Origin of the sequence: Undibacterium sp. Ji42W (assembly GCF_049340405.1) — a bacterium.
Classification (GTDB): domain Bacteria; phylum Pseudomonadota; class Gammaproteobacteria; order Burkholderiales; family Burkholderiaceae_D; genus Undibacterium.
In genome coordinates, this window is record NZ_JBMPOV010000003.1 from 1 (window position 1) to 230,686 (window position 230,686).

The 230,686-nt window shown below is 51.7% G+C and carries 193 protein-coding genes, 1 pseudogene and 1 riboswitch (1 of these 195 cut by a window edge); of the genes and pseudogenes, 90 read left to right on the forward strand and 104 right to left on the reverse strand.

The window, feature by feature from the left end:
• The 4 genes from ACO0LG_RS06295 to ACO0LG_RS06310 all read left to right on the forward strand — a co-directional run.
• The coding region (locus tag ACO0LG_RS06295; RefSeq protein ID WP_423024434.1) for a beta strand repeat-containing protein at positions 1-1,516 on the forward strand (1,516 nt) is incomplete at its 5' end.
• Between the two features lie 221 nt (positions 1,517-1,737).
• Entirely contained in the window at positions 1,738-2,487 is a 750-nt protein-coding gene (locus ACO0LG_RS06300; RefSeq protein ID WP_423024436.1) for a hypothetical protein, read from the forward strand.
• Between the two features lie 144 nt (positions 2,488-2,631).
• Positions 2,632-3,696 (forward strand): dihydroorotase, encoded by a 1,065-nt coding sequence (pyrC, locus tag ACO0LG_RS06305; RefSeq protein ID WP_423024438.1) that lies wholly within the window; start codon positions 2,632-2,634, stop codon positions 3,694-3,696.
• A gap of 16 nt (positions 3,697-3,712) precedes the next feature.
• Positions 3,713-4,513, forward strand: a complete 801-nt coding sequence (locus ACO0LG_RS06310; protein ID WP_423025557.1) for a DUF3025 domain-containing protein — start codon at positions 3,713-3,715, stop codon at positions 4,511-4,513.
• 32 nt (positions 4,514-4,545) lie between these two features.
• On the opposite strand, the gene ACO0LG_RS06315 is transcribed toward ACO0LG_RS06310, so the two are convergent.
• Complete coding sequence (locus ACO0LG_RS06315) at positions 4,546-4,794, reverse strand: YdcH family protein (RefSeq protein WP_423024440.1); 249 nt, start codon at positions 4,792-4,794, stop codon at positions 4,546-4,548.
• Between the two features lie 232 nt (positions 4,795-5,026).
• Here ACO0LG_RS06315 and ACO0LG_RS06320 point away from each other — a divergent pair, with 232 nt between their 5' ends.
• Complete coding sequence (locus ACO0LG_RS06320) at positions 5,027-6,715, forward strand: sensor histidine kinase (protein ID WP_423024442.1); 1,689 nt, start codon at positions 5,027-5,029, stop codon at positions 6,713-6,715.
• Between the two features lie 51 nt (positions 6,716-6,766).
• Here ACO0LG_RS06320 and ACO0LG_RS06325 read toward each other — a convergent pair whose 3' ends face one another.
• The 3 genes from ACO0LG_RS06325 to ACO0LG_RS06335 all read right to left on the reverse strand — a co-directional run bounded on the left by ACO0LG_RS06325 (position 6,767) and on the right by ACO0LG_RS06335 (position 11,179).
• Positions 6,767-7,567, reverse strand: coding sequence for a substrate-binding periplasmic protein (locus ACO0LG_RS06325; RefSeq protein ID WP_423024444.1), 801 nt, complete (start codon positions 7,565-7,567; stop codon positions 6,767-6,769).
• 199 nt (positions 7,568-7,766) lie between these two features.
• A complete protein-coding gene (locus tag ACO0LG_RS06330; protein ID WP_423024446.1) occupies positions 7,767-8,222 on the reverse strand; it encodes a DUF2147 domain-containing protein in 456 nt (151 codons plus the stop codon).
• A gap of 131 nt (positions 8,223-8,353) precedes the next feature.
• Positions 8,354-11,179, reverse strand: coding sequence for a valine--tRNA ligase (locus ACO0LG_RS06335; protein ID WP_423024448.1), 2,826 nt, complete (start codon positions 11,177-11,179; stop codon positions 8,354-8,356).
• A 367-nt stretch (positions 11,180-11,546) separates the two neighbouring features.
• On the opposite strand from ACO0LG_RS06335, the gene ACO0LG_RS06340 reads away from it, so the two are divergent.
• Both ACO0LG_RS06340 and ACO0LG_RS06345 read left to right on the forward strand, forming a co-directional pair.
• Positions 11,547-11,966 (forward strand): TonB-dependent receptor plug domain-containing protein, encoded by a 420-nt coding sequence (locus ACO0LG_RS06340; RefSeq protein WP_423024450.1) that lies wholly within the window; start codon positions 11,547-11,549, stop codon positions 11,964-11,966.
• A gap of 22 nt (positions 11,967-11,988) precedes the next feature.
• Positions 11,989-12,222 carry a hypothetical protein gene (locus tag ACO0LG_RS06345; protein ID WP_423024452.1) on the forward strand — a complete coding sequence of 78 codons (234 nt, stop codon included), beginning with the start codon at positions 11,989-11,991 and terminating at the stop codon, positions 12,220-12,222.
• 221 nt (positions 12,223-12,443) lie between these two features.
• On the opposite strand, the gene ACO0LG_RS06350 is transcribed toward ACO0LG_RS06345, so the two are convergent.
• Entirely contained in the window at positions 12,444-12,677 is a 234-nt protein-coding gene (locus ACO0LG_RS06350) for a hypothetical protein (protein WP_423024454.1), read from the reverse strand.
• Between the two features lie 81 nt (positions 12,678-12,758).
• Between ACO0LG_RS06350 and ACO0LG_RS06355 the strand changes: the two genes are divergently transcribed.
• From ACO0LG_RS06355 to thiE, 8 genes are all read left to right on the forward strand, one after another.
• Entirely contained in the window at positions 12,759-13,835 is a 1,077-nt protein-coding gene (locus ACO0LG_RS06355; RefSeq protein ID WP_423024456.1) for an ABC transporter substrate-binding protein, read from the forward strand.
• A gap of 206 nt (positions 13,836-14,041) precedes the next feature.
• On the forward strand, positions 14,042-18,586 hold the full coding sequence (locus tag ACO0LG_RS06360) for an EAL domain-containing protein (protein WP_423024458.1): 4,545 nt from the start codon (positions 14,042-14,044) through the stop codon (positions 18,584-18,586).
• 68 nt (positions 18,587-18,654) lie between these two features.
• A complete protein-coding gene (locus ACO0LG_RS06365) occupies positions 18,655-20,796 on the forward strand; it encodes a tetratricopeptide repeat-containing diguanylate cyclase (RefSeq protein WP_423024460.1) in 2,142 nt (713 codons plus the stop codon).
• Between the two features lie 71 nt (positions 20,797-20,867).
• Positions 20,868-20,969, forward strand: a riboswitch (TPP riboswitch).
• A gap of 86 nt (positions 20,970-21,055) precedes the next feature.
• Complete coding sequence (gene thiC / locus ACO0LG_RS06370; RefSeq protein ID WP_423024462.1) at positions 21,056-22,969, forward strand: phosphomethylpyrimidine synthase ThiC; 1,914 nt, start codon at positions 21,056-21,058, stop codon at positions 22,967-22,969.
• A gap of 2 nt (positions 22,970-22,971) precedes the next feature.
• Positions 22,972-23,172, forward strand: coding sequence for a sulfur carrier protein ThiS (gene thiS / locus ACO0LG_RS06375; protein WP_423024464.1), 201 nt, complete (start codon positions 22,972-22,974; stop codon positions 23,170-23,172).
• A 170-nt stretch (positions 23,173-23,342) separates the two neighbouring features.
• Entirely contained in the window at positions 23,343-24,134 is a 792-nt protein-coding gene (locus ACO0LG_RS06380; RefSeq protein WP_423024466.1) for a thiazole synthase, read from the forward strand.
• Between the two features lie 21 nt (positions 24,135-24,155).
• Positions 24,156-24,974, forward strand: a complete 819-nt coding sequence (gene thiD / locus ACO0LG_RS06385; protein ID WP_423024467.1) for a bifunctional hydroxymethylpyrimidine kinase/phosphomethylpyrimidine kinase — start codon at positions 24,156-24,158, stop codon at positions 24,972-24,974.
• Positions 24,971-25,603 (forward strand): thiamine phosphate synthase, encoded by a 633-nt coding sequence (gene thiE, locus ACO0LG_RS06390; protein ID WP_423024469.1) that lies wholly within the window; start codon positions 24,971-24,973, stop codon positions 25,601-25,603. Before thiD ends, thiE begins: the two co-directional genes overlap by 4 nt.
• Before the next feature lie 73 nt (positions 25,604-25,676).
• On the opposite strand, the gene ACO0LG_RS06395 is transcribed toward thiE, so the two are convergent.
• A complete protein-coding gene (locus ACO0LG_RS06395; RefSeq protein WP_423024471.1) occupies positions 25,677-26,408 on the reverse strand; it encodes a hypothetical protein in 732 nt (243 codons plus the stop codon).
• A gap of 60 nt (positions 26,409-26,468) precedes the next feature.
• A complete protein-coding gene (gene dapA, locus ACO0LG_RS06400) occupies positions 26,469-27,398 on the reverse strand; it encodes a 4-hydroxy-tetrahydrodipicolinate synthase (protein ID WP_423025559.1) in 930 nt (309 codons plus the stop codon).
• Between the two features lie 382 nt (positions 27,399-27,780).
• On the opposite strand from dapA, the gene ACO0LG_RS06405 reads away from it, so the two are divergent.
• Complete coding sequence (locus ACO0LG_RS06405; RefSeq protein ID WP_423024473.1) at positions 27,781-30,072, forward strand: UvrD-helicase domain-containing protein; 2,292 nt, start codon at positions 27,781-27,783, stop codon at positions 30,070-30,072.
• Positions 30,073-30,182: 110 nt separating this feature from the next.
• On the opposite strand, the gene coq7 is transcribed toward ACO0LG_RS06405, so the two are convergent.
• Entirely contained in the window at positions 30,183-30,848 is a 666-nt protein-coding gene (gene coq7 / locus ACO0LG_RS06410; RefSeq protein WP_423024475.1) for a 2-polyprenyl-3-methyl-6-methoxy-1,4-benzoquinone monooxygenase, read from the reverse strand.
• A gap of 334 nt (positions 30,849-31,182) precedes the next feature.
• Between coq7 and ACO0LG_RS06415 the strand changes: the two genes are divergently transcribed.
• A complete protein-coding gene (locus tag ACO0LG_RS06415; RefSeq protein ID WP_423024477.1) occupies positions 31,183-32,319 on the forward strand; it encodes a porin in 1,137 nt (378 codons plus the stop codon).
• Between the two features lie 380 nt (positions 32,320-32,699).
• On the forward strand, positions 32,700-33,761 hold the full coding sequence (locus tag ACO0LG_RS06420) for a porin (RefSeq protein WP_423024479.1): 1,062 nt from the start codon (positions 32,700-32,702) through the stop codon (positions 33,759-33,761).
• Between the two features lie 260 nt (positions 33,762-34,021).
• On the opposite strand, the gene ACO0LG_RS06425 is transcribed toward ACO0LG_RS06420, so the two are convergent.
• The 8 genes from ACO0LG_RS06425 to dusB form a co-directional block, all read right to left on the reverse strand.
• Positions 34,022-34,846 (reverse strand): 2-keto-4-pentenoate hydratase, encoded by an 825-nt coding sequence (locus ACO0LG_RS06425; protein WP_423024481.1) that lies wholly within the window; start codon positions 34,844-34,846, stop codon positions 34,022-34,024.
• A gap of 57 nt (positions 34,847-34,903) precedes the next feature.
• Positions 34,904-35,971 carry a Holliday junction branch migration DNA helicase RuvB gene (gene ruvB, locus ACO0LG_RS06430; protein WP_423024483.1) on the reverse strand — a complete coding sequence of 356 codons (1,068 nt, stop codon included), beginning with the start codon at positions 35,969-35,971 and terminating at the stop codon, positions 34,904-34,906.
• 3 nt (positions 35,972-35,974) lie between these two features.
• A complete protein-coding gene (ruvA, locus tag ACO0LG_RS06435; RefSeq protein ID WP_422950682.1) occupies positions 35,975-36,556 on the reverse strand; it encodes a Holliday junction branch migration protein RuvA in 582 nt (193 codons plus the stop codon).
• Between the two features lie 173 nt (positions 36,557-36,729).
• A complete protein-coding gene (gene ruvC / locus ACO0LG_RS06440; RefSeq protein WP_422971943.1) occupies positions 36,730-37,272 on the reverse strand; it encodes a crossover junction endodeoxyribonuclease RuvC in 543 nt (180 codons plus the stop codon).
• A gap of 500 nt (positions 37,273-37,772) precedes the next feature.
• Positions 37,773-38,108, reverse strand: coding sequence for a GIY-YIG nuclease family protein (locus tag ACO0LG_RS06445; RefSeq protein ID WP_423024485.1), 336 nt, complete (start codon positions 38,106-38,108; stop codon positions 37,773-37,775).
• Between the two features lie 35 nt (positions 38,109-38,143).
• On the reverse strand, positions 38,144-39,709 hold the full coding sequence (gene purH / locus ACO0LG_RS06450) for a bifunctional phosphoribosylaminoimidazolecarboxamide formyltransferase/IMP cyclohydrolase (protein WP_423024487.1): 1,566 nt from the start codon (positions 39,707-39,709) through the stop codon (positions 38,144-38,146).
• A 47-nt stretch (positions 39,710-39,756) separates the two neighbouring features.
• The gene (locus ACO0LG_RS06455; RefSeq protein ID WP_110258221.1) at positions 39,757-39,990 is read right to left on the reverse strand and encodes a helix-turn-helix domain-containing protein; all 234 of its coding nucleotides are present in this window, start codon (positions 39,988-39,990) and stop codon (positions 39,757-39,759) included.
• Positions 39,991-40,083: 93 nt separating this feature from the next.
• A complete protein-coding gene (gene dusB / locus ACO0LG_RS06460; protein WP_423024489.1) occupies positions 40,084-41,094 on the reverse strand; it encodes a tRNA dihydrouridine synthase DusB in 1,011 nt (336 codons plus the stop codon).
• A 404-nt stretch (positions 41,095-41,498) separates the two neighbouring features.
• Here dusB and ACO0LG_RS06465 point away from each other — a divergent pair, with 404 nt between their 5' ends.
• Positions 41,499-42,827, forward strand: a complete 1,329-nt coding sequence (locus tag ACO0LG_RS06465) for an NAD(P)/FAD-dependent oxidoreductase (protein ID WP_423024491.1) — start codon at positions 41,499-41,501, stop codon at positions 42,825-42,827.
• Between the two features lie 63 nt (positions 42,828-42,890).
• Here ACO0LG_RS06465 and ACO0LG_RS06470 read toward each other — a convergent pair whose 3' ends face one another.
• A complete protein-coding gene (locus ACO0LG_RS06470) occupies positions 42,891-44,579 on the reverse strand; it encodes a hypothetical protein (RefSeq protein WP_423024493.1) in 1,689 nt (562 codons plus the stop codon).
• 288 nt (positions 44,580-44,867) lie between these two features.
• Between ACO0LG_RS06470 and ACO0LG_RS06475 the strand changes: the two genes are divergently transcribed.
• The 4 genes from ACO0LG_RS06475 (at position 44,868) to ACO0LG_RS06490 (ending at position 47,963) form a co-directional block, all read left to right on the forward strand.
• Positions 44,868-45,500 (forward strand): hypothetical protein, encoded by a 633-nt coding sequence (locus tag ACO0LG_RS06475; RefSeq protein WP_423024495.1) that lies wholly within the window; start codon positions 44,868-44,870, stop codon positions 45,498-45,500.
• Between the two features lie 66 nt (positions 45,501-45,566).
• Positions 45,567-46,169 carry a hypothetical protein gene (locus tag ACO0LG_RS06480; protein WP_423024497.1) on the forward strand — a complete coding sequence of 201 codons (603 nt, stop codon included), beginning with the start codon at positions 45,567-45,569 and terminating at the stop codon, positions 46,167-46,169.
• A gap of 16 nt (positions 46,170-46,185) precedes the next feature.
• Positions 46,186-47,229, forward strand: coding sequence for a sensor histidine kinase (locus tag ACO0LG_RS06485; RefSeq protein ID WP_423024499.1), 1,044 nt, complete (start codon positions 46,186-46,188; stop codon positions 47,227-47,229).
• Positions 47,226-47,963: a LytR/AlgR family response regulator transcription factor gene (locus tag ACO0LG_RS06490; protein WP_423024501.1), complete on the forward strand. Its 738-nt coding sequence runs from the start codon at positions 47,226-47,228 to the stop codon at positions 47,961-47,963. The genes ACO0LG_RS06485 and ACO0LG_RS06490 overlap by 4 nt, the downstream gene beginning before the upstream one ends.
• A gap of 214 nt (positions 47,964-48,177) precedes the next feature.
• Here the strand turns inward: ACO0LG_RS06490 and ACO0LG_RS06495 are convergent, their stop codons facing one another.
• Genes ACO0LG_RS06495 through ACO0LG_RS06505 form a run of 3 tightly spaced genes read right to left on the reverse strand, consistent with a single transcriptional unit; the run spans position 48,178 to position 49,491 of the window.
• Positions 48,178-48,555, reverse strand: a complete 378-nt coding sequence (locus tag ACO0LG_RS06495; protein ID WP_423024503.1) for an ArsR/SmtB family transcription factor — start codon at positions 48,553-48,555, stop codon at positions 48,178-48,180.
• On the reverse strand, positions 48,542-49,003 hold the full coding sequence (locus ACO0LG_RS06500; protein ID WP_423024505.1) for an SRPBCC family protein: 462 nt from the start codon (positions 49,001-49,003) through the stop codon (positions 48,542-48,544). The genes ACO0LG_RS06495 and ACO0LG_RS06500 overlap by 14 nt, the downstream gene beginning before the upstream one ends.
• Complete coding sequence (locus ACO0LG_RS06505) at positions 49,000-49,491, reverse strand: SRPBCC family protein (protein WP_423024507.1); 492 nt, start codon at positions 49,489-49,491, stop codon at positions 49,000-49,002. The genes ACO0LG_RS06500 and ACO0LG_RS06505 overlap by 4 nt, the downstream gene beginning before the upstream one ends.
• A 226-nt stretch (positions 49,492-49,717) precedes the next feature.
• Between ACO0LG_RS06505 and ACO0LG_RS06510 the strand changes: the two genes are divergently transcribed.
• Positions 49,718-50,941 carry an alpha/beta hydrolase-fold protein gene (locus ACO0LG_RS06510; protein ID WP_423024509.1) on the forward strand — a complete coding sequence of 408 codons (1,224 nt, stop codon included), beginning with the start codon at positions 49,718-49,720 and terminating at the stop codon, positions 50,939-50,941.
• Between the two features lie 280 nt (positions 50,942-51,221).
• Here ACO0LG_RS06510 and ACO0LG_RS06515 read toward each other — a convergent pair whose 3' ends face one another.
• From ACO0LG_RS06515 to tyrS, 3 genes are all read right to left on the reverse strand, one after another.
• On the reverse strand, positions 51,222-51,890 hold the full coding sequence (locus tag ACO0LG_RS06515; RefSeq protein ID WP_423024511.1) for a histidine phosphatase family protein: 669 nt from the start codon (positions 51,888-51,890) through the stop codon (positions 51,222-51,224).
• A 15-nt stretch (positions 51,891-51,905) separates the two neighbouring features.
• On the reverse strand, positions 51,906-52,346 hold the full coding sequence (dtd, locus tag ACO0LG_RS06520) for a D-aminoacyl-tRNA deacylase (RefSeq protein ID WP_423024513.1): 441 nt from the start codon (positions 52,344-52,346) through the stop codon (positions 51,906-51,908).
• 196 nt (positions 52,347-52,542) lie between these two features.
• Positions 52,543-53,811: a tyrosine--tRNA ligase gene (gene tyrS / locus ACO0LG_RS06525; protein ID WP_423024515.1), complete on the reverse strand. Its 1,269-nt coding sequence runs from the start codon at positions 53,809-53,811 to the stop codon at positions 52,543-52,545.
• A 267-nt stretch (positions 53,812-54,078) separates the two neighbouring features.
• Between tyrS and ACO0LG_RS06530 the strand changes: the two genes are divergently transcribed.
• From ACO0LG_RS06530 to ACO0LG_RS06555, 6 genes are all read left to right on the forward strand, one after another.
• Entirely contained in the window at positions 54,079-55,449 is a 1,371-nt protein-coding gene (locus ACO0LG_RS06530; protein ID WP_423024517.1) for a peptidoglycan DD-metalloendopeptidase family protein, read from the forward strand.
• Positions 55,450-55,467: 18 nt separating this feature from the next.
• A complete protein-coding gene (locus ACO0LG_RS06535; RefSeq protein ID WP_423024519.1) occupies positions 55,468-56,001 on the forward strand; it encodes a GNAT family N-acetyltransferase in 534 nt (177 codons plus the stop codon).
• A gap of 53 nt (positions 56,002-56,054) precedes the next feature.
• Positions 56,055-57,197, forward strand: a complete 1,143-nt coding sequence (locus ACO0LG_RS06540) for an anhydro-N-acetylmuramic acid kinase (protein WP_423024521.1) — start codon at positions 56,055-56,057, stop codon at positions 57,195-57,197.
• 109 nt (positions 57,198-57,306) lie between these two features.
• Positions 57,307-57,957, forward strand: a complete 651-nt coding sequence (locus ACO0LG_RS06545; RefSeq protein ID WP_423024523.1) for a DsbA family protein — start codon at positions 57,307-57,309, stop codon at positions 57,955-57,957.
• Positions 57,954-58,889 (forward strand): aldo/keto reductase, encoded by a 936-nt coding sequence (locus tag ACO0LG_RS06550; protein ID WP_423024525.1) that lies wholly within the window; start codon positions 57,954-57,956, stop codon positions 58,887-58,889. The genes ACO0LG_RS06545 and ACO0LG_RS06550 overlap by 4 nt, the downstream gene beginning before the upstream one ends.
• 261 nt (positions 58,890-59,150) lie before the next feature.
• On the forward strand, positions 59,151-61,484 hold the full coding sequence (locus ACO0LG_RS06555; RefSeq protein ID WP_423024527.1) for a putative bifunctional diguanylate cyclase/phosphodiesterase: 2,334 nt from the start codon (positions 59,151-59,153) through the stop codon (positions 61,482-61,484).
• 349 nt (positions 61,485-61,833) lie between these two features.
• On the opposite strand, the gene ACO0LG_RS06560 is transcribed toward ACO0LG_RS06555, so the two are convergent.
• From ACO0LG_RS06560 to ACO0LG_RS06570, 3 genes are all read right to left on the reverse strand, one after another.
• A complete protein-coding gene (locus tag ACO0LG_RS06560) occupies positions 61,834-62,721 on the reverse strand; it encodes a LysR substrate-binding domain-containing protein (RefSeq protein ID WP_423024529.1) in 888 nt (295 codons plus the stop codon).
• 173 nt (positions 62,722-62,894) lie between these two features.
• Positions 62,895-64,316, reverse strand: a complete 1,422-nt coding sequence (locus ACO0LG_RS06565; RefSeq protein ID WP_423024531.1) for an FAD-binding oxidoreductase — start codon at positions 64,314-64,316, stop codon at positions 62,895-62,897.
• Between the two features lie 153 nt (positions 64,317-64,469).
• Positions 64,470-65,024, reverse strand: coding sequence for a hypothetical protein (locus ACO0LG_RS06570; RefSeq protein WP_423024533.1), 555 nt, complete (start codon positions 65,022-65,024; stop codon positions 64,470-64,472).
• A 128-nt stretch (positions 65,025-65,152) separates the two neighbouring features.
• On the opposite strand from ACO0LG_RS06570, the gene ACO0LG_RS06575 reads away from it, so the two are divergent.
• Positions 65,153-65,704 (forward strand): cob(I)yrinic acid a,c-diamide adenosyltransferase, encoded by a 552-nt coding sequence (locus ACO0LG_RS06575; RefSeq protein ID WP_423024535.1) that lies wholly within the window; start codon positions 65,153-65,155, stop codon positions 65,702-65,704.
• A gap of 286 nt (positions 65,705-65,990) precedes the next feature.
• Positions 65,991-66,944 (forward strand): restriction endonuclease, encoded by a 954-nt coding sequence (locus ACO0LG_RS06580; protein WP_423024537.1) that lies wholly within the window; start codon positions 65,991-65,993, stop codon positions 66,942-66,944.
• Between the two features lie 122 nt (positions 66,945-67,066).
• On the opposite strand, the gene ACO0LG_RS06585 is transcribed toward ACO0LG_RS06580, so the two are convergent.
• The gene (locus tag ACO0LG_RS06585) at positions 67,067-67,849 is read right to left on the reverse strand and encodes a 3-hydroxybutyrate dehydrogenase (protein ID WP_423024539.1); all 783 of its coding nucleotides are present in this window, start codon (positions 67,847-67,849) and stop codon (positions 67,067-67,069) included.
• A gap of 10 nt (positions 67,850-67,859) precedes the next feature.
• Positions 67,860-68,606 (reverse strand): acetoacetate decarboxylase, encoded by a 747-nt coding sequence (locus ACO0LG_RS06590; protein WP_423024541.1) that lies wholly within the window; start codon positions 68,604-68,606, stop codon positions 67,860-67,862.
• A 373-nt stretch (positions 68,607-68,979) separates the two neighbouring features.
• On the opposite strand from ACO0LG_RS06590, the gene ACO0LG_RS06595 reads away from it, so the two are divergent.
• Entirely contained in the window at positions 68,980-69,627 is a 648-nt protein-coding gene (locus ACO0LG_RS06595) for a DsbA family oxidoreductase (protein WP_423024543.1), read from the forward strand.
• A gap of 135 nt (positions 69,628-69,762) precedes the next feature.
• Here the strand turns inward: ACO0LG_RS06595 and ACO0LG_RS06600 are convergent, their stop codons facing one another.
• Positions 69,763-70,323 carry a hypothetical protein gene (locus ACO0LG_RS06600; RefSeq protein WP_423024545.1) on the reverse strand — a complete coding sequence of 187 codons (561 nt, stop codon included), beginning with the start codon at positions 70,321-70,323 and terminating at the stop codon, positions 69,763-69,765.
• A gap of 356 nt (positions 70,324-70,679) precedes the next feature.
• Here ACO0LG_RS06600 and ACO0LG_RS06605 point away from each other — a divergent pair, with 356 nt between their 5' ends.
• Together ACO0LG_RS06605 and ACO0LG_RS06610 are read left to right on the forward strand one after the other, a co-directional pair.
• Positions 70,680-71,357 carry a hypothetical protein gene (locus tag ACO0LG_RS06605; RefSeq protein WP_423024547.1) on the forward strand — a complete coding sequence of 226 codons (678 nt, stop codon included), beginning with the start codon at positions 70,680-70,682 and terminating at the stop codon, positions 71,355-71,357.
• 255 nt (positions 71,358-71,612) lie between these two features.
• The gene (locus tag ACO0LG_RS06610) at positions 71,613-72,113 is read left to right on the forward strand and encodes an alpha/beta hydrolase family protein (protein ID WP_423024549.1); all 501 of its coding nucleotides are present in this window, start codon (positions 71,613-71,615) and stop codon (positions 72,111-72,113) included.
• Positions 72,114-72,378: 265 nt separating this feature from the next.
• On the opposite strand, the gene dxs is transcribed toward ACO0LG_RS06610, so the two are convergent.
• The 3 genes from dxs to ACO0LG_RS06625 all read right to left on the reverse strand — a co-directional run bounded on the left by dxs (position 72,379) and on the right by ACO0LG_RS06625 (position 75,796).
• Positions 72,379-74,223 (reverse strand): 1-deoxy-D-xylulose-5-phosphate synthase, encoded by a 1,845-nt coding sequence (gene dxs / locus ACO0LG_RS06615; RefSeq protein WP_423024551.1) that lies wholly within the window; start codon positions 74,221-74,223, stop codon positions 72,379-72,381.
• 395 nt (positions 74,224-74,618) lie between these two features.
• On the reverse strand, positions 74,619-75,506 hold the full coding sequence (locus ACO0LG_RS06620) for a polyprenyl synthetase family protein (protein WP_423024553.1): 888 nt from the start codon (positions 75,504-75,506) through the stop codon (positions 74,619-74,621).
• Positions 75,503-75,796: an exodeoxyribonuclease VII small subunit gene (locus ACO0LG_RS06625; protein WP_423024555.1), complete on the reverse strand. Its 294-nt coding sequence runs from the start codon at positions 75,794-75,796 to the stop codon at positions 75,503-75,505. The genes ACO0LG_RS06620 and ACO0LG_RS06625 overlap by 4 nt, the downstream gene beginning before the upstream one ends.
• Positions 75,797-75,832: 36 nt before the next feature.
• On the opposite strand from ACO0LG_RS06625, the gene ACO0LG_RS06630 reads away from it, so the two are divergent.
• The 3 genes and pseudogenes from ACO0LG_RS06630 to ACO0LG_RS06640 all read left to right on the forward strand — a co-directional run bounded on the left by ACO0LG_RS06630 (position 75,833) and on the right by ACO0LG_RS06640 (position 79,289).
• Entirely contained in the window at positions 75,833-76,093 is a 261-nt protein-coding gene (locus ACO0LG_RS06630) for a hypothetical protein (protein WP_423024557.1), read from the forward strand.
• A gap of 183 nt (positions 76,094-76,276) precedes the next feature.
• Positions 76,277-78,610, forward strand: coding sequence for a DUF1631 family protein (locus tag ACO0LG_RS06635; protein WP_423024559.1), 2,334 nt, complete (start codon positions 76,277-76,279; stop codon positions 78,608-78,610).
• Between the two features lie 252 nt (positions 78,611-78,862).
• Positions 78,863-79,289 (forward strand): annotated as a pseudogene (locus ACO0LG_RS06640) (DUF7684 family protein).
• 64 nt (positions 79,290-79,353) lie between these two features.
• Here the strand turns inward: ACO0LG_RS06640 and ACO0LG_RS06645 are convergent.
• Positions 79,354-80,310, reverse strand: coding sequence for a lipase secretion chaperone (locus ACO0LG_RS06645; RefSeq protein ID WP_423024561.1), 957 nt, complete (start codon positions 80,308-80,310; stop codon positions 79,354-79,356).
• Between the two features lie 207 nt (positions 80,311-80,517).
• The gene (locus ACO0LG_RS06650) at positions 80,518-81,450 is read right to left on the reverse strand and encodes a lipase family alpha/beta hydrolase (protein ID WP_423024563.1); all 933 of its coding nucleotides are present in this window, start codon (positions 81,448-81,450) and stop codon (positions 80,518-80,520) included.
• A 631-nt stretch (positions 81,451-82,081) separates the two neighbouring features.
• On the opposite strand from ACO0LG_RS06650, the gene ACO0LG_RS06655 reads away from it, so the two are divergent.
• The 3 genes from ACO0LG_RS06655 to ACO0LG_RS06665 all read left to right on the forward strand — a co-directional run bounded on the left by ACO0LG_RS06655 (position 82,082) and on the right by ACO0LG_RS06665 (position 85,036).
• Complete coding sequence (locus ACO0LG_RS06655) at positions 82,082-83,182, forward strand: aromatic ring-hydroxylating oxygenase subunit alpha (RefSeq protein ID WP_423024565.1); 1,101 nt, start codon at positions 82,082-82,084, stop codon at positions 83,180-83,182.
• Positions 83,183-83,248: 66 nt separating this feature from the next.
• Entirely contained in the window at positions 83,249-84,169 is a 921-nt protein-coding gene (locus ACO0LG_RS06660; RefSeq protein ID WP_423024567.1) for a DMT family transporter, read from the forward strand.
• A 21-nt stretch (positions 84,170-84,190) separates the two neighbouring features.
• Positions 84,191-85,036 carry a sulfurtransferase gene (locus ACO0LG_RS06665; protein ID WP_423024569.1) on the forward strand — a complete coding sequence of 282 codons (846 nt, stop codon included), beginning with the start codon at positions 84,191-84,193 and terminating at the stop codon, positions 85,034-85,036.
• A gap of 179 nt (positions 85,037-85,215) precedes the next feature.
• Here ACO0LG_RS06665 and ACO0LG_RS06670 read toward each other — a convergent pair whose 3' ends face one another.
• A complete protein-coding gene (locus ACO0LG_RS06670) occupies positions 85,216-85,965 on the reverse strand; it encodes a ZIP family metal transporter (protein WP_422950938.1) in 750 nt (249 codons plus the stop codon).
• Positions 85,966-86,228: 263 nt separating this feature from the next.
• Between ACO0LG_RS06670 and ACO0LG_RS06675 the strand changes: the two genes are divergently transcribed.
• Both ACO0LG_RS06675 and ACO0LG_RS06680 read left to right on the forward strand, forming a co-directional pair.
• Positions 86,229-87,305, forward strand: a complete 1,077-nt coding sequence (locus ACO0LG_RS06675; protein ID WP_423024571.1) for a hypothetical protein — start codon at positions 86,229-86,231, stop codon at positions 87,303-87,305.
• A 155-nt stretch (positions 87,306-87,460) separates the two neighbouring features.
• Positions 87,461-88,306: a hypothetical protein gene (locus ACO0LG_RS06680; RefSeq protein WP_423024573.1), complete on the forward strand. Its 846-nt coding sequence runs from the start codon at positions 87,461-87,463 to the stop codon at positions 88,304-88,306.
• Between the two features lie 191 nt (positions 88,307-88,497).
• Here the strand turns inward: ACO0LG_RS06680 and gorA are convergent, their stop codons facing one another.
• The 5 genes from gorA to metK form a co-directional block, all read right to left on the reverse strand.
• On the reverse strand, positions 88,498-89,850 hold the full coding sequence (gorA, locus tag ACO0LG_RS06685) for a glutathione-disulfide reductase (protein ID WP_423024575.1): 1,353 nt from the start codon (positions 89,848-89,850) through the stop codon (positions 88,498-88,500).
• Positions 89,851-89,938: 88 nt separating this feature from the next.
• Positions 89,939-90,820 (reverse strand): dienelactone hydrolase family protein, encoded by an 882-nt coding sequence (locus ACO0LG_RS06690; protein ID WP_423024577.1) that lies wholly within the window; start codon positions 90,818-90,820, stop codon positions 89,939-89,941.
• Positions 90,821-90,927: 107 nt separating this feature from the next.
• On the reverse strand, positions 90,928-91,335 hold the full coding sequence (locus ACO0LG_RS06695; protein WP_423024579.1) for a lysozyme inhibitor LprI family protein: 408 nt from the start codon (positions 91,333-91,335) through the stop codon (positions 90,928-90,930).
• Between the two features lie 317 nt (positions 91,336-91,652).
• Positions 91,653-92,552, reverse strand: coding sequence for a M14 family zinc carboxypeptidase (locus tag ACO0LG_RS06700; protein ID WP_423024581.1), 900 nt, complete (start codon positions 92,550-92,552; stop codon positions 91,653-91,655).
• 137 nt (positions 92,553-92,689) lie between these two features.
• Positions 92,690-93,871 (reverse strand): methionine adenosyltransferase, encoded by a 1,182-nt coding sequence (gene metK, locus ACO0LG_RS06705; RefSeq protein WP_422950739.1) that lies wholly within the window; start codon positions 93,869-93,871, stop codon positions 92,690-92,692.
• A gap of 238 nt (positions 93,872-94,109) precedes the next feature.
• On the opposite strand from metK, the gene ACO0LG_RS06710 reads away from it, so the two are divergent.
• Entirely contained in the window at positions 94,110-94,970 is an 861-nt protein-coding gene (locus ACO0LG_RS06710; protein WP_423024583.1) for a lysophospholipid acyltransferase family protein, read from the forward strand.
• Entirely contained in the window at positions 94,967-95,830 is an 864-nt protein-coding gene (locus ACO0LG_RS06715) for a lipid A biosynthesis acyltransferase (protein ID WP_423024585.1), read from the forward strand. The genes ACO0LG_RS06710 and ACO0LG_RS06715 overlap by 4 nt, the downstream gene beginning before the upstream one ends.
• A 6-nt stretch (positions 95,831-95,836) precedes the next feature.
• On the opposite strand, the gene ACO0LG_RS06720 is transcribed toward ACO0LG_RS06715, so the two are convergent.
• The gene (locus ACO0LG_RS06720; RefSeq protein ID WP_423024587.1) at positions 95,837-96,733 is read right to left on the reverse strand and encodes a LysR substrate-binding domain-containing protein; all 897 of its coding nucleotides are present in this window, start codon (positions 96,731-96,733) and stop codon (positions 95,837-95,839) included.
• Positions 96,734-96,867: 134 nt separating this feature from the next.
• Between ACO0LG_RS06720 and ACO0LG_RS06725 the strand changes: the two genes are divergently transcribed.
• Entirely contained in the window at positions 96,868-97,485 is a 618-nt protein-coding gene (locus ACO0LG_RS06725; protein WP_423024589.1) for a LysE family translocator, read from the forward strand.
• Between the two features lie 234 nt (positions 97,486-97,719).
• On the forward strand, positions 97,720-98,541 hold the full coding sequence (locus tag ACO0LG_RS06730; protein ID WP_423024591.1) for a DUF2087 domain-containing protein: 822 nt from the start codon (positions 97,720-97,722) through the stop codon (positions 98,539-98,541).
• Positions 98,542-98,625: 84 nt separating this feature from the next.
• Here ACO0LG_RS06730 and ACO0LG_RS06735 read toward each other — a convergent pair whose 3' ends face one another.
• The 3 genes from ACO0LG_RS06735 to ACO0LG_RS06745 form a co-directional block, all read right to left on the reverse strand.
• On the reverse strand, positions 98,626-98,910 hold the full coding sequence (locus ACO0LG_RS06735) for a hypothetical protein (RefSeq protein WP_423024593.1): 285 nt from the start codon (positions 98,908-98,910) through the stop codon (positions 98,626-98,628).
• Positions 98,911-99,067: 157 nt separating this feature from the next.
• The gene (locus ACO0LG_RS06740) at positions 99,068-100,408 is read right to left on the reverse strand and encodes an ATP-binding protein (protein WP_423024595.1); all 1,341 of its coding nucleotides are present in this window, start codon (positions 100,406-100,408) and stop codon (positions 99,068-99,070) included.
• Positions 100,408-101,145 carry a response regulator gene (locus ACO0LG_RS06745; RefSeq protein ID WP_423025561.1) on the reverse strand — a complete coding sequence of 246 codons (738 nt, stop codon included), beginning with the start codon at positions 101,143-101,145 and terminating at the stop codon, positions 100,408-100,410. Before ACO0LG_RS06745 ends, ACO0LG_RS06740 begins: the two co-directional genes overlap by 1 nt.
• A 255-nt stretch (positions 101,146-101,400) precedes the next feature.
• On the opposite strand from ACO0LG_RS06745, the gene ACO0LG_RS06750 reads away from it, so the two are divergent.
• Positions 101,401-101,931, forward strand: a complete 531-nt coding sequence (locus tag ACO0LG_RS06750; RefSeq protein ID WP_423024597.1) for a DUF2147 domain-containing protein — start codon at positions 101,401-101,403, stop codon at positions 101,929-101,931.
• Between the two features lie 66 nt (positions 101,932-101,997).
• Here ACO0LG_RS06750 and phhA read toward each other — a convergent pair whose 3' ends face one another.
• Both phhA and hppD read right to left on the reverse strand, forming a co-directional pair.
• Positions 101,998-102,903 carry a phenylalanine 4-monooxygenase gene (gene phhA / locus ACO0LG_RS06755; RefSeq protein WP_423024599.1) on the reverse strand — a complete coding sequence of 302 codons (906 nt, stop codon included), beginning with the start codon at positions 102,901-102,903 and terminating at the stop codon, positions 101,998-102,000.
• A gap of 88 nt (positions 102,904-102,991) precedes the next feature.
• Positions 102,992-104,104: a 4-hydroxyphenylpyruvate dioxygenase gene (gene hppD / locus ACO0LG_RS06760; protein ID WP_423024601.1), complete on the reverse strand. Its 1,113-nt coding sequence runs from the start codon at positions 104,102-104,104 to the stop codon at positions 102,992-102,994.
• Positions 104,105-104,296: 192 nt separating this feature from the next.
• Here hppD and ACO0LG_RS06765 point away from each other — a divergent pair, with 192 nt between their 5' ends.
• Positions 104,297-104,800: an Lrp/AsnC family transcriptional regulator gene (locus ACO0LG_RS06765; protein WP_423024603.1), complete on the forward strand. Its 504-nt coding sequence runs from the start codon at positions 104,297-104,299 to the stop codon at positions 104,798-104,800.
• Between the two features lie 547 nt (positions 104,801-105,347).
• Here ACO0LG_RS06765 and ACO0LG_RS06770 read toward each other — a convergent pair.
• The 4 genes from ACO0LG_RS06770 to ACO0LG_RS06785 all read right to left on the reverse strand — a co-directional run bounded on the left by ACO0LG_RS06770 (position 105,348) and on the right by ACO0LG_RS06785 (position 110,051).
• On the reverse strand, positions 105,348-106,034 hold the full coding sequence (locus tag ACO0LG_RS06770; protein WP_423024605.1) for a GNAT family N-acetyltransferase: 687 nt from the start codon (positions 106,032-106,034) through the stop codon (positions 105,348-105,350).
• A 133-nt stretch (positions 106,035-106,167) separates the two neighbouring features.
• The gene (locus ACO0LG_RS06775; protein WP_423024607.1) at positions 106,168-107,361 is read right to left on the reverse strand and encodes a multifunctional CCA addition/repair protein; all 1,194 of its coding nucleotides are present in this window, start codon (positions 107,359-107,361) and stop codon (positions 106,168-106,170) included.
• A 35-nt stretch (positions 107,362-107,396) separates the two neighbouring features.
• Complete coding sequence (locus ACO0LG_RS06780) at positions 107,397-108,110, reverse strand: glutathione S-transferase family protein (RefSeq protein ID WP_423024609.1); 714 nt, start codon at positions 108,108-108,110, stop codon at positions 107,397-107,399.
• 18 nt (positions 108,111-108,128) lie between these two features.
• Entirely contained in the window at positions 108,129-110,051 is a 1,923-nt protein-coding gene (locus ACO0LG_RS06785) for a transglycosylase SLT domain-containing protein (RefSeq protein ID WP_423024611.1), read from the reverse strand.
• Between the two features lie 69 nt (positions 110,052-110,120).
• Between ACO0LG_RS06785 and ACO0LG_RS06790 the strand changes: the two genes are divergently transcribed.
• Positions 110,121-110,699 (forward strand): 5-formyltetrahydrofolate cyclo-ligase, encoded by a 579-nt coding sequence (locus ACO0LG_RS06790; RefSeq protein ID WP_423024613.1) that lies wholly within the window; start codon positions 110,121-110,123, stop codon positions 110,697-110,699.
• 16 nt (positions 110,700-110,715) lie between these two features.
• Here the strand turns inward: ACO0LG_RS06790 and ACO0LG_RS06795 are convergent, their stop codons facing one another.
• The 3 genes from ACO0LG_RS06795 to ACO0LG_RS06805 form a co-directional block, all read right to left on the reverse strand.
• Positions 110,716-113,529, reverse strand: coding sequence for a tetratricopeptide repeat protein (locus ACO0LG_RS06795; protein ID WP_423024615.1), 2,814 nt, complete (start codon positions 113,527-113,529; stop codon positions 110,716-110,718).
• A gap of 100 nt (positions 113,530-113,629) precedes the next feature.
• The gene (locus ACO0LG_RS06800; RefSeq protein ID WP_423024617.1) at positions 113,630-114,751 is read right to left on the reverse strand and encodes a TatD family hydrolase; all 1,122 of its coding nucleotides are present in this window, start codon (positions 114,749-114,751) and stop codon (positions 113,630-113,632) included.
• Between the two features lie 37 nt (positions 114,752-114,788).
• Complete coding sequence (locus ACO0LG_RS06805; RefSeq protein WP_423024619.1) at positions 114,789-116,183, reverse strand: nucleotide pyrophosphatase/phosphodiesterase family protein; 1,395 nt, start codon at positions 116,181-116,183, stop codon at positions 114,789-114,791.
• 388 nt (positions 116,184-116,571) lie between these two features.
• Between ACO0LG_RS06805 and ACO0LG_RS06810 the strand changes: the two genes are divergently transcribed.
• The 6 genes from ACO0LG_RS06810 (at position 116,572) to ACO0LG_RS06835 (ending at position 124,225) form a co-directional block, all read left to right on the forward strand.
• Entirely contained in the window at positions 116,572-119,250 is a 2,679-nt protein-coding gene (locus tag ACO0LG_RS06810; RefSeq protein ID WP_423024621.1) for a ferritin-like domain-containing protein, read from the forward strand.
• A gap of 142 nt (positions 119,251-119,392) precedes the next feature.
• Entirely contained in the window at positions 119,393-120,664 is a 1,272-nt protein-coding gene (locus ACO0LG_RS06815) for a 3-dehydroquinate synthase (RefSeq protein WP_423024623.1), read from the forward strand.
• A gap of 7 nt (positions 120,665-120,671) precedes the next feature.
• A complete protein-coding gene (eboE, locus tag ACO0LG_RS06820; protein ID WP_423024625.1) occupies positions 120,672-121,892 on the forward strand; it encodes a metabolite traffic protein EboE in 1,221 nt (406 codons plus the stop codon).
• The gene (locus ACO0LG_RS06825; protein WP_423024627.1) at positions 121,889-122,836 is read left to right on the forward strand and encodes a UbiA family prenyltransferase; all 948 of its coding nucleotides are present in this window, start codon (positions 121,889-121,891) and stop codon (positions 122,834-122,836) included. The genes eboE and ACO0LG_RS06825 overlap by 4 nt, the downstream gene beginning before the upstream one ends.
• 23 nt (positions 122,837-122,859) lie before the next feature.
• Positions 122,860-123,759 (forward strand): EboA domain-containing protein, encoded by a 900-nt coding sequence (locus ACO0LG_RS06830; protein ID WP_423024629.1) that lies wholly within the window; start codon positions 122,860-122,862, stop codon positions 123,757-123,759.
• Between the two features lie 31 nt (positions 123,760-123,790).
• Positions 123,791-124,225, forward strand: a complete 435-nt coding sequence (locus tag ACO0LG_RS06835; RefSeq protein ID WP_423024631.1) for a GAF domain-containing protein — start codon at positions 123,791-123,793, stop codon at positions 124,223-124,225.
• Here ACO0LG_RS06835 and ACO0LG_RS06840 read toward each other — a convergent pair.
• Positions 124,222-125,307, reverse strand: coding sequence for a hypothetical protein (locus tag ACO0LG_RS06840; RefSeq protein WP_423024633.1), 1,086 nt, complete (start codon positions 125,305-125,307; stop codon positions 124,222-124,224). The two genes, ACO0LG_RS06835 and ACO0LG_RS06840, sit on opposite strands and share 4 nt — an antisense overlap.
• Positions 125,308-125,419: 112 nt before the next feature.
• The gene (locus ACO0LG_RS06845) at positions 125,420-126,043 is read right to left on the reverse strand and encodes a class I SAM-dependent methyltransferase (protein ID WP_423024635.1); all 624 of its coding nucleotides are present in this window, start codon (positions 126,041-126,043) and stop codon (positions 125,420-125,422) included.
• A gap of 220 nt (positions 126,044-126,263) precedes the next feature.
• Here ACO0LG_RS06845 and ACO0LG_RS06850 point away from each other — a divergent pair, with 220 nt between their 5' ends.
• From ACO0LG_RS06850 to ACO0LG_RS06860, 3 genes are all read left to right on the forward strand, one after another.
• Positions 126,264-126,716, forward strand: a complete 453-nt coding sequence (locus ACO0LG_RS06850; protein ID WP_423024637.1) for a DUF1843 domain-containing protein — start codon at positions 126,264-126,266, stop codon at positions 126,714-126,716.
• Positions 126,717-126,772: 56 nt separating this feature from the next.
• Complete coding sequence (locus ACO0LG_RS06855) at positions 126,773-128,242, forward strand: GDL motif peptide-associated radical SAM/SPASM maturase (RefSeq protein ID WP_423024639.1); 1,470 nt, start codon at positions 126,773-126,775, stop codon at positions 128,240-128,242.
• A gap of 121 nt (positions 128,243-128,363) precedes the next feature.
• Positions 128,364-128,663: a DUF1843 domain-containing protein gene (locus tag ACO0LG_RS06860; protein WP_162060724.1), complete on the forward strand. Its 300-nt coding sequence runs from the start codon at positions 128,364-128,366 to the stop codon at positions 128,661-128,663.
• Between the two features lie 136 nt (positions 128,664-128,799).
• Here ACO0LG_RS06860 and ACO0LG_RS06865 read toward each other — a convergent pair whose 3' ends face one another.
• The 5 genes from ACO0LG_RS06865 to ACO0LG_RS06885 form a co-directional block, all read right to left on the reverse strand.
• On the reverse strand, positions 128,800-130,125 hold the full coding sequence (locus tag ACO0LG_RS06865) for a lanthionine synthetase LanC family protein (RefSeq protein ID WP_423024641.1): 1,326 nt from the start codon (positions 130,123-130,125) through the stop codon (positions 128,800-128,802).
• Positions 130,122-131,147 (reverse strand): T3SS effector HopA1 family protein, encoded by a 1,026-nt coding sequence (locus tag ACO0LG_RS06870; protein ID WP_423024643.1) that lies wholly within the window; start codon positions 131,145-131,147, stop codon positions 130,122-130,124. Before ACO0LG_RS06870 ends, ACO0LG_RS06865 begins: the two co-directional genes overlap by 4 nt.
• A complete protein-coding gene (locus ACO0LG_RS06875) occupies positions 131,144-132,247 on the reverse strand; it encodes an aminoglycoside phosphotransferase family protein (RefSeq protein WP_423024645.1) in 1,104 nt (367 codons plus the stop codon). The genes ACO0LG_RS06870 and ACO0LG_RS06875 overlap by 4 nt, the downstream gene beginning before the upstream one ends.
• A 198-nt stretch (positions 132,248-132,445) precedes the next feature.
• Positions 132,446-133,582, reverse strand: a complete 1,137-nt coding sequence (locus ACO0LG_RS06880) for a hypothetical protein (protein ID WP_423024647.1) — start codon at positions 133,580-133,582, stop codon at positions 132,446-132,448.
• A gap of 200 nt (positions 133,583-133,782) precedes the next feature.
• Positions 133,783-134,250 (reverse strand): hypothetical protein, encoded by a 468-nt coding sequence (locus tag ACO0LG_RS06885; protein ID WP_423024649.1) that lies wholly within the window; start codon positions 134,248-134,250, stop codon positions 133,783-133,785.
• 661 nt (positions 134,251-134,911) lie between these two features.
• Between ACO0LG_RS06885 and ACO0LG_RS06890 the strand changes: the two genes are divergently transcribed.
• Complete coding sequence (locus ACO0LG_RS06890) at positions 134,912-136,933, forward strand: ATP-binding protein (protein ID WP_423024651.1); 2,022 nt, start codon at positions 134,912-134,914, stop codon at positions 136,931-136,933.
• Between the two features lie 18 nt (positions 136,934-136,951).
• Here ACO0LG_RS06890 and ACO0LG_RS06895 read toward each other — a convergent pair whose 3' ends face one another.
• Positions 136,952-137,077: a hypothetical protein gene (locus tag ACO0LG_RS06895; RefSeq protein ID WP_423024653.1), complete on the reverse strand. Its 126-nt coding sequence runs from the start codon at positions 137,075-137,077 to the stop codon at positions 136,952-136,954.
• Between ACO0LG_RS06895 and ACO0LG_RS06900 the strand changes: the two genes are divergently transcribed.
• Complete coding sequence (locus tag ACO0LG_RS06900) at positions 137,076-137,438, forward strand: hypothetical protein (protein ID WP_423024655.1); 363 nt, start codon at positions 137,076-137,078, stop codon at positions 137,436-137,438. The two genes, ACO0LG_RS06895 and ACO0LG_RS06900, sit on opposite strands and share 2 nt — an antisense overlap.
• A gap of 78 nt (positions 137,439-137,516) precedes the next feature.
• On the opposite strand, the gene ACO0LG_RS06905 is transcribed toward ACO0LG_RS06900, so the two are convergent.
• On the reverse strand, positions 137,517-138,548 hold the full coding sequence (locus tag ACO0LG_RS06905; RefSeq protein WP_423024657.1) for a LysR family transcriptional regulator: 1,032 nt from the start codon (positions 138,546-138,548) through the stop codon (positions 137,517-137,519).
• 186 nt (positions 138,549-138,734) lie between these two features.
• Between ACO0LG_RS06905 and ACO0LG_RS06910 the strand changes: the two genes are divergently transcribed.
• The 4 genes from ACO0LG_RS06910 to ACO0LG_RS06925 are packed head-to-tail and all read left to right on the forward strand — an operon-like array spanning position 138,735 to position 145,672.
• On the forward strand, positions 138,735-139,667 hold the full coding sequence (locus tag ACO0LG_RS06910; protein ID WP_423024659.1) for an alpha/beta hydrolase: 933 nt from the start codon (positions 138,735-138,737) through the stop codon (positions 139,665-139,667).
• Positions 139,668-139,725: 58 nt separating this feature from the next.
• Entirely contained in the window at positions 139,726-140,961 is a 1,236-nt protein-coding gene (locus ACO0LG_RS06915; RefSeq protein ID WP_423024661.1) for an efflux RND transporter periplasmic adaptor subunit, read from the forward strand.
• Positions 140,962-141,001: 40 nt separating this feature from the next.
• On the forward strand, positions 141,002-144,223 hold the full coding sequence (locus ACO0LG_RS06920) for an efflux RND transporter permease subunit (protein WP_423024663.1): 3,222 nt from the start codon (positions 141,002-141,004) through the stop codon (positions 144,221-144,223).
• 6 nt (positions 144,224-144,229) lie between these two features.
• Complete coding sequence (locus ACO0LG_RS06925; RefSeq protein WP_423024665.1) at positions 144,230-145,672, forward strand: efflux transporter outer membrane subunit; 1,443 nt, start codon at positions 144,230-144,232, stop codon at positions 145,670-145,672.
• A 157-nt stretch (positions 145,673-145,829) separates the two neighbouring features.
• On the opposite strand, the gene ACO0LG_RS06930 is transcribed toward ACO0LG_RS06925, so the two are convergent.
• The 4 genes from ACO0LG_RS06930 to ligD form a co-directional block, all read right to left on the reverse strand.
• Positions 145,830-146,036 carry a hypothetical protein gene (locus tag ACO0LG_RS06930; protein ID WP_423024667.1) on the reverse strand — a complete coding sequence of 69 codons (207 nt, stop codon included), beginning with the start codon at positions 146,034-146,036 and terminating at the stop codon, positions 145,830-145,832.
• A 185-nt stretch (positions 146,037-146,221) separates the two neighbouring features.
• Positions 146,222-147,529: an Nramp family divalent metal transporter gene (locus ACO0LG_RS06935; protein WP_423024669.1), complete on the reverse strand. Its 1,308-nt coding sequence runs from the start codon at positions 147,527-147,529 to the stop codon at positions 146,222-146,224.
• 201 nt (positions 147,530-147,730) lie between these two features.
• Entirely contained in the window at positions 147,731-149,431 is a 1,701-nt protein-coding gene (locus tag ACO0LG_RS06940; RefSeq protein ID WP_423024671.1) for a RecQ family ATP-dependent DNA helicase, read from the reverse strand.
• Between the two features lie 43 nt (positions 149,432-149,474).
• On the reverse strand, positions 149,475-152,090 hold the full coding sequence (ligD, locus tag ACO0LG_RS06945) for a DNA ligase D (RefSeq protein WP_423024673.1): 2,616 nt from the start codon (positions 152,088-152,090) through the stop codon (positions 149,475-149,477).
• A 244-nt stretch (positions 152,091-152,334) separates the two neighbouring features.
• On the opposite strand from ligD, the gene ACO0LG_RS06950 reads away from it, so the two are divergent.
• A complete protein-coding gene (locus ACO0LG_RS06950; protein WP_423024675.1) occupies positions 152,335-152,490 on the forward strand; it encodes a hypothetical protein in 156 nt (51 codons plus the stop codon).
• Positions 152,491-152,529: 39 nt separating this feature from the next.
• Positions 152,530-152,706: a DUF3606 domain-containing protein gene (locus ACO0LG_RS06955; RefSeq protein ID WP_423024677.1), complete on the forward strand. Its 177-nt coding sequence runs from the start codon at positions 152,530-152,532 to the stop codon at positions 152,704-152,706.
• 85 nt (positions 152,707-152,791) lie between these two features.
• On the opposite strand, the gene ACO0LG_RS06960 is transcribed toward ACO0LG_RS06955, so the two are convergent.
• The 11 genes from ACO0LG_RS06960 to ACO0LG_RS07010 all read right to left on the reverse strand — a co-directional run bounded on the left by ACO0LG_RS06960 (position 152,792) and on the right by ACO0LG_RS07010 (position 167,660).
• On the reverse strand, positions 152,792-153,778 hold the full coding sequence (locus ACO0LG_RS06960) for a Ku protein (RefSeq protein ID WP_423024679.1): 987 nt from the start codon (positions 153,776-153,778) through the stop codon (positions 152,792-152,794).
• A 144-nt stretch (positions 153,779-153,922) separates the two neighbouring features.
• On the reverse strand, positions 153,923-154,573 hold the full coding sequence (gene pdeM / locus ACO0LG_RS06965) for a ligase-associated DNA damage response endonuclease PdeM (protein WP_423024681.1): 651 nt from the start codon (positions 154,571-154,573) through the stop codon (positions 153,923-153,925).
• Positions 154,570-157,044, reverse strand: coding sequence for a ligase-associated DNA damage response DEXH box helicase (locus ACO0LG_RS06970; RefSeq protein ID WP_423024683.1), 2,475 nt, complete (start codon positions 157,042-157,044; stop codon positions 154,570-154,572). Before ACO0LG_RS06970 ends, pdeM begins: the two co-directional genes overlap by 4 nt.
• The gene (locus ACO0LG_RS06975) at positions 157,028-158,674 is read right to left on the reverse strand and encodes an ATP-dependent DNA ligase (protein WP_423024685.1); all 1,647 of its coding nucleotides are present in this window, start codon (positions 158,672-158,674) and stop codon (positions 157,028-157,030) included. The genes ACO0LG_RS06970 and ACO0LG_RS06975 overlap by 17 nt, the downstream gene beginning before the upstream one ends.
• Positions 158,667-159,740 carry a ligase-associated DNA damage response exonuclease gene (locus ACO0LG_RS06980; RefSeq protein WP_423024687.1) on the reverse strand — a complete coding sequence of 358 codons (1,074 nt, stop codon included), beginning with the start codon at positions 159,738-159,740 and terminating at the stop codon, positions 158,667-158,669. The genes ACO0LG_RS06975 and ACO0LG_RS06980 overlap by 8 nt, the downstream gene beginning before the upstream one ends.
• Positions 159,741-159,891: 151 nt before the next feature.
• Positions 159,892-160,203, reverse strand: coding sequence for a DUF3325 domain-containing protein (locus ACO0LG_RS06985; protein WP_423024689.1), 312 nt, complete (start codon positions 160,201-160,203; stop codon positions 159,892-159,894).
• Positions 160,196-161,869: a PepSY-associated TM helix domain-containing protein gene (locus tag ACO0LG_RS06990; protein ID WP_423024691.1), complete on the reverse strand. Its 1,674-nt coding sequence runs from the start codon at positions 161,867-161,869 to the stop codon at positions 160,196-160,198. Before ACO0LG_RS06990 ends, ACO0LG_RS06985 begins: the two co-directional genes overlap by 8 nt.
• Before the next feature lie 15 nt (positions 161,870-161,884).
• Positions 161,885-162,181: an iron uptake protein gene (locus tag ACO0LG_RS06995; protein WP_423024693.1), complete on the reverse strand. Its 297-nt coding sequence runs from the start codon at positions 162,179-162,181 to the stop codon at positions 161,885-161,887.
• A gap of 4 nt (positions 162,182-162,185) precedes the next feature.
• Positions 162,186-164,624, reverse strand: a complete 2,439-nt coding sequence (locus ACO0LG_RS07000) for a TonB-dependent siderophore receptor (RefSeq protein WP_423024695.1) — start codon at positions 164,622-164,624, stop codon at positions 162,186-162,188.
• 395 nt (positions 164,625-165,019) lie between these two features.
• On the reverse strand, positions 165,020-165,475 hold the full coding sequence (nikR, locus tag ACO0LG_RS07005; protein WP_423024697.1) for a nickel-responsive transcriptional regulator NikR: 456 nt from the start codon (positions 165,473-165,475) through the stop codon (positions 165,020-165,022).
• A gap of 67 nt (positions 165,476-165,542) precedes the next feature.
• Positions 165,543-167,660, reverse strand: a complete 2,118-nt coding sequence (locus ACO0LG_RS07010; protein WP_423024699.1) for a TonB-dependent receptor — start codon at positions 167,658-167,660, stop codon at positions 165,543-165,545.
• A 369-nt stretch (positions 167,661-168,029) separates the two neighbouring features.
• Between ACO0LG_RS07010 and ACO0LG_RS07015 the strand changes: the two genes are divergently transcribed.
• Positions 168,030-168,974 carry a hypothetical protein gene (locus ACO0LG_RS07015; RefSeq protein ID WP_423024701.1) on the forward strand — a complete coding sequence of 315 codons (945 nt, stop codon included), beginning with the start codon at positions 168,030-168,032 and terminating at the stop codon, positions 168,972-168,974.
• Between the two features lie 130 nt (positions 168,975-169,104).
• Positions 169,105-169,656: a fasciclin domain-containing protein gene (locus tag ACO0LG_RS07020; RefSeq protein WP_423024703.1), complete on the forward strand. Its 552-nt coding sequence runs from the start codon at positions 169,105-169,107 to the stop codon at positions 169,654-169,656.
• An 87-nt stretch (positions 169,657-169,743) separates the two neighbouring features.
• Here ACO0LG_RS07020 and ACO0LG_RS07025 read toward each other — a convergent pair whose 3' ends face one another.
• Positions 169,744-170,376, reverse strand: a complete 633-nt coding sequence (locus ACO0LG_RS07025) for a phosphohydrolase (RefSeq protein WP_423024705.1) — start codon at positions 170,374-170,376, stop codon at positions 169,744-169,746.
• A gap of 237 nt (positions 170,377-170,613) precedes the next feature.
• A complete protein-coding gene (metE, locus tag ACO0LG_RS07030) occupies positions 170,614-172,935 on the reverse strand; it encodes a 5-methyltetrahydropteroyltriglutamate--homocysteine S-methyltransferase (protein WP_423024707.1) in 2,322 nt (773 codons plus the stop codon).
• Positions 172,936-173,044: 109 nt separating this feature from the next.
• On the opposite strand from metE, the gene ACO0LG_RS07035 reads away from it, so the two are divergent.
• Positions 173,045-173,971, forward strand: coding sequence for a LysR family transcriptional regulator (locus ACO0LG_RS07035; RefSeq protein ID WP_423024709.1), 927 nt, complete (start codon positions 173,045-173,047; stop codon positions 173,969-173,971).
• 19 nt (positions 173,972-173,990) lie between these two features.
• Here ACO0LG_RS07035 and ACO0LG_RS07040 read toward each other — a convergent pair whose 3' ends face one another.
• The gene (locus ACO0LG_RS07040) at positions 173,991-175,487 is read right to left on the reverse strand and encodes a HAMP domain-containing sensor histidine kinase (protein WP_423024711.1); all 1,497 of its coding nucleotides are present in this window, start codon (positions 175,485-175,487) and stop codon (positions 173,991-173,993) included.
• Positions 175,484-176,200 (reverse strand): winged helix-turn-helix domain-containing protein, encoded by a 717-nt coding sequence (locus ACO0LG_RS07045; protein ID WP_423024713.1) that lies wholly within the window; start codon positions 176,198-176,200, stop codon positions 175,484-175,486. The genes ACO0LG_RS07040 and ACO0LG_RS07045 overlap by 4 nt, the downstream gene beginning before the upstream one ends.
• Positions 176,201-176,350: 150 nt before the next feature.
• Here ACO0LG_RS07045 and msrB point away from each other — a divergent pair, with 150 nt between their 5' ends.
• The 4 genes from msrB (at position 176,351) to ACO0LG_RS07065 (ending at position 181,089) form a co-directional block, all read left to right on the forward strand.
• On the forward strand, positions 176,351-176,827 hold the full coding sequence (gene msrB, locus ACO0LG_RS07050) for a peptide-methionine (R)-S-oxide reductase MsrB (protein ID WP_423024715.1): 477 nt from the start codon (positions 176,351-176,353) through the stop codon (positions 176,825-176,827).
• Positions 176,828-176,867: 40 nt separating this feature from the next.
• On the forward strand, positions 176,868-178,748 hold the full coding sequence (locus tag ACO0LG_RS07055; RefSeq protein ID WP_423024717.1) for a cytochrome c biogenesis protein DipZ: 1,881 nt from the start codon (positions 176,868-176,870) through the stop codon (positions 178,746-178,748).
• A gap of 24 nt (positions 178,749-178,772) precedes the next feature.
• A complete protein-coding gene (gene msrA, locus ACO0LG_RS07060) occupies positions 178,773-179,480 on the forward strand; it encodes a peptide-methionine (S)-S-oxide reductase MsrA (protein ID WP_423024719.1) in 708 nt (235 codons plus the stop codon).
• Between the two features lie 166 nt (positions 179,481-179,646).
• Entirely contained in the window at positions 179,647-181,089 is a 1,443-nt protein-coding gene (locus ACO0LG_RS07065) for a coniferyl aldehyde dehydrogenase (RefSeq protein WP_423024721.1), read from the forward strand.
• A 146-nt stretch (positions 181,090-181,235) separates the two neighbouring features.
• Here the strand turns inward: ACO0LG_RS07065 and ACO0LG_RS07070 are convergent, their stop codons facing one another.
• Positions 181,236-181,760: a hypothetical protein gene (locus ACO0LG_RS07070; RefSeq protein WP_423024723.1), complete on the reverse strand. Its 525-nt coding sequence runs from the start codon at positions 181,758-181,760 to the stop codon at positions 181,236-181,238.
• 246 nt (positions 181,761-182,006) lie between these two features.
• On the opposite strand from ACO0LG_RS07070, the gene ACO0LG_RS07075 reads away from it, so the two are divergent.
• Complete coding sequence (locus ACO0LG_RS07075) at positions 182,007-183,122, forward strand: catalase family protein (protein WP_423024725.1); 1,116 nt, start codon at positions 182,007-182,009, stop codon at positions 183,120-183,122.
• A 19-nt stretch (positions 183,123-183,141) separates the two neighbouring features.
• Here the strand turns inward: ACO0LG_RS07075 and ACO0LG_RS07080 are convergent, their stop codons facing one another.
• Positions 183,142-183,615 (reverse strand): MarR family winged helix-turn-helix transcriptional regulator, encoded by a 474-nt coding sequence (locus ACO0LG_RS07080; protein ID WP_423024727.1) that lies wholly within the window; start codon positions 183,613-183,615, stop codon positions 183,142-183,144.
• A 72-nt stretch (positions 183,616-183,687) separates the two neighbouring features.
• On the reverse strand, positions 183,688-184,077 hold the full coding sequence (locus ACO0LG_RS07085; RefSeq protein ID WP_423024729.1) for a tautomerase family protein: 390 nt from the start codon (positions 184,075-184,077) through the stop codon (positions 183,688-183,690).
• 613 nt (positions 184,078-184,690) lie between these two features.
• On the opposite strand from ACO0LG_RS07085, the gene ACO0LG_RS07090 reads away from it, so the two are divergent.
• The 3 genes from ACO0LG_RS07090 (at position 184,691) to ACO0LG_RS07100 (ending at position 188,937) form a co-directional block, all read left to right on the forward strand.
• Positions 184,691-186,775 carry a multicopper oxidase family protein gene (locus ACO0LG_RS07090; RefSeq protein WP_423024731.1) on the forward strand — a complete coding sequence of 695 codons (2,085 nt, stop codon included), beginning with the start codon at positions 184,691-184,693 and terminating at the stop codon, positions 186,773-186,775.
• Between the two features lie 158 nt (positions 186,776-186,933).
• A complete protein-coding gene (locus tag ACO0LG_RS07095; RefSeq protein ID WP_423024733.1) occupies positions 186,934-188,592 on the forward strand; it encodes a tyrosinase family protein in 1,659 nt (552 codons plus the stop codon).
• Positions 188,593-188,607: 15 nt separating this feature from the next.
• Positions 188,608-188,937, forward strand: a complete 330-nt coding sequence (locus tag ACO0LG_RS07100) for a hypothetical protein (RefSeq protein WP_423024735.1) — start codon at positions 188,608-188,610, stop codon at positions 188,935-188,937.
• An 86-nt stretch (positions 188,938-189,023) separates the two neighbouring features.
• On the opposite strand, the gene ACO0LG_RS07105 is transcribed toward ACO0LG_RS07100, so the two are convergent.
• A complete protein-coding gene (locus tag ACO0LG_RS07105) occupies positions 189,024-191,510 on the reverse strand; it encodes an adenosylcobalamin-dependent ribonucleoside-diphosphate reductase (protein WP_423024737.1) in 2,487 nt (828 codons plus the stop codon).
• Between the two features lie 734 nt (positions 191,511-192,244).
• Between ACO0LG_RS07105 and ACO0LG_RS07110 the strand changes: the two genes are divergently transcribed.
• Positions 192,245-197,479, forward strand: a complete 5,235-nt coding sequence (locus ACO0LG_RS07110) for a two-component regulator propeller domain-containing protein (protein ID WP_423024739.1) — start codon at positions 192,245-192,247, stop codon at positions 197,477-197,479.
• Here the strand turns inward: ACO0LG_RS07110 and waaA are convergent.
• Complete coding sequence (gene waaA / locus ACO0LG_RS07115; protein WP_423024741.1) at positions 197,474-198,757, reverse strand: lipid IV(A) 3-deoxy-D-manno-octulosonic acid transferase; 1,284 nt, start codon at positions 198,755-198,757, stop codon at positions 197,474-197,476. The genes ACO0LG_RS07110 and waaA overlap by 6 nt on opposite strands.
• A gap of 3 nt (positions 198,758-198,760) precedes the next feature.
• A complete protein-coding gene (locus tag ACO0LG_RS07120; RefSeq protein ID WP_423024743.1) occupies positions 198,761-199,663 on the reverse strand; it encodes a DMT family transporter in 903 nt (300 codons plus the stop codon).
• Positions 199,664-200,059: 396 nt separating this feature from the next.
• On the opposite strand from ACO0LG_RS07120, the gene ACO0LG_RS07125 reads away from it, so the two are divergent.
• The 5 genes from ACO0LG_RS07125 (at position 200,060) to ACO0LG_RS07145 (ending at position 204,415) form a co-directional block, all read left to right on the forward strand.
• Complete coding sequence (locus ACO0LG_RS07125) at positions 200,060-201,058, forward strand: hypothetical protein (protein ID WP_423024745.1); 999 nt, start codon at positions 200,060-200,062, stop codon at positions 201,056-201,058.
• A gap of 63 nt (positions 201,059-201,121) precedes the next feature.
• Complete coding sequence (gene kdsA, locus ACO0LG_RS07130; RefSeq protein ID WP_423024747.1) at positions 201,122-201,967, forward strand: 3-deoxy-8-phosphooctulonate synthase; 846 nt, start codon at positions 201,122-201,124, stop codon at positions 201,965-201,967.
• Positions 201,968-202,022: 55 nt separating this feature from the next.
• Positions 202,023-202,712, forward strand: coding sequence for an energy transducer TonB (locus ACO0LG_RS07135; protein WP_423024749.1), 690 nt, complete (start codon positions 202,023-202,025; stop codon positions 202,710-202,712).
• Between the two features lie 30 nt (positions 202,713-202,742).
• Positions 202,743-203,183, forward strand: a complete 441-nt coding sequence (locus ACO0LG_RS07140) for a hypothetical protein (RefSeq protein ID WP_423024751.1) — start codon at positions 202,743-202,745, stop codon at positions 203,181-203,183.
• A gap of 239 nt (positions 203,184-203,422) precedes the next feature.
• Positions 203,423-204,415: a proline dehydrogenase family protein gene (locus tag ACO0LG_RS07145; RefSeq protein WP_423024753.1), complete on the forward strand. Its 993-nt coding sequence runs from the start codon at positions 203,423-203,425 to the stop codon at positions 204,413-204,415.
• Between the two features lie 21 nt (positions 204,416-204,436).
• Here ACO0LG_RS07145 and ACO0LG_RS07150 read toward each other — a convergent pair whose 3' ends face one another.
• The 17 genes from ACO0LG_RS07150 to rfbB form a co-directional block, all read right to left on the reverse strand.
• Positions 204,437-205,264: an AraC family transcriptional regulator gene (locus ACO0LG_RS07150; RefSeq protein ID WP_423024755.1), complete on the reverse strand. Its 828-nt coding sequence runs from the start codon at positions 205,262-205,264 to the stop codon at positions 204,437-204,439.
• A gap of 331 nt (positions 205,265-205,595) precedes the next feature.
• The gene (locus ACO0LG_RS07155; RefSeq protein ID WP_422950827.1) at positions 205,596-205,961 is read right to left on the reverse strand and encodes a DUF6717 family protein; all 366 of its coding nucleotides are present in this window, start codon (positions 205,959-205,961) and stop codon (positions 205,596-205,598) included.
• 81 nt (positions 205,962-206,042) lie between these two features.
• Positions 206,043-206,423: a hypothetical protein gene (locus ACO0LG_RS07160; protein ID WP_423024758.1), complete on the reverse strand. Its 381-nt coding sequence runs from the start codon at positions 206,421-206,423 to the stop codon at positions 206,043-206,045.
• Positions 206,424-206,605: 182 nt separating this feature from the next.
• On the reverse strand, positions 206,606-207,607 hold the full coding sequence (waaC, locus tag ACO0LG_RS07165; protein ID WP_423024760.1) for a lipopolysaccharide heptosyltransferase I: 1,002 nt from the start codon (positions 207,605-207,607) through the stop codon (positions 206,606-206,608).
• A gap of 177 nt (positions 207,608-207,784) precedes the next feature.
• On the reverse strand, positions 207,785-209,161 hold the full coding sequence (locus ACO0LG_RS07170) for a phosphomannomutase/phosphoglucomutase (RefSeq protein WP_423024762.1): 1,377 nt from the start codon (positions 209,159-209,161) through the stop codon (positions 207,785-207,787).
• Between the two features lie 25 nt (positions 209,162-209,186).
• Positions 209,187-211,115 carry a polysaccharide biosynthesis protein gene (locus tag ACO0LG_RS07175; RefSeq protein ID WP_423025563.1) on the reverse strand — a complete coding sequence of 643 codons (1,929 nt, stop codon included), beginning with the start codon at positions 211,113-211,115 and terminating at the stop codon, positions 209,187-209,189.
• A gap of 18 nt (positions 211,116-211,133) precedes the next feature.
• A complete protein-coding gene (locus ACO0LG_RS07180; RefSeq protein WP_423025565.1) occupies positions 211,134-211,694 on the reverse strand; it encodes a sugar transferase in 561 nt (186 codons plus the stop codon).
• An 8-nt stretch (positions 211,695-211,702) separates the two neighbouring features.
• On the reverse strand, positions 211,703-212,659 hold the full coding sequence (locus ACO0LG_RS07185) for a UDP-glucose 4-epimerase family protein (protein WP_423024764.1): 957 nt from the start codon (positions 212,657-212,659) through the stop codon (positions 211,703-211,705).
• A 3-nt stretch (positions 212,660-212,662) separates the two neighbouring features.
• Complete coding sequence (locus tag ACO0LG_RS07190; RefSeq protein ID WP_423024766.1) at positions 212,663-213,454, reverse strand: hypothetical protein; 792 nt, start codon at positions 213,452-213,454, stop codon at positions 212,663-212,665.
• Positions 213,455-213,488: 34 nt separating this feature from the next.
• Positions 213,489-214,949 carry a hypothetical protein gene (locus ACO0LG_RS07195; protein WP_423024768.1) on the reverse strand — a complete coding sequence of 487 codons (1,461 nt, stop codon included), beginning with the start codon at positions 214,947-214,949 and terminating at the stop codon, positions 213,489-213,491.
• A complete protein-coding gene (locus tag ACO0LG_RS07200) occupies positions 214,936-216,183 on the reverse strand; it encodes an O-antigen translocase (protein WP_423024770.1) in 1,248 nt (415 codons plus the stop codon). Before ACO0LG_RS07200 ends, ACO0LG_RS07195 begins: the two co-directional genes overlap by 14 nt.
• Positions 216,184-216,185: 2 nt before the next feature.
• The gene (locus ACO0LG_RS07205; RefSeq protein ID WP_423024772.1) at positions 216,186-217,310 is read right to left on the reverse strand and encodes a DegT/DnrJ/EryC1/StrS family aminotransferase; all 1,125 of its coding nucleotides are present in this window, start codon (positions 217,308-217,310) and stop codon (positions 216,186-216,188) included.
• Between the two features lie 187 nt (positions 217,311-217,497).
• Positions 217,498-217,899, reverse strand: coding sequence for a sugar 3,4-ketoisomerase (locus ACO0LG_RS07210; protein WP_423024774.1), 402 nt, complete (start codon positions 217,897-217,899; stop codon positions 217,498-217,500).
• Positions 217,896-218,864 carry a dTDP-4-dehydrorhamnose reductase gene (gene rfbD, locus ACO0LG_RS07215; protein WP_423024776.1) on the reverse strand — a complete coding sequence of 323 codons (969 nt, stop codon included), beginning with the start codon at positions 218,862-218,864 and terminating at the stop codon, positions 217,896-217,898. The genes ACO0LG_RS07210 and rfbD overlap by 4 nt, the downstream gene beginning before the upstream one ends.
• Entirely contained in the window at positions 218,861-219,406 is a 546-nt protein-coding gene (gene rfbC, locus ACO0LG_RS07220; RefSeq protein ID WP_423024778.1) for a dTDP-4-dehydrorhamnose 3,5-epimerase, read from the reverse strand. Before rfbC ends, rfbD begins: the two co-directional genes overlap by 4 nt.
• Before the next feature lie 17 nt (positions 219,407-219,423).
• Complete coding sequence (gene rfbA / locus ACO0LG_RS07225; protein ID WP_423024780.1) at positions 219,424-220,332, reverse strand: glucose-1-phosphate thymidylyltransferase RfbA; 909 nt, start codon at positions 220,330-220,332, stop codon at positions 219,424-219,426.
• Entirely contained in the window at positions 220,329-221,405 is a 1,077-nt protein-coding gene (gene rfbB / locus ACO0LG_RS07230; RefSeq protein WP_423024782.1) for a dTDP-glucose 4,6-dehydratase, read from the reverse strand. Before rfbB ends, rfbA begins: the two co-directional genes overlap by 4 nt.
• Before the next feature lie 632 nt (positions 221,406-222,037).
• On the opposite strand from rfbB, the gene grpE reads away from it, so the two are divergent.
• From grpE to modA, 6 genes are all read left to right on the forward strand, one after another.
• Positions 222,038-222,634: a nucleotide exchange factor GrpE gene (gene grpE / locus ACO0LG_RS07235; RefSeq protein WP_423024784.1), complete on the forward strand. Its 597-nt coding sequence runs from the start codon at positions 222,038-222,040 to the stop codon at positions 222,632-222,634.
• A 142-nt stretch (positions 222,635-222,776) separates the two neighbouring features.
• Positions 222,777-224,717: a molecular chaperone DnaK gene (gene dnaK, locus ACO0LG_RS07240; protein WP_423024786.1), complete on the forward strand. Its 1,941-nt coding sequence runs from the start codon at positions 222,777-222,779 to the stop codon at positions 224,715-224,717.
• Positions 224,718-224,851: 134 nt separating this feature from the next.
• Complete coding sequence (gene dnaJ, locus ACO0LG_RS07245; protein WP_422972229.1) at positions 224,852-225,973, forward strand: molecular chaperone DnaJ; 1,122 nt, start codon at positions 224,852-224,854, stop codon at positions 225,971-225,973.
• A gap of 279 nt (positions 225,974-226,252) precedes the next feature.
• Positions 226,253-229,231, forward strand: coding sequence for an EAL domain-containing protein (locus tag ACO0LG_RS07250; RefSeq protein ID WP_423024788.1), 2,979 nt, complete (start codon positions 226,253-226,255; stop codon positions 229,229-229,231).
• Positions 229,232-229,302: 71 nt separating this feature from the next.
• Positions 229,303-229,902, forward strand: coding sequence for a chalcone isomerase family protein (locus ACO0LG_RS07255; protein ID WP_423024790.1), 600 nt, complete (start codon positions 229,303-229,305; stop codon positions 229,900-229,902).
• A 184-nt stretch (positions 229,903-230,086) separates the two neighbouring features.
• Positions 230,087-230,686, forward strand: partial view of a molybdate ABC transporter substrate-binding protein gene (gene modA / locus ACO0LG_RS07260; RefSeq protein WP_423024792.1) — the 5' portion only. 159 nt of this gene lie beyond the right edge of the window; 600 of the gene's 759 nt are visible here — the first part of the coding sequence; it begins with the start codon at positions 230,087-230,089; the stop codon falls past the right edge of the window.

The window sequence follows — 230,686 nt, forward strand, 5'->3', positions numbered from 1 at the left end:
TGGTGGTAACGTCAACAACACTACAGTCAGCAATGCTGTAACAGTGTCTGGCGGCGCAACAGTAACAACAGGTGTTGTTGGTACATCCCCAATCAACGGTGGCGGTTCTGCTTTGTCTCCAACAGCATTCACTGCTGGCGGTACATTCAACAGCGTTGCAGGCGTGAACGATAACTTCACAGGTAATGCAGCAGCGCTGGTTGGCACAACTGTCAATGGTAACGCTGGCGATTCAGACATGATCACCTTTACTGGCGGCGGCAGTATCGTTATTGGTGGTGGCAATACTATTACCAACATCAAAACCATCGCTACAGACAATACATCAACCGACGTGTACTTCAACGTTGCGACTGCAGGTGTTACTACCATCAACGGTGGCAGCGGTAATGACCGCGTTTTCCTGGCCAACTCTGGCAGCTCCATGCTGGCTGGCAATATCAACCTCGGTAATGGTAATAATCAGTTGACACTGGAAGGGAAGACTTATAGTGGTACTTTCACTGCCGGCTCTGGTACAACTGACTTGTTGATATTAGCAAATGGCAGCAATATTTCCGCAGCCAATATCACTGGTTTTGAGCAGGCATTGTTCACATCAAATGGTTCATTCACGATGACCGCTGCGCAGTGGGCTGCTTTCGCCACGGTGACTGCAGCAGGGACAGAAACGCTCACACTGACAACAGCGGGTACGGTTACAGCTCTGGCCAACACTGAAAACTACAACCTGGCTAACGGTACCAATACATTCACCGCTGCTGTTAATACAGCGAGCGTTGTTGGTGGTACAGGCGATGACACACTGAACATCAGCGAAGCAATCTATAACGCTACCATCGCTACTATCAACGGTGGCTTGGGTAATGATGTGCTGAACGTTGGTGCAGTAACCGCATCAATTAACTTGAGCACAAAAACAACTGGCGTTGAAACTGTCAATGTAACTGGTGGTACCAATGCTGCATGGACAGTGACAAATGAAAACGGCGCTGGCGTGACTTTGAACTTCACTAAGTCTGCTGCTACTAACATCAGTAATGTTGTTCTGGGCACAGGTGGTCAGACTCTGAATATTCTGGGGACTGGTACAGGTAACACCACCATTACTGGCGGTTCTGGTACTGATACGATCAATTTATCCACCACTGCAACGGGTGCTGATGTGATTGCTTCCGGTTCTGTATTGGCTAACATCGATACAGTGGCAAACTTCAAAATTGCTGGCGCGGACGTATTCAAAACTGGCACAGCAGCGACAACATTGAACCTGTTGTCCATCGCAACCGCTGACGTATCTACCCTGGCAGCAGCAATCGCTACAGCAGCAACTGCAGCTGGCGCGTCTCTGGCAGCAAATACCCAGGCTTACGTGATCACTGTAGCCGCAGGTACAGCAGCTGGTACTTATGCCTTCCAAAATATCGGTGGTACTGTAGGTACTGTTGATGCAACTGACTTTATCGTTAAACTGGTTGGCGCAGGTTCCATCGTCGCTGGCGACTTCATCGCTTAATTCGGTTGGTAATAACAGGAGAGCAATCTCCTGCATAGAGTGATAAAAACAAACGAGCCCGACACTGCAAAGTGCCGGGCTTGTTTGTAACTGTCGTCATCAGACACAGATACAATAAAATTGCTGCGCCTTTGCATGTGAAGCATCACAATCACCTCGAAGACACCAGCCAAATTTTTATGTACTCATTTCCTCGTTCGATCAAGTCAGCAAGACACGCCATGCGCACCTGCACATATGCAGGCATGTTGCTGTTTACTTCCACGATACACGCGGAGCCTTCGCAGACTACGCTACCAGACTGCAGCACAATACTGCCCTCAAAATATCAATGGCAGGCACTCGACTGGTCACATCTGCATGCTGCTGATTTACCACGCGCATTTAAAATTTTTCCTGATCAGCAGCCAGTTTGCGCAATGAATGCGGCCATGTGCCGCGAAGCCGAAAGCAAGAGAAGCATAGAAGTCGATGTGGCTGTGTTTTTCAAGGACTCTGCGATCTGGAGTAAGCCAGAACAGTTGCAGTCTTATATGGCACTCGTCAACCGCTATTACCAGCAGGCGCGCATTACTTTCAATTTCAAATTCCGTCCAGTAAACGAGTTACCCGCGTGGACTGAGAACCGCAATCAACTGACCATCATTTTTGCTACGGCAATGCCCTCCCCGGCAGGCAAAGTGGCCGATGCATTTGGCAATTTGCCCGCAGGTAAAGCAGTATTTAACGATGTACTTATGCAGCGCCAGGACAGACATGCCAATCCCTATTTCCTGATGGGCAAGCCTCTAGGGCATGAACTAGGTCATATACTAGGCCTGGCGCACACACAGGACAAGGCATTGTTGATGACCCAGGGCACATCGCCGCAAAACGCGCTGGATATATTGCCTGAGCAGGCACTGATCATGCGGGTCATGGCATTGCAGCGCTTTGGCGGTAAGCTTGATCCTGTAATTGCATGTCATTAAGAAAATTTGGCGCTGAACGAGTGTTGCTACTTCAATATTTTTCCAACTCAGCCCCCCAGTGAAATGTCACTGGCCTGTGCAGGCAAAGGTGCTTAACACGGATGGAAAAGGTAAAATGCCGGTATTCCGTCACTGCGAGCTACCATGACTGCCTCTACTACTCACACATCCCCGCAACAAATCACCATTACCCGCCCAGACGACTGGCATTTGCATGTACGCGACGGCGCAGCACTGGCCAGCGTGCTGCCGCATACAGCAGCGCAGTTTGCCCGCGCCATCATCATGCCTAATTTGAAGCCACCAGTCACGACAACTGAACAGGCTGCTGCCTATCGTGATCGTATACTTGCGGCTCTGCCAGCGGGCATGAACTTCGAACCGCTGATGACCCTGTACCTGACGAATAACACGCCACCGGATGAAATACGCCGAGCCAAGGACAGTGGCTTTGTGCATGCCGTGAAGTTGTATCCAGCAGGTGCCACCACTAATTCTGATGCTGGCGTGACTGATCTCAAAAATTGCTACAAGACGCTGGAAACCATGCAGGAAGTCGGCATGCCCTTCCTGGTGCATGGTGAAGTAACAGATGCCGAGATTGATTTGTTTGACCGCGAAGCTGTGTTCATCGACCGCGTCATGCAACCACTACGCAAAGACATGCCGGAATTGAAAGTGGTATTTGAACATATCACCACCAGTGATGCTGCTGCCTATGTAGCAGAATCTGGCGGCCCGATTGCCGCAACGATTACTGCCCATCACCTGCTGTACAACCGTAATGAAATTTTCAAAGGTGGCATACGCCCGCATTATTACTGCCTGCCAGTACTGAAGCGTGAAACGCATAGATTAGCATTGGTCAAAGCGGCCATCTCGGGCAGCAAACGCTTTTTCCTGGGTACTGATTCTGCCCCGCACGCCAAGGGTTTGAAAGAGCATGCCTGCGGTTGTGCCGGTTGCTACACTGCCTTGCATGCGATGGAATTGTATACCCAGGCGTTTGAGCAGGCTGGTGCACTGGATCAACTGGAAGCATTTGCCAGCTTCAATGGCCCTGACTTTTATCAATTGCCACGCAATAGCGGCAGCATCACCCTGGTGCGTGAGGACTGGCAAATGCCGGCAGAATTGCCGTTCGCCGATAGCAGCATAGTGCCGCTGAACAGTGGTGAAACCCTGCACTGGAAAATACGCATTGCATAAATTTGCCCTGCAATTCATGACGCCGCGTTTTTTTGATGACATAGACTGGTCGCAAGCCTGGTTTTCTGCAGTCAGGCCAGCGGCTCAAGGCTTGCTGGCCGCAGACGACTGGCGTGTACAACTCAATCAGTTTGCCGCGCAGGCAGGTTTGAGCAATCATCTTGAGCTGCCGTTACGTTTTATCACGCAGGAAGAATTGCCTGAGGGCGCGGCTTATGAAGCGCATATCAGTGCTACTGGCCTGGTGCCCACGCGGGAGAACCTGCATGATTTTTTCAATGCCCTGGTGTGGCTGACTTTTCCGGCCATCAAGCGGCAGTTGAATGCCTTGCAGGCTGCACAAATTGCTGCTTTGGGTATAGGCAAATCACGCGGCCCGGCGCGTGATGCTGCCACTATCTTTGATGAGAATGCTGCCTTGCTGATTCTTGCTGATACGACTGAAGGCGCGAACCTGATCGCAGCCTTGCGCACCCATGCATGGCAGGATGCCTTCGTCATGCAGGCAGATAAATTCGGTCGCTGTGCTGAAGTCTGGTGCTTTGGCCATGCCCTGATGGAAAAGCTGGTCCAGCCTTATAAGGCGATCACTGCACACACCTGGGTAGTGATGGTGGAGCCGGCTTATTTCACACTGGATGCAATCGCCAGACGTGCGCATATTGACGCCGTGGTGGCGCAGCAACTTGCCAGTCAGGCGTTGACAACAGCAAATTACACGCCATTGCCTGTGCTTGGCTTACCAGGTTGGTGGCCCCAGCAAGATGCGGCTTTTTATGAAGACCAGCATGTCTTCAGAGCAAAACGCCGACACTGAGCCCGGCGTTTTCAGAACTCAAGTTGCATCAATCAGACCGCAGCGCTGGTCTGCAAGATATGGAATAACTGATCTTTCAGGCTGAGACGTATTTTCTTCAAATCCTCTAGTGCGACATCACCCAGGTGTTCTGCGCCGTTTTCTGCACGATTGACGGCCTTGTCTGCCTCGTCATACTCAGTAAACAGCTTGGCAAAATGAGCATTGTCAGCTTTTAGTTCATGTATGGCTTGTTTGAATTCAGGGAACTCGGTGGAAAGAGGATGGTGATCAACTTGCATGGATACTCCTTTGACGATTGAGGAAAAGATTTTCCTTGTCTTCATGTTAAGCTTATAAAGTTCACCATCCTTGATCTACATCAAGGTAAGGCGAGAAATACTGCCTGCCGGTTTTTCAGATTTGCCACAGTGAAATGCTAATCAAAGAAGGCATAATCAATTTCAGGTAGAATATTTGTGCAACGCGGAGTACCTTCAGGTATATGCCATTGAGACTCAGGCTACTGCTTCTTTGCAAATCAATCAGGTCTGGATCCATGGTCTGGACAAATTCTGCCGTTATGGCTTTAGGCTAACACCGGAACTGGCTGCAACGATGTTCAGCAAGCACTCTCATCCTTCCGTATCAACAGGCCAGCAGACAGGGTGGCGTTCAGCTACTTTGTCCTTGCGTAAGGCCATCGTACTGGGCATAGGCCTGGGTATCCTGATCCCTGCCATCCTGCTTGGTTCTGTACTGGCCAAGGATAGTTATGAGCGCGAATATGATGTGCGCGTGCGTGGCCCGCTCAAGCAATATGCCAGCATGCTGGAACAAACCATGCCCGTGCCATTGTGGCAAGTCGATGCAACCAGCGCCCAGAGTTTTGTCAACTCAGTCATGCTCAATCCGGATGTCGTGCGCATTATTGTCGAAGATGCCGCCTTGGGCCGTTTCGTCCATGCTGAGCAGGCAATACAGCAAAGGCAGGGCTTGATCAGTGAAACCCGCAATATCCGCAAAGATGGCACGGTCATAGGCCGGGTCACGATAGAGATGAGCAGTTACTGGATGGAGCAGGAATTCCTCAAAAAATTCCTCAAGGGTGGTGCTGCCATCCTGGTGCAATTGCTGATTTCTTTTTTCCTGTTATGGCTGCTGTTCCAAAAACGCATGATGCGTCCCTTGCAGCAATTGCAACGCGATGTAGATCGCCTCGGTGAAGGACATCTGGAAGAAGTTGTCAGTGCCGCCCGGCCCGATGAACTGGGTAGCCTGGCCCTGGGGGTGGATTCCATGCGTTTGCGTCTGGGTGAGTTGATGAACGAGCAGGCCAGCCATAATGCCACGCTGGAGCAACGGGTTGCAGACCGCACCAAAGAGCTGAATGTATCGAACCAGGAATTACGCACAGCCCTCGATAATTTAAATAGTGCCCATGCCGAAATCCAGCGCAGTGACAGAATGGCCGCCCTTGGTTCGCTCGTGGCAGGTGTGGCCCATGAACTGAATACGCCGATCGGTAATTCAGTGACGGTAGCCAGCACTATCCATGACCTCAGCCGCGAATTCAACAAGAAAATGGTGCAGGGTGTCACCCGCGCGGCTTTGCAAAATTATATCGAGAATAACCTGCAGGCCAGCGATATACTCTTGCGCAATTTGCACAGCGCAGCTGACCTGATAGGCAGTTTCAAGCGCGTGGCGGTAGACAGGACCAGCGCGCAGCGCCGTTTGTTTTTCCTTGATGAAGTCGTCAGGGAAACCATGCTGACCATGGGGGGCAGCATCAGGCATCATGTGCATGAAGTCCGTATCAATATCCCGCCTGGAATACGCTTGGACGCCTACCCAGGTTTACTCGGGCAGATCATCAGCAACCTCGTCAATAATGCCATCCTGCACGGCTTTGATGGCCGCGAAAATGGCATCATCGATATCAGGGGACATTTGCTGGATACGGAGCCGGCCAAAGTGGAATTAAGCGTCAATGACAACGGTGTTGGTATTGCTGACATCAACCTCGGGCGTATCTTTGATCCCTTCTTCACCACCAAGCTGGGGCAGGGCGGCAGTGGCCTGGGTTTGAATATCGTTTATAACCTGGTGTGCGATGTGCTCGGAGGCAGCATACGAGTATCGAGCGAGCTGGAAAAAGGCAGCAGCTTTATCATGCAAATGCCACTGTGTGCTCCTGGTCATGCTGATGATATGGAGTAGTAAAGGTGGCGTAGTGAAGCTGAGTAGTGAAAGCGAATGGTGAAGACGAATTCAGTGATTGGACTTGGCCACATCAGACCAGCCTTGCGGACAATTCACCTGGGAAGACAGTTTTTGATATTCGCCAGAAGCGCGCAGCTTTTTCAAGCCATTATTGAATGCAGCAACCCTGCCCGCACTGGTGGGAAGGCCACGCGACATCATCAGGTGGGTAGTAAAACTTTCTGTCATCAGTTTTGGGTGCGCAGACAGTTGAGCCGCATCAGCAGGGGAAAAGTTCTTTGCCAATAAATCACAGGTGACGTTTCTCTCCATTGGGGCAATATCTACCCGTTTCAACAGCAAGAGCTTCAGGGCCGTCGTATCATTCGGCAGTTTTTCCATCTTCAAGTCACCCTTATTCGCCATGGCCCAGATTTCTGGCGTATAGGTATAGTCTTGTATCATCGCGATACGGTAAGGCTTGAGGTCGTCCAGCTGCTTCCATTTGAAGTCCAGGGCATTGCGATACACAAATACCCATTGCTCGGTGATGACGTTGTCACTCAGAAAAAAACTTGCATCATGCTCAGGTTTGTGACCCCAGTAAGCCGTGCCATCCCATTTACCTGCCCGGCTTTCAGCCAGTGCGCGTGACCAGGGCAGGAAAGTAAATTCCACCTGATAACCTTCGAGCTCAAAAGCGCGCCGTACTATGCTGAGGGCGATGCCTTTGTCTGCGCGGCTTTCGGTGGCATAAGGCGGGAGTTCACCTGTGGCAATTTTGAGCAATTGCCCTTGTGCCCATGACAAGCCAGGCAATAGCAGTATCAGTAGAGCAACAGCAAACCAGGATGAGCATGCTTTTTTCATGATACCGCCTTCATCGAAAAGGGATTCAGTAGCCTATCATCTGCCTTATTGCTATTTCTGGCAAGTCGCTGGCGTGCAACAGGGGGGGGCTGACCACAGTATGCAGGCCAAATCATGCTGGATCATGAATGACAAACATTAACGGGAGCCTGCGCTCCCGTTGTAATGTTGTGTTGTGACCTTATCTGGTGTTGCAGACTTATTGCTCGCGCAACCAGGTCTGTGTACGGCCAAACATCGGTGCGCCTATGTAGCCACGTACATTCAGCTTCTTGTTGTTTTCTATGATACTGAGTTTGCTGCTGTACAGCTTGCCATTGCCCGGATCGAGGATTTTTCCACCGGTGTATTCGTCACCCTCTTTTTTTAGGCCAGACAAGATGATCATGCCGACGATGGGCTGGTCTTTGTTGACACCTTCACATTTGTCGCATTTTGGGTTCTTTTCGGGCGCATCCGCTTCCAGAAACAGTTTTTCTATCTTGCCCTGCAATTCGCCAGCGGTTTCAGTGATGCGTATCAGCGCCTTGGGCTTGCCTGATTTGTCATCAATGCTCTTCCAAAGGCCAACAGGGCTTTCTTCAGCCTGTGCCAGTAGTGGGATGCCTGCGAATGCGATGAATGCTGATAATACGAATGGAACTGTTTTTTTCATGCTGTCTCCAAAAGAAAAACTGAGGTCTCTGATTTATGTGATTTGATTGTACGTGGCAAAATTTTCACCACGTACAATATTTTTAGAGTACCTACTTTAACCCATAGTACTGCCAGCTTAGTGACGCTACTTTATGCTGGTGGCAATTTGCCCAATTGTTCAAGCAGTTTTTGCAAAGTGGCTTTGAAATTTGCGAGGCGTTCTTTCTCAACCGCGATGACCTGTGCAGGTGCCTTGGCGACAAAGCCTTCGTTACCCAGCTTGGTCTCCAACTTGGCAATTTCACCTTCCAGACGGGCGACTTCCTTGCTGATACGTGCACGTTCTGCTGCCACGTCGATTTCCACTTTCAGCATCAGCTTCGATTCGCCAACGACGGATACCGGTGCCGGTGATTCAGGCAAGGCATCAACCACGGATACCTCAGACAGTTTCGCCAGTGCTTGCAGATAAGGCGCAAAAGATTGCAGGCGGGCCTTGTCTTCTGTATTCGCGGCCTGCAACAACAGTGGTACGCGCAGAGCAGGAGACAATTGCATTTCACCACGCAGGTTGCGGCAGGCGTCGGTCATGGCTTTCAGTGCCTGCATCCAGGCTTCTGCCGCAGTATCGACGTTTTCAGCGACAAACAGCGGATAAGGCTGGATCATGATACTGTCACCAGCCGGGTTCAAAGTCTTGCCTGCCAGCGGAGCCACTGTTTGCCACAGTGCTTCAGTGACAAAAGGAATGATAGGGTGGGCCAGGCGCAAGATCACTTCCAGCACGCGCAATAAAGTGCGGCGAGTCGCGCGTTGCTGCGCTTCATTGCCTTGCTGTACCTGTACTTTGGCGACTTCCAGATACCAGTCGCAATATTCATCCCAGACAAATTTGTAGATGGCAGAGGCGATATTGTCGAAACGGTAGTCAGCAAAACCTTTTTCTACCTCTGCCTCTGCATGTTGCAGCGTAGAGATAATCCATTTGTCGGCTTGCGAGTATTCCAGATCTGCTGCGCCTACATCTACGCCAAAGCCGCAATCCTTGTCCTCAGTATTCATCAAAACAAAGCGGGTTGCGTTCCACAGTTTATTGCAGAAGTTGCGATAGCCTTCACAGCGGCCCAGGTCGAAATTGATATTGCGACCCAGTGATGCATAGCTGGCCATGGTGAAGCGCAAGGCATCCGTACCATAGGCAGGGATGCCATCGGCAAATTCCTTGCGCGTGGCTTTTTCTATGCTGGCAGCCTGTTTAGGGTTCATCAGGCCAGCTGTACGTTTCGCTACCAGTTCATCCACTGTGATGCCGTCGATGAGATCGATAGGGTCCAGGGTATTGCCCTTGGACTTGGACATCTTCTGGCCACTGGAATCACGCACCAGACCATGCACATACACGGTATTGAACGGCACCTTGCCTGTGAAGTGCGTAGTCATCATGACCATGCGCGCTACCCAGAAGAAAATGATGTCAAAGCCGGTCACCAGTACCGACGATGGCAGGAAGTGTTTGATGTCCGGTGTTTCTTCTGGCCAGCCCATAGTAGAGAAAGGCACCAGCGCAGACGAGAACCAAGTGTCGAGCACATCATCATCACGCTTCAATGCGCCAGTGTAACCAGCAGCAATTGCCTTGGCTTGTGCACCGGCTTCATCATGCGCAACAAAGATTTCGCCATTATCGCCATACCAGGCCGGGATTTGATGGCCCCACCAGAGTTGGCGTGAGATACACCAGTCCTGGATATTGTTCAGCCACTGGTTATACGTCGTGGTCCAGTTTTCCGGGATGAATTTGATTTCACCATCAGCGACTTTTTCCAGCGCTACTTCAGCGATGGATTTACCTGGGAAGAACGTCCCTTCTGGTGCTGGTTTGCTCATGGCCATGAACCACTGGTCAGTCAGCATCGGTTCGATGATCACATTGGTACGGTCACCGCGTGGCACCATCAGCTTGTGCGGCTTGACTGAATCCAGCAAACCTAGTGCATCCAGGTCAGCAACGATTTGTTTGCGGGCGACGAAACGGTCCATGCCTTGGTATACGGCTGGGGCGTTTTCATTGATTTTAGCATCCAGAGTGAAAATGCAAATCATCTCCAGTTTATGGCGCTGGCCAACTGCATAATCGTTCAAGTCATGCGCAGGCGTGATCTTCACGCAGCCAGTACCAAATTCCTTGTCGACATAGCTGTCAGCAATTACCGGGATTTCACGGTCTGTCAGTGGCAGCTTGAGCATTTTGCCAACCAGGTGGATATAGCGTTCGTCCGTTGGGTCAACCGCCACGGCCACGTCACCCAGCAGCGTCTCTGGGCGGGTTGTTGCTACCGTCAGGTGGCCCGAGCCATCTGCAAACGGGTAGCGGATATGCCACATCGAGCCATCTTCTTCTTCCGACACCACTTCCAGGTCAGACACCGCCGTACCCAGGACAGGGTCCCAGTTGACCAGGCGCTTGCCGCGGTAGATCAGGCCTTGCTCCACCAGTTTGACGAAGACATCGGTCACACTCTTCGAGCGTTCGGCATCCATGGTGAAATATTCACGGTCCCAGTCGGCAGACGCACCCATGCGGCGCATCTGGCCGGTGATGGTGGAGCCCGATTTCTCTTTCCATTCCCACACTTTTTCCAGGAATTTTTCACGGCCCAGATCATGGCGCGAAATCTTTTGAGCATCCAACTGGCGTTCCACCACGATTTGCGTAGCAATACCAGCATGGTCAGTACCCGGTACCCAGGCCGTATTGTGACCGCGCATGCGGTAGTAACGCGTCAGACCATCCATGATGGTCTGGTTGAAGGCGTGGCCCATGTGCAGGGTGCCTGTCACATTTGGCGGTGGCAGTTGTATCGAGAACGAGGGTTTGCCTTCATCCATGGTGGCGGCAAAATATCCACGTTTTTCCCACTCGCCACGCCAGGATTGTTCGATTTCTGCGGGCTCAAAAGACTTGGCTAATTCCATAATATGATCTGCGGTGATTGCTAAACCTTTGATTATAAATGAGGAAAGTGCAGAAGGCGGTTTTTCCTGCGGATAGCATTTAATAAAATATGTTAAAGACAATAAATATTTTAAATCTTGTCATTTGTCGGCAGCAAAGCGACAAATGCCATATTGCTGTCATGCATCTGGCTTGTTGTTGCCGGAAAGATTGGATTAAGATGTTTGAAAATCTCAGGGGATATCATGAAAAGCCTGAACAATACGGCATATGCCCTGCATTTTGTCTTGCTGCTGATAGTCCTGCCTCAGCCTGTGACGGCTGAAGAACGGAATACGGAAGAAGACCTGGCCCTGGCCTATGGTGACAAATCCGGCGATAAATACGGTGACGAGTCTGTCATCAGCCTTGCCACAGGTTCGACCCTGCCTTTTGCGCCGCGCACCCGCCGTGGCGACGGTAATTACTGCTGCCGATATAGAAGCAACCGGTGCCACCAACCTGGATGGCATACTGGAAACCATACCCGGTTTGCATCTGGAACGTTCTACCGTATTGAATATGGCTACTTACGCCGTACGCGGGGTGTGTAGTGCGCTCAGTAAACCAGAAGTACTGGTGCTGATGAATGGCGCCCGCTTTGGTATCAGTCTGGGTTCCTTCAATAGCTGTGATACCTTGGTTTTACATGGAGATGAAAGGGGCCGCATCAATGTTGCGGTATCTGTGCAACATAGTCGCACCGCCGGGCTACGTGCTTTGGTTGAGCTAGATGCATCAAGGGGATTTGATCAGTGTGAATGCTAATCTGGTACTGAGGATAAAGAGAATGTGCACAACTGAATTGACGCTGCCCTGGCAGGCGCGACCAGGTTTGCAATCGGGCCTGATTCTGTTTCATCATCAGATGTCCGACATCGTCAGGACTGGTAATAACTGTCAGAATGAAAACGGTGGCAGGCAGAGAGGATCTGGTGATACCCCTCCGAATCTGAAGGACTACATCAAGCTGGGTTTGACCATAGAGACAAATAAAAATATACGGGTTGGGACTGGACTGTGATAGTGCGCAATCTCCTGAATGCCGATGTACGCGAACCCAGCCCCTACAGTACGACTTTTATCAATATGCCAAACGACATTCCCATGGGGGGCCGTTCGGTTTTTTTGCAATTTAGCTATAAATTATAGAAATGCCGAACATCTTTTATCGCGATGCCTGACCGCTTGTCGGGTGAATAAAGCAGGCGCATCAATTTCGATATGGGGGCGTGCGTAAATCTGTTAATGTTGATGGTTAATTCGCAGTATGGCTGTGGCAGCCTGATAGTTTGTTTGTAAAAAAACAGCAGTAATAATGGTAGCAATAATGGCAGGAATAACGATAGTAATAACGATAGTAATAACAGCAGGAGCGGCAAGCGCCACAAAAAGCAGGACGAAACTGTGTTGAAAATAGAAGAAGGAATAAAACGTTAGATGCTGGAAAAAGGCTGTTCTTATTTTTCTGATATCCATGCTTGCCGCCTCAGTCAAAAAACTGATGCGAAAGCAGGCTTGCTTATGCACGCCTGCCAGTTTTTCAATTTCGTGCTGTGTATGTTGTTTTTGCTCGTGTCCCCTGTCATGGCTCAGCAGCCCATACCTTTGTCCATGCTCAAACCAGACCTGGCCATGCTGCAAAACCAGGTGCCGCAATTACCTACCCCGACGCCCGCACTGGCCCAGGATTTACGCATGGGCTACCATTATGGCGAACATCTGGTCTTCGCTGATGCCGTTACCCAGGGACGCCGCCCTGAGGTCAGTACGGGCGGCAGCCTGGCGGTACTTTATCCGGACATGGGTGAGCCTTACCGCAGTATTTTTGCCAAGATCATCGAAGGCATAGAAAGCAAGTCACGCATGCCGGTGATCAGCATGCCGATAGGCGCCAAGCTGGAAACCGCCGACTTGAATGTACAATTAAAACGTAACGGTGTCAGGGTCGTCATTGCCCTTGGCCGTCAGGGAGTCAAGCTGGCCAGTGGCCTGGACCGCGAGATTGCCGTGGTGGTTGGTGGTGTCCTGAACATCCCGGAAAGTGAAAGCCGCAGTATGACGGGCGTCAGCCTCATGCCCGATCCGGCCTTGTTGTTTACCCGCCTCAAAAGCCTGCTGCCAGGCGTCAAAAGAGTCATCGTTGTGTATGACCCCAAAAACAATGAGTCGCTGATCAAACTGGCGCGTGAGGCAGCGAAGCAGCAAGGGCTGGAGCTGGTGACCTATGAAGCCAAAGATCTTGCTGGCGCGGCCCATCAGTACGAAGCGGCCTTTGCCAGTGCAGACCGACGTGACGCCTTGTGGTTACCACAAGACTCAACGACGGTGGAGGAAGGCAGCATCCTGCCGCTGGTCCTGCGTGAGTCATGGAACCGCGGCATCCCCTTCTTTTCCAGCAGTTTTTTACACGCAAAAAAAGGCGCTTTATTCGCGCTCTATCCGAATAATCTGGAGCTGGGGCATAGCCTGGCCATGGCTGCCCATAGTGCGGTGAGTGGCGATGGCCGCAGGTCTGGTGTGTCCTTGTTGCGCGAAGTCCTGGTGGCAGTGAATTTGCGCACGGCCAGCCACATGGGTTTGAACATTGATTATCAAAGCCAGAGAAGTTTTGATTCCATCTTCCCTGAGCCTTGAAGATGACGATTGATTGTTGTTGCAGGCAGGTTGCCGTGCGCCTGCGATGTAAAGAATAAAAAGCAGAAACGAAGAGCATAGAAGTGAAAGAGCCAAGCATGTCATGCATACACGGGGATGCTGAGATGATCTTGAATATTCTGAGACAGAGTGCTGTTCACCAGCGATGCCAGATGGTGAACGGCCATAAGTAATGTGGTTCAAGTATGAAGTTTTTCAGCAATTACTTTCGCCGCACAGGTTTCAGTCTCCAGCTCACGGTCATCATCACGGCCGCTATCCTGGTGCTGGCCTTATTTTCTTCCATCATGAATTCATGGCAGGCCAGCCATCGCATGCGCGCTTACTTTGTTGTGCAAGGCCAGCAAGTGGCAGAAAATCTGGCCCGTCAAAGCCGCTTGGCCCTGTTGTACCACTCTGCTGACAATGCCAGGGAAGTGGTGGCCACCACCCTGGCTTTCCCTGATGTCCTGCAGGTAGAAATTGCCAATGCAAATCATGAGGTACTACTTTCACAAAGCAAACCTGGCGTCGTTTTGCCACCTTTGCAGGTGCATCCTGCCGGGCCATTGTCGAGTGCCAGGCTGGAACAGGAAAGTGAGCAGGACTGGCGTTTCAGCGCCCCGGTATTTGCCGGTGAAGCGGAAGCCTCACCGTTTGAAGTCCAGGAGAGCAAGCCGGAATTGTTGGGTTATGTGCATGTGGTGATCGGTAAGACCACGCTGGATAAACTGGTGTCGTCGCTGTTGATGGGCAATCTGGCCATCACTTTCTCATTCGCGTTGATCCTGCTGGCCGTGATACGCCTGATGTCCAGGCAGATGATACGTCCGCTGAACCAGTTGTCAGCCCTGATGGGCAGGGCAGAAGCGGGTGAGTCCGGCATGCGCGCCACACCTCAAGGTTCAAAAGACATCATGGAAATGGCGCATGCCTTCAACCAGATGATGGCAGTGCTGGAAGAGCGCGAGGCTGAGCTCAAGCAATCACGCGATCAGGCCTTGCATACCGCCGTCATGAAGGCGCAATTTGCTGCCACCGTCAGCCATGAAGTACGCACTCCCTTGAATGGCGTGGTTGGCATGCTCGACATGCTCAAGGAAATGCGCCTGACCCGTAGCCAGCGCGAATGCGTGGATGTAGCCTGGAATTCTTCCCAGTCCCTGATAGAACTCATTAATGACATCCTGGATTTTTCCAAGATGGAAGCGGGCAAGGTAGAGGTCGAGGAAATCGAGTTCGATTTGAATAAACTGGTGGCTGAAGTGCTGGAATTATTGTCCAAGTCTGCCCAGCAAAAAGGCTTGGAGCTTGCGTATCTGGTTGCTGATGAAGTCCCTCTGCGCATCAAGAGTGATCCTTTGCGTTTGCGCCAGATACTCATGAACCTGATAGGTAACGCCATCAAGTTTACCGAGCATGGTGAAATAGCGGTACGGGTGGTATTGAGCCAGCACCACGATCAGACAGATCCTGCTGCCACGATAAGCTTGCGTTTTGAAGTCAGCGATACTGGCATAGGCATGTCGACAGACGCCGTCGCCAATGTGTTTGAATCCTTCGCCCAGGCAGACCGTTCAACGACACGCAAATATGGTGGCACCGGCCTCGGTCTGGCTATCTGCAAGCAACTGGTGGAACTCATGCACGGCGAAATTGGTGTCAGCAGCATGCCGGGTCAGGGCAGTAATTTTTACTTCAGCATGCAATGCAGGGCCGGCAGTGCCAGCGACATCAGCAGCACTGATAAGCCAGCCCTGGCTAGCACCGAGTTGCAGGGCGAGCGTATACTCATCGTTGATCCCAGTGAGATTGTGCGCAGTTTTTTGCTGCAACAACTTTCCCGTCATGGCATGGCATGCCATGCAGTTGCCAGTGGCATGCAGGCCCTGCGCTTGCTGGATCAGGCCGTCAAAGAAGGCGCACCCCATTCCCTGGTCATCATGGATGTTGCCAGCATGGATGATGATGGCGTTGAACTGGCGCGCCGTTTGCGCAATGATCATCGTTTTAGCGGCATCCACACGCTGGCGCTGGACAGAAATGGCTGTGCAGGAGATACCAATTCCACGGCAGCAGAAATCTGCCTGAGCAAGCCCGTGCATATAGAAAAAATGCTGCAAGCCTTGCGGCATTTATTGCTGACTGAAACCCAGGTACAGTTACCAGCTGCGGCAAGCATGGTCAGGCCACCTGTGCCCATGCCTGCCAGGGATATGGACGTGGCGCGTCATCCTGCACAGGGTGGTCAGGTTGAGTGGCGCGTGCTGGTGGTTGAAGACAACCGCACTAACCAGATGGTGGCAGCGGGCATGCTGTCACTATCCGCCTGCCATTGCGAATTTGCCGGGAATGGCAAGGAAGCGGTCGAGGCCGCACGCCGCAACCGCTATGACCTGATACTCATGGATTGCAGCATGCCGGAAATGGATGGCTATGAAGCTACCGTCAGGATACGCAGTTATGAAGACGGTCTGGGCAGGCGCACACCTATCGTCGCGATGACCGCCAATACCCAGCGTGGCGATGCAGAAAAATGCCTGGCGATAGGCATGGACGATTATCTGGCCAAACCTATCACCCTGGTAGAGTTACGCCAAAAACTGGAGCGCTGGCTTACCCATGGCGGTGCAGCAGGGCGGGCCTTACCAGCGGACGGGCAATTGCAACCGCTCGACAGTAACCCACTGGACCGCATGGTGTTTGACAAGTTGCGCGACATACTGGGGCCTGGTTTGCAGCAGACAGTATCCCTGTTCCTGGAAGACACTCCAGTCTATCTGGAACAACTGAGCCAGGGCCTGCAGCAAGGCGATGCAGAAATGGTGCGTGCCATGGCACACTCCATTAAAGGAAGCAGTGGCAACCTGGGGGCCAGCAATCTCCTGCAATACGCCAAGGAAGTCGAACAACTGGCACTGGAGCGACATCTGTCAGAAATTCCTCCCTTGCTCAATAGCCTGCACCAGGCCTATGAAGCGGTAGCATCTGAACTGGGTAATGAAGTATTCCTGGAAGACCAGGGTGTCGTCAGCCATAGCCGCCATGTTGCCAAAGTACTCGTGGTGGATGATGACCGCAGCACCCGCAGCACACTGCGCCATACCCTGCAAAGAGATGGCTTCAAAGTCGAAGAGGCAGCTGATGGCTCGCAAGCCTTATTGATGCTCAAGCGCATGCGCCCCGACGTTATTCTCATGGATGCCGTCATGCCTGTCATGGATGGTTTTACCGCCTGCAGCCTGATACAGGAAATGCCGCGTGGGCGCAGCATACCGGTGTTGATGATCACCGCCCTCGAAGACAATACGTCGGTGGAAAGAGCTTTTGCTGCCGGTGCCTGCGACTATATTCCCAAACCCATCCATTTTGCCGTGTTGTCACAGCGCGTGCGCCGCATCATAGAAGCGAACCAGGCGGAAAAACGCATACGTCACCTGGCTTTCAACGATGTGCTGACTGGCTTGCCGAACCGCACACAGTTTCTGGATCAGCTAGGTCGCAGGCTGACCATGGCCAAAGAAAATGTCGAATCAGTGGCAGTACTGTTCCTTGATCTGGACAGGTTCAAGAACGTCAATGATACGCTCGGTCATGACGTCGGTGATCGCCTGCTGATCGCCGTTGCCCAGCGCATACGCCGCAGTGTGCGCAATGCCGATTGCGTGGCACGCCTGGGTGGCGATGAGTTCACCGTGGTGCTCAGCGAGCTGGCTGAACCAGCTGCCGCCGCATCGGCGGCACAAAACATTTGCCGCACGCTGGCCAAACCCTTTCAGATTGATAGTCATGATATTTTTGTGACCGCCAGCATAGGTATTTCTGTCTATCCCAGCGACGGCATGGACGTAGGCACCTTGGTCAAGCATGCAGACACTGCCATGTACCGCGCCAAGAAAACCAATACCGACTTCCAGTTTTTTGAAGCGGCAATGGAACATTCGATTTCTGAGCGGGTACGTCTGGAAAACGACCTGCGCCGTGCACTGGAGCGCAATGAGCTGGCGGTGTTTTATCAACCGCAGGCTCGCATGGACAGTGGCGAGATCATCGGTGCCGAGGCGCTGGTGCGCTGGTTCCATCCTACCCGTGGTATGGTCTCGCCATTAGAATTTATTCCCATGGCAGAAGAAACCGGCCTCATCATTGCACTCGGCGAATGGGTTTTGCGCACCGCCTGCGCGCAAATGCGCAACTGGATGGACAAGGGCATGAAGCATCTGCGGGTTGCTGTGAACCTGTCTGTCAGCCAGTTATTGCAAAAAGATTTTGCCAATACCGTGGAACAGGTCCTATTCGATACTGGCCTGCCAGCGAAAATGCTGGAGCTGGAAATCACCGAAAGCACGCTGATGGAGCATGCGCAAGATACCCTGGCCGTACTGGACCGTTTACGCAGCCTGGGTGTCAGGCTGACCATCGATGACTTTGGTACTGGCTATTCATCTTTGTCTTATCTTAAACGCTTCCCTGTTGATATCATCAAGATAGACAGGTCCTTTGTGCGTGATATTCCGGGTGATGCCGACGATGCAGCCATCGTCACTGGCATCATCGCGCTGGCACACAGCCTGCGTCTGGAAGTAGTGGCCGAAGGGGTAGAAACTCGCGAACAACTGGAATTTTTACGCGCCCAGTCCTGCGATATACTGCAAGGCTTCTATCTGAGCAAGCCTATACCGGCGCAGCAACTGGAAGACGAAATATTATCGCAAGTGGGCTGCGTATTCCTGGACCAGACAGGTAAATAAAAGCGGGGTGGAATAGCCCTGGCCTGAAAAAAATGAACAGAGACACGGATAGAATAATGAGAGCTTGCATGTCGCAGCTTCAACTCCCCAAGTGGCACACCAGGCTGATGCCGGGTTTGCTGGCTATTACCTTGTTATGCATGGGCGGCGCTGCGCAGGCACAGGCGCAGGCCCAGGCCAAACCTGATTTTTCTGAGATAGAAATCATCCATACCCTTTCAGACCGTGACAATACGGCAGCCCTCAAGCAACTGCAGGACTACAAAGACCGGCTCGGCAAAGATGCCGAGTATGTCTTGCGTGCCGAAGTCTTGAATACACTGATAGGCATCTTGTATGACGCTGGCAAGATCAAGGAGGCTGATGCCGCCAATGCAGAATTGCTGCAACTGGCAAGGGCACAAAAAGACAATGACATGATCAATATGGCGCTGATAGGCGAAGCTTTTCAGATGCTGGACCAGGGCAAGTTCGCCATGGCGCTGGTGAAGCTCAATGATATACAGCAAAGCCTGCGTGATTCAAAAAATGCTGAAGTGCTCATGCGTTTGAATATCGCCTTTGGCATGGTGCAGCTGGCGATAGGTAACTTTGACAAATCACTGCCCTATTTTCTTGAAGCACTGAAGCTGGCTGATCAGGTGCCACGCCGCAGCGCACAAGCCAGGTTGTACCGCATGGAATCCATCGCCAGACTTTACCTGAATATGCATAATGCAGAAAAGGCGCTGGAAACCACTAATGAAGCCCTGGCAATGTTGCCCGGCATAGACTCTCCCAAAATCACTTCTTCACTGCAAATGACGCGCGGCCTGTCCCTGATAGACCTGGGTCGTCATGATGAGGCACTGGAGGCCTACAAGACCGTATTGCAGATAGCCACCGATGCTGGCATGCCCGCAGTGGCCGCCACGGCGCTCGGCAATATCGCAGACTATTACCTGCATGTGCGCAAGTTTACAGAAGCTGAACGCGCCGCCCGTTTTTCACTGGAAAAAGCCCAGGTTGTGAATGATCCTTTTGCGATTGCCATTGCCAAGGCGAATATAGGCTTCGCTCTGGCCGGTCAAAAGAAATTCGCCCAAGGCATAGGCTACATCAATGAAGCCAAGAAGTTTTTCATGGAAACCGGCTCCAAGTCGGATGTGGAAAACCTGCTCAGTGAAATCGGCAATATGTATGAGGCCGCCGATATGTACAAGGAGGCGCTGGCGACGGTACGTGAGCAGCAGAAACTCAGCGATGAATTATTCCGCTCTGACCGGGCGCGTGCCGTAGCCACTTTGCAAGAGCAATTCAATGCCCAGCAAAGGAAAAAACAGATTGAATTGCTGGCGCGCGAGAACCAGCTCAAGGACGCCGATATCAAAAACCGGCAATTGCAGCAAGTAGTGCTGATGCTGGCTGCCGTCATCATGGTGATGGTCGGCATGGTGGTTTTTTTCCTGTATCGGCGAGTGCGCAAGACCAATGAAAAGCTGCGCGAAGTCAATCAACAACTCGAATTTCATGCCGTGCGTGACCCCCTCACAGGTTTGTATAACCGTCGCTCTTTTGTCGATATGATGAAGGGCAGGGCGGTCTTGCCAGAAGGCGAAAGGCGTGAGGATGCGCTGGATAATCCAGATTGCCTGATACTCATGGATATTGATCATTTTAAAAATATCAATGATAACTTTGGTCATGCAACCGGTGATGCTGTACTGGTTGAAGTAGCGCGCCGCTTGCGCAGTACTGTGCGTGACAGTGATATGGTGTTGCGCTGGGGTGGTGAAGAATTCCTGATTTATTCCCCACGCTCCAACCCTGCACAACTCAAAGGCCTGGTCGAGCGCATCTTGCGTAGCATAGGTGAAGAAAACATTCAGACTGATGGAGCAAGTGTCCCCGTCACACTCACTGCCGGTTTCATCAGCCTGCCATTTTCTGGTTTACCAGAAGTCATCTGCAATTGGGAAAAAGCCCTGCAAATTGCTGACATGGCCTTATATTTGGGCAAAGTCAATGGCCGCAACCGTGCCTATGGTGTCAGCAAATTATTGATCGCCTATGAAGAAGCCTTGCCCGTACTTGATCATGATCTGTCGGCTGCGATCAAGGCAGGTATGGTCGAGTTGATAGAGGTGCATGGGCCGGTAAATCTGCCAGAAGGCAACCTTGCTGCGTCGGCAACAGTGTCGGATGAAGAACTTGCCAGCGCCATCAAATAAAGCACTTGGGTTTAAAAAAGTCGTATAATCTGCCGTCATCGCGGTTCTGGATTTATTTCTGGAACCCGAAGAAAAAATGCTAGGGGTCCTGCCATCAATCTTGTTGGCGGGTGAGAAATACCCTCGAACCTGATCTGGATAATGCCAGCGAAGGGAAGCTGCCGAAGCTTGTGCCGCCTGTGTTATGTATTGATCTGCGCGCGCACCTGTTTTGGAAACTCCTTTGCTGGCTCCATGCCAACAAAGCAAAGGAGCCAAAATGAACGCCAACCCGCAATTCTTGTCCGCTACCGCTACGGTAGATGAGGCAGCCGTACAGCCACTGCCGAATTCCCGCAAGACTTATATACAGGGCAGCCGCCCCGATATCCGCGTACCCATGCGCGAAATCAGTCAGTCAGATACACCAGCCATGTTTGGTTCGGAAAAAAATCCACCTATCTATGTGTACGACACGTCTGGCCCTTACACCGACCCTGCCGTCAAGATCGATATCCGTTCTGGCCTGGCATCCGTTCGCGGTGCCTGGATAGCCGAGCGTAATGACACTGAAGAGCTGACTGGTCCCACATCTGAATATGGCATTGCCCGCCTGCATGACCCCAAGCTGGCCGAGCTGCGCTTCAACCTGAAACGCCTGCCACGCCGCGCTTTGGCAGGAAAAAATGTCTCGCAAATGCACTATGCACGCCAGGGCATCATCACGCCGGAAATGGAATTTGTTTCCATCCGTGAAAACTTGCGTAGAAAAGAATATCTGGAAAACCTGAAAGCTTCTGGCCCCATGGGCAGCAAGCTGGCAGAAGTCATGGGGCGCCAGCATCCTGGTCAGTCTTTTGGTGCCTCAATTCCGGCAGAAATCACGCCAGAATTCGTGCGTTCAGAAATCGCCCGTGGCCGTGCGATTATCCCCGCGAATATCAATCACCCTGAAATCGAGCCGATGATCATAGGCCGTAATTTCCTGGTCAAGATCAATGCCAATATCGGCAATTCCGCAGTGACCTCGTCCATCGGTGAAGAAGTCGAAAAAATGACCTGGGCAATACGCTGGGGTGGCGACAATGTGATGGATCTTTCCACTGGCAAGCACATCCACGAAACCCGCGAATGGATCATCCGCAATTCACCTGTGCCTATCGGTACTGTGCCCATTTATCAGGCGCTGGAAAAAGTGAACGGCAAGGCAGAAGACCTGACCTGGGAGATCTTCCGCGATACCCTCATAGAGCAAGCCGAGCAAGGTGTCGATTACTTCACCATCCATGCTGGCGTGCGCCTGCAGTATGTGCCGATGACAGCCAAGCGTTTGACTGGCATTGTGTCACGCGGTGGTTCCATCATGGCAAAATGGTGTCTGGCGCACCACAAAGAAAGTTTCCTGTACGAGCATTTCGAAGACATTTGCGACATCATGAAGGCCTATGACGTGTCCTTCAGCCTCGGTGATGGCCTGCGCCCCGGCTCCATCTATGATGCGAATGATGAAGCGCAGTTAGGTGAATTGAAAACTCTGGGCGAGCTGACTCAGATCGCCTGGAAGCATGATGTGCAAGTCATGATAGAAGGCCCCGGTCATGTACCCATGCACCTCATCAAAGAAAACATGGACCTGCAACTGGAGCAATGCCATGAAGCACCTTTCTATACCCTGGGCCCTTTGACGACCGACATCGCACCCGGTTACGACCACATCACCTCTGGTATCGGTGCCGCACAGATAGGCTGGTATGGCACGGCCATGCTGTGCTATGTGACACCGAAAGAACATCTGGGTTTGCCCAACAAGGTCGACGTCAAGGATGGCATCATCACTTACAAGATTGCTGCCCATGCAGCAGACCTGGCAAAAGGCCATCCGAGTGCGCAGATACGCGACAATGCCTTATCCAAGGCACGTTTCGAGTTTCGCTGGGAAGACCAGTTCAACATCGGCCTTGACCCCGACAAGGCACGCGAATTCCATGATGAAACACTGCCTAAAGATTCTGCCAAGGTTGCCCATTTCTGCTCCATGTGTGGCCCGCATTTCTGTTCGATGAAAATCACGCAGGAAGTGCGCGACTATGCCAATGCACAAGGTATCAGCGAGATCCAGGCACTGAAAAAAGGCATGGAAGTCAAGGCTGTTGAATTCATCAAGTCTGGTGCGGAAATCTATAAGAAGCAATAGTCATGGTGGAGATACAGCTTAATGGGGAACCACGGCAACTGAGCAGCGCGCTGCTGGCAGATTTGATTGCACAATTGAACTTGTCGCAGCAGGCGATTGCCGTGGCGGTGAACCGGCAGATTATTCCGCGGTCGCAGTGGGCGGAGCATCAGTTGCGAGTCGATGACAAGGTTGATGTGGTGAGGGCGATTGGTGGCGGATGAGTGTAGGTTGGGCTACGCTTCATCAGCCCAACACTCGGCATTCAAATAACGTGCATGTTGATTCAAGGCCCAGTGTTGGGCTGGTAAAACGTAGCCCAACCTACGGCGCTAACAGGGTGCAGTCCAATCTATGACGTATTACTTGGCCTTCACAAATTTGAAAGAATTTTATGAACACAGAAAACACACAAGGCTTAAGCATAGCCGGAAAAACCTACCGCTCCCGCCTGCTGGTTGGCAGCGGTAAATACAAAGACCTCGAACAAACCCGCCTGGCAACGGAAGCCAGTGGTGCCGACATCATCACGGTGGCAATCCGCCGTGTGAATATAGGGCAAGACCCGAATGCACCTAGCCTGCTGGACGTAGTGCCACCGAGTAAATACACCATACTGCCTAATTCAGCCGGTTGCTATAACGCTGAAGATGCAGTGTACACCCTGCAACTCGGACGTGAATTATTGGGAGGCCACAAGCTATGCAAGCTCGAAGTGTTAGGGGATGAAAAAACTTTGTTCCCGAATATGCCTGAAACCCTGAAGGCGGCCAGGACATTGGTGCAAGATGGTTTTGATGTCATGGTGTATTGCAGTGATGACCCTATACAGGCACGCATGCTGGAAGACATAGGTTGCGTTGCCATCATGCCGCTGGCTTCATTGATAGGTTCAGGTATGGGTATCTTGAATCCCTGGAATCTGTCGCTGATTATCGAGCAGTCTAAAGTGCCGGTACTGGTGGATGCTGGTGTAGGTACTGCGTCGGATGCCGCCATCGCGATGGAACTGGGTTGCGATGGCGTATTGATGAATACCGCGATTGCAGGTGCCCGAGACCCGGTACGCATGGCGCGCGCCATGGGCCTGGCGGTGGAAGCTGGACGTGAGGCATTCCTGGCGGGGCGTATGCCACGCAAGTTTGCGGCTTCACCATCATCCCCGATGGCTGGTCGCATTGTCTGATATTCGTTTGATGGCCGTTGAATGAAAACGATTACGCGTCCCTGTGTGCTGGTATTTGCCGGGCATGATCCCAGTGGCGGTGCAGGCATACAGGCAGATATAGAAGCCATTGCTGCGCAAGGTGCGCATGCCTTGCCGGTGATTACTGCGTTGACAGTACAGGACAATGACCATGCCTATGCGGTGCATGCCGTTGACGTGCAAATCATCTTGCAGCAAGCCATGACCCTGGTGGCAAAAATGCCGGCCAAGGTCGTCAAGCTGGGCATCGTCGCACATAAAAAGAATGCCACGGCGATTGCCAGTTTTATCCAGAAAATGAAACTGCAACAGCCTGATTTGCAAGTCATCGTTGATACTGTATTGGGCAGCGGTCATGGTGACAGTCTGTCTCTCGATAACCCGGTAGAGGCGATTGAACCTTTACTCAAAGTCGCAACCTTGATCACACCGAATTTGCCTGAACTAAAACGCCTGTCACCACAGTTTATGGATATGCAGGCACAGGTAGAAAACCTCATGCAAACCTATGCGGCGGATGTTTTGCTCAAAGGTGGGCATGCAACAGAAGCGCAGGTTAAAAATATCTGGTTCCAGCATGGACAATGGCAGACTGCACAAGAATGGTTGTGGCCGCGTTTGCCCGGTGAATTTCACGGCAGTGGCTGCACCCTGGCGTCGGCGATTGCTGGGCAACTGGCAATTGGCGCCAGCTTGCCTGTAGCGCTGCAACAGGCGCAAAGCTATACCCAGCAGAGTTTGCGACATGCGTATGCGATTGCCGCGGGGCAGCTCATTCCGGCACGCCAGCCAGTTCTGACTACAAGAAAGAAATCATGAATAATTTGAGCAAGCATCAACTCAGCGGCCTGTACATCGTGACCCCCGACTGGGACGATACGGCGAAACTGCTTGAAATCACCGAACAGGCTTTGCTGGGCGGCGCAAATGTCGTGCAATACCGCCACAAAACTGCCAGCGATGAATTGCGCAAGACTCAGGCATTGGCCTTGCTGGAACTCTGCCGCCGCTTTAACAAGCCCTTCATCATTAATGACCACCTGCAACTCTGTCTTGATATTGATGCGGATGGTTTGCATGTAGGCGGCACCGATATCTCAGTGGCCGATGCCAGGGCAAAGCTGGGCGCGGACAAAATACTGGGTGCGTCCTGCTATGGTGACCTGGAACTGGCTCGTACCGCCATTCAGGGTGACGCGAGTTATATTGCCTTTGGCGGTTTCTACCCTTCCCGTATCAAGAAATATGCAGTGACGACACCCGCCAGCATAGTTGGAGATGCGGTCAGGGAATTTGATGTCCCAAATGTCGTCATCGGTGGCATGACACTGGAGAATTGCCAGACCTTGCTCGTACAAGGCGCGCACATGGTGGCGGCAATCAGTAGCGTGTATATGGCAGAGCAGCCGCAACAGGCGGCGCGGGCATTTGCCAGCTTGTTTGCTTAGTTTGGTTACGCAACGGATTTCAATTATCGACGGGCTCAAAAACTGCTCAAAGACATGCCGGGACTTCAAGTATTTATTGTTTGGGGTTTTCTCCCGTGACAGGGTTTTCTGTGCCGCCAGCGGTTTGCTGGTCCAGTTCCTCGACCTTTAATAATTCTGCCGTAGTCAGGATGCCGACGCTGATAATATCGTGGCCTTCTATGGTGTCGCATTTGCGCGGATTGGCCAGCGTGCCTTCCGTGCAAAAGCGGATATTGCCCTTCTTCTTGTCAGCACCTGGATAATAGAACAGCATCATGTCGCTGGCTTTTTTGATATACATGGCCTGATCCAGTAATTCTTCCGGGAATTTTCCCTCAGTGGCTTTTAACAACCATTCACGCAATTTGGGGATGGCTTCGGTACTGACTTCGCGGGTTTCCTTATTGTGCGGTCCATGAAAACCCAGTCGTGTGCGAGCCAGGTTCTTGCTATCAAGCATACGTCTTTCCGTGCCTGCCATGAACATGATGGCGCAAGAAGAAAAGCAATTGCCCTGAACGGCAGTATTGATTTTTCTGCCTTTGATAAGCTGGGCAATGCCATATGCAGCACCCAGGTCACCGCCTGGGCTTTCAGTCAAAACGACATTGTGCACTTCACCAGCAGACAGATTGCGGCGAAAGCGTTGTGTGTCATCTGCTTCTACCTTGCCATATAAAATCAAGGTGTCATTTGACCTGAGCATGGTCATGGCAACAGCAGGTGCGCCTTGGAAAAACAGGCTAGTGGTCAGCAATGCAAGCAAACGATTCGGGCGCATCATGTTTTATAGTGAAATAATTGAAGCAGCATTATCCTTTGCTTGTGCTGGCAGGGCAATCTTCTATTTGATGGGCTCAAGTTGTTCCATCGTTCGTAATAGCTTTTCTGTCGTTGCTGAAGTCGCTGCTTGCATGGGTGCGCGCAGATTGACCTGTATGAGCCCCGATGCTGCCAGCGCAGCTTTCAGCGGGGCAGGATTGGGCTCATCAAACAAGGCCTGCATCAATGGCAGCAGGCGATAAAAAATTATCCTTGCCTGCGCAAGCTCACCGGCAATGATCAGTGCTTGCAGACGTAAAAAAAGATCAGGGCGCACATGGGCTGATGCCAGTATGCCGCCTGCACCGCCCACGCATAGGGTAGAAAACAATTGATGGTCTTCCCCGGTCAGCACCTGTATGTCGCCATCCATGATGAGTTGCATGGTGGCTTGCAGATTGCCGCCGCAATCCTTGATGGCGACGATGTTTGGATGTTTTGCCAATTGCTGTAGAGTGGGTAATTCCATATTCACTCCCGTGCGGTAAGGAATGTTGTACAGCAGTACCGGCACAGCAGAGGCCTCAGCAATTTCATGGAAGTAATGCAATATGCCTGCCTGTGATGGTCGTATGTAATACGGTGGCGTGACCAGTACTCCAGCGACCTGTCTTTGCCCTATGGCTGCCAGCCTGTGCAAGACTTGCCCCATGTGGTTGCCGCTCAAGCCCATGATGACTTGATGGGCAGGCACCACGGCCAGCGTTGCATCCAGCACCTGCAATTGTTCTTCTTCACTGAGGGCAGCAGCTTCACCGGTGGAACCACAGACGACCAGGCCAGTGACGCCTTCCTTGATCAACTTGCTGGCCAGTGCCTGCAGAGCGGGGAGATCCACTGCCGCGTCTGGGCCATTGCAAAATGGCGTTATCAAGGCGACCCAGATGCCAGAAAAATCGTCGCGCCTTGCCTGGTGGACAGTTTTAATATGAGTATTACTGGAGTTGCTCATGTTGCTATTGCTATTCCTGCTGGACATACCTGTTCTCCTGTGGACCGGTTAAAGACCCGCAGGGAGTTGACATGGAACGCAAAGGGGGAGAGTACCGTTTTTGCCATCCTGTCAGCTCACCTGACGGGACAGCACGCCCCGGTCAGATGAGCGTCTGTTTCTTGGCTTTAGCAAAGACCATACACAAAGCAGTGCTGCCTTGTGCGTGTAACTGATCTTTGGTTTGAATTTGCATCATGAAAATGAGAGTAAAATTTCTATTGCGATTGAAATGATTATCTGCTGATGGACGCTTGTCTGTCAAGGATACATTCTGGAAGAAAATTTCCGCTGTCCGGGAGCTGCTTAAAGCGTAGTCGGCATAGTCCCGTATAATCTGACTATGCAAAATTTACTCCACAATTTAAATCCCGAACAACTTGCTGCCGTGACGCTGCCGGCACAGTCTGCCCTGATTTTGGCTGGCGCAGGTTCCGGCAAGACACGTGTGCTGACTACCCGCATCGCCTGGCTGATACAGACTGGCCAGGTCTCGCCCGGTGGTATTTTGGCAGTGACCTTTACCAATAAGGCCGCCAAGGAAATGCTGACGCGTCTGTCTGTGATGTTGCCGATTAATACACGCGGCATGTGGATAGGCACTTTCCATGGCTTGTGTAACCGCCTCTTGCGCGCTCATCACCGCGATGCCGGTTTGCCATCGACTTTCCAGATTCTTGATTCTGGCGACCAGTTATCCTTCATCAAGCGTTTGCTGAAGGCTAACAATATCGACGATGAAAAATTTCCGCCCAAGACCCTGATGTATTTCATCAATGGTGCGAAGGATCAGGGTTTGCGTGCTGCGCAAGTCGATGCCTATGACGATTTCAACCGCAAGCTGGTGGGCTTGTATGATCTGTATGACACGCAATGCCAGCGTGAAGGGGTGGTTGATTTTGCTGAGCTCTTGTTGCGTACTTATGAATTGCTGAGCCGTAACCAGCCTTTGCGTGAGCATTACCAGGACAGATTCCGTCATATCCTCGTCGATGAGTTCCAGGATACCAATGACCTGCAATACAAATGGTTGAAACTGATGGCTGGCGAGGGTGGTAAAAAAGGTGCCGCGGTATTTGCCGTTGGCGACGATGACCAAAGTATCTATGCCTTCCGTGGTGCCAATGTCGGTAATATGTCAGCCTTTGAGCGTGAATTTCAGGTGCAGAACCTGATCAAACTCGAGCAGAATTACCGCTCTCACGGACACATCCTCGACAGTGCCAATGTACTGATAGAACATAATAGCAAACGCCTGGGCAAGAATTTGCGTACCGACGCCGGTCATGGTGAACCTGTGCGCATCATGGAATCCAGTAGTGATATACAAGAAGCCAACTGGATCATAGAAGAAGCCAAGAACCTGATACGTGAAGGTTCATTGCGCAGCGAGATCGCGATTCTGTACCGTTCGAATGCACAGTCACGCGTGATTGAGCATGCATTGTTTACAGCGAATATCCCTTACCGTGTATATGGTGGCCAGCGCTTTTTCGAGCGTGCCGAGATCAAGCATGCCATCGCCTATCTGCAATTGATGGATAACCCGCATAATGATTCGGCCTTTTTGCGCGTGGTGAACTTCCCTACCCGCGGTATTGGTGCACGTTCGCTGGAGCAATTGCAGGATGTCGCCAGGCAGCAGAATATGTCCATGTATGCAGCAGTACCTTATGTGGCTGGCAAAGCTGGTTCTTCTTTGGCAAATTTCGTCAAGCTCATTGAAGGTGCCCGTTTTGAAACCCAGAATCTGCCTTTGCCCGAGATGGTCAAGATCGTGCTGGAAGTCAGCAGCCTGCTGACGCATTACCAAACTGAAAAAGAAGGCGCAGACCGAATAGAAAACCTGGAACAGCTCGTCAGCGCTGCAACCCTGTTCGTGTCGGAAGAAGGTTTTAACAAAGAAGCGCCAGCCTTTGCGGGCCCAGCCAGTAGCGCAGCAGTCTTGCTCGACAGCGGGAATGGCGATCAGATCATTGATGCCGACGCAGCTTTGCCAACGGTGATGTCACCGCTGTCTGCGTTCTTGTCACATGCGTCTCTCGAAGCGGGTGATAACCAGGCACAGGCCGGGCAAGACGCCATGCAGCTGATGACCGTGCATTCCGCCAAGGGGCTGGAATTTGATGCGGTATTTATTACCGGACTCGAAGAAGGCTTGTTCCCACATGAGAACAGTGCGCAGGAAGAAAGCGGGGTGGAAGAAGAACGTCGTCTTATGTACGTGGCGATTACGCGTGCGCGCAAGCGCCTGTACCTGAGTTTTTCACAAACCCGCATGCTGCATGGCCAGACCCGTTACAACATGCGTTCCCGCTTCCTTGATGAATTGCCTGAGGAGTCCTTGAAGTGGCTGACCCCGCGTGTACAGCCGACCTGGTTTGGCAATAAAAAATCCGCCTGGGATGAGGCGCCGGATGATGCAGCCAACCGTATCGCACAGACTTTTAAGAAGAGCAATGACAGCATGAGCTGGCGCATAGGCCAAAATGTGGGGCATGCAAAATTTGGTGAAGGTGTCATTGTGAATCTGAATGGCGGCGGTGGCAGTGGCAGCCTGAGAGCGCAAATTAATTTCGGCAAGTTTGGCATGAAGGAGCTGGACTTGAGCATCGCCAAGCTGGAAAAAATATAAGTAAAAGACTAACGCGCAGTCCAGAGGCTGCGCGTTAGTTGCTCAATTGCCCGGTTGCTCAAGTTCATAGGTTAGCCTTCACCTTTTTTTGCTTTTCAAGGTTTTCGGGCTTAAATATAGTAAGCCGTCGTCGTCATGACTTTGGCCATGAGTTTCATGCCTGCCTGCACGGGAGCGGCGAGTGCGCTGGCACCCAAAGCCTGCGCCGCTGCACCGTGGGCAATTTCATCCACGCGCATTTGTTCTACCACGGCGCGTGAGCGCTGGTCTTTTGCCGGTAATTTCTTGAGGTGACTGGACAGGTGTGCTTCTACCTGTTTTTCCGTTTCAACAACAAACCCGAGGCTGACTGCATCGCCAAACCTGGCGGCCAGTGTGCCGCAGGCATAGGCTCCCGCATACCACAGTGGATTCAGGAAGCTGGTATGTGAATTCAGCTCATGCAGTCTTTTTGCTGTCCAGGCCAGGTGGTCTTCTTCTTCTATGCCAGAAAGCTGGAATTGTTGCTGTATATCTTTAGTATGCGCATTCGCTCCCTGTGAGTCGTACAGGGCCTGGGCGCAAATTTCACCGACATGATTGACGCGCATCAAACCTGCGCTATGGGATTTTTCCTGTTCTGACAAATGGCCATCGGGCAAATCTTGGCCAGGATAAGCGCGCCTGGCCAAGGCCTGGCCGCTGATTACGCGCAAGGCGCGGTCAAACTTGCCTATGAGTTGATCCAGGTTTAGCTTGGGGGATGTTGTTGGAAGATTCATATTGTTTTTGAGCATGTGATGATGGGGCCGGTGAGCAATATCAGGCTGGAAAGTGCCTATTGTAGAAAGGATTAGGGATTCGCGCCATCAGACCAAGTCTGGAAACCTACAGAAAACTTAAGATTGTAATAATAAGAAAGTAGATGCTTGTTGCGATAACGCCACATAAAATTTGCTTAAAAACGATCGTTCGCAAATTCTCTTTGCCCTAATACCTTTAATTTGTTTCAATGGAATCTAGCTTCTTAATCAGCAGGTTTCGAAGTCTTGGCAAGACTAAATTCGTAAAATAATGGCCGAAGCTTTTCAGGTGTGGCCGCATAAATTAATAATTTTGGAGACGCTTTCAATGAAAAAATCGATACTGGCATTCGCAGTCTTGAGCGCATTTGCAGCAACCGCTTCCGCACAATCTTCAGTCGTCATCTACGGTATCATTGACGCAGCCGTTGTAGCTACTACCAACCAGACACCAACTGGTGGTTCTAAATTCTCCATGGATGCTGGTCAGTTACTGACCTCCCGTTGGGGTATCAAAGGTTCTGAGGACCTGGGTGGCGGTTTGAAAGCTAACTTCAATCTCGAAGGCACACTGGCCAATGACACAGGTACTGCAGGTGCCGGTTTTGGCGGTAATGTATTTAATCAGGCCGGTAACAATACATCCCTGTTTGACCGTCTGGCATGGGTAGGTTTGTCTGGCGATTTCGGTACAGTCACTCTGGGCCGTAACAATATTCTGGGTGTGGATTCTGTCGGTCTGGCGGATCCTATCAGCCTGGCACACGCAGGTTCCAATCCTAACGTGATGTTCAGTGCCCTGAATGCAGGCGCATTCTTTGGTGGCTTCGGTACCAACCAGGGTGGTACTGCTCTGCGTCAAAACAATTCCATCAAATATGTATCTCCATTGATGTCTGGCTTCGGCGGTGCGTTGATGTACGGCTTCGGTGAAAAAGCGGGCGACAATAGTGCCAGCAACTATGCTGGTCTGTCTGGCTTCTTCACAGATGGTACGAACGGTGCAGCGCTGTCATACGCAAAACTGCGTGATAATGCCAATGTCTCCAACCTGTCTGGCTGGGCTGGCGGCGCCAAGTTCAAAGTTGCCCCTTCTGTGATGTTGCGTGGTACTTACTCCAGCAACAAAGTTGAAGGCAATGTGAAGATTGATGCATTGCCAAGCGCAAATGGCCGCAAGATTGCTGTCATAGGCCTGGGTGCAGACTTCTTCTTGTCTGATCAAACGACATTGACTACTGCTTATTACAACACCAAACGCTCTGGCGATATCGACGGCAAAGCTGATCAGTACATCTTGCTGGGTAAATATGCATTCAGCAAACGTACAACTGCTTATGCTTCTCTGACATATGCAAAAGCTGGTTCTGTTAATGCACAAGATGTGTCACTGGCATTGGGTATCATTGGTGCAGGCAATAGTTCTGCAACACGTACAGCAGTAGGCGTATTGCACGCATTCTGATTGTAAATAGCTGGTTTTACTTGCAAAGGTCGCTCAAGGCGACCTTTGCAATTTTGTTTTTGTTTCATTTTTATTGCTAATGATGTAATTTTTCAGCCTTTGTCCTGCATTCTCTATGTTATTTAAATTGCATTAAAATTATTGCCTTTAGTGCAATATTTGTTGCTTATTCGAGACAAAACACCTCCATATTCCCTCCAAAAGCCGATTTAGCTTGGCTGCCTGACACCATTTTTGGTCAAATACGTTAACTTCTTTTTAGCTGTCTTGTCGGTTCTTAAGTATTAGCGCGTTTCGTACGATCAATTTTTTGGCTCTGTTTTGCGCGAACTGTGCTTAATGTAGTTCATATCAATGTGAAATCCTTTGGAGAAATATCAATGAAAAAATCACTCATCGCTCTGTCAGTTTTGGCTGCTGTTGCTGGTACAGCGCAAGCTCAATCTTCCGTCACTATCTACGGTGTAGTTGATATGGCTTTGCAACATCAAAACACTGGCGATCCTGCTGGCTCCACAATTGGTCTGGATAGTGGTATTCAATCCGGTTCCCGTCTGGGCTTCAAAGGTTCTGAAGACCTGGGTGGCGGTCTGAAAGCAAATTTCCAATTGGAAATGGGTATCAATGCTGATACAGGTAGCTCCGCTCAAGGTGGTCGTGCATTCGGTCGTCAAGCTTACGTAGGTTTGTCTGGTGATTTCGGTGCGGTTAACTTCGGCCGTCAATACACACCAGCATTCGTTGCCATTGACAGCTTCGATCCGTTCGGCACTGGTATCACCAGCGGTACAGCAGGTAGTGGTACTTCCGGCCTGGGCGCTGCAGCTTACTTCGACCACGGTGGCGTTCGTATCAACAACTCCGCTATCTACAACACAACTAACCTGGGTGGTTTCACAGGTACTCTGGCTTATGGCTTCGGTGAAGTTGCTGGTAACACAACAGCTGGCCGTTACATCGGTTTCTCTGGTGCTTACTCTGCTGGTCCTCTGTTTGCTGAACTGGCATACAGCAATGCACAAAACGCTACTGGTTCCAATGCAACCAAGAGCTACTTGCTGGCCGGTACATACAACTTTGACGTAGTCACAGCACACGCTGGTTTCTCCTCCATCAAAGATGATGGCACAGGCGCAGCTGCTCTGGATCGTCGCGTATGGTTGCTGGGTGCGACAGTACCAGTTGGTTCTGGCAATATCATCGCCAGCTACATCCGTTCCACTAACCAAAACAGTTTGTTGAAAGCTGCTAACGGTACACAATTGGCTTTGGGTTATACATACTCCCTGTCCAAGCGTACTAACCTGTACACTTCGATCTCCCGTGCAAGCAACGACGCAAACATCAACCTGGGTAGCGCTGATTCTTCAGCAACTTTCCATCCAGTTCCTAACGGCGCTGATGTACGTCTGGTTAACGTTGGTATCCGTCACAAGTTCTAATTTAATGCTGACTTAGGTCAGTATTAAAAAGAAGTTGGCAAGATTGAGAAAGCACTCCTGGTGAGTGCTTTCTCTTTGTGTGTTTAGCTTGTGGGTAATTGCCTGCAATTCTGGCGGTGCTGAACAGGCAAGGCAAATGCGCTTTTGCAAAATTAAAAAGGCTGACATGGCTTACATGTCAGTCTTTTTAATTTTGGCTATTCGTAATTGTTGAGGATGCAGTCTTATTGCTGCGGGTTTATATGCAGACTTAGCTGCTTTTAAGCAAAGCTAACGCTCAGGCCTGGTAGCGGGATACCAGAAAATGCCGTTCCCCAGGTTTGCCCGGCTTGTACCGGGTAAGCATCAGTCCAGGTACCTGTGGTGATAATTTCACCTGCCTGCAAAGGTAGAAACTGCGGCTGCTTTTGCAACAGGCCATGCAGATGCCAGATCGCATGCAAAGGACTGTCCAATACATTGCTGCCATAACCAGCACTTAGCAAGGTCCCATCGCATGACAGCGAGACGCTGGCATTGGCCAGCAGCTCAGCCAGATGCTGGCGGCTGGCGCTCGACAAGATACGTGGCTCGCCTATCAGCAGGGTACCGTGCAGGCCCAGTGCGGCTATCGCATCGGCAGCCTCAAACTTCCAGTCAGGGTAGGGACTGACGACGATTTCTATGCCGTGTGCCATCCATTCCAGGCAATCTGCCAGCTCTTCCATGCAGGCGTTGGCAGCCGGCGTCCTGCCCAGCTTGAATACCACTTCTGGTTCTATGCGTGGTTGCAAAGCACCTGTCAGGCTTTGGTAGGCGTGGTTGTCTTCAACATAGCGCACCGTACTGTCAAACAGGCTGCTCCAGATCGGTTCGCAGATGGCAGCTTTCTCGCCGTATTTGTTCCACAGCTTGCGGTTGGTGAAACCGAGTTTACGGCCGATGCATGTTTCGCCTTCGGCAGCGCGTATGATGTCGGATGCTTTGGCGATGTCATAAGCGTCGTTAATACTCAGTTCAAATTGCCAGCTCAGGGGGTTAATATGCTGGGTTCGCGCCCTTGCCTCAAGGACGGTATAAGCATGTTGTTCAGCTTGTAAGGACATGGCATCAAATTTGGTTGGATTGAGCACAACTATGGAGCAGGTGGAATATCAGCTACCTCAACTGCCCCATAAGTCACCGTTATTACCCGTTCTGGGCATGGTCACGCCAAAATGTTCATAGGCGGACGGAGTTGCTATCCTGCCCCTGGGCGTGCGTTGCAAAAAACCCTGCTGTATCAGATAGGGTTCCAGTACATCTTCTATTGTGTCGCGTTCTTCACCGATGGCGGCTGCGACATTGTCCAGTCCTACCGGGCCGCCACCAAATTTAAACAGTATGGCTTCCAGCAGTTTTCGGTCCATCAGATCAAAGCCAACGGCATCAACATCAAGCATTTTCAATGCCGCATCGGCAATTGCCTTGGTAATTTCACCATTGCCCTTGACCTCGGCATAATCGCGTACACGCCGCAGCAGGCGATTGGCGATACGTGGTGTACCACGCGCCCGCTTGGCAATTTCACGCGCACCATCGGCCTGTATCGGTGCGCCAAGCAGAGATGCTGAGCGGGTCACGATCTTGGTCAATTCTTCTGGTGTATAAAATTCCAGCCTGGCGACAATGCCAAAACGGTCACGCAGCGGATTGGTCAGCATGCCGGCGCGGGTAGTGGCACCAACCAGGGTAAAAGGTTGCAAATCCAGCTTCACCGAACGCGCTGCCGGCCCTTCGCCTATCATGATGTCGATCTGGTAATCTTCCAGCGCTGGGTACAAAATTTCTTCTACTACTGGCGACAAGCGATGTATCTCATCAATGAAGAGCACATCATTGGCCTCCAGATTCGTCAGCAGGGCAGCCAGGTCACCGGCACGTTCGAGCACCGGGCCAGACGTCTGGCGCAGGTTGACACCCATCTCGCGCGCAATGATGTGCGCCAGTGTGGTTTTACCCAGGCCTGGGGGGCCGAACAGCAAGGTGTGATCAAGCGCCTCACTACGCTGCCTGGCTGCCGTGATAAAAATTTCCAGCTGGCCGCGTATCTTTTCCTGTCCAACATACTCATCAAGTTGCTTGGGGCGCAGGGCACGTTCTATCGCTTCTTCATTGGGTGAGCTGGGTGTAGCAGCAATAATGCGCTGTTCGCTGAAGTTGGAAGAAAGATTGTCGGTCTGTATCGTCATCGCTTAGCCTTTGGACAATGCTTTCAATGCCAGTTTGATGCCATCAGAAACCCCACTGCCAGCAGGCACGGATTTCATTGCCAGCAAGGCTTCCTTGTCGGAATAGCCAAGTGCCTGCAAGGCATTCAGGATGTCAGCGCTATGGTCACCTGCAGCCAGTGCCGCAGTGGCATTGCCAAGGTCAGCACCGAGCTTGCCTTTGAGTTCCAGCAGCAAGCGTTCAGCAGTTTTCTTGCCTATGCCCGGCACGCGGGTCAGGCGTCCCGCTTCTTGCAGGGTAATCGCCTGGGCCAGATCGGCTACCGACATGCCAGACAAAATAGAGAGGGCAGTGCGGGCACCAACACCGCTGATTTTGATCAATTGCTTGAAGGTGCTACGTTCTTCTGCCGTGCCAAACCCAAACAGTACATGGGCATCTTCGCGTATCGCAAGATGCGTCAGCAGGACCACTTTTTCACCCAGATGCGGCAGGTTATAAAAGGTACTCATAGGCACATCGACTTCATAGCCTACACCCTGGCAATCGACCAGCAATTGCGGAGGATTCTTTTCTATCAGAGTGCCTGCAATGCGACCTATCATGAGACTGCTTTCATACTGTATGAATAAGCAGTGATAGTAAACGATTCTTGCACGTTTGACGAGGCTCGCAGGGAAATTATATTGATATTGCGATACTGCAATTAAGCTTATGCAGACCAGTCATATGATCTGGCCAGGGCGTAAGGCAGCTTCAGTGAGCTTGCAGCCCTGTATTAACCGACCAGCCGGCCACCCTTGACGCGCAAGCCCTTCTTCGCCAGTCCCGGCGCAATTGCCCCCAGGGTTGCCAGGGTATCACCACTATGGGCATGACAAATCGCCACACCCAGCGCATCGGCAGCATCGCTGCCAGGCAAACCGGACAAAGCCAACAGGCGTTGCACCATGTCCTGCACCTGCTCTTTCTTGGCACGGCCATGGCCGACCACGCCTTGCTTGACCTGTAACGCCGTATATTCTGCCACTGACAGGTCCGCCGCCACCAGCGCACAAATCGCTGCACCACGCGCTTGCCCCAGCAACAGGGTGGATTGCGGATTGACATTGACGAAAACTTTTTCTATCGCCGCGCAATCAGGCTGGTAAGTGCGTACTATTTCTGAAACACCAGCCAGTATGGTCTTCAAACGTTCTGGCAAAGTACCATCAATGGTCTTGATCGTGCCTGAGGCGATATACGTCAGCTTGCTGCCCTGTTTATGGATAACGCCAAAGCCGGTGGTGCGCAAGCCGGGATCTATGCCTAAGATTTTCATGAATTGTTTTGTTGGTATCTATGAGCTGATGCTGATGTTGCTGAGCGGGTCTTGCTGGGGAGTATAGCGTATCAGTCTGGATTTTATTTGTTGCTATGTGAGTGGGTGATTACTTTGGATTATTGTTATTTGTGATTGATGTACGTGGCATGCGGTGAGTAGTGATTGCTTTGTAAATTGCATTTTTGGTCGGCGAACGCCAGCTTGCGCCGGAATGAAGTTAATTTGATTTGAGACCTAGCGCGGTTTGTATCGTCGTAATGCGGCATTGTCGAATAAGTCCGTATTCTCAAATTCGTCATTCCTGCACAGGCAGGAATCTAGTGGCGTTTGCGGTATGCCGAGGTGTTTATTGCATGCGCAAATATTCTTTGCATGCCCGGGTTGTTGCTACTTGCGAATGATATTTGTGTACAGCGAACGCCGCTATGCTCCAGCCTTCACTGGAGCGACGTCAATTAAATATGGGAGATTTAACCAGTCACATGTTTGTGTTCGGCTCACACAATATCCAAATACAAATCCCGCCAGTAAGGATTGGTTTCTTCAAACAACCTGATCTTCCATTCCCGCTTCCAGGCCTTGATCTGCTTTTCGCGTTGAATGGCAGAAAGGATGGAGTCAGTCTGTCCAAACCAGACCAGTTGATGAATCTTATATTTCGACGTAAAACTGTCAACGAAGTCATTCTTATGCTGATAAACACGCGCGATCAAATTGCTGGTAACGCTAACATATAAAGTGCCATTTCTGGCGCTGGCAAGAATATAGACGTAAGCCATGAAAATGAACTTGGAATAAAAACGGCTCTGGTTGAACAGAGCCGCTTTAAGCATAATCGCTAATTGATCAATACCGCATCAACCTCATATCAATGACGGAAATGACGTGTACCGGTATACACCATCACCACACCACGCTCATCCGCAGCATCAATCACTTCCTGGTCACGCATGGAGCCACCAGGGTGGATCACGCAAGTAGCACCTGCATCCACCACTACATCCAGACCATCACGGAAGGGGAAGAAGGCATCAGACGCGACGGCAGAACCAGTCAGTGTCAAACCAGCATTCTGTGCCTTGATCGAGGCGATGCGGGCAGAGTCTATGCGGCTCATCTGGCCAGCGCCTACGCCCAGTGTCATGCCATTGCCGCAGAAGACGATGGCGTTTGATTTGACATACTTGGCCACGCGCCAGGCGAACATCATGTCAGCCATTTGTTGTGGAGTTGGCTGCAATTTTGAGACGACGCGCAGTTCTTCCTGCAAGACGTTTTTGGCATCCGGTGCCTGTACCAGCAAGCCACCGCCAACACGCTTCATGTCATACAGGTTGAAGCCATTGCCCATAGAAATTTCCAACAGACGCACGTTTTGTTTTGTTGCGAAAATCTGTTTTGCTTCGGCAGTGAAAGATGGTGCGATTAATACTTCAACGAATTGCTTGGCCACGATCTCAGCAGCCTTGCCATCGAGTTCGCGGTTGAAGGCGATGATGCCGCCAAAAGCAGAAGTCGGGTCAGTCTGCAAAGCCTTGCTATAAGATTCAAACGGTGTCGCACCCAGGGCGACGCCGCAAGGATTGGCATGCTTGACGATGACGCAGGCAGATTCTGCGAAAGACTTCACGCATTCCCAGGCGGCATCAGCATCGGCGATATTGTTGTACGACAGTTCCTTGCCTTGCAATTGCTTGTAGTTCGCCAGCGAGCCTTCGAGAGATTTCAGGTCGCGATAGAATGCAGCTGACTGATGGGGATTTTCACCGTAACGCATTTCTTGCACTTTTTCAAAATGCAGGTTCAGGGTTTGCGGATAAGCACTGCGTGTGGTGTGTACCTTGTCTTCACCCAGGCTGCTCAGGTAATTGGTGATGGCACCATCGTATTGGGCTGTGTGGGCAAATACTTTTTTCGCCAGCGTGAACTTGGTGTCATAGCTGACGACGTTTTGATTCGCCTTCATCTCTGCCAGCACGACTGCGTAATCAGCCGGGTCAACAATGACAGTCACGTCTTTGTGGTTCTTGGCAGAAGAGCGCAACATCGTCGGGCCGCCGATGTCGATATTTTCTATCGCATCTTCGAGTGAGCATTCACCCTTGGCGACAGTTTGCTGGAACGGATACAAGTTGACCACCACCATGTCGATGGTAGGGATGCCATGCTGTTCCAGCGCTGCCACATGTTCAGGGAAATCACGGCGTGCCAGGATGCCGCCATGCACCTTGGGGTGCAGGGTCTTGACACGGCCATCGAGCATCTCAGGGAAGCCGGTGTAGTCTGCCACTTCTGTGACAGCCAGGCCGTTATCGGCCAGCAGTTTGGCCGTGCCACCCGTGGACAAGAGCTTGACACCGAGCGCAGACAATTCACTTGCAAATTCGAGCACACCAGTTTTGTCGGAGACGGAAATGAGGGCTTGTTTGATCATGATTTTTGGTATGAGTAAGGAAATCGGTGTCAAGCCTCGCGGATGGATCAGAGCAAACCGTGCTGCTGCAATTTCTTGCGCAAGGTATTCCGGTTAATGCCCAACATATCAGCGGCTTGTGACTGGTTGCTCGATGCGCGCGTCATGACCATTTCCAGCATTGGTTTTTCAACGGCTAACACGACCATGTCGTAAATATTGGATGCGGGTTGCTCGCCCAGGTCACGGAAATACTTTTCCAGGTTTTTGTGGACGGCGTCTTGAATGCTATCTTTGCTCATGCTATTTTTATCACTGTTCGGTTATGCCAGGCGGCGGGTAGTCCATGCTTCATGGACGGCAAGACAAATTGGTTTTTGTAAAAGTGCTTTGTCTTATGCTGCCAGTTTTTCTTCAAAGGGGCGGTATTGTAACCGCTCCCCAGTCATGTGATCAAAAAAACTGCTGACGGCGGCAAGTTGTTCATCACAGTCGGTCAGTAAGTTCATTTGTTGCCGGAAATCTTCACCACCTACCAGGTCCTGTACATACCAACCTATGTGCTTGCGTGCCGTTCGTACGCCAAGATAGTCACCGTAGAAGGCATAGTGCTCTTTCAAATGAGCATCCATGAGTCCACGAACTTCAGAAATCAGTGGGGCAGGCAAGTGTTGTCCGGTAAGAAGGAAGTGCTCGATCTCGCGAAAGATCCACGGTCGGCCTTGCGCCGCCCGGCCTATCATGATGGCGTCTGCACCAGTAACCTCTAATACATATTTGGCTTTTTCCGGTGTCGTGATGTCGCCGTTGGCAACTACGGGGATATTGACTGCAGCCTTGACGGCGCCAATGGTGTCATATTCGGCATCACCCTTATAGCCATCGGCGCGGGTGCGTCCATGCAGGGTCAGCATTTGTATGCCAGCCGATTCAGCCATGCGGGCAATGTTCAGTGCATTTTTATTTGCCCTGTCCCAGCCGGTACGGAACTTGAGTGTGACCGGAACATCGACTGCGCCAACCACGGCATCCAGTATCTGACCAACCAGGCTTTCATGCTGCAACAAGGCTGAGCCACACCAGGCATTACAGACTTTTTTGACAGGGCAACCCATGTTGATATCGATGATTTGCGCACCTTTATCAACATTATGCTTGGCGCATTCTGCCAGCATTTGTGGGTCAGCACCGGCGATCTGCACGGCCTTGGGTTCCATTTCGCCTTCATGGTTGGTACGGCGCGTAGATTTCTCTGTTTCCCAGAGTTTGGGATTGGATGCCGCCATTTCAGACACGGCATAACCCGCACCCAGTTCTTTGCACAACTGACGAAAAGGTCTGTCAGTCACACCAGCCATGGGAGCAACAAAAATATTATTACGCAGCACGTAAGAGCCGATTTGCACGATCAGGGAAGGGGAAATTCGAAGAAGCGCTATTCTACCTGAATCCTGCCTAAATATTCGGCAAAATCGTTACTGCTGGTAAGGAATATTTTTATCTATATTCATTAGCTTTTTGATAGTTTAAATTTCACAAAAATGTGAACAACATGGCAGATTAGACTTGCCTCTCTAAACTCTTGTTTATGCTTGGAATGTGTCTGTGATTTGCATGTAATGTCTGTTTTTGGCTTTGCTTTGTTCGTCAACTCACTCTCGGTTCTGCCAGTTCTGTGTATACTCCATGCATACATTTGTCATTTTTACTCCTGACAAAAATGTATTCCTTTGCCATTCATCTTTTTAACCCTGCAGTCAGCGAAAGATGATCAGCAAAGGAATATATTTTTCATATAAGGGAGCCGTTCGTGAATACGCAAAACAAGGAGGCAGTACATAGAATTACCATCGTTGGCGGTGGAGCAGGCGGGCTGGAATTGGCAGTGCGCCTGGGCAAGAAATTAGGCAAGCGCGGCAAAGCTGTCATTACACTGGTTGATGCCAGCCGCACCCATTTGTGGAAACCCCTATTGCACCAGGTTGCCGCAGGCACCCTCGACAGCCATGCAGACGAGCGCGAATACTTCGCCCTGGCAAGGTCAAACCATTTCAAATTCCGCCTTGGCCGCATGGAAGGACTTTCTCGTGAAAAGAAAGAAATTTATGTTGCCCCCATGCTGGATGAAAACGGGGTCCAACTATTACCCCGCCAAGCCATCGCTTACGACAGCCTGGTCATAGCATTGGGCAGCCAGACCAATGATTTTGGTACCCCTGGTGCGCGCGAAAATTGCATCATGCTTGATTCTCCTGCTGCGGCAGAGCGATTCCATCAACGCCTCATCAATTATTGTTTGCAGGCGCAAAGTCAGCAGCAGACATCGGGCGAAGGCCGTTTTACCGTCACCATCATAGGTGGAGGTGCCACCGGTGTAGAGTTGGCGGCAGAACTGCATATGACCACCAAAATTTTATCCAGTTACGGGCTGGTGAATTTCCATCCCGAAAAAGATTTGAAGATCGTCATCGTCGATGCCGGTACCCGCTTGCTGCAAATGCTGCCAGAGCGCGTATCTGATTCAGTTGCCCGTGAATTGCGCAGCATGGCAGTAGAAGTGCATACCAATGAAAAAGTGGTGGATGTCTCCAAGGCCGGTGTGCAGATGGCCAGTGGCAAATTTATCCCCAGCGGTATCGTGGTCTGGGCAGCGGGCATTAAAGCGCCAGAATTTTTAAAAGACCTGGATGGGCTGGAAGTCAACCGCATCAATCAACTGGTTGTGACGCGTACTTTACAAACCACGCAAGACCCGGCCATTTTCGCGATTGGTGATTGCTGCGCCTGTCCGCAAGGCGAGGGTTTGCCAAACGTACCACCACGCGCACAGTCTGCCCACCAGCAGGCAAGCACGTTGGCAAAAACCCTGGTACGCCGCCTGCAGGGCAAATCTGCGCTGGAATTTACCTATAAAGATCATGGCTCACTGGTATCGCTGGGTAATTACAGCACCGTTGGCAGCCTCATGGGTTCTCTGGCCAGCGGCTCTGTATTCATCGAAGGCACGCTGGCAAAATGGATGTACTGGTCACTGCACAAACAACATCAGATGGCAGTCAATGGTTTGTTCCATACCTGGCTGTCTACGTGGGCAGAGACTATCGACAGGGTGCGCAATCCGCGTATCAAGTTGCATTAAGCTGTATTAAATTTCTTCTGGTCAGCGATATAGACTGGTTGTCACTCCAGTCTATATCGTGGATCAAAGCCCGTTCTTTAATTGCTTCATATAGACAGCACTATCTGGCCGGAAGAAGGCCGCATTGATTTTCAATGCCAGTTTATCGAAAGCCCGTTCTGCCATTACTGCATAGACCTGGCCCTCAGGCGCTTGTTTTACAGGATCGCGGCTGGATGTCTGGTATTCCACTTTGAATGTATCTGGTGGTGTTACTTCCAGGTCGAATTTCCAGCGGTCTTTGATTTCCGGCACGATGAGCGCAGCCTTGAAGCGTACCAGCATGCCAACAAAAGCATTATCATGCTTTTCAGAGCCGAAAATCTCGCCAGAAGGTTCTATCTGATAAGTAATTTGCAGACTGGGAGCGTTGTCGGGTGCGACAGGACTGGCATTGAATGACAGCACATCATTTGGGAATATTGAACTGAACGCGCTGCGTATACCTTGAATAATTCGTGTCTCCCTGACAGTAGCACTATTGTTGGCAAAATATGTTGCTGCCGGTATGATCTGCTTGCCACGTATCTGTTTTTCCTTGAGTTTCAAAACAGCGTCCAACTGGCTCAAATCACTTTCTGTCGGGCGATTAAAGTTGACTGCCACATTCGGATCATCATGTTCCTCGGCAAACTTCAACAACTGTTCCATGGAGCGTATCAAGGCCGTATCTGAATTAACTGCCTGCTCCCTGAATTTTTGCATGGAGCTGTCATACAGCACATGAATTTCTTCAGACACATCAGGCAAGATATCGGATTGTGGGAAGCGCAGTTTCAACTGACGCAGCATGGTCACAGAGTTTTTTTTCTGCACTTCATTGAATACCACGCGCGGCAATTCTGCCTGCATTTCAGCGATCTTGAATTTACCGTGTGCCAGATAACCCAGGTAAGCCGCTTCCGTCTGCAAGTGCTTGGCATTCAAATACATTTTCTTGTCTGCTGCGGCATTCCTGCCATACCAAAACAAGGCAGCGATGAAGATGGCTAGCACCAGTAGCGGTACTTTGAATTGAGTCAATTGATTGATAAAGCGCTTACCCAGGCTGGCGGCGCCATGTGCTTCCCGCCACTTGTTTCTCCGCACATCCAGAAGAGGGTCAAAGCCATACAGGCTTGCGATATCGCGATCGTGAAATGCATCCCTCGCCTTGGTTTTATAGATATTGAATTTCCCCAGCGCAATTTCGGCCTGGTTCTGGTTGTTGATGACCAGGTCTTTACGCGTGCCATCATTGAAATTGAAAGAGAAGATCGTTTTTTGATAACGGCCATTCGATTCATGATGGGTAGCATCAAATTTGCGCAATTGTGCCAGATCATGTACCGCGATCTTATTGCTGCGTATATCAACCAGTGCCAGTGGGAACAGGTAGCAACCAGGGGCGAAGCGAAATTTTGCGCTCAACTGCATGCGCTGCCATATTTCATGGCCAGCATAGACCACCCCAAAAAACAGTATTGCATACCAGACTATCAGACCAGTATTATCCCAGGCCAGATCATTGACAGGGTCTCCAAAGCTTGATGCCGCAGCCAGGTAAATAAAGAAAATGCATGCGGCCATCAGGGCAGCATGCCGCAGGTACCAGGACCGATTCGACATGGCGTCAGCATGCACCAGATAATCCGGGCTTCTGACCGACCTGGCCAATTGTTTTTTGACGTCACGGGGGAGTGCGTCATAATCGAGTTGATAGAAGGCTCGCACTACAACTTTCCTTCAATTTATAGAGACAGATCAGCAAAAACGACACGCAGACAGCATGCGCAAAAAAATTTCAAGCTAAAGCTGGCAGTATCGCTATTTACCATGCCATGGTCAATTCACTTGTGTCATTCTGGCAGCCATGCATAAAACTATTTTTTAACAGCTCCATTCATCAGAAATTTCCCGCCATTTATCGGCGGTGACGGGGCAGTAATCGCAAAGTGAAGGAAGCCAAACTTGTTCATCCGTATATTGCACATCATCAACAACCCACATGGAGTAAAGATGATGAAACACTGGAAAGTTCTGGCCGCAGCCAGCCTGATTGCACTTGCGATGAATACTTCGTTCGCTGATGGCGTCAAGTCAGGTGTCCCAAGTGGCTGGCAATTATGGGGACCTTTGGGTGACAAATATGAGATTGGCATAGACCCGGCAGAAAGCACGCCCGATCATCCCGCGCTTATCATCGCCAGCAAAGACACGCCGACTAATGAAACCGTGACCCTGATGCAGCAAGTGAATGCCGCAGAATGGGAAGGTGGCATGATCGAATTCAGCATGATGGCTAAAGCGGTCGGGGCAGAAAAGAACAGGATATGGTTACGCCATTTGAAAGGGCGAAACCCTGTTACCGGTGAAAAACGCAGCGTGCCGGAACTGATGTTGAACTCACGCAGCATACCGGACGGCAAAGGGTGGGAGCGTATTATCATCATCAGCTATTTACCCAAAGATTCAGGTGACGAGGACCGGCATTTTGACATCGGTATCTCACTTGCCTCCAAAGGCAAAATATGGGTCAGGGATATTAAATTGGAGCGCAAACCTTTTGTACCTGTCAGTAATCCCGTTGAGCTACCAGGTTTTCGCATGGGCTTACCCACCTATCCTCCCCGCAATCTGAACTTTAGCGGCTAATTTTTCGACCTTGCGCATGTGCGCAATACAGATATGCACATAGATTATATGAATACAGGAGCCAACATGAAACACTTGAAAATCGTCATCGCCGCACTCATGGTCGCGTTTGCCGTCAATTTTTCTTTTGCCGGACCGGTCAAAAATGGTATCCCCAAAGGCTGGACAGGTAGTGGCGCAATTGCTAGCCATTATGAAAGTGGGCTTGATGAGTCGCAAGGAAGTAAAGAGCAACCAGCTTTCTTTATTGCTGCAAAAGAGATAAGCACGGATGATGACTTTGCCGCCATCACGCAAGTGGTCGATGCCAGTGCATATCGTGGAAAAATCATGGTTTTAACAGCATCCGCCCAACACACTGGTGAGCTGGGGCGCTACGAACTCTGGATCAGAACGACTGATGACAAAGGTGGTGTTCGCATCACCTCCTCTAGCGGAGCTAAAGGGGACGCTTGGGAAACGGTGAAGGTTCAGACACCAGTGAGCGCCAATGCGCAAAAACTGGAGTTAGGGATAGGTATCAGAAAACAAGGAAAATTGTTGGTGAAAGACCTGTCCTTTGCTGAAGCCCCTGCAAATAATTCCATATCTGAACGCAGACCTATAGCAAACGATGTCAACATCGGTCAGGCAAGCGCAGCCATAAAAAACCTGAATTTCTCGGAATAAAAAAATGCGTACAGACATGACGATAACTCATGCGGATAAGGATGAGTCAGGCACATTGAACGCTTGGCCGTTGTTACCCATGCTGGCAGTGCTGGGTTTACTGGTTTATGCAAGCCTTGGCCCAGGACGTTCAGCCTGGCTGGCAGATAGCCTGGCCATCCTGCTGGCCTATACCCTGGCGCAAGCTGGCTTATGTCTGTCGCAAAAAATACTTTGGTTCAAACATGCCAGCCAGCGCTGGACTATCCTGGCCTTGTCCGTGGCGCTGGCATTGTTCGCAGGGCTCAAGGCAGAAGCTGCATTCTGGCCAGCGATGAGCACAGGCCATGTCAGCTGGTTATTGCCCGCCATTATCCTTGTATTTATTTTTGCCACCGTCTTGCCTGCTGCCATAGACCTGGAAATCAGACATCGCACCCAGGCCAGCCTGGCGGCGGAAGCCAGCAAGCATAAAGTCGAGAGGCAAATGCTGGAAGCCAGACTGGCGGCACTGCAGGGCCAGATAGAACCCCATTTTTTGTTTAATACCCTCGCCAATACCCGTGCCCTGATACATCAGGATGCCGCCATGGCAGAACAAATGCTGAACCACCTGATTGCCTACCTGCGTGCTGCCATGCCCGACATGCGCCTCAGTACCACCACCTTGGGGCAAGAGCTGGACAGGGCAGCGGCGTATCTGCAAATCTTCCAGATTCGTCTGGGCGCACGTTTCCAGTTTTCTGTGTGGGCCGCAGATGAAGTGCGTGCCTGCCTGATCCCGCCACTGGCCATCATGAGCCTGGTAGAAAACGCCATCAAGCATGGCATAGAGCCCCAGCCGGGTGAGGTTCGCATAGACATTAGTGCCAGCAGCGAAGCCGGCCAGTTGCTGGTCACCGTCAGCGATAATGGCCGCGGTTTCCAGGATGAACTGGGTAGTGGTGTTGGCTTGCTGAATGTACAGGAGCGCCTATCGGCCTTGTTTGGCGAGCAGGCCGAGCTGCAACTACAGCCAGGTGACAAGGGAGGTGTATGCGCCACCCTATCCCTGCCAGCCAGGACAGGTGGATTGGCATGAGTATCATCAAACCCAAAGCCCTGATCGCTGAAGATGAAGCCATTCTGCGCCATGAGTTGCAAGACGCATTGGCACAGCTATGGCCAGAACTGGACATCATCGCCGCTGTTGATGACGGCATCAAGGCCATGCAAGCCATTACCGACCTGCGCCCCGACATCGCTTTTCTGGATGTACGCATGCCTGGCCTGAGCGGCATAGACGTGGCACGCCTGGCACAGCATCCATGTCACACCGTGTTTCTGACTGCCCATAATGATTATGCCGTTGATGCCTTCGATCAGGGCGCGGTAGATTACCTGCTCAAACCCCTGGACTTGGGCCGCCTGGCGCTGGCAGTGCAAAGACTCAGGCAGCGTCTGTCACAACAACCGGCAGACTTGTCTGCCCTGCAAATCAAAAAGCCACAAGAAGCACTGCGCTGGATACAGGCGTCGGTCGGCAACCAGATACGCTTCATCAATGTCAGCGATGTGCTTTGTTTTCGTGCAGATTCCAAATACACCAAAGTCATCACTGCCAAACTCGAAGCCTACATACGCACCACGATCAAAGACTTGGTGGCGCAACTGGAGGCAGATAAATTCTTGCAGATATCCCGCAGTAATATCGTCAATGTGGCAGCGATAGATGCGGTGCAGAGAAGTGATGGAGGCCTGGCTTTGCGTTTGCAGAAAGAGCATGAGTGGCTGGCAGTGTCGCAGGCGTATCAATACCAGTTTCGCCAAATGTAGCTGCTAAGTGCTGGTTAAGCTACTGCGCAGCTCAATTTTGAGCCTGCGATGCTCGTCGTACTTGAGTACGACTGCGCTTCTTAACGCAAACTTGAACCGCTCGCTACGCTTACCCAGCACTTAGTGGAATAAGCTTTGGGAAATGTCGTTTGTTTTGGATGCAGTATTTCCTGTATTCATGGTGTTACTCAATAGCACGAAATTTGTTTGTCCCCTAATCATCCTTTTCCACAAAACGCTTCAGTCTGCCCAGTGCCATTTCCCATTCGCGGCCTATGGATTCGAGTGTTTGCCTGGCTTCATCTATGCTCGCAGCTTGCAGTTGCCATAAACGTTCTCTGCCAATTTTGATGTCGCTGACGACACCTGCTTTGGCCAGTACGCTCAGGTGCTTGGTGACGCCCTGGCGACTGATGGCTGTGGATTGCGTCAGGTGGGAAATCGAAAATGCGCCACCAGCGCAAAGCACCGCCACCAGCTTCAGACGCGTGGGATCACCAAGCGCCGCGAACACATGAGCAGGCGTGTCGTTTGCACTGACGATGCTGGAGACGGATGCGTTGGCTTTGCTGTTTGTTTTACTTGCCGACATGGTTCGCCAGATTTTGCAGTTGTATGTCCCAACCTTCGGTATTCATCTCAAAGGCGGTGCGGCGGCGGTGCGCTGGCACTTTGTCAAAACCTGATTCAACGACAGTCAGCAAGACGGCATTGCCGGGCGCATCTTGCAAACTAAAGCTGACCAGCGTCGGTATCTCACCAGAATAATCGACAGCAGTATCGACCGCATACGGGTGCCAGTGAAAAGACATGGCATCTTGTGGTTGTATATGCTGAATGACAATATCAAACATCAAACCTTCACAACCAGGATGGGTAAACAGCCCACATGTGCGCTGGCCAGGAACAAATACCTGGCCGTTCAGATCGACACCAAACCATGCGCCAAATTCTTCTGCATCAGTCAGGGCGCGCCACACGCGCTCACGTTTGCCATTGATGACGATGCTGCACTGTATGCTATCTGTGTGATTGCTCATGCTGCTGCTCTCCTTTGCGTGGATAGGGTTTGCGGCTGACTAGCCATTGCAAACGGTGTGCCTGTGCCAGTTTCCAGAAACTGCTGCAGGCTGGCGAGGAAGCGCTGCCAGCCATTCTGGCAAAGGGCATAACACTGCAGGGAGGGCAGCAAGCCGATGTGTTCCAGATCCAGCTGCGTCCCTCCCATTCCTGCATCGCTAATACGGAATACGATGTAGGTGCCCACCCATTCGTCAGTACGGCTGACTGATTCAGCCACGATATACGCGCGGGTGCATAGCCAGCTTACTTCATTGTCTGGCTGTAATTTCTCTATGCGCATATCCTTGTAGCACGCACTGAAGCGAAATTTCAGCGTATCACCAATGGATGTACCACCTTCACAATCCTGAGTCCACCAGGCGCGCATGCCATCTATCGTAGTGAGGGCTGTATAGACCGCGGCAGGGCTGGCTTTGATGCTCAGGCTTTGCTGATAGTTTTTCATGGGTATCTCCATTTTACAATATGCGCAACCAAATGGCTGCATATTTATTATGGAGTGGATTTTAAATAAATGCAACCCAATGGTTGCGTAGTATTTTATGCGTTAATTCTTGAGGAAAAATGGAAAGTCGCTTGACTTGATATTGTTCGTTAGGCAATCTTGCCGTGATGCAGATACAAAATATGCGAACTATCCTTCATTGCTATTACCTTGAATTGTCTATCCCATGATCAACATTCGACTATTTGTTTTTCTGCTGAGTTTGGTTGGATTTGCCCATGCAGGAGAGAAAAACGAAGACATTATCGTGGGCACGATAGAGACCATACATTCAAATGCCTTGAATGAAGATAAAAAGATCTGGGTATATGTTCCTAAACCGAATGCTGCTATGGGACCGGAGAAGCCTATCTATCCGGTTGTCTATTTGCTGGACGGCAGTGATCATTTTCTTTCGATGATGGGTTTGATGGAAAAGAAATGCCGGGGTATTGGCCACTCTTGTCCCGAAATGATCTTGGTTGCGGTTATCCACAATAACCGTCAGCGTGAACTGACACCGACGAAGGCAGGTTCGTATACCCAGCCAGAAAAGATCAATGAAAACTCTGGTGGTGGCGAAGCTTTTTCTACTTATCTGGAAAAAGAGCTGATTCCCTACATTAACGCAAAATATCCGGCTGCTCCCTATCGGATATTGGTTGGTCATTCTTTGGGTGGCTTGACCGTGTTACATAATCTGATCAATCACAGTGCATTGTTCGACGCCTATCTGGCGATAGATCCCAGTATGTGGTGGGATAATGCCTTGCTGGTCAAACAAATGGAAGTCGCGCTAAGCGATGGCCGCTTCGCTAACAAATCGCTATATCTGGCGGTTGCCAATACGCTTGCCAAAGGCGTGTCTATGGATCAGGTCAGATCTGGCAGCGATCAGGAAAGCAGGCATATCCGTTCCATACTCAAACTAGTCGATACACTGGATGCACATCCACAAAGCGGCCTCCACTGGAAGTGGAAATACTACCCGGACGAAGGTCATGGTTCTATTCCGATTTTGGCCGAGTATGACGGCTTGAATTTTTTGTTTGACTTTTACAAGCTGGCCGATTTCGTACGCTTGTATGAGGCGAAGATAGATGGTGCAGGTGAAATGAAACAGCAGTTTGAAAAAATTAGCGCGCGTATGGGTTATCAGCTTTTACCTGATCTGGAAACGATGAACGGCTTGGGACAGTATTTTTTACATGAAAAAAAATTGAAGAATGCCCATGATTTTCTCAACATGAATATGGAAAATTATCCGCGTAATGCCTTGTCCCATGAAGGTATGGGCGATTATTACACAGCAGCAGGTGATCAGACCAAGGCGAAAGAAGCCTATCAGCAAGCCGTGAAACTGGATGTCAGTTCCAAAGCTAAAGGAAAGCTGGAAAAATTAAGGAAGTAAAAAATAAGTACCAGCATCGTGAACGCTATTGATACCTGTTGATGATATTTTATTAGCCAATCGCTTTTACTGTGTACCACGAAAGCCGCGGGATTCCTGCTGCGCAGGAATGACGATTTGAAGGGGCTAAGGTAGGCAGGCTCTTGTCCATGCGTAACTTTAAACTAATTACAATGCATTAATAACTATTAAAATAAATTAAGGTCGCTGCAGCGCAGGCTGGAGCACAGTGGCGTTCTTTACCTGACAGATAATGCCCGTTATAGCCATCGCAAAGATATCAATGCTTCTCGACCTTGCTCTGATTAATCTCGTCCAGCCCGTCGGCATCCAGATGCGCAATATCACCCCATTGCACCAGTTTGATATCCTTGCCTGTGACTTCAAAGCGATTGATGCTGGCGTTGTAGATGGTGACTTCGCGTGGTGCATGCAAAGGTAAATCCTTGGCTGAACGGTAGGCGCATTCGAGCACGCCGCCGTGGGCGACGATGGCGATTTTCTTGCCTTCAAATTGCTTGGCATAGTAAAACACATGTTCCATCACACGCTTGTGGAACTGGCGTATGGTTTCACCTTCGTTTTCGCCTGGCGGGAATTGCGCATCTGGTTCATGCGCTTGCCAGGCGTTATATTCCTTGCGGTACAAGCTGGGTAGTTCGCTGTACAGCTTGCCTTCAAAACCACCAAAGCAGCGCTCGCGCAAACCCTTGTCTATGCGGGTACTGATTCCTTGAAGGCGGGCGATTTCACCAGCGGTTTGTACCGCGCGCTGCAAGTCGCTGGAGACTATCGCATGCAGTTTTTCATTTTGCAAAGCCCAGGCCAATGCCTTGGCCTGGCGAGTGCCTTCTGCATTCAGGGGAATGTCGAGATGGCCTTGCAAACGGCGTTCTGCATTCCAGGCGGTTTCACCGTGGCGTATCAATAAAATTTCAGTGGGTTTCATTTGTTTATTTTGTTCTTATTTTGTTTTTAGCCAGAAGGTCACTGGGCCATCATTTGTCAGTGAGACCTTCATGTCGGCACCAAAACTGCCGGTTTCTACCTGTGCATGTTTGCTGCGTGCCTGGGTGACGAAGTAATCGAATAATTGCCTGCCCAGTTCTGGTGGAGCCGCTGGTGTGAAAGAGGGGCGCGTGCCGGAATTGGTATCAGCCGCAAGCGTAAATTGCGGTACCAATAGCAAGCCGCCTTGTACGTCTGTAACGCTGCGGTTCATCTTGCCAGCGTCGTCAGAAAATACACGGTAAGTGAGTAATTTTTTCAATAAATCATCGGCTTGTTTTTCAGTATCTTCGCGTTCGGCGCAGACCAGGACCATCAGGCCGTTGCTGATGGCTCCGACGGTGCTACCATCGACGACGACTTTGGCTTCGGTGACTCTTTGTAGTAAGGCGATCATGGGACTTTGGAATTGGTGCTTGGAATTGGGGTGAAGAGAGGAGGGGCGAAATTTTGTAGGTTGGGCTGGACCTCGTAGTTTGGGCTACAGTTTACCAGCCCAACACTAGGCCTTAAATGACTTGTACGTTATTCAAGTGCCGAGTGTTGGGCTGATGAAGCGTACCCAACCTACGAAGCCGGCGCAACCTACGACATCAAGCCGTCAACGTCACTTTCGCAAACTTGCGGCGACCAACTTGCACCACAAATGTACCTGCTTCAACTTTCAAACCCTTGTCACTGATAACGACGGAATCTATACGCACGCCACCTTGTTCAACCATGCGCATGCCTTCACCTGTCGATGCACACAGATTTGTCTGTTTCAGCAATTGACCTATGCTCAAAGGTGCGCCGCTCATAGTCACTTCTGCCACATCATCCGGTATCCCACCCTTGGAACGATTGACAAAATCAGCCAGCGCATCTTCTGCTGCCTGCCTGTTATGGAAGCGCGTCACGATTTCCTGTGCAATCGCCACTTTGATATCACGCGGGTTCTGGCCTTCTGCCACGGCTTTTTTGTAAGCTGCGATCTGTTCCAGCGAGCAGAAAGATAGCAGCTCGTAATAACGCCACATCATCGTGTCAGAAATACTCATGATCTTGGCGAACATGGTATTTGCCGGTTCAGTGATGGCGATGTAGTTGTTCTTGGACTTCGACATTTTCTCGACACCGTCCAGGCCTTCAAGCAAAGGCATGGTCAGGATGCATTGCGGCTCTTGTCCATAATCTTTTTGCAGTTCACGGCCCACCAGCAGGTTGAATTTCTGGTCAGTGCCACCAAGTTCCAGATCAGATTTCAGGGCGACTGAGTCATAGCCCTGCATCAGCGGGTATAAAAATTCATGCACGGAAATCGGCGTGCCCGCCTTGAAGCGCTTGGTGAAGTCATCGCGCTCCATCATGCGGGCGACCGTGTATTTGGATGACAGTTGTATCATGCCGCGTGCGCCTAGCGGGTCTGACCATTCAGAATTGTAGCGTATCTCGGTTTTGCTGGCGTCCAGTACCAAAGCAGCCTGCTTGAAATACGTCTGGGCATTGTCTTCGATTTGCTCACGGGTCAATGGCGGCCGCGTGGCGTTGCGGCCAGACGGGTCGCCGATCATGGAGGTGAAATCGCCAATCAAAAAGATCACGGTATGGCCCAGATCTTGCAGCTGGCGCATCTTGTTGAGCACAACCGTGTGGCCCAGGTGCAAATCTGGTGCAGTCGGGTCCAGGCCCAGCTTGATGCGCAGGGGTTTACCGGTCTGTTCGCTACGGGCCAGTTTTTGGGCAAATTCAGATTCAATGAGCAGTTCATCAACGCCGCGTTTGGCTACCGCCAGGGCGTGTTGCACCGCATCGGACAAGGGCAGGATTTTGCTGGCATTGCCAGTGTTTTCAGGGGAGCTGGAATTATGTTCAGAAGTCATCATTAATTTAGATCAATTTTTTTGTAACACCGCTGGTCGAATTCCAAATCTGAATCCATAATCAGCGTTTGCCAAATTCTGGGTGTTGGTTAATTTGCAGGGATTATCGCTTAAACCGGATGTCAGCAATTTACTTGCGCGTTGCCTGGTTTTATAATCCCGAACTTTAGTGTTGCTGTATTGATACTTTGCACATTTTATGTGCAAGTCCATCTCACTGCAACGATCTCGAATTTTCGATAAAAACAGTCAATTTTAACTTATTGCATGCGTCCAACAGATAAATTACTTCGATTAGTCTCTGGTGGCAGGCTGTTGTTTGGCACCACACGCGCCTCGCGCATCGTTTCCGTCTCCGCACTTTTCTTTGCAGTTTGCGCATTTGGCGCAGTTGGTGTTGCTCCTTTGGCACCAGACGCGTCTGACCTGCCGGTCAAGCGTATCAAAGAAGAGCTCAGCCTGCCTTCACTGGATGACCAGGTCGCCGCACTGGAAGCGGTTGACCAGCAATTCATCCGTGAAGCCACCTTCAAGAGCAGTGAGCAGTTAGCCACTTTCTTGCAGCGCATAGGTGTGGATGACGACGAAGCGGCACAGTTCATCAAGTCAGACAGTATTGCACGCGGTATCCTGCAATTCAGGGCTGACAAAACCGTGGCAGTAAAAACGGATGAAGAAGGTGAGCTCTTGTGGTTGCAAACAACGGTCTCCGATGGCCCGGACAAACCAGTCAGAAACATCATCATCAGCCGTGATGGCAATGGCAAACTGACATCTTCCGATAGCAGTGCCAAGCTGGAAAGGCGTGTGGAAATGGCAACAGCCTATATCCGCACTGCCTTTTATCCGGCTGCCGATGATGCCATGATCCCCTATAACGTCACTGAGCAGGTCAAGTCCATGTTCGAGACCAATGTTGATTATCAGCGCCTGCAAAAGGGCGATTATTTCAATATCGTCTATGAAAGCTTCTGGCAAAACGGTGAGCGCGTCCGCACTGGCCGTGTGCTGGCTGGTGAATTCAGCAATTCTGGCAAGCTGTATCAGGCTGCCTGGTTTGAAGAAACCGGTGGCAAGGGTGGCTATTACACCTTTGACGGCAAATCCCTGAAAAAAGCCTTCCTCAAGTCACCGATAGAATTTACCCGTGTGTCTTCTGGCTTCTCCATGCGCGTGCACCCTATTTCCGGTCAATGGAAAGCGCATAAGGGTGTTGACTTTGCTGCAGCTACTGGCACACCTATCCGCGCCTCTGCTGATGGCGTGGTTGATTCAGCTGCCTCCAGCAATGGTTATGGCAATCTGGTGGTACTCAAACACTGGAATAACTACAGTACGGCTTATGCCCACATGAGCCGCTTTGCGCCTGGAATACATAAAGGCAGCAAGGTCAGCCAGGGCGATATCATTGGTTATGTAGGCACGACAGGCTGGTCTACCGGCCCGCATCTGCATTATGAGTTCCGCGTCAATAATGAAGCCCGTGACCCCATGAGCATCAACATGACAGAAGCTGCACCACTGGCAACTGCTGAAATGGCACGCTTCAAAGGCTTTGCCGGTGATATGAATCATAGATTCAATCTCCTGCACCCAGAACGTATGGCAGAAGTCATGCGCCTGGCCAAGCGTTCATAAGCACTAATGAGTTAGGTATTGGGCAATTTGTCCACAGCGAATGTCATCATACGCAAGGCAGAGACAGCAGATGTCTCTGCCTTGACGGTTTTGATACTCCAAGTCTGGCTCGACACCTATGTCAAGCAAGGCGTCACCCGATCTGTTGCCAGCTATGTCTTGTCTGAACTGACAACGACGCGCACGGCCGCCTATCTCGCTCAAGTTGATACACACATCCTGCTGGCAGACGTTGATGGTCGCCTGGTTGGTTACTGCCAGACACTGAATGGCAAACGTCATGCCCAGGTAAAGGGCGAATACCAGGCCGAGCTTGATCATCTCTATGTACATCCGGCATTTTTTGGCCGTGGCATAGGCCGCCAGTTGCTGGCTGAGGCTGAAGAACATTTACGTGCGCAAGGCGTGCAGCAACTCTGGCTGACAGCCTGGGTCGGCAATGACAAGGCCCTGCGCTTCTATCCACGCACGGGGTATGCCGACATAGGTGCAAGCATCTTCCGCATGGAAAATGAAGAAGTCGCCAACAGAATTTTTTGCAAGACGCTGTAATACCCGGCTGACTCTTTTATACTCATGCTGATTAAAATACAGGTGGAATCAGCATGCCGCAAAATCAAAACAATTCAGCAAAAACCTACGTAGGCCTGATGTCAGGTACCAGTCTGGATGGTGTCGATGGCGTCATGGTACGCCTGTCAGAGCCAGTTGATAAAGCTGACGCAGGCATGCAGATCATCGCAACTGCCTATATCCCGTTTGATGCAGGCCTGCGCCAGCAAGCCATGCGTCTGCAACAAACCAGTGAAAATGAGCTTCATCATGAAGCACTGCTGGCAAATGACCTCGCCAGAACTTATGCCGCCTGCGTCAAAAAACTGCAGACAGCAGCAGGCGGGCAAACCGTGCATGCCATCGGTGTACACGGGCAAACCATTCGGCACAGGCCAGAGCTGGGTTATACACGTCAGACCAATAACCCCGCCTTGCTGGCAGAACTGACAGGCGTAGATGTGATTGCCGATTTTCGCACCCGTGACATCGCTGCCGGCGGCCAGGGCGCGCCACTGGTGCCCGCCTTTCACCGTGCCGTATTTGGCCGCGCAGGTGCTTCCAGCGTAGTCGCCAATATTGGCGGCATCAGCAATATCAGCGTGCTGGCGGCAGATGGCAGTACGCGCGGTTTTGATACCGGCCCCGGTAATGTGCTGATGGATGCCTGGGTGCTGCAACATCAGGGTAAAAGCTATGATGCCAATGGTGACTGGGCAGCGCACGGCGCTGTCATACCTGCCTTATTGAGCAGCATGATGGATGAGGCTTACCTGAAAATGCTGCCACCAAAAAGCACGGGGCGCGATTTATTCCATCCGGCATGGTTGCAAGGCAAACTGCAAGGTTTCGAGGCTGCATCACCTGTCGATGTGCAGGCAACTCTATGTGAATTTACCGCACTGACCCTGGTCAATGATATTGCCCGCCATGCCGCCGATGCTACCCATGTCTATGTCTGTGGTGGCGGTGCCTTCAATCATCAACTCCTGCAGCGCTTACAGGCTTTGCTGGCAGCGCAATCATGCGCAGCGGTCGTCAGCAGCACCGCTGTGCTCGGTGTCGCGCCTGAACAGGTAGAAGCTCTGGCCTTTGCCTGGTTGGCACAACGCTTTTGCCTGCGTTTGCCGGGTAACCTGGCCGATGTGACGGGTGCTGCAGGCGGGCGAATTTTAGGGGCTCTATACCCAGCGTAGTTTTGTAGGGTGCGCCGTGCGCACGGCGGACGCTACCAATTCGCAAGCAACAGCCAATCCCAAGTTTCTATACAATGGGAAATCAATATTGATACTTTGAGATTGCCTTATGACGCAACTGATTTATGTCGCTGACCCTATGTGTTCCTGGTGTTATGGCTTCGGGCCAGAATTGCTGGCTTTTCTTGACACTATACCTGCTGCCAAGATTGATTTGATCATGGGTGGCTTGCGCGCTTATAACAAGCAAGTGCTGGATGAGGCAACACGCAACACTATCATGGGTCACTGGCAGCAAGTAGCCGAACGTAGCGGCCTGCCTTTTAGCGACACTGCCATGTCGCAAGCCGGTTTTGTGTATGACACAGAGCCCGCCTGCCGTGCCGTGGTGACGGCGCGCACGCTGACTGACGATAATACAGGGCGATCTGCACTGGCTGTCTTCCATGCGGTACAGCATGGCTTTTATGCACAAGGGCGTGATGTGCGCGATCCGGCAGTCTTGTCTGCACTCTCAGTCGCTGCCATGAACAGGGTTGAAGGTGAAGGTAGTTTTGATGTCGCCAGCTTTGCCGAGACGCTGGTTTCACCGATGGCAATGTCAGATACGCGCGAGCATTTTGAGCAGGCAAAAAGCTGGGGCATACGTGGCTTTCCCGCGTTGTTGCTGGTGCATAATGAGGCTCTGCACATGATCGCTTCTGGCTACACTACACGCGATGATTTGATCTCTACCTTTCAACAGTTAAAACAACAATGACGACCAATTTGCAAATCACCCCTAAAGCTGCTGTGGCCCCTATCGCTCCAAATGGCCCAGAGTTTTCCCGGATCGTACTTGGCCTGTGGCGGCTCGCCAGTTGGCAAATGACGCCGCAGCAAAGAGTAAGCTTTCTTGAGCAAGCTCTGGCGCTCGGCATCAACACCATAGACCAGGCAGATATCTATGGCAATTACGAAAGCGAGCAATTGCTCGGTGAAGCGATTGCGCTGGCACCGCATTTGCGCGACAAGTTCCAGTTCGTCAGCAAATGTGGCATCAAGCTGCTGTCTGATAATCGTCCTGCCCACGGCATGCAGCATTACGATACCAGTGCCGCACACCTCATTGCATCGGCAGAACAGTCATTGCGTGCGATGCAGATAGAGCAGCTTGATTTATTGCTGATACACAGACCAGATCCATTGATGAATGCCGACGAAATCGCCGGTGCTTTCCAGCAATTGCAAGACAGCGGCAAGGTCAGGTATTTTGGCGTTTCCAACTTTACCAACAGCCAGTTTGAATTGCTGGCATCACGTTTCCCGCTGGTGACCAATCAGGTGGAATTATCGCTCTTGCATATGCAGCCCCTGCATGATGGCACGCTGGATTCATGCCAGCGCCTGCGCATCGCACCGATGATCTGGTCGGCCCTTGGCGGTGGCAGCCTGTTCCGTCCCCTGCATGAACAGGATGAACGTGGCCAGCGCATTAGCACGGTGCTTGCCAGTATTGCGGCAGAACTTGATGTCAGCCCCAGCGCCATCGCCCTTGCCTGGATTTTGCAACATCCATCCAAGCCATTGGTGTTAACCGGTTCAGGCCGGATTGCCGCCATCGGAGAAGCTGTCAGTGCCACAACCATCATGCTCAGCCGTGAGCAATGGTTTGCCTTGTGGTGTGCCTCAGCTGGTAAAAACGTTGATTAAGTGAGCTTTTGAGCTTGCCGCCTGGCGCAAAGGCATGTCAAAACACACTGCCTTTGCGCCGAGGCCGTGCAACTACACTATTGCCCAATGTAAATGCCATTTTGTCGCTTTTTGCTAGCGTGGGCGTATTTTCTGTCTGAATAGATAAATGTTGGTATAGTATTACCGTTCCGGCCGCTAAACCAAGTCTGGCCTGTTTCATGATGTGATTGCAGAAGGACAGGATTTGTGACTGTTTTTCAATTCATCCGCAGTAATTTCATGGCTAACTCTTCGGCACCGGGTGAAACCCACCAGTGGCGTGAGCAGGTCTTGTCTGCCATCCTGTTTTTTGTACTCGCGCTGGGTGGCGCAACGGCCATACCCAGCATCGTGCTGGCCATCAGCGAAAACCTGTGGTCAGTCGTGGTAGTTGATATTTTTGCGCTGGGCTGGGTCGCCACGATCTGGCGTCTGCCTTTTTTGAACTATCAGCAGCGCGCCTGGAATTTTCTGCTTTTCCTGTATTTGCTGGGTATCTGGTTTCTTATCAAGGTCGGCCTGACTGGCCTGATTTATCTGCTGGCTTTCCCCGTGCTGACTGCCTTGCTGCTGAACATGCGGCTCGCCATGCAGGCACTGGTACTGGCTTCTCTGAGTTTGCTGGTGGTGGGCTATATCTCGGATTCCAATTTGCATGTGTATGGTTTCGATTCCCACCCTTTCATGCAACTGGTGGTGATAACCATCAATTTCACCTTCATTGCGGCTGTCATGTCCATCTCTTGCAGCGTGTTATTGCAAAGGCTGGATAGCTCGCTTGAACACCAGCGCGTCATCGCTGCCTCACTACAACATGGGCAATCCTCACTTGCCTTGGCGAATGAAGAACTGCGTCTGATTGTCGCTGCCGTGGCGCGTCTGAATGACATCGTCATGATCATCAAGGTTGATATCGATGGCGGAGGAAAACGCCGCCTCAAGATCGTCTTCGTCAATGACGCCTTCGTGCGCCAGACCGGCTTTAAAAGCGAGGATGTCATCGATAAGTCCCCGGTTTTTTTACAAGGGCCACGCACCCAGACAGATGAACTCGATAAACTCAACCAGGCGCTGCTGTCCTACGAGTCTGTCCATATAGAGCTGATATGCTATACCCACGATGGCAGTGAATTCTGGATGGAGGCGGACGTTGTACCGCTGGCCGACGAACATGGGCTGTTCAGTCATTGGGTTGCTACCGGGCGCGACATCAGCGACCGTAAAAAAGCCCAGGAACATATACACAGGCTAGCCTATTTTGATGTGCTGACAGGTTTGCCCAACCGTCGCCTGCTGCTGGACCGCATGAGCATATTGCTCGCAACAGCACGGCGCAGCAATATGGTCAGTGCCATCCTTTTCATCGATCTTGACCATTTCAAATACATCAATGATGCACGCGGCCATGCGGTGGGTGATACCTTATTGAACCTGGTCGCCCAAAGGCTCTCCAGCAGCCTGCGCGAGGTAGATACGGTTGCACATATTGGTGGCGATGAGTTTGTGGTCATGCTTTGCCATATCTCCAATAACGTGGCTGCAGGTGCCCATGCAGCTCAGGCCGTGGCAGAAAAAATCCGCCAATCGATATCGCAATTTTTTGATATTAATGGCCTGCAATACAGTACTACCTGCAGCATAGGCGTGACCCTCCTCCCGCGTGAAAACCAGAATTCACACGACTTGCTGCGCGAGGCGGATACTGCCATGTACCGCGCTAAAAGTAGTGGCCGCAATCAAATCGCTTTTTATGAAACTGGCATGCAAACCGAGGTTGAACTAAGATTGACCATGGAAAGAGAATTGGGCGAAGCCATCTCAGGTGGGCAGTTGCACATGTACATACAGGCGCAGGTTGACAGACTGGGCAGGCCAGTGGGTGGTGAAATGCTGATGCGCTGGATACATCCTGAGCGCGGCTTTGTTTCTCCCGCACTCTTCATTCCTGTGGCAGAAGAATCCGGTATCATTTTGCGTCTGGGTGACTGGGTCATGGAGCAGGGTTGCATGGCCTTGCTGCAATTGCAGGCTGCGGGTTGGGACATGCCCTTGTCTGTCAATGTCAGCCCCAAACAATTCCGCCAGCCTGATTTTGTTGAAAAAGTCAGGCGCGTATTGCGCTATACAGGCGCACCACCGACACGCCTGATCTTTGAAGTCACAGAAGGCCTGCTGATCGACAACTTGCAAGACACAATCGCGCGCATGCTGGAATTGACGACCTTGGGCATACGTTTTTCCATCGATGATTTTGGAACAGGCTATTCCAGCCTGGCTTACCTGAAGCGGCTGCCTTTGTATGAGCTCAAGATAGACAAGAGTTTTGTACAGGATACGCCAGGTGATGCGAATGGCACGGCCATCGTGCAATCGATATTGTCCATGGCTTCCCACCTGGGTTTGCGTGTCGTGGCAGAAGGGGTCGAGACCAAAGAGCAGGCAGAATTTTTGATCGCCAACGGCTGCGCATCCATGCAAGGCTTCCTGTTCGCCCGCCCCATGCCGCTGGATAAATGGCTGGCTTTGCAAAAGCAGATAGCGCAACCGGGGCAGGAAAGCAGCAGGGTGGTGTAGCGCAAGACAGCTTTGGGACGCACATAGGCTATTTTAAAACGTAGCCGTAACGTAGGGCGCATTGCAATGCGCCGCATGCCATTTCAAATCGCGGGGAAAAGATGATTGCCGTGCGTGGCGCACACATACGGCGCATTATAATGCGCCCTACAATTATTTTTCTGCCCATGTCGCGGTGATTTATTCGCCTGAGCAAGTTGTAGGGTGCGCCGTGCGCACCCTCGTTTACAACAAATATAGGTTTGTACAGGCATGTCCGTACCTCAAGCGGTGCGCACGGCGCGCCCTACAAAACCTGTCACTAAGCCTGTCACTAAGCCTGTCACTAAGCCTGTCACTAAGCCTGTCACTAAGCCTGCTGATAAGTCGCCTGCATCCAGTCTATGAAAAGTGCTACCTCAGGCCGTATATTCGCCTGCGCCTCATGCACCAGGTAATAGGCATGCGGTGGCGTTGCCAATTGCGTGTCAAACACGCGCACGACTTCACCCTTGTTGATCATGTCCTGGGCAAAATGCTGGCGTGTCAGGCCTATGCCATGGCCGTGTTTGACCGCTTCCAGCAATAAGCCCAGATCGTCGATGCGCAAACCGGTAGTTGGTTCTGGCCAATCCAGTCCCGCCACTTCAAACCATGGCTGCCACGGTTCAAGCGCTGAGCGCAAGAGCTTGGCATTGCGCAAATCTGCTGGTGTTTGTATGGATGGCAGAGTCTTTAAATAATCCGGGCTACCGACGACAAAGCTTGGCTCCATGAATAATTTCTTGGTCACCAGGTTAGGGTATTCACCCGCACCAAAACGTATCTCTACATCGCTTTCTGACAAACTCAAATCATACAGCGGCACAAACAGATAAACTTCAATTTCTATATCCGGGTGTGCCTCAGTGAAGCTAGCCAGACGTGGCATGAACATATAGCGCGCAAAAGTCGGTGGCACCGTTACCTTGACGCGCAACTGGCTTTGCGTAACCTTGTTAGGCAGTGGGAAATCAGACAAAGTACGCAATGCCACACGCACCACATCCAGATAGCGTCGCCCAAACTCAGTCAACGTGACACTGCGCCCCTCGCGCACAAAAACGCGCTCACACAAATGCTCTTCCAATAAGCGTATGCGGTGCGACAATGCAGAAGGCGTAATACAAAGTTCCTCTGCCGCCACAGCAAAAGAACTATGCCGCGCCGCAGCCTCAAAAGCAGATAATGCATGTACCGGTGGTAATCGTGTTGCCATACTTTTCCTGATTTATTTTATCTATTGTATTCAGATATCCTCTCATCACAATCAGTTGCAGACATACAAGTTTTCAACAAAAAAAATGTAATGCAAACAAAAAACCTGCTATTCGATTTTCTCAGCGCCTGCTCTGCGTCTCTGTGCCTCTGTGGTGAGTGGTTTTCTCTCTTTCAATCGGCCTCATCCCACGCAATAATCTTGCCGGGATTTAAAATATTCCTGGGATCAAATGCATGCTTGAGCAAACGCATCATGTGTATTGCATCTGCCCCATGTTCTTCAATCAAAAATCCCATCTTGTGTATGCCTACACCATGCTCACCCGTGCAGGTGCCATCCATGGCAATCGCCCGCGTCACCATGCGCTGGTTGATGGATTCTGCCATTTCAATTTCTTCAGGTCTATCCGGGTCTACCAACATCAATACATGGAAGTTGCCATCACCGACATGGCCGATGATGGAATAGGTAATGCCATGGTTTTCACAATCAATCTGGGTCTCGCTGATGCATTCAGCCAGGCGTGAAATCGGTACGCAACAATCGGTAGAAATAGAACGTGAACCTGGCCGCAATTGCAGCAGCGCAAAATACGCATTATGCCGCGCAGCCCACAGGCGGCTACGGTCTTCTGGCCTGGTCGCCCATTCAAAATCACCGGCACCATTGGCGGCAGCAATCTCTTGCACCAGCTCAGCCTGTTCTTTCACGCCATGCTCAGTGCCATGAAATTCAAACAGCAGTAAAGGCTTGACTGGCAAGTTCAATTTGTCATGCGCATTGATGGCACGCACGCCATTCGCATCCAAAAATTCTACCCGCGCAATTGGCACACCCATCTGTATGGTTTGTATCACGGCATTCACTGCATCGGCATTATCCGGGAAGCTGCACACCGCAGCAGAGATGGCTTCCGGCAAAGGGTATAGCTTGACGGTGACTTCCGTGATAATGCCCAGCGTGCCTTCGCTGCCGACAAACACCCGCGTCAAATCGTAACCCGCAGATGACTTCTTGGCACGCGAACCCGTACGTATGATGCGGCCATCTGCCGTGACCACCGTCAGCGCCATGACGTTTTCACGCATGGTGCCATAGCGCACTGCATTCGTGCCAGACGCCCGCGTGGCCGCCATCCCACCCAAGCTGGCATCCGCACCAGGGTCTATCGGGAAGAACAGGCCAGTATCACGGATCTCGGTATTCAACTGTTTGCGGGTGACACCAGCCTGTACGGTGGCGGTCAAATCCTCGGCATGCACTGCCACCATCTTGTTCATTTGTGACAAGTCTATGGTCACGCCACCATGCAAGGCCAGGATATGGCCTTCCAGCGATGAACCGGCACCGTAAGGAATTACTGGCACATCATGCGTACGACACAGCTTGACGACCTCAGCAACCTCTGCCGTGCTCTGGGCAAATACCACCGCCTCTGGTGGCATGGGGTCATAGGAGGATTCATCGCGACCATGATGCTCGCGCACCGCCAGGGCGATGCTGCAACGGTCTTCGAGCAGGGCTTGCAAGGCATGCAGCAGGCCAGCGGGCAGGGGCTTTCTGACACTCGCCAAAATGGCAGGATGGTTCATAATGCGGTCCGTACAGGTGGTGGTGGCCTCTATTATGCTGTGTCCGACCAGATTTTGCCGTATCCTTTCCAACTTCCTGCCTTATTTTATTTATCTGGAGCAATCAGGGTGCAAATATTGCCAGCCAGGCAAGTAAGGCTATGCAGTGCTGCTTCAGCCCAGTTGTATGGACTGTGCTTTGCCATCTGCCAGTTTGAAGAGCAAATCTTCCAGTGCTGCCTCAGAAACAGAACCCAGATCTATGCTGACTTGCAGGGCTTGATCTTCCTGCGTGATGGCAGACATGAAATGCACGACCCCATACAGACCCTCGGCATTTCTGGCATTTTTATCCTCACCATCAAACCATGTCGTGAACCACTGCACCAGTGTAGCCTCGGCAAGCACATGCGTCAGGCTGCTGATCTGCAAGGGCAGCCAGTCCCAGGTGAAGGGGACAATACTTACCTTAGTAGCAGACAGCTGAAAACTCAGGGGTTCAAATTCCAGCTGGGTTTTTGCATCCACAGTGTGCGACTGCCCGGCAAATTCACCTTCAACAGGTATCCAGTCTGCCCGACAAGGCAGGGCGGGATTACCCTCCAGGCTCAGCAAGCCATCAGCATTGCGGTAGGCAGGTTCGACATGGACACTGTCTTTATCAACAGCAGCCGCAAGCACGGCAATATAAGAGGCGCGAATCGCGGCGAATAATTGTGTAAGTGTCATGGCGCGATTATAGTGATAAGGCACAAGCAGGGCAATCATGGCGGGCAATCATGCGGCAATACCAGATATGCTGTGTTCAAGCAGATTTTGCCGTATCCTTTCAAACTTCTTTTCTTATTTTAATTGCCATGGGTAATCGACTCTCAAAAATCGCAACGCGTACCGGCGACAAAGGTACCACCGGCCTTGGTGACGGTAGCCGCATCGCCAAAGACGCCCTGCGCGTGCACGCCATGGGCGACGTGGATGAACTCAATTCTCAGATCAGCGTCCTGCTGTGTGAAGACATGCCAGAGCAGATGAAGCAGGAATTGTTTTCCATCCAGCACGACCTGTTCGACATGGGCGGCGAACTCTGCATCCCCGGCTACACCATGATCACCGATGCCCAGGTGGAAAGGCTAGACGCCCTGCTGGAAAAATACAATGCCGACCTGCCGCCACTAAAGGACTTCATCCTGCCAGGAGGCTCCCGCGCCGCCGCCATCGCCAACGTCTGCCGCACAGTCTGCCGCCGCGCAGAACGCGCCATCGTCAGCGTAGGCAATGCCGAGGCTATCAATGAGGCACCAAGACAGTATATGAACCGCTTGTCGGATTTGCTGTTTGTGTTGTCGCGGGTGTTGAACCGGTATGCGGGGGGATCGGATGTGTTGTGGGAGAAAGAGCGCCAGCGCTAGTCGAAACCCTGATTAAGCTACTGCGCGACCTTATTTTGAGCCTGCGATGCTCATCGTACTAAAGTACGATTGCGCTTCTTAACTCAAACTAAGGCCGCTCGCTACGCTTATTCAGGGTTTCTTGATTGAGTGCAAATATAAAGACGGTTAATTTTCAATATACAAATTTATTACGGTAACTATAAGTTGAGTATCTAGGCTTGGATTAGATGACTACAAATTCGCCCAAGAATCAAAAACTTGATGGTCATCGTTTGATTCGGCGATCGTGGGGCAGAATTAAGAGATGACGAACTACTCTGATAAATTCGAAAAAAAAATATGTCGAATTCATACGCTTCTCGCGGGTAGTGGATCTACAGTGACTTGGAACGATAAACTTCCTGATCCTGATAATCCAGATCAAACAAGACAAATTGATGTCACTGTAAAGCGAATTGATAGTTTGACTTTAATTGAATGCAGAATTCATAAAAAAGTTCAGGACGTAAAATGGATTGAAGAACTAATAGGGCGGCGATTAAGTTTGCGGGCAGATGTGGTTATCGCAGTTTCTAATTCTGGTTTTACGATCGGGGCAAAACAAAAAGCAAATCAGTTCGGCATAATACTTCGGGACTTGCATAGTCTTAGTGAGCGAGAAATTCAGCAGTGGGGCCAGAATACTCGCGTATTTCTAACATTCTTAGAGTATGCAGAGGTAGAGATTGATTTTGTTGTGACAAATGCAGCGGGACATAATGCATCTCTTGACGACATATTAAAAAGCCTTGAACACACAAATTCTTTACGCGACGTATTTGAAATGGCATCTAATGCAATAATTTCAAAAATTCCGACTGATAAGAAATGTCGTTTCAATGGCAGTTTGAAAGTACAGAAGCTTGCGATAGCCGGAATGTCAGTTGAAGAAGTAAGATTTAGAGCAACTGCAAAAAAAATAATACAAGACCTTCAAATACCGTCGGTCGTCACCTATGATGCGCCGCACATTAAAAATACTCAAAGAGAAGTGATAGTTGAGGAAGTCGCATTTGGTGATTTTGAAATTACACAATCATCAAATAATGTCTTTATTGCCATTGATCTCTCACCAGTGAAATGCCCACCCAATTCTCAATTTATATCCGTCAATTTTGACTTCGGTAGAACAGTAAAAATAATGCATACGGAAATTCTGGGACGGCATCAATTTTCGATTCCGCTTGAAACACTAAAATTGGGCTTGATAGTTGTTTAGTGAATTCAACCTCTAAATTTCACCATAAATTTCTCAATAAAAAATAGAGTGTTCATAGACCCGCAACCTAGCGTTGCGGGTCTTTTATAGCAAAGTACGAGTGTTTTATTTCATAGCGAACCTTACTGCATATGCCACCCATGACTAACCGTGATGGATTGGCCAGTCAATGCATTGGTACCAAAGGCCGCGAGGAATAGCGCGGTTTGGGCGACGTCTTGTACGGTCGTGAATTCGCCATCGACTGTTTCCTTCAGCATCACATTCTTGATGACTTCTTCTTCTGTGATGCCAAGTTCTTTTGCCTGCTCCGGGATTTGTTTATCGACCAGTGGGGTACGGACAAAGCCTGGACAGATGACGTTGGCGCGGATATTGTTTTTGGCGCCTTCCTTGGCTACGGTTTTTGCCAGGCCAATCAGGCCATGCTTGGCGGTGACGTAAGGCGCTTTCAGTGGCGAGGCTTCGTGGGAATGAACTGAGCCCATGTAGATCACGCTGCCGCCTTTGCCACTGGCGATCATCGAACGCATGCAGGCGCGGGTGGTCAGGAATGCACCGTCCAGATGGATGGAGAGCATTTTTTTCCAGTTATCCAGACTCAAATCAACCAGCGGGCTGATGATTTGTATGCCTGCATTGCTGATCAGGATATCGATATTGCCGTAGGCAGCCACTGCGTCAGCCACGCCTTTATCGACCTGTGTTTCGTCAGTCACGTTCATGGCCACTGCCATGGCGGTGCCGCCGGATGCTTCGATTTCTTTGGCGGTGGCTTGTGCTGCTTCCAGGGCCATGTCGGCGATGACGATTTTTGCGCCTTGCTTGGCGTATTCTATGGCGATTTCTTTGCCTATGCCGCTGGCAGCACCGGTGATGAGGGCAACTTTATTATTGAGTAGCATGTGAATTCCTTTATTTGGTTGGGGCGAGATAATCGTACGCAACTGTGCCGTAGGGCAGAGTCAGGTCAGAAAGGATATGAACTGCAGATAAGACTTCAAGCACTGGCAAGCCGGCGATGGGGGCAAGAGCGTGGGGATGCAAATCAAGTGCACCAGGGCCACCCCATGCACCTTTCACGATGATGTCGGTGAGCTGGTACTGCACCAGTTCGCAGATGCGCGGTGTGCCATCGACATGCGGGATGATTTTCAATAAAAAAGTTGGGAGTTCCATGCCAGCCTTGACGGCAGCATGATCAAGCTTGGTATGCTTGAAACCCATGGTGCCCGTGGCAATGCGGAAGTCGCTATAGTCCAGCGTGCCAACCAGTGTGTCTTTATGGACCCTGAGTTCAGGGTCACCCAGTTTTTTAGGGAAGCCCCACAATTCACGGCCAGCTGCAATCGGTGGGTGATCATTCAGATACATGCTGTGCACGTAGGCACCTGGCACGCCATCAAGGGTCACCGGGATGACCTGGCCAGATTCGCAATAATGCCCAAACCCTGTCGAGTCAGGCATGTTGATGAACTCAAACTTGACAACAGGTTCTGCCAGCTTCAATGGTGCCGGGATTATTTTTTCCAGCAACTCAGGGTCGGTGCGGTAGGTGATGATCAGGTATTCCCTGTCAGTAAAGCGGTAAGGACCCGGTGGGAAAGCAGTATTGGAATAGGGCATTGCAAAGGCGTTACGGCGGATTTCATCTTCTGTCATTTCTTTTTCCTTAGCTAATGCGTGGGTGAGGATGGGGAGTGAAGACTACATGGGATGAGTCAGTGTTGCACTTATGGTTCCGTAAGTTCCTGCTCTGGAGTAAGTAATCGTCATGCCCATACCCTTGTAGATATAGCCATATGTGCATAAAAAAAGTGGGCTTATCTGATTTTTTAATGCTTATATATTAATTTATCAGGAAAAGTAATGTGTATCAATTTGTAGTTAGCTGGTGCAGCAGCATACGGCAGCAGTCACTTGAATTGGCTGGTAAAGTGCATATATAGATTGGCATATCGGTGCCTGAGGTATTAGTTGACGCACCATCAACTGGATAGCTGCGGCATATAGCCTGACAGCGGAAAGAAATATCATGAGTAAAGAAATCAGAATTGACTTCGTGTCGGACGTGTCATGCCCCTGGTGCATCATTGGACTCAAGTCGCTTGAGCAGGCCATAGATCGTGTGGGTGATGATGCCAAAGTGCAATTGCACTTCCAGCCTTTTGAATTAAATCCCAAGATGGTGCCGGAGGGGCAGGACATCGCAGAACATCTGGCAGAGAAATACGGTGCGACGCAGGAGCAGACCACCAAGAACCGCGAAATGATACGGGCCCGTGGCGCAGAACTGGGTTTTGAGTTCAATATGGCGACGCGCAGCCGTATTTATAATACCTTTGATGCACACCGCCTGCTGCATTGGGCAGAAACGCAGGGGCGTCAGCATGCCCTGAAGGTAGCACTGTTTGAACTGTATTTCAGTAAAGGTGAAAGCCCAGCTTCGCATGAGGCATTGCTGCGGGTAGCGGGTGAAGTAGGGCTGGATACGGCAGAGGCTGCACGCATCCTGGCATCCGACGCTTATGCTGCCGAGGTACGTGAGACTGAGAGTTTCTATCACCAGCGAGGCATCAATTCGGTACCGGCGATCATCATCAACGAGCGCCACCTGATTTCAGGCGGCCAGCCGCCAGAAGTATTTGAACGGGCGCTGCGCCAGATAATGACGCAGGAATAAACTGTAACAGGAAAAAAAAGCATGGGCAATCCCATGCTTTTTTTGAGGGCTATTCAATCACCCTTGAAGTTACGATGTGTGATGAATAGCTGACTGCTTGCCCGGGGTTTTTACCAGGCGACATTGCACTCCTGCTTACGGAGTGATCTCCAGTGATTGCAAGAACTTGTCCGCCACTTCTGCTGCCTTTTTATCTTGCGGCGCATGACCTGCCTGCTGCATATAGATAGTATGCGGAGCCACGTAGGCGCGCAAAACAAAATCCTGATTCTCAAGCCTGCCTTTTACCTGCTTGCCTTTCAGGTTTGAATTGGGCAGGTCTATATCTTTCCAGCCACCATCGCTATCCAGCAAAAACTTGTTAACGAAGCTTCTGCGCATATTGTCCAGCATGGTGTTCAGGTAGGCGGTTTCATAACCTGGCGCCGATCCATCATCCTGGCGAAACTCCAGTATGCCCAGCATGAGCGTGCTGCCGCCAGCTTCCATGGTGTAAGTGGTGCGCTTATAGGGAGCACCCTTGCGCTCGGGCATGGTTTCTTCGGTTTTTTCTGGCGTGCCTGCCGCCCAGAATTTGACGTGCTTGTCGTCAGTCGTCATTACCTGCCCGCCTGCATCTGCTGCCTGTGCGTATCCGCAAGACAGCGCACCTAGCAGGAGGATGGCTGACCAGAGTCGTTTGGAGTGAATATGCATACGTGTTTCCTTAAAAATCATAAGAGTCTTGTCGCATTGTCGTCTTTATGTGCTTTCTTCCCACACATAAAAACCACGGAGCATTGATTATATGGATGTAGTGCGCCTGGTTCAAATGTCAGTCGATCAGCGGTAATGCTGGGCGATGTATGGTAACCAGTCAGCATTTCATGACTGGTTCAAGGCGCTTGGCAAGTTCGTTAGTCGTATGGTGTAAAATTCTTGGCCGATAATTTTGCGGTATTCCTGAGCCGAGTTTTTTATATGTTCATCCTTGTATGATAGGAAAAGATTCAGGTTTTCTGTTTTTGCATCCTGGGCATTTACCAGATGCTGCCGACTCTCTCACTTAAATCATGCAACTTCCCGTAATGACTATTCCATACTTGCTATTTGCACTTGCTTCTGTCGCCCATGCTGACGAGACAAGTTGCAACTCTTATGCCTTCGTAGAAGATCACATCAAGTTGGCATTAGTGAGCGTTAAGGTAGACCCTGAGCAAAAATTATATTTTTACAAAGACGAAAAATCCTGCCCGGAAAAGGGCGATGCCTGCAAGAGCAAGGCCTATGTGCTGGCAGGCGATGAGCTGATCAGCAATCAGCGCAGAGGAGATTGGGTATGCGCCTGGTATCCCGGTGCCAAACGCGAGACCGTGGGCTGGGTCAGGGTAGACCGCTTGCAGAATAAAATCAGCCTTGCCGAAGCGTCTAAGGCGAAACCAGAGGAGTGGTTGGGTAATTGGGCTTACTACAAGTACGCTGAACTGAATATAAAGAAAAAAGGGAAACTACTAGGCTATGAAGGAAATGCAGTTTGGGATGATGGTGGTGGGAATAACCATGTTGGAAGCATATCTGGAACGATGACGCCGCAGGCTAACAAAGCCTTTCTGAAAGAGGGTACTGCTGAAAATGCTTGCAAGCTGGAATTGAGTTTGCTTGGATCTTATCTGGTCGTCAAGGATAATAATGTATGTGGCGGCCTGAACGTCAGTTTCAGCGGTGTTTACCGTAAAGCAAAGCTGAAGTGATGCCTCGCTTTGATACTCTTTCCGAAAAAGGTAATGCAGTAATTTACAGATGGGTATGATGTTCAACACCAAGACATATATAGCGGCAATTGCCTGCATAATTTTTGCAGGTCCTGTGCAGGCTCTTGAGAAGCCATCAGCGCCGAAGATAATCCAGTTTGCCGGTAAAGATATAGTACTGGGTGGGAATTGTTTAAACCTGCCGGAAATGGACCTTTCCCTGCTGTCTTGTACAACCATGGCAGTGCATCGTGAATGTGGAGCAGCGAGGCCAGCAAGATACTTGGCCCCTTGTTTGCCAGCCGCGGCTGGGTATTTTTCATGCCGTATCGCCGCGGGCAAGGCCTGAGCGCCAAAGCCGGGCCATATATCAGTGATGAAATCACCGTAGCGCAAAGTCATGGAGGTATGACAGAAGCAGTTGCAACCATGGTGCGGCTATTGAGCACCGATCATTTGCAAGACCAGATGGCGGGTTTGCATTGGCTGAAATCGCAGTCCTATGTGAATGTGAAACAGCTTGCAGTTGCAGGGCAATCATTTGGCGGCATCCAGACGGTGCTTGGCGTGGCGGCTTACCCGTATTGTGCGGCGGTCGATGCTGCGGGTGGTGCCGAGAGCTGGAGCAAAGCTGTGCCGCTGCAAGATACCATGAAGAGCGCAGTCAGATCCGCCAGTGCACCGGTATTCTTTTTCCAGGCAGAGAATGATTATGACCTTGCACCCAGCAAAGTGCTCTATGCCGAGATGCAGTAAGCTGGTAAAACTGCTGAAATAAAAATCTACCCGGCCTTTGGAACATCAAATAAAGACGGACATAGTTTTTCTTATCGGGGTAGCGATATCTGGTTTGAGGATGTATTCGCGTTCTTGAGCAAGCATTGCTTGAAATAAGTTGATCAAGCAGTAAACCGAATTAAGCTGCCTATGCAACTTTGAGGCAAGGGCAGTCCACCAACAGACTCAGCCCTTACCCGTTTTGCGGTGACTCAGCAGTGAGATTTTTCGCTGCTAGCAGGTCTCAATGATCAAACCTTGCCCGTATCGACTTTTCTATGCCCACGGCATCCAGCCCGCATTGCGCCAGCAGCAAACCAGGGTCGCCGTGATCGACAAAGCGGTCTGGCAGGCCCAATATCAGCAGGGGCTTGTTAATACCCGCTTCGGCAAGTGCTTCAGCAACTGCTGAACCTGCACCACCCATGGTGCAGCCTTCTTCGACGGTGACCAGTTCATCATGGCTGGCGGCCAGGGATTTGAGCAATTCCAGATCCAGCGGTTTGACAAAACGCATATTCGCCAGGGTGGCATCAAGTTGTTCAGCCGCTTGCAGGGCAGGGTGTACCAGCGAGCCAAATGCCAGTACCGCGATGCGCTTGCCCTGGCGTTTGATTTCGCCTTTGCCAAAGGGGATGGTATCCAGGTCTTTGCCTGTTGACACGCCTATGCCAGCACCGCGCGGGTAACGCACAGCAGCAGGGCCGGGATATTGATAGGCTGTGCTCAACATCTGGCGGCATTCGTTTTCATCGGAGGCTGCCATGACGACCATATTGGGGATGCAGCGCAGATAGGCCAGATCAAAATTGCCCGCATGGGTTGCACCATCGGCACCTACCAAGCCAGCGCGGTCCAGTGCAAAAGTCACGTCCAGGTTTTGCAGGGCAACGTCATGGATCAACTGATCATACGCACGCTGCAAAAAGGTGGAGTAGATGGCGACGACAGGTTTCAAGCCTTCGCAAGCCAGGCCAGCGGCAAAGGTGACGGAATGCTGTTCCGCGATGCCGACATCGTAATATCGTTTGGGGAATTGTTTTTCAAATTCCACCATACCCGAGCCTTCACGCATGGCAGGGGTGATGGCCACCAGTTTTTGATCAGACGCAGCCATGTCGCACAACCAGTTGCCAAAGACTTGCGTATAGCTTTGCTTGGCGGGGGCGGTGGCAGGCTTGATACCTTCAGCCGGGTTGAACTTGCCGGGGCCGTGGTACAGGACTGGATCAGCTTCGGCCAGTTTATACCCCTGGCCTTTTTTGGTGACGACATGCAAGAACTGCGGACCTTTGAGGTTGCGGATGTTTTGCAATGTCGGTATCAGCGAATCAAGATCATGGCCGTCGATAGGGCCTATGTAATTGAAACCAAATTCTTCAAACATGGTGGCTGGCACTATCATGCCTTTGGCGTGTTCTTCAAAACGTCTGGCCAGTTCCAGCACGGGTGAAGGCAAGACCGATTTGCCGACATTGCGTGCTGCCGCATAAAACTTGCCTGACATCAGGCGCGCCAGATAACGGTTCAGCGCACCAACGGGCGGCGAAATTGACATGTCATTGTCATTCAGTACCACCAGCAAATTGATATCATCATGTACGCCAGCATTATTCATGGCTTCGAATGCCATGCCTGCCGTCATCGAACCATCACCGATGATGGCGACTGCGTGGCGGTCTTCGCCCTTGGTGCGGGCGGCCAGCGCCATGCCCAGTGCAGCAGAGATCGAGGTCGATGAATGCGCAGTGCCAAAGGTATCGTATTCACTTTCAGCACGGCGCGGGAAGCCGGAGATGCCATTCAACTGGCGCAGGCTATGCATCTGGTCACGCCGGCCCGTCAAAATCTTGTGCGGATAAGTCTGATGGCCGACATCCCATACCAGCCTGTCTTCTGGCGTGTTGAAGACGTAATGCAGGGCGATGGTTAATTCCACCGTACCCAGATTCGACGACAAATGGCCGCCCGTCTTGGAAACGGAATCAAGCACATACTGACGCAACTCGTCGGCCAGGGGCTTGAGTTGGCTGCGCGTCATGCTGCGCATGTCAGCGGGGGAATTAATGGTGTTTAATAAAGTCGTCATTGTTCTTTTTCATTACTTGGCTAAACGCCTCTGATGATCGGCTACTTTGTACCTGGCCGACTGCCAGAGCTGCTATCGCATACTTGCACTGCATTACTGTTCCTGCGTACTTCTGTCTGGTGACTATCCTTTGGCGGAATTCGTTGCCAAATCTACCGTTCACTTTACTATTTTTTGCTGCTGTGGTGCGCACGGCGCAGCCTGCTAACTTCGTCTATCTGCGTGAACGGATCTTGCACAAATGGATTCCAGCCTGCGCTGGAATGACGTAAATATTATTGCCCTTACCTGCAGGGTGCGCCATGCGCACTGTTCGCTTGCACGTATCGTTCTGCTGCTGGTACTACTACCATGGTGCGCATGGCGCACCCTACAACATAAACTACAACATGACATCAGGCTTGGCGTTGTACGATCAAATCTGCCAGCTCATGTAATAAGTGTGCCTTGTCATCAAAATTATCCAAGGCTGCATGCGCATCATGGCATAGTTGCGTGGCTAATGCGCGTGAAGCGTCCAAGCCCATGAGGCTGACAAAGGTGGGCTTGTTATCTGCCGCGTCCTTGCCTGCCGTCTTGCCCAGGGTGGCAGAATCTGCTGTTGCATCGAGCACATCATCCACTACCTGGAAAGCCAGGCCTATGGCGGCAGCATAGCTATCCAGTGCTGCGGTCTCATCTGCTGTCAGGGTTTTGCCGCACATGGCCCCTAATAATACCGAAGCACGCAGCAGGGCGCCGGTTTTCAGTCTATGCATCTGCTCCAGTTGTTCACGGTTCAAGGCAAGGCCAACGCTGGCGAGATCAATCGCCTGGCCACCGCACATGCCAACAGACCCGGCAGCGCGGGCCAGCAATTGCAACATCGCCAGTTTGGCGCTTGCATCACCTTCACCCTCAGCCAAGACCAAAAAGGCCTGTGCCTGAAGGGCATCGCCGACCAGTAGCGCCGTTGCCTCATCATATTTGACGTGTACAGTGGGTTTGCCACGGCGCAGGGCATCGTCGTCCATGCAGGGCATGTCGTCGTGCACTAATGAATAGGCATGGATCATTTCCACTGCTGCTGCAGCCCGGCTTAGCAAGGCGGCAGGCGCATCAAACAACTGGCCTGCTGCATATACCAATAAAGGACGTACCCGTTTGCCACCATCCAGAGTCGCATAACGCATGGCGGCATGCAATTGCTGCGGGACTGTATTTTCGTCGGGTAAGAACTGTTTCAGACTGGTTTCACACGCAGCCTGGGTTTGTCGCATCCAGTTACCAAATTGTTCACTCATGTTGTTTCCTCGTCACTGTTGCTGCCACCATTGTTACTGGAATCAACAAATGGTTTGAGCATGCCAGCTTCCAATACCTTGACTTGCTGCTCTACTTTTTCGAGCTGAGCTGCACAATATTTCACCAGTTCAGAACCACGTTGGTAAGCACTTACAGAGACTTCCAGCGACAACTCTCCTGCTTCCATGCTGTTGACGAGCTTATTGAGCTCAGCCATGGCGTCTTCAAAGGAAAGACCTTCCAGATGGGCGGGAACAGCTAGATTTGCAGTTGATTGTTTTTTTGTCATAAAGAAATGTTTGTTTCGCGCCGTTAACAAAAAAAAGTGAAACCAAACGTAAAAATCGGCGGGAAAAGCAAGGTAAACAAGGTTCAACCTGCTATTTTAGAGCAATCCCAAGAAATTTACTGTTTATTGCATTCCTTGCAAGCAATTTTAGGGGAATTGTTCGAACCCGTTGCTGTTTTGAAATTTATTCGCAAGCCCTACTTAAAATTAGTGGAAATTGCGTTTCAAACATTTCCATGTGGAAATTTACGGTATATAGTAGCTTCAACGGTTTTGATTAATTCTTGTGCAGATTAGCTGTTTTCCAACTATCCTAATTAATTAGCAAGCAGCGTCAAAAACGATAAATGTGTCATGAGTTTGTCTTAATTTTTTGCAATTGTAATGCGCAATTTGCACTATAGTATTACTTGTAAATATTTTTTTACTTTCATTGTCTTAATTGTAGCCTGAGCAAAATAACCTGATTTCATTGTTGCCATGTCCACGACCGCCACCCTCTCCAAGCCTACCGGTACTGTATTACAGTCCCGTGATGCGGTCCTGCGCGGTCTGATTCCATTGGCGAATCATTTGGTAGCATCGCAAATTGATGCATTCTCTGCCCGTCTGGCAAATGCCTTCCTCGCTTTGTCAGAACAAAGCATGGATGCGCGTGAAGCAAACTTGAGCTTCAATGCCGGACAATTGCTCAAAAAAAATGGCTATGCCTTTTTCTACCTGACTTCAGCAGGATTTGAAGCTGCTTTCCGCAAGGAAATCGATGCTCTCCTGCAAGGTGTCAAAATCGTCGCCAGCAATGCCGACGTTGCCCTGACATTGGTCACTTACGAAGAGATGGACAAAAAGCTGGCCCTGAGCAGGGCTGGCCGCACGCTGGAACTCGATAGTGCCGAGCAATATGCCGCACTGAACATGCGCTTTGCCCACCTGATGGAACATGATGCGCTGAGCATTGCGCAGAACCCTTTCCGTCCAGAGATTTTCCTGCACACCATTTATTCTGCCTGGTGTGAATTTGATCCGGAGGTGAACACCCATGAACTGGTGTTGCCACTGTTGCGCGCCGACATACTATTTGACCTTGAACCAATTTTAAATTCGCTCAATGAAGCGCTGATCGCCAAAGGCATCTTGCCTGACTTGCACGAGTCCTTCCGCATACGCCGCAGCCGCAATTCAGAAAAACGCAAAGAAGCAGCCCCTGGCGATATCTCACAAAAACTCAGAAACCTTTTGTCTGGCAATCCGCAGGCTGGCGCCGCGAATGAAACAAGTGGTCACGCTGGCGGTGGACATGGTGGTGCTGGTGGCATGAGCGCAGGTGGTGGATCAGCCGGTGGTTTCGCTGGCGCTAGCTCAGGTAATTTCAGCGGTCACCCAGGTGGCGCTGGCCAGGTGGGTGGCGCATCACAAGGTGCTGGTGGTTCTGCCCCTCATTCTGGTTTTGCCCAGTCGGGTGAGACACAGACAGTGGCCCGTGCCGAGCTGTTCCAAAAACTTGCTGATCTGCAAAAGAGCGTCAAGCTGCAGCAGATGATGGCTGGTGCGCAAGACGTATTGCGCCTCTCGCAAATGCGCGAGCAAATGCCGGAAATTGCGAATATCGCCAATACCGGCATAGAAAAAAATACCCTGGATTTGCTGTCACAAGTATTTGACAGCGTGTTCCGTAATCAGGCAATTCCTACCCAGATCAAGGAATTGATTTCAGTTCTGCAGATACCTGTCCTCAAGGCCGCCTTGATGGACAAGGAATTCTTCTTCCAGGAAGAACATCCTGCCCGTCGCCTGGTTGATTTGCTGTCACGTTACAGCCTGGCCTGGGATCAGAAAAAAGGTCAGCAAGATCCCTTGTTCCAGACCATGCAGCGCAATGTGCACCGTGTGCAGCAAGAGTTTGACCAGGAAGTCGCTTTGTTTGACGAAGTCGTCAACGATCTCGAATCTTTCATCCAGAAAGAAGAGAAAGAAGCGGCCGAGGCATTGCAACTGCCGATCAAGACAGCGCTCAAAAAAGAAAAAGTCAAACAGGCTGGTATCGCCGCCACCCACGAGGTGTCCTTGCGCGTGGGTACTGGTGAAGTCGTCGCCTTTGTAGAAACCTTCCTCGAAGACCGCTGGACCAAGGTCTTGACCCTCGCCTATAGCGTCAAGGAAGAAAAGCCTTATGCCGTTGAAGACGCCATTAAGACCATGGATGACCTGATTTGGAGTGTCAAACCCAAGATCACCCTGCAACAGCGTCAGGAATTACTGAACCGCCTGCCCGCCATCCTGGCCCGCCTGAATAAATGGCTGAGCCTGATCAAGTGGGAAGATGCTGATCGCGTACAATTCTTTGCGGACCTGGCAGAATGCCACGCCTCCATCGTCCGTGCACCGCTGGACCTGTCGCCAGAACGCCAGATAGAAATCGCAGTCGAAGTCGCACAGCAAGCCGCCGAACGCAGGATCGCAAAACGCGCAGAAGCAGAAGGCAAGGTTGACGCTGAACCAGCGCCGCCGCCAGATGAACATGTCGACACTGTCACTGAGCTTGAACGCGGCGTGTGGCTGGAATTCACCAAAAAAACTGGTGGTACCAACAAAGTCAAACTCGCCTGGGTCAGCCCCATGCGCAGTCTGTACATCTTCACGACCGGCGACAAAGAAAGAACCTTCCAGGTCACCGCCGAAGAACTTGAACAAACCTTCCGCGAAAAACGCGCGAAGATACTCCAACTTGACCGCGTTGTAGACCGTGCCTTGACCGAAGCTCTGGAAAATACACCAGATGAGCAAGAGGACGAAGAAGAGATGAGTCTGGTCTGAGTATCGCTGCTATACAGTGGTGCTGTTTGCATTAAATGCATACGCGATTCTTCTGAAATAATGTCCCTGCAAGTTGTGTCAAGGCCTGGTTAAAATGACACACTCACTACCCCATTGTTACACGTCTTGAAGATAGCTTATTTGGCATTCGCGCACTTGTGCGCACATCTTTCTTGCAAAATAAAAAATAAAGCTGCGTCAAACAAGTATTCATCGTTTTCTGCCAGGGCACCTATCGTCCTAAGCTCTACCATGACAAACAATACCAACCCGATTTATCTGCACCTCAAGCCAGGTGCGGAGCCAACTGACATTTCAGCGTTGTCGCCCTATCTTGCCGTCATCGTGATTGAAGCGGATGTTACGCCGGAATGGCGTTCTATGATCAGCAAGTGGCTAGCCAACTCAGGTTGCTTGTACATGTTGGCTTGGGGACCTGAATGCTCTTTGTGGGACGATGCTCGATTGGGCAAATATAGAACAATTTGACTATAAGCCTATTCCTGACGATAGCTTCATCATTACGTGCTGGTTTTCACATCATAATCTGGAAGATGTATTTGAATTCGCCAAGGTCACTGCGAAGCACCCCACCATAAAATTTATGCACACGGTGTTGCTTCATATTTCCAACCAAAATGATGAAGCTATTTTTCTGAAGAAATATGCAGATGCCTGAACCAAAGGAGTTGCACCTGCAATTTTTGACTGGCTTAATTCGTCAATGTAAATAGCGAATGATCTCACTCATACGCAGGCAACCTGCGCTGTTCATCCGCATTGAAATACTGCTTGCGTACCTGATCCAGCGCTGTCTGTTTTTCGGTCGCGCTGTGGAATGCCATTTCGGTATTCAGTTTATTCTTTTGCTCCAGGTATTGTTGTATGCGGGCTTTCCATATGCTTTCTTCCCTATCGACTTCGGCGAGTCTGCTGGCGGCTTCTGGTGAAGTGGCGGCGGCGCGCATTTTATAGATGTCATCCTCACTAGCGCCGGTCGCACGCAGATTGGCTGCCTGTTCTTCGAGGCGTATGACCTGGTAGGGGGCATTCTTTTCTTCACGCAAGGCAGCGGGCAGGGCGTCGTCAAGGGCTTTGAATTGTGCCTGTTTCTGTTCGGTGGTAAGGCTGGCGTTTTCAGCGACATCAAGGCGGTTCAGGGCATCGATGTCGTAGGCGTCATCAAAGCCAAACATGGCCTGGTTTTCTTTTTCACTGAAGAAGCGCTGACGGGTTTGCTGCATGGCAGACCAGCGCTGGCGGGCTGCTGCGGCCATGCTGGTTTTACCCGCGCTGATGTTTTGTGCATTGGCTTCTACACTGACCAGGGCTTCTTTGTACTGGATGTAGCGGGCCAGCAGGTTCTTGGCTTGCAGGGCAGCATTGCCGCTGAGTTTTTGATCCAGTACTTTTTCAATTTCGGCGCGTATCTCGGGCAGTTTTTTCTCACCGGTCGCTGCCAGGTAGTAATCAAACAGCAGGCGCAATTCTGCACTGACCTGTAAATGGTTCATGTCACTCTGGCTGATATTGCCATCGCGGGCAGTGCCTTCAAACGAGCGGACAAAGTCAAAGCTTTGATCGGTCTTGCGTTGTTTGATGGGTTCGCTATTGTTCTCTGATTTGAGGGAAGTAACAACGAAAAAAACCGCGACGACCAAGGCCGTCGCGCCAGCAAATGCCAGATTGACTGTTCTCATAGACTACCGCTCCTTGTTCAAATTTGCATCTTGTTGCGGGGACTACATTCAGGATCAGTATTACTGTCTTAAAATCTATTTACGATCTGTAGCGAGCGTCAGCGGGGTGAAGAGCAGCGCAAAAAGCGGAATGTACTTTAGTACCTAAGCATTTGAGCAGCACATGAGCCCCGATCACGCTCGCGTAGTAAGATCGTGAACAGGTTCTTACAGACCCTGATTTTTCAGGCGATTCGCATGTTGACGATACAGCGTAACCGGGTTGGTTTCAAAGATATTGATCAGGCCTATGGTCTGATTCACTTCGTCCAGGTGGTTCATTGCATAGTCATCACGTATCACCTTGCCCAGATGGCTGGAGCAACTGGCGACCAGGCCATCATTCTTTTCACCAGAAAATGCCAGTGAAGTCAGTGCCAGCGCAGGGTCGATGATGTCGAGCACATTGGTATAGGGCTTGGCACCACTCCATGAAAAATATGCGACACCGCGGGCCGTGTAGGCACCTTCACCGCAAGCTGTTGTTGGCACGCCTTCCGGGTATTTGGCGTTGAACTTCAGCGAACCAGCCGTGCTCAGCGAATTGGCTGCGGCCAGAGAGTCTTGCGACAGGGTGGGTTTACCTGACAGGAAGCTGATGACTTGTGCCAGACCATTTGTGATCGACACCAGTACGGTGTTCGACAAGGAACCTGCCGGTGCTACACCAAGCAAGACGTCTGCCACCTTGGAGCCACGGTTGACACCACCTACCGAGGTAGCTGACGCCACCAGGTCAGGCCTGACGGAAGCCACATAGCGGATGGTGGGCCCACCGTGGCTATGTCCTATCAGATTGACTTTGGATGCACCGGTAACGGCCAGGATCTGTTTGACCTGGGTCAGCAATTGTTCACCCCGGACTTCGGTGCTGTTGGCAGCCGCCACCTGGGTGACATAGACTTTGGCACCATCGCTGCGCAAGGCAGAGGGGATTCCATACCAGTAATCTACCGGGCCGATGTTATCGAAACCGAACAGGCCGTGCACCAGCACGATGGGATATTTTGTCTCCGTATAACCTGCTGCCCACGACGGTGCTGGTAACACCATCATGGCCATGACGAACATCACTACACTTTTTACCATTTGTTTTTTCATTTTGTCTCTTTCATTGTTATCGTTGAAATGAAACGCAGCGGTGCCTATGTGCCTGCCTCTGTGAGCAGGTCTTGATATGGCAAGCTCAGGCTAGGTTTCCTGTCGATGATTAGCAAGTTGCTATGCAACATAAAAAGGCAAGAAAAAGAGGCGGATGCTCAAAAATGGGGAGGGCTTGCACTGTTTTGTAATGGGCTAAACCATTTATATTCCCTCTGTAACCCGGCTTTCTTGAGCTGCTACAGATGAGTTTTAGATGAAGTTCACTAAAATGCATGCTTGTGCTTTTTATTAGGTAAAACTGTAGGTTGATCGCAACGTCTGTTCAAAACTTTGTCGTTTGGTAATTGCTGCCTGGATATTTTTGTTGGGAATTACTTTGTCTTTGCGAATGAGGACTAGTTTCAATGTAAATCCAAAAAAATCAGTCAAATACCGAGCTTCCAGGCTGATTTAGTATGGGCTTGACTACTATTTCTGCAATTCGGGTATAATTCGCGGTTCTGTCCAAAATTTCCTCTTCAAGTCGTTTGATCGTTTGAATTTTCGTCTGGATTGAAAGTCCTTACGGAACAGGTTTTTGTGGATTCTTTCTCTCTTAGGTTGGTGCAAATTAATTTGGGGGGTGGGGATGTCCGATCTGGCTTCTTTGTCTACACTCGCGCGTTCTGACGCGCAACTTCCGGTTCACGTATATTTTGATGAAACGCTATTACAGCGCGAAATCAAAGATTTATTCCATTCTGGCCCACGTTATGTCGGTCATGAACTCATGGTGCCCAATCTCGGCGACTTTGCCACGCTTGCTGCCGAAAACGAAGGCCGCATGCTGGTGCGTAGCGCGCAGGGCATAGAACTGATGTCGAATGTCTGCCGTCACCGCCAGGCATTGATGTTCAATGGGCGTGGCAATACCAATAATATTGTCTGCCCGCTGCATCGCTGGACTTACGACCTCAAAGGAGAGCTCATCGGTGCGCCGCATTTCGCTGACACACCTTGCCTGAATTTGCAGCGCACACCGCTGCAAAACTGGAATGGCCTGCTGTTCGAGCAAAACGGTTACAACGTCATGGAACGCATGTCCAAGCTCAGTGTTACCCAGGATCTGGATTTCACTGACTATATGCTCGACCATGTCGAGGTGCATGAATGTGATTACAACTGGAAGACTTTTATTGAAGTCTATCTGGAAGATTATCACGTCGAACCTTTCCACCCTGGTCTCGGCAGTTTTGTTTCTTGCGATGATTTGATGTGGGAATTCGGCGAAGACTATAGCGTGCAAACCGTGGGCGTACACAAGGGCTTGCAAAAATCCGGCTCGCCCACTTATCAGCGCTGGCAAGAACAGGTGCTGAAATATCGTAATGGTGAAGCACCCAAATACGGCGCGATCTGGTTGACCCTGTACCCGAACATCATGGTTGAATGGTATCCGCATGTGCTGGTGGTATCGACTCTGTGGCCAACGGCGACTGGCAAGACTCGTAACGTAGTCGAGTTTTATTATCCGGAAGAAATCGTCTTGTTCGAACGCGAATTCATAGAGGCAGAACGTGCCGCCTATATGGAAACCTGTGTCGAGGATGATGAGATCGCCCAGCGCATGGATGCCGGGCGCAAGATTTTGTTTGACCGTGGCGTCAATGAAGTTGGCCCGTATCAATCGCCCATGGAAGATGGTATGCAGCACTTCCATGAATGGTACCGAAGAAAAATTGCAGTGTAAGGTAGAATTTTAAGGGAGGCCCGTGCCTCCCTTATCTTTTGGCGTTGAGTTTGGAGTTGAGTTCTTATGCAGTCTTTATGGATGCTGGTTGCCAGCTTTCTGTTTTCCATTATGGGTGTCTGCGTCAAGCTGGCATCGGTCGATTATTCCACCGCTGAAATCGTCGCTTATCGCGGTGCGATAGGCATGCTGATGATCGCCATGCTGGTCAGGTTCCAGGGGGGCACTTTAAGAACAGGCATGCCTCGCCATCACCTGGTACGCGGCGGCGTAGGCGTCATCTCTCTATGGTTATGGTTTTATGCCCTGGGCAAATTACCGCTGGCGATGGCGGTGACACTGAATTACATGTCCCCGATCTGGATCGCCGCCATCTTGCTGACAAGTGCATGGTGGCGCAAGCAGCGCGGCCTGACCTGGCAACCCATCGCCGCCATCCTCATGGGCTTTGTCGGTGTGGTCTTGCTGCTACGTCCCAGCATACACACTGATCAGGTCATGGGTGGCGTGCTTGCGCTGATATCTGGCATGCTGGCAGCCTGGGCATATATGCAAGTCAGACAGATGGGTTTGCTGGGTGAGCCTGAATACCGCGTGGTGTTTTATTTCTCCCTGACCTGTGCGGTCGCCGGCTTGATGGGTACCCTGATCGGCAAATCAGTGTATGCCGCAGCGGGTGAAGTCACCTGGCATCACTTGGACAGCAGGGGCATCATGCTCTTGCTGGCGATAGGTGTGACAGCCGCCAGCGCGCAAATGGCCATGACACGCGCCTACCGGCTAGGTAATACCCTGGTCACAGCCAACCTGCAATATGTGGGCATTGTGTTTTCCAGCGTCTGGGATGTGTTGATCTGGAAAGTCAGCCTGGCCTGGTTAAGCTGGATGGGCATAGTCGTGATTTTATGCAGCGGCCTGATCGCAACATTCTATAATGCCAAAACAAATCGCAAATCCATACCCGGCGATGCCATCAGTTCAGAATAATTACTTTTACAGGAGACCAGGATGTACACAACATTGATCAGTGCAACAGAGTTGGCCACACATATCAACGACGAGAACTGGGTCGTACTGGATTGCCGCCATGATTTGATGGACAGCAATGCAGGCCAGGCTGCCTATGACCAGGGCCATATCCCCAGCGCACAATTCGTGCATCTGGACCAGCGCCTGTCGGCTGCCAAGGTCGGCGCAGATGGCTTATTCCGTGGCCGCCATCCCCTGCCTGAAAAAGCTGACTTCATCGCCACTCTGCAATCGCTTGGCATCAACGCCGATAGCCAGGTCGTCGTCTATGACGCCCATGGCGGCATGTTTGCCGCACGTCTGTGGTGGATGTTGCGCTGGGTAGGCCACAAGGCCGTGGCGGTGCTTGACGGTGGCTTGCCAGCCTGGATCGCAGCAGGCCAGCCTGTCACGACAGAAGTGCCTGCTGCACGCAGCGGCAATATCAGCGAAAAACCAGCACTGGTAGGCACAGTCGATGTCAGTCAAGTGCTGGCAAATATCAGCAGCGCTGCCAAGACGCTGGTCGATGCCCGTTCCGCTGACCGTTTCCGCGGCGAGAACGAAACGATAGATCCAGTCGGCGGCCATATTCCCGGTGCCAAAAACCGCTTTTTCAAAGACAATCTGCAAGCCGATGGCCGTTTTAAACCAGCAGAGCAGTTGCAACAGGAGTGGTCTGCCGTGGTGGGCGATGCCAGCCAGGCCATCATGCAATGCGGCTCGGGGGTCACAGCCTGCCATAACTTGCTGGCGCTGGAAGCGGCGGGTTTGCAGGGAGCCGCTTTGTATCCGGGATCGTGGAGTGAATGGTGTGCGGATGCGTCCAGGCCGGTGGAGCGTTGAGTAGAGTTTGAGCCGAGGATATGCGTAGGTTGGGCTACGCTTCACCAGCCCAACACTGTGCCTTAGCTAAACGAATACGTGATTTGTAAGCCGAGTGTTGGGCCGGGCCTCGGTAGGCTGATACCCCGTAGCCTAGCGAGGCCCGGCCCAACCTACGAGAACACGCATATTTCCAATACTTACCTGTGACTAGTCACAAACAACACCAGCACCACCCCCAGTGATATCAGGATAATCTGCGGTATCGTTTCTTTCAGCGTCGCACGTCTCTGCATCTGCGGCATCAGATCACTGACTGCGATATAAATAAACCCTGACGACGCAAACACCAGCACATAAGGGATCATGCCGCTGGCGCTTTCCAGCGTGTAATAACCAAGCACGCCGCCAACCACACCCATCATGCTGCAGATCAGGTTATACATATACGCACGCATGCGGCTGAAGCCGGCATTGAGCAAGACAATAAAATCACCAATCTCTTGTGGGATCTCATGGGCAATGATCGCCAGACCCGTCACCAGACCCAGCTTGGGGTTAGCCAAAAATGCCGCCGCGATCAAAATACCATCAGTAAAATTATGCAGTCCGTCGCCCACCAATATCATCCAGCCAGCCTTGCCCGCTTCATGCGCATCATGGCCATGTTCATGGTGATGACCATCGCCTTCATGATGGTGTGAGTGGCGCAGGATGGCGAATTTTTCCAGCAAGAAGAAAGCCAGCAAGCCGCCCAGCAAACAAGCAAACAGCGTGCGGGTGTCTGCCCCAGACTCAAAAGCCTCAGGCAGCGCATGCAGCAAGGAAGTGGACAGCATGATACCCACCGACAGGCTGACCATGCGTTCTACGACTTTGGAGAGCAGTGAAAACGAAAAAATGGCAGCCGCAGTGATGCTTAAGACACCAGCAATCGTGGTAGCAAACAGGATGGATAACAGCGTGGAGTGAATTTTAAACCTCGGGAATTTGCAACCAGGTTGCAAATTAAAGCATATTGCGGGGTTTTCTGCAAATGCAGTCTTCACTTGCGGCGATGTCGGCATCAGTTGCATCGCCATGAATTCTTGGATAAATAGGGCACATCTGCTCATGACGCACATTGATGATGTGCTAATAGTCATTGCATTTTTGCTATAATACTATCGATATGCTTTTACTTCTTTACGACCTGTAATTGATCCATCAATCAATGAAAAAACGGATTTTATATTCCCTGATATTGCTATCGGCGTTTGGCATTTTTAGTCATGCCCAGGCGGCAGGCAATGTGAAGAGTAATCAGAAATCACTACTCGATGATACGCCAGATTGTGAGCCCGTACCTGTATCCAAATGCTGGAAGCGTCTTGCTGATTATCTGGAAAAAGCGAAGCCGCCTGCGAACGAGCGTGAATTTGGTGAGCAGCTAGTCGCTTATGTTACGTTGGCAAAACTGGCATATTGGGTGAGAGATTTTTCTGACGCGAAAAAATTTAACCTGCTTGCACTAAAGTTTAGCAAACAAACAAAATTCGCAGTTAGAGATGCTGATATGAGCGCCAGTTTGTTTGGCGCCATGATCAATATCAATCTGGCGAATCTCGCCCTGAGCAAGCATGAGTATGCAGAGGCGTTGGGCTATCTGGACCAGTATTCTTCGATCTGGGAAAAATTGAGCAAACCTGATGGCGAGCCTGAAGAGCTTGTGTTGATGCACGGTGCCGCTTTGATTGGTTTGCAGCGTAATAGTGAAGCCGAGGTCTTGTTTGAGCAATTGCTGAAGAAATTCAATTTTTCAGGGCAGGCTCCTTGGGAAGCGAGTCCACTGATGCTGGTGCTGGAGCCAGTCAATCCCTATGAGGCAGGGCGCCGTATTGCAGCCCATTTCACGCGGGAAGGAAAATACGAAAAAGCCCTGGCCTTGTTGCAAACCATGGAACAGAGTCGCACAGAGACCATTGCACAAATGCCTGAGGAGCCTGTGCCTGGAGGGTATTGGGCTACTCACGGTGAGCCAACCGCCTTGCTGGATGATCAGGCAGCGATTTACCTGAAGCTGGGGCGCGACACTGAAGCTGAACCGCTGTTGCGCGCATCTATATTTACGCAGGGAAAGAAAGCTGGCAAGCGATTGTCGCTGGTACTGACCAGACTGGCTGAACTGACCCGGCGCAAAGGCCAGATTGCCGAAGCCGATGCCCTGATGTTGCGGGCGAAAGCAGTCCTCAGGCAAGAGCATTGGGAAAAGATAGATCCATTGGCGACTACGTTGGGGTATATCGATTGAACAAATCAGGGACGCTGCGAACACTGTGAATACTGCAAATAACTCGTCTGTAGGGTGCGTTTTAACGCACCGATTTTACATTGCCACTGTTCTCGATCTATCATTATGGCCATCACAGTCAGTGCGTTGAAACGCACCTTACCTGGCTGTCATTCATGTGTCGCTTTGTCGTCGGGATCAGTGAAGTGGTGTTAATTAGCCTGACTATTTCTAAACTTGGTATTCAAAAAATGAAAAATAAAATATTTTCCCTCTTTTTTATTCTGAGCATGGTGCTTCCATTTGCCGTGAAGGCAGCAGACCAAAGCAGCCAAAATCCTGTCAACCAAGAAACCTTGATGGTTTGTTCTAACCTGGATATGTATGCAGACTTCGCAGTAGACGGACGTGACTCTGCAATGCCGAAGGAGATTGCATTCAACATGGTCAAAGCATCAATGAATCGTCATCTCAAAATTCCAGCAAACTTGCTTCCTGAATACATTGTGGTTGTTGGCAAAATCTATGAGCTTATTTATGCAGATCAGACCATAAAGCGTGGCGCGGCTCAAGCTGCAATTGTTGAGGCCTGTTCGCATTACAAAGGTCAAAATGCAGATAAACGCTATATTGCCAACTATCTCGAAAGGAACCCACGGTCTGCATGGAACCCGTTGGTGCGTGTGCCTCTGTGTGAAAATGTCGGACAATCCGCATCCAATATTGCCGTTGCCAGAGACAAGGGAATGTCAAAAGAAAGTGTCAGCGCTCTCGTCAAAACTGGATTGCAAAATGACCAGCTTACTTTGCGGTTAATGCCATCAATAATCAACGAGGTTTTTGAAAATCCTGATGTCGACACTACCTATATTTATGTGTACAACTTAAGGAAATGCGTAGCGATAGAAAGCAATCAAAAATATACCGAACTGACAGAATTAAAACCACGTATGCGTAACTGTGAAAAATTGGAAAAAGAGGACGATAGACTGCAGTGTGATCGAAAGATATTTGGTCTATAAGTCAAGCTGAAACAGCTTCATCTGGATCGAAGAGAACTGGAATTGGGGTAAGAGTGGATCACATGGTTCCCCCTTGACGCGCAAACGAAGATGGTTCGCGATGATTAATTTTCGTGCGATTATGCTCTGTTAATCGCACGCTAGCTGAAATAATTTCAACAATATTTCTTTAAACAGGCAGTCATATCAAACTAAACTACTGCCGTCCGCATCGTCACAAACTCTTCTGCAATGGTAGGATGCACACCGATGGTCGCATCCACTTGTGCCTTGGTCACACCGCATTGCATTGCCACTGCAAAGCCCTGGATGATTTCACCAGCGTCCGGCCCTACCATGTGCATGCCGAGTACGCGGTCGGTATCAGCATCGACGATCATTTTCATGAGGCAGCGTTCGCTGGAACCAGACAGCGTGTGCTTGAGTGCCTTGAATTCACTTTTGAAGATGTTGACATGGGCATGTTTTTCACGGGCCTTGGCTTCAGTCATGCCCAGGGTGGCGACATTCGGATGGCTGAATACGGCAGTGGGAATATTTTCATAGGACATCAGCTTGCGGCCATGCTGGAACAGGTTGGCTGCAACAACCATGCCTTCTGCCAGCGCTACCGGGGTCAGTGCCACACGGTCGATGACATCGCCGATGGCATAGATATGCGGGACATTGGTGGCGAAGTGCTCATCCACGCTGATGGCGCCATTCTCGCGCACCAGCACGCCTGCGTTCTCCAGCCCTAGTCCTCTGACATTAGGCTTGCGGCCTGTGGCAAACAGAATGCAATCACTATCCAGGGTGCGACCATCACTGAGAGCCACTTGTTTGCGGTCACCATGGGCAGCGATGGACAATATCCTGGTATCGAGCGCAATTTCTACACCTTTCTTGCGCATTTCAGCAATCAGGAAGTGGCCAAGGTCAGTGTCCATGCTACGCAAAATTTGGCTGCCACGCTGTACCAGCGTGACTCTGCAACCCAGACCATTGAGGATAGAGGCCAGCTCTACCGCAATATAACCACCACCTTGTACTACCGCATGGTTCGGCAGGGCAGGCAGGTGAAAGAATTCATCCGAAGTAATGCTCAATTCACTGCCTGGTAATTCTGGTTTGATGGGATGGCCGCCAGTAGCGATCAGGATGTTATGCGCGCTATAGTTTGTGCCGTTCACTACAACCGTGTGCGCATCGACTATCTGTGCATGACCAGCGATGACATTCACGTTGGCATTCGTCAATATCTGCTTGTAGATGCCATTGAGCCTGGCGATTTCCTTGTCCTTGTTGGCAATCAGGGTAGGCCAGTCAAAGCGCTGCTCACCCAGGCTCCAGCCAAAGCCGGCAGCCTCTTCAAAGTCGTTATGATAATGCGCCGCATACGACATCAGTTTTTTAGGGATACAACCTGCATTTACGCAAGTGCCGCCCAGTGGGCCGGATTCAGCCAGAGCAACCCGGGCACCATACTGCGCCGCAAAGCGGCTGGCCCGCACGCCACCAGAACCGCCGCCTATCGTGAATAAGTCATAGTCGTAAGTGTGCATGCTGTGGTCCTGGGATAAGATAAAAAAGAGGGGGCAGATCTGGAAAGTCGCTTGCACCAGATCTGCCGGTGACACAGAGATGGGAATATTACACTACGCCATTTGCCTTGAACCAGGCCAGGGCGCGGCCCCAGCCATCTTTGGCGTCAGCTTCGTTATAACTGGGGCGATAATCAGCATTGAAGGCATGGCCAGAATTTTCATAGACCTTGAATTCTGATTTGCTATTGCCTTTTTTGAGTTCTACTTCCATCTTGAAGACAGATTCAACTGGAATACCCTGGTCCTTGGCGCCATACAAGCCCAGCACCGGCGTTTTGAGGTTGGCGGCGATGTCGATGGGGTGCTTGGGCGTCAATGCCGAGGCATCGCCGACCAGTTTGCCATACCAGGCTACCCCGGCTTTGACATTCGGGTTGTAGGCAGAATACATCCAGGTGATACGGCCACCCCAGCAAAAACCGGTGATCCCCAGGCGCTTGGTGTCACCACCATTATTCGCTGCCCATGCAACTGAAGCATCGAGATCACCCATGACTTGCGCATCAGGCACTTTGGAAATAATTTCCTTGATCAGCTCAGCCACGCTGGCAGCATTTTTCGCATCGCCCTGGCGCACAAACAATTCAGGGGCAATTGCCAGATAACCCTGCTTGGCAAAGCGGCGGGCGACATCGGCAATATGTTCATGCACACCAAAAATTTCGGATATCACTAGTATCACCGGCAGATTGCTCTTGCCATCAGGCTTGGCAAAGTACAAAGGTACTTCTGCACCCGCGACAGTCAATTTTGCCACGCCATCTGTCAGACCAGCACGGTCAGTCTTGATCATGGTTTGCGCGCTCACTGGAGCAACTGCTGCGGCAAAGCCGACACCAACTGCTGTTTGCATGAAACTGCGGCGGTTGACTGCCGTACTATCTTCAGTGCTACCGACCAGGCTATTAAAGTCTTCGCGAAGCTGCATGGTGTTCTCCTGTAAGGTTTCTTCGTAGGTTATGTATGAAACGCTGGATAAAACAGCATTGCATTGTACAACCGATTATCAAAACCTACCTGCCAGCACCGCTGGCTTCAGGGCTGCGGCAATACAGGCGGCGTGCTGTCTGCAAAAGTCAGATAGGCCTTCCACACATCATGGGTGCGGCTTTGTGTCAGGTCTAGCTGGCACTGGGCAGACTGGCGAAGGCGTATGCTGCCTTGTACCCAAAAAGTGTAGACATCACCACAATGGGCGGCGCGGTATTGTTCCCAGGCCTTTTGCGCGGTATCGAGGTTGAGTTTGGCATCCGGGGTCTTGTTAATCCGGCTTTTGGCAGCTTGCAGATAGGCGTCCAGCTTCTTGTCTGCCTTGCTCACTTCGTTAGCCATGCACTGGGCTTCTTCTTGCGTATTTTTCGCTGTTGCACACAGGATTTCAGCCTGGCTGGATGTTGCTATGGTGCAGAGCAAGGATAGCAGTGCTAATTGAATGGATTTCATAAAATCCTTAAGTTCTTTGAGATTGTCACAACATATCAGCACTGGAATAGTGTTAAGCAAATAATAACACAAAGAATTATCAGGGCTTACCCGGAAACAACTTATTTTGAAGCACTGTTTTTGTTTCATCGATACGGTGATCGTGAATAGCGTTGCGACCAGAAATTTGAAATATCAGTATCTGGATTTGTTTCCTGGGTTGCGTGATCAATGGCAGGTATGAAGTTGATCCCTGGTGTCAGGATGCGTTACACAGCGCCAAGCCATCCATGATTGCCTGGTTTTGATTCAGTGCAGTACAAATCAGGAATAGAGAGTTAAGGATTGCGTGCCGTCTTTAACGGGGTTGCCACGTTCTGCCGTATCCACGACTGCATGTCTTGCCAGATACGCTGTACTTCAGCATCAGGCGGCATTTGCGTGGCATTTGGCAACTCTATGGTGACTACCGGGATGTCCTTGTGCAGGCCGCTATAGTTGCCCAGTGAGCCGGGATAGACACCGACGCGGTTATAGATCAGGCGGCCAAAGCGGTTGGGTGGCGTGGTCGGGCCATCAAAGTCGAGTACGCCGAAAGGGGCGTGGACCGAGATGATGACGTCCGGTTTGTACTTCTCTATGGTCTCATAGACCCAGCGGCTTTCCGGTTCAGAGATCGGTGCTTTGCCGGGATAGCGGCGCGGGTCACTGCGGGTCACGCGTGCCCAGTAGCTTGGTGCTTCTTTTTGCCAGTTGGGCGTGGGGAAGTTGCGGTTCAAGTCTATGCCGCGGGCATTGACGCGGCGTGGCTTGGGTGCCAGCAGGCCATCAGGATTCACCACGGGGGCCACGCGCCAGTTGAATTCCAGCGGGCTTTTCTGCATGGCGTCCATCCATTTGAAGACAACTGAAGATGCCGTTTGTTCATCGCCATGAATGCCGCCCAGCAGTAGTACCCGTATCGCTTGCGGATGTTTGGCATCTGCCTTGATATCGCGGAACAATACCGGGAAACCATTGAGTGAATTTGCGCCCGTAGGGCTGAGTTTACTGTTCTTGCAGTCAGTCAGGCTGACTTTAGGCAAGCGCGCTACCAGTGGTGTGCACCAGTCGCTGACGGTTTTTGGTTTTACAGGCGATTTGGCTGGGGTGGATGAAGTAGGTGCCGCTGGTGCCGTTGATGCTATAGATGGTGCCGGAGGCGTTGACGCAGCAGACAGGCTGTTTGCAGATGGCATGGCCAACAGGCCAGCCACCGCAAACAAAGCACCGAGTTTTTTGCAGCGAGATGCACAGAACTTACTTCTAAAAAGAACAACCGGCATTCTTGCTTCTACTCCTAGTGCTACCTAATACTTAAAACAATGAAGATAAATTACAGTCCAGCAGCGGCACGCAAAATTGCTGCCTTGTCAGTGCGTTCCCAGGTGAATTCTGGCTCTTCACGACCAAAGTGGCCGTAAGCGGCTGTCTTGGAGTAGATAGGGCGCAGCAAGTCCAGCATCTGGATAATACCTTTTGGACGCAGGTCAAAATGCTCGTTCACCAGTGCGGCGATCTGGTCATCAGGGATGACGCCTGTGCCTTCAGTATAGACAGTTACGTTCATCGGGCGTGCTACACCAATCGCATAAGCCACCTGGATCTGGCATTGACGGGCGATGCCAGCAGCGACGATATTCTTGGCGACATAACGGGCAGCATAGGCAGCAGAACGATCTACCTTGGTAGGATCTTTACCAGAGAAAGCGCCGCCGCCATGCGGGCAGGCACCACCGTAGGTATCAACGATGATCTTGCGGCCAGTCAGACCACAATCACCTTGCGGGCCCCCGATAACGAAACGGCCAGTCGGGTTGATCAGGAATTTGGTATCCAGCAACCATTCTTTAGGCAAGACTGGTTTGATGATCTCTTCAATAACAGCGTCAATGAAAGACTGCTTCATCTTGGTCGAGGTTTCGCTTTGGTCAGGGTGATGCTGGGTGGACAGCACGACAGTATCGATACTGTGCGGTTTGCCATCGACATAACGCATGGTGACCTGGCTTTTGGCATCCGGACGCAGGAAAGGCAGGCGGCCATCCTTGCGCAATTGTGCCTGGCGTTCTACCAGACGGTGCGCATAGTAAATTGGCGCAGGCATCAGTTCTGGTGTTTCATCGCAGGCATAACCAAACATCAGACCCTGGTCACCGGCACCGGTGTTGAGGTGATCATCAGACGCCTGGTCGACGCCCTGGGCGATATCATTGGATTGCTTGTCATAAGCAACCAGTACGGCGCAACCTTTGTAATCGATACCATAATCGGTATTGTCGTAACCGATGCGCTTGATGGTGTCGCGTGCGACCTGTATGTAATCAACGTGAGCATTCGTGGTGATTTCACCAGCCAGAACGACCAGACCAGTATTGGTCAGGGTTTCGGCAGCAACGCGGGAACGGGGATCCTGTTCAAAGATCGCATCCAGAATCGCATCGGAAATCTGATCGGCGACTTTGTCCGGGTGTCCTTCGGATACCGATTCAGAGGTGAAAAGAAAATCATTAGCCATCGCAGGCTCCTATAAAAAATTGACCGTAAAAATTATGCCGCAGTCGGAAGAGTCCTGCGACGCTTTAGCGAATTTTATTAACCGCCTCGCAAGTTGTCATTAACTCGGCGGTGGCTTGCCTTCTGTGTTTATCCTGCCCTAAAGCAGGTCAGAGCTAGCCAATATGTGATATTTTACGCTCGTTCTGCATAGTCTGTCGAATATACCCTTATTATTATACTGATAATTGAGCAGCATCATGCTTGTCACTTTGTTTCGTTTCCTTTCCATTTTTCCATTGTCGGTCTTGCATTTTTCCGGAGCCGCGCTGGGTTGGTTCGTCTATTTGCTGTCGGGATCGTATCGCCGCCGTCTGAAACAAAATATCACCCGCGCCGGTTTTCCTGAGCATTTGCATGTCGCTGTGCGTGAGGCCGGCAAGAATATCCTGGAACTGCCCTTTATCTGGTGCGCCAAGCCTGACAGGGTATTAAAGACGGCGACGATAGAGAACTGGGAATTGGTACAGGCCGCGCTGGATGCCAAGAAAGGTGTGATATTTTTGACACCGCATCTGGGCTGTTTTGAAATTGTCGCCCAAAGCATCGCCGTACGCACCCGCCTGACCGTCTTATATCGCCCGCCACGCAAGGCGGCTTTAAAACCACTGATAGAGGGTGCGCGCGCGCGTGACAATCTTTTGCTGGCACCGGCAAATTTCTCTGGTGTCAGGATCATGGCCAAGGCACTTAAAAAAGGCGAGGCGATAGGTTTGCTGCCTGATCAGGTGCCGCAAGAAGGCGAGGGCGTCTGGGCTAAATTTTTTGGCAAACGCGCCTACACCATGACCTTGTCTGCCAAATTGCATGGCATGACAGATGCACCGATTATCCTGACTTTTGCAGAGCGCCTGCCCGGCGGTCGCGGCTATGTGATCCGCTTCGTGCCCTTTGAAGAAGAGCTGGGTACAGACCCGGTGGCACAGGCTACGGCCATCAACCGCGGCATGGAAAAACTGATTGCGCTATCCCCCGCACAATATTTCTGGAGTTATAACCGCTACAAGAAACCGGATGGCGTCGATGGGCCAGAGACCGGTACGGACAGGGAGCCAGTATGAGGGCAGTGCTGGTCCTGATGTGGGTATTGCACTGGTTGCCGTTGCCGCTGCTTGGCCGCCTCGGTGAGGGTGTGGGCAGCATATTATTTATGCTGATCAAGAAGCGCAGGCATATCACGCTGACGAATCTGGCGCTTTGCCTGCCGCATTTGAGCCAAGCCGAAAGGCAGGCTATCGCCAAACGCCACTTCCAGGTCTATGCCCGCAGCGTGCTGGAACGCGGCATACTCTGGTGGGCATCAGAAGCGCGTTTGAAGCGGCTCATACAGATACACCCTGCCGTACCGATGGCGGCAATGGCAGAGAGCCCTACCATATTGATGTGCCCGCATTTTGTCAGTCTCGATGTGGCAGGCGTAGCGGTGATGCTGGAGTCCTCGCTATGTTCCATTTACACCCGCCAGCGCAGCAAGGTGTTTGATGCTGCCTTGCGCAAGGGGCGCTCGCGCTTTCGTCCGGTCAAGCTGTTCTCGCGGGCAGAAGGCGTCAAGCCCATCATCCGTGCCATGCGTGAACACCTGCCATTCTTCATGTTGCCAGACATGGACTTTGGTGCCAAGGATGCCGAGTTCGTGCCTTTCTTTGGCATACCTGCAGCGACCCTGACAGCAGTACCAAGAATAGCGGCCACGACCGGTGCCAAGGTCATCCCCGTCATCGCCACGATTTTGCCTGATTACAAGGGCTGGAAAGTGACTTTCCATGAGCCTTGGCAAAAGTATCCGGGCGACGATATCGTGGCGGCTACCCGTTACATGAATGCCTTCATTGAGCAGGAAATCCTGAAAGCGCCAGCCGAATATTTTTGGGCGCATAAGCGTTTCAAAACACGCCCTCCTGGCGAACCCAGCGTTTACTGAGCCATTTTACTGATACATGCCAGTGACGGCCTGCGCCGTTACTTCAAATTCTCGCTGTAACCAATTCAAAAAAACCTGACGGCGCTGGTCCTCATCAAAGGGTATGGCTGACAGCAAGACATAGTCTGTGCTATCTGCCATGAATGCATGCGGTGCTAATAACTGCCTGCTGCGGATTTCATCTTCCACCATATAGCCCGATGCCATGGCGACACCCAGGCCAGCGCAAGCTGCCTGCAGGCTCAGGTAAAAATGTTCATACGTCGCCCGGTTTTTGCCGCGAGCGGTTTGCCCGCTGAGTTTCTGCCATAATGGCCAGGCATCGGGCCGACTTGCCGTGTGCAGCAGGCATTGTTGGTTCAGTGGCAGCTTACCTTGTTTGAGCAGACCAGGAATGCAGACAGGGGCGATCAATTCACTGGCAACTTTGGCGACATGGTAGCTTGCATCCCACACAAAATCATTGCGCCGCAAAGCCAGGTCTATATGACCGTGACGCAAATCCACAGAACCGCCAGCGGCAAATAAATGAATCTCCAGTTCAGGGTGGAGTTGCCTGAATTTGCCCAGACGCGGGATCAGCCAGCGCATGGCTATCGTTGGTTCGCAAGAGACGACCAGCGGTTGATCATCTGCCTGCCTGAGCTGGCGCAAGCCTGCTTCCAGTTGCCGCATGATGTCAGTGCAAGTGCCTTGCAGACTCAGGCCCGCACGCGTTAAAAATATGGCGCGGTTGCGGCGCTCGAACAATTCCACGCCCAGGTTCACTTCGAGTTGCTTGATCTGGCGGCTGACCGCGCCATGGGTCACATGCAGTTCTTCCGCCGCCCTGACCAGGCTCAAATGGCGGGCGGCGACTTCAAATACACGTATGGCATTCAGAGAGGGAAGGTGATTTGGCATCTGTGATATTTTCTCAATGATATGTCTGAGTATAAATCGATTTTCATCATTGTGTCTGGCTTCAGAATTCATGCATGCGTGAACATAGATCACAAATTAGATCCCACATAAATTTTTTTATCTTGAGGAAGAACATGACAGAACTCATAGCCGTTGCCATCATCACCATTTTGGCCGTCATCAGCCCCGGTGCTGACTTTGCCATGGTCACCAGGAACAGTTACCTGTATGGCCGCCGTGCAGGCTTGCTTGCTGCGAGTGGCATCGCGCTGGGTGTGCAGGTGCATGTGATGTACACCATGCTGGGTGTGGGTTGGTTGATTGCCAAATCACCCAGCCTGTATTTCGCCATCAAGATCATCGGTGCGATCTATCTGATTTATATCGGTTACCAGACATTTTTTGCCCGTGCTGTCATCAGTGCAGAAGCAGGAAATGGGCAGTCGTTGAATAATCTGGCAGCCTTGCGTGCAGGTTTCATGACGAATGCCTTCAATCCCAAAACCACTTTATTTGTCTTGAGCACTTATACCCAGGTCGTGCAGCTTGATACCAGCTTGCTGGCGCAATTTGGCTACGGCTTGTTCATGTCTGTCGCTCACTGTATATGGTTCAGCCTCGTTGCCCTGTTCTTTTCAGATCATCGCCTGCGTGCTGGCATGCTCAGACAGCAGGTGATATTGAATCGTTTCATTGGCGCTGTGCTGGTCATTCTGGGTGTATCACTTGCCAGTTTGCCCGCCTTGCATTAGTTGCATGGTTGACGAAATTCTGAGGCGCGCCTACAATTGCCGCAGGTGCTAAGGGGCGCCTACCCGCACAAGAGGCTCTCACCCTGCAAATGCACATCCATATTAATGTGATAATTGCCATGTTTCGTTTGACGTCAGCGGGTCGTCGATAAGCGAACTGGAGTTCATCATGTTATCGTCGTATTACCCCTCATTGTTCATCACACAACAGCCCATATCGACTGGAGCTGCAGCATGAACGCACTTACTATAGAAATCAAAACCCGCGCCCGTTTATTGCAAAAACTGCTGGAGACGCGCAACACCGCAGCCAGCAAACGCGCCATGATCTTGAGCCGCCAGCGCAAGTGGGACATTCCCGAGGTCTGGCAACTCAAGCACTGCATGAACCTGGCCGCAGCCGATGCCGGTTTCCATAACTGGGAACAGGCCCGCATCGTCCTCGGTGGCGAAGCCAAACCTGGTGAAGACATGGGAGACTTCTGGCACGGTGCCGAAGTGGCTGTCTTCATCAATCACTGGTATGCCAGCTATGCCGAAGCGCAGGCGCAATTGCAGGCGAGTGAAGCCGGTTATCTGCTGCCTTACCGTCGTCAGTATCTGGTCGTCACCAGTGATTATTTGCAGGCGCTGGGTGTTAGCGCTGCACCGGAATTCTGGGAAGTTATCGGGCGTGATCTGGTACAGGGCTATGGCAGTGCAAGCTGGCTGAACCTGGCGCAGCAACGCTTGCAATCCAGTCGCACCGAGCGTTTCAAGGCGAACTGGGATGCTTCCCAGATCATGCTGGATTTGCAATCCACTGAAGTTGAGGCTGAACGGGTGATGAAGTCTTTTGTCAAGGATGGGCGGCTGGTGAGTATTCCTGAACAGCGTAAAAAACGGCTGGTGATCTTGCGCTGGCTGGTGGAACAATTACAATTTGAGCATCGGTATGTGGAGGCTGATATCAATAGCTTCTTGTTGCAGTTTCATGCTGATTTTGCGACCTTGCGGCGGGAGTTTATTATGAATGGATTGATGGAGAGGGCGGAGGGGGAGTATTGGAGGGTGTGAGCTATGTCTGCGATTTAATGCAGATTAGCTTTGTTGTACCGCCCTGGCTGCTGAGTCTTGAATTTGACGGCAATGTAGTTAACGTCATTCCTGCGCAAGCAGGAATCCACCGGGCTGGCGTTCCAGCGACGTTCGCAGTATGCCGTGCTGTTTGTTGTATGCCGCACTTTGCCTAAAGCGATTGCCCTTCGTGGATACAAGCCGGGTCTCGGCCCGGCAGCCGAAATACTTTCTTTGCGTCGCCAAAGAAGGTATTCCAAGAAAGTCGACCCAGGCATAGCCGCCCCTTCGGGGTTCCCATTTGTGCAGTACAAAAAATGGGAAGATCCGAAACTCGCTACCCTCAGACAGCGGCTCTTCTTGATCCATTTTCTGTACTGCACAAATGGCGGCTACACATGGGAACGGCAAAAGTCAAAAGCAACTGCAAAGTCAAATTCAACGGCAACCCCAACGTCAAATTCAACAGCATTGTCACCATGACCGCCACTCACATTCTTCGCGATCAATTGCTCACCGATTAAACCTACCCCACCGCAGCCTGCAAGGGCAGGCTGACACTCACCGCCAAACCGCCACCTTCACGATTGGCAAACCGTATCTCCGCATGCAGTTGTATAGCCAGTTGCGCCACGATAGCGAGGCCAAGGCCAGCGCCTCCGGTATCACGGTTGCGGGACGATTCGAGTCGCACAAAAGGTTGCATGACAGCTTCCCATTGTTCTTCCGGGATGCCTGGGCCTCTGTCCTGTACCGTGATGACTGCATGCTGCTGGTCACTGCTCAGAATAAGCTCGACTTCACCGCCGAACTTCAATGCATTGTCGATGAGGTTGCCGAGCAGGCGGGACAGGGCCAGAGGGCGGGTTTGCAGGGTCTGGTGGGTATTGCCATTGAGGCTGACTTGCTGGCCGGTGTCGCAATAGTCTTGTACCAGGCTGCCAGCCAGGGCATCGAGCTTGATCTTGCTGCTGGCTTCCTGGTCGGTTTGCAGCTGGTTTTGTACCTTGGCATAGGCCAGGCCCTGCTCCACCAGTTTTTGCATGGCTTGCAGGTCAGCCTGCATTTTATCCCGATGGGTATCGTCGTCCATGAGTTCGGTGCGCAGGCGCAGGCGGGTGATGGGGGTTTGCAGGTCGTGGGTGATGGAAGCCAGGATTTGCATGCGTTCTGCCAGGTAAGTGTCTATGCGTTCCTGCATGTTCTGGAAGGCAGTCGCTGCGCGGAATACTTCTCGCGGCGCGCGGGCAGGGAACTGTGGCCTGGCACCAGGCTTGACCATCGCATCGGCAGCATCGGCCAGCATCGCCAGTGGGCGTGTCGCTGTCCTGACTGCCAGCCAGGCTGCCACCATGAGGATGGCAAGCTGTACGCAGAGCAGCGAGAACATGCTCCATTGTATGGTGTAAGGCGACGCAGTCAGGCGCACGGTGAGCGGCGCGCCATCGCTCAGGGCCAGATGCAATTGCAGGATTTTTTTATCAGCTTCCATACTGGTGCTGATTTTGATCTTTGCCGGATGTTCAAGATTATTCTTGATGGCCTCTATCGCCTCGTTGGCAATGTCCAGGTCTATACTGTCCTTGGCATCAGCAGGGGCGGCCTGCAAAGTATATTCATAGTTGTTGCGGGCAAGCTTGCCCAGCCAGGCCTGGCGTTCGCTGACTGGCAGGCGGTCAAGAAAGGAAATCGCATTGGCGACATCTTTGCCTACCGAATAAACCATATGATTTTTCCTGACCTGCATCTTGTCCCACTGCGACGAGGCAAACGACAGTGCGTAGGCCATCAGCAGGGCACTAAGCAAAATCAGGCATAGGCGGCCAAACAGGGTGTGCGGCCAGTGCGGGCTTTCTATGATGTGCATCAGGCTTCCTCTGGTGCGGTAACTTGCGCGCAAAATACATAGCCTTCACTGCGCACGGTTTTGATATAGCGTGGTTCGCGGGCATCATCACGCAAATGCTGGCGCAGGCGGCTGACCAGCAAGTCGATGGAGCGCTCGAACAGGTCGGCATCGCGACCCTGCGTCAGGTTCAGCAACTGGTCACGGTTCAGCACGCGCTGCGGGTGTTCGACAAAGACTTGCAGCAAGCGGTATTCCGCCCCACTGAGCGTGACCAGGACACCGTCTTTATCAAGCAGATGGCGTGCCAGGGTATCAAGTTGCCAGTCACCAAAATGCAGCATGGCGGGTGGTTTTTGTTCGCGCAATTTAGGGGGAAGCATGCGTGTACGACGCAAGACCGCCTTGATGCGTGCCAGCAATTCGCGTGCAGCGAAAGGCTTGGTCAGGTAATCATCTGCGCCCATTTCCAGGCCGACGATGCGGTCAGTTTCTTCAGCGCGTGCCGTCAGAAAAAACAGGGGAATAACTTTATGTGGGCCAGAGCGCAACTCACGGCACAGGCTCAAACCATCTTCGCCGGGCATCATGATATCAAGAACAACCAGGTCGATGGCACTGCCTTCCAGCAAGGCGCGCATTTGTTTGCCGCCCGCAGCCGTACTGACCTTGTTGCCATTCTTGCGCAGGTACAGGGCAGTCAGTTCGCGTATTTCTGCATCATCATCAACGATGAGGATGTGATCCGGGGATTCAATGTTTTCCATGTGCTGGGCTGGTTGGGGGGCTGGTTGTGCATTCTTGATGCGCATTTTTTGATAATCTATTCCATGGTGCTTTATAGCTTAAATCTTGGCAGAGACAAAATCTTTTGTATCCCAGTGTATCTGGGCACTGTTGACACATATGTAGATGCAAATATGGCATTTCCTGACATCTGCCAGATACCTTGCGCTTGTTTAATGACCTTGCCGTGATGAATTCATCACCTCGACAACTCAAGGAGAACTGACATGAAAAAGCAAATGATCGTTATCACCACTTTCGCCACTGTATTGATGAGTGCCTGGTCTGCCCAGGCGCAGCAGGCTGGTTTGTCTGATTACTACCTGGCACCCGTGGAAGCTCAAATCCAGGCCAACAATCCGGCCAGCGGCAAAGCTGGCGCGGTCGCGGGTACATGGCTTACGCAAAGTGGCAGTCTGGAAGTGCAGATCAGTCATTGTGGTGAGGCTTTGTGCGGCAAAGTCAGCAAGGTCAATGATGTGGCAAATTTGAGCAACATGACTGCGATGGGTAATGCCGCAACGCCTGCATCTGCGGTACCGGTATTGGGAAAGACCATCATGGAAGGCTTTACACCAGGCAATGCCGACACCTGGTCAGGCAAGATTTTTAACCGTGCCGATGGCCAGACCTACGCCTGCCAGATGCGCATGCTGAGCCAGACCGAGCTGGAAGTCACTGCCTACAAGGACAAGCCAGAAAATGGCCGTGCCCAGGTGTGGACGCGCGTATCCAACATTATCACGGCGCAAAAATAAAAATGGGAGCATCACCTGATACTCCCATTTCATTTTTCAATATCAATCTTCAATAGCAATCCAGACTTACGCCAGCAATTCAACTTCACCAGGCAATAAAGTATTGGCTGGCAAGGCATCGCGTTGTTTCAGGCGTTCATAATAAGGCGTGAAATCCGGTGCCGTGCCATCAAACAATTGCTGGAAATTGTCGATGACAAAATAGGTTTCCTGGTAGCTGTCTATCTTGTACAGCGTTTGCAGGCAGCGTTCTATGTCGAGATGGATATGGCGCGAAGTCGTTCCCGGCTTCAGGCAATATTCGACCTCGCCACCAGACGACAGGATGCCTGCGCCATAGATGCGCAAACCCTTGTCGGTATTGATCAGGCCAAACTCTACCGTGTACCAGTACAAGCGCGCCAGAAAATCCAGGCCACCCAGTTTCATCGCCTTCAAACCGCCTTGGCCATACAGCTGCATGTAGTCGGCAAAAATTGGATTGAACAGCATGGGCACATGGCCGAAATAATCGTGGAAGACATCGGGTTCGACGATGTAATTGAATTCTTCCGGCGTGCGCAACCAGACCGTGATCGGGAAGCGGCGGTTGGCCAGGTGTTCGAAGAAAGTCAGTTCCGGAATCAGGCCAGGCACGGCCACGATGCGCCAGCCGGTTGCGGCAAATAATTCTTCTGAAGTACGCTCAAACTTTGGGATGCCAGCCGAGGCATCCATCTTGTGCAGTGCTTCTATGAACTCGTCACAGGCACGGCCGGGCAAGAGTTCCATCTGGCGCTGATACAGCTTGCGCCACAGTTCATGCTCTGCTTCGGTATAGGCATCCCAGTCTTGCTCGACGACATATTGCGCGTCGGCTTTTTCATAATTTCCACGCAGGGCTGCACCATTGGATTTTTCGGCAACGGTGGCCAGAAAATCGTCGTTGCTGACAGTCGTGTCAACACTAGCGGAAGTAGCGATAGTATCCATATTTTTCAGTGAAAAAGGCCGGCATCAAGATGATGACCAGCCTCTTTCATATCTCCATTAGCTATTGGCGAAACAAAGTTTTAATACATCAGGCAGTTGTTTCGTCTTTGATGACGCCACGACGAATCTGATCAAGCTCGATAGATTCAAACAGGGCGCGGAAATTACCTTCGCCAAAACCCTGGTCGCCCTTGCGCTGGATGATTTCAAAGAAGATAGGGCCGATGACCGTGGTCGTGAAAATCTGCAACAGCAATTCACGCGATGTTTCTGTGCTCTTGCCATCGACCAGGATGCGCAGCTTGCGCAATTCTTCCAGATTTTCACCATGGCCAGGCAGGCGACGATCGACCAGATCGTAGTAAGTTTCTATCGTGTCCTGGAATACCACGCCATTGGCTTTCATGCCGCCAACTGTGTCATAGATATTGTCGGTGCCCATGGCGATATGTTGCACGCCTTCGCCGTGGTACAGGTCCAGGTATTCAGCGATCTGGGATTTGTCATCCGAAGATTCGTTGATAGGAATACGGATTTTGCCGCAAGGTGAAGTCATGGCTTTGGACTTCAGGCCTGTGTGCTTGCCAGCGATATCGAAGTAACGGATTTCACGGAAGTTGAACAGGGTTTCATAGAAATCTGCCCATTCCTTCATGCGGCCACGGTGTACATTGTGGGTCAAATGGTCGATGTAAGTCAGACCCTTGCCGACAGGGTTGGAGTCCACACCAGGCAGTGCCACGAAGTCAGCGTCATAGATACTGATATTGCCGATGGCACCTGCATCTGCGCCATCTTTACCATGCCAGCGGTCAACGAAATAAATCAGGGAATCACCAATGCCTTTGATGGCAGGGATATTCAGTTCCATAGGGCCGGTTTTATTGTCGAAACCCCAGGCACCCAGTTCCAGTGCGCGCTTGTACGCAGCGTTGGCATCCTTGACGCGGAAAGCGAATGCGCAAACAGACTGACCATGTTTGCGGGCAAATTTTTGTGCGAAAGAATCAGGTTCTGCATTGATGATGAAGTTCACATCGCCTTGACGGAACAGCGTCACATCCTTGGTGCGATGTTTGGCTATCGCGGTAAAACCCATGGTAAGGAATAATTCGCCGAGTGCTTTTGGATCGGGTGCTGCATACTCGATAAACTCAAAGCCATCGGTACCCATAGGGTTTTCCCAAGTTTGGAATGTCATGCCTGTCTCCTTAGTGTGATCATCAGTATTGCTTCATCGGGCTAGATTCAGCTGGCTAGTGTTAAGTCTGGCTGAGTTGTAGCTCAAGCTCTCAGTATAGTCTGCAAAACGCGCCATATAATTGCAAAATAACCCAATGGTTTGCCGATTTGAGCAATAATATTGCTTAATTCATTTTGTATTGGGCAGATTATGCTTGAGGTTGAACTGGACAAGATAGACCGCAAGATCCTGGCGATTTTGCAGGCAGACGGCAGGCTCACCAATCAGGAAGTGGCTGAGCGCGTCAACCTTTCTCCCTCACCCTGTCTGCGTCGCATCAAGCGCCTGGAAGACAGCGGTGTTATCCGCAAATATGTCGCCTTGCTGGAACCCGCCAAGATAGGCCTGGGTTTGCTGGCTTACGTCAATGTGCGATTGGAAAAGCACAGCGATGCCCCCGGCAAGGGCGCTTCACGCTCACCGCGCGATGACTTCTCGGCTTCAGTAGGACAGTGGCCAGAGGTGGTGGCCTGTTATGCGATGACCGGGGAAATGGACTATCTCTTGCGTGTGCATGTCGAAGACATGAATCACTTTTCGCGCTTCATGATGGAGACGCTATTGCGGCATGCTGCTGTGCTGGATGTGAAGTCGAGTTTTGCCTTGCAGCAGATTAAGGATACGACGGCATTGCCGGTGGTGGTGGGGACGTAAGGGGAGAGTACGTTGACTGGGACGTTTTAACTGGGGCGTTTTAATATAATTGGCCTTGACATCGTCGCTCCTGCGAAGGCAGGAGGCTACCGGGCTGGCACTCCAGTGGCGTTCGTTGCACACTGTCGTCGTATGTAAAACGATTGCCGTTCGTGGATGCAAGCCGGGTCCCGGCCCGGCAGCCGAAATACTTTCTTTGCGTCCCCTACAAAGAAAGTATTCAAAGAAAGGCGACCCAGGCGTCGTCGCCCCTGCGGGGTGCCCGTTTATGCACTACAAAAAATGGGAAAGTCCGAAAACTCGCTTGCCTTGCAGGGTGCATGCAATCTGCCTGCGCAACGATCAGGCCTTGCAAGGCCTGATTCCGTCCCTAGAGGGATGCAGGGCACATGGGAACTGCCAAAGTCAACAGCAACGTCAATGCGCCTTGCAAACGAGATTCGTTGGACTGGAGTAATCAACGAACTGGATACAAAGAAGTCAGTTTTTGCTCTCTTTGTAACTTTCTCTGATCTCCGTATGTCCGTGGTGAGATGCCTTAGCTCAATTACTTCGAACTATCCTTCATCCCCGGCAAATTACTCAGCCATTTGGCCGCGGCGCGGGTATTTGCCTTGATGCGGTAGTCAATCGCAGCGACCTGCTCCTGCATGGCTTCTTTAAGCATGCTGGCGGCGTCCGCTGGCATGAGTTTGAGGTAGGCGTCGGCTTCGCCGTAGGCGCGGTGGATTTCCATACCGGCTTTTTTGGCGATGTGTATCATGGTCTGGTTGGACGACAGGCAATGCATGTACAGGGTATCGACATCATCATTGCGGCAGTGAATGGCACCGCGTTCAAACAGTTTTGAACCTATGCCTTTGCCGCGGGCAGAACTGGACACGGAGACGCCAAATTCGGCGACTTTGTCTTTGTCTGTAGCTTCATCATCTTCTGCGCGTGGGGCATAAGCCAGATGGCCGACGCCGACGATGCGGAAGTGGTGGCTGATGACGCCAAATACCTTGTCGCGGGAGAAGTCTATGCCTTCTACATATTTTTCTACCATGGCATCGGGCAGATAGGTGCCAAAGCGCAACAGACGGTCACTTTCTTCAAGACCAAGAAAGTGTTTCATGATGCGGTGCCTGTCCTTCTCTGACAATTCCTTGACGAAAACTGTGGACTTGGATGTTTTTTTTGCGGAATCTGACAAGTGTGTGGGATCTTCTGGAAAAACGTCTGACGCATTCATAGCAGCTCCTTATGGGTAGCCTTTTGTGCACTGCACAATGCATTGTAGATGATCTGTCCGGATTATTCCAGAAAAGCCCATGTTTTGAGAATAAAACTTCTATTCTCTTCATTTTAACTAAATTTAACTGAATTTAACTGTTTTTGGCTTCTAGCGCGGCGATTCTGGCTGCCCGTATTGCTACCGGAATTTGTGCTGGATTACTGACATGCAAGCTGGCTATCTCGCCACCGTTGACTTGCTGTGCCACTTCCAGTGCCTTGCTGAGCAGGATTTGTGGTGCATAGATAGTGTCCTCCTGAGCATACAGGCAAGCTGCAGCACTTAATAATTCATCGAAACGCTGGGGCTTGCGGTAAGCGTCGCAACGCCCCAGCAAATCGATGATGTCAGCTGCTGACAGCGATGCGGCATCTTTGAGGCGCACATGCTCACGCGCCAGCATGGCAGCGAGGTCGCGGCATTCTGCCGGTACTTTTAGTCGCTGGCTGATCGCATCGGCCAGCGCCATACCCTGTTTTCCTTGCTCAGCTGCAACTTTCCCATCAATTTTAACAGCTGCCAAGTCATGCAATAACGCGGCATAGCGTGTAGTTAGTGGCTGGTCTGTTTGTACGGTGGCGTCCAGTAAAAGCATCAATTGTTCAGCCTTGCTGGAGTAATCTGTTACGGGAATAGTCCACAAGACATCAAGTTCTGGCAACAAGCGTTGCAGTGCGCCGCAACTGCGCAAGACTTCAAACATGCGTGAAGGACGTGCTTCCATCAAGCCGCGAGAAATCTCTTGCCATACCCGTTCTGCTACCAGCGCATCCACTTCACCGGCAGCCACCATGGTTTGCATCAGCGCGGTAGTTTCTTGTGCCACGCTAAAATCTTTCGGCGGTATGGCAAAACGGGCTGCAAAGCGGGCCAGACGCAGTATGCGTACCGGGTCTTCGCAAAAAGCCATCGATACATGGCGGAATACGCGGTTTTTGATATCTTGCAGGCCACCATAAGGATCGATGATATTGCCGTCATCATCCTGCGCCATCGCATTGATGCTGAGGTCGCGGCGTATCAGGTCCTGTTCCAGCGTGACTTCTGCATCGGTATGAAATACAAAGCCCTTGTAACCCGCAGCCGTCTTGCGTTCAGTGCGGGCCAGTGCATATTCTTCATGGGTTTTGGGATGCAGGAAGACTGGGAAGTCCTTGCCCACTGGCAGAAAGCCTTTTGCCAGCATGTCTTCCGGTGTGGCACCTACGACGACAAAATCGCGGTCTTGTACCGGGAAGCCCAGCAAGGCATCGCGCACGGCACCGCCTACGATATATGTCTTCATCGATGTCATCATCTATATCTTTGCAGCACTAACGCTCAATCGCCATGGCGGTTGTCATGGCCGGGCATGTTTTCTGTTTCCAGCAAGGCCTCCCTGACCCACAGGGCTACCGCCGGATGGGCGATGACGCGGTCAACATAGGCTTGCAGGGCCGGTGCCAGCGAAACACCATAAGTGCGGAAGCGCATGACCACCGGAGCGAAATAGGCATCGGCAATAGAGAATGCACCGAACAAAAATTCATGGGCTCCATACAGTGCCAGGCAATCTTCCCAGATTTCACTGATGCGGCCTATGTCTGCCTGTGAGCCTATGGTACGCCCCTTGCCAAACAGGTCGGCGCGGATGTTCATGGGCATGTCAAAGCGCAGGGAAGAAAAACCGGAGTGCATTTCAGCACAGATACTGCGTGCCGTTGCCCTTGCGGCGACATCTTCCGGCCACAGATTGAGTATGGAAAATTGCTCGGCCAGGTATTCGCAAATTGCCAGTGAATCCCAGATCGTGATTTCACCCGCCAGCAAGACCGGTACGCGGCCAGCGGCAGAATATTCGGCAATGCGGTTGGTGGTATCTGGCTGGTGCAGCAGTACGCGAATTTCTTCAAATGGGATGCCAAATGCCTTCATCAACACCCATGGGCGCATGGACCAGGATGAATAATTTTTATTGCCTATCACCAGGCGCAAACCTGCACGGTGCTGGTCCAGCATGGCGGCCAGGGCGGGTTGCATTTCTGTATCTTGCATGATGTCTACACTTGAAAATTAAGGAAGATCGGGGTCGCCGGCAGTCATGCCCTTGGGCACGACGATACCGAGACGTGACTTCAGTGATTGTGGCTTTTTCTCGAACAGGGCGGCGTAGTAAGTCGCATTCGACAAGACGTTTTTGACATAGCCACGGGTTTCATTGAAAGGAATCGTTTCAGCAAAAATAGCTCCCTCTACCGGCTTGCTGAGCTTGGAACGCCAGGCACGCGGGCGGCCAGGGCCAGCATTATAGGCAGCAGAAGCCAGTGCTTGCGAGCCACCGAGATCAGTCAGGACCATGTTCAGATAATTTGTGCCGAGGGCAATATTGGTTTCCACATCATTGACCTGATTGGGCACAAAATTGCCCAGGCCAATTTTCTTGGCCACATAGCGCGCTGTTGCTGGCATTAGTTGCATCAGCCCAGATGCCCCCACATGCGACTTGGCATTCATGATGAAGCGTGATTCCTGGCGTATCAGACCATATACCCAGGCCATGTCCATGCCCAGTGCCTGGGTAGTTTTGTACATGCTATCGTTGAACGGGGTAGGGTAACGCTGGCTAAAGTCCAGTTCACCCTTGGTGCGGTCAGAAGTATTGACCATGCGGTCGAGCAAATTGTTTTGCCTTGCCAGTTCAGCCGCTGCCAGATGCTGGCGTTCGCTCATCTTGCGCAATTCCCAATTCCATTCACGCGTGCCTTCAAAGCGCAAGTTCATGGCATAAAACCTCAAAGCCCTTTGCAGATTGGGATTTTTTTCCATCGGTGCCAGTTCTTCTGGCGTCAATGGTTTGACACTTGCTGGCAAGCCTATTTTTTGGCCCTGCTCTTCCAGCGCCAGTTGCCCATAGAAATGCAGTTGATCTGCGATGCTGGCAAACTGTGCCCGTGCTTCTTCATTCTTTCCTTCTGCCTTCAGGGAACGACCATACCAGTAGACCCAGGTTGGATCACTCTTCAGGCTGGCAGGCATGGCGGTGATGCTGGATTTCACCAGTTTCCAGTCAAGTTCACGCAAGGCAGTGCGGGTGCGCCATTGATAGGCTTCCAGCGTCAGTGGCGCGCCTTCGCTTTTTTGCCAGTAGCCTAAAGCTTCTGGCTCCAGTTTCAGTGCAGCCTGCATGGCGATTTGCGCCCAACCCAGGGCTTTTTCATTGTCAGTGAACAGAGCCGCGTGACGGTTGAGGGTGGCGGCAGCCTGCTCGTGATCAGTTTTAGCCAGGCGGCCAAGGGCGATCAAGTAGAGCTCATGCGCTGCATGGCCGGCATCCGGTGCTTTTTTCAACACGCTGGCGGGTTTGTCGATGACTTCTGCGACTTGATTTTCTGGCAGGTTCAGCAACTTGCCTAGGCGTTGCGCCAATGGCGTGGCACCGTTTTCACCCGCCATGCGCATTTGCGCCCACAAATCATACTGGTTGAATTGTCCGGTCGTGACCAGATAAGTCACCATGGCATAACAGCCTTCACCATAATCGCGGGGGCTATTGAGCAAGTTGCGCGCTTCGGTCGCTACTTTTTGTTGCTTTACGGCTTTTGATAGCAGGGAATAGCAGCGCAACTGATTATCATCAGCGACGATAAACAAAGGGTATTGCTGATCAAATAAGTCCCACTCGCCGCGCCTGCCCAACATCAGCAGCCAGTCATTACGCAGGCGGTCCGCGATGGCACTGCCTTCATACTTGTTAATAAATTCACGGAATTCGCTATTGCTGGTTTTTACCAGGCGCGAGCGTATGCGGTAATAATCGATATAGGAAGGAATGTCATAATTCTTCAAGGCTGCAGCATATTGCTCCACGCTGGCAGCGTCATCATGCATGGCGGCATCGCGCAGCGCCATGAAGCGGTCATCATCATTGGCAATCAGGCTCCTTTTCGCGGGCGCTGCATAAGCGAAAGGACTTGTTGCGAAACCTGCTAAGATCATCAGGCTAAGACCAGCTAAACTTTTTTTCACAGACATCTTTTGACAGTTTGAGATTACATTTCTGACAGTATGACACAGCCCAAGAATAGCGAACACAAACTCAGCATTGAAACAGCGCAAAGTCGCCCTGAATTGCGCCAGCTGTTACGCAAAAAACGCCTTGATATGAAGACAGAGCAAAAACTGGCATTGGATGCCGGGATTGGAAGGCAATTACTTGTATGGTGTCAGCAACATAAGCCTTCCAGCATAGGCGTATATTGGCCGATACAGGCTGAACCGGATTTGCGTCTGCCGTATCAAGAATTGCAGGAAAGTGGCGTCCACCTGGCCTTGCCACTGGTCGTGGCCAGGGATCAGGCTTTGAGTTTTCTGGATTGGCAGATGGGGGACGCAATGGTGGTTGATCAATATGGCATTGCCATCCCCGCGCACGGCAGGCTGGTCAGCCTGCCTCAGGTATTGATTATCCCGTGCCTGGGCTGGAATCAGGCCGGCTACCGGCTGGGTTATGGCGGCGGTTTTTATGACCGTACCCTGGCTGCAAGCCCACGGCCTGTGGCGATAGGTATTGCCTATGCCTGCACTGAGGCTGAATTTGTCTCAGAGCCACATGATATTGCGATGGATGTCATCATCAGGGCCTAGACGCTATCATTCAGCCCTATTTTTCACACCAGGTTTGCCACATGGAACGGTAAGCGGCTTCCACCTTGCGGCAAAAGCCGGTTTCATCCATGAGTTTGCTGTTTTGCATCTGGCTGCGCTGGCTCATGCGCAGGGTGTTCAGGTAATCTGGGTTCGATGCCAGGCTGACGACTTTTTCCACATATTCATCTTCTGTACGGGCTATCCATTCTGGCCGCCCCAGGCCTTCCAGTATGCTGGCGCCTATGCCACCAACACCTGGCCTGCCCAGCAAGCTTACAAAAGGTACGCCCATATACAGGGTTTCAAACAGGGTCGTGCCCGAATTATGCGGGAAACAATCGAGGCCTATGTCCATGCCCCTGAGCACATCCCACGGCGGGCTGTGCACGCCAATTTGCAGGCGGCTTCTGTCTATGCCCAGTGCAACAAACTTGTCTTCCATGGCCTGGCGCGTGGCAGTATCACTGAAGTTACTGCTGTCTATCACCAGCCTGGCGTTTTCCAGGCGTTGCAATATCCTGGCCCAGGTGCGTATCACTTGATGGTTGATGCGCACGGCACGACTTAGTGTGCCCAGCGTGATATAGCCATTGTTGAGTGCTGGCAGGCTGGAGACTGCTCCCATGCCTTCCTTGGGTCTATAGGCAAATACCGGGCTATCGACGCGCCATACATTTTCAGCAAAAAGCGCTTCTGTCCGGTGCGGGGCCGTGGAAGAATCTGCCAAAAAATAATCGATGGCCTGCAAGCCGGTCGTGTAACCAAAGCCCAGCCAGGACAGGGATACCGGCGCTGGTTTGCGGGCAAATACCCTCAGACGGTTATTGCTGGTATGTCCGGCCAGGTCTATCAGGATATCGATGCCATCAGCACGGATTCTGTCTGCCAATGCGTCATCATTTAAGTGTGTCGTAGGTATCCAATGATGGGCGTAGCTGCGATAGCGCTCTGACACTGCATCTTCAGTCAGCAATTCAGAGTAGGCATAAATTTCAAACTGGCTTTTGTCATGATGTGCCATCAGCGGTTCAAGAAAATGCTGTACCGGGTGGCGGCGCAAGTCTGGTGATACATAGCCTATCTTCAGGCGGCGTGCAGCTGTCTTGTTATTCGTAGGCGGGCGCTGCAACTGATACAACGGTGTAGCAAAGCGCTGTTCATATTCACGGTAGGCAGCAAAAATTTCTTCTGCACTCAGATCCGGGTGATAGTTGAGGGCAAACAGCAGATTGCCATAGGCTTCAGAAAAATTAGGCCGGTATTCCAGTGCCTGGCGATAAGCATTTACTGCCTCAGGGATCATGCCCTGGTCATCAAACAGGGCACCCAGGCTATTGTAGGCGTCAGCAAAATCCGGCTTGAGTTTGATCGCCTGTTCAAAGCACTGGTGTGCTGCTGTCAGGCGGCTGAAGTGCATGTGCAGTTTGCCATAATCGTGCAGGGCGTTGAAGGAATTGGGATTGAGTTTCAGCGCTTGTTGAAAACTGGTTTCGGCTTGGGCATAGCGATTTTGCTGGTATAGCAAACTTCCCAGATTGCCGTGATGGTCTGCATTGCCTGGTTCAAGTGCCAGTGCCTTGCGATAATTTGCTTCTGCCTGTAAAAACTGTCCGCTACCGCTGTAAATGTGTGCGAGATTGCTCAAGGCGATACTGAAGCAGGGATTGCATTCCAGGCAACGCTCATAACTGGCTTGCGCCTCTTTCAATTTACCTTGCTCTTGCAAGATGACACCAAGATTACAGTGTGCCTCGGTAAAGTCGGGCTTGAGTTGTACCGCCTGCTGATAATGCCGTATCGCTTGCTCAAGCAGGTCTTGCTCCTTGAGCACGACTGCCAGGTTGTAGTAATGAATTGGCTCTGCCGGTGTTTGGTTCAGCATCTGTTGATAGATATTAGCTGCATCTGCAAAACGCCTTTGTTGCATGTACAGATTCAGCAAGTTGTCACGCGCATTGATATTCTCAGGTTGGCGCTGATAGAGATTCTTGAGCAGGGTTTCCGCATCAGCTTGTCTGTCTTGTTGCTGGTACAGGTTGATCAGGAAAAAATCTGCATTGAACAATTCAGGTTGCGCAGCAATCGCTTTTTGGAAACAGGATTCTGCCTCAGCCATGCGGCCCTGGCTGGCGAGTATCATGCCGAGGTTGCAATAGGCGTAGTAATGTTGTGGATCAAGTTTCAGCAGCTCTTCATAATGATGGATGGCCCCGCTAAAATGGTCGCGCTGCTGGAAAAGTATGCCGAGGTTGAAATGCGCATGCGTCATTTGCGGATTGATTTCCAGTGCGCGCAGATAAGCCTGCTCTGCCTCAGGATTTTTCCCCAGCAATGACAGGCTGACGGCAAGATTGAAATGAGCAATCGTATTACCAGGCTCTTGTGCAATGACGTGCTGGTAACACTGTATGGCCTCTGCAGAGCGCGATTGTCCATCCAGAGTCAGGCCCAGATTGATCCAGTTTTCCAGCGATTCTGGCCTGGCTTGCAACACCAGACGGTATACTGCCTCTGCTTCTGGTAACAGCATTTTTTCATATAGCTTGTCAGCGAGGATATTGGCTGGCAGGTTTTCTGCCGGATCAAGTTCCAGTCTTTGATAGGCGACAGCGAGGGCATTCTGGTCACCTTCTACCATCACGGTAGTTGCCTCTGTCGTTGACTGAGCAGTTTGTTCTGGTCGTGGTTCGGGCGCGGCCGCAGTCGCAGTCATAGTCACAGCGGCTTCAGCCACTGGCAGATTATCCTGGTCAGCGGGTTTGCTGTCATGCGCTTGTTGGAAGGTGTCTGTCGATTTTGAAAAAGTGTTTTTAAGCCATTTCAACATGGGAGCAGGTCATCTGGTTGGTATCAATTCCAGGTATTTTACCCAGTAATCAGCCTTGCTGGCTGCAAATTGATTTACCAGATGACCGCACTCAGGCGTATCAGCGGATGATATCCGGATTCAAGACTTCTTCATCCACTCGTGGTGTCTGCCCACGCAGCACCGAATTGCCACTGTAAAGTGTGCGCTGGTCTATCTTGGCAGGCTGGCACCAGTGGGCTTCCTGCATCTCCTGGTTCAGGCCATACACAGACAAGGCATTGGCATACACAACCTGATGTATCACCTCGGCAGAAATGCCACGGCTGGCCATCAGGCGCGCTGATTTGGGTACGGCCAGTGGGTCAGACACACCCCAGTCACAGGCCGAGTTGACGATGATGCGCTCGGGGCCATATTGATTGACGATGTCAGCCAGTCTTTCATTGCCCATCTTGGTGGATGGATAGATCGTGAAGGCGCACCAGTAGCCACGGTCCAGTACCTCTTGCACGGTTTCTTCATTATTGTGGTCGATAACGCAGCGCGCCGGGTCAAAGCCGCATTCTTCCAGCACGTCCATGGTGCGGGTGGTACCGCGTTTCTTGTCGCGATGCGGCGTGTGTATCATGATAGGCAGTTCAAATTCCATTGCCATGGCGATTTGCGCCCGCAGGGCTTTGTCTTCGAGTTCGGTCTGTTCATCGTAGCCAATTTCACCCAGCGCGACCACACCTTCCTTGCCGAGGTAGCGTGGCATGATGTCGAGCACCGCTTCTGCCAGTGCCGGGTTATTTGCCTCTTTAGGGTTAAGACCTATCGCGCAATAATGGCGTATGCCAAATTGCCCGGCACGAAAACGCTCAAAGCCGGTGATGGTAGAAAAATAATCGATGAAACTGCCGACATTGGTGCGCAATTGCCCGAGCCAGAATGCCGGTTCGATGACGGCGACAATACCGGCTTTTGCCATGGCTTCGTAATCATCGGTAGTGCGGGCGATCATATGTGCATGTGGGTCTATCATCATGCCATTGCCGCCGCTGGGCAATTGACGGAATGCAGCCTGGCCCTGTTGCAATTGCCCAGCCTGGGCCAGCAGGTTTTGCAGCATCTGCGGCGTGATCGTGCCATTGCAGCAGGGGCAGGTGACGGCACGGTCAGAAAACATTTCATCGACTATCGTGCTGTCGGCGACGAAGTTGCCAGGGTACTTATCTTGGGGTGTGCCATTCTCGTTCATTTGCCTGCTCCTGAGTGTGCATCTTTAAACACGATTTTCAAACATGATCTTCAAACATGATTTTCAAGGCGATGTCCTTGATATCTGCCGCGTGCACTTCGTTCACGCCATCTGGCCTTGCCTGGTCAAGTATCAGCAAGGGGCCATCGGCCACATCATCCACCGGCCTGCCGTGCGAACCCTTGACCAGGCTGGCATCAAGGCCGATGACATTCATGAGGCTGCGCAAACCCAGCAGGCGCTTGCCCAGCCGCCATGCGACGGCGAGTTTCGGGAAGCGGATATTTTTATCGACAAATAATTCAGCCGGGTCATAGCCGGGTTTGCGGTGTATCTCTACCGTGCGCGCAAAGTCAGGCGCCAGTGCATCATCTTGCCAGTAATAGTAGGTGAACCATGAGCGCTTGTCTGCCATGACGACCAGTTCACCAGAGCGCGGGTGATCCAGCCCTATTTCTGCACGCTCGCTACCGGCCCAGATACCTTCTACACCAGCAACACCGGCCAGCAGCCTGCGCACCGGCGCAATCAATTCGGGTCTGGAGATATATACATGGGCAAACTGGTGGTCAGCCACCGCATAGGCGCTGGAGGCAATCGGGTCCAGCAGTTCTGCACCATCTTCCTGGCGCACCACCAGATAACCGGCTTCACGCAGTAGGCGGTTCAGGTGCACCGGGCGATCGACAGCAGTGATGCCATATTCAGACAGTATCATGACGCGACGCCCGGCCTGTTGCGCATGGGCGATCAGGTCTCCCGCCACTTCGTCTATATCACGCAGCGATTGCTGTACCGCCGGGCTTGTCAGGTCTGGCCCATGTCTTTGCAAGTCATAATCAAGGTGAGGTAGATAGACCATGGTCAGGGTGGGATTTTTTTCCGTGATCGCCAGCTTGGCGGCATCAGCGATCCAGCGGCTGGACTTGATCGTGGTGGCCGGGCCCCAGAACTGGAACAGCGGGAAGGCACCGAGTTTTTGACTCAGCTCATCGCGCCATTCTGGCGGCGTCGTATAACAGTCGGGCAGCTTGCGGCCGTCTGCCTTGTAGATAGGGCGGGGTGTAATGCCATAGTCATGGCTGGAGGCCATGTTGTACCACCAGAACAGGTTTGCACAAGTGAACCTGGGGTCGCGCGCCTTGCCTGCTTCCCAGATTTTTTCTCCCGTGATGAGCTTGCTCGATTGCCGCCAAAACCAGATTTCTGCCAGATCACGGAATAACCAGCCATTTCCGACTATGCCATGTTGTTGCGGCGGCAGCCCCGTCATCATGGTGGCCTGTACGCTGCAAGTGACCGCTGGTGTCACGGTTTGCAGGGGCAGCAGCTTGCCCTGTTCAACAAATGCCTTGAGCCTGGGTGTGTAGATCCCTATCAGGCGAGGTGTCAGTCCAACGATATTCAGTATTAACAGGGCTTGGGCTTGCATGGAAAATCTTTGTTTATTGGCTATATGGCTCGGTGGGCGGCCGTGACGACAAATGCATATCGCAAAACGCTACTCTGCCATTGTCGGCCCCGCTTGTTGCCTGATTATTATCTTATCCATGGTTTACTGCAACATGCTTTGTGTAAAAAATGTTTCTTTTTGGTTAATTTAAAAATGTCATCATAATTCAACATTTGTTTTCAAATAATCATTGATTATTTTGCATTAATGTTTCAATATTTGTAATTGTGTACTGCCTGTTCAGAGCGGCACGACGGTTATGCGCAAGCAGCGGGTGCCGTCATCTGTGTCATCACAATCAACATGACAAAGCCAGCAAACCCAGGTAAGCCCGTCAATTCACTTGATATCTACCTCAGGAGTAATCATGAGTTATCTAAGCCTTCCCCGTCTGGTTTTTGCCGGGCAGTTTCAAGCGGATGTATCCACGGTCAATAATGACCCTGAACATTTCAATACAGCGCGTTTCCGTTCGAACTACCAGATGCCGGGGCCAGGTACCAGCAATGGCTGGTGGAATCCTAACGGCACGGGCGCATGGCGTTTCCGTCAGTGCGTAGTGACCAGCGTGGCGTATAAGGATGGCAGCACTTGCAGCGACCCCAGCCTTGATCCTGTCATCGGCCTGGCCGTGAATGGCACCGACAGCAGGGTAGAGGGCAAGCTGGTTGATCTCGATAGTGAACAACAGATGGTGTCGCAGATCTGGGGCTTTTCGGTCAATCTTGGCAGCGAGGCATCCGGCATGGGTTTCCGTAGCCGTTTTGCGGTCGCGCCGTTTGCTGATATCTGGGTCAATTACCCACCTGGCGAGCCAGATTCATTCTTTTGTGCTTATTACCAGTCAGTGCTGGAGCAGATCAGCATCACCGGTGCCGGGCCTTCACGCTTCCTGCAAGAGTTGCTGGCTGAGAATAAAACGCCAGACAATTTCAGTATCAAGTTTAATGTCGATAGTTTTGATGACACCATGTCTTCACCCAATTTCACCTTTGGCCGCGTGGTTGGCAGCATAGGCTTGCATGATGCGTGTGAACCACGGCATTTTGTGCCTGGCCGCCGCCTGTGGGCAGTGCCAGGGCAAACAGCCAATGACGCCATCGGGCAAATTGTCGGCAATGTGCTGACACTGGATCTCGGTAATAGCCTGCCTATTGAAGAACTGGGCGGTGCCCGCGCAGATTCTGGCAGTTTGACTGTAGCTTTGCTGCCGAATGATGGCCCGCCGCAATTGCTGGCGGAAGTCAATTACCAGGGGCAGCACTGGTATGAAAGCACGGCAGGCATCGTCTCCATTCCCTTGAGCAGCACACAGCTCGCCGCTGCCAATAATACCCCGCTGGGCCTGGTCAAAAACGCGACCCAGCCTTTGCTGGCGGAAGCACCGAATGGTCAGTGGGTGCGTGCCGATAATTTTGTCTTCAGGTTCAATCCGCCAGAAAACACCAATGTGCATTTTTATGCGAGCAGCTTTGGGCAGCCGCTGGCAAATACCCAGATCAGTCTTGGCTTTGATCCCTCAGCAATGGAAGGTCAGGTCACCCAGGGACCGGTATCGGGCCCGCAACAAGTTGGTACACCTACCGAAGCACTGGCTTTTCAGACCAGCATTACGACCAGCAGCGATGGCCGGGCAGAATTGACACTGAAAGCGACAGACCCCGGTAATCCGCGCGGCTATATTGATGGTCAGGTGTATTGCGTCACCTACCAGATAGGCAGTACGCCACCGCCGCTGGGCAGTGTGGGTAATGGCGCACTGACGCTGAATGCGCTGGTCTTCAGCGGCTACGCCATACCCGACAAGCCAGACTGGATGTCGGATGTACGTCCTATCTTCCAGCAATATGCTGACCTCTATCCCATCATGCACAAGATTGTTGATCTGTCGAATTATGCGAGTTTGACCAGCAAGATTTATGCACTCAAGAATGTGTTCAAGGCACCCGTATCAGACCCCAATTACATGCCGGTGACACGCGACCTTTCTACCCAAAAGCGCGAGATGCTGTTGAAGTGGCTGGAAAGCCCGCTCTACATGGAACTTGATTCTGTTCCCGACCTGCATCGTGCCCTGCAACAGGCAATAGAGCTGGAGCATGCGACCATACCGCCTTACCTGACTGCGCTCTACAGTATCAAACCGAATGCCAATATAGAAGTGGCGCAGTTGATACGCAGTGTCGTCATGGAAGAAATGCTGCATATGGCGCTGGTCGCCAATCTGATGATATCTATCGGTGGCAAACCCACGTTCAACCGCCCAAAATTCGTGCCGGTTTATCCTGGCTCCTTGCCCGGTGGCCTGCGCGCAGACCTTAATGTGCGCCTGCGTAAATGCTCTATCGATCAGTTGCGTGCCTTCATGTCCATAGAGCAGCCAGAAAAAACCATAGAGCCCGTGCATTACCGCGCCAAGAGAGGAGAGCCTGTTGATACCTCGAAATACACCATAGGCTGGTTTTATGACGAAATCAAACAGACCCTGACGGACTTGAGCAATGACGGACAGATCAGTTTTGGCAACGCAGAGAAACAGGTTACGGAATGGCATGGCACAGGCAAATTGTTCGCGATCACTTCACTGGCGGATGCTTGCCGCGCGATAGATGAAATCAAGCGTCAGGGCGAGGGCGCAAGTGCACGTCATCCGGGTGATGGCGATGGTGAATTGTCGCACTATTACAAATATGCAGAAATCGTCAATGGTTACCGTCTGGTCAGAAGCGAGCATGGTTTTTCCTATACTGGTGAAAAAATCCCGTTTGACCCCGATGGTGTCTGGCCGATGATGGATGACCCCAACCTGGCGCTCTATACCAAAGGCTCACGCGCCCGCATCTTGCAAGAGCAATTCGCCAGTACCTATCAGGCGCTGCTGAATGGCTTGCACATCGCCTTCAATGGTGAGCCAGACAAGCTGGGTCAGGCTGTTGGCCTGATGTTCTCATTGGGTCTGGCGGCGCAACAATTGATGGAGACGCCTTCAGGTTTGAATGATGGCACGACGGCTGGGCCGAGTTTCCAGCTCCCTTCCCCCGGTTGAATGAGCCCTTGTGTTTCCTCCAGACAGTGTTGCCAATATTGTTTCTGGGGGATTGATAAATTTGCAAATAAATGCATATCAGTTTTATAATCAAATCCAGCATGATGGCGAGCTGGAGTGGTATCCATGAAAAGGACTTATCGTGAAATTGGCTGAACTCAACAGGCTGCCCGATCTCGATGTGACGGCACCATCTGCCTTGCGCGGTGCCTGGCAACAGCAACATGTGCGCGTCGATTATTCTTTCCCTGTGGTATCCACCCGCGATGCCTTTGATATTGCCAATCCTGATTTTCGTGCGGTTGTGACGCTGCGCGAACCGCAACGCCGCCACCGCCTTGCCATTTTTCTTGATGAAGGCGTTGCCAGGGCCATGCCTGGTCTTGCCGAACAGATACTGACGTATATCAGCTTCCATCATGAAGCCATGGAATTGATAGCTGACATCTTCATGATGCCCGGTGGCGAAGCCTGCAAGAATGATCCCGCCCTCGTAGAGAAATTACTGCGAGCGTTGTCAGATCGGGCAATAGACCGGCATTCCTATGCCATCGCCATAGGTGGCGGTGCCGTGCTGGATGCCGTCGGTTATGCGTCTGCGATTTTCCATCGCGGGGTGCGGCATATACGCTTCCCTACTACGGTGCTGGCGCAAGATGACAGCGGGGTCGGTGTCAAGAATGCCGTTAACTGGAAGGGACAGAAAAACCTCATCGGTACGTTCGCACCGCCCTGGGCTGTCATCAATGATGCAGCTTTCATTGATATCCTGCCTGCGCGCGAAAAACGGGCAGGGCTGGCAGAGGCTGTCAAGGTAGCCCTGATACGTGACCATGCCTTCTTCCTCATGATGGAAAAACAGTTGCCCGCACTGGCTGCATTTGACAGCGCGATCCTGAACAACGTCATCGCCCGTTCAGCCAGCCTGCACATGCACCAGATCGCGCATGGTGGTGATCCGTTTGAAAGCGGCTCTGCCCGGCCACTTGATTATGGCCACTGGGTCGCCCACAAACTTGAGCGCCTGACCGCACATGCGCTGTCGCATGGAGAGGCGGTGGCCATAGGCCTGGCGCTGGATGCCCGTTATTCCTGCCTCGCCGGTTTATTGCCAGCAGGAGAAGATGCCCGTATCCACCGCTTGCTGACTCAACTCGGTTTTGATTTGTGGCACCCGCAATTACTCGCGCAGAATACGCAAGGCGAATTACTTGTGTTGCAGGGTTTGCGAGAATTCCGTGAGCACCTGGGCGGAGAATTAACCATCACCTTGCTGGCGGCGATAGGCAGTGGTGTAGAAGTGCATGAGATGGATGCCGGACTGGTGCGGGCAGCGATAGACTGGCTGCAAAGCCTGCAAACAAGCGCACCGCCGACAATATCAACCGCAACATCCATCACAATCGCAGGCTGAGACTGATATGTTGATATCCCTGCCACCGCAAAACGTGCACCTGACTTACTGCACGAATATCCATGCAGGTGAAAGCTGGGAAGAAATCAGCGCCAGCCTCAATGAAACCATACCCACACTCAGGAAAAAGCTGGAGTTGCTTGATGACCAGTCCTTTGGCATAGGCCTGCGCCTGTCGGCAATTGCCGCTGACAGCCTGGTCCAGCCTGCGGTCTTGCAGCAATTCAAGGCGCAACTACAAAACCTGGGTGCCTATGTATTCACCATCAATGCTTTTCCCTACGGGCCTTTTCACACCGTCAGGGTCAAGGAGCAAGTGTATCTGCCAGACTGGCGCGATACTGAACGTTTGCGCTACACCAGGCAATGCGCCGTGATTTTGAGCCAGCTCCTGCCTGATGATATGGAAGGCAGTATTTCCACCGTCCCTGGTGCCTACAAATCCGAAACACAAACTGCCGATGCACAACAGCAGATTGTTGAGCGGCTCATACAGGCAGTTGCCATGCTGGCCGAGATCGAACAAGAAACAGAAAAATGCATAGCCCTGGCACTGGAACCAGAACCCTGTTGTTTTCTGGAAACCATGAGCGAGACCACGGCTTTTTTTTGCGGTCAGCTATGGGCAAAAGACAGCATCAGCAATCTGGCTGCATTGCTCACCTGCACAGAAGCGCAGGCTGAGCGCTTGATGCGCCGTCATCTGGGTGTGTGCTATGACGTTTGTCATGCTGCAGTCGAATTTGAAGACCCCGTTCATGCCATGCAGACTTTGACCGCGCTCGGCGTACGCATACCCAAGATACAGCTATCTTGCGCCTTGCGCATTCCTGTCATGCATGCAGAGTTGTTGCGTGAATTGCGGCGTTTTGATGATGGTGTTTATCTGCATCAGGTCGTGATCCAGAATGAAGATGAGTTGCAGCGTTATACCGACCTGCCTGCCGCACTGTCAGCTTACCAGGCTGGCCATGCAAACGGTGAATGGCGTGTGCACTGCCATGTGCCTATTTTCTGGGATAGTGAACAACAGCAAGCTTCAACACTGGGATCAACCCGTGCAGAGTTGCTGGCGACTTTGCAGGCTTTGCGCAAGCAAGGTTTTTCAGGGCATCTGGAAGTCGAGACTTATACCTGGGATGTCTTGCCAGCCCATTTGAAGACTGAATCCAAAGCGCATGCCATTGCGCGTGAGCTCAGTTTTATCATGAAAGAACTGCTGACATGAATACTTTAGTCATGAATAACAGCCGCATGAGTATTTATCTGCGACTGGGCCGGGTATCCAACCTGCCTACGGTATGGACCAATGTGCTAGCGGGTGCCATCGTTGCTGGCAGCATGACTGGCCGCCCTTTATCCCTCATGCATACGCTATTGGTGATGCTGGCGATATCGGCTTTTTATTGTGCGGGCATGTATCTGAATGACGCCTTTGACCGTGAAATTGATGCCCGCGAAAGGCCGGGGCGACCGATTCCTTCTGGTCAGATCAGCGCGGGGGCAGTGTTTGCCATAGGCTTTGTCCTTCAGGTGGCGGGCATTGCTATACTCAGCTATTACGGCACCTGGGCTATCGTCTGCGGCTGCGCACTGGCCGCGACCATCCTGCTGTACAACGTCTGGCACAAGGGCAATCCACTGAGCCCGCTGATCATGGGCCTGTGTCGCGCACTCGTTTACTTTGTTGCCGCTGCCAGTGTCATGATGGTTGAATTGAATACTGCTGTTGAGCCACCGCAGACCGGCATTGTGCTGCTCAATACTACAGTGGTGCTGGCAGCACTGGCTATCTGGGCGCATGTAGTCGGTCTGACATATGCTGCAAAACAAGAGAGCCTGAACCGTCTTGGCAGCCTGTGGCCCCTGCTGATATTGGCCTTGCCTGTGCTTTTATATGGCAGCCGCTCTGTCACCAGTTGGGACGATGGTGGACTGGCTTTGCTGATGCTGCTGGCCCTGATCGTTGCAGACGTTATCGCTGTGCGCCTGTTGATTACCCGCCATCTTGCAGGTTCTGTACCCAAGGCCGTGGCGCAATTGATTGCTGCGACCTCCTTGCTCGATGCACTGGTGATCGCCATCGCCGGTGGTGGCCTTGTTGCTGTGGCGTTTTGCCTGGGTGCCTTTGTCCTGACCAGGGTCTTGCAGCGTGTCATTCCCGGAACCTGATCCATCATTTGAAGGCGGGCATCATGAGACATCCATCTTTAGAAGAAATGCAGGCACTGACACCAACTGCTGCAGCATTGTCGCAACTCGATATCTGGATAGCAGCACGCACCACGCCAGAAGCCTTGCTATGGTTCCGCCTGCAATGCCAGCAAATCAGTACTGCGAAACAGGAGCGTGATGTGTATCGTGCGATGGGCATGGCTTCGCGCAAACTAGGCAAACAGGATTTGAATTTGAGTGCAGATGAACTGGCCGAATCGTATGCACTACGCCCTGGTTTTGACCCCTCGGCCTGGAGCATCGATATCGCAGCCAGGGTGGCTTTCCTACTCGCCAGCTATGCCGGTGATGAAACGCAATTCGCCAGTCAGCTTGACAGCATCGCTGACAGTGCCGAGCTCAATGAACTGATCGCCCTGTATTCTGGCTTTCCGCTGTATCCCGCAGCAGTGGCGATAGAACACCGCTCCCGTGAAGCGATACGCTCCAGCATGCGTCCTATTTTTGAAGCGATGGCGCACCGTAACCCTTACCCCATGCAAGCGTTTGATGAAGCCGCCTGGAACCAGATGGTCGTCAAATGTTTTTTTCTCGACAGCCCGCTATGGCCAATACAAGGCCTGGAGCAAAGGAATAATCCTGCCCTGGCCGCTATCCTGATTGACCTCGCCCATGAACGCTGGGCAGCGGGACGTGCCATCAGTCCTGAATTATGGCGTTGCGTAACACCGCAACTCGCATTGGTCGGTGAACCAGAATTATTACGCGCACTTGAACAAGGCAGCATGGCAGAAAAACTGGCAATTGCCAAAAGTCTGCCTGCCCATGAATGCAAGATTCGCACATTGTGCCAGCAACAGAATCTGATCACGGCAGCAAAAGACCAGAGCTGGCAAGAGCTGTTGCAAGACTCATACTGATAGCAATACTCATAAACTGAGGAGAATTAATATGTTTGAAAAAAACACAGAACACCAGCAATGGCTGGAAGACAGCATCGCCAATCTGGATGCTGCCGCAGGCACTATCCATGTACAGCGCGGTGAAGATTTATATCTGAGTGCCGCCTTGCGCATACCTGAACCTGTACTCGCCATCGTCGCCCATGTCAGTCATGGCAAGGGCATGGCAGGTGCGGCACAGTTGAGCAAGGCACCTGTGCAAACCTGTAATCTGCAAGACGATAAGAGCGGTAATATACGTCCAGGTGCCAAGGCGGTTGGTGCGCAGGCGGCAATTGCCATTCCCTTGCTCAGCAAAGCGGGTGATGTCATGGCGGTGGTTGGTTTTGCCTGGCAAAAAGAAGGTGACCCGGCTGAGTGGGTGGCACAGGCACCTTTCCCCACCAAACTGGCTGAGCTGACTGCGCGTTTACAGGCGATCTAGTTTTCTGGCAATATCAGTTTGCGCACATAGCCTTCCAGTGCCTCGGTTTCTCCATCTGCATTGGCGATGGGGCGGCCGGGCAAGCCCATGCCTTCGCTGATGAAGACAGTATTACCCGACACGCATAAATTCGATGGCGTATCCAGATGTCTGGCAAGACAAGTTACCGTGCGCTTGTCCAGATCAAAGCGAAGCAGGCGACCGGAATAACGCTTGAAGCCACCATGCCATGCTGTTTGTGGTACTTCATTTGCAGGCATGGGTTCTAAAAAATCCTCGCATAATTCCAGCACCAGCAATTGCCCTTGTTCAGTGAATGCCATGCCGGTGGCCAGCGTCAGGCCTGCTATGACTGTGCTGACTTCACCCGTAGCAAGATCGAGCCTGACGATCTGGCTGACGCCTTTTTCAAAATTGATGCCCATCTTGCCGGCATCGCCTTGCAACTCGCCAGAGAACAGGGAAATCAACACTGGCTGATCGCCACTCCCCGCTTTTGAATGTTGATCAAGGATAATCGTTACTGGTACGGCGTGTTGACCACACGATAGATCTGCGAGCACACCGACCACTGCTTCCGGCTGGCCATCAATGAATTCTATCACCTGGTTGGTATCTGGCTTGACCGTTAGCCAGCTTCGTCTTTGTGGGTGATAACAAAGCGCATTTAAATTGCCACTGCTATGCATCAGTGGCTGAGGCGGCAAGCTAGTCAAATCAAGAATACGTGAACCGGCAACATAATCAGTCTGGCTCAGCAACCAGCGACCATCGCCATACGCGATATCAGCAAGTCCGAATATTTCATCCCTGCACATGCGTGCCTGCATATTCATGGAGCGAAAACCGTCGGCGAGTACCTCGCACCTTGCATACCCGCCATCAGTATCCTGTTTGAATTGCAGTAGTCGTCCTGAGAAAGGCTGTGCAGTATCACCACTGCCTGCTTCCACCACCAACAGGCTGCCATCTTGTTTGAGTTTGATGCCGCGTGGATTATTCAGCCCGCGCAAGACAATGCTGGATGCGCATCGCTGTTGCATCATGAGTTGCGGCACAAGGATGGGTAGCGGGTTTGCCATGGAATGAGCCTGAAAAATGAACCTGAAATGAGTTCAATGCAGGTCAGTGTTTCACAAAAGATAATTGTGGTCAATATGATATGTGTGCTTACGCCTTTGTATTTTTGTCGCTTTACGATGTTGCACGTCTGAATGCCAGCCGCGTCCATGTCACCCCGCTTTGCTGATTGAGTTTTTGTATTGATGCTGCCTCTACATGCAAAATAGGTTCCAGGTTTTGCAGCGCGGCCAGTTCTATGGTCTCTGCCGCGCTGACATCAAACATCCGTCGCCCGGCAGGGACAGGGCCGTGGCGCAGCGACAAGATCATCGTTGCTGATGCATTCATCAAGTTTGCCAGCCTGGGCATCGCGCGCTGGCGTTGAGCTTCGTCCAAGTGCATCCACACGGCACTCAGCATGATGAGGTCAAAAGTTTCTTTTCTGGAGCTGAGTACAGCCAGATCGGGCAGGCAGTCATCCAGCCAGGTGATCAGAGGCGAGTCATGCAGGGCAATGCTCGGCAAGCGTAATTCACTGACCGGTTCTACGGCAACAACACGATGTCCCATTGCTGCAAAGGCCGCTGCATCACTGCCTATGCCAGAACCAAGATCAAGCACACGGGCAGGTGCTTTCGGCAGCAGGTGCAAAACGGCAGCATGATGTTCTTCGAAGGAAATTTCCTGCCATTGCTGCACCAGGCAATCCGCCATCTCTGCATAGCCTTCGGTACCGCTGACTTTATTCGCATTCATGTTGTGGTTTGGTGTTTGGCAGGGTTGCCAAGTGTAAAGCATCGGTCTTGATGATTTCTTTATCCATTTAATTTAATTAAAAAAAGAATAATGACATTGACTTTTAGATAATTGAAAATATACTAAGTAAGCTTGCCATATTGATAGCAGGCAGGTTTCCAGAATTTCATAGATACCCACCCCAGTTTCATCACCCGTACTCACTTAAAGGAGTAATTTTATGACTACCAGTAAAGAATCTTATGGCGGTTTTATCCCCCTGTATGCGGTCGCAATGAGCGATGCAATTGCCAGTGGCGACGCAGCAAAAATGAGCGCAGCGCGTGATGCCGCTTTTAGCCACCTGGCGGCCGCCGCCGATGTGGCCCGTCTGTTGCCTGAACTGGAAAGCGCGATCAAAAGCAAGGGCGGTATTATCCGTCCCCTGTATGCCGTTACCATACAAGACGCCGTTGCCCGTGGCGACCAGGTTGAAATCGCCCGCATCAAATCCGAACTTTCTTCGTATGGCAATCTGCTCGGTGGTGTCAGCAACTCTGCCGCCGCTTTTCACCCTGTCACGCCTTATGGTGTCGCCATACAGGACGCGCAGGCGCGTGGTGATCAGGCCGAAGTTGATCGCCTGAAAGAACTCGCACAAAGCCTGCTGGCACAACTCAACGCCAGCAAATAAGTACAGCCGCATGATCCCGGATGCCAGCTTGCTGGCATTTGCCACCGGAGCCAAGTATGGAACAAACTCAGGTATCTCAATCTTCTCAAGCGTCCCAACCCGCCAGGGCGCGTACGCTGTCTGATCTCAACGGCCATACGCCTGTGCATGTGGTGTGGGAAATTACCCTCGCCTGCAATCTCAAATGTAGCCACTGCGGTTCTCGCGCTGGCAAGCGCAGGGTGGGGGAACTCTCCACCGAAGAAGCCTTCTCCGTGATTGATCAACTGGCCGCCCTGGGCACGCGTGAAATCACCCTCATAGGTGGCGAAGCCTTCTTGCGCAAAGACTGGCTGCAAATGGTGGGGCGCATCGCTGGTCACGGCATACGGGTGGGCATGCAAACCGGTGCCCGCAACCTTAATACCGCCAGGCTGGAAGCTGGCAAGCAGGCTGGCTTGTTTGGCATAGGCGTATCCATTGATGGCATGAAGGATTATCACGACAGGGTGCGTGGTGTCGTAGGCTCCTGGAATGATGCCCTGCGTGCCATGGAAACCGCCAAATCCCTGGGCCTGGGTGTCAGCTGTAATACCCAGATCGGTGCAGAAACCATAGACCAACTGGAACCGCTGTTCAACCGCATCATCGAAGCAGGTGCCAGCCACTGGCAATTGCAGATCACCGTGGCCATGGGCAATGCGGTAGAAAATGACCACCTGTTACTACAACCACACCGCGTGCTGGAACTCATGCCACTGCTGAACCGGCTTTACCATGAGGGCCAGCAACGCGGCCTGTTGCTGACCTTTGGCAACAACCTCGGTTACTTTGGCCCCTTCGAGCATCACTGGCGTGGCCTCGGCGATGAAACCCTGCACTGGACAGGTTGCGCTGCCGGCCAGAATGTCATCGGTCTTGAGGCGGACGGTACCATCAAGGGTTGCCCATCATTGGCCACGGAAACCTATGGCGGTGGCAATGTCCGTGATACTGCCGTGGCAGAATTGTGGAACACGTCTGAGGCTTTGCACTTTGGCCGCATGCGCAATATCGATTCACTGTGGGGGCATTGTCGCACCTGCTACTACGCCGATGTTTGCCGTGGTGGCTGCACCTGGACTTCAGATTCCCTGTTCGGCAAGCCCGGCAATAATCCCTATTGCCACTACCGCGCACTGAAGCTGGAGAAGCGCGGCATACATGAAAAAATCCGCAAAGTGGCACCAGCGCCTGACAAGCCTTTTGCCATAGGCCGGTTTGAACTGTATGAAGAAGCGATTCCCGGCAGGCAAATCTTGCCTGAGGAATCTGCGCCAGCACCACGCGTGGCTGAACGCACCAGCAGTAATCCCTTGCCTGAACTGGGATTGTGCCGCAGCTGTCATGAATACATCTGGCAGGATGAAACCGAGTGCCCGCATTGCCATGCCGATGTCGCCGTAGCTGCACAAAAATATGCCATTGAAGAAGCCAGACGGCAAGCCGTCATGACAGAACTCAAGAGCGTACTCGATCGCCTGCATGTGCTGACCAGCACAGTCTGACGATCAAAGCCCGGCCTCCAAAATTTTTTTGGGGTTTGCCGGGGGAAATTTTGTATTGATAAATATTTTCCTTAATCCGCCTGGCTTTATAGTGATGCCAGGATTTCTCGAAGGAGTAGATATGGTTTCCCCAACACACGCAGCACCCTTGGCCGCCTTGTATGCCGTTCCCATGCATGAAGCAATCGCCAGTGGCGATGTCAAAAAAATGTCCACCGTCCGCGACCAGGCACTGGACTATCTGGCAGCCGCATCAGAAATAGAACGCCTCTTACCGTCGCTGGAAACAGCCATGAAGGCCAAGGGCTTGCCACCGCAAGCCTTGTATGGTGTGGCGATACAAGATGCAGTGACACGCGGAGATCAGGCTGAAATTTCGCGTTTAAAAGCGCAAGTGGCTTACTATAATCGTTTGTTTTAATGTTTTAGTAGGTTGGGTTAAATTTGTAGGTTGGGCTGCGGTTTACCAGCCCAACACTCGGCGTTTAAATAACGTATACGTATGTTGAGGCCAAGTGTTGGGCTGATGAAGCGTAGCCCAACCTACAAAATTTCAATCAACTCCCCACCTTCTCCAGCGGCGTCACAATCAACACCGAGGGCACAGCCTCAGGGTTATACAGGCGCAAATAAAAATGCCCTATCCCCGCCGTGCCCAGCATCAGGTTAGGTGTCTCACCCGTACCCGCCACGCCGCAAGGCCATGGCATGTCGGACTGGCCGTAATGCTGCCAGCCTTCCTGCCCTATTTTATCTGCGATCTGGGTCAGATCGGGGCGTTTCAGATATTGCCCCGCCATGATCATCAACTCAGCATTGCCGCAGGCACCATGGCATAGCGAAAAATTGCCTACGCCATGCACCCAGGCTGGCATCAGCGAACTGGCGGTGGTTTGCACGGCGGCGTTCAATTCCTGCATGAGCATGGCATCATCCGGCATCAGGGCAACATTGCGCAGGCGTGACAGACCAATGCCGGGTGCGCCATGGCACCAGGCCAAGTTATAGACAGGTGGGGCTTCAGCCTGGCTGGCATCCATGATGCGCAAGTCTGGCCAGTTATTATGCTGGGCGCTGAACAGGCTGCGTTCATAACGCAAGCCCTCATTGGCACCATCCAGATAACGCTTTTCACCTGTGGCACGATACAGTTCCAACAGGGCGGTGACTATGCCAGCCACGCCATGTGAATGTCCTGTCAAATGTTTTTGTCCTGGCACATGCATGGTTTCCCACGACCAGCCTGCATCACTCTTGCTCGCATTTGCCAGCAAATAATCACCATGGGTTTGCGCCAGGTTGATGAAGTCAGTACGCTGGTGTTCCAGCCCCAGTTTCAGCATCGCAGGTATAGCACCGGCACTACCACCGATGACATCGATGAACATGGCATCCGGCACCTGGTCTTTGAGGCTGGCCATTTCGCGCAGACCCCTGGCGATGAGGGCCTCGTTTTGCAGCAAGCTGCCTATGCGCACCAGTACATAGGCAAACCCACTGCTGCCTGCATAAAAGCCGCTGCGGGCTGGCCCTTGCATTCTGTCAGACAACGATAGTGCCTGGTTCAATGCGCCTTCGAGTACCCGTTTCTGTTGCTTGTCGCCGCTGAACTGATGCAGCTCGGCGAGGAACAGGGCGATACCGCTGGTACCACCATACACGTCGCTGGCAAAGGAGCGGTATGCTGGCACCCAGTTTTGATTCACTGCTTCCATGGACCAGCCCAGCCAGTTGCAGCGTGCCCCATCCCAGACCGCATCGCGACATAAATTGCGGCCTATGCGGTCAGCCACGTCGAGATAAACTTCTTTGTAAGGATTCATGACTGCGTTCATAGGTGCAGTTACAGGTACAGTCATGGGTACATTGATAGGTGCATTCATAACAGCAAGCCTCCGCTAAATACGGGTGTTTCAAACAGGTTGACTGAATTTCGGTTCAGGTAGGGAGTGCGCATATCAATGCCATTCGCGACAAAGCGCTTTTGCACGGCATCTGCGCGTGCGTTCACGCTTTGTGAGCCGGCCAGCCAGGCATCCACCATGCCTTCTGCCACCAGCCTGCATCGGTGCATGCCAAAACTCTCACCCGTACCTGGCTCTTCTGCCACACCTATGCCGTTCATCAGGGTTTTACAGAACATTGGTGTGGCAGCGCGCAGCTTGCTACCCAGGCTGGCATGCAAGTCCTGCATCAGCGCGGCCACCATGGCGTAGTGGCGCTTGGCGATGTACAGCACAGCGGCATCAGCGCGGCGATAGGCACTGGCATCGACCAGGGTTTTATAACGGAAGGGCAGGGCATAGCGGTTCAGTTGTGTGGTCAACCCGTAGAGTAATTCTGTCGCCGCATGGGCTGGCACATTGAAATAAAAACGTATCAGTTCATAATCATCAAACTGGTCAGACAAATTGCTGCCAAACGCATAGTAAAACCCCTGTTGCATATCGGCGGTGCCGGGATAGACGCGCAAGTTCACCAGCTCACCGGCTACTGCTGGCATACCCGGCCATTTGTTGGCCGCATATTCGCCCGCCATTGCGGTGCGGCTGCGTTCACCTTTTTGTATCATGACGCGGCCATCGGGGCTTTGCTGGTAAATTTTCCAGCCAGGGTCCCAGCGGTCTGGTGTCTGGTTGGCCTGGCTCAGGTTGGCTACCAGGCTCTGCGATGGCAGCGCAGGTTCGCCCGCAGCATCACGGACATAGTACATGCCATACAGGCTGCTATTAATGGCGGCGATCAGCGCTTGCGCCGGATTGGCCTGGCCACCCTGGCTGCCTTGGTTCCCAGTGATGTTGACTGGTACAGGCGCGTTGCTGCCTAATGCATAGCTATGCTGATGATGGATTTGCAAGGCAGCGTAGATGGCATTTAATTCTTCGTGCATGGATAGATCACTCATGATGACAACTCCCCGCTGAAACCGTACAAGGCAGATGCTGCCTGCTGCGGATTGCGCAAAATATTCTGGCTGACCTGCAATAAGGTCGCCGCATGATTAGTCATGGCTGGCGAGTAATACAGTGATTCAAAGGCAGTCTGCACCATGCGTGCGGCACCGTATTCTATACAGCGTAACAAGTAGGGATAAGTCTGCGATTTATCTATGCCTGCCGTTTTTATGTAACTGCGCCAGAAGGCATGGATGGATGGGTACATGCTCTCCAGCGGATAAATAGCCTTATCGACAAAATTGGCAGGATCGAATTCATGGTAGAGCGGCATGGAATATATCCACGAAGTCAGATAGGCTTGCAGCACTGCCCCTATATCCCAGCTGGCATCACCATAATCGACCAGTTCCCAATCGATGATGCGGAGAGTCAGTTCGCCATTGGGGCCAGGATAGACCACGCAATTATCCCATTTCATGTCACCATGGATAATGCTGTCATAGCGCCAGCCCTGTGCCAGCCGCGCCAGGTTTTGTTGCAGGTCAGGATATTGCCTGATCAGTGCCCCCAATTGCTGTACACCACCACTAAGCGTGGAGCCAGCCTGCACACTGTTCAGATGAAAACTTAAAATCCAGGGCGCCATGCGCGGGAAGTTGCTGAGGTCTTCTGTCTGCAGCGACTTGCCGCGCAGGGTCTGGTGATAGCTTCCCAATGCAGCACCGAGCAACTTGCCAACTTCAGCCGGGAACGTTTTTTTGCGGGCATGAAATTCTGTCAGATTTTCACCGCCGGGTAACAAGCTGATGGTCAGGCAATGACGGCCAGCATCATGATCGACAAAGCCGGGCATCAGTCTTGCCAAAGCTTCGTAGCCATTTTTTTGCGCCATGCGGTAGCAGGCAGCTTCGCGTTGCATGGTCGAGATTGCCATGGGCTCGACTTCCTTGATCTGCTTGACGAACAAGCCTGAGCCATCGCGCCGTATGATCTTGTAATTGCGGTTGCGGCGGCCCGCCTCCACTACCATGAAATCACCATCGACGACCACGCTTGGTGGAACCGTGCCTCGCGCCAGCAGATAGTGGGCCATATTGGATGCGGTCAAAAACATTCCTGATTACTCCTGGTATTGCGGCGAGCCTTACGCTTGCCAGTATGCCGAAACCCCAGGTGCAAAATTTGCATCTGGGGTTTACAAAGAATGAGTCAACCCCCGGCCGGGAATGTATCCCGACCGTTTTTACCAGGGCTGATCAAACTGCCAAGTACTGCTTTGTCCTGCTTTGGTTCACTTGCTCCTTGTTTAGCAAAAGCCAGGCGCAGTGACATTGCCGCAAATTGGCATGTTATGCGTAGGGATCACAGGCCCTACCGTCATAGGCAGGCAAGTGTGACCACAAATTTGCATGTTTTGGGTAGGAATCATTGGGCCAACTGTCATCGGCAGGCAAGTGCAACCCAGCAGATGCGTAGGCGCTACCGTTTGTGTGCAAACCGTGGCAGCTGTGTGGCAAACAGCGGCAGCAACGGTTGGGCAATGTGGTGGTGCCGACAGTGGTGGCTGGCAACCATGCCACGCTGTATGGCCGCAAAATTGCGGTGCGGCTGTGCAATGCTGTACGCCGGTTGGTCCGACTTGTTGTTGCGCTTCCAGTGTGTGTGGAGGGCAAACGAAGCAATGCGTCGCATTCGTTGGATTCATTGCCTGTGCTTGCTGCGGTGCAGCCTGCTGTGCCTCAATGGTGAACGGTGGGCAAATGAAGCAATGGGTATTGGCAGTGGGGTTTGTGGTTGGATGGAAAGGGAAATGCGCCTGTTGTGCCTGTTGTGGCTGGCAACCATGCCATGCAGTATTACCGCAAACCTGAGGGGCAGCGGTGCAATGTTGTACACCGGTTGGGCCGATGGGTGGGCAAGGCTGCCACGCCGTGTTGCCGCAAAATTGTGGTGCGGCTGTGCAATGCTGTACGCCGGTTGGCCCGACATTGGCTTGTGCTGCAAATTGCTGGGCAGGTGCTGCTGCTCCTGCAAAGTTTTGTGCTTGTGCGGCCAGACCGCCCACGCCACCATGTAGTACTGGTGTCTGGTTTTGGAGTACCGGTGTTTGATTGTGGAGTACTGGTGTCTGGGTTTGAAATATGGTTGGATCGAAGGTCGTAGTGATAGGCAAGCGTGTATTAGCTTGGCATTGTGTGCCGCATTGGGGATTATTGTGAGTGACGATCTGGCAGATGACGGGACTGGTGACGTGCTGACAAAGCGGCCCGACCAGAGTGTGTGGCAGGCATTGTGGCGGTTGCGTCACATGGCAGATCACAGGTGAGGTTTGTGGCAGGCATTGTGGTGGTTGTGTCAGGTTGTGGCATGCAGCAGGAATAGTCACGGGCAGGCATTGAGGTGGCAATGTGTTGATGTGACAAAACGGTAATTGCGTAGTCATGGCAAAACTCTCCTAAGAGTAGTACTACATTTCATGAACGAAAAGGGAATACCAGGGAAAAACAAAGCAACAAACTAATGGCAGCATTGCAAGCCTGCGATGAGACAGCGAGGCAGTGCAAGGCGCCATTCTTCACACATTCGCATGAGAAAAAGGTCAGCCAGCGACCCTTCACATCACGAATATTTCAATCCGGTATTTCAATTTGATTTATTCGGCGTAGCCGGGCAGCCTGGCCACGCCGTGTTGCCGCATTGCGCCGGGGCTAGTGTGCAGTTCAATACGCCTGTAGGGCCGCCAGCCACCGCTGCCTGGGCAGCATTGGAGGCAGCAGATACAGCAGATGCAGCCTGGGCACTTTGTATCGGCCCATTGAAGAAGCTGAGTTTGGTATCAGCCACGCTCTTGCCTTTGCGTATGAGTTCGGCATCAGCCTTGATCCACACATAGGCGGTTTCCAGTGGATTATTGCTGCTGGCAGACGGTGCTGCCGTGTGCAAGATTGCCTCGCTGGGGATTTCATAATATTCATTCAGGACTGCATTCAGGTACAGCCTGGTATAGCCTTCCAGTGCAGAATGACCCACAAAGCCGTTGAGCAAGACCACATCAGGAATATTCGCCGGATCAGCAGCCAATACTTCTACAAAATACTTGTCTTTCGCCATCACAATTCTCCATTCGGTTGGCACTGAAACACAATCGGAATAGGGCTTTGCTGATACCCGATTACTGTTCCAGAAAATTTTGGACAACAATATTCAACAAACAGAAGCCAGGCCCCTGCCTTGCAGCTACAACACGCGCCACTGTTACAGCCAGGTGACACGTTCAAAATCCCTGATGTGATGCAAATCAGTACATGCAAAAAAAACGGCGACAACAATCCACCCCGAGCCGTTTGGAAACGGGCTCAAACACTCAAAAATCATCAAAAGGGAGAGATTGCAGGCGAGGAAATTAATTACATATGCTTATTACTTTATTTGCATGTCAATCATTCAAGGTTAATTTATTATTAATATTTGTCAAGGTCGAAATACGTAACAATTTATTACTATCTTGTATCAAGGGAAATTTAATACTGAGGTAATCGGGAGTAATTGGCAGGTAATTGAGCAGCGCATCTGCTTGTCTTGACTGGTGAAACCAGCAGTAGCGATGGAACAGATATAGTTGCATCGCAAGGCTGCTGATTCATTCGCCTATTTATGACAGACAACTTACAATGATGCACTCCTGGAACGCAGCCAATGTGATGCAGCGTATTCCAATGAACATGTCAGCAGGGCAGATATCCTTTTCCGTCGATCTTGAGTGAATACCTTAATGCCAGTGAAGCGCACCTCCATCAAGTTAGCCATGTATGTGTTTATTGCGCTGGTATGCACGGTCCTGACTGGCAATAGCATCTGGCAAATGTGGAAAACCCATGAGATGGCCATGCGTGCCGGTGATGTGGCCGCCGGTAATCTGGCGCAGGCCATGGCCCAGCATTCCGGTGATACGCTCAAGGCTGTGGATGCTGCCATCATTTCTGTCCTGGACAGGTTGGAACAAGACGCCAGCTACCTGGATCAGCGTGACAAACTAACGCTGACCCTGAAGCGCGAGATGGACAACCTGCCCCAGTTAAAACTCATGACGGTGATCAACGCACACGGCAAGGTCATGGCATCAAGCAATACCGGCTTTACCCAGGCCAGTGAACTCGAACACGATAATCTTGCCTATCACCAGACACATGCAGACGCTGGCTGGTACATCAGTAAATCCGCTAAAGTGGCGCAGGATGGCAGCTGGGTTTTCCTGATGTCGCATCGCCTCGATCAAAAGAATGGTGAATACGGCGGCATGGTGCTGGCACATATTGATGTTGATTTCCTGCTCAAATATTTCAACAGTATCAACCTCGGCAAAAAAGGTTCTATCGCCATGCTGACAGATGATGGTACCTTGATCCTGCGCAGGCCCATGATAGTCGGCGCGCTGGGAAAAAAATACATTAACAGCCCTATCTTCCGCGAGCAGATTGCTGTCAATAAATTCGGCACATTTTCAACAACCTCCAAGCTGGATCGCATAGAACGCATCGTCGGTTATAGCCGTCTTGAACAATTTCCACTGATAGCGGTGGCCGCACTATCCAGGGAAGAAGTACTGGAGGCATGGCGTTCCAGTGCCATCGTACAAGGCATAGGCAATGGCGTGCTGATCATCATCCTGCTGATTTTTGGTGCTGTCATCGTCAGACAATTTGAAAAGCAGTTGCAAGCTGCTGCCAGGCTGTCGCAATTATCTGCCATCATAGACAGTTCTGAAGACGCCATCATCGGCGAATCCCTGGATGGGATCATCACCAGCTGGAACGCAGGGGCAGAGAAATTGTTTTCTTACCGGGCAGCCGAAGTGCTGGGCCGTTCTTCCAGGCTCCTATATGCAAATAATGACGTGATCGCCAGTTCTGTACATCTCGGTAGCATCATCAAGGGGCAGCGGGTCAGCCATTTTGAAGTGACAGGGCTGCGCAAGAACGGTGAAAAAATCCAGCTCTCTGTTGCCATGTCACCGGTTCATGATGGCGAGCAAAACGTCATGGGTGCTTCCACAATTGCGCGTGATATCACCCAGCGAACGCAAGTAGATAATATGAAGGCTGCCTTCATTTCTACGGTCAGCCATGAATTGCGTACTCCCATCACTTCCATCCGGGGCGCACTGGGCTTGCTGGAATCAGGCACGCTGATGGAGCTTACTCCCAAGGCCTTGCAACTGGTGCGCATAGCCCATAACAACAGCAAGCGCCTGACCGGCCTGGTCAACGATATCCTCGACATGGAAAAGATCAGCTCTGGTCACATGCGTTTTGAAATCCGCAGAGTCGATCTGGCCGCCCTGGCCTTGCAGGCGATAGATGCAAATACCGTCTATGCACAAGAGCGCCAGACTTCTTTTGTCTTGACCGAATATGCCAAGTCAGCCTGGGTCATGGGCGACCCTGAACGCATCATGCAGGTGTTTGCCAACCTCTTGTCCAATGCAGCCAAATATTCACCTGAACATGTACAGGTGGAAATCCGGCTCAAGCATGAGGAGGATATGTTCAGAATAGAAGTCGAAGACCATGGTGCCGGTATCCCTGATGAATTCCGTCCGCGTATTTTTGGCAAGTTTGCCCAGGCAGAAGAACATGGTGAAAAAAACCTGGGCGGCGCGGGCCTGGGTTTGAACATCACCAAGAACCTGGTAGAGACCATGGGCGGCAGCATAGGTTTTGAATCACAACCCGGTGTGCGTACCGTATTCTGGTTTACCTTGCCCGGTGCCGCACAGCGCGGCAGTGATTTGTAAGCCAGCTCAGCTTTTTCCTTAAATCTTGCGTGACAAGCCATTCGGCTTTGCCAGCTTGTCAGATATCTGCATGAGCCTGGAACTGGGCAAGGCCAGTATGTCGAGCAAACCAGGTTTGCTTTGCTGGCTGGTAGCAGGCACCATGGTCACCGCTCCAAAATGCGCCCCTTTTTGTAGGATGATCACATCATTATTTCCGGTGCAATTGGTGAGCAATACAACAGACCTGCCGTTCTCATCCGGCTGGACGATCAGCACGTTCATGTCGGCATTAAATTTTTTGTTGATGAAATTCACCAGCGACTTGAATGGTGCATCGTCTGAAAAGGGTTTTGTGTGTGTCAGATACCCCAGCTTCATCCTTGCTTTTCAGGCGAGAGAGCAACTGGCTCTGCATGGAATTATTAACGCTACTGCGTTTGCTTTCAATACTGTTCTCTTCTTCAAAGCCGGACACAATATCATTGCTGCCGTTGCTACCCTGATTGCGCATCGAGACTGGTGATGCACTGACAGACCTGGATGCAGGTGTGCCAGGACTGACACGTTCTTCCGTCATGCGGCGTGCGCTGGAGACAGGCGTTTAAAACACACTTTCAGCAATATTTTTCTGCTCAATGACAGAGCGCAAAGTATTGTGGGCAGGACGTTGCTCAGGTTTGCCAGCGAAAGTACATTCACCCATGCCGCTGAGCAATTCTGCATCGCGTCCACTGAACAAGGGGCAGCGCGGGAACAGTTCTGCAACCCAGTCAACAAAGGCGCGCACCTTGGGTGACAAATGCCGGTTGGCCAGGTACACCACCGAGATAGGCATGGGGGCGGGTGTCCATTGCGGCAATACTTCACGCAATGCACCAGATTGCAGATGCGGCATGAGCATGAAGCGCGGTGCCTGTATCAGGCCAAACCCTTTGACCGCGCAATCGATATAGGCCTCTGAATCATTGACTGATATTTTGCCATTGACTGCAACATCGACGGTCTTGCCATCGACAACAAAATCCCAATCCAGATTGCGGCCTGTGCGACTGGAGAAATAATGCACTGCCTGGTGATGCTGCAGATCTTCTATGGTCTGTGGTTCACCATGAGTGTCGAGATAATCTGGCGCTGCGCAGGTGATGCTCTGGAACGTCCCTATGCGGCGAGCGACCATGCTGGAATCCTGCAACTCACCTACCCTGATGACGCAGTCAACCGCTTCCTGCACCATATCGACCATGCGGTCACCCATGCCCATGACCAGTTTGATGTCGGGATAGCGCGAATAAAACTCACAAACTTGCGGCAACAGGATCAGCCTGCCTATCGAGGTCGGCACATCAATGCGCAAAGTCCCTTTGGGGCCGCGCGCCACGTTCTGGAATGAGGATTCAGTCTCGTCCACGTCAGCCAGTATGCGCACGCAACGCTCATAATAGGCCGCGCCGTCTGGCGTCAGGCTCAGGCGGCGGGTAGTGCGGTTCAGCAGGCGCACCTGCAACAGGCTTTCCAGGTTCTGGATGATGGTCGTGACGGTGGTACGCGGCAAGCCGAGGTTATCGGCGGCGCGGGTAAAACTGTTGGAATCCACCACGCGGGTGAAAACTTGCATTGCCTGGAAGCGGTCCATGCGGTACTCCTGAATAACTGGTTGGCATAGTCAAGGACTATTCGTCTGAACGAAGTATAAACCTAATTTGACGCTTGATTAGTCGGCCTGACGGAATAGTCATGTTGGATTATAGGCGTTTATCCGGAAGCGCATCGCGCCTACTATTCGGTCCATTCACTAAGCTCTGACGCGATTGGCGACAATATGATGGACGAAACAGCAACAATTCCCGATATCTATGGCAACCCCGGCAACACTGTCAAGAAAAGAAAGAAAACCACAAAGACGGCTCAGCTGTCTTTGCAGATAGATAATTTCCTGATTCCTGGCCCGCTTGGTGTCATTCCTGTGCGCCTGTATCGCCCTCAGGGTAACGCGGTTTTGCCGGTGGTGCTGTATTTCCATGGTGGCGGTTTTATCAGCGGTTCCCTGAATGATGCCGATGTACCAGCACGCTTCATTGCGCGTAACAGCAATGTCATCGTCTTGTCCGTGGGTTATTCACTGGCCCCGGCCAAACCTTTTCCTGCTGCGCCGGAAGATGCTTACACCGCCATGCTGTGGGCCATCAAGAACGCCGCCAGTATCAAGGCTGACGCGAGCCGTCTGGCAGTAGCGGGTGACGATGCTGGTGGCAACCTGGCGACTTGCCTGACGCTGATAGCGCGTGACCGCAATGCCCCGCCGATTTTGGCGCAGGCATTGATAGGCCCGATGCTGGACCCCAGCATGACACGCCTGGGTGACGCCAAGAAACTGGAATCTGACCTGACCCCGCAAGAATGTGCGCATTGCTACGGCCAATATCTGCCACGCTCATTGCAACGCCTGCACCCCTATGCTGCGCCGTTGGAATCCAGCCGCCTCGGCGGTTTGTCACCCGCCTTTATCGCTACTGCTGAACATGATGTCCTGCATGTGGAAGCAGAAAAATATGCAGCAGCCCTGATCACCGTTGGTGTGCCTGTGCAGGTAGCCCGCTTTGCCGGGATCAAGCATGCCTCTTTGCCCGAGCATCAGCCCGTGCTGGTAGAAGTGGCAGATTTTTTGCGTCGCCGCCTTGCTGTCTCATCTTCGTCTTCATCTGATTTGAACACATCTGCCTCCGTATCCCTGGAGGAAAAACAAAATGTCTGACAAAACAAAAGACTCTCAAGAACTCAGTAATTTACATCCAACATCCACGAGGAATATCATGTCTGAATCTACTAGCTCCACCGCACCAAGCCGTAAATCCATCGCCATCAGCGCCGCCATTGTCCTGTTGATTGCTGCTGCAGGCACTATAGGTGCCATCAAAGTTGAGGCCAGTGATGCGGCTCCCAAAGGCGCAGCACCTGCAACCACCGTTGATGTCGCTGAAGTTGTCAGCCGCAATATCGTTGACTGGCAAAATTATTCTGGCAAGCTAGAAGCGGTCGACCGTGTCGAGATACGTCCTTTGGTGGGTGGTACCTTGACTGCCGTGCATTTCAAGGATGGCAGCCTGGTCAAGAAAGGTGATTTGCTGTTTACCATAGACCCGCGCCCGTATGCGGCTGAAGTGGCACGCTTCCAGGCGCAACTGGCTGCTGCCGAGGCACGCGCAGCGTATACCGGTTCTGACGTTGCCCGAGGTGAGAGACTGCTAGGTGAAAACGCCATCGCCCGCCGTGACTTTGAAGAAAAACAAAATGCATCGCGTGAAGCCGCCGCCAATGTACTGGCAGCGCAAGCGGCATTGAAGACAGCCAAACTCAATCTTGAATATACCCAGATCACCGCACCTGTTGCAGGCCGCATCTCTCGTGCCGAAGTCACTGTCGGCAACGTCATTGCAGTCGGTGCCAGCTCACCACCTTTGAGTACGCTGGTATCGGTGTCGCAAGTGTATGCCTCTTTTGATGTGGATGAACAAAGCTTCTTGAAATACGTCAACCCGGCGCAAGCGAAAAATACCCAGGTACCAGTCTTCCTGGGCCTGGCCAATGAAGACGGTTATTCCCGCCAGGGCAAGGTGGTTTCCATCGACAACCGGGTTGATACATCTTCAGGAACCATACGTGTACGTGCCGTGTTTGAAAACCAGGATGGGCTGCTCCTGCCCGGCCTGTATGCCCGTATACGACTGGGTGGCGGTGCACCTCATGCAGCATTGATGATAGATGAAAAAGCCGTGGGCACAGATCAAAGCAAACGCTTCGTGCTGGCGGTTGACAAGGAAAATCACACAGCTTACCGCGAAGTGCGCTTGGGTAGCAGGCAGGAAGATTTGCTGATCGTGGAATCTGGCCTGAAAGCTGGCGAACGCATCGTCGTCAATGGCCTGCAACGTACACGGCCTGGTGACACCATCACGCCGAATATGGTGGCGATGAGTAAAGCGAATCCTGTCCCTGCAACCCCGGCTGCAGGCGCTGAAGATAAAGCGACTCCGGCTAACAAGTCTTAATCGTTGCGTACAAAAATATCGACTCAGATAGAAAAATATCATGAATATCTCAAAATTCTTTATCGACCGCCCCATCTTCGCCGGGGTGTTATCGGTAATTATCCTGCTGGCTGGTGCGTTATCCATGTTCCAGCTACCTATCTCGGAATATCCCGAGGTGGTGCCGCCTTCCGTCGTGGTGCGTGCGCAATATCCCGGTGCCAATCCCAAGGTGATTGCAGAAACCGTGGCTTCTCCGCTGGAAGAATCCATCAACGGTGTGGAAAACATGCTGTACATGCAGTCACAGGCAAATAGTGATGGCAACCTGACGGTGACCGTTAACTTCAAGCTCGGTGTCGATCCTGACAAGGCGCAGCAACTGGTACAAAACCGTGTCTCGCAAGCCTTGCCACGCCTGCCTGCCGACGTACAGCGCTTGGGGGTGACGACGATCAAGAGTTCTCCTGCGCTGACCATGGTCGTGCATCTGATTTCACCAGATGACCGCTATGACATGACTTATCTGCGCAACTATGCGGTGCTGAATGTCAAAGACCGTCTGGCACGTATCAAGGGTGTGGGTGAAGTGGGCTTGTTTGGCTCTGGCAATTACGCCATGCGCGTCTGGCTGGACCCGCAAAAAGTCGCACAGCGTGGCCTGACTGCCTCTGACGTGGTGAACTCCATACGCGAGCAAAACGTGCAGGTGGCGGCTGGTGTCATTGGTGCCTCACCTAATGTGCCTGGCACGCCTTTGCAATTCAATGTGAATGCACAAGGCCGCTTGAAATCAGAAGCAGAATTTGCCGAGATCATCCTCAAGACATCTGCCGATGGTGCAGTCACCCGCCTCGCGGACGTGGCGCGCATAGAGCTAGCTGCGTCTGAATATGGCTTGCGCTCCTTGCTCGACAATAAACCGGCAGTAGCGATACCTATCTTCCAGGCACCAGGTGCCAATGCGCTGGACGTGTCTGACCAGGTGCGTGCTGCCATGAAAGAATTGTCGGCAGACTTCCCTAGCTCGGTACAATACAAGATCGTGTATGACCCTACGCAATTCGTGCGCTCCAGCATCCATGCGGTCGTCGAGACTTTGCTGGAAGCGATTGCGCTGGTGGTGCTGGTGGTGATCGTCTTCCTGCAAACCTGGCGTGCTTCGCTGATTCCATTACTTGCCGTGCCCGTATCCATCGTCGGTACATTCTCGCTGATGCTGGGCTTTGGTTATTCCATCAATGCTTTGTCACTGTTCGGCATGGTTCTCGCCATCGGTATCGTGGTTGATGATGCGATTGTGGTGGTAGAGAACGTGGAAAGAAATATCTCGGCTGGTTTGTCACCGAAAGAGGCGACTTATAGAGCCATGCGTGAAGTCAGCGGCCCTATCATTGCGATTGCTTTGACGCTGGTAGCGGTATTTGTACCTCTGGCCTTCATGACCGGCTTGACCGGGCAGTTCTACAAACAGTTTGCGATGACGATTGCGATATCGACGGTGATCTCGGCTTTCAACTCGCTGACTCTGTCACCAGCCCTGGCAGCTATCCTGCTCAAAGGTCATGATGAAAAACCGGACTGGCTGACCAAAGTCATGAACCGCCTGTTTGGCCGTTTCTTCAATGCCTTTAACCGCATGTTCAATCGCGGCTCTGAAAAGTATTCCAAAGGTGTGGCTGGTGTTATCTCGCGCAAGGCTTCCAGCATGGTGGTGTATGTAGTATTGCTGGCGGCAGCCGTGGGTATTTCCTACATCGTGCCGGGCGGCTTTGTACCGGGGCAAGACAAGCAATACCTGATCAGTTTCACGCAATTGCCAAATGGCGCAACGCTGGACCGTACTGAAAAAGTCATCCGCGATATGTCGGCCATCGCCTTGAAAGAACCTGGTGTGGAAAGTGCAGTTGCCTTCCCTGGTTTGTCCATCAATGGTTTTACCAATAGCTCTAGCGCAGGTATCGTCTTTGTGACGCTGAAACCGTTTGAAGAGCGCCGCAGCAAGGAGCTGTCTGCCGATGCAATTGCAGGCAAGCTTAACCAAAAGTATTCTGCGATCAAGGATGGTTTCATTGCCGTCTTCCCGCCACCACCTGTCATGGGTCTGGGTACGGTGGGTGGTTTCAAGATGCAGATAGAAGACAAGGGTGCACTGGGTTATGCTGAACTGGATGCAGCAGCACAAGCTTTTATTGCCGCTGCCAAAACAGCGCCAGAACTGGGGCCCATGTTTTCCAGCTACCAGATTAATGTGCCACAACTGGATGTGAACCTTGACCGTGTCAAGGCCAAGCAATTGGGCGTACCGGTTACCGACGTGTTTGACACCATGCAGATTTACCTTGGTTCTTTGTACGTGAATGACTTTAACCGCTTTGGTCGTGTGTACCAGGTGCGTGCTCAGGCAGATGCGCCTTACCGTGCCAAGCCGGAAGATATCCTGCAACTGAAAACCCGCAACATTGCTGGTGAAATGGTGCCATTGTCTTCCCTCGTCAAGGTGACACCCAGCTTTGGTCCAGAGATGGTGGTGCGTTATAACGGCTACACCGCTGCAGATATCAATGGTGGCCCGGCACCGGGTTATTCATCCAACCAGGCGCAGGCAGCGGCAGAGCGTATCGCGGCAAAAACACTACCTGCCGGTATCAAGTTTGAATGGACTGACCTGACTTACCAGCAAATCCTCGCTGGCAACGCCGGTGTCTGGGTATTCCCTATCAGTGTCTTGCTGGTGTTCCTGGTATTGGCGGCGCAGTATGAAAGTCTGACCTTGCCACTGGCCGTCATCATGATCGTGCCCATGAGTTTGCTGGCGGCCCTGACTGGCGTCTGGCTGACAGGTGGTGATAACAATATCTTCACCCAGATCGGTCTTATGGTACTGGTGGGGCTGTCGGCCAAGAATGCGATTCTGATCGTGGAATTTGCGCGGGAGCTTGAACTACAGGGCAGCACGCCTTTGCAGGCCGCGATAGATGCCAGCCGTTTGCGCCTGCGCCCTATCCTGATGACTTCCATCGCCTTCATCATGGGTGTGGTGCCACTGGTGATTTCCAGCGGCCCAGGTTCCGAGATGCGTCATGCCATGGGTGTCGCAGTGTTCTTTGGCATGCTGGGTGTGACCCTGTTTGGCCTGTTCCTGACGCCAGTGTTTTATGTATTGCTGCGTACGCTTGCTGGTGGCCGCAAGCTGCATTCTGCGGTGGTGCATGAAGCACCAGCTATTGCACATGACCATGGCCACGATCATGACCATACGCACAGCGTAGTTAAAGTTTGAGAAAGCATGATGATGAATACAATCAAACCCTTGAAGTCTGCTTCATCCCTGTTGATGTTATTGCTGTTATTGGCTGGCTGTTCAGTTGCACCGACTTATGAAAAGGCACAAGTCGCCACCCCTGCTGCATACAAGGAAGAGTTGGCTAAAAATAGCAACTGGAAAGAAGCTCAACCTTCAGAAGAAGTCGCACGCGGTGACTGGTGGAAAATCTTTGCAGACGATAGTCTCAACGAGATGGAAACCCAGGCCATGGCAGCCAACCAGAACCTCAAAGCTGCTGCCGCGCGCCTGAAGCAATCCCGTGCCTTGAGACAGGATGCGCGTGCTGGCCTGTTCCCGCAGGTGAATGCAGGCCTGGGTGCCAACCGTGGACGTGCTGCCCCGGCATCCCAGGGTTTGCCCGACAATACCAGGATGCCGACTTCCACAACCTACAATACCCAACTTGGCGCATCGTATGAGCTTGATCTGTTTGGCCGCGTGGCCTCCAGCATAGAGGCGGCAACGGCAGATACGCAAAAGACTGAAGCCCTGTTCCAGTCCGTGCAACTGGCCTTGCAAGCCGACGTAGCGCAAGCCTATTTTTTGTTGCGTGAACTGGATGCAGAGCAGGCTTTGTATGCCGCCACCGTAGAGTTGCGCTCGAAGACCCTGAAGCTGGTACAAACCCGTTTTAATGAAGGCGATATCAGCGAGCTTGATCTGGCACGCGCCAAGGCAGAACTGGCAACGGCGCAATCTGAATCGCTGGGTCTGGCGCGTAGCCGTGCGGTGGCAGAACATGCACTGGCAGTCTTGCTGGGCAAGACACCGGCAGAATTCAATTTCTCGCCACGACCCTTGTCACGCATTGCTGTCAATATCCCGGCTGGTTTGCCGTCAGACTTGCTGGAACGCAGACCGGATATCGCCGCAGCAGAACGCAGCATGGCCGCTGCCAATGCCCGCATCGGTGTAGCACGTTCAGCCTTCTTCCCCAGGCTGGATATCACAGGCTCGGCCGGTTATGCATCAGCCAGCCTGGGTGATTTGTTAAACTGGAGCAGCCGCACCTTCCTGTTGGGGCCTTTGTTGTCCATGCCGCTGTTTGATGGTGGCCGCCGCCAGGCCAGTGTGGACAGGGCAGGCGCAGTCTATGAAGAAGACGTCGCCAATTACCGTCAGACCGTGCTGAATGCTTTCAGGGAAATTGAAGATAACCTGGCCGACTTACGTATCTTGCGCGACCAGACCCAGGCACAAGACAATGCGGTGCAGGCTGCAGAGCGGGCAGCGAAACTCTCGCATGTGCAATACCGCGAAGGCTCGGTCAGTTACCTGAATGTGATCGATGCTGATCGTACCGTATTGCAGCAACAGCGCATCGCCGCACAGTTAGATGGCGCGCGTGCCAAGTCGGCCGTAAGTTTGATACGTGCTATTGGTGGTGGCTGGGGACGTACGTAATTCTGCTCCCGTGACATCATCAATACTATTGGAAGCGAATACCCAGTCCAACATGGCAAACGCTGACTAACAATTTATACCGCAATTTCCTCCCTCCCAGAACAAGTTCTGGTTTTGACAGCGTATTTCTTTCAAGAAGTACGCTGTTTTTTTGCTATTAATGCAGTGTCGGCACCATGGCATCAACAACTTCATCGCCAGCAATCAGTGCATCCTGTTCAGTCAGGTATAAATCCTTGTCGGGATGATGCACCATGATGCCATTGATTTCTACACCGACTGTCCAGCCGTTTCCATATTCGAGCGTTTCGAGACGGACGGTCGCTCGCAAAATGCCTCTGCCTACGCTTTTAACTATGATCATTTTAACCTCCAATTAACTTGTTTCATGAGCTGATTTCATTTCAGCTGATTTTAAAATACCGCTTATTGCTTATTGATTTTATTTTAGGCATTTGATCTGCTTACAACCATCGGACTAGGCTGCCAATGCTTGTAAGAGAGCGCCTGTTCATTCTTGCCTGAATGGTATTTATGCATGGAATCTACTCAGACTGTGAATGCCATGGCAACAACGGCTGCGCCCATCATTGCGGTAGCCAGCCACCCAAGTATTGTTAACCGACGGGAAATGACAAATTGCCCCATTACAGCAGGCTTGGCGGCCATCAGCATCATGACGACCATGACTGGCACAGAGATCACACCATTGATGACGGCGCTCCAGAATAGCGCCTTGATAGGATCAATATTGCTGAGGCTGAGAATGACACCGATGACAGTTGACACTGCAATCACAGCGTAAAATTCCCTTGCTTGGGTAGCGGTGTGCTCAAGACTATTTTTCCATTTGAAACTGCCTGCAATCGCGTAGGCAGAAGAACCGGCAAGTACAGGAATAGCCAGCAAGCCTGTACCAATGATGCCGAGGCTGAACAGCAGGAACGCAAATTCACCAGCAATGGGTTTCAAAGCTGCCGCAGCCTGCGCTGACGACTGTATCTCGGTTTGCCCATGCATATGCAAAGTCACCGCCGTAGTCAGCATGATGAAAAAAGCTACCATGTTGGAAAACCCCATGCCGATAAAGGTATCAATATTGATGCGCCTCAAACTTTTGATCGCCTGCAAAGGTGCTTTCAACAATGCGGTTTCTTCCGGCTTTGCGCGTAATTCTTCCACTTCCTGTGAGGCTTGCCAGAAAAACAGGTAAGGGCTGATGGTGGTGCCAAATACTGCGACGATCATCGTCAGATATTCAGCTTTCATTGAAATATGCGGAATGATAGTGCTCAGCACTACCTGGCCCCAGGGGATGCGCACTACAAACACCGTCGCCACATAAGCCAGCAGGGCAAGCGTCAACCATTTCAATACCCGTACATAGTGCTGATACGGGATAAACACCTGCAACACGATGGAGATGAGGCCGAAAACAATGGCATACCATTTAGCCTGACCGCCTAATAGCAGCTTGCTTGCTTCACCCATGGCTGCCAGATCGGCACCGATATTGATGCAATTGGCGACCAATAAGGAGCCTACGATGAAGTACAACAGCCATTTAGGATAATGCCGAGCGATATTGCTTGCCAGCCCGTGACCGCTGACCCTGCCTATGCGTGCACTGACTATCTGTATGCCGCACATGAGCGGATATGTCAGCAATATTGTCCATAGCATGTTAAAACCAAACTGCGCACCTGCCTGTGAATACGTGGCAATGCCGCTAGGGTCATCATCTGCAGCGCCCGTAATCAGTCCTGGCCCCAGCTTGGCCAGGACTGAGTCCTTATCGTTATTATCATTGTTTGCCAGCGTTGCCGCGGTCTCAACTGTTTCTGCTGGTGGCGTCATATTTTTCTCTGTTTCTATTTTCTCTATCTTTTTACAGGTGTCAGTCACCGGACTTTTTTTGATGTGTGGAATAGCTTGTCTTTTTCCGGCAAGATTTATTGCTGCATCATAAAACCCGTTTCTAACGTGGTGAGTCAGTCTCCAGCGCCTGTTGATGTAGGAGAAAGACGCTATGCAAAGAGGCTGAACGGGCGAGTACACTTATGCAGGCATGACAAAATCCCGCAAAAAGGTTTTCACAAGATTTTCTGGAAATTTCACCGTAACCTGCTCACCTTCAACTGCAATCACAGTCCCCACTTCGAATTTCTTCAACCTGACCTGTGATCCCACTTCAAAAGCGGGGACAAGTTCTTTGTGTTCTTCTCCATTGGGTGCAGGAGGAATAAGAATTTCCAGCGGACTATTTTCTTCAGCCATGACTTCAGGCGGAGACAGGCAGTTATCGCACTGGCAGCATTGCTTGAAGTCATGGTCATCGTCAAAGTAGTCGAGCAATAATTTCCAGCGGCAAAATCCACTTTGCGCATAGGACACCATTTTTTCCAAAGCAATGCGGCTGGCGTCCTGCTTCTGCTGGTAAGTTACGCTTAATTCAGAAAATATTTCCGGCGTTGCCTGCTTTGGCTTGAGCAGGTAGTTCAATTTACGATCCTGTCGCAGCACACCACCATCCTTGAGCAGCTTGAGGCTGATTTTCAATTTGCTGGCTGGCATATCGACCAGCTTGTCCTTGATGTCGATAAAGGACAGGGCTGGTTTTTGCACACTCATTTCTTGTAACTGTAACGAAAGCGCCTGCAGTTCGTGCGCGTCAGGATAGTTTTTTGTCAGGAAGAATTGCTGCACGCGTTTATCGTCCTGGAAATAAAGCAAGCTGCAATCAGCTGGCAAGCCATCGCGCCCGGCACGGCCTGACTCCTGATAATAGGTTTCCAGACAGGCAGGCACCTGCAAATGAATCACAAAGCGTATATCGCTTTTATCTATGCCCATGCCAAACGCATTGGTTGCCACCATCAGGCGACAAGCACCACTCATGAACAATTCCTGATTTTTTTTGCGTTCTGCGGCAGACAATTTTCCATGGTAGCAAGCCACACTTTCCTTACCCTTTTGCAAGTGCTCATACAGGGCATTGACTGCCTTGACCGTTGTGCCATAGATGATGCCTGTACCCTTGCTCTCCCTGATCATGTCTGTTACCAGCGCCAATTTTTCTTCTTCATTAGTGGTCTGGATGACGCGATAACGCAGGTTTTTACGGTAGATGCCGGTGTTGATGACATTGGGTTTGACCATGCCCAGTTGTTTTTCCATGTCTGCAATGATGTCTGCCGTTGCGGTGGCCGTCAGTGCAAGTATGGGAGGACGGTGCAGACTGCGGATTGCCGCTGCGAGTTCGAGATAGGCAGGGCGGAAATCATGGCCCCATTGTGAAATGCAATGTGCTTCATCAATCACTACCAGGGCAACGTTGATTGTCACAAGCAACTGTAAAAAATCTGGTGAAGTAAGACGCTCTGGTGTACAAAATATGATCTTGCTTCTGCCGTTGATGATGTCATCGAGTGCAGATTGTTCTTCCGTATGGCTGAGGCTACTATTGAGCTGGCTGGCATGCACGCCCAGCTCTGTCAGTTTTTCCAGTTGGTCTTTCATCAGGGAGATCAGCGGCGAAACGACGATGGTCACGCCATCAAAAACTGCCGCAGGGATTTGGTAACAAAGCGATTTTCCACTTCCGGTTGGCATGATGGCCAGCGTGTCCCGGCCTTCCAGCACACTGTTTATCACAGACTGTTGGCCATTGCGAAACTTCGCAATACCAAATACCTCGTGCAGCAAGCTGTTCACCTGTTTCTTCCTCTGGGCGATGACTTTAAGTGATGTTGTTGACATGGATAACTTTGAATGTAATTGAGCTGGTTTGAAGAAGAAAATATTATTTACGTGCAGCTTTAAAACCCAGTTTTTTCATACTGGCTGTTAATGACCTGGTTGAATCGGCATAATCTTTCCAGGGTCCATTTCCCACATCCAGGCGTTCATCTACTGTATGTACTGTCCAGTGATTGCCACCACGCAGTTTGTCCAGTTCTTCCCAATTGACTGGGATCGATATACCCATCCCAGGTCTGGCGCGCGCCGACCAGGCGCAAGCGGTGGTAGCGCCCAGACCATTACGGAGATAATCAATGAATATTTTCCCCACGCGATTTTTGGGGCCGCTTTTGCTGACAAACCGCTCGGGAATGGTATTTGCCATATGGGTGACGATAGCTTCAGAAAAATCCTTGACAGTATTCCAGTCATAGCGCTTCTTGATCGGTACCACGACATGCAGGCCTTTGCCACCGCTGGTTTTCAGGAATGGCTGCAGTTCCAGTTCTGCCAGCATGGCCTGCATCAGACTTGCTGCTTCCTGCACTGACTTCCAGTCCACACCTTCGCCGGGATCAAGGTCAAACATCATGCGGTCTGGTTTGTCGAATGAGGCCGCAGTAGCATTCATGGTGTGCACTTCTACGGTATTCCATTGAGCTGAGTAGATCAGGCCTTCCGGCTTCTTGATCACCAGCAAACCGGGGTGACCGGGCAGTAAATTATCGCGAGTCTGGCTGACACCGGGCAGCGTTCTGGTATCGGCGTGCTTCTGGAAAAATAATTCACCACTGACGCCAGCAGGGGCGCGTACCAGCGCCAATGGCCGGTCTTTCAGGTGTTCCATCATCAGGGGCGCGATCAGGGCATAGTAACGCACGAGTTGCAGCTTGGTAGTACCGCTTTCCTCATCCATAATGCGTTCAGGATGTGTGATCTTGAAGTCTGCTGGCAGTGATTCATGCACATCTTTTTTTATACCTCTCTTTGCTGTCGCTCCTTTTTCTGGCTTTGCCACATTCCTGATTTGCTGCCATTTGCCAGGCCGCTTTTTATCTGCTAATGCAGCATATGCAGGGTTCACCGCTTGCTCGCGCACGATGGAGTTGGCTGGTTTATCTGTCCTCAGACCCTGAAAGACCGAATGCCGGATGTGACCGGCACTGGTCCATTCGCCGAAACTGACTTCAGCAACCAGCTCAGGTATAACCCAGTGTGATTTGCTGTCTATGCCCGTGTCGCCAGCAAACGGGCGCTCAGCACTTACCAGGCCATTGAGTTGCGTGCGCAAGGATTTGAGGTTTTTATCATTAAAGCCAGTGCCTACATTGCCAGCAAATTGCAACTTGCCATCATTGTCATACACACCAAGCAATAATGAACCTATACCTATACGTGAACCTTGCGGTTCGGTAAAACCGCCAATGACAAACTCCTGGCGCTGCGCACATTTCAGCTTGATCCAGTCATTGCTGCGCCGTGATACATAAGCCGAAGATTTCAGTTTTCCGATTACACCCTCCAGACCCATCTGGCACGCGGCAGTGACAATTTCGCCAGGGTCATGATCGAATATACCGCTGAAGCGTACCAGGTCAGACGCCTGCCTTTGCATGATGCGTTCCAGCACCTGACGCCTTTCCCACAACGGGACTTCACGCAGATCTTGACCGGCACAGTAGGGCAGGTCAAAAATGAAATAATTGATGTCTCGGGTATTGTTGTCATCAAAAGCCAGTTGCAGCGCGCCAAAGTCCGGTTTGCCATCATCATTGAGTACCACGATTTCACCGTCATACCAGCCATTGGGTAAATCCATGCCTAGCAATTCCTCGTGCAGTCGAGGGAGCTTCTTTGTCCAGTCATTCTGGTTGCGGGTGAACAGCTGTATCTTGCCGTTTTCTACCCGGCTTAACAGACGATAGCCATCAAACTTGATTTCAAACAACCAGTCATCCACACTTGCCGGTGCGCTATTCACCAGAGTGGCGAGCTGGGGCTTGAGCTCAGTCGGAAGCTTGGCTGCTTTTGCCAGTGCAGGCGGTCCGCTGGCGTTGGATGCTTCTTTGGTAGTTCCTGTCTCTACCGCTTCTGCATTTGATTCATCGCTTTCCATGACCGGCATTGCCAGCGCCTTGACACTGTCAGCCTGTTCATCGACAACGCTGAATTCACTGGCAGGGCGGGCGAACGCATCTTTTTCCTTGATCAACAGCCAGGCTTCCTGTTTGCCTTTGGCATTGCGCATTTTGATCAGCGCCCATTTTCCACGCAGTTTGTGACCAAACAACTCAAACTTCAGATTGCCATTTTCATAGCCTTGTCGTGCATCACCCAGAGGTTTCCAATAACCCTTGTCCCAGATGATGACCTTGCCGGCACCATATTGTTTTGCCGGGATAGTCCCCTCAAAGCTATTGTAGGAAATAGGATGATCTTCGACATGCACAGCCATACGCTTGTCACGAGTGTCAAAACTTGGGCCACGCGGTACTGCCCAGCTTTTCATGGTGCTATCGAGCTCTATACGAAAGTCATAATGCAGACTGCTTGCCCAATGTTTTTGAATGACAAAAGCCCGTGCCTTTTCGTTGGGCGTACCCCCTTCTGCAGGTTCAGACGTGATCGAAAAATCGCGCTTGGATTTATATTTTTGCAACGCGTCTGGTTTTGCCATGATGAACTTTCTGCCTTGGAATCCGTTTGTATTGATCGGAGGGACAGTGCAAAGCATAAATTCATGGCGTCAGGCGAGCTATCAGCCGGGTGATTACAAGCGTGTAGGAACATGCCTAGCTATCCTACATCTGCTTCGTTTATCCTCCTACATACAAGCCTAAGTGCATGGTCTACTCTGGCATTTCACGGCATCTGCTGTTATGGATGCTTGACATCATTCAATTATTTATCAGGAGAAAGTAATGACAAAACGCATAGGCAATAAAGATGAAGCGCAACACCGTGGCAAGCAGGAAAAACGTGAAATAAAGCGTACCAATATTGCCGCAGAAGCAGAAAAGAAACTGGCTGCCAAGGCCAAATACCGTAACGCCGTAAAAGGTCAGCCTGCACCATAATCAGGGTGTTGGTACCGCAAAAAAACAAAGGGGGCTGACATGGCCGATAATCTGCAAAACCGTGGTCCGCAAGATGCTTCAAGAGTGAACGTGAGTGAACCATGGGAGGTCGCTTACTGGACCCGGAAATTTGACTGCACCAAAGATGAACTGGTCACTGCCGTGCAAGAAGTAGGTACCAGTGCTGTTGCGGTAGAAAAGCATTTAAAACATTAGTTTGCAACAACAATGTTGAACGGCCTGGCAGTATTTTTGATACTTGCCAGGCTGCTAAATTTCCACTGTACCTGTTTGCCGGATATCAGGCACTGCGTCTTTGTTTGGGGGGAGTAGCTTTGGCTTTTGCTGGCGCAGCTTTGCTAGTTTTTGCGACAGGCTTTGCTTTGCTCTTGCTGACAACTGAAGTGGATTTTTTACGGATAGATACAGGTTTCCCCTCCTTGTCAGAAGCTGCTTTGGCAGTACTCTTGGGAGCAATCTTCGGGGTAGGTTTCTTGCCCAGGCTTTGTTGCAGCAAACCAACCAGGTCATACACTTGTGCACTGCGCGGTTTTTCTTCTTTCTCTGCCTCTGGCATGGTGATGGTCTTGGTTTGTCTGGCCTTTACTTTTTTCTTGACCAGTGCCAGCACATCCTCGTGATAAGTATCATGGTATTGCGCAGGGTTCCATGCTTCTGTCATGCCATCGACCAGCGACATTGCCATGGTAATTTCCTTGTCGGAAACTCCCGCAGTCTTTGCACTCTTGGCGGGTAATTTCAATTCACCCGTGTCACGTATTTCATCACTGTAACGCAAGGTATTGAGGACTATCGCATCATCTATGGTCAGCAAGGCGCACAAATGCTGTTTGGTGCGGATCACGATTTCGGCAATCGCTACCTTGTCTGCCTTGCGCAAGGTTTCTCGCAACAGGGCATACACCTTGTCGCCACCTCTGTCAGGGACCAAGAAATAAGGTTGCTCGTAAAAGGTCAGCGGCACTTCACTGGCATCGACAAAGGACTGGATATCGATAGTCTGTGTTGCTTTGACATTGGCCTGTTTCAAGTCTTCATCTGAAAGAACAACATATTCATCCGGCTTGTATTCATAGCCCTTGACGATGTCTTCCCATTTGACTTCCTTGCCGCTTGCCTTGTTATAGCGACGGAAACCGATAGGAGAAAAATCATGCTTGTCCAGCATGGTCAGATCAAGTGCATTGTCTGTGACTGCTGAAAAAAGCTCCACAGGTATATGGACCAGACCAAAGCTGATCGCACCCTTCCATATTGCATGTGCCATATTGACTCCTGCCTGATTATATTTCAACGCTGAAAATTTATGTTATACCTCGTGCAGCATCCATGCTGCTCTTCATCCTGTGCAAAGGATGTAAGAAGATAACGAAAATCTTGTAGGAGTATGCTGCGATAGCAATGCAATGATTTAACCGCCAATTTTCATGACGCTGTCATCCGCAATAATAAATATCTGCTCTCCTGCTTGCGGGGACATGGAATAGGTTCCTGTAAAAGCGCCAAATGCTGGCAGTATCGTGCGCCGTTCACCAACGACAAAACAGGGCAAGCGCAGTGAATCACGCCGTCCATATAAATGAAAAGACGGGTGCACATGGCCAGCCAGCACATAACCGTCGCTTTCAACATCAGGGTAATGACAAAAAGCGAACGGGCCGCTGCGAAATGGTTCATTGACGATATGGATACCTAATTCCTGCGGTGGGTCGCCTGCCCGCACATCATGGTTGCCACGTACCAGGGTCATGTCAAGTGCGGGATGGGTAGTTCGCCAGTTGAGCAGGCTTTGTAGCGTGGTTGCTGAAATATCTGGTGCATGCAAGAAGTCCCCCAGAAAAACAATATGCTCAATAGGATAGAGCATCATCAGTTCATCCAGCAGATCAAGATTTTGTGCAGTCGTGCCATGGGGTACTGGTACCCCCAGACGGCGGAAAGTAGATGCCTTGCCAAAGTGAATATCGGCGATGATCAGTGTTGAATTGCTGGGCCAGTACATGGCTTTCTGTGGCAACAGCATGAGCATTTCACCTGCGACCTCAAGTTCCAGTGCCATCATGATTGTGCTGCCTTTTCAAGTTCGCGCACCATACGGGCGATGCGGTCCGAGAGTTTTTCAGTACTCAGTTTTTCCCGGAACAGCTCCACCATGAGCGGGAAGGCAAACGGCGTAGGCCTGGCAATTTCACGTAAGACAATTTGTTTTTGCTGTAGTTGCTGCAAGGTCTGGCGCAGGCGTGTCAGTTCCAGTTCTTGCTCCAGTACTTCACGCTGGGCCTGGGTCAGCAACAGATTGTCCGCATCATGCTTGCGGAATACTTCAAAAAACAAACTTGATGATGCCTGCAACTGGCGGTTGGATTTTGGCTGGCCAGGGTAGCCCTGGAATACCAGCCCGGCAATGCGGGCAATTTCGCGAAAGCGTCGCTGCGACAGTTCAGTCGCATTCAGGCTCAGCAAGACATCTTCCAGCAACATGTCGGTGCTGAACAGGGCTACTTCTTTGCCTGAGTCTGCATTAAACAATACAGCCCAGTCTGTTGGCTGCGGTGCCAGCAACTCAAAACCATAATCATTAAAGCCTATGGAAAAGGTATTGGCCTGCTGCTTTGCCATGCGATAGGCCAATAGCGCAGCCAGGCCCGCATGCACGGCGCGCCCTTCAAACGGGTACATGAACAGGTGAAAGCCTTCGCGGCTTTGCATGGTTTCTATCAAGAGTATCTCTGGCGTTGGCAGGGTAGACCAGCGTTGCTGTATGTCGAGCAAGGGTTTCAGTGCTTTCATTTCAGGGCCATCAAATTCTTGCCTAGCGGCGAGCCGCAGTTGCTCCAGCGCTGCATGGGCCAGTTCAGAAGACAAGGGCATTTTACCGCCTTGCCAGCGCGGTATGGTTCCCTTTTTACCTACCGCACGTTTGACATAGGCTGTCATTTCATAAACGCGGATAAACTCCAGTATCCGGCCGCCAAACAGAAAATGATCACCCTTTTTCAAGCGCGAGATAAAGGATTCTTCTATCGTCCCTATGCGGCTGCCGCTGACGAATTTAACGCTGATTGATGCTTCAGAAACAATCGTACCTATGCCCATGCGGTGCCTGCGGCCTATGGCGGGATCTGGCACGCGATAGATACCGCCTTCATCCATCACCACTTTATGGTATTCAGGATAGGCAATCAGACTCTGTCCACCGCGTGCGACAAAGTCGAGCACCCACTGCCACTCATCCGAGGTCAGATTGCGGTAGGAATATGCTGCCCTGACTTCTGCATACAGGTCTTGTGAGCGAAAGCCGCCACCCAGTGCCACCGTCACCACATGCTGTACCAGCACATCCAGCGGCTTGTCAGGTATCTGACGCGCTTCTATCTGGCGCAGGGCAACGGCCTGCTTGGCACCGGCAGCTTCCAGCAATTCCAGTGTATGCGTGGGTACGAGCGTCACGCGTGACACGCGCCCTGGTGCATGGCCACTGCGCCCGGCTCTTTGCATGAGGCGTGCAACCCCGCGTGCGCTGCCGATTTGCAGTACCCGTTCCACGGGTAAAAAATCCACGCCCAGGTCCAGGCTGGATGTACATACCACTGCCTTTAATTGTCCCGCTTTCAGGCCTTGCTCAACCCAGTCCCGTACCTGCTTGTCCAGCGAACCGTGATGCAGGGCGATGACACCCGCCCAATCGGGGCGCGCTTCCAGCAGGTTCTGGTACCAGATTTCTGCCTGCGAGCGGGTATTGGTAAAGACCAGGGTACTTTGATGCTTGTCAATTTCTGCGGCAACCGCGGGCAACATTTGCAGCCCCAAATGACCGGCCCAGGGGAAGCGGGAAGGATTGGCCGGTATCAGCGTATCGACCTTGATCTTTTTCTGGGTCTGGCCCTGCACCAGCAAGCCATTGCCGACACCCAGCAAGGCGTCGCGCGCCTGTTCCAGGTTGCCCAGGGTTGCCGACAAGCCCCAGACCAGCAATTGCGGATTCCATGCCTTCAGCCTGGCGATGGCCAGCTGGGTTTGTACGCCGCGCTTGTTACCCATCAGCTCATGCCACTCGTCGACAATGATCATGTCCAATTGAGTGAACTGTGCCTGGGCATCGTTCTTGCTGAGCATCAGCGACAGGCTTTCTGGTGTGGTGATCAGGGTCGCAGGCAAGGCCTTGGCCTGCCGCGCGCGCTCGGCAGAGCCGGTATCACCGGTGCGTGCACCTATACTCCAGTGTGGCAATAACTCATTTGGCAACTCAGTCAGGGGCTCTTGCAAGGCTCGCAAGGTATCTGCTGCCAGCGCCCGCATGGGCGTGATCCACACTACCCTGAGACCTGCTGCGCTTCTTTTATTTGGATTTTTTTCCATGGCACGCAACAGCGCAGCAAACCAGACCGCATAGGTTTTGCCTGAGCCCGTACTCGCATGCAAAATGCCAGACTCGCCGGCCTGCGCCGCTGTCCAGACTTCACGCTGGAAGGGAAAGGTTTTCCATCCCTTTGCAGCAAACCAGTCTTTGACTGCCTTAGTTGCCAGGCTCATGCGCTTTGCTAGTAGCCAGTAAATTTTTCAAGTCATCCAGGGTATTGGCTTCTTCTATCTGCTTGTCTTCACGTCGCCGCAGTATGCGTGGGAAACGTACTGCAATGCCAGCCTTATGCCGCGTGGAAAGCGAGATACCTTCAAAACCGATTTCAAACACCATGCTGGGTTTGACGCTGCGTACCGGGCCAAATTTTTCTATGGTGGTCTTGCGGATCACGGCATCAACCTGGGCAATTTCAGCATCTGTCAAGCCGGAATAGGCTTTGGCAAAAGGCACGAGTAAGCGTTTGCCGCTGGCATCTTCATCCCATACAGCAAAAGTATAGTCGGTATACAGCGATGCACGGCGGCCATGGCCACTTTGCGCATAGATCAATACTGCATCAATGGAATAAGGGTCGATTTTCCATTTCCACCAGGTGCCCACATCCTTGGTGCGGCCCACGCCATATTGGGCATTGACAGCCTTGAGCATCATGCCCTCGACACCCAGTGCACGGGAGTTCTGGCGTAACAAGGCCAGGTTCTGCCAGTTCGGCTTCTCTAAAACGGGAGAAATCCTGAGCATGGGGTCGTTGACGCTGGTGACCAATTTTTCCAGCAAGGCGCGTCGTTCATGCTGTGGCAGATGGCGCAAGTCAGCCTGTTCCAGCTCCAGCAAATCATAGGCCACCAGCACGGCTGGCAGCTCGGACAAGAGTTTTGCCGTGAGGCTCTTGCGGCCTATGCGTTTTTGCAAATCAGCAAACGGGGCAGGGCGGTCTTCCGTCCACACCAGGATTTCGCCATCAATGGCGGTGCCATTTGGCAGGGGGACGGCGGCTATTTCCGGGAAGCGTTCAGTAATCAGATCTTCACCACGCGACCACAGATAAGTCTGGTTGTCACGGCGCAGCAGTTGCGCACGTATGCCATCGTATTTCCATTCTGCCTGCCAGCCAGTGATGTCACCCAGGGATTCTGGCCCAGCGGATAACTGATGCGCCAGGAAAAACGGGTAAGGCTGGCCACCACGCAAACGATGTTCCTGGTCTGACTGAGGGGCTATCAGTTTCATGAAGCCGTCTGCTGTTGGTGCCACACGGCCATCTGTCCAGCCCATGAGCCTTTGTGCGATCAGCTTGTTATCGACTTTGGCGACATCGCCAAGTGCGCGCGTCACCAGTAGTTTGGATACGCCGACACGAAAGCCGCCGCCTATCAGCTTGCCCAGCAAAAAACGTTCAGGTGTGGTCAGTTCATCCCAAAAAGAAAACAGGGCGCTGCGTATCACCTCTGGTGTTGCGCCACGCAGAGGGGCGATTCTTTCCAGCATCCAGTTTGCCAGGCCGACATGGGCTTCCCGCACAGGTGGTGGCAGGACATGGGCAATGGTTTCTGACAGGTCGCCTACCGCCTGATAGCATTCTTCAAACAGCCATTCTTCGATGTTGGCATATTCCATGGCAAACTGCCGCAACAGTTTGCTCGGTACTGCCTGACGTGGTTTGCCGCCCGCCAGAAAATACACTGCCCATGCCGCATCATCAGGCGGCGACTGGCTGAAATACGTTTTCAAGGCATCCAGCTTGCGGTTGGTGGATGTGGTCTCATCCAGTTGGGCGTAGAGCTGGGCGAATTCACGCATGATCGCCTTCTTCGGATGTTGATGGTTCTGCTACGGCTGTTGTTGCTGTTGTTATTGTTACTGCTGCTGTTGCAGAGGCTTCGTCTTCATCTCCATATTCAGTCTCAAAGCCAGATGCCTGCAAGCCTTGTTGCTGCAAATAACGCACCATGACGGGTATCGATCCATGAGTGACAATGATGCGTGAGGCACCTGTCGCATTGATCGCCTGCATCAGGCCCGGCCAGTCGGCATGGTCAGACAGCACAAAACCCCTGTCCACGCCACGCCTGCGCCGTGCGCCCCGCAACTGCATCCAGCCGCTGGCAAAGGCATCGCTGAAATCGCCAAAGCGTTTTATCCATGGCGAATTGCCAGCAGAAGGCGGAGCGATGACGATCGACTGTTTGAGTTCATTTTTGTCGCTGACATCGTTGACCATTTTTGTCGCTGGCAAGCGTATGCCGGCTTCGCGGTAAGCATGGTTCAATGGTTCGACTGCGCCATGGCAGATAATGCTGCCTATGCTGGCATCGAGCCCATGCAAAATGCGCTGTGCCTTGCCGAATGAATAAGAGAGCAGCACGCTGGTCCTGCCCTGCGCGGCATTATTGCGCCACCACTGGTTGATGTCATCAAAAATACTTTGCTGAGCCTGCCAGCGGTAGATAGGCAGGCCAAAGGTGGATTCAGTAATGAAGGTATGGCAGGCGACCGATTCAAAAGGGGCGCAGGTGCCGTCGGCCTCTATCTTGTAGTCGCCAGAGGCCACCCATACTTCGCCCTTGTATTCCATCCTGACCTGGGCAGAACCCAGCACATGTCCGGCAGGGTGCAGGGAGATCGTCACGCCATTGTGTACGCGCTGCTCGCCGTATTCCAGCCCTTCTATGCTGATATCACCCAGCCTTGATTTCATCACGCCGACGCCAGCCGCTGCCGTCAGATAGTGTTCGTTCCCTATCCTGGCATGGTCAGAGTGCGCATGCGTGATGATGGCACGCGGTACCGGGCGCCAGGGGTCGATGTAGAAATCACCCGGCACGCAATACAGGCCTTCCTTGCGATTAATAACCAGATCACCCACCAGATCCCCTTTTGCATATCCATTCAATTAATAGGCAGCCCGCTGTTGGGACTATTGTAATTTACATTGATGATGGCAGAGATATGGTGGCATCTCTGTGCGACAGCGAACTTTATGTGGGGATGAACATCCCTGAGTGAATGATTGTGAATTATGCCCAGAACACCAGCACCCACAACCAGCGTGGCCGCCAGGTCAGGGTAAACGCTGTGCTGATGGCCGCAAAGGCCAGCGCCATGATCCATACCAGTGTCGCCATGGATGCATGATCAACTTTGAGGCATAGCAACAGTGAGACAAACAAGCCTGCCGCACCAAGGCCGCGTAAGCGTGTGACCAGTTGCGGTGGCTGGGAAATAGTACCGTTTACCTGTTCCCAGTGCACTTCCATGGACAATGCCAGCCAGCCCATGCCCGCCACACTGGCAGCCAGCGCGGCAATTAATAGCAGCGTATCAAGCATGTGCTGTTTCCTTGCCTGGCACCGATGCCGTATTGACTGCGCGTCGCCTGAGGCTGCGGGCAGTCATCACTGCCACAACAGCGCTGGTTAATATGAACAGGTCAACACCAGCGACTGGCCAGTAAGCATTGCTGAGAGTGCGCAACAGGTGGTCACCTGTCGTCATCCAGTTCAGCAAGACAGTGATCACCGCCATTGCTGCTATTGCCCAGCATTGTTCCTGCCATGCGGGTGAAGTGCCAGCTTTGGCGACGGGAGCAGAACGCCAGAATGCGTGCGCCATCGCCAGCACCCAGGTAGCCCAGAACAGGTATTGTTCAAGGTCGCCACGGGCAGGCCAGCCATTAGGTAGCTGGTCCGGCAGCAAGCGGTTGGCTGCCAGCATGCCCAGTGTGGCTAGCAGCGTGCCTGTTACTGTGGTCACTGCCAGCGCATCGACAATACGCACACCCTGACTGCCCTGCTTGGCATGTTGCAGTTTGCGCTTTTCAACAAAAAAGATAAAACCTGTGGCAATGCAGACGCAGCCTGACAGGCCACCAAATACATACAGCCAGCGCAGCAGCCAGTGGCGGAAATGCTGCAGGTGCAGGCCGGTGAGAAATTCATTGACGCTGGCTACCACGGTTTGCGGCGGATCTTCACGCAAGACTGCACCTGTCGATGCCTTGAAATGGATGCCTTCGCCAGTGAGGGCAACACTGTCCGTGCCGGCGCGGTAAATGCTGACATAGCCATTGCTGTCGCCAACATGCTGTACCGCCAGGAAACCAATCTCGCCTGCCATGCCGCGGGCTGCCCAGCGGCGCTGTGCCTCGGCCATCATGGCATCTACCGGTGCCAGCGGGGCGGCAATGCCGGAGCGATGTTGCGGCAAGCCGGTTTCCTGCGCTTCGAGTTTTTCATGCAATTCATGCAGCGGGGCAAGCTGGGTCTGGGTGACGGGAAAATAAATGCCGGCAAAAATAATCAGGCCTGTCAGGGCAAAGAAAAAATGGAAGGGCAGGGCAACCACGCCCGTCAGGTTATGCAAATCCAGCACGCGGCGCTGACCACGTTTTTTGGCGCGGAAAGTAAACAATTCGCGGAATATTTTTCGGTGCATGACAATGCCACTGATCAGTGCAATCAGCATCACCATGGCAGAGAACCCGACTATCCAGTAGCCCAGGCTCAGCCAGTTCAGGTGCAGACTGTAATGCAGTGGGTAAAAAAACTGGCTGCCGATTTTGAGGCGATCATCGGGCAGCGCATTGCCATTGCGCGGGTCTATGGTACGCGAACCCCAGACCGCATCTTCCGGGTCCTTGGCATTGGGGATTTCATAGCCAGAAAAAATACCCAGCACCGGGTCGCGATGCGTGGTGTAGGCACCCCAGCGGCGTACGGTATCAAAACGCTCAGGCATGGCCCCGTTGACGCGCTCGCGCATGGAGTTGACGCTGGCTTGCGTGGGTTGCATGCTCTCGAACACCGGACGCAGTACCTTATCAAAAGACGGCATGGGCTGCGGCGCAAAGCGTGATTGCGGAATAGCCCAGCGGTCTATCTCACGGTCAAATACCGACAGGGCACCAAAGAAAAACACCACGATAAGAACAAAGCCTAGCAGCAGACCCAGCCAGGTATGTAGCCAGGCCAATGCAAGGCGGGAATTTTGAAACATGGTGATTCTCTCTCTTCAAACCAGGGTGTGTTGTAGCACTGATGCGCACACCGCCATCAATGCGCCACCACCACCCAGCAACAACCACAGGCGCACCATGCTTTTAGCGATGAATGCCCACAGGAAGGCACCCAGATACACCAAAAAAACCAGCATGCTGCTCAGGTGCTCGGCATCATGAAAGGACATGCCAAGCGCAAACAAGCCAGCCATGCCCAGGGTGATGAAACCCCAGGAAAAAATGTAGGCACCCAATATGGCGGCTACAAAACGATGGACCAGGACCAGCCTGGCAGGCGCTTGGCTTGCCATGGCATCAGAACTTATAGTTCATGTTTACATTCACACTGCGTGGCTCACCCCAGGTGTAGGTACTATACCAATTGAAGATGGTGTAATACTTTTTATCGAACAGGTTTTTCACGCCTACGGAGGCAGACAATTGTTTGCTGAATTCATAGCGTGCCATGGCATCAAACAGCCAGTAGCTATCGACCGTATGGCGTATGGTCTCGCCGGTAGGTTTGCTGATGTCACCCCAGGTCTTGTCTTGCCAGCGTGCGCCGCCGCCCAGTGTCAGGGCATTTTGTTTATAGCTGGTATATAGGCTGAACTGGTTGGATGGCGTCAGGGTAGCTACACGCTCATCTTGCTGGCGTGAAATATTGTGTGAGTAACCTGCATGCATTTGCCAGCCTGCTGTCAGTTGACCTGACAGTTCCATTTCATACCCTTTGGTCTTGACGCCTTGTGCTGCACGATAGGCAATGCCACCCGATGGTGTCAGGCCACTGGTTTCTATGGCAAAGTTATCCTGCACCAGTTCAAACACGGCTGCTGAAATATTCAGTCTGTCACCAAAGAAGGCGGCCTTGACACCGGCTTCATAATTCTTGCCTTCAACTGGTGCCAGTGTGCGGCCCTGCGTATCCTGGTTGGACTGCGGGCTGAAGATATTGGTATAGCTGGCATAGACCGAGTAGTTTTTGTTGATATCGACTACGGCACCGACATAAGGGACGAATACGCCGGATTCTTCCATACCCTGTTCGCGGTTACGGTAACTGGACCAGCGGCCACCGGTGATCAGCTTGGTGCTGTCATGCAAATCCCAGCGGGCTGCAGCATACAGGCCACGTTCACGCGTGGTTTCATCATTGCTAAAACTGGGTGTTGAAGGCCAGACCGGTTCAGCCACATTGCCTTGCCAGTGATAAAAATCCGGCACTGTGGTGCTGTAGCTGGCAGGTGCGCTATAGCCATTATTGGTCCAGCGTGATTTGGAGAGGCTACCACCTATCACTAGCTCATGCTCACGCCCGCCCAGGGTGAAGGGGCCGCTGACATAGCCATCAAATGCATCGCTGGTGGTGCGGCCTACATATTTGCCTACCCACATCGATACACCCTTGCCATCTGCCGGATTAGGGTAACCACTGGCGGCGGCACCCAATGCGGCGTCGTAGCCATTGATCTGGTGGTTGTACTGCAATCTGGCGATCCAGCTATTGGCAAATTTGTGTTCCAGCGTGGCAAAGGCAGTGCGGGTGTATTGATCCCAATGGCTCCAGTTGGTGCCATTATTGTGCGAGCGTGGCATGTCATTGAACTCACCCTTGGAGTTCAGCAAAGGGATGCCGCCCCAGGTAGATGCCTTGGGTTCATTGTTCTGGAAATCGCCACCGATGGTCAGCAATGTGCCGGGGGCAATATCCGCTTCCAGGATGCCATACAGCGTCGATGTTGAACGTGCGTAGCGGTCAAGATTGGACTGACGGTCCTGATAGGCTGCCACGCCGCGTACGCGCACGCTGCCGCTCTCGTTCACTGCGCCGCCGACATCAACGTCGCCACGGTAAGTATTCCAGGTGCCAGCCGAGACCGATGCATTGCCGCTGAATTTGCGTGTCGGTTTTTTACGGATCAGGTTGATCGTCGCACCAGGCATGCCACTGCCCGTCAACAAGCCAGTCGAGCCCTTGAGCACTTCCACACGGTCGTACAAGGCCATGTCACTCAGGGTATTACCCGCCGAGTAAGAGGAGTTGCGCGTCATGGGGATACCGTCATACTGGAAATTCTGGATGGCGAAACCGCGTGCATAGTATTCAGTGCGTTCACTGTCATAGGTTACGATGCTGATCGCCGGCGTATGCATCATCACCTGGTCGATGGAATTGAGGTTGAAGTCATCCATCTCCTGTCTTGTCACCACGCTAATGGTCTGTGGTGTTTCACGCGGTGTCAATACCATCCGTGTCGCAGTGGCGATGGTGCCCGGTGTATAAGATTCGCTGCCTTCCGTGATACGCCCCAGCCTGTTTGCAGTCACATTCACGCTTTGCATGCTGACAGACGGTGTTGCTGTGCCGGTCGTTGTTGCAGCAGCGGCTTTGATGACCATAGAGTTGCCATCCTGTGTCGCCACCAGGCCGCTGCCAGCCAGCAGCAAATCCAGTGCCTCACGGTCAGCCATCGTACCTTGTACGGCAGGTGCAGTCTTGCCTGTGACCTGGGATGCCTCCAAGCTCAGTTGCACACCGGTCTGGCGTGCCCACGCATTCAGCGCATCACCCAGAGGCTGGGCAGCGATATTGTAGGAATGGGTAGCCGTTGCTACCGTTTGTGCAAACCCAGTTGTTGCCATGAAGGTGTTGGCAACCAGGGCCGCGCATACAGTCAGGGTGGCGGTGATAGGCGCACGGCGGGTTGAATGTGCTGAGTGAGGTGGCTGGAGTAAGAAAGAGCGGCGCATGTTTTCTTTTTTATATAAACAGTAATGAGAATGATTCGTATTATATATTAAACATGAGAAATGATTTGATATTTCACAAACTACGTCTGTTTTCACTGAAAAACGATAGGCAGTTCGCCGATGCAATTCAGGGAAGTTTGCAGTTTTTTAGCATGTTCGATTCCGTATTGAATGTACCGGCCAAAGCCACATAGGGAATACAGGGCAGATCAATTGACAGCCATTCCAGTGCCAAGAATTTCTGGAATGTTGTATATGCAGGCGCTTATAGGGAATGCCGAGGAAAAACTAGTGGACAGGTGTATATAGCTGCAAAGGAAGTATTGTCTATTGAATAAAACGGATTCGGCGAACTCACATACTTCGATGTCGTGCTTTGAATGTAGTCCCCTGATTCAGCGGTGTGGATGAATATGTGTATGCCCAACCTGGGTGTATTTTTCTTTTTTCATCTCTACCGGAACAATATGCACATTGCCATGCCTGACACCGGTTTGAGAAATGATGGCATTCGCGCAGGCATGCACTTCCTGCAGCCGGCCTTTGAGTATCAGGGTTTCGAGACAATTGTCGTGGTCAAGGTGCACATGCTGCGAAGCTACCGACAGGTCATGATGTTCATGCTGCATCTGGGTCAGGCGATTGGATAACTGGCGCTCGTGGTGGTCATATACAAAACTGACAGTGGCGACACACCATTTGGTCTTGCCTTCTGCCACATCGGTCTGCCCCAACTCCTTGCGCACCAGATCACGGAAAGCTTCTGAACGGTTCAAATAGCCTTTGCGTTCTACCAGCGCATCAAAGGCATCAGCAAGGTCTTCGTCAACAGAAATGGTTAGGCGGCGCATCATCTACCTTATCGTGGGATATTAGTGATGCGATCATACACGCAGACTTTTCTCCTGGCGAAAAAAATCAGAAATTATGGGTCAACGTCAACCTGACAGAACGTGGCTCAACCGGGTGAAAATGGATGTCGTTAGCGCCTTCCATGCTTTCACGCGAAAGGCGTGACTGGTAATAATAATCAATGTCGCTGGCCTGCTTGTTGAACAGGTTGAACACGTCCATCGTCAGTTTGGTCCTGGCATTGATCTTGTAACCCATGCGGGCATAGGCTAGCGTAGTGGAAGAAGAGCGCACGCTATTGTCTTCAATTAAAGGGCGTGGGCCAAAATAACGCAGTTCAAAGCCGCCATACCAGCGACCCACGTCAGTCACGGTCACTCCAAAAGACGCCACCTTGTCGATAGAGCCGGGGATGTCATTGCCAGCCACATCATTTTGCGTGTACCGCGCCCGCGATGCTGCGAGGTCAAGGTCAAACAACAGCCATGGTTTCGCGATGTAGTGGTTGTTCCATTCTATCCCGGTACGGCGGCTGGCACGGCTGGGTTCGGTTTCACCGGCATCACCAACGAACAAGAGTTCAGAGGCAATATCCAGCCGCCACAGGGCCAGTGAACTTTGCAGGCCGGGGATGATTTCTGTACGCATACCCAGTTCTGACCCCCTGGTTTTTACCAGAGGCGTTACCGGCGTCGACGTACCGCCATCAGGCAAACGTGTTTGTATGGTGCCGCGTGCATCATTGCTGTGAAAGCCGCTGCCATAGTTGATGAAGTACTCGGTCTTGTTCCATGGACCAAAGATCAAAGACAACTTGGGTGAGACGATATGGTCACTGACCTTGCCTGAATTGCCGTCTATGCTGCTGTTGACATCAAAGCGATAGGCATCGTAACGCAGTCCGACAATACTGCGGAATTTGGGGTGCCACTGAATGGAATTTTCTGCATAAAAACCAGCGCTGGCTTCCTTCACGCTGTCTTCACGTATCGTTGATATACGTTGCTGTGCAACAGTGTTGTAAATGCCGACGGGTGACAGTTTGTCGTAACGCAGTTGCACCCCTATCTTGTTATGCATTTCAAGATCAGCCACAGTCAACGGCCAGCTCTGGCTAATATTCATACCGAGCATCTGGCGCTTTTCACTTTGGCTGAACTGGTCACCCGTATCAGGATTGGCCAGGAAATAAGTAAAATTGCTGAACAGGTCAAGACTGGATTGCACGGCGTAGGCATCCATTTCAAACACACCATCCTGATTGCGCTTCTTCATTGCATAAGACAGGCTGTAACGTGAACTTTGCCCGCCGTCTGTAGGATCGATCGCGCCGAACCTGCTGATCTGGCCTGACTGTACCGCCCGCAAAGGTATCTGGTCTGTGGAATTCCAGTTATTCCTGTAGGCCATGGCTGTCACGCTGTAACCATCATCATGGCTACCCTGGCTATAGCGCAGTACTGCACTGTACTTGCGCACATTCTCGGGGTTGACCCAGGGCCCATCGTTGCGGTTAACCTCTATCCCATACAGCAGATTGCCATTCGACGCAGCCACGGTATCAGCCAGCACTGCACGCTGATAGCCATACCGCCCCAAAGAGAGGCTGGCGATACCCGAAGCTAGCTTGTCAGTCAGGCGAAGATGCGCGGCACCGGCGGAGGCAAAATCACCTTCATCGGCAAAATACGTCCCCTTTTTGTAGTCAATGCGCTGTACCAGTTCAGGGATCAGGAAATTCAAATCCGAATAACCCTGGCCATGTGCATGGGTACGCATATTGACTGGCATGCCATCCACAAAAGTCGCGAAATCTGTGCCATGATCAAGATTGAACCCGCGCAAAAAATACTGGTTGGCCTTGCCATCACCGCTATGCTGGGTGACGATCATGCCGGGTACAAATTCCAGCAGTTCACCGGTACGCAGGGCAGGGCGGTTGCTGACGAGATTGGATGTTACCGAACCTTGGCTGGCGGCATTGCTGGTACCAACGGCATTATCGTAATTGCCCAGGACTTGCACGGTGGAGATTTTTTCTGCTTCTAATGACTCACGAGCCTGACTTGACTGTTGCGCCTGCGCAGACGGAGCGATCAGCATCAACACTGCACCAAGGCTCGGGAGTAGTCGTGCAAGTTCAGTAAGTACAAAGGCAGTACGGTTCATTGTTGTCTTGTACATTATTGCTCCGTATATATATATTATTTTTATGTTATTTGATGTAATCTTCTGCTTGATTATTTGTATGAAGAAAATAAAATTCCTCATACTTTTTATTTAAACAAGCAAAAACCAGCCCTGCCTGTATTCCTGGTCACTTCCAGATCAATAACTGGATTCCGCAAATGCACGTTTCAGATGAGGAAATCGATTTTTAATGCTGTTTTTATTGCCGTCCTTACTTATTACGTTAAAAATAAACAAGTGGATTCACATTTTTAAACATTTTTTGCAAACATAGAGAGCAAGGCTTGCGTCCTATCGTATGAGGATTCTGATAATCTTCATACCTTTAGCTAACTTTCCCCGGTGCCAGGCATCACATTGATCATGACTTCTATTGACGAGCCCGACATTGTTGAACTTGGCAGAGCGCTGGGGCATGACTTTTTCCAGTTCGGGATGAAAGAACCAGGGCAGGATTGGCCTGCCAGCGTGGCTGAAGGTTTCAGACATGCCGTGGCCAGCGATGTCAGCAGGAAGCCGACTAGCCGCTATATCAATAAATACCTGCAATTACGCCTGAATGCCTTGCGCCGCCGCCGCCATGTTGATGCACAATTGACGCCAGAATTGCTACAAAAAATCGATGTGGAATTTTGCCCCGTCACCAGGAAAAAACTCACGCATGGCGAATTGAAAGACACAGACTGGTCGATAGACAGACTCAATAATGACGCTGCCTATGCACCTCATAATCTGGCTGTCATGAGTACACTGGCAAACCGCGCGAAAGGAAATCGCAGTTATGAGCAGGTATTTGCGCTGTCTGAAATGAATGAAGTCACAGAGGATTTGTCACCCACTGAGTGGTTGCGGCTGGCAGCATTAATGCTGGGCCCCTGCTTTGCCACCAGGCCACGTCTGGCTCCCATCATTCCATTGACTACAACGATACCAAAGCATACGGTACGCCTGGCGATGCAGCAGATACAGTATGTGTTCACCACCATGGCTGGGACGTCTGCGGGTAGAAATGCGCTGATTAAATATTTCAGAATGGCATCACCAGATGAACATGCTCGCTTTCATTTGCGCCTGCTGGCAGACAGTGTGCATGAAGGCTTGAAGCAGGTTGACGTTCCCTGGGATGTCTGGTTGCAGCCAGGCATCATGAAAGCCCTGAAAGAATGGCGCAGCACCTTGAACTTGTCTGCCTTTGCCATGGCTGCCGAGATATCCATGCAACTGGCAGGCGCACGGCAAGTTGACAAAAGTCGTTTGCAAACCTGGCGATTAAAGACCGGCGGTTACCTGATGCATGGGCCACGGTAAGAATTAGCGCTCTATCAATTTATGTCAACTTAAAATTTAATTTTACATTTTTAAAAATAATTGAAACCGATGTGATTTTTTCCTCGTAGAACTTGATGCGAACTCGCACTTATCTTAAAAGGAAATGATCATGCGCAAATTTAACTACGCTCTTGTCTTCGCTGCTGCCATGGCAGCAACATCCATCGCCAGTGCTGCTGATGTCATGGTCGGCGGCCAAAGCATGTTGCCATCCAAAGACATCGTCGATAACGCCGTCAATTCTGCCGACCACACGACACTGGTTGCCGCAGTCAAGGCCGCAGGCCTGGTGGATACATTAAAAGGCAAAGGCCCGTTCACTGTGTTTGCGCCAACCAATGCCGCATTTGCCAAGCTGCCTGCAGGTACCGTGGAAACCCTGGTCAAACCCGAAAACAAGGCGACACTGACCAAGATCCTGACTTACCATGTAGTACCAGGCAAACATGATTTCATGAGTATTTCTGCCCAGATCAAAAAGCAGGGTGGCCCTATAGAACTGGCGACAGCGAGTGGTGGCAAATTATCGTTCATGATGAATGGCCCTCACAACATCAGCGTCAAGGATGAAAGCGGCAATGTTGCCAGCATCAGTACCTATGATGTTTATCAATCAAATGGCGTCATCAATGTTATTGATACCGTCTTGATGCCCAAGTGATGATGCGGCTGTATCCGATATAGAAGTATCAGATAGGGGCAGAGTGAATGGTGCAGTATCAATGCCGGATTTTTCCGGCATTGATTTTCATCTTCCCAGTGCTGTAATGTTCAGGGAATTCAGCGCAATAAGTTTTTCTAAAAACCGCTCACAGGCTACATCCGGTGCCCATGGTTCCCATGGCTGGCAATCATAGATTTCTGCGAGTGGATCTTTTTCCAGTATGGGCAGTTTGATTTGCAGTACATCAAGTACTTCATTGCGCGGCCAACCGGCACAATGCACGGCTTCTGAGGCGGCGATCAGTTCATCTGCGAGTTTATGCAGGCGGTAATCCATGTCATCCCAGGCGGGCAGTTGGTAACGCTGGACGATGGCATCTGTCAACCTGTCGCTGACTTCCTTGAACGGTGCACCCAATACGGCTTTCAGAGGCGAAATGCAATCGAAGGCCAGCAAGCCTTCTTCGCCATCATGCAAGAGTTCGCGCAGCGCTGCCCCTGTACTTAAAACCGTTTCTGTCATGGTGCTGCGCAAGGCCAGTACATTCAGGCTATGTTGTGCGACTGACAGCGGCCTTGCCCAGCAGGATTCGCCGCCCCAGCGGTAAGTGCGCGACAGTCTGTCTGCCAGGTCGCTGTCTAGCCATGCCTGGTGATTAGGATTGATCAGATCCAGGTGCTTGCCAGATGGCAGCCTGATCCATGCTCTTGTTTTCAATAGTGTGTCCTGACACCGCGCAAAATGCGCAGCCTGAAAACCACTATCTTATCTTATTCGGACTACCTGATCTTGAGGAAGATAAGAATCTGGCAAGTCGAAAGCAAGTCTTCGTAGTCATCAAATTTAACGCCCATCAGTGTCCTCTCCCTGCCGGTTTTACGAGGTTGGCGATTGTTATCACGCAATGAGTGATGCCAACCGCCATAGACCAAAACCTTATCTTATGCAGCGCTGTTATGCAGCTTTGCGCAGCGCCTTGGCCGCCGCCACCATATTGGTCAGGGCAGGAATCACCTCTTCCCAGGCGCGTGTCTTCAAGCCGCAATCCGGATTGACCCACAGGCGTTCAGCCGGGATACGTTCAGCCGCTTTCTTCATTAATTGCTCGATATGCGCCTGTGTCGGGATATTGGGCGAGTGGATGTCATAGACGCCAGGGCCGATTTCGTTAGGGTAGTTAAAGTGATCGAATGCATCCAGCAACTCCATGTCTGAGCGTGACGTTTCTATGGTGATCACGTCAGCATCCATGCCAGCGATAGATTCAATGATGTCATTGAATTCTGAATAGCACATATGGGTATGGATCTGGGTTTCATCCTGCGCACCATTGGCCGTGATGCGGAAAGATTCTACTGCCCAGCCCAGGTATTCCTGCCATTGGGATTTACGCAATGGCAGGCCTTCGCGCAATGCTGCCTCGTCGATCTGGATTACACGCACGCCTGCTTTTTCCAGGTCCAGTACTTCTTCGCGGATGGCCAGCGCAAGCTGGTAGCAGGACACAGAACGTGGTTGGTCATCACGCACGAAAGACCAGTTTAGGATAGTGACCGGGCCTGTCAGCATGCCCTTCATCGGTTTTGCAGTCAGCGACTGGGCATAACGACTCCATTCCACCGTCATGGCTTTGGGGCGGGCAATGTCACCGAAGAGGATGGGTGGTTTTACGCAACGTGAGCCATACGACTGTACCCAGCCAAACTGGCTGAAGGTGTAACCGTCAAGCTGCTCACCAAAGTATTCAACCATGTCATTGCGCTCGGCTTCGCCATGCACCAGCACGTCCAGGTCCAGTGCCTCTTGTTCACGCACGCTGCGGGCAATCTCGGCCTGCATGGCGACCTTATAGCCAGCTTCATCCAGTCTGCCCGCCTTGAATTCACTGCGTGCATGGCGGATGTCTGCCGTCTGCGGGAAAGAACCGATAGTCGTCGTCGGATACGCTGGCAGCTTCAGCAATGTGGCTTGCTTGCTGGCGCGCTGCGCATAGGCGCTTTGGCGTTGCCCCATGCCTGCAGTAATGGCGGCAACCGAGGCTTTGACCGCTGCATTGTTCACCCTTGGTGAGGTGCGGCGTGCGGTAATCGCTGCCTGGTTGGCTTCCAGCTCATTTTTGACGGCGGCGTTACCCTGATTCAGAGCAGTTGCCAGGACTTTGAGTTCATCGAGCTTCTGAATCGCAAAAGCCAGCCATGAACGGATATCGGCGTCCAGTTTTTGTTCACTGTTCAGATCAACTGGCACATGCAGCAATGAACAGCTGGGCGCTATCCACAGACGATTACCCAGGCTTTGTGCTACCGGCGTAAGCCATTCCAGCACGGCATTGAGATCAGTTTTCCAGATATTGCGGCCATTGATGACACCCAGTGACAATATGCGGTCTTGCGGCAATTGTTCCACGACAGCGTTGACTTCTGCACGCGCATTGATAGCATCCAGATGCAGACCCTGTACGGGCAACTGACATGCCAGCGCCAGATTGTCTTGCAACTGACCAAAGTAGGTTGCCAGCAGCAATTTGACTTTGTCGGTCGTATGACTGGCTAGTGTTGTGTATGCAGTCTTGATCGCATCCTGCCATTCTGTTGTCAATTCAGTGACCAGTATGGGTTCATCGATTTGTATCCATTCAACCTCCTGTGCCGCAAGCTGGTTCAGCAATTCTGCATAGACTGGCAGCAGGCTCGGCAGCAGGGCCAGCTTGTCAGTATCGTCCTTGGCCTTGCCCAGAGACAGGTAAGTGACCGGGCCAATGATGACGGGCTTGGCTTTCACACCCAGGCGTTTGGCTTCTGCCAGTTGTTCCAGCAGGCGCGTAGCATCCAGCGAAAACTGTGTGTCAGCGGTAAATTCAGGTACGATATAGTGATAATTGGTATCAAACCATTTGGTCATTTCGCCAGCCGCGACACCATTGCTTCCACCTCCATTTGCACCACAGCAGGCACTGTGATCTTCCAGCCCTTTGGCAGAACGGCCACGGGCAACGCGGAAGTAATTATCCAGCGCATCGCCATGAAAACCGCTGACACGTTCAGGCAAATTGCCCAGCGTGAAACTCATGTCCAGCATCTGGTCGTAAAACGCAAAGTCGCCAACCGGTGTCAGGTCTAGTGCAGACTGGTGACTCCAGTGGCGCTGGCGCACTTCTGCACCCAGACCCTTCAGTGCATCGCGTGAAGATTCACCCTTCCAGTAAGATTCCAGTGCAAACTTGAGTTCGCGCCTGGCGCCGATACGGGGAAAGCCCAGATTATGTGTAGTGACCATGATGTTGTCTTCATTCCTTGAGATTATTGAATGAGGGCTATGCTATATTCGACAAATCATGAAGTAAAATGATGTTTTCTCATTATTCAATTAGTTTTTTTCATACATCATGCTTGAACGCATACATCTGTCCATCATCCAGGAAGTAGAAAAACAGGGCTCGCTGACCGCTGCAGCAACTGCTTTGTTCCTGACACAGTCAGCGCTCAGTCACGCCATCAAAAAACTTGAGCAACATCTGGGTACTGATATTTGGCTGCGCGAAGGACGCAGCCTGCGACTGACCCAGGCAGGTGAATATCTGCTGGCAGTCGCCAACCGCGTGCTGCCGCAACTGGCAATGGCAGAGGAACGCATGAACCAGTATGCCTGCGGTGAACGAGGCACCTTGCGCATAGGCATGGAATGCCATCCCTGTTACCAGTGGCTGTTGAAAGTAGTGTCGCCTTATCTGGCAAGCTGGCCCGATGTTGATGTCGATGTCAAACAAAAATTCCAGTTTGGCGGCATTGGTGCCTTGTTCGGTTATGAGATAGATTTATTGGTGACACCTGATCCACTCTACAAACCTGGCCTGCATTTTGAACCTGTATTTGATTACGAGCAGGTGCTGGTCGTCTGCCGCAAACATGCGCTGGCCAAGGTCGCCTATGTGCAGCCAGCACAGCTCGGTGATGAAGTGCTCATCACTTATCCCGTGGCGATAGACCGGCTGGATATCTATAACCAGTTTTTGATGCCAGCTGGAATCAGCCCGCAGCGGCACAAGACTATAGAGACGACCGACATCATGTTGCAGATGGTGGAAAGTGGCCGTGGCGTTGCCGCCTTGCCGCGCTGGCTGGCAGAAGAATATGCAGAGAAAATGGCGGTAGTGGCAGTACGCCTGGGTCGCCAGGGTATCGCCAAACAGATATTTCTAGGCGCGCGCGAAGCGGATGTCGATATCGATTATTTGAAAGCCTTCGTTGAATTGGCACGCTACTCAACGCAAGTTACTGGCTCCAGTCAGGTAAAGAAAAAAGCGGGGCAATAGGTCAGATAAGTAAAATCAGTCAGGCTCCACCTGGGTTTGCTGCCAACGGCAATTCAAAGCAAAAACAAGCGCCCGCATTGCTTGCACTGCTGTCTGCGCCAACACCACTACGCAATTCTATGTTGCTGTGATGCAGTTGCAATATGCGGTGTACGATCAGCAAGCCCAGCCCACCGCCACCGTGCCCTTCACCACTGAGTGCAAATGGTCGCTTGAACAGTTTGTCCAGCAATGCGGTGGGTATCCCTGGGCCGCTGTCACGTATGCAGATTTCCACTGCCTGCAAGCGTTTTGCTACCGCCACAGTCACCGCGCCGCCCGCCGGTGTATGGCGTATGGCATTGTCGATCAGGTTGGTCAGCACCCGCTCTATCATGCCCAGGTCGGCCATGACCATGGTATTACCATCCAGTTCTGCTTCCAGCCTGACCTGGCCGGTTTGCGCCAGCAGCTCAAACTTCTGGAACACGTCCTGTATCAGGTCATTCAACATGAAGGCTTCCGGTTCAGGTGCTACGCCGCCATGCTCAAGACGTGCCAGATCAAACAGTGCCTGCGCCAGCCGACCGACCTTGCGGCTCTGGCCCAGCGCAATCGCTAGATAGCGCTGGCGCTCCGCCGCATCCAGCGTCGCATCTCTGGCGGCCAGGGTTTCCAGGTAACCGTGGATGGATGTCAGCGGCGTGCGCAGGTCATGCGATATGTTGGCAACTACTTCGCGCCTGTCATGGTCCATTTGTTTCAATGTATGCCATTGCTCATTGATGCGCGCCGCCATTTGCCCGAAGCTGGTTTCCAGCACCGCAATTTCATCACGCTGGTTAGCAGCCTGTACTAACGGTGGAGGTACGACCGGCTGTTCAGCCTGGGTATCAAAACGACGCATGGTGTCTGCCAGCTTGTGCAAAGGTCGGGTAACCCAGCGCAGCGCGGCCCAGCCCGCCACCAGTGTCAGCAAGGCCACCAGTGCCATGGATAACAGAGTGACACGCAGTACGGCATTGATACCTGCATGGTTGGCATAGCGGTCATGCTCTTCGCCTTGCAAAATAACGTAGATGTAGTGCACCTCAGGCCTGTTACTGCGCAATGCCGCCGCGCTGAATACCTTGCGTCCGTCGGGGCTGCGCGGGTCGTCCCCGAGTATGGGCAACATGCGGCCATCCAGGAATTTACGTATGGGTGCCAGATCAACCTGCTGGCGCTTCAGGCGGCCAGGTGGTGCCGCATTGCCGATGATCTTGCCGGTCTCATCAAGCAGATAGACTTCTACACTGGGGTTGACGGTCATTAACTGGTCAAACAGGCGGCGTACAGAATCCGGTCCCATATCTTCTGTGCCCGTCAATTGTGCATTGACAGCGATACTGCGCGCCAGCCCGCGTGACAGGCCCTGCACCACTTCCATCTCGCGCATGTCATTGGCGCGTATCTGCAACCAGGCAGAGACACCGCAACTGGCCAGCAACAACACAGAAAATACCAGCGACAAACGCTGGGACAGCGTCAGCTTCACGTCGCCTCTCCCGGCAATGCATAGCGGTAGCCTTTGCCCCATACCGTCAATATGCGCTGCGGTTCTGCCGGATTGGTTTCTATCTTGGCGCGCAGGCGGTTGATGTGGGTATTGACGGTATGTTCATAACCCTCATGCTCATAACCCCAGACCTTGTTGAGCAAAGCCAGGCGTGAATAGACCTGGCCGGGGTGGCGCACAAAAAAATAGAGCAAGTCAAATTCACGCGGTGTCAGGTCCAGCAGCTTACCATCGGCAGAGGCAATGCGTGTCACTGGTGACAAGGCCACGCCATCTATGGCGACATCACCGGCCTCGGTGCGGCGGCTCTTGTCCATCGCATCGGCACGCCGTAGCATGGCTTTGACGCGGGCCACCAGCTCCAGCACCGAGAAGGGTTTGGCCAGGTAATCGTCTGCTCCCAGTTCGAGACCCAGGATGCGGTGCACTTCGCTGGAACGGGCGCTGATGATGATAATCGGAACATAGGTTTCCATCGCGCGCGCCTGGCGGCAAATTTCCAGCCCATCGACGCCGGGCAGCATGATGTCGAGGATGAGGGCGTCCCAGTTGCCAGCACGCAATTGTGCGAGACCCTGTCTGCCATCAGCGCAATGCGTAACCTGATAACCCTCGTCCTTCATGTGCAGGAGCAGCAGCTCGGCGATGGGCATGTCATCTTCCACAATCAGTATATTTTTTGCTGTATCCACGCTTTTCCCCGCCGACCGAATGTTGTCATTGTGCAGGATTTACGGGTAAAAAGTATCACAAATCGTTTAACTTTACGTGAAGACTTGGACAGCGATTGAGGCGCACAATAAGAACCATGGCACAGATGCTGTACACACCAAGGAGGATATATGCAAAACCGACGTCAATTTCTACTGGCTGGCAGCATGCTGGCCATGAGCCGCATGTTGTCAGCCGCCCCTGCTGGTAATGCGTTTGAACTTCAGCGTACCGATGCCGAATGGCGTCGCCTGCTGACCGGCATGCAATACGAGGTCTTACGCCGTGGTGCCACTGAGCGTGCCTTTAGCAGCCCGCTCAACGATGAACACCGTAGCGGTCAGTTCAGTTGCGCTGGTTGTCAGTTGCCGCTGTTTTCATCAAAAACCAAGTTTGACAGCGGGACTGGCTGGCCCAGTTTTTATGCGCCACTGGAACGTGCCGTCAGCAATGTAACCGACACCACCTTTGGCATGCTGCGTACTGAAGTGCAATGCCGCCGTTGCGGTGGTCATCTCGGCCATGTATTTGATGATGGCCCACGCCCTACCGGCCTGCGTTATTGCATGAATGGCGTAGCGATGACATTCACACCGGGTAAAGCGTAATTAAGCCTGATTGAGCCTGAGCGGCATACAGAAAGCAAACATGTTGTTGATATTTATTTCTTATCTTGGTGGCGTGCTGACCATACTCAGCCCCTGCATCTTGCCGGTGCTGCCTTTTGTCTTTGCCCGCACCGGCCAGCCATTCCGCCGCAGTGGCTTGCCCCTGCTGGTGGGCATGGCGCTGACCTTTGCTGCCGTGGCCACGCTGGCTGCGGTGGGCGGTAACTGGGTGTTGCAGACTAACCAGTATGGCCGCTGGCTGGCGATGGCCTTGCTGGCTTTCTTTGGTCTGACATTGTTGTTCCCGCATCTGGCTGACAAGCTGACCAAGCCACTGGTGGCTGCGGGTGATCGTCTTTCCAATTCCGCGCAGGCGGATGGTGGTGGCGTTGGATCATCACTCTTGCTAGGCGTGGCAACCGGCCTGTTATGGGCACCTTGCGCCGGTCCTGTGCTGGGTCTGCTGCTTACTGGTGCAGCCCTCAATGGTGCCAGTGCACAGACAACTTTCCTGCTGCTTGCTTACGCTGCTGGTGCCGCGACTTCACTTGCAGTTGCTTTGCTGATAGGTGGCAAGGTATTTGCCGCGATGAAACGCTCGCTGGGTGCTGGTGAATGGATACGCCGTATCCTGGGCGCCGCCATGATAGCCGGTGTTGCTGCGATTGCGCTGGGCCTGGATACTGGCTTGTTGACACGTTTGTCCACTGTTGCTACTTCAGGACTGGAACAGCAATTGATAGACCGCTATGCGTCAAATTCACCAGATGTACAAGCCAATCCTGTACCAGCACAGACTGCCCCGCAGCAGGGAGCAATGATGGCCTCGAATGCGATGATGGCTTCCAATGCCATGATGGCATCGAACAAGCAAATGGCATCCAACACCATGGCACCATCGAATGCCATGATGTCTGCGCATGGTAGCAATGCAGCTACAGCAGGCACTTTACCAGAAGAAGGGGTCATGCCAGCGTTGGATGGTGCAACACAGTGGCTCAATTCCAAACCACTGACTGCGCAAGAGCTCAAAGGCAAGGTCGTGCTCGTCGATTTCTGGACCTACTCTTGCATCAACTGTCTGCGCAGCCTGCCGTATGTGCAGGCATGGGCCAAGAAATACCGTGACCAGGGCCTGGTCGTGATTGGTGTGCATGCGCCTGAATTTGCGTTCGAGCGTGACCCTGCCAATGTCAGCAAGGCCGTGCACGACCTGGGTATCAGCTACCCGGTTGCCATCGACAACAACTATGCAATCTGGCGTGCTTTTGGCAACAAGTACTGGCCTGCGCATTATTTCATCGATGCCACTGGCCGCATCCGCCACCATCATTTTGGTGAAGGTGACTATGTGCAATCTGAGCAGGTGATACAGCAATTGCTGGAAGAAGCAGGCCAGAAAAATGTCGCCACTGATGTCGTCATCGAGACGGGGGCGGCTGGTGCACAAATGGCGGCGGACGATAGCCAGGTCAAATCGCCAGAGACCTATCTTGGTTACAGCCGCGTGCAAAACTTTGTGTCAACTGGTGGCGTGCAGCAAAACCGCAATGTGGATTACAGCCTCCCAGCACAACTGGCCCTGAATCAATGGGGTCTGGCAGGTAACTGGAAGGTGCAGGAAGAACATGCCGCCCTGACGCAAAAGGGCGGGCGTATCACTTACCGCTTCCAGGCCCGCGACCTGCATCTGGTGCTGGGGCCAGGTAAAGACGGCAAACCTGTGCGTTTCCGCGTCACTATCGACGGCGCTGCGCCTGGTGCTGCCCATGGCAGCGACATCGCTGCAGACGGTACTGGTACGGTGACTGGCCAGCGCCTGTACCAACTGGTGCGACAATCCGGCAAAGTCGCTGAGCACACTTTCAGCATAGAGTTTCTTGATCCTGGCGTGGAAGCCTACGCCTTCACTTTTGGTTGATTTTCCTTCTACAAGGAGTACGACATGAAAATAGCAAACAGTTTCACAGCCCTGGTACTGGGCATAGGTGGTGTCGCCGCAGCACTGGTTTTCAATGGACAGGTGCGTGCTGGCGAAGCAGCAGTCGTCATTGCCGCGCCAGTGGTGGATGTACCAGCAGGCAGTGCAAAAACGGAGACAGCAGTGTTTGCCGGTGGCTGCTTCTGGGGTGTGCAGGGCGTTTTCCAGCATGTACGCGGTGTCACCAATGCAGTCTCCGGCTATGCAGGTGGCAAGGCAGCCACTGCGCATTATGAATTGGTAGGTTCTGGTGCAACTGGTCATGCAGAAGCAGTGCAGGTGACCTATGATCCTACCCAGATCAGTTACGGCAAACTGTTGCAGATATTCTTTTCTGTTGCACATGACCCAACTCAGTTGAACCGACAGGGGCCGGATAGTGGCACGCAATACCGTTCCGCGATTTTCCCAGCCACGCCAACGCAACGCGATGTGGCTGAAAAATACATCACCCAACTGAATGCCTCGCGCGCTTTCCGTAGCAAACTGGCGACTACCCTGGAAGCAGACACAGGCTTTTTCCCGGCAGAAGGCTATCATCAAAATTACCTGACGCTACATCCTAACGAGCCCTATATCGCCATCAATGACTTGCCCAAAGTCGAGAACCTCAAGCGTGTCATACCAGCTGTATACCGACCAGATCCAGTGCTTGTTCGTAAAGGCATTTGAGTAGGTAGTATTAAAAAAACCGGTCAGGTATTGGTCACCTGATACTAGCCGGTTTTCATGTCTATTTTTGATATCAAAGGTTCCTCATACATTTATACCTTGATCTGCTTGAAATCTGACGCATAATGGCAAAAATTGCATTAATGCTTATGTTCAGGAGACTGGTATGGAAATGAATCTGGCACCCGAAGTCATCGCCCAAACCCTGGAAGCAACGCTCAAGCGTTTGCGTGCTGCCTACCGCACCCAGCCTTATCCTGATTTGCAACAGCGACTGGACTGGCTGGATCGCCTCGAAAAAATAACCGTGCAACATGGTGCAGAGATCAATCAGGCGATCAGCAAGGATTTTGGACATCGCTCTGCACATGAAACTGAACTGGCAGATTTATCGCTCATCGTTTCGTCCATCAAGCACACCAGACGCCACCTTGCTGGCTGGATGAAACCACGGCGCTCTGCCACTGCCTTGCAATACCTGCCCGCAAAGAACAGATTACTGAGCCAGCCCCTTGGCGTCGTCGGCATTATCTCGCCCTGGAATTATCCGCATCAACTTGCGCTGGGGCCAGCCATTGCTGCCTTTGCTGCAGGCAACCGCGTCATGCTCAAACCATCAGAGCTGACACCACATTATTCAGCGCTGCTGGCCAAACTGGTTGCTGATTATTTTTCTGAAGATGAAATGGTGGTCGTCACTGGCGGCGCAGACGTGGCCAAAGCATTTTCTGAACTGCGTTTCGACCACCTGGTGTTCACTGGTTCAACCACAGTCGGCAGGCATGTGGCAGTTGCTGCGGCCAAAAACCTGACGCCGGTAACGCTGGAACTGGGTGGCAAATCCCCGGCGATTGTGGATGCCAGCGCCAACCTCAAAACTGCCGCGGCCAGCCTGGCTTTTGGCAAATTGCTCAATGCCGGCCAGACCTGCGTGGCACCGGATTATGTGCTGGTGCCGGCAGACAAGCGCGATGAACTGGTGGCAGCGCTGGTGGCCGCTACGGGCAAGATGTATCCCGTGCTCGAAGACAACCCAGACTACACCGCCATCATCAATGACCATCATTACCAGCGCCTGCAAGGTTTGTTGAATGACGCTGTAGAGCAGGGCGCGCAATTGCTGCCACTCACCAGCACCGCCCAGTCCGCAGGCATGACAGCCGCACGCAAACAGGCACCTGTGCTGGTCTTGCATGCCACGCCAGACATGCGCATCATGCAGGAAGAAATTTTTGGCCCCTTGCTGCCCATCGTTACCTATCAGGGCGACGTCAAAGAGGCGATAGAATTCATTAACAACCGGGAGCGCCCGCTGGCCCTGTACTGGTATGGCACCGACAATGATAGCCGGGACCAGGTACTGGAACAAACCGTGTCTGGTGGCGTGACTGTCAATGATTGCCTGTGGCATCTGAGCCAGGAATCGCAACCCTTTGGCGGCGTTGGTGCCAGTGGCATGGGGGCCTACCATGGAGAATGGGGCTTCCGCGGCCTGAGCAAGGAAAAGCCAGTGTTTTACCAAAGCAAGCTGAATGGCATCAGCCTGCTTTATCCACCGTATGGAAAAACATTTGCCCGCATGCTGAAGTTACTGAAGGCAATAGCCTGATATCGTCAAGGATGTCTTGCTTGAATAATTTTATGAACAGCTTAAGCAGTGCCGCAGGGCACTGCTTAAGTGCATCATGTTCGATATGCGCCTGATCAGTTTCAACAAGCGCTATAAATACTACGATAAATACTATAAATACCGGATTATAACTGCCGGTCTTCCGCCTTGAACGTACCCTCAGTGATCGTTAGCACTGCCTTGGTCTTTGTATCCCTCAGCTCAAAAGAAAACTTGCCTTCGATGACCTTGCCATTGACCGCAGTAATCTCCAGCATGTTCTTGCCATCACGCACAATGTATTCAGCCACCGGTTCGCCAAAGGGTTTCTTGCTTTCACCCTTGATGAATTTGACTTCGCAGCCGCTATTACTAAAATCCTTGGCCTGATACTTGACCGGCTTGCCCTCAAAATCCCTGCAGATAATACTCAGGCGGTCTGTCAGTGTCTTGGGTGGAGGGTAAGCAGATGCACCTTTGGTCGAAGCGATCAGATTCAGTACACCCTTGGTCGGTATCAGATAGGTAATGCCATCATCATCGCTCTCGAATAACTTCCCATCAATTTTTGCACTGAGTTGCTGCGGTGTCTTGGCATGTGCCAGCAAGGCTGGCGTCACGCTGAATACTGCCAGTGATGCAGCAGCAATGAGAGAGCGGGACAATTTCATAAGACTCCTTTTGATAAGGGAATAAAATCCTGTGCGTCACGAGTTGCCAAGACAATACCATATTCTTGAAGATTGGCTGCCGTTCCTTCAGCTGCTTTAAACCTTCCTCACTTGTTTGAACGCTTTAGTTCCTGTCAGCATGTCCGCCTACAGAAAAGATTCCCACATTCCTACTCGCGGGGAATGATCTTGTCATTAGCATGATAGCAATCAGGATTCTTTGCCCCATTTGTTTAAGGATATGCCATGAGCATACAAACCAGTAACACATTACACCCATTGATTTACCAGCCTTCTTTTGAGGTGCCGGAAGAAGGCGAGGCAGAGATCATTACAGAATTACTGCAGTCGCTAAAGCACATTTCTGAAGTCACGTTCAACGACTCTGGTCATGCAACACGTAGCGTGCATGCAAAAAGCCACGGCCTGTTGCGCGGTGAAATGCAGGTACTGGATAATTTGCCACAGATACTGGCGCAGGGCATATTTGCTGTACCGCGCAGTTATGCCATCGTCATGCGTCTGTCCACCGTACCAGGCGATATGCTGGATGACAGTGTATCGACACCACGCGGCATGGCTGTCAAAGTGGTCGGTGTAGAAGGGGAACGTCTGGATGGAAGTGCAGGGGATGTCACCCAGGATTTTGTCTTCGTCAATGGCGGCCCCGGTTTTTCTGCCGCGGGTGCCAGGGATTTTTCAAATGCCTTGAAGCTGCTTGCACCCACGACCAATAAAGCCCCTGGTCTCAAGAAAGCCTTGTCCGCTGTCTTGCGTGGCACAGAAAAAGTAATTGAAGCCTTTGGTGGTGAAAGTGCGACCATCATCAGCATGGGTGGTCATCCTGAGACACATATTCTTGGTGAGACTTTCTTTAGCAAGACACCGGTGCTGTTTGGCCCTTATATGGCAAAAATCTGTATCGCCCCTGTCTCGGCCAATCTGACTGAGCTTGCCGGTACAGAGCTCAACGTCAATGGTAAACCCAATGGTTTGCGCGATGCAGTCATCGATTTTTTTAAGGACAATATTGCTGAGTGGGAAGTACGTGTGCAACTGTGTACCGATCTTGCCAGCATGCCGGTGGAGGATGCATCCGTCGCCTGGCCAGAAGACCTCAGCCCTTATCTGCCAGTCGCGCGTATTATCGTGCAGCCGCAACTGGCATGGAGTGAGTCTCGCTCAAAAGCAGTGGATGACAATATGTCTTTCAATCCCTGGCACGGCATTGCTGCCCACCGACCTATCGGTTCCATCATGCGGGCTCGCAAGGCGGCCTATGACATGTCGTCGAAATTTCGGGCGGCGCATAATGGACTGCAAATGAAAGAGCCAGGAAATCTGGATAACTTTCCTGAATAATTCAGTAAATAAATGTGGGTCAGGAAATAAATGCCTGGTCTTGGAGAAAAGCTTCTGCAAATTCGTCGGTAAAAATATCCGCCAACGCAAAACGCAGGGCTTTTGCCCGCTCAGGGCCATAGGTTTTTTCAAAGCGCGCCTGTGCTTTTCGCCATAACAGATTTGCTTCATTCAATTTTTCTGCACCGGTTGGCGTCAGGGCGACGCGTTTGCTTCGCCCGTCTTTGGCGTCTCTGGTTTGTACGAGATAGCCGTCACGTTCCAAAGGCTTCAGGTTGTGCGCAAGCGCCGAGCGGTCAAGTACCATCGCATGGGCAAGTTCCGACATCGTCGGTGATGCCGCACGCTGCACATGTACGAGCACTGAGCGCTGGGAAATAGTCAGCCCGCATGGAGCGAGAACGGCATCATATAGCTGGGTAACTCGGCGGCTGGCCTTGCGTAGCGCAGCACCATTGCAAACAAGCGGGTCTTTGGCGCTTTGTTGAGTCAAGTCCTGCCTCTATATGGTTTATTTGGTTTATTTGGTTTATTCATCACGCCGTTTCCAGTCGGTTCAGCAGGTCTATGTTTCATTCTCAGACCATTCAGGGCTGAAACCACCCAGTGTAGGGTGATACATCTCATCTCCTGTATGCTGGGTAAACTCGACATTCAGCCGGTCTTCGCGCAGGCCGAGGATCGCGATGCAATCAGCACATAGCGCCTTGGCGACCTCCATGCGAAGTTCTGGCGTGCGCCCCTTGCGGATGTCACACATCAGTACAGCAACGGCAACAGGCTCGCCATCCACCATTCTCCAGACACCTCCCTCGCCAAGTTCGCGGATGGCGATGCTGATGCGGCGTATATCGACCGTCATGAGCTCGGCATAGGTGGTCGCCATCTGTCTGGCAAGGGTCTTTTTGAGGTCGGCAGGATAGCTGTCGTTGACGTCCAGCTGCAAATAAGGCATCGGGTATCTCCTGGTTTCGTAAGTAAAGGCCAAGACAGGCTGTTGTTAAGGTCACTGGCAAAATAGGGCAAGTCACAGGCCAGTTACAGGCCAGTCACAGGCCAGGGAGCAGAGTGAATCATTGGCACCAGTATTTCTGAAAATACTTGCATATGCCAATATTTATATTTAATTGCATATGCCAGCATTTGTCAAGAAAGCCTGGCTGTGCGTGGTCTCGTTGCTGCACTGGAAAACTTGCCAACAGAAATACCATGAAGACATTCACACCTGATTGACAGGAGCGACATCACCTTGAAAACAATCCTGGAAGCTGGATTAGGCACAGTTAAAACAAAAATTTGAAACAAATTGAAAAATTTATCGAAAAAACAACGATTTTGTGCTTTGACAGCTTAACGTTGTTGCAAGTTAGATGGTGGTTTTATAAACTTGGGTTGGCAAAAAATAATGACCAAAATGAATGTTTATGTAGCGAAACTATGTTTTCCAGATGCAGATAATTCGGTTTGGCAATATTGCTTCATAAAAAGAATCAAAGCTCCTACATAGTGAGCTGCTTGCAAGAGTCATCCTCAACTTCCTTTCCATCAATCAAATTCAAGAGCATCTTATGCACACACAATTAAAGCAAATGCGCCGCCTGGCTGGTGTCGCCACCGTGACCGGGGCCAGCCTGTTCTGTCACGCTGCGCTGGCACAGGATGCCAAAGCCAAAGAAGCGCCTCAGGCACCGCCACTGGCCAGCCAGATTGATGACAAGGATATAGCGGCAGACCTGATCAAGCCCGCTGCCAATCTGCTGAGTGGCGAGCAGCGCAAGATGGTGGAAAGATCGGGTCGTGAAATCCGTTATTTCCTGCCGATACAAATGACATCGGGATTTATCTATAATCCCTCGACAGGCGAATATGACCAGGTGTCCTTGCGTTCTTATGGCCGTAATGTTTCTGGTGCCCCTAATCTGCTGCGGCCCGACTTTGTTGCTCCTACGGTAGTCATGAAACCCGGGCAAACGGTGCGCTTTGATCTCAGTAACCGCCTCGACAAGGAACCGGGTTGTGAGCTGGTTGCAAAAGACAATATCAATACACCGCATTGCTACAACACCACCAATCTGCATTCACATGGCTTATGGATTTCACCATCGGGCAATAGCGACAATGTGCTGCTGGCGATCAAGCCCAAGGTCAATTTTGAATATGAATACAATGTACCGGCGGATCACCCGGCGGGCACTTTCTGGTATCACCCGCATGTGCATGGTTCTACTGCGGTGCAGGTAGGCAGTGGCATGGCCGGTGCGCTGATCGTCAAAGGCGACAGGCAGCCTACTGTGCTCAGCAATGGTGATCTTGATACCTTGCTCAATCCTTTCAAGCCCGCTTCTGGCAACTATAGTGAAGTAATGCTGATGCAGCAGATTCCCTATGCCTGCTTCATCAAGGGACCTGACCCCAAAGAGCCGGGCAAAGAAATAGACGTGATACAGACCAATCCTGATGGCACTTGGCTGTGCAAGAAAGGTGACATTGGTGTAGTGCAGGATTTCAAAGCACAATTCGCCCCCGGTTCCTGGAATAAATCTGGCCGCCATACCTTGATCAACGGCTTTGCACGTAATCCTGCCAAGCCTCTGATGATGGAAGCGGGCAAACTGTATCGCTGGCGTTTGATAGACGCAGGTGTACGTGAATCCATCGTTTTGCGCATCCGCAAAATCAATGACGTCAGCAAGCTGACTCCAACTGCCGCCACACCCGAGGCCCTGCAAGCTGAAGTTAAAAATGCCTGTAATGGCATCGACGTATTGCAGTTTGAAGTCGCAACCGATGGCCTGACCCGCCCCAGCGCATTCGCCAAGGTCACCAACACCTTGCAACCCGGTTATCGCAGCGATATCTTGTTCAGCTTGCCAGAAAAAGGCGATTATTGCGTCTATAGCGATTCAGGCGCACCTGACTTTATCTCAGCCTTGCCGAACAATGCGAAAGTGATCACGGTAATCCATGCTACTGGCAATAAGACCAGCGGCGATCAAACGCAATTCGTCACCAAAGAACTGGTACGTGCCGCTGGCCTGTTGTCAAAAAGTGTGCGCGATACCATCATCAGGGATTTGAAAGATGGCCTGAAACTGACCAAATTTGTACCGCATAAAGCGATACCCGAATCCGAACTTACCGATCCGCAAAAGCCGGTCGACCTGGTGCTGGGTATCGATCAGCGTAATGGCAAGACTATCTTTGACGTCAATGGTGCACCCTATGTACCGTCTGAAGTTCATCAGACCCTGATCTTGGGCCAGGTACAGGAATGGCATATCAAGTCTTACAACCCAACTGATACAGGTGAAGCACCGATACAGCATCCTTTCCACATCCACGTCAATCCCTACCAGATTATCAGCATCACTGATAAGAATGGTGTTGATGTCAGCGCACTGACAGATACGACAGCAAAGACAATCGGGCAATACGCTGGTTTGCAGGGAGTCTGGAAAGACACCATCATGGCGACACCAGGTTATACCGTCAAAACCCGTACCCGCTATCAACGCTATATCGGTGAATATGTCTTGCATTGCCATATCCTCGATCACGAAGACCAGGGCATGATGCAAAACGTCAAGGTCGTGCTGCCGGATGGTAATGGCGGTGCCTCTGTCGGTGGGCATGGGGCGCATGGTTCACATTGATTCACGTATTGATCCATGCATGGATTTACGCACTGATCCATATTTTCGGTAGTAAGCAAACTTCCTGAATACACAGTGTGGCTGCAAACCGGTAATCCGGCAGCCACACTGCTGCATCTGCCAGCCAGGCCTGGGCAACAAGAGTTAAAGGGTACAAAATGAATGTCTCAACATATCGCTTGCTGGCTGGTTTGCTGCTTGCAAGCTGCTTCAGCATCAATGCCTGCGCGCAAATTGCAGCTCCACGGGAAGTGAAATATCGCAAAAACATTGATGAACTCAGTGCAGAAGAACTGGCCGCCTTCGAACATGCAGTGAAAATGATGAAAGTCAAAAGTGCAAAGAATATTTATGACAGGACAGGTTTTTTATGGCAGGCCTGGGTCCACAATTGCACGTCTGTTGCGGTGAATGACAAGCGGCAATATGCGCTCGGTAGTGGCGACAACAAGCAATTGTATGAAGTCATCAACGGGCAATTAAATATGGGTAATGACATCAATGATACGATGGCCAATCCCTTCAATACCTGCAGCTTCGAGACCCAGGTGAAAGGCGCAGGCAACGTCATCTATGAAAATCCAGGCATGTGTGAACACAGGAAAGACACTTTTTTCCAATGGCACAGGGCCGAGTTTTATTTCTATGAAAAAGCCTTGCAGGATGCTGACCCGGAAGGCTTGTCTGGCCCGAGTACGAAAAACGTTACCGTCCCGTACTGGAACTTCACCAAGCCGCCCACAGGCAGCCGTTACCCCAAAGCCTTTGAAGATGCCGCATCGCCATTGTGGTTCAAGCACAGGCTGCAAAATCCCGCAGGCAGCAAACCTGCCATGCCCAGCTACACTTCGCCTTATCTGATGGGCTACCTGATCTACAAGCAGGACTGGCAATCCTTTGGTGGTTATTCTCTGGGTGGTGCTGGTAACTCGGGCTCGTTTGAATCGCAAATCCATGACACCATGCACGATGAGTATGTGCATGGATACTTGCGTAATCCCGCTACTGCCGGGCTTGATCCCCTGTTTTATTCTTTCCATGCCTTCATTGACTATGCCCTGGAAAAATGGATAGAAGAACACGGCAGCGAGACCATCACAGGCGGCAACTGGTTCATGCGCGGCGAACAGGATGCGCGCCTGCAATTGCCGGTCGGCTTTGAAGAAGGTAGTGGCAAAAAGCGTGAACCCTTCAGCAATTACAGCAAAAACATGGGGCGGGCAGAGCTGTATTACGATACCAAAAAACAGGGGTTTGCCTATCAGGCTGGTGCCTTTGGCGAGTTTGTTCCAAAAAGCCAGATTGATGCCATCGTTGCCAAGCATAATATGCCAGGTGCCACCCTGGGCGACAACCCGCAAAGCCTGTTCAGCGAATTGATGAGCTACGGCGCACATGGCCCGGTAGCGCGCCCGAATGCGATAGTCCAGGGCAAGGTCAAAATCCAGTCACTGGATGGCAGCAAAGCCCTGATCGACATCGTGCGCGACGCAGGTAGTGATGATTATAGTTACCAGGTGGATGTTTATTTTCATCCGCAAGATGTCGCTGCTGATGTCGGCAATAAAGATTTCCGCATGCGTTATCTGGTCCTGAGCGCCAGCTACTGGGCCTTGTCCGGGCATCACCACCATCATGATGACACTGGCAGCAGTGTACCTTTGCGATTGACGCAGGATATCAGCAAGGATATCAACAACCTGCGCCTTGGTGGCAAGGACGGGCAGGAGTGGACAGTCACGCTGGGCATCAGCTCACGCGATAATCCATCGGGCAAATTTGCCTTCAGCGCCCCCGTCATCAATTACAGCAAATAAAATCAGGAGTGCATGATGGTTTCGTTTAACAGTGATATCAAACCAATTTTTGCCCGCTACACTGCTTGCATGAAAAGGGTAGTGCTAGGTGATACACAAGGCACTGCCAACCTTGAGCTTGACGACTATGAATGTGTAAAACGCTTTTATTATCAGGTGCAGGTGGCAATCCATGGCTATGACGAGGCAGTTGGCGCGCCACCCCTGCTGGTAAAAGACGGTCCCGACAAAGGCAAGCCCGTCAAAGCCTCACACCCCATGCCACCAGGCGGCCAGGACAGACGCATGGATCAGGTGAAAATCGATTTATATGATCAATGGGTAAAAGAAGGCATGCATCCCTGACTCTTTGACCATCTGACCGTATTTATGAGGTCATCCATAAATCCGGTCAGGTTTTAGCTCAATAAGCTCAATGAGGCCAGTAAAAATTAACCGCAAGCCCCGACATAGCCACAAGAAACACAACGGCTGCAGCCATCTATTTTTTGCAATGCATGTGCACCGCAATCAGGACATTTTTTGCCAGTGGGGATGTAACTGATTGGTGCGGTTTCGCCTTCATAAGCCAGGTCGTCCATGCCGTAGTGGTGGGTTCTTTGCTTGAACTTTTCTGCCAGTACGGTGATAGGGATCTGGTTACCGGACGCATCGAGGAAACCGCGTTTCATCAATATGCGTTGCAGCGAGTAACCGATGGCGGCGACTTCGGATTCATGGAATAACGGTGCTTGTGAGCCATCGTCCTTGGTGATCATGCCGCAGCGTACTGTACCCTTGTCCCACACCACTTCCCGCATGTCTGCCAGTGCCTTGGCAATCGAACCGCCTGAGCGTGCTGCCATCGACAGCAAGCGCATGCTGGCGGATATCCATTGCTGGCCATCATTCTTTTGGCCTGCAGGCATGAAGAATTCAAACGGCCGCTCAATAGTCACGCGCTCGCCACCAACCATGCCATCTATGTGGATGAAGCTGACTGTCAGGTAAACGGTCTTTTTGCCTTCATACGTCATGTACTGCACTTTGGAGGTCACAGATTCGAGGTCACCGAATGGGCGGCCATCGAATTGTTTGCGCAGCAGGTCATCGTCAGGTATTTGATTGACTTCTGGTGCTGATTCTGTGGCGACGGACAATACGCTGCCGAGTATACTATTTGGGCGGTAAGTTGCCAGACCCTTGAGGCCAGCGCGCCAGGCATCCATGTACAGGTTCTGGAAGTCTTCGTAAGGATAATCTGCCGGAACGTTAACAGTTTTGGAAATCGCAGAATCAATATAGGGCTGCACGACCTGCAACATCTTCATGTGGTCGCTGGCTGACATATTGAGGGCGGTGACAAACTGTTTTGGCAGCTTGCTGTCGTCTGAAACATCATTGCCCTGATGGCGGTACAAACGCCATGCATGATCAGCCACTTCATAGACTTTGGCATCACCAACTGCCATGCGTTTCTTGCGGTTATATACCCAGGAGAATGCGGGTTCAATACCATTCGATGCATTATCGGCAAAGGCCAGGGTGATGGTACCGGTAGGGGCGATGGACAACAAATGGGAATTGCGCAAACCTTGTTTGGAAATCGCATTGCGCACATTCTTGGGCAGGCGTTTGGCGAAAGCGCCGGACAGGTATTTTGTGCTGTCGAATAATGGGAACTGGCCTTTTTCTTTCGCCAGTTCTGCTGACGCCAGATAGGCGGCATCGCGCATGACTTCAGATACCTTTTGTGCGAAGGCGCGGCCCGCATCAGTGTCATAACGCTGGCCCAACATGACCAGGCTGCTACCCAGACCCAGGAAGCCCAGGCCCACGCGGCGCTTGGACATGGCTTCGGCTTTTTGCTGTGGCAAAGGCCAGGCCGTGGCATCGAGCACATTGTCGAGCATGCGGGTCGCCACCATCACCACTGCTTCAAAGGCTGAGAAGTCAAACTCCGCGGCATCAGTGAATGCGCCCTTGATGAAGCGGGTCAGGTTGATCGAACCCAGGCAGCAGCAACCATAGTCAGGCAGCGGTTGTTCTGCACATGGATTGGTGGCTTCGATCTTTTCGCAATAGTAGAGATTGTTTTCTGCATTCATGCGTGACAAAAACAGGATGCCCGGTTCTGCATGGTCGTAGGTCGATTTCATGACCTCATCCCACAGATCACGCGCACGCACGGTTTGATACACCCACAGGCCATCTTCACGCTGATAGGCACCGGCTTCCTTTTTATCTTCGCCAGGTTCAGCTTTATGTACCAGACAGTAGTTAGTGTCTTTGGCAACCGCTTCCATGAACTCATCAGTGACGCCGATGGAGATATTGAAGTTGGTCAAACCGCCCTGGTCTTTGGAACGGATGAATTCGAGGATGTCAGGATGATCACCACGCAAGACACCCATTTGTGCGCCACGACGGGCACCGGCAGATTCTACGGTAGAGCAGGAAGCATTGAAGACCTGCATGAAAGATACAGGGCCGGAGGCGCGTGAACGTGTACCGCGCACTAGGGCATCCTTGGGGCGTATGGTAGAAAAGTCATAACCCACACCACCACCGCGACGCATGGTTTCTGCGGCATCTGCCAATGCAGTATAAATGCCGGGTTTGCCATCGGTAGCGCTGGAAACAGAATCACCTACCGGTTGTACGAAGCAATTGATGAGGGTGGCGTGCAAGTCCATGCCAGCTGCAGAATTGATGCGGCCTGCCGGGACGAAACCATTCTTTTGCGCCCACAAGAATTTTTCTTCGTAATAGGCCTGGAAGTCTGGCTGTTCTACGCTGGCGAGTGCTTTGGCAACGCGAGCCTGCACGTCGTGGATGGTGACTTCATCACCTTTGGCGTATTTTTCCAGCAAGACATCAAGGGAGATTTCCTGAGGAGACATTTCTGTCAACCCTAAAATTTTTTCGTTTGCATTCATATGAATAGTTTTTCTTTGTTACTTTGTTGCAGAGATGAGTCCTAAGCCCTGCCTGTTGAAGAAAACAGGCAAGATGCCAAGCTTATTTGGCCTGGGTAGTAGATGGGAAGCAGGATGGCGCAGTCCTTATTAAAAGAAGTATTGCGAGAAGTATTGCGAAGTATTGCCCTATTGAATTTAAGGCATCGCAATGCCAACCATCCTGATGTCTGATGGCTTCCATTATAAACCCCACCGCGATAATTTTTCTTGAGCTTAATCTAGATTAAGACAATCTTGCCAGCGAGGCATAATAAAATTACCAAGCCGGAATTTTCCAGGAAAATACATTACTTTCGCGCTTGATGAAACTGCAGGAGCGATACGGGATTTTTGTATGGAATGACTGAAGTTTGCCTGAAGTTGCGCCGGACTTTATCTTTACGGCAATCATGTCTGTATGGCATGTGCAGGTTTTATTGATAAAAAAATTCCTCAGTTGGCTTGCCAGGCAGATATGTATTTTTGCTACCTGTCTGGCTAGCTTTCTGTTCCCTTGACGCCCTGATGGTGCTCTGATGTCACTAAGTCTAGCCAAACTCGCCGCTTTTTAGCGAATTCCCTACAAACTGTGAAAAACTCTGTGAAACTCAGGGGTAACAGTGATTTCTTAATGACTGGATAACATATACTTGAACAAGACTTGATCCAAGAAATTCAATAAAAACAAAGGGCACATAATGAGGCAGGGCAGTTTGGCTAGGCGATATACTTTTCCTCAGTTCCTGTTCGCCTGCACCAGTTTGCTGTGCCTGGTTTTCCTTTTGTTTTGCCCGCCCGCCCGCTCTGCCGGTGTACAAAGCCTGCGCTTTGAACAGGTCGGACGTGACCAGGGTTTCCAGCATGAATCCGTGCAATCCATGTTGCAAGACCGCCAGGGCTACATGTGGTTTGGCACCCAGGGTGGCCTGCATCGTTATGATGGTTCCAAGGTGGTATTTTTCCGCCATGACCCTAGCCGAACAGACAGCCTCACCGATAACTGGGTCTGGGCCCTGCATCAGGATGACAAGGGCCGGATATGGGTGGGTACGCGCAATGGCGGCCTGCATCGCTATGACATGGCCACGGAGACCATGGTCAGGTATCAGCGCAACCTCGCCGATATCCGCAGCTCCGGCGGTAACCAGATACAGGCCATCATCGGCGACAGCAGCTCAGGTCTGTGGCTGGCCACGGGCGATGGTCTCGCGCATTTTGACCCGGATACTGCCCGTTTCCAGATTATGCGTCATGACGACAAGGATGCCGCCAGCATTGCCAGTGACCAGGTCAGTGCACTGAACCTGGATAAGGATGGCAATCTGTGGGCAGGCAGCAATGCGGGTGTCAGTGTCATGTACCGCGGCAAGACCAGTTTTGAGAATTTTCACCTCGACAGTGACGCAAAGCCAGATCCGCGCCACAATAATGTGCAGGCGCTGCTGAGCGACAAGCAGGGCAACTTGTGGATCGCCACCTCGGCAGGTCTTGAGTTATGGTCGCGTGACCGTCAGCAAAAACGCCGCTTTGGGCGCGCAGAAGACCTGGAACCGGGTCCTGTCACTTCTTTGCTCGAAGACCGTGATGGCGTGATCTGGGTAGGCACCGATGACGGTCTCAAGCGCTGGAACGCTGCTGACAACAAATTCTCATCTTACCGCCATCATGCCAGCGACAGACACAGCCTGACTGATAACCGCGTCACGCGCCTGCTGCAAGACCGTACCGGCACCTTATGGGTAGGCACCTGGCTCGGTGGTGCCAGCCGTACCAATCTGGCCAGCGGTGGGTTTGAACGCCTGCTGCATTTGCCGGGCGAAGCCAAGACCCTTAGCAATAACACAGTCTCCGCCATCACCAGCAAGGACGGCGTGGTCTGGATAGGTACCGGCGATGGCCTGAACCGTCTCGACAAGGCCAGCGGTCAGGTGCGCGCCTATCATCACCTCGACAGCGTGCCAAACAGCCTCAGCAATAGCAAGATCAGGGTTTTGAAACTGGCACCTGAAAGCAAGCTCTGGGTCGGCACCCAGGATGGCCTGAACCTGTTCGACACCATAACCGGGCATGCACAGCATTTCCAGAATGACCCCAAGCAGGCAGACAGCATCAGTTCCAGCATCGTGCACTCCCTGGCCTATGACAAAGCGGGCAATCTGTGGGTGGGCAGCGATGATGGCCTGAACCTCATGCAGGGTGGCAAGTTCAAGCGCTACATGCACAATCCCAGGGACAGCGACAGCCTTTCCCATGGCCGCGTCGTGTCTATCCTGTTTGACCGGCGCGACCAGTTCTGGGTGGGCAGCTTTGGTGGCCTGGATAAACTGGATCGCAGTACGGGCCGCTTTGAGCACCACCAGCATGAACCGGACAACCCAGCTAGCCTGAGCCATAGCCGCGTGTATGCGGTGTATGAAGACAAGACTGGTGTGATCTGGGTAGGCACTGCCAGTGGCCTGAACCAGATGGTGCAGGGGGCTGACGGCAAGCTCAGCTTCATCCGCTATGCTGGAGCGCTCGGTAATGATGCGATTGCAGGCTTTGCTGAAGATGATGCCGGTAATTTGTGGATCAGTACCGATGGTGCCCTTTACAAACTGGGGCCGGACAGGAAGACCGTCAAAAAATATTCCGCCGATGATGGACTCATCGATGGCACTTTTACGGTAGGCGCGAGCCACCGTGATGCAGATGGCGCGCTGTACTTTGGTGGTTTCCAGGGCATGGCCTGGTTTTATCCCAAGGCCATACGCGACAACAATACCGAGCCTGTCACGACGATGACTGATTTTTTGATTTTCAACCAGTCTGTGCGTGGCGGCAAATTGCCTGAAGGCGTGAAGATGGATGGCAATATTTCTGATGCCAGGTCCATCACCCTGTCTTACAAACACAGTGTTGTATCAATCGAATTTGCTGCATTGAATTATTCCGATCCACTGCATTATCGCTATGCCTACAAGCTCGATGGTTTTGACCAGGACTGGGTGCAGATAGACGGTGCCCACCGTGCAGCCAACTATACCAATCTGGGGGCTGGTGAATATATATTCAGGACCCGTGCAGCCACCAAGGATGGGGAGTGGAATGAAGGCGCCAGCCTGCTGATCACCATCACGCCACCATTCTGGATGGAATGGTGGTTCAGGATCATTGTTAGCCTTATCCTGCTAGGACTGATTTTCCTGGTCTATCGCTGGCGTGTCAGCCGTTTCTCTGACCAGCAAAGCCAACTGGAAGAACTGGTCAGGCAAAGAACGGCAGAGGCCGACCGTGAACGCAAGCGACTGACCGACCTTACCGACGTCTTGCCGCTCTCGGTTTATCAATACCGTGAAAGACCAGACGGACAAAGAGAATATGCTTACGTCAGCGAAAACGTCATCAATGTTTTGGGTGTACCCGCAGCAGAACTGCTGGCCAACAAGGACGCCCGCTGGCGCACTACGCTGGCAGAAGACCGTGATGCCGCCGAGACCAGCCTGAACCGGGCTGTCGATAACCGCACCTACAGCAATTTCCACCAGCGCGTACTGGTGGATGGCAAGGTGCGCTGGCTGCGTTCGCAAACCGTGAATCCCAAGCGCGTCAATGGTGACTGGATATGGAATGGTTTCTGGATAGATGAAACCGAAACCTATCTGCAAAAAGATGAACTGCGCGAAGCCAAGGAGCAGGCTGAGCAGGCTACCGTTGCCAAGTCTTATTTCCTGGCGAATATGAGCCATGAGATACGCACACCGATGAATGCCATCATCGGCCTCTCGCACCTGGCCAAGAAAACCCGCCTGAGCATCAAGCAGCGTGACTACATCGACAAGATCCACAGCGCCGGCACCTCGCTGCTCGGCGTGGTCAATGACATCCTGGATTTTTCCAAGATAGAAGCAGGCAAGCTCGATATTGAATCGGCAGAATTTGTGCTGGCTGATGTCATTGACGATGTTGCCACCATTGTTGCCCACAATGTCGCAGAGAAAGACATAGAGCTGGTATTTGATATCGACACCCATGTCCCACACAGCATGCACGGCGACCCCTTGCGTCTGGGCCAGATCATTACCAACCTGGTCAATAATGCCATCAAATTTACTGACCAGGGTTCTGTCATCATCCTGGTCAAGCAGGTGCAGGCAGAAATCGACAAGGTGCAACTGCAATTCAGCGTGCAGGATACCGGCGTCGGCATGACAGAAGAGCAGCAGGAACACCTGTTCCAGGCCTTTACCCAGGCTGACAGTTCCACTACCCGCAAATATGGTGGCACCGGGCTGGGCCTGACTATTTCCAGGCACCTGGTTGAACTCATGGGTGGCACGATCTGGGTCGAAAGCCAGGTAGGTAGAGGCAGCAGTTTCCATTTCACCTGCTGGTTCGCGTTTGCCACTCCAGCCCCGCAAACCATATTGCCTGAACAGGTGCAAAGCCTGAAACTGCTGGTCGTGGATGACCATGATGTCGCCCGCCTGCATCTGCAAAAGCTCGGCCAGCAACTTGGCTTGACAGTGAACGCCGCCAACAGCGGCAAGCTGGCCCTGCACATGCTGAGCGAAGCCAGGGTACATGCTCAGCCATATGATTTGCTATTGCTTGATGCCCACATGCCCGACATGGATGGTGCCGCCACCATGAATGCCATCGCCACCGGCATGGGCAGCGAAGCACCTCAGGTCATCATGCTGACCACCATGAATTTTGATGAAACCACCATGCAGGCCAGAACTTATGCACCGCTTGCTTATCTGTCCAAACCGATAGGCATGGCTGGTTTGCTGGAGGTATTACTGCGTATCACTGCGGCAACGCGCGAGGCACCTGACAGTACCACAGTCGAGATGCATAGCGACTGCCGCTTTGAAGGCATGCGCATCCTGCTGGTCGAAGACAATCATATCAACCAGCAAATCGCTGCCGAACTGATGACTGAGGCAGGCATGATCGTTGACGTGGCCGACAATGGCCGCATCGCCATCGACAAGCTGAACCAGGGCAATCCGTATGACATCGTGCTCATGGACTTGCAAATGCCGGAGATGGATGGCTATGCCGCTACTACCATCATCCGCTCTTACCCCGAATGGCTGGACTTGCCCATCATTGCCATGACTGCCCACGCCATGAATGAAGAGCGACAACGCTGCCTTGATACGGGCATGAATGACCATATCGCCAAGCCGATAGACCCTGACAGTTTCTTTGCTACTCTCGCCCGTTGGTGTGGTCAACGTATGCCAGGTTATCAGGCTGAAGACTTAGCATCAGCACCTGCCGCAACGGCAGCGGCAGTTGTTGCCGCACCCGCCACGAACGCAGAGCCAGCCAAGACCGAAACCCCTGTCCACGACCTGACTATCCCTGGTGTCGATGTTGCCCCTGCCCTGCGCCGTTGCAGCCAGAATCTCGACCTCTACCTGCGCCTGCTGCAAATCTTTGTTGAGAGTGCGGCAGCTACTCCCGACAAGATCAGGCAGGCTTTAGAGCATGGTGATCGTGGCACGGCAGAGCGCGAAGCCCACACCATGCGTGGCGCAGCTGGCAATATCGGTGCGACTGCACTGGCCGTCGTATCCACTGAGCTCGAACTGGCCATAGAAAATTCTGACGAGAATGAGGCGCTGCTACAAAAATTTACTACCGCCAGCGCTGAGCTCATCAATGCCCTGAAGCAGGCTTTGCAAGAACAGGCAGGCAAGGAAGCAGTGCTGAAAGGGCGGGGCCCAGATACCACTGATGCCGCAGAAATTGCTGACTTGTTTGCCACGCTGCGCCAATATCTTGAAGAGTCAGACAGTGAAGCACTTGATTATTTCAATACCCACCAGCCCAGCATGCGCCAGGTATTGGGGGCGCAAACTGAAGAATTCGTGCGCTCGCTGCAAGTGTTTGATTTTGAAACTGCCTTGCAGATACTCGACGATGTCAGTCCTGTCGGCAGTACCGCATCATAGATACTTTTCCAGCATCTGCATGGTACGGGCAGTTGCGCCCTGATGCTGCAGGAAGAAAGAGTAGGCTGCCTCACCCATGCGCTGGCATTTTGGCTTGTCAGCCAGCAGGGCATGGGCCTGACGGAACAGGCTTAGTGCACCGTCAACACGGAAGGCCGCACCGCTGGCAATCGCCTGGTCAGTGATTTCAGAAAAATTAAAGGTATGCGTACCCGTCAACACAGGCTTGCCCATGGCGCAGGCTTCGATCAGGTTATGGCCGCCCAGCGGTACCAGGCTGCCGCCGACGAAGGCAATATCGCAGGTCGCATAGTACATATACATCTCGCCCATGCTGTCGCCGAGCACGACCTGTATGTCTTTACCTATCGTGGCGATTTCTTCATGGTTCAGGCTGGAGCGGCGCAGGTATTTGATGCCGTGTGATTCCAGCAGGCTGGCAACATGGTCAAAGCGTTGCGGGTGGCGTGGCGTGATGATCAGCAGCGGGTTGGTTTGCAGTAAAGGCACTTGCTCCACAAAGGCTTGCAGTATCAGTTCTTCTTCACCATCGCGGGTGCTGGCGCACAAAATCACCTGACGGTCACCAAAGCTGCGGCGCAGGGCCGCACCGCGTTCACCCATCAATGGAGGTGGTGTCACATCAAACTTCATATTGCCAGTGACACCCGGCTGCTCTATGCCCAGCTCATGCAGGCGCAAGGCATCAGGATTCGACTGCGCTGCCACACTGCTGATAGCACGCGCTGCCGGCAATATCAGCGAAGCCAGGCGCTGTGCCTTGCGCAAGGACTTCTCTGACAAACGGGCATTCACCAGCGTCACCGGTATAGTCTTTGCCTCACACTGGGCGATCAGGTTGGGCCAGACTTCAGTCTCTATCAAGATGCATAGTTGTGGCGAGAAATGCCGCAAGAAGCGCACGATCATCCAGTTGATGTCATATGGTAAAAACGCCTGTTGCATACGTGGGCCCACATCGGCAAACAGCTTGCTTCCCGTCTCACGCCCAGTGGCGGTCATATGTGTCAGCAATATACGGTGCTCAGGGCAGCGCGCCAGCAGGGCACGTATCAGCGGTTCTGCCGCACGGGTTTCACCGGCAGATACGGCATGTACCCAGATCGTCGGCACATTGGCAGCAGTATTTGCTGGATAAACCCCCAGGCGCTCGCCTATATGCTGGCGATAGCCAGGCTCAAGGCGGCCACGCCACCAGAGGCGGAACAGGGCAAACGGCAGGGACAGACCCCACACCAGGGAGTAAAGAAAACGCATGCTTTATGTCCGACGGAAATTCACCAATACAATACCACCACACACCAGTACTGCACCCAGCGCAAAACGCGGGCTAATGGGATCGTGCATAAGAATGACACCAGCGGCCACGCCGAACAAGGGTGTCAGGAAAGAAAAGACAGAAAGACGCGAAGCCAGGTAACGCCGCATCAACCAGAACCAGGTCAGGTAACTGGCAAAGGCAATCACCACCGTCTGGAAAACCAGGCTGATGATGCTGGTCATATCCCATTGCGCGGGCAGGCTTTCGCCACGCAGGATTACAAAAGCCAGCAAGATCACCGCCCCCACCGCCAGTTGGTAAAACAGCGTGGTCGTTGGTTCTGCCTCAGACAGGCTGGATTTGCGTATGGTAATCGTCGTTGCTGCCCACAACACCGCTGCCGCAACGCCAAAGCTGTCACCGATGAGCATATCTGCCACATCACGCTGGCTGCTACTGAAGGCCCCGGAGAAGGCGATTGCCACGCCCGCAAAGGCCGACAATATGCCCAGCCATTGTGTCGATTGCAAACGCTCAGCCGGGATCAGCCAGTGCAAGCCCAGCACGGTAAAAATAGGGGCTGTATATAAGAACACTGACATATGCGAGGCCGTGGTGTATTTCAGCCCCAGCGATATGCATAAAAATTCGACAGCGAACAAAACACCCGCCGCAATACCGGGCATGAAATGTTTGTCACGCAGAGAAAATGGAATCTTTTTGATGAATATCAGCAGCAACACCAGCGCCGCCGCCAGTCCGGACCGCACACCCAGTTGCATACTGGCTCCAATCACAGGTGCCGCCAGTTTAACGGCCACCTGCTGCAATCCCCAGCACAGGCACAGTACTAGCATCAGGGAAATGGCAAAACCATCAAGATTTTTACGATGAGCAGACATCAAGCTTGGGGAGTGTGGGCGAAGAGGAGGGAATATACCTGAAAACGGTACTCAGGAGTGTATGTCTTGCTTGGGGTAAATGTAGAGTGAAGTGTATATTTTTATAATTTAGCAAGAAAACTGATCTCAATAAACTAGATAATTAATTATCCAATAAGTAATTTTCTGTAACTCTGCAAACTGTACAGTTTGATAAAGAGAGAACGCAAAACCGTCGCTCCTGCGCAGGCAGGAGCCCAGTGGCGTTCGTAGCTAGCCATGTTGCTTGAAAATTTAGTAAAGCTGAATAAGGCACTTTGCAGTTCTGCAAAACCACCCCCCATAAAATGATATCCTATGCCTCTTAAACAACATGCACGACACATGTTTACCATCCAACCATCTGGAAATGAATAGATGAGCACAGATATCTTTTGGCAAGCACTGGCAAATGCCCAGCCACAATTGCAGCAAATGGACGCCCGCGATGCAATGGAAGCCATCAATGCATTGCTGCAACCCTACTTCGCCAATCTGGCGGCAGAACTGCAAGGCAAGCCCGAAGATGGCGTGTTTGACCTGATCATCACTGCACATGGATCGACCGAGCATTTTCAGGATGTCATGACGCTCACGCGATCCGCGCCAAAACTAGCCATGTTCCCCAATGTGACCGCCTTCCGTGCGCGTACAGAAATGGGCGATTTTGGCATGTCCATGGATAATTTCAGCCTTAGCCCTGCCGACGTACTTGTTGGCCATTATGCCGATGCGGGCAGGGTGGGTTTGCAATTATGGTTTGCCAAACCCATACCGCAAGACATGCTCGACCACGCCAGGCACATGTCCTTCATCCTGCTTGACCATGCCATCGGTGAATATGATTTCGCCATCAAGATAGGCCCGGTCGAATTCATGGAAGACGAACCTGATCAAGGCACTGTGAGCCTGGCTGCCTTCCCGCCAGTGCTCGATCATTTCTGGCGCGATGAGCTTGGGCATACGGCCCTGTTCCCAAGCGGTGACAATGAATGGACAGGTTTCGAGCTCGTCAGCAATACCGACCCCGACGACAAATTGCTGGTACAACGCAATGAATCTGCCATGGCCCTGGTTGGCAGGGCAGACATGCTGTGGCGCGTGCAAGTCGATGTGGTACTGGACAATAAAGATGATCTTGAAGCCGCCCGCGAATTTGAAGACCAGCTCGAAACCCTGCTTGCACAAACCCAGGAAGGCATCACCAGCCAGATCACCCTGCATGGCAATGTGCGCAGCATGAACTGGCACGTCAGCGATGTAGAAACCGCTGTGGCCAAGGCGCAAAAACTGGCACAAAATTTTGCCCCGCTGGAGTTTGATATCAGCAGCGAATTTGATCCGCAATGGCAAGACTACCTGCGCTGGGTATCCTGAACATATTGAGCATATTCAAAAATACCTAAAAGCCTGCACACTATTTTAAGAATTGGAATCATCTTGACTACCGTCGCCATCACCCCACAAATTCAAGCCAGCAACCAAAGCCCCTTCGTCCTGTTTGGCGGCATGAATGTGCTGGAATCCAAAGACATGGCCTTGCGCGTTGCCGAAGAATACGTGCGTGTCACCAGCAAGCTGGGCATCCCCTACGTCTTCAAGGCAAGCTTTGACAAGGCCAACCGTTCTTCCATCCATTCTTACCGCGGCCCCGGCCTGGAAGAAGGCTTGAAGATATTCGAGGCCATCAAGGCAGAATTTGGCATTCCCCTGATCACTGATGTGCATGAGACATGGCAAGCTGCGCAAGTGGCAGAAGTCGTCGATGTATTGCAACTGCCAGCCTTCCTGGCACGCCAGACCGACCTGGTGGTCGCTCTCGCCAAAACTGGCCGCGTCATCAACATCAAGAAGCCGCAGTTCCTCAGTCCTTCCCAAGTACAAAACATCGTCGAAAAATTCAGGGAAGCAGGCAATGATCAACTGATACTCTGCGACCGCGGCACCTGCTTTGGCTACGATAACCTGGTGGTCGATATGCTCGGTTTTGCTGTCATGAAAAAAGTGACGAACAACTTGCCTGTCATCTTCGACGTTACCCACGCCCTGCAACAACGTGAAGCTGGCGCAGCAGCCTCCGGTGGCCGCCGTGAACAAATCGTTGAACTGGCGCGCGCAGGTATGGCGACAGGCCTGGCGGGCCTGTTCCTCGAAGCGCATCCTGATCCGGCGCAGGCGAAGTGTGATGGTCCTAGTGCCCTGCCGCTGGATAAGCTGGAGCCTTTCCTGGCACAGTTGAAATCGCTGGATGATTTGGTGAAGTCGTTTGGGGCGTTGGAGATTTAATCTCAAATTCATTTCCTAAGGTGCTTTCTCACTCCGCATTCAGACTTGTATAAAAATGTTTAAAAATAAAATTTTCATTACTTCTACTCTTGTATTGACTCTGCTCAATTTCCATTGTGGAGTATCTGAAGTATGGGCGCAAACCGAATTGAAAGATATTCCGAGCATCTCAGTCGTGCCAAACATAAAACCGACTCTCCTGCTAAAAGCGTCATATGATCGTTGTAAGAAACCAGAATATCCCCGACTTGCATTGCGTTATGAAATGGTGGGAAAGACGGAGCTGGATTTAGGTGTGAATTCCGAAGGGCGAGTGACAATGGCAGAGGTCACACGTAGTAGTGGTTGGCGTGCATTGGATGAAGCTGTCTTGATTGCAATGATGGGTTGCCAAATTTTCGATGATCCTAAAACAGAAAGACTTTACGTCAAGACTGCCTATGCATGGTCTCTTGAAAGTAATGTTCCAAGCAAGCCTGCAGAAGTGTTGGCGGGAACATGTAACAAGTCCGATTTCGTCAGTTTTGCAAAAGATAATGAACCAGGGCGTGGTATTGTCGTTGGTGTCTGGCTGAATAAGGATGGAGGTATTGAGAAAACCAATCTTGAGTGGTCGCTTGATCCAAAATTGAATCAGGAAAGTGTCAAGCTCGTCAGCTCTTGCAAGTTCAAACCTTCATTTGATGCGGTAGGAAATCTGGCTTCGGTCATTTCACTGCGGTTGTTGCCTCTGCGGTCAAAGTAAATGCTTCACGGTAAAGGTGCATTAAGATTTATGTTCGCAGACCTCGATCATCTTTACCGCTTCCCCACCAGAGCCGCCATAGACGCACTGGCAATACGCTTCAATCTGCCCAATGAAAAAAATATGCAGGATTGGGAATATGAAGTTGCTGATGCGAGCAGGATAGATGAATTTCTTGTCGTCTACGCTAGTGGTGAATTAAGCCAGGATGAAAAATTCACGCTCATGGCCATGCTATTGCAATCATCTTGCGACACCATAGATGAAAATGAGAATTTTCTGCGCAGCGAGAGCTGGAAGCAGTTTTTGGACTTGCTTGAGCGAGATATTGACATACATATTCATCTTGTCTGGTATTGGTCATGTACTGATACTGAGGATTTGAGTGATGCAAGGTCGATTACCCCATTTATCCGGCCCGTCCTTTTACGACATCAGGAAAAATTCTCTGCCATTTGTTCGCCTATGTGAGTTTAGCGCCAATCGCATGCGGTCCAGATGGATGTGAGAAGCTAAAGTTGGCTGCGGACGTCTAGTTAAGCTGGCAATTACACATTTATTACCTGGTGCGGCAATCATCATCGTGTTACCTGGCAGTGTTGCGCACCTACGCTTTGACGCGAACTTAGGAAGAGGGCAGTTTTCTTCAATACTTTGGCGAAGTATCCCGCCACCATTGACTCCTTTCCATTTTTCGATCGGAGTTGAACATGACAGTATCAAATTTGCCAAAATTTCCAGCGGCATGGCAGCCACTGGTTGCTCAGGCAGCGAATGAACTTCGCCAGTTGGCACTGGATGAAGAAGCCAAGGCGCGGTTTTGTGACGATCCAATCTTACGTCCCTATATGCAACGCGTGGCCAAGCGCTATGTCGCTGGCGAGACAATTCAAGATTTGTTGCGGCGCATACAGCAAATCAATGCAAGAGGTCATGCCGGGTCGGCTGAATACATGGGGGAAAGTTGTCGGGACGAGGGCAAGTCGCTGGCTGAAACAGCCATATTCCTTGAATTGATCGCGGCTATCGACAGACTGAACTTGCGCTGTTCGATTTCCCTGGACCTGTCGCACGTAGGATCAGTGATTGATGCGGAACTTGGTTTTCAAAATGTGAAACGCATCGCTACAGCCGCAGCATCGGTGGGGCGCGAGGTCATGATTTCGATGGAGGGATCGGATCGTGCTGATAATATTTACGCGACCTATGGCCGCTTGCATACGGAGGCGGGTCTGAGCAATATTGGCATTACCGTGCCCGCCAAGCTGCATCGCACCGCACAGGATATTCCTGTGCTGATGGCATATCCGGGAAGAATTCGCCTGGTCAAGGGCGCATTTCTGGAGGCAGAAAATATTGCTTACAGCCGCAATAGCCCTGAACTTGCAGCCTGCTATCGACGCTACGCAAAGACCTTGCTCTCGAGCGGCCATCAATGTTCGATAGCGACCCATGATGCTCAAATTCAAGAAGAATTATCTGCTTTTATCTCAAGCGAGGATGTGCGGCGCGATAGCTATGAATTTGAATCCCTGATCGGTCTTGGTACTGATTTGCTTGACAGCTTGCAAAGACGTGGCTTTGTGACGCGGGAATATGCGGTGTTTGGCGAAGAATATTTTCTTTATGTACTCAACCGCATTGCAGAGGAACCTGTGCGCCTATATCAGGCGGTGATCGACGTCATGGCAGCATCATCATAATTCGCTTATGAAGGTATGAGTCTATCCGCGGCCCCGATACTGACCAGGTGTGGCTGCCAGATGCTGTTTAAAAGCGCGCTGGAAATGCGCCTGATCCGAGAACCCAGTGTCGATGGCAATGTCGGCGATGGCATGGCCGCGTCTGAGCTGGGCGCGGCCCTGTTGAATACGGTGATTGATCAGATAGGCATGAGGCGTCATGCCGAATTGATGCTTGAATGCGCGTATCAGATAGGCTGGCGACAATTCGGCAGCGGCGCAAATTTCTTCAAGCTTCAGTGGACGATTGAAGTTTCCCTTGATGAAATCCGCCGCGCGCATGAGCTTGACGTTGGCGTCCTTGTTGCTGGTGGATGCAGGATCAAGCCGGTTTTGCAGCACCGAGAAAAAATCGATGACAGCGCCATGTTTTTGCAATTGATCCGCATGTTCATCCGCTAACATCGCACATAGAGAGGTCAATTCCACAAACAGGGAATTGGTCGATATTGTTGAAAACGGCCTGAAGTCAGCATTGGCACTGAAGCCAAGTTCCTGCTGAAGCGTCGCCAACCATGCATGATCGACATACAACATGTGGTAAGACCAGGGCTCGTCAACAACGGGATTACAGGCGTGTATCTCTTCAGGATTGATAATGACGACCGTTCCTGCAGCTACCTGCTCTTTCATTTTGCCGTTCAGGTAGGTACTCTTTCCCCCGGTGATTGCGCCAATGGAAAAGCTCTCATGCGAGTGCTTCGCATAAGCTATGCTACGCGCTCCCTTGATAGACCGCATCTCGACAAAAGGCAACTGTTCGTGGCGCCAGAAATGGGGTGAAGCGCTGTGGCTGGAAGGGGATGCCATGGTTCGCGGTATATTGACAGGCGGGGTTTTATTTTACCGTATCTGGCATTTTCCTGACATCGATAGGGAGCTAATGGCAAATCGGCGAAGTTTATCTAGCATGAGAATGGGCGGTATTATTAAACACAGTCCCACAGGGCTGATTAAAAAAAGCCAATAAATTTGTATGCATGGGTATGACAATATTTCCAAATCAATTAGGACTTACATAAAATTGTTCCAGCAAGGCGTGACGACGAAGCCAGTACTCTCAATACGTTGCTCATAGGAGAAAAATTGCAACGCAGCTTGTATGCTGTCTTCAAGTATAAGATTGTTTGCTTGATTTGATTTAAACAGGTTTGATAACGGGATTATTCCTTGCCTTGACCTGCACATAAATTTCTTTTGGTGCTTCATCAAAATATTCAAACAAAGCAGGGCATAGCCATCCTTCCATATCCAATTGTTCTGAAAAATACCAGTTGCCGTCACAGTCCTCTCTGCTCCAGGAGAGTTTTATCTGGTGACCAGGGAAGGCGATCGCAGAAAAAAGCATGATAAAACCTGATTCTGGGTCAGGAATTGTGGCAACTACCTTGTCTATCATTGTGTCTGCGCCGCACACGAAAGGCTCTTGCAGCAGGCCTACACGCTCATCATCAAATACCCAACTGTCGCGGTATTTGTAGGGGGCGATGATGTTGATCGAATTCATTTGTATTTGCCTGTCAAATTTGAGTTACTCACTGTGGCATCATCAGCTATTTATCTGCTGACGATGATGTCTGTGCTGCTTTTACAGACAGTCACCGCAAGCACACGCCGTCAATATTGCAGCATAAGGGGCCATAATACAAAAGATGATGGCACTGAAGAATATTGCAAGAAGTATTTGCCATAAAGCGGGCTTTCTTCTCCAAATATGCTGAGTGAAAATCAGGGTGAAGACGGATGCTGGTAAATATGCCGCAAAGTAATCATCCTTGAGTTCTTTGGCTGGTGCCCAGGAATAAGTCAGGGTGACAGAGACGACCAAAGCCAGCATGGTCAAACTGATGGCAAGGCAGCATGCTGCTACAGTATTACCTGAATCGCGTCTGAAAACGCTCCTTAAACCGTGAAGTAGCATAAGGGCATTCGGGATGATCAAGAGCAATGCAATCTGATCTATTTGCATAAAAATGAGTAAATGACTTACGAAGGTATTTGAAAATTTAGTGTGTAAAGTTGTACGGGCATGAAGTAAATACCTTATGTGACGTACTATGAACGCCACTGGAGCGCCAGCCCGGTGGATTCCAGCTAAAGGCACGCTGGAATGACGTTACTAAGTGGAAGAGTTTATTCCTAAGCGCCTAGCTATTGTTGTGTGCTGGTTGCTCTCATTAGTATGCCAATCGCCCCGCGAACCTCGTCAACAGTCGCAGGCTCCCCACTATCCCCAAGATTAATAATCTTATCCGACCAGTTACCTTCAGTTTTCCAGCGCGGTGAAGCGCAATAGATTTCTATGGTCGGGGTTTCATAAGCTGCGGCGATATGCGTCAGGCCTGTATCGACACCAATAGCCAGACGTGCTTTTTGCGCCAGCAGGGTTGCGGCTTGCATGGATAGTGCAGGCAAGACGGTCGCATTCGACATGACGGCTGCCATGGCTTCTGCTTCGGCTTTTTCTGCCGCACTGCCCCAGGGCAGCAATATCGGTAAATCGTGGTTTTTTAATTCTGCGGCAATCGCCTGCCAATTCTCACGCGGCCATTTCTTGGCTGCGCCTGCGGTGCCATGGAAGAACACAGCATACGGCGTGACTGGCAGCCATGCACGCTGGTCAGCGGGTATATCCGGTGCCTGCAAGCCAAAGCTGGCAGGTGTGTTGACGGTATAGCCGCCAGCGGCGGCAGCAACCAGGCGGCCGCGCAGGACGGCGTGGGTGCGCTTGTCTACCGGTACGCTGATGTCGTGGAAGATTCTGGACATGCCTTCATAGCCCGAACCCTCTGTGCCATTGGCGAGGCCGACTTTCTTGCCACCTTTGACGGTTTTTGCCAGGCCCATGATGATGCCGGTTTTCAGCAAGCCCTGGGTATCAAGCACCAGGTCATATTGCTCTTGCCTCAACTGGCGAAAGAATTTTTTTATTTCTTGTCGCGTTACTGCTTGTCCCAGGCGCTTGCGCCAGCGGCGCAAGGCGAAGGGGAATACCTGGTCGACACCAGGATTAAGTCGCACCAGTTGCACATAGGCTTCTTCCACCACCCAATCTATGCGCGCCTGAGGGAACTGGCGGCGCAAGTCATCTACGATGGGCATATTATGCAAAACATCGCCCAGCGACGAGACACGAACAAGAAGAATTTTCACAATAGTAGTAAGACCAAAAATCTCACCACAGAGACACAGAGGCACAGAGAAAAACAAGAGAAAACCTCAAAGGATAGAAGCGATAAATTTGATTACCTTTCCTTTATCTTTTCGGTTTTCCTCTGTGCCCCCTCTGTGTCTCCGTGCCTCTGTGGTGAGCTTGCAGGTTTATATAAATTAATACGGCAATTTCGCATCTGGCTTCACAGCCAGCACAGCCTGCTTCATTGCGCCCTGTATGCGTGCCAGTGCTTCCGGGTTTTCAGCTTCGAAGCGCATGACGATGACGGGGGTGGTGTTGGATGAGCGGGCCAGGCCGAACCCGTCCGGGTATTCCACACGCAAGCCATCGATGGTGATGATTTCATCTGAACCAGGGAAGTCAGCATTGGCCTGCATGGCCGCGATGATCTTGAAATTTTCACCTTCGGCCAGTTGCAATTGCAGTTCTGGTGTTGAAGTCGATTGTGGCAAGTTGTTCAGCGTGGCTGTCATGTCGGCCACGCGGCTGACCAGTTCCAGCAGGCGCGCGCCAGCATACAGGCCATCATCAAAACCATACCAGCGGTCCTTGAAGAAGACGTGACCGCTCATTTCGCCACCGAGTGGGGAGCCGGTTTCGCGCAGCTTGGCCTTGACCAGGGAATGGCCAGTTTTCCACATCAGCGGTACACCGCCACGGGCTTTTACCCAGGGGGCGATATGGCGTGTGCATTTAACGTCATACAAGATTTGCGCGCCGGGGTTGCGTGTCAATACGTCTTCAGCAAACAGCATGAGCTGGCGGTCTGGGTAGATGATCTGGCCATCCTTGGTAACGACACCGAGACGGTCACCATCGCCATCAAATGCCAGACCGATTTCTGCGTCGGTGGTTTGCAGGCAGCGTATCAGGTCTTGCAGGTTTTCCGGGTGGGCTGGGTCAGGATGGTGGTTAGGGAAGGTGCCATCGACTTCGCAGAACAGTTCGATAACTTCACAACCCATGCCGCGATACAGTTCGCCAGCAAATGCGCCGGCCACGCCGTTGCCGCAATCGACGGCAATTTTCAAGGGGCGGGCAACTTTGACATCACCAATGATGCGCTCAAGGTAAGTCGCCTTGATGTCATGCGTGCGGTAGTCGCCACTGCCTTGTTTGAAATCCTTGTTCAATATGGTTTGGTACAGCGCCTGGATGGCATCACCATAAATTGCTTCGCCAGCCAGTACCATTTTGAAACCGTTATAGTCAGGCGGGTTGTGGCTACCTGTGACCATGATGCCGGACGTGGCACCCAGTACATTGGTGCCAAAATACACCATCGGGGTGACCACGACGCCCAGATCAATCACATCCACGCCAGTCGATTGCAAACCTTTGGCCAGCGCCGTGATGAGATCAGGGCCGGACAAGCGGCCATCGCGGCCTATAACCACGGTTTTTTCACCTTTGGCGATGGCAGCACTGCCGAAGGCCTGGCCTATCAGGTGGGCAACTTCTGCATCCAGAGTTTTATCGATGATGCCGCGAATATCGTAGGCTTTGAATATGCTGGGGGAGAGTAGGGACATGATTATTTTTCTATAGTAAAAAGATTCAGTGGAGCAGCCCGGTGGCTGTCGGGTCTTCAGAACCAGTTTGCTGGGCTTGCCAGATCAGGTCTTCAATACCGCATTGTGGTTCATATTCTGCCACTGTTTGCAGCAACAGGGCACGGATTTGCTCATAATCAAAGGCGATGCAGGCAGTGTGCAGGTTTTGCAGCAGGGTATTCAGTTGATCCCATGGCAACTCATTCTCCTGGGCGCGCATGATCAGCGGGTGAGAAGTGCCTTCAACATTGTCGCCTATCAGCAATTCTTCATACAGTTTTTCACCGGGGCGCAGGCCTACGTGCTGGATTTCTATAGTGCCATCTGGCGTGGTTTCGCTCTTCACTTCCAGGCCACTCAAATGCACCATGCGTCTTGCCAGGTCGATGATACGCACAGGTTCGCCCATATCGAGCACAAACACATCACCACCTTCACCCATGGCACCTGCCTGCAAGACCAGTTGTGCGGCCTCGGGGATGGTCATGAAATAGCGGGTGATCTCAGGGTGGGTCAATGTGATGGGGCCACCTGCCATGATCTGTTTGCGGAACAGCGGTACGACCGAGCCGGAAGAACCCAGCACATTACCAAAGCGCACCATGCAAAAACGCGTATGTTGCTGGCGGCGTGAGCACGCTTGCAAGATCAGTTCGGCCAGGCGCTTGGTCGCACCCATGACATTGGTCGGGCGCACCGCCTTGTCAGTCGAGATCAACACAAAATTCTTGACCTTTGCCGCCATCGCCGCCTGCGCGACGGACAGGGTACCAAACACATTATTGCGTATGCCTTCAGCCGGGTTATGTTCTACAAGCGGGACATGCTTGTAGGCCGCAGCATGGTACAAGGTTTCAACTTCGCAGGTGGTGAAGATGCGGTCGAGCTTGGCACTGTCCAGTATGGAACCGAGAAAGGGCAAAATCTCCACATCCAGCTTCAGATGCTGGCGCAGGCCAGTCAGTTCCTGCTCTATCGCATACAGGGCATATTCCGACATTTCCAGCAAGACCAGTTTGGCCGGGCGCTGGCGCAAGATCTGGCGGCATAGTTCAGAGCCTATCGAGCCACCAGCTCCCGTCACCATGACACGCTTGCCAGTGATGCAGATACTCAGCAGGCGGGCATCGGGCTCGACCTGGTCACGACCTAGCAAATCTTCTATCTCTACTTCGCGTATATCCTGCAAACGCAGTTCGCCATTCACCAGGCTTTGTATTGAGGGTGTGACCTTGATCTTGAGTTTCAGCGTTTCGAGCTGGTCGAGTATCTGCTTTTGCCTGGTCTTGCTGATGCTGGGCATCGCCAGCAGGATTTCACGTATGTCGTGGCGCTCAGCCAGGTCTTTCAACAATTCAGGTGCAAATACCTTGACACCGCCTATGGTAGAACCCTGTATGGATCTGTTGTCGTCAATAAAGGCGGTGCAAACATATTCACCGCCAGCACGCAGGGCAGTAGCCAGTTGCGCACCAGCCTTGCCCGCACCATAGATGGCAATGCGCGTGGCGTTCTCTGCCATGTCAGCTTGCAACAGCCAGGCCCTGGCCAGAAAACGGCTGGCACCTACATACAGGATGGAAACTGCCCAGAAAAAACCAAACACGGCACGCGACAATGGCGTGATATGCAGCATCACCGCCACAAACGCCATGAACAGCACCGACAGGGTGACGCCAAAGACCACTACGCTGATGATTTTCTGGTCGATGAAACGGATCACGGCACGGTACAAACCTATGCGTATGAATACCGGTATGGCGATCAGGGAAGAAGAAACGATGAGCCAGAAGTAATGATTGAACAGGCTGGTATTGAAGGTTTCATAGCGCAGCCAGATCGCCAGAATAAACATCAGCGGCAGGCAAATGACATCGGCCAGGGCGGCTATCAACTGTTTTTGCAGGCGGGGCAGATTGAGTACGGATTGCATCATGATAGCGCAGCCTTATTAATGTGTAACACCATCACGACGCACCACCTTGTAGAAGGTCAGGAAGAGTATGCGGATATCTAGCATGAAGGATTGGTGCTGTAGATAATATGCATCCAGAGCTACTTTAACAGGAATAGGCAATTCATCCCTGCCATTGATTTGTGCCCACCCTGTCAAGCCAGGCGGGATAGTATGCACTTGCTTTTCAGTGCGCAGGGCAATCAGGTCATGCTGGTTGTACAGGGCCGGGCGAGGACCCACAAAACTCATATCGCCACGCAGTATGCTCCACAACTGCGGCAATTCGTCGAGGCTGGATTTGCGCAGGAAAGAACCGATGGGCGTCAGGTATTGGTCAGGATTGCTCAGCAGATGCGTGGCAACTGCCGGTGTGTCAATCAGCATGCTGCGGAACTTGGGCATCTTGAAAATGACATTATTGCGCCCAACCCGGTCTGACCAATAAACAATAGGCCCGCGTGAAGTCAACCTGACGCAGGTGGCAACGATGATCAAGGGCGTGATCAAAAACAGGCTGGCTGTCAGGGCAAGGACGAGATCGAAAAGGCGCTTCAACATATTCTTCATTCAATAGGTATGGCCGCAGTTGTGGCCTGCAAGCCTTGTTCTACAGTATAAGGCGGTGACCAGGCCAGCAGCTTTCTGGTCTTGCTGATATCGACTTGCAATGACTGGCACAAGCGGTCAGCCACATTTTTCTTGCGCAGCATGCTGGCAGCGAGTGTTAGCAAGGCCGCAGGGAAGGGCAGCAGGCGGGATTTGACTTGCAAGGCCTGCGCGCACAGGCGCAATAATTCTGTTGTTGATAAGTCGCTGCCGTCCGATGCGAGGAAGACCTGGTTGCGTGCCGCTTCATGCAAACGACAATGCAGGACAAGATCGACCAGGTTACCCAGATACACAAAGCTGCGCTGGTTACGTATGCTGCCCAAGGGCAAAGGCAGGCCACGACGCACCATACGTAACATGCTCAGGAAATTGGCTTTGACACCTGGCCCATACACCAGCGGCGGACGTATGATGGTGACAGCCATGCCAGTTGCCTGTGCCAGTTGCAGCAAAGCCTGCTCTGCCTCCATTTTGGATATGCCATACGCATCTTGCGGCAAGGGCTGGTCATCAGCGGTATATGGATGACCCGGCAAGGTCGCTTCGCCATTGACCTTGACTGAACTCAGATAAATAAATTGCTTGACGCCCGCTGCTGCTGCCTGGCGCGCCAGTTGCAGGCTGGCATCGACATTCACTGCACGAAACTGTGCGAGAGGATCACTCGCGGTCTCTTGCATGACATGTACCCGTGCTGCACTGTGGATGACGATGTCCACACCTTGCAGATGGGCAGACCAGTCAGTATCAGCCTTCATGTCGCTGACAATAGGATTGTGCATGTCTGCGGACTGCCAGTCGAGAGGGCGGCGGCTGGGGCAAATCAGGGTGATATTCTGACACAGGCAGGCGCGGGCAATAGCCTGGCCGACAAAGCCACTCGCACCGGTCAACAAGATTTGCTGCTTCATACTTTATTTGGCAGCAGGCAAATTCGACCGTCTGTCATAGACAAAATAGCGGCGCGAGAGGAATTTCAGGAAGCTGCGGAAAAACCAACTGGCATGTCGAGATACCAGGTTGCGGTTTTTATGGGCAGCTGTATGGGTGGCGTCGAGTTGTGGATAGAAGCGTATGCCTTTCCCCAGCAGTTGCTTGGAACGGTAGCAAATATCCACATCTTCAAAATACATGAAATAGCGGGTATCAAAACCTTGCAGCGCCCGATAGTGCGGCGCATCAAAAGCCAGGAAGGCACCAGATGCCCAATCGACATGGCAGGTTTCTGTCATGGTCTTCTTGTCGTAGGGCTCGGACAGGGAACGCACTGCCACCATGCGCAATAATGAAATAATATTTGGGAAGCGGCGGACATTCGCGTCCACAAACAGGTGCTGGTCATCGCGATAGAGATTAATGGTGGCGACCGGGAAAGCGTCGCGCTGCATATTCTCAACCAGGGTGACAATCGTATTGGCACTGATGGTGATGTCAGGGTTCATGACGATAAAACTGTCACCTTCAGCAAAACCGATGCTGCTGCTGATAAGGTCAAACAGGTAATTATTGTTTTCGCCAAAACCAAGGCCAGGTTTATCGTCAACGTAAGAGACGCCATGTTGCAAACAATAAGCTTTTAATGCCGGGGAGGGCTGGTTATCCTTGATCCACACATGCATATTCGCCGCCGCATCGCGCAAGCCACCCATGCCGCTTGCAATAAGCAGATCTTCATGGCCGTGACTGACGATTGCGACATGTATCATAGTTTGCTAAGTGATTCTGGATAGGGTCTGGCAATTAAGCCTGACGACTAAACTGGCGACTTTGTATCCAATACTTTAAAAATAATACGCCCAGTTTCCAGTCAGGGAAATTATGGATGGGCGGCGTGAACAATTTCCTTGTGTACCAGATTTTCTCATAGAAATCACAGTTTATAGGTGCCGGATTTAACCATGGTGGCTGTTTTTCTTGCGCATTCGCTGTTTCTGCCATGCTGATGCGGCATGCAACCTGTTCTATACCGTGCGCTTGCCTGATTTCTTGCAGTATGACTGCCTGGTCTATGCCAGGGCGCTGATGTTGCCGCTGTTGCCGCGCTTGCTGATTTTGCTGCTGCTGTTGCTCCAGATAATAATCCATATCATCCAGCAAGGTATCCTGACTGCCTGATTTGAGCTGATCTGCCGGGGAATATCCGTGCGCGCCGGTCAATATGCCAAAGCAGGGCAGGCCCTTGACCGCCATTTCCGGGAAGGCCGTGCCGCCAGTCAACGGAAAGCTATCGACATAGACGCTGGCATCGCGCATGCAGGCCAGATAATCCTGATATGCCATGCGCTGGTGGAAAATTGCCTGCTTGCCCATTTGCCGCGCAGGCTTCCACCACCACCAGTTGGTTTTCAGGTTGGGGCCTATCAACATCAGTTTGCGCCCAGTTCTGACTTGTAGCTGCACTGCAAAATCAGGGAATGAATATGCGCCGCCGGGTTTATATTTATAGGCTGATCCTGCACTGGTGATATGGCCGGCGGCATTTTCCAGTCGTTCGTCAGTGGTCTCTGGCAATTTTAATGGGATGCCGGCAAACACGCATTTCTCATGTGTGCCGCGCTGCTTGCTGAGTTCCCAGCCAAAATAACTGAGTTCGAGCACCACATCCGCCGTACCATGACCATAAGAAAATACATGGTCGGCATGGTTGTACATATAAATGCGGGTGCCGCACAATTGCCTGGCTAATCCTGCCGCGATGACAGCATCAATGTCATAGGGGTGGATATGCAGCACAAGGATTTTGTATTGTGCAAATTGATTCAGCAAGGCCTGTATCTTTTCTTGCCTGCTGCTATATTTTGGCAGGCAGATGCAGGAATGGTCGGGCTTACTCAGCTTTTCCCAGGTCGCAGGCGGTGCTTTTTCTGTCACCAGTACCGCAGAATCCTGCATGGCCTGGCTAGCGATCAGGTGTTCTACCACGCGGGTATGGCCACTGGCGGTGTAAGCCTGGCTCAGTACATGTAAATAAGTTGCCTTGATGTCTCGTTGTGCTGGCGCTGTGAACAAATGCTGGTAACGTTGCAGCAAAGTCTGCTCTAGTTCAACCAAGGCATACTGGCCCAGATTATTTTTCCATAGCAGTTCGCCAAGCGCGCGGGCACGTCGCATGCAGCTATCGAGTTCGCCCGCCGCGAGTACGCGGGCGACGCATGCCTGTATAAAACTGGCGAGCTTGAGTGGGCGTTCAGCGGTAGGCATATTTTTTCAAAATCCAGGCGATACATGCCCAATACAATACATAGTTAATGCAAAAAGCAATCACTGCACCCTGCAAACCAAATGCAGGGGTCAACAGATAAGTCAGGGCAACCAGCGACAGGCTGAAGACGATTTCGGTAATCACATATGGCTTCGTCAGCGCCCGGCCCAACATGACAAAGCCCAGCACCCAACTACCTATCTTGATGAAATCGCCGACCAGTTGCCAGGCCAGTAGCTGCAACATGGGGCGAAATTCTTCCGTGAACACCAGCCACAGCATGAGCTCACGCAAGAGATAGACCATGACCGCACCCAGCGCTGTCAAAGGCAAGACAAAACGATATACGCGGGCGATTTCTTTTTTTAGTTCGGCTGCTATCTTGATTTCTGCCAGTCGTGGCAGGTAATACACGGTTAGTGTGGTGGTGATCAGCATGAGGTAGATATCGCTGATCCGCGTCACTGCCTGCCAGTAACCAGCCTCTTGCCAGCCAAAGTCTTGCACCAGATGATTGCGTATCAACATCTGGCTCAGCGGTACGACTGTGGCAGTGACAATGGCCATCATCGCATACGCGCCCAGCTTGAGCAGCATGTCCTTATCTGTCTTTGCAAACAGCATGCTAAAGCGGAACCACTTGCTGCGCAGGCATAGCACCAGTGTGATGATGGCGACGAAAGACTGGTTCACAGCCAGCGCGACCAGTGCACCATAAAGACCCCATGCGCTGGCCAGCAACCATGTCGCCAACAGAGTGACGATGCTGGTCGCAATATTCGCACCTACATAGGAGGCGACTGCTTTCTTACCATTCAAAATCGCCAGCAACAGCGTATTCAATACAAACAGCACCAGACTGGCCGCCAGCCATAAAAACACGCTGCCGTACTGCGTATCTTTTAATAGCAATACCGCCAGTTGCTGATGAAACACGGCAATGATTGCAGAAGCGGCCAGTGAGCAATATAAAGAGATACGTGCTGCGCTGGCCCAGACCTTTTGCTGGGCGGCGACATCATCGCCATGCTCTGCCGTGTACTTGGTTACACCGGTCGAAATCGCTCCACTGCCAAACGACAAGATCATGGTCACGGCATTCTGGAATTGCCCTATGACTGCATAGCCGCCTGGCCCCACATACACGGCCAGTAATTTGTTCAGGCCCAGCATGGTCAGCATCCTGACCATGACTGCAATCGCATTTAACAGGCTGGTACGGACCAGTGTCATTGTCAGGAAGCTGAGGACGCTTGCAGTACGAAATCACGCACGGCGGTGATGACGCGGCTGACATCTTCAGGTGCAAGATAAGGATCAAGCGGCAGGCTCAGTTCTTCTGCATGGATTTGTTCAGACAAAGGGAAGCTGCCCACACCCAGTTGCAATTCAGCATAAGCCGGTTGCAGATGTGGTGGGATAGGGTAATGCACCAGGCTGCCGATGCCAGCATCCTGCAAGTATTTTTGCAGGGCATCACGTCTGGCATGACGCACTGCATAGATATGCCAGACCGGTTCAGACCATTCAGGCACGAACGGTATCACCAGGCCAAGCAAGTCTTTCAAGCCTTCATGATATTGCTGTGCCAGAGCACGACGCTGCATATTCCAGCCATCCAGTCTGCCCAGTTTTACCCTTAACAAAGCCGCCTGCAATTCATCGAGGCGCGAGTTATAGCCCTTGACTTCATTATGGTATTTGATTTGCGAACCATAATTGCGCAAGACTTTTAATTGCTTGGCCAGCCCGGCATCATTGGTCGTGACACCGCCAGCATCGCCCAGCGCGCCGAGGTTCTTGCCTGGATAAAAACTATGGGCTGCAGCATCGCCCAAGCCACCAGAGACACGCCCTTTATAGGTTGCACCATGCGATTGCGCTGCATCTTCTATGACTTTCAAACCATGCTCGCGGGCGAGGACGATAATCGGGTCCATGTCTGCGATTTGGCCATAAAGATGCACGACCATGATGGCCTTGGTTTTGGGAGTAATGGCCGCCGCGATTTTTGCGGGATCGATATTGTAAGTAGCCAGGTCCGGTTCCACCGCAACTGGCGTAGCACCCGCATACGATACCGCCAGCCAGCTAGCGATATAGGTATTCGAAGGCACGATGACTTCATCACCTTCACCTATGCCATAGGCACGTAAAATCAGGTGCAGCGCATCCATCCCATTGCCAACTCCCACGCAATGCTGGCTGCCGCAATAAGCCGCATACTCAGCTTCAAACGCTTCCAGTTGTTTGCCCTGTATAAACCAGCCACTATCCAATACTTCATTAAAAGCCTGATTCAACTCCGCACGCAAATCCTGATGCTGAGGCTTGAGTTCCAGATAAGGTAAAGATTTCATGTTATCCATTCGCTTATTTCACGTATAAGAAGAACTGCACTGAGACAGATTTTCTCTTGATTTTCTCTGTGGTAAAGCAAGGAATTCAAGCGACGTGTCGCTTGCTTGCGCAACGATAAACTTTTGCAAAAGTTTATTCCTTCCTCTGTGCCTCTGTAGTGAGAGGTCTTTTCCAGACTGACTGATATCAGTCAGTTTCTATGAACTTCAAAAACTCATCATATTTGCGCAAATAATCTGCCTCTTCATAGTGCTGGTCAGCAAACACCAGCAAGACGCAATCTTCCGTGAAATTTTTCATTTCATGCCAGATGCCGGTGCCGATGTAGACGCCTTTGGCCGGGGAATCAAGTTCGAGTTCGACGCGATCTTGGCCATCATCAAACACCATGGTGCAGGAGCCGCGTACGGCGACGGCCACTTGCTGTAAGGTCTTGTGGGCATGAAAGCCGCGTTCTACACCCTCCAGCGTACCAAAAATATAGTAAACCCTGGCAATGGGAAAAGGGATATCCTGGTTGGCCTCCACGGCGACCAGGCTGCCGCGTTCATCACCGAGCACGCGCATGGGTATCATTTGCAATTTCACTTGGCCTGACCTTGAGCTTGAGTTGTTGAATAGAGTGGTGCAGAAGCAGGCACCTGTACGCTTTTCATGCAGGCATCCAGCGGGATGTGCCAGTCCGGTATGGATAATCCAAATGCAGCCTGCAATTTTTCTGTATTTAATAGAGAGTTGTGCGGACGACGTGCTGGCACAGGATATTCACTGGCTGGTATGCCGCTGATCTGCGGTGCAAACTTGCCGAGTTTGTTTTGCTGGTCTGCCAGTTCTATGATGGCGGTGGCAAAGTCAAACCAGTTGGTCGCGCCTGCGGCACTCAGATGATACACACCACCAATTTGCTGCCACCATGCATCCGTATCTGTGCATTGCCGTAGTTGAGTCAGTATTTCGCAAGTAGCAGCGGCCAGCCAGTTAGCCGAATTAGGCGTGCCCCACTGATCGTTGACGACACGCAATTGATCGCGTTCGCGCGCCAGCTTTAGCATCGTCAGGAAAAAATTCTTGCCAAAGTTTGAGTATACCCAACTGGTGCGCAAGATCAGATGCTGGCAGCCACTGGCGATGATGGCCTGTTCGCCTGCCAGTTTGGTCCAGCCATACAAATTCAGCGGTGCTGTGGCATCGCTTTCTACATAAGGCAGCCAGTTACCTTCAGCATCTGTCTTGTCACCGGCGAAGACATAATCTGTTGAATAATGGATCAGGCCAGCGCCAAGTTTGCGCGCCTCCTCTGCCATGATGGCAGGTGCGAGTGCATTGATGGCATGTGCCTTGTCTTCTTCACTCTCAGCAAGATCTACCGCTGTATAGGCAGCCGGATTGATGATCAGCTCAGGCTTGAAGTCAGCGATACACTGGCGCAATTGCATGGCACTGCTTAAGTCCAGTTCTGCTCTTTGTGGCGCATATACGTTTGCTGTCGCAGGCAAGTGTGACAACAAGGCATGTCCCAGTTGCCCGCTCGTGCCTGTCAATAATATTCTCATGCAAAGACCTCGGCATCAGCCAGCAGTTTGCCCGACTGGTCTTTGCCAGACAGTAGCGGCGCATCCTGCAAGGGCCAGTTGATGTCCAGTACGGGGTCATTCCACAGCAGGCAGCGCTCATGCTCTGGTGCCCAGTAATCGGTGGTTTTGTATAAAAATTCTGCGTTGTCGCTGGTGACTAGAAAACCATGGGCAAAGCCCGGCGGTATCCATAACTGGCGCTTGTTTTCTCCCGACAGGACGACAGCCTCAAACTTGCCAAAAGTCGGCGAAGACTTGCGCAGATCAACGACGACATCAAAGACTTCACCAGCAATCACCCGTACCAGTTTACCCTGGCTTTGCTGTATCTGGTAATGCAGGCCGCGCAAGACATTTTTGGCTGATTTGGAATGATTATCCTGCACAAAATTGACATCCAGGCCTGTCAGTTCAGCAAAAGTGCGGGCATTGAAGCTTTCATAGAAAAAGCCACGGTCGTCGCCGAAAACCCGGGGTTCCAGTATCAGTACGCCGGGCAAGCTGGTTTCTACCACTTTCATCGTAAAACTCTCATTTATCAATACGCTTTCTTGTCGAGTAATTTCAACAGATACTGGCCATATTCATTTTTCTTCAGTGGCTGCGCTAGTTTTTCGAGGTCGGCGTCACTGATGTAATGGCGGCGGTAGGCAATTTCTTCAGGACAGGCTACTTTCAGGCCCTGGCGTTTTTCTATGGTGGCGATGAATTGTCCGGCTTCGAGCAGGGATTCATGGGTGCCAGTATCCAGCCAGGCCATGCCCCTGCCCATCAGTTCCACATTCAGGATGCCGTGCTTCAGGTATTCGTTGTTGACATCGGTGATTTCCAGCTCGCCGCGCGCCGAAGGCTTGATATTGGCAGCGATATCGCAGACCTGGTTATCATAGAAATACAGGCCAGTGACGGCGTAATTAGACTTTGGATGTGTCGGTTTCTCTTCTATGCTGATAGCCTGGCGCTGCTCATTGAATTCAACGACACCATAGCGTTCAGGATCTTGCACATGGTAAGCAAACACGGTCGCACCGCTTTGTTGCGCATCAGCCTGCCGCAATTGCGGTTCAAAATCGTGGCCGTAATAAATATTGTCACCCAGGATCAGGGCAGTATTGGCATTGCCGACAAAATCCTTGCCTATGATAAAGGCTTGCGCCAATCCATCAGGTGAAGGCTGGATGGCGTAACTCAGTTGTATGCCCCATTGATTGCCATTGCCGAGCAATTCGGCAAAGCGCGGCGTGTCCTGCGGTGTGGAAATAATCAGGATGTCACGTATCCCCGCCAGCATCAGCGATGTTAGCGGGTAATAAATCATGGGCTTGTCATACACAGGCAATAACTGCTTGGAAATAGCCTGGGTCACCGGATACAGACGCGTTCCCGAACCACCCGCCAGAATGATGCCTTTACGTGCTGAAGTACTGGCCATATTGTTACCACTCATACTACGTCCCCATCTTCATCATCTTCATATTGCAATGCTACCCACTTCAGGTATTCGCCAGACTGTACCTGCTTGGTCCATTCATCATTGGCAAGATACCATTCCACGGTTTTTCTGAGGCCGGTAGTGAAAGTTTCTTGTGGCTTCCAGCCCAATTCTTTTTCTATCTTCCTGGCATCTATCGCATAACGGCGATCATGTCCTGGCCTGTCGGTGACATGCTTGATCTGGTCTTTGTAACTGCCTTGCGCCTTGGGTTGCAACTCGTCGAGCAATTCACACAGGGTATGCACCACACTGAGATTGGTTTGCTCATTCCAGCCACCCACATTATAGGTTTCGCCGGGTTCGCCAGCCTCCAGTACCCGGCGGATTGCCGCGCAATGGTCTTTCACGTACAGCCAGTCACGTACCTGCAAGCCATCACCATAGATTGGCAAGTCCTTGTCGGCACGGGCATTGGCGATCATCAGCGGGATCAGTTTTTCCGGGAAATGGTAAGGGCCATAATTATTGGAACAATTGGTCGTCAGTACCGGTAAGCCATAGGTATGGTGATATGCACGCACCAGATGATCGGATGCAGCCTTGGTTGCAGAGTAAGGGCTGTTCGGTGCATAGGCCGTGGTTTCGGTGAACGCGGCATCGTCTGCCGCTAAGGTGCCATACACTTCATCAGTGGAGATATGCAGGAAACGGAAGTTGGCCTTGTCTTCGCCTTCCAGGCTTTGCCAGTAAGTGCGCGCCGCCTCTAGCAGGTTGAAGGTGCCGTTTACATTGGTCGTGACAAAGGCGGCCGGACCAAGGATGGAGCGATCTACATGGCTTTCTGCCGCAAAGTGGACGATGGCGCGTGGTTGATATTCAAAAAACAAGCCGCACAGATGTGCACTGTCTATGATGTCACCTTTGACAAACACATGGCGCTCATCATTGTTAAGGCTGGTCAGGTTGTTCAAATTGCCAGCGTAGGTCAGTTTGTCGTAATTGAGTACAGACTCATCTGACTGGGCCAGCCAGTCCAGAACAAAATTGGCGCCAATAAAACCCGCGCCCCCTGTGACAAAAATCATGCCTCACTCCTCTAATAATCGCTGAATCTGCTGAATTGCTTGCAACAGGCGATTTTACTTGAGATGAGGCTGTTTTCGGCTGCTTTACTTAATGGGGGCCGGTAAAGTAAGTATTTATTTGATGCGTTTTAGCAATTTTTAGCAAATATCATCATTGGCACAAAGTTGAACCATGTTTGCGCTTGATTAAACTTGACTCTATTGAAATACCTGGTAGGAGCATCCAATTATGGTGCCAGAGGATTATTCTGCGCCATGCATATCCATACAACAGTAGCAACAGTATAGGCGAGTAAACATAGTGAAATGAGTGAGAGTTTCATGGTTTTACCTCCATTGTTGTTATTTCGTTATTTCATTATTTCTTAAGAATTTTATTTCGGCATTTTTTTACGATTTATTTCTTAGTTATCAGTGTAGGAGGCAGCGCAGCATAATCCAGTAATGAATTGTTTTTGATTTGTTACGAAATGTTTTTGTTTGTACACTTGTTAGTACAAAAAGAGTGCCAGTTCTACATCTGATCGCAGCAGATCAGAGAAGTTCATGAAATTTGAAGATAAAGCCTTGAAATCGCAAGAGGATATCCCCAAATGCAGGGGTAATGTTCGTTTTTGATCGGGAGAGTAAGTATGCAAGAGCAAGAAAACCAGCAAGCGGAAAAGGTAGAAATAAAAGAAGCCGCGCCGGAAGTTCAACCGGATGGTGTTGTTCAAGGTGAAACAGTGCAGACATCTGCACCTGAAGCGCCACAGGCAGCGCCTGCACAAGATACTGCCGAGCAAGTGATTGCCAAGCTCGAAGCGAAAGTGCAAGAATTGCAAGATTCTTTCATGCGTGCCAAGGCCGAGGGTGAAAATATCCGCCGCCGCGCCCAGGAAGATATCAGCAAGGCACACAAGTTTGCGATCGAAGGCTTCGCTGAGGCCATGGTGCCAGTCAAGGACAGCCTGGAAATGGCCCTGAAGATTGACACGCCATCTATAGAAGCGCTGAAAGAAGGCGTGGAAATGACATTGAAGCAACTCAGTGCCGCATTTGAAAAGAATCGCCTGAATGAAGTGAGCCCTGTTCAAGGCGACAAGCTTGATCCGATGAAGCACCAGGCTATCTCCATGGTGCCAGCTGAGCAAGAGGCCAATACCGTTGTGACTGTATTGCAAAAAGGTTATACCATTGCCGACCGTTTATTGCGTCCGGCTTTAGTGACAGTAGCGCAAGGAAAGTAAGAAAAGCGTAAAAAACACGCAAAAATGGCTTGAAAAGCGTGTTTTTTACCATATATCCGAAACAGACGAGTTAGTTGCAGCTTAAAAAAACGCGCTGGCTCACCAACATTGACAAAAAAATCTACATTCTGAGGGAATTATCATGGGAAAAATGATTGGTATTGATTTGGGTACAACCAATTCTTGCGTTGCTATCATGGAAGGCGGCCAGCCAAAAGTGATCGAAAATGCAGAAGGTGCGCGTACTACACCTTCCATTATTGCGTATCAAGAAGATGGCGAAATCTTGGTTGGCGCATCTGCCAAACGCCAGGCTGTTACAAATCCCAAGAACACACTGTTCGCGGTCAAGCGCTTGATCGGTCGTAAGTTCGAAGAAAAAGAAGTGCAAAAAGACATCGGTCTGATGCCTTACACCATTTCAAAAGCAGACAATGGCGATGCATGGGTGTCCGTGCGCGACAAGCGTCTGGCACCGCCGCAAATTTCGGCTGAAGTTTTGCGCAAAATGAAAAAAACCGCTGAGGATTACCTCGGTGAAGAAGTGACAGAAGCAGTTATCACTGTTCCAGCTTATTTCAATGATGCTCAACGTCAGGCAACCAAAGATGCGGGCCGTATCGCCGGTCTGGATGTCAAACGCATTATCAATGAGCCAACGGCTGCTGCGCTGGCCTTTGGCCTGGACAAAAAAGAAAAAGGCGATCGCAAGATTGCTGTGTATGACCTGGGTGGTGGTACTTTCGACGTATCCATCATTGAAATTGCTGACGTAGATGGTGAAATGCAATTCGAAGTATTGTCCACAAACGGCGATACTTTCCTCGGTGGTGAAGATTTCGATCAACGCATCATCGATTACATCATCGACGAATTCAAAAAAATCAATGGTCTGGACTTGTCCAAAGACCCTATCGCTTTGCAACGTATCAAGGCATCTGCCGAACGCGCGAAAATTGAATTGTCGAGCTCGCAACAGACAGAAATCAACGAGCCCTACATTGCCATGGCAAATGGCGCACCTGTGCATTTGAACTTGAAAATCACCCGTGCCAAGCTGGAAGCCCTGGTAGAAGAACTGATACAGAAAACCATCGATCCTTGCCGCATGGCCATCAAGGATGCAGGCGTGAAAACCACAGACATTGACGACATCATTCTCGTCGGTGGTATGACACGTATGCCTAAGGTGCAGGAGATTGTTAAAGAATTCTTCGGCAAGGAACCACGTAAAGACGTGAACCCTGATGAAGCCGTTGCCGTTGGTGCAGCGATTCAAGGTTCTGTCTTGTCTGGTGACCGTAAAGATCTGTTGTTGCTGGACGTGACACCTTTGTCCCTGGGTATCGAAACCCTGGGCGGCGTCATGACCAAGATGATCCAGAAGAACACGACTATCCCGACCAAGTTCAGCCAGGTATTCTCTACTGCAGATGACAACCAGCCTGCGGTAACGATCAAGGTGTATCAGGGTGAACGAGAAATCGCAGCCGGCAATAAAGGCCTGGGCGAATTCAACCTGGAAGGTATTCCACCATCAGCCCGTGGTACGCCACAGATTGAAGTGACTTTTGATATTGATGCCAATGGTATTTTGCACGTAGGTGCAAAAGACAAAGCCACAGGCAAAGAAAACAAGATCACCATCAAGGCAAACTCTGGTTTGACCGAAGATGAAATCCAGAAAATGGTGAAAGATGCCGAACTGAACGCGGAAGAAGACAAAAAGGTCAAGGAATTGGCTGAGTCCCGCAATCAGGGCGACGCTTTGGTGCACTCCACCAAAAAAGCGCTCGCTGAACATGGCGATAAACTGGAAGCTGGCGAAAAAGAGAAAATCGAAGCCGCCATCAAGGATCTGGAAGATGTGTTGAAATCTGGTGACAAGGCTGAGATCGATACCAAGCTGGGCGCATTATCTACAGCATCCCAAAAGCTGGGTGAAAAAGTCTATGCAGACATGCAGGCACAACAGGCAGCAGCAGGTGCGGCCGGTGGTGCAGGCGCTGCCGGTGCAGATGCCAAACCTAAAGATGATGATGTAGTTGACGCTGACTTTAAAGAAGTCAAAGACAGCAAGTAATATCTACTTTGACGGGCTTGCCCGTCATGACGCGCCGGGTGGCTCGCATTGCGGTGCCTGCCCGGCGTTTGCGCTTAAGTTTGATGCTTGAGTCCTGGACTTAAGTTCAAGAACAATACTGAGGTTAACAAGAGATGGCGAAGCGTGATTTTTACGAGATTCTTGAGTTAGGCAAAAACGCCACTGAAGAAGAAATCAAGAAGGCCTATCGCAAAATGGCGATGAAATACCATCCGGACCGCAATCCGGACAGTAAGGTCGCGGAAGAAAAATTCAAGGAAGCCAAAGAGGCTTACGAGATGCTTTCCGACAGCCAGAAGCGCGATGCCTACGACCGCTATGGTCACGCCGGTGTCGATCCGAATATGGGTGGCGGCGGTGGTGGTGGCGCAGGTGGTTTTGCGGATGCCTTTGGTGATATTTTCGGTGATATCTTTGGTGGCGGTGGTCGCCGCAATGCTGGCCCGCAAGTGTATCGTGGTGCAGATTTGCGCTACAACCTTGAAATCACACTGGAGCAGGCTGCCAACGGTTTTGATACCACCATCCGCGTACCTAGCTGGGATTCTTGCGAGACTTGTCATGGTTCTGGTGCCAAGCCAGGCACATCGCCGGTTACCTGTACTACTTGCGCCGGACATGGCCAGGTACGCATGCAGCAAGGTTTGTTTAGCATACAGCAGACTTGCCCCAAATGTCATGGCACAGGCAAGATGATTCCTGACCCTTGCCCTAGTTGCTCGGGTGTAGGCCGCATCAAACGTAACAAGACCCTGGAAGTCAAAATACCAGCCGGTATCGATGATGGCATGCGCATACGCTCATCTGGCAACGGTGAGCCAGGCGTCAATGGTGGTCCGCCAGGTGATTTGTATGTGGAAATCCATATCAAGCAACATCCGGTATTCCAGCGTGAAGGTGATGACCTGCATTGCGAAATCCCTATCTCCTTTGTCAAGGCTGCCCTGGGTGGCGATATTGAAGTACCTACGCTGAGCGGCAAGGCATCCTTCACCGTGCCTGAAGGTACCCAGTCCGGCAAGACTTTCCGCCTGCGCAGCAAGGGTGTGAAGGGCGTGCGATCCGGTTATGCAGGTGATCTGTTCTGCCACGTTGTCATCGAAACACCGGTGAAACTGACAGAAAAGCAAAAAGAACTCTTGCGTGACTTTGAAAAGTTGACGGTAGAAGGCGGCTCCAAGCACAATCCGCAAAGCAAAACCTGGATGGACAAGGTTAAAAAGTTCTTTGAATAAATCCGTATCCTGACAATTTCGCAAAAAAACTGCAAAAAAGTCCTTGAAAGCCTGCCGAAATTTGTTTTGGCAGGCTTTTTTGTTGCTGCGATACCGCGAAACCATTTCTTGCATATCAGAGCAGCAATTCTGCCTGCCACCGATATGGCATTCTGCTACTATGAGAACAGTAGAATACTGTTGCCCTTGGGTTGAAAAACGGAGGTAAATAGTGAATCAAACTGCTCAACACTCAACATCAGTAGCTTAAAACCTGTTTTCAGGACTCACACCGCCTTGATGGATAAATCATATATCGGATTGTCATCCAGATATCCCAGGCTTTTTGCGCTGGGGGTGGCACTGATTGTGTTCCTTGGTTTGTGGGCCATCGACAATAACGAGCGCGAACTGGCTATTCAGAAGCAAAAAGTCGACATCATCGAAAAATTGGTGGTCTTGCGTACCAAGCTGGGTACGGGCATGACGTCAAATATTTCTGCCGCGCGCGTGCTGGCCGTCACCTTTGCCACCAAGCCAAATCTGTCTGAGCAGGAATTCAAAGTGCTGGCGGCAGAGGTTGCCAGTGCCAATCCCAGTATCCGCAATCTGGTGCTCGTCAAGGGTACGATACCCAGTTACGTCTATCCCTACAAAGGGAATGAGAAAATCCTGGGCGTCGATTATCGCCAGTTGCCAAAGCAGTGGCCAGTGTACCAACGCATGATAGAAGAGCGCACAATACAAATTGCCGGGCCGCTAACGTTGGTGCAAGGTGGTGTTGGTCTGGTGGTGCGCATTCCTGTTTATGAGCATGAAAGCCATGATGAATTCCTGGGCTCGATCGCCATGGTGGTCAACTATGATCAGTTGCTGGAGCAGGCTGGCGTCGCCCAGGTGCAAAATGAAATTAGTCTTGCTATACGTGGTCGCGATGCCATGGGTAGCAAGGGAGAAGTGTTTCTTGGTGAGGCAAAGTTATTTGCTGGCGATGCAGTCAGGCAAAGCATTATCCTGCCTGGCGGCAGTTGGGAACTGGCTGCTTTACCACATGGTGGCTGGCAAGGGACTACCAGACTGTCGAGGTTCATCGAAGTTTTTGGCCTGATTGTCTGTCTGATGGCCTGGATGCTCAGCTATCAGTCCACCATCAAACGCCGGCAACGTGAACTGAATGCAGATGAATTGCGCGAAAGCGAAGCACTGCTGCGCTTGCGCAATGAGGCGCTGAGCGCCACCTCACAAGGCGTTCTGATCGCCGCCAGCGATGGCCATATCAATTATGTCAATGATGCAGCCTGCCATTTGAGCGGTTATCCCGAAGATATCTTGCATGAAAAAAAGCTGGGTGATTTATTTACGCCCGCGGTTGCCACTCTGCTGGCGGAAGATCGTGAAGAGAAAAAACCACTGACACTGGAATACAGTCGTAAAACTGCAGATGGTCAAGTGCTATGGCTGGAATTGTTGCTCACGCCAGTGTATGACCAGGATGCGAAATTACAGCAATACGTTGCCTTGCTACGCGACATCACCGAGAAAAAACTGGCCGATAAAGAGCTTGAAATTGCCGCCATGGCTTTTGAAACCGAAGAAGGCATACTGATCACCGATGCCAATCTGGTTATTTTGCGCGTCAACCAGGCATTTACACGCATCACTGGTTATGAAGCGAGCGAGGCGGTAGGCGAGGGCACGCGCTTGCTGCAATCTGGCCGCCATGACGAGTCGTTCTATAGCCAGATGTGGGAAGAAATACGCCGCAATCATCGCTGGCAGGGTGAGTTGTGGAACCGTCGCAAGAATGGTGAAATTTATTCTGAACGACTGGTGGTATCTGCAGTGCTGGATGAGAATGGCAAGGTCAGTAATTATGTCGGCTCTTTCAATGACATTACTGAGCATAAAGTCTCAGAAGAGAAAATTCACCAACTGGCATTCTTTGACCCGCTCACGGGTTTGCCAAACCGTCGCCTCTTGCTCGACAGACTGGCGCGGGCCTTGTCCCTCAGCCGCAGGCATCAGCGTTATGGCGCGATTTTAATGATAGATCTGGATAACTTCAAAACCCTGAATGATACGCAAGGTCACAATATGGGTGACTTGCTGCTGACCCAGATAGGCAAGCGCATCCATGCCTGTGTGCGTGCCGATGATACGGTTTCACGCACCGGCGGTGATGAATTCGTGGTCTTGCTTGAAGGGCTGCACGAAGACATGCAGCATGCCGCCAGCCTGGCTGAAACGGTCGCAGAAAAAATCCGCGTTACCTTGAGCCAGACCATCAATCTGGGGCATATCGATTATGAAAGTTCTGGCAGTATAGGTATCACCATGTTTGGCAGCGAAGCGGTCGGTATCGATGAATTATTGCGTCGCGCCGACATGGCCATGTACCAGGCCAAGGCGCTCGGTAAAAATAGTGTGCGCTTCTTTGATCCCAGCATGCAGGCCGCGCTGGAGTTCCGCACCGCAATGGAAACCGACTTACGCCATGCTCTCATGCACAAGCAGTTTGTCCTGCATTATCAGTTACAGGTCAGTGCGCTTGGCGACCCAATAGGGGCAGAGGTATTGCTGCGCTGGCATCACCCTGCGCGCGGACTGGTATCTCCACTGGACTTTATCCCGCTGGCAGAAGAAACCGGGCTCATTTTGCCGATAGGCCTGTGGGTACTGGAAACAGCCTGCAAGCAAATCGCCATCTGGGCTGACGACCCGGTTAAATCCGGCATGCAACTGGCCGTCAATGTCAGCGCCCGCCAGTTCCGTCATCCAGGTTTTGTCGATGACGTCAAACGCATACTGCAAGAAACGGGAACCAACCCAGTCTTGCTGAAACTGGAACTGACAGAGAGCGTTGTGCTCGAAGACGTCGCCATCGTCATAGAAAAAATGCATGCCATCAAGAAACTCGGGGTCGGTTTTTCCATGGATGATTTTGGTACAGGCTATTCATCCCTTTCTTACCTGCAACGCTTGCCTTTGACGCAGCTCAAGATAGACCGTAGTTTCGTACATAATTTGCCAGATGATGTGAACAATGCAAACATCGTCCGCACCATCATCAGCCTCGGTGCCAGCCTCGATTTGAATGTCATTGCAGAAGGTGTGGAAACCGAACAGCAACGCGAATTTTTACTTCAGGCCGGTTGCCAGGCTTATCAGGGCTACCTGTTCTGCAAGCCTATTCCTATAGACGAATTTGACCGCTTTATCAGCGCCCGCCACGCGCTGCAAAAAGCCGACAGCCCAAAAGTTGAAATTCAGGTAAGCTAGAGTCGCGACTATCGTATCCCAAAGCGATGGCGCGTAGTTTACAAGTGGTATTAAAATAAAAGGGGAGACAAATGCGATTGAACAAAACAGTAATGCGCCTGGCAGGTCTGGCGCTGGCCTTATGTATGAGTGTGCAAGCCAGTGCCACCGAAGTTGCCGGAGTTAAATTTGATGAAAGCGTACAGGTAGGCGGCACTGATCTGAAGTTGAACGGTGCAGGCATACGTTACAAGGCCATTTTCAAAGTCTATGCAGCGGGACTGTATCTGAAAGAGAAAAAGACCACAGTACCAGAAGTACTGGCATCAGCCGGGCCACGCCGCGTGACTATCGTCATGTTGCGCGACCTGAGTAATGAAGAATTCGGTCGTGGCTTCATGACCGGTATTCAACAAAACACCGACAAGGCAGAAAAATCCAAAATGACTTCACAATTCATCCGTTTCGGTGAATTGTTTGCCTCCGTGCCTGAACTTAAAAAAGGCGATGTCATGACCAATGACTGGATACCCGGAGTAGGCACGGTCGTCTCACTGAATGGCAAGAAAATGGGCGATCCTTATCCGGACCTCGGTTTCTACAATGCCTTGCTGCGTATCTGGCTGGGAGAATCCCCGGTAGATCGCAGCCTCAAGAAAGCCATGCTGGCTGAGGAAGATACACGCCGTTAATCTTTCGGGATCAGACAATTAAAGCGCGGGGATGCAAATCCCTGCGCTTTTTTTTGCCCGACAAAACAGTATGTACCTATATTTGTTCGGGACATACCAGATATTCAAATTCAGCTATTTCGTAGTCGCTATATATAAGTGTATATTACGCTACTTGTTCGACACTTATTCTTCTGGATACCGTATGCAAATCAAGACCATGGGCAAACTCATTGCCAGTATTGCTTTCTGCACAATCTCAGCCACCAGCCTTGCCGCAGAAGTCACAGTCTCTGCCGCTGCCAGCCTGACCAATGCCTTCAAGGAAATCGCACAAAATTATCAGGCGCAATATCCTGAGGCCAAGGTGTCGCTGAACTTTGGTGCGTCCGGTGCGCTGCTGCAGCAAATTGCCAAAGGTGCGCCGGTCGATGTATTTGCCTCTGCCGATCAGGAGAGCATGGATGAAGCGCAAAAACAGGGTCTGGTCATCGCTACAGATCGCCGTGATTTCGTCAAAAATACCCTGGTGCTGATTGCGCCCATAGACAGCACTTTATCGATCAAGCGTCTGGAAGAGTTGAACCAGGCTGGCGTCAAGCGTATTGCCATCGGCAGCCCTGCCAGCGTGCCGGTCGGGCGTTATACCCAGCATGCGTTGACGGCAGCAAAACTGTGGCCCGCACTGGAAGCCAAGGCGATCTATACCCAGAACGTGCGCCAGTCGCTGGACTATGTGGCCCGTGGCGAAGTCGAGAGTGGCTTTGTGTATGCGACCGATGCTGCCATCATGAAAGACAAGGTC

What these genes read in the sequence shown, in the direction of transcription:
- ACO0LG_RS06740 (WP_423024595.1), bottom strand. Translation starts at nt 100,408, where the DNA reads ATGCACATCATAGAAAGCCCGCACTGGCCGCACACCCTGTTTGGCCGC.
- ACO0LG_RS06780 (WP_423024609.1), bottom strand. Translation starts at nt 108,110, where the DNA reads ATGCAAGATACAGAAATGCAACCCGCCCTGGCCGCCATGCTGGACCAG.
- ACO0LG_RS06545 (WP_423024523.1), top strand. Translation starts at nt 57,307, where the DNA reads ATGACGCAACTGATTTATGTCGCTGACCCTATGTGTTCCTGGTGTTAT.
- ACO0LG_RS07150 (WP_423024755.1), bottom strand. Translation starts at nt 205,264, where the DNA reads ATGGCATCCCCTTCCAGCCACAGCGCTTCACCCCATTTCTGGCGCCAC.
- ACO0LG_RS06325 (WP_423024444.1), bottom strand. Translation starts at nt 7,567, where the DNA reads ATGAAAAAAGCATGCTCATCCTGGTTTGCTGTTGCTCTACTGATACTG.
- ACO0LG_RS06515 (WP_423024511.1), bottom strand. Translation starts at nt 51,890, where the DNA reads ATGAAACCCACTGAAATTTTATTGATACGCCACGGTGAAACCGCCTGG.
- ACO0LG_RS06600 (WP_423024545.1), bottom strand. Translation starts at nt 70,323, where the DNA reads ATGCATATTCACTCCAAACGACTCTGGTCAGCCATCCTCCTGCTAGGT.
- thiE (WP_423024469.1), top strand. Translation starts at nt 24,971, where the DNA reads ATGAATAATTTGAGCAAGCATCAACTCAGCGGCCTGTACATCGTGACC.
- dnaJ (WP_422972229.1), top strand. Translation starts at nt 224,852, where the DNA reads ATGGCGAAGCGTGATTTTTACGAGATTCTTGAGTTAGGCAAAAACGCC.
- ACO0LG_RS06990 (WP_423024691.1), bottom strand. Translation starts at nt 161,869, where the DNA reads ATGTTTCAAAATTCCCGCCTTGCATTGGCCTGGCTACATACCTGGCTG.
- ACO0LG_RS06950 (WP_423024675.1), top strand. Translation starts at nt 152,335, where the DNA reads ATGACAAAACGCATAGGCAATAAAGATGAAGCGCAACACCGTGGCAAG.
- dapA (WP_423025559.1), bottom strand. Translation starts at nt 27,398, where the DNA reads ATGAGCAACTCCAGTAATACTCATATTAAAACTGTCCACCAGGCAAGG.
- ACO0LG_RS06380 (WP_423024466.1), top strand. Translation starts at nt 23,343, where the DNA reads ATGAACACAGAAAACACACAAGGCTTAAGCATAGCCGGAAAAACCTAC.
- ACO0LG_RS06870 (WP_423024643.1), bottom strand. Translation starts at nt 131,147, where the DNA reads ATGAGTGATCTATCCATGCACGAAGAATTAAATGCCATCTACGCTGCC.
- ACO0LG_RS06750 (WP_423024597.1), top strand. Translation starts at nt 101,401, where the DNA reads ATGAAAAAGCAAATGATCGTTATCACCACTTTCGCCACTGTATTGATG.
- ACO0LG_RS07135 (WP_423024749.1), top strand. Translation starts at nt 202,023, where the DNA reads ATGTTTAAAAATAAAATTTTCATTACTTCTACTCTTGTATTGACTCTG.
- ACO0LG_RS06595 (WP_423024543.1), top strand. Translation starts at nt 68,980, where the DNA reads ATGAGTAAAGAAATCAGAATTGACTTCGTGTCGGACGTGTCATGCCCC.
- ACO0LG_RS06335 (WP_423024448.1), bottom strand. Translation starts at nt 11,179, where the DNA reads ATGGAATTAGCCAAGTCTTTTGAGCCCGCAGAAATCGAACAATCCTGG.
- ACO0LG_RS06900 (WP_423024655.1), top strand. Translation starts at nt 137,076, where the DNA reads ATGGTCACCGCTCCAAAATGCGCCCCTTTTTGTAGGATGATCACATCA.
- ACO0LG_RS07175 (WP_423025563.1), bottom strand. Translation starts at nt 211,115, where the DNA reads ATGCAATCCGTACTCAATCTGCCCCGCCTGCAAAAACAGTTGATAGCC.
- ACO0LG_RS06625 (WP_423024555.1), bottom strand. Translation starts at nt 75,796, where the DNA reads ATGACAAAAAAACAATCAACTGCAAATCTAGCTGTTCCCGCCCATCTG.
- pdeM (WP_423024681.1), bottom strand. Translation starts at nt 154,573, where the DNA reads ATGATGGCACTGGAACTTGAGGTCGCAGGTGAAATGCTCATGCTGTTG.
- ACO0LG_RS06620 (WP_423024553.1), bottom strand. Translation starts at nt 75,506, where the DNA reads ATGAGTGAACAATTTGGTAACTGGATGCGACAAACCCAGGCTGCGTGT.
- ACO0LG_RS07065 (WP_423024721.1), top strand. Translation starts at nt 179,647, where the DNA reads ATGGAAATGAATCTGGCACCCGAAGTCATCGCCCAAACCCTGGAAGCA.
- rfbB (WP_423024782.1), bottom strand. Translation starts at nt 221,405, where the DNA reads ATGATTTTTGTCACAGGGGGCGCGGGTTTTATTGGCGCCAATTTTGTT.
- ACO0LG_RS06590 (WP_423024541.1), bottom strand. Translation starts at nt 68,606, where the DNA reads ATGACAGAAGATGAAATCCGCCGTAACGCCTTTGCAATGCCCTATTCC.
- ACO0LG_RS07250 (WP_423024788.1), top strand. Translation starts at nt 226,253, where the DNA reads ATGGATAAATCATATATCGGATTGTCATCCAGATATCCCAGGCTTTTT.
- ACO0LG_RS06790 (WP_423024613.1), top strand. Translation starts at nt 110,121, where the DNA reads ATGACACAGCCCAAGAATAGCGAACACAAACTCAGCATTGAAACAGCG.
- ACO0LG_RS07185 (WP_423024764.1), bottom strand. Translation starts at nt 212,659, where the DNA reads ATGAAGCAGCAAATCTTGTTGACCGGTGCGAGTGGCTTTGTCGGCCAG.
- phhA (WP_423024599.1), bottom strand. Translation starts at nt 102,903, where the DNA reads ATGGATACTATCGCTACTTCCGCTAGTGTTGACACGACTGTCAGCAAC.
- ACO0LG_RS06940 (WP_423024671.1), bottom strand. Translation starts at nt 149,431, where the DNA reads ATGTCAACAACATCACTTAAAGTCATCGCCCAGAGGAAGAAACAGGTG.
- ACO0LG_RS06800 (WP_423024617.1), bottom strand. Translation starts at nt 114,751, where the DNA reads ATGAACGAGAATGGCACACCCCAAGATAAGTACCCTGGCAACTTCGTC.
- ACO0LG_RS07100 (WP_423024735.1), top strand. Translation starts at nt 188,608, where the DNA reads ATGGTTTCGTTTAACAGTGATATCAAACCAATTTTTGCCCGCTACACT.
- ACO0LG_RS07195 (WP_423024768.1), bottom strand. Translation starts at nt 214,949, where the DNA reads ATGCCTACCGCTGAACGCCCACTCAAGCTCGCCAGTTTTATACAGGCA.
- ACO0LG_RS06910 (WP_423024659.1), top strand. Translation starts at nt 138,735, where the DNA reads ATGATGGACGAAACAGCAACAATTCCCGATATCTATGGCAACCCCGGC.
- msrB (WP_423024715.1), top strand. Translation starts at nt 176,351, where the DNA reads ATGCAAAACCGACGTCAATTTCTACTGGCTGGCAGCATGCTGGCCATG.
- ACO0LG_RS06345 (WP_423024452.1), top strand. Translation starts at nt 11,989, where the DNA reads ATGTGCACAACTGAATTGACGCTGCCCTGGCAGGCGCGACCAGGTTTG.
- ACO0LG_RS06570 (WP_423024533.1), bottom strand. Translation starts at nt 65,024, where the DNA reads ATGACACTTACACAATTATTCGCCGCGATTCGCGCCTCTTATATTGCC.
- ACO0LG_RS06710 (WP_423024583.1), top strand. Translation starts at nt 94,110, where the DNA reads ATGCTTGTCACTTTGTTTCGTTTCCTTTCCATTTTTCCATTGTCGGTC.
- ACO0LG_RS06880 (WP_423024647.1), bottom strand. Translation starts at nt 133,582, where the DNA reads ATGACTACGCAATTACCGTTTTGTCACATCAACACATTGCCACCTCAA.
- ACO0LG_RS06560 (WP_423024529.1), bottom strand. Translation starts at nt 62,721, where the DNA reads ATGGCAACACGATTACCACCGGTACATGCATTATCTGCTTTTGAGGCT.
- ACO0LG_RS06905 (WP_423024657.1), bottom strand. Translation starts at nt 138,548, where the DNA reads ATGGACCGCTTCCAGGCAATGCAAGTTTTCACCCGCGTGGTGGATTCC.
- ACO0LG_RS07120 (WP_423024743.1), bottom strand. Translation starts at nt 199,663, where the DNA reads ATGTCTGCTCATCGTAAAAATCTTGATGGTTTTGCCATTTCCCTGATG.
- ACO0LG_RS06510 (WP_423024509.1), top strand. Translation starts at nt 49,718, where the DNA reads ATGATCAACATTCGACTATTTGTTTTTCTGCTGAGTTTGGTTGGATTT.
- ACO0LG_RS06490 (WP_423024501.1), top strand. Translation starts at nt 47,226, where the DNA reads ATGAGTATCATCAAACCCAAAGCCCTGATCGCTGAAGATGAAGCCATT.
- ACO0LG_RS06825 (WP_423024627.1), top strand. Translation starts at nt 121,889, where the DNA reads ATGAATACTTTAGTCATGAATAACAGCCGCATGAGTATTTATCTGCGA.
- gorA (WP_423024575.1), bottom strand. Translation starts at nt 89,850, where the DNA reads ATGCACACTTACGACTATGACTTATTCACGATAGGCGGCGGTTCTGGT.
- ACO0LG_RS06985 (WP_423024689.1), bottom strand. Translation starts at nt 160,203, where the DNA reads ATGCTTGATACGCTGCTATTAATTGCCGCGCTGGCTGCCAGTGTGGCG.
- ACO0LG_RS06995 (WP_423024693.1), bottom strand. Translation starts at nt 162,181, where the DNA reads ATGGCAAGCCAAGCGCCTGCCAGGCTGGTCCTGGTCCATCGTTTTGTA.
- ACO0LG_RS06655 (WP_423024565.1), top strand. Translation starts at nt 82,082, where the DNA reads ATGTCCGATCTGGCTTCTTTGTCTACACTCGCGCGTTCTGACGCGCAA.
- ACO0LG_RS06840 (WP_423024633.1), bottom strand. Translation starts at nt 125,307, where the DNA reads ATGGCAAACCCGCTACCCATCCTTGTGCCGCAACTCATGATGCAACAG.
- ACO0LG_RS06395 (WP_423024471.1), bottom strand. Translation starts at nt 26,408, where the DNA reads ATGATGCGCCCGAATCGTTTGCTTGCATTGCTGACCACTAGCCTGTTT.
- ACO0LG_RS06765 (WP_423024603.1), top strand. Translation starts at nt 104,297, where the DNA reads ATGCTTGAGGTTGAACTGGACAAGATAGACCGCAAGATCCTGGCGATT.
- ACO0LG_RS06895 (WP_423024653.1), bottom strand. Translation starts at nt 137,077, where the DNA reads ATGGTGCCTGCTACCAGCCAGCAAAGCAAACCTGGTTTGCTCGACATA.
- ACO0LG_RS06650 (WP_423024563.1), bottom strand. Translation starts at nt 81,450, where the DNA reads ATGAAAAAACAAATGGTAAAAAGTGTAGTGATGTTCGTCATGGCCATG.
- ACO0LG_RS07140 (WP_423024751.1), top strand. Translation starts at nt 202,743, where the DNA reads ATGTTCGCAGACCTCGATCATCTTTACCGCTTCCCCACCAGAGCCGCC.
- ACO0LG_RS06405 (WP_423024473.1), top strand. Translation starts at nt 27,781, where the DNA reads ATGCAAAATTTACTCCACAATTTAAATCCCGAACAACTTGCTGCCGTG.
- thiC (WP_423024462.1), top strand. Translation starts at nt 21,056, where the DNA reads ATGAACGCCAACCCGCAATTCTTGTCCGCTACCGCTACGGTAGATGAG.
- ACO0LG_RS07255 (WP_423024790.1), top strand. Translation starts at nt 229,303, where the DNA reads ATGCGATTGAACAAAACAGTAATGCGCCTGGCAGGTCTGGCGCTGGCC.
- ACO0LG_RS06580 (WP_423024537.1), top strand. Translation starts at nt 65,991, where the DNA reads ATGACGAACTACTCTGATAAATTCGAAAAAAAAATATGTCGAATTCAT.
- ACO0LG_RS06610 (WP_423024549.1), top strand. Translation starts at nt 71,613, where the DNA reads ATGTGGAGCAGCGAGGCCAGCAAGATACTTGGCCCCTTGTTTGCCAGC.
- ACO0LG_RS06865 (WP_423024641.1), bottom strand. Translation starts at nt 130,125, where the DNA reads ATGAATGCACCTATCAATGTACCCATGACTGTACCTGTAACTGCACCT.
- ACO0LG_RS06555 (WP_423024527.1), top strand. Translation starts at nt 59,151, where the DNA reads ATGGCTAACTCTTCGGCACCGGGTGAAACCCACCAGTGGCGTGAGCAG.
- ACO0LG_RS06885 (WP_423024649.1), bottom strand. Translation starts at nt 134,250, where the DNA reads ATGGCGAAAGACAAGTATTTTGTAGAAGTATTGGCTGCTGATCCGGCG.
- ACO0LG_RS06775 (WP_423024607.1), bottom strand. Translation starts at nt 107,361, where the DNA reads ATGAAGACATATATCGTAGGCGGTGCCGTGCGCGATGCCTTGCTGGGC.
- ACO0LG_RS07200 (WP_423024770.1), bottom strand. Translation starts at nt 216,183, where the DNA reads ATGACACTGGTCCGTACCAGCCTGTTAAATGCGATTGCAGTCATGGTC.
- ACO0LG_RS06805 (WP_423024619.1), bottom strand. Translation starts at nt 116,183, where the DNA reads ATGCAAGCCCAAGCCCTGTTAATACTGAATATCGTTGGACTGACACCT.
- ACO0LG_RS06485 (WP_423024499.1), top strand. Translation starts at nt 46,186, where the DNA reads ATGACGATAACTCATGCGGATAAGGATGAGTCAGGCACATTGAACGCT.
- ruvB (WP_423024483.1), bottom strand. Translation starts at nt 35,971, where the DNA reads ATGACGATACAGACCGACAATCTTTCTTCCAACTTCAGCGAACAGCGC.
- pyrC (WP_423024438.1), top strand. Translation starts at nt 2,632, where the DNA reads ATGACTGCCTCTACTACTCACACATCCCCGCAACAAATCACCATTACC.
- ACO0LG_RS06695 (WP_423024579.1), bottom strand. Translation starts at nt 91,335, where the DNA reads ATGAAATCCATTCAATTAGCACTGCTATCCTTGCTCTGCACCATAGCA.
- ACO0LG_RS06770 (WP_423024605.1), bottom strand. Translation starts at nt 106,034, where the DNA reads ATGAATGCGTCAGACGTTTTTCCAGAAGATCCCACACACTTGTCAGAT.
- ACO0LG_RS06315 (WP_423024440.1), bottom strand. Translation starts at nt 4,794, where the DNA reads ATGCAAGTTGATCACCATCCTCTTTCCACCGAGTTCCCTGAATTCAAA.
- ACO0LG_RS07190 (WP_423024766.1), bottom strand. Translation starts at nt 213,454, where the DNA reads ATGATACATGTCGCAATCGTCAGTCACGGCCATGAAGATCTGCTTATT.
- ruvC (WP_422971943.1), bottom strand. Translation starts at nt 37,272, where the DNA reads ATGAAAATCTTAGGCATAGATCCCGGCTTGCGCACCACCGGCTTTGGC.
- ACO0LG_RS07090 (WP_423024731.1), top strand. Translation starts at nt 184,691, where the DNA reads ATGCACACACAATTAAAGCAAATGCGCCGCCTGGCTGGTGTCGCCACC.
- hppD (WP_423024601.1), bottom strand. Translation starts at nt 104,104, where the DNA reads ATGACATTCCAAACTTGGGAAAACCCTATGGGTACCGATGGCTTTGAG.
- ACO0LG_RS06915 (WP_423024661.1), top strand. Translation starts at nt 139,726, where the DNA reads ATGTCTGAATCTACTAGCTCCACCGCACCAAGCCGTAAATCCATCGCC.
- ACO0LG_RS06680 (WP_423024573.1), top strand. Translation starts at nt 87,461, where the DNA reads ATGTGTCGCTTTGTCGTCGGGATCAGTGAAGTGGTGTTAATTAGCCTG.
- metK (WP_422950739.1), bottom strand. Translation starts at nt 93,871, where the DNA reads ATGGCTAATGATTTTCTTTTCACCTCTGAATCGGTATCCGAAGGACAC.
- ACO0LG_RS06360 (WP_423024458.1), top strand. Translation starts at nt 14,042, where the DNA reads ATGAAGTTTTTCAGCAATTACTTTCGCCGCACAGGTTTCAGTCTCCAG.
- grpE (WP_423024784.1), top strand. Translation starts at nt 222,038, where the DNA reads ATGCAAGAGCAAGAAAACCAGCAAGCGGAAAAGGTAGAAATAAAAGAA.
- ACO0LG_RS07000 (WP_423024695.1), bottom strand. Translation starts at nt 164,624, where the DNA reads ATGCGCCGCTCTTTCTTACTCCAGCCACCTCACTCAGCACATTCAACC.
- ACO0LG_RS06445 (WP_423024485.1), bottom strand. Translation starts at nt 38,108, where the DNA reads ATGCTTAAAGCGGCTCTGTTCAACCAGAGCCGTTTTTATTCCAAGTTC.
- dxs (WP_423024551.1), bottom strand. Translation starts at nt 74,223, where the DNA reads ATGACGACTTTATTAAACACCATTAATTCCCCCGCTGACATGCGCAGC.
- rfbA (WP_423024780.1), bottom strand. Translation starts at nt 220,332, where the DNA reads ATGAGTGGTAACAATATGGCCAGTACTTCAGCACGTAAAGGCATCATT.
- ACO0LG_RS07070 (WP_423024723.1), bottom strand. Translation starts at nt 181,760, where the DNA reads ATGAAATTGTCCCGCTCTCTCATTGCTGCTGCATCACTGGCAGTATTC.
- ACO0LG_RS06845 (WP_423024635.1), bottom strand. Translation starts at nt 126,043, where the DNA reads ATGAATGCGAATAAAGTCAGCGGTACCGAAGGCTATGCAGAGATGGCG.
- ACO0LG_RS06480 (WP_423024497.1), top strand. Translation starts at nt 45,567, where the DNA reads ATGAAACACTTGAAAATCGTCATCGCCGCACTCATGGTCGCGTTTGCC.
- ACO0LG_RS07055 (WP_423024717.1), top strand. Translation starts at nt 176,868, where the DNA reads ATGTTGTTGATATTTATTTCTTATCTTGGTGGCGTGCTGACCATACTC.
- ligD (WP_423024673.1), bottom strand. Translation starts at nt 152,090, where the DNA reads ATGGCAAAACCAGACGCGTTGCAAAAATATAAATCCAAGCGCGATTTT.
- ACO0LG_RS06500 (WP_423024505.1), bottom strand. Translation starts at nt 49,003, where the DNA reads ATGAGCAATCACACAGATAGCATACAGTGCAGCATCGTCATCAATGGC.
- ACO0LG_RS06960 (WP_423024679.1), bottom strand. Translation starts at nt 153,778, where the DNA reads ATGGCACATGCAATATGGAAGGGTGCGATCAGCTTTGGTCTGGTCCAT.
- ACO0LG_RS06635 (WP_423024559.1), top strand. Translation starts at nt 76,277, where the DNA reads ATGTCCACGACCGCCACCCTCTCCAAGCCTACCGGTACTGTATTACAG.
- ACO0LG_RS06935 (WP_423024669.1), bottom strand. Translation starts at nt 147,529, where the DNA reads ATGACGCCACCAGCAGAAACAGTTGAGACCGCGGCAACGCTGGCAAAC.
- msrA (WP_423024719.1), top strand. Translation starts at nt 178,773, where the DNA reads ATGAAAATAGCAAACAGTTTCACAGCCCTGGTACTGGGCATAGGTGGT.
- ACO0LG_RS06350 (WP_423024454.1), bottom strand. Translation starts at nt 12,677, where the DNA reads ATGGATATCAGAAAAATAAGAACAGCCTTTTTCCAGCATCTAACGTTT.
- ACO0LG_RS06850 (WP_423024637.1), top strand. Translation starts at nt 126,264, where the DNA reads ATGACTACCAGTAAAGAATCTTATGGCGGTTTTATCCCCCTGTATGCG.
- metE (WP_423024707.1), bottom strand. Translation starts at nt 172,935, where the DNA reads ATGGTCACTACACATAATCTGGGCTTTCCCCGTATCGGCGCCAGGCGC.
- ACO0LG_RS06300 (WP_423024436.1), top strand. Translation starts at nt 1,738, where the DNA reads ATGCGCACCTGCACATATGCAGGCATGTTGCTGTTTACTTCCACGATA.
- ACO0LG_RS06645 (WP_423024561.1), bottom strand. Translation starts at nt 80,310, where the DNA reads ATGAGAACAGTCAATCTGGCATTTGCTGGCGCGACGGCCTTGGTCGTC.
- coq7 (WP_423024475.1), bottom strand. Translation starts at nt 30,848, where the DNA reads ATGCTCAAAAACAATATGAATCTTCCAACAACATCCCCCAAGCTAAAC.
- ACO0LG_RS06530 (WP_423024517.1), top strand. Translation starts at nt 54,079, where the DNA reads ATGCGTCCAACAGATAAATTACTTCGATTAGTCTCTGGTGGCAGGCTG.
- ACO0LG_RS06310 (WP_423025557.1), top strand. Translation starts at nt 3,713, where the DNA reads ATGACGCCGCGTTTTTTTGATGACATAGACTGGTCGCAAGCCTGGTTT.
- ACO0LG_RS06730 (WP_423024591.1), top strand. Translation starts at nt 97,720, where the DNA reads ATGAACGCACTTACTATAGAAATCAAAACCCGCGCCCGTTTATTGCAA.
- ACO0LG_RS07170 (WP_423024762.1), bottom strand. Translation starts at nt 209,161, where the DNA reads ATGTCCCTACTCTCCCCCAGCATATTCAAAGCCTACGATATTCGCGGC.
- ACO0LG_RS07010 (WP_423024699.1), bottom strand. Translation starts at nt 167,660, where the DNA reads ATGTACAAGACAACAATGAACCGTACTGCCTTTGTACTTACTGAACTT.
- purH (WP_423024487.1), bottom strand. Translation starts at nt 39,709, where the DNA reads ATGATCAAACAAGCCCTCATTTCCGTCTCCGACAAAACTGGTGTGCTC.
- dnaK (WP_423024786.1), top strand. Translation starts at nt 222,777, where the DNA reads ATGGGAAAAATGATTGGTATTGATTTGGGTACAACCAATTCTTGCGTT.
- ACO0LG_RS06575 (WP_423024535.1), top strand. Translation starts at nt 65,153, where the DNA reads ATGGGTAATCGACTCTCAAAAATCGCAACGCGTACCGGCGACAAAGGT.
- ACO0LG_RS06720 (WP_423024587.1), bottom strand. Translation starts at nt 96,733, where the DNA reads ATGCCAAATCACCTTCCCTCTCTGAATGCCATACGTGTATTTGAAGTC.
- ACO0LG_RS06365 (WP_423024460.1), top strand. Translation starts at nt 18,655, where the DNA reads ATGTCGCAGCTTCAACTCCCCAAGTGGCACACCAGGCTGATGCCGGGT.
- ACO0LG_RS07155 (WP_422950827.1), bottom strand. Translation starts at nt 205,961, where the DNA reads ATGAATTCGATCAACATCATCGCCCCCTACAAATACCGCGACAGTTGG.
- ACO0LG_RS06785 (WP_423024611.1), bottom strand. Translation starts at nt 110,051, where the DNA reads ATGATCTTAGCAGGTTTCGCAACAAGTCCTTTCGCTTATGCAGCGCCC.
- ACO0LG_RS07125 (WP_423024745.1), top strand. Translation starts at nt 200,060, where the DNA reads ATGAGCACAGATATCTTTTGGCAAGCACTGGCAAATGCCCAGCCACAA.
- ruvA (WP_422950682.1), bottom strand. Translation starts at nt 36,556, where the DNA reads ATGATAGGTCGCATTGCAGGCACTCTGATAGAAAAGAATCCTCCGCAA.
- ACO0LG_RS07020 (WP_423024703.1), top strand. Translation starts at nt 169,105, where the DNA reads ATGCGCAAATTTAACTACGCTCTTGTCTTCGCTGCTGCCATGGCAGCA.
- ACO0LG_RS06455 (WP_110258221.1), bottom strand. Translation starts at nt 39,990, where the DNA reads ATGAGCAAAGATAGCATTCAAGACGCCGTCCACAAAAACCTGGAAAAG.
- ACO0LG_RS06675 (WP_423024571.1), top strand. Translation starts at nt 86,229, where the DNA reads ATGAAAAAACGGATTTTATATTCCCTGATATTGCTATCGGCGTTTGGC.
- ACO0LG_RS06925 (WP_423024665.1), top strand. Translation starts at nt 144,230, where the DNA reads ATGATGATGAATACAATCAAACCCTTGAAGTCTGCTTCATCCCTGTTG.
- ACO0LG_RS06355 (WP_423024456.1), top strand. Translation starts at nt 12,759, where the DNA reads ATGTTGTTTTTGCTCGTGTCCCCTGTCATGGCTCAGCAGCCCATACCT.
- eboE (WP_423024625.1), top strand. Translation starts at nt 120,672, where the DNA reads ATGTTGATATCCCTGCCACCGCAAAACGTGCACCTGACTTACTGCACG.
- ACO0LG_RS06550 (WP_423024525.1), top strand. Translation starts at nt 57,954, where the DNA reads ATGACGACCAATTTGCAAATCACCCCTAAAGCTGCTGTGGCCCCTATC.
- ACO0LG_RS07160 (WP_423024758.1), bottom strand. Translation starts at nt 206,423, where the DNA reads ATGCAAATAGATCAGATTGCATTGCTCTTGATCATCCCGAATGCCCTT.
- ACO0LG_RS06665 (WP_423024569.1), top strand. Translation starts at nt 84,191, where the DNA reads ATGTACACAACATTGATCAGTGCAACAGAGTTGGCCACACATATCAAC.
- ACO0LG_RS06495 (WP_423024503.1), bottom strand. Translation starts at nt 48,555, where the DNA reads ATGTCGGCAAGTAAAACAAACAGCAAAGCCAACGCATCCGTCTCCAGC.
- thiD (WP_423024467.1), top strand. Translation starts at nt 24,156, where the DNA reads ATGAAAACGATTACGCGTCCCTGTGTGCTGGTATTTGCCGGGCATGAT.
- waaA (WP_423024741.1), bottom strand. Translation starts at nt 198,757, where the DNA reads ATGCGTTTTCTTTACTCCCTGGTGTGGGGTCTGTCCCTGCCGTTTGCC.
- ACO0LG_RS06660 (WP_423024567.1), top strand. Translation starts at nt 83,249, where the DNA reads ATGCAGTCTTTATGGATGCTGGTTGCCAGCTTTCTGTTTTCCATTATG.
- ACO0LG_RS06810 (WP_423024621.1), top strand. Translation starts at nt 116,572, where the DNA reads ATGAGTTATCTAAGCCTTCCCCGTCTGGTTTTTGCCGGGCAGTTTCAA.
- ACO0LG_RS07145 (WP_423024753.1), top strand. Translation starts at nt 203,423, where the DNA reads ATGACAGTATCAAATTTGCCAAAATTTCCAGCGGCATGGCAGCCACTG.
- ACO0LG_RS06930 (WP_423024667.1), bottom strand. Translation starts at nt 146,036, where the DNA reads ATGATCATAGTTAAAAGCGTAGGCAGAGGCATTTTGCGAGCGACCGTC.
- ACO0LG_RS06330 (WP_423024446.1), bottom strand. Translation starts at nt 8,222, where the DNA reads ATGAAAAAAACAGTTCCATTCGTATTATCAGCATTCATCGCATTCGCA.
- ACO0LG_RS06725 (WP_423024589.1), top strand. Translation starts at nt 96,868, where the DNA reads ATGACAGAACTCATAGCCGTTGCCATCATCACCATTTTGGCCGTCATC.
- ACO0LG_RS06415 (WP_423024477.1), top strand. Translation starts at nt 31,183, where the DNA reads ATGAAAAAATCGATACTGGCATTCGCAGTCTTGAGCGCATTTGCAGCA.
- ACO0LG_RS06505 (WP_423024507.1), bottom strand. Translation starts at nt 49,491, where the DNA reads ATGAAAAACTATCAGCAAAGCCTGAGCATCAAAGCCAGCCCTGCCGCG.
- ACO0LG_RS06920 (WP_423024663.1), top strand. Translation starts at nt 141,002, where the DNA reads ATGAATATCTCAAAATTCTTTATCGACCGCCCCATCTTCGCCGGGGTG.
- nikR (WP_423024697.1), bottom strand. Translation starts at nt 165,475, where the DNA reads ATGCGCCGCCTAACCATTTCTGTTGACGAAGACCTTGCTGATGCCTTT.
- rfbD (WP_423024776.1), bottom strand. Translation starts at nt 218,864, where the DNA reads ATGAGAATATTATTGACAGGCACGAGCGGGCAACTGGGACATGCCTTG.
- ACO0LG_RS07105 (WP_423024737.1), bottom strand. Translation starts at nt 191,510, where the DNA reads ATGAATGCAAACGAAAAAATTTTAGGGTTGACAGAAATGTCTCCTCAG.
- rfbC (WP_423024778.1), bottom strand. Translation starts at nt 219,406, where the DNA reads ATGAAAGTGGTAGAAACCAGCTTGCCCGGCGTACTGATACTGGAACCC.
- ACO0LG_RS06690 (WP_423024577.1), bottom strand. Translation starts at nt 90,820, where the DNA reads ATGCAGCTTCGCGAAGACTTTAATAGCCTGGTCGGTAGCACTGAAGAT.
- ACO0LG_RS07075 (WP_423024725.1), top strand. Translation starts at nt 182,007, where the DNA reads ATGAGCATACAAACCAGTAACACATTACACCCATTGATTTACCAGCCT.
- ACO0LG_RS06860 (WP_162060724.1), top strand. Translation starts at nt 128,364, where the DNA reads ATGGTTTCCCCAACACACGCAGCACCCTTGGCCGCCTTGTATGCCGTT.
- ACO0LG_RS06475 (WP_423024495.1), top strand. Translation starts at nt 44,868, where the DNA reads ATGAAACACTGGAAAGTTCTGGCCGCAGCCAGCCTGATTGCACTTGCG.
- tyrS (WP_423024515.1), bottom strand. Translation starts at nt 53,811, where the DNA reads ATGACTTCTGAACATAATTCCAGCTCCCCTGAAAACACTGGCAATGCC.
- ACO0LG_RS07015 (WP_423024701.1), top strand. Translation starts at nt 168,030, where the DNA reads ATGACTTCTATTGACGAGCCCGACATTGTTGAACTTGGCAGAGCGCTG.
- ACO0LG_RS06855 (WP_423024639.1), top strand. Translation starts at nt 126,773, where the DNA reads ATGGAACAAACTCAGGTATCTCAATCTTCTCAAGCGTCCCAACCCGCC.
- dtd (WP_423024513.1), bottom strand. Translation starts at nt 52,346, where the DNA reads ATGATCGCCTTACTACAAAGAGTCACCGAAGCCAAAGTCGTCGTCGAT.
- ACO0LG_RS07205 (WP_423024772.1), bottom strand. Translation starts at nt 217,310, where the DNA reads ATGAAATCTTTACCTTATCTGGAACTCAAGCCTCAGCATCAGGATTTG.
- ACO0LG_RS06565 (WP_423024531.1), bottom strand. Translation starts at nt 64,316, where the DNA reads ATGAACCATCCTGCCATTTTGGCGAGTGTCAGAAAGCCCCTGCCCGCT.
- ACO0LG_RS06605 (WP_423024547.1), top strand. Translation starts at nt 70,680, where the DNA reads ATGCAACTTCCCGTAATGACTATTCCATACTTGCTATTTGCACTTGCT.
- ACO0LG_RS06955 (WP_423024677.1), top strand. Translation starts at nt 152,530, where the DNA reads ATGGCCGATAATCTGCAAAACCGTGGTCCGCAAGATGCTTCAAGAGTG.
- ACO0LG_RS06830 (WP_423024629.1), top strand. Translation starts at nt 122,860, where the DNA reads ATGAGACATCCATCTTTAGAAGAAATGCAGGCACTGACACCAACTGCT.
- ACO0LG_RS06735 (WP_423024593.1), bottom strand. Translation starts at nt 98,910, where the DNA reads ATGGATCAAGAAGAGCCGCTGTCTGAGGGTAGCGAGTTTCGGATCTTC.
- ACO0LG_RS06975 (WP_423024685.1), bottom strand. Translation starts at nt 158,674, where the DNA reads ATGCGTGAATTCGCCCAGCTCTACGCCCAACTGGATGAGACCACATCC.
- ACO0LG_RS06425 (WP_423024481.1), bottom strand. Translation starts at nt 34,846, where the DNA reads ATGTCCTTACAAGCTGAACAACATGCTTATACCGTCCTTGAGGCAAGG.
- ACO0LG_RS06585 (WP_423024539.1), bottom strand. Translation starts at nt 67,849, where the DNA reads ATGCTACTCAATAATAAAGTTGCCCTCATCACCGGTGCTGCCAGCGGC.
- ACO0LG_RS07085 (WP_423024729.1), bottom strand. Translation starts at nt 184,077, where the DNA reads ATGCCTTATTTGCAGCTGGACGTCAACGACAGCTATCCTGCCGACCTC.
- ACO0LG_RS06835 (WP_423024631.1), top strand. Translation starts at nt 123,791, where the DNA reads ATGTTTGAAAAAAACACAGAACACCAGCAATGGCTGGAAGACAGCATC.
- ACO0LG_RS06715 (WP_423024585.1), top strand. Translation starts at nt 94,967, where the DNA reads ATGAGGGCAGTGCTGGTCCTGATGTGGGTATTGCACTGGTTGCCGTTG.
- ACO0LG_RS06420 (WP_423024479.1), top strand. Translation starts at nt 32,700, where the DNA reads ATGAAAAAATCACTCATCGCTCTGTCAGTTTTGGCTGCTGTTGCTGGT.
- ACO0LG_RS07095 (WP_423024733.1), top strand. Translation starts at nt 186,934, where the DNA reads ATGAATGTCTCAACATATCGCTTGCTGGCTGGTTTGCTGCTTGCAAGC.
- ACO0LG_RS06795 (WP_423024615.1), bottom strand. Translation starts at nt 113,529, where the DNA reads ATGTTGAAATGGCTTAAAAACACTTTTTCAAAATCGACAGACACCTTC.
- thiS (WP_423024464.1), top strand. Translation starts at nt 22,972, where the DNA reads ATGGTGGAGATACAGCTTAATGGGGAACCACGGCAACTGAGCAGCGCG.
- ACO0LG_RS06970 (WP_423024683.1), bottom strand. Translation starts at nt 157,044, where the DNA reads ATGAGCCTGGCAACTAAGGCAGTCAAAGACTGGTTTGCTGCAAAGGGA.
- ACO0LG_RS06540 (WP_423024521.1), top strand. Translation starts at nt 56,055, where the DNA reads ATGCCGCAAAATCAAAACAATTCAGCAAAAACCTACGTAGGCCTGATG.
- ACO0LG_RS06890 (WP_423024651.1), top strand. Translation starts at nt 134,912, where the DNA reads ATGCCAGTGAAGCGCACCTCCATCAAGTTAGCCATGTATGTGTTTATT.
- ACO0LG_RS07035 (WP_423024709.1), top strand. Translation starts at nt 173,045, where the DNA reads ATGCTTGAACGCATACATCTGTCCATCATCCAGGAAGTAGAAAAACAG.
- ACO0LG_RS06700 (WP_423024581.1), bottom strand. Translation starts at nt 92,552, where the DNA reads ATGCCATCTGCAAACAGCCTGTCTGCTGCGTCAACGCCTCCGGCACCA.